A 230,686-nucleotide genomic window follows, 5' to 3' on the forward strand; every position below is an offset into this window, starting at 1 on the left:
GCGGTGACCTGCGGGGCCTGCTGTTTCTCGCCGGTGGCCTGCTGTTTCTCAACCGCGGGCTGGGCGGGAGGAGAGTCGACGGAGAGACCGCCGACGAGTCGTCGCCCGACGACTCCACGTCTCACACTCCGGGCGGTGACCGCCCGTGACCGCGGTCCACGTCCACGTGCACTTCACGATGACCGGCGCGTTCCCGCTCCGAATGGCCGACCTGCTGTTCACCGACGACGCACTCGTTGTCCCCGAGTACGGGCATCTGACCCCGCTGTTCGGCATCGCCCGCGGGCGGACCCACGACGTGGCAGAGCGGGCCGTCGACCGTTACCGGGCCGACGGGGTCGAGGGACTGGTCGCCGAGGCCGACCGCACCCACCGAATCCCGTACGCCGACCTCCGGCGCGTGCGACTCTACGACGGGCGGGCCGTCGCCCGACCGAAGGTCGCCGTCGACACCGCGACCGGACCGCCGTACGCGTACCGCATCCACGCACCGGTCGAGATGGCTGCGCTGACGAACGCCCTCCGGAGCCTCGGCGAGCGTCGTGGATTCGCGGTCGACCGGTCGGCGGGCGTCGGCTTCGACCCGGCGGCGAGCGTCCGGCGGTTCCTCGCCGACCGGTGAGGGTCGACCGGAGGTGGAGTTTTGCTGTTCGCCCCCTCCGGGGCCGGTGATGGCGCGAAACACGGTCTCCGTCGACGACGGCCACGTCTACGAGTTCACCCCCGCCCTCGAACCGGTGTCCACCGCGGCCGACGGTTGAGGGGATCGCCCCCCTCGTCTCGGCTCGACGCGGTGCTCACGGATCGACGGCGGGGGCGGCCTGGCGACTCCCGTGTGCGTTCCGGGCGACGACCTGTGCGTGCTGTGCCTGGCGCCCGTCGCCGCGGCTCTCGGTCGTCTCGCTGTAGTGCAGGACCGTCAGGTCCAGACAGGCGTGGAGCAGTTCGTTCGCGGCGAACCGGTAGCGGTCGGTGCTCGGCCCGACCTCGTAGGCCGCCGCCTCGGGCGACCGCATGTGGTGCTGGACGAACAGCACGCCCCCCGGCCTGAGCGCCGCCTTGATGTCGGGCAGGCGGTCCATCGGTCGGTAGAAACTGATCGTCACCACGTCGTAGGCCGACTCGGGGAACTCGTAGCTCGCCACGTCGCCCTGAATCCACTGCGTCTGCTCCTCGATTCCACGGTCCTCGGCGGTCTCGCGGGCGATCCGCAACCCTTCACGCGACTGGTCCAGGCCGTCGACCTCGTAGCCGTGTTCGGCGAGAAACAGCGCGTTCCGGCCCGTTCCGGTCGCCACGTCCAGCGCGCGGCCCTCTGGAAACGTCTCGACGTACCGCCGGAGGACCGGTGACGGTTCGGGGTCGCTCGGATACGATCCGGACGCGAAGCGTTCGTCCCAGGTGGTCATGTGCGGGTGTTTTCGGAGCAGGCTGAAAACAGGGTGTGGTGTCTCAGGCCCGCCGGATCGCCCGCAGGGAGACCGACCCGAGGTCGCTGACGACGCGGAGTCGACGACCACCGGCGTTCAGTCGGCCGGAGAGTCGGCCGACGCCGGATCGGCGGTCGAACAACTGGAGGTCGGAGTCGACTGCCGAACCGGCGGCGTCGAGATCGAGATCGAGGTCGTCGGCGACCCCGAGGACGATCTCCCCGAGGTTCGTCCCGATGTCGACGTTCCCGCGCACCCCGAGCAGATCGAGTTTCAGCCGACCGAGATCGGTCGACGCCTCGTCGATACCGACCACGTCGTTCACTTCGACGTCACCCGCCTCGGTGCGGAGTGTGAGGAACCCCTGGACTCCGGAGGCGCGGATCGCTCCGAGCTCGCTCGCGAGTCGGGCGTCACCGCGGGTCCCCCGCAGGTCGATGTCACCGAGCATCGTCTCGACGGCCGAGACGGTCGGGGCTTCGCTCCCCGACGGAACGGTGATCGTCACGTCCACGGTCGGCATCGACCGACCGGTCCAGTCACGGTCTGCGAGGGCGGTCGAGACCGCGAGCAGCCCATCCGCCGAGAGATCGACGCTGGCCGAGATGGCGTCCAGCCCGCGCTGGCCGTCACGAGAGCGTTTGACGAGTTTCACGTCGACGGTCTCTGTTTCGACGCCGTGAATCTCGACGCGGCCCACACTGTTGCTGACGCGAACGTCGCGGACTGTGCCGGCCGGGATCGACCTGCCGGTCGATTCGGTGACGGTGTCGGCGTCGAGGCCGAATTGCACAGTCCGACCGAGACAACCCGCGAGGGCAGTCAGTGCGACGGCACCGCCGGCCGCGAGGAAGGCCCTCCGGCCTGTCGTGTGGTTGTCGGCGGTCGTGTGGTTGTCGGCGGTCGTGTGGTTGTCGGCGGTCGTGTGGTTGTCGGCGGTCGTGTGGTTGTCGGCGGTCGTGCGGTTGTCGGCGGTCTGCTGTCGATCGGTGGCGTTGGTCATCAGCAGTCGGGAGGTCGGACGGGGAGATAACTGATCGCAGAACTGAATTTCTGTGTGTCAGACAGTGGCTGGCTGGATTTCGGCGGTCGGAACTCGGGGGCTGTCTCCCGTCCCTCTCCCGCAGCACTCGATTCTCAGAATTCACACGCCATGGCCTTCGAAACGACGGTTCTGTCGGGTTTCGTGCCATACGTGGTTACGCCCGTTCGAGTCGTATCCGGGGGTCGCTGAACCATTCCAGCGGTACGACTCGGGTACCTCACTGGGACCCGAGCGTAACTGCACTACGAGTGACAGCAGTGGAGAGTCTCATGGCGACAGCACGAAGGGAGAAGGGTGGACAGTTCGACGTGATATCCGGTGCGATGGAGGAGCGCCTCCGGGAGCACCCCGACCTGCAACAGCAGTTGATCGAGAACATCGAGGCGAACCTCCGGCGAATCGACCCGGTAGCGACCGCTGAGAGCCTCGACCTCCCGGGTACCGACCTCGACCCCACCGACTTCCAGTACGAAGTGTCCGGGGCCGTCGGCGCGCAACTGTTCGGCGAACCGTCGGCGGCCGGCGAGAACCAACTCATCACCGCGAGAGCCTACTGGTGGGGCTACCAGTTCAGAATCCCCGAAGCGGCGATGCAGGACTTCAACGAGGCCGGCAACGTCGTCGCGGCGTTCATGACCCTCGGCGGGTCGGCCATCGCGGCCTCCGGCGGGACACTCGCCCCGGTCTTGGCAGTCACCGCAGCCTACGTCGCTGCAGAACTCGCGCTGATGAACGTCGTCGACGGGGGGAAGGGTGTCTACCTCACCGCCTCGTGGGCCTCGCCCGCACTGATCGTCCCGACCGCGATCTGACCGCGAATCTCGGCCCCGTCCCGGCTGCCGACACCTCCGGATTCCGTGAGGTCGGCGTACACTTTTGCGGAGACACGTCGAAGGTCACGTATGGCCATCGAGTTCGAGCGAGACACCCAGACGGCGACGTTCCACAGCCCACTCGAAGACTTCGCGGAGACGACCGTCGAGACCGAAGTCCGAGTCGACCCACTGACGGGTCGGACCGCGCGGGTCGTCCCGGAGAACTTCCCGATGCCGGAGGAGGCGCGTGTCGCCGACTCGATACTCGACGACGAGGGGTGTTTCTTCTGTCCGGGCACGGTTGAGGAGGCGACGCCGACCTACCCCGACTGGATGGGCGTCGACCGCGGGCGACGCGGCGAGGCGACCTCCTTCCCGAACCTGAACCCGTACTGTGCACACTCGAACGTGGTCGCACTGACGGAGGACCACCACGTGCCCATCGGCGAGTTCACCGCGTCGCAGTTCGCCGACGGCCTGTGTGCCGCGTTCCAGTACGTCCACGACGTGTTCCAGCACGACGACGAGGCGCGATTCGCGTCGATCAACATGAACTACCTGCGGCCGGCGGGCGCGAGTCTCGTCCACCCACACCTCCAGACGGTCGTGGACGACCGTGGCACGAACGAACAGCGCCGGGTCGCCGAGGCCGCCCGCGACTACTACGAGGCACACGACGAGGTGTACTGGTCGGCACTCGCCGTACAGGAGCGTGGCGGCGACCGATACCTGGCCGAGACCGGCAACGTCCACTGGCTGGCTCCCTTCGCGCCGAAACACCACTACCACCTGACGGGCGTCGCCGCGGGCATCCACGCCGGTCTCCCCGACCCCTCGGGTGACGTCACCGAGGACTTCGCTCGCGGACTGGTGAACGTGCTGTCGTACTACGCCGACCTCGGCCTGAACAGCTTCAACGTCGCGCTGTTCGTCGAACGCGACGACCCGGCACTCCCGCCGCTGCTACACGTCACTGCTCGGTCTGTGTTCGACGAGTACTACCACTCCGACGCGACCTTCTTCACGACGCTCCACGACGAGGGCGTCGTCTCGACGCCACCCGAGGAGTACGGCCACGACGCGCACAAGTACTTCTGAACGCCGCCCGCCGGGCCGCCTGTTTCGTGACATTCATCGATACGTTCGCTCCGAGAGTCACTATTCGTCGATTAAAGACGGTGAACGTGGCACTCGAATCGACGATCTTTTGATTCCTGTCGGATTACCGCCGGCGTGACACAACGAGAGACGTGGGCCACGAGGGCCGGGTTCATCCTCGCGGCGGTCGGGAGTGCAGTGGGACTGGGCAACATCTGGCAGTTCCCGTTCAAGACGTCGACGAACGGTGGGGCCGCGTTCGTCCTCGTCTACCTGCTCGCGGCCGTCCTGATCGGCCTCCCGGCGATCCTCGGGGAGTTCGTGATCGGCCGACGGGCCAACCTGAACGCCGTGGCGGCGTTCCGCAAACTCGACCACCCCGCGTGGACAGCGGTCGGCGCACTGGGTCTGTTGACCGGGATGTGGATCCTGTCGTACTACAGCGTCGTCGGCGGGTGGGTCATCCAGTACACCATCGGGAGCGCGACCGGCGCGTACCTCACCGACACGGCCGCCTACTTCGGGAGCGTCGCGACCGGGCCGAACGCCATCGCCTTCCACGGCCTGTTCATGGCGATCACGGTCGGGATCGTCGCGTTCGGCGTGGAGGACGGGATCGAGGCGGCCACGCGACTGATGGTCCCCTCCATCGTCGTCATCCTCGTCGGACTCGCCGTCTACGCCGTCACGCTCGACGGGAGTGGGCCAGCCTACGGCTACTACCTCTCGCCGGACATCGACTACCTCGCCGCGAACCTCGCGGACATTGTCCCCTTCGCGGTCGGCCAGGCGTTCTTCTCGCTGTCGCTCGGCATGGGCGCGATGATCACCTACGCCTCCTACCTCGGCGACGACGACAACCTGGTGACCGACGGCGGGATCATCGTGGGCCTGAACTCGGCCGTCGGACTGCTCGCCGGACTCGTCGTCGTCCCCCTGCTGTTCGTCCAGTTCGGCACCGTCCCCGACTCGGCGGCAGGCGGCGGTCCCGGCGCGCTGTTCGTCTCCGTCGCGGACGCCTTCGCCTCGCTGGGCCTCGCGGGGCGGGCACTCGGCGTCGTCTTCTTCGGGGTCGTCCTCGTCGCGGCGCTCTCCTCGGCGATCAGTCTGCTGGAGGTCGCCACCTCCTACGTCGTGGACACGTACGGCGGTCGCCGGCCGGTCGTCGCGGCCGCGTTCGGGACTGGGCTGTTCCTGCTGGGGACGCTCTCGGCGTGGCGGACGGCGTGGCTCGGCTGGTTCGACACGCTCGCGTACAAGGTGTTGCTCCCGACATCGGTCCTGCTGGCGGTCGTCTTCGTCGGCTGGATCTACGGGCCGCAGGCCGTCGACGAACTCCAGAAGGGCACCGACGGTGGCGCGCGACTGGCGACCGTGTGGCTCTGGTCGCTCCGGACGGTCGTCCTCGTGGGCGTCCTGGTCACGCTCTACCTCGGCGTCGTCAGCATCTACCCGTCGCCGGGACTGCCGTTCGTCTGACCGAGACTCGCCGTTCCCACGTCGTGAGTCCGGGGCTGGACGGTCTCGTCGCGGACGCGATGTCGGCACTGCCGGACACCGACGTTCTGTCTGCCCCGATCAGCGTCTCGGAGCGCGTCGAAGTCGTCTACGAACTCGATCCCCGAGTCACGCCGTAGGGGGCTTCTGTCCGGTGATCCGAGCCGAGGTGAGGTACTCACTCGGGTCGCGCTCCGGGTCCCACTCGCGGATGAACTGATCGCTTCCTGCGACCGGGTCGACTCCGACAGCCTCGAAGCCGGCGTCGGTCAGCATCGTCTCCAACTCCGAGATGGACGCGGCACCTGCGGTACAGCCAGCGACCGAATCCGGATCGGCCCGGCGGTCCTCGGGAACCGGTGCGGTTCGGACCACGTCGGAGATGGCGAGACGACCACCCGACCGGAGGACGCGAAACGCATCGCGGAACACCTGTGCTTTGTCGGGCGAGAGGTTCACCACGCAGTTCGAGATGACGGCGTCGACGGAGTCGTCGGCGACCGGCAGGTGTTCGATCTCGCCGAGTCGGAACTCGACGACGTCGCCGGCTTGCTGTCGGGCGTTCTTCCTGGCTCGCTCGACCATCTCCGGTGTCATGTCCACGCCGATCACCCGGCCGGCGGGACCGACCGCGTCCGCCGCGAGGAAGCAGTCGAACCCCGCGCCCGATCCGAGGTCGAGCACCGTCTCACCCGGCTGGAGTGCGGCGATGGCCTGCGGGTTGCCACAGCCGAGGCCGAGGTTCGCGCCGTCGCCGACGCTGTCGATCTCGTCGGCGGAGTAGCCGAGTCGCGCTGCCGTCTCGTCCACACCGCTCGGTGATCCGGGTGCGCACTCCGCGTCGGTGTCGTCGGTGGTCGCGTCGGTCGCATCACCGCAACACGTGGGGCCAGTCGAACAACACCCAGCGTCGTCGGTCTCCACCGTGTCGCTCCTGTCGCCGTCTGTCCCGTCGTCTCGACCGCCCGCGATAGCGGCGTATCGCTCTCTGACGGCACGACGCTGGCGCTGTGCCTCGGGACCGGAACCGTCGCTCGACCGTGAGCTCTTGTCACCGTCGTTTTCCGGTGTCGTGTCGGTCATCGCTCCCCCTCCCGCGTCGCGTCGAGGGTATCCAGCAGCGCCTCGGCACGCTCGGTCGGCGCGTAGTACCGCCAGGTGCCGGACTGTCGGCGCATGACCAGTCCGGCGTCGTGGAGGTCCGACAGCGCGTGGCTGACTGCGCTGTCCGACACGTCCACGACCGGCTCGATCTCACAGACACAGAGCTCTCGGTCGGCAGCCGCGAGGAGTCTGACGATGGTGTGGCGTGTCCCGTCCCCGAGCGTCTTCAGCGCACGGAGGTCGGCGGTCGTGTCGGTCGGCCCGCCGTCTCTGTACGACCGGAGCCTGTCGAGTCGCGCGGCCGCCTGCCCGTCACAACACGAGCCCTCCCGTGCAGTGATGAACCGGGTGAGCCGGTCTCTGGACGAGTCGCTGCTCGAGTTCATATCTGAATATCTGAACAGCTATTCAGATAACTGTTCCGCCTCCGGTGATCGGCGAGAGCGTCGTGTCTCGCCTTCTTCGACGATCATGCTCGCGTAGTGAGAGCTCTCCACGCCTCATAGGTTCGTGACCGACAGCGAGTCGCGTCCCGGTCGGCGACAGACGAGACGCCGGGTAGACCGGACACCGGTCGAGCCTCGGGAGTCGCCCGAGTCGGACCGGCCGATTTATCACAGAAGTGTCAGAGGTAGGGGTATGGGTCTGTTCGACTACCTCGCCGGCCTGTTCGGCCGGGAGGGCGGTTCGTCGGATGGCGACCGGTGGACCGGCGGGGCGGCCGACGACTCGGCAGACACCGACACGGACATCGTGGACGTCGCCGAGACGTTCGCGGCCGACACCCCGGAACACGAGTTCGACTTCAGCCTCGCGTCACTCGACCGACTCGACGAGTACGTGACTACGGTCGATTCGACCGGCTCCGACGGCGACGCGGACGCCGCCACGGAGAGCGACAGAGACGGTCTTCCGGAGGGGCCGAGCCTGCACCTCGGGAGCTACTTCGGCGAGGTACTCGTCCGGCAGTTCGACGGCGAGTGGGTCCGACGAGACGACGTTCGGGTGGTGATCCCGGCGGGGTCGACCAGCGTCGCTGTCTCGCCGTTTCACGTCGCGGACGTCGCACTCCGGAGCGACCCACAGTTCGCCCGAACCGCCGAGCAGATACGTGACCGAGTCGACGACACCGAGGACGAGGAACCGGGACTGGAACTCGATCTCGATTCGGCTGGCTCAGTCGACTCGGGCGACACAACGTCCGAGACGACCGATGCAGTCGACAGCGACGCGACCGACGACCACCGAGCAAACGACGGCGAGTCGCCGTTCCCGACTGTCCCATTCGACGCCGGGATGGACCTCGACACGGCACACGAACGCACACTGGCGACGTTCGACGACGCCGGCTACCGTGTGACGGCGGGCGACCTGCTCAACTCGATGCCCGAGAACCCGGTCGCGGGCGTGGGGAAACTGTTCCTCTTCTACACCCCGACCGAGATGTACACCGGCGTCGTCTACGTCGGCCAGTGGGACGAGCCGGACACACAGGCGGTCGTCTCGCTCGCACGCTACCTGATGGCCGACGACGACCTCGACGGACTCCACGTCGTCTCGGCTACAGCACCACCGCCGGCGGTGACGTATCTCACGGACTCCCACCCCCGCGCCGCGTTCGCTCTCGACGCCCGGCGCGAGGTCGAGGACGGACCGGCCTTCTCGGCCGAGTCGGCCCCCCGGTACGCCGACCTGGGCGCGGACCTGCTGACCCGTCACGCGGACCTGCGAGTCGACCGCACCGACACCGGCACGCTGGCACGACTCGACGAGTTCGTCCTCGACGAACTGCGGCCCGTCGCCGACCGCGACGCGACACACGAGGGGTACGTCCCCCGCGAGGCACTGCTCGCGGTCGGCGCACTCGCCGGCGAGGTGATGCGCCACGGCCTCGAACGCGAGTTACCGGTCACGGTCGAGTGGGGCACCGACGACGACATCGCCACTACCGGTGTGGTCCTCCAGATCACGACCGCCGACGCGGACGGGGCACTGACGGTCAACCCGGTCGGGAAGGCGTTCAAACTGTTCGAGTCGGGCACAGAGGAGAGTCTGGCCGATCTGTACGAGACCGTGCTGGCGGTCGTCGACCGGGAGATCGGCGACTCCGACGCCTGACGCGGGAGACCCGGTAGGGCTGCCACTCCTGGTCGTCACGCTGCGAGTCGAGTGACCGAGACTGGCGAGTGACCCACCCCTGCGAGCGACCGAGGCCGACGGGTGACTGCGTCGGCCCTGACCGCTGTTCTCAGCCGTGACGGCGAAAAATATCACCGGCTACCGCACCGTATTGCACACGATTATTTATGATATGTGGTCACGAACCGGTCGGATTGGTAGCATGACTGGCACAGACGACACGGCAGACACGACGACGGACGACGACCGGACCACTGCACAGCTTCGACGGCGGCGGCTCCTCCGGGCCGGGGGGACACTCACGGCGGCCGGTCTCCTCGCGGGCTGTCTCGGCGGAAACGGCGGCGACGGCGGCGACACGACGACCGGGACAGACGAGACCGACGACGGAGGCGGCGACGGAGACACCGAGACGACCGAGGGCGACATGGACGGCGGCGGCGAGACGACGAACGTCGCCATCATCTCCAGTCCGGCCGGGTTCGGCGACCGGGCGTTCAACGACCTCGCACTGGAGGGCCTCCAGAACGCGGCCGAGGAGTACAGCATCGAGATCCAGCAGGTCGAGGAGACGAACCAGTCGAACTACGGGACGGTCCAGTCGCGGTTGGCAGAGAGCAGCAACCCGGACTACGACCTGATCGTCATGGTCGGGTTCAACCACACGCAGGCGCTGCAGTCCAACGCGAGCCAGTACCCGGACCAGCGGTGGATGCTCATCAACGACTCCATCGACCAGCCCAACGTCGCGGGCTACGTCTGGGCCAACCACCAGATGTCCTACCTCGCGGGCGTGCTCGCCGGGACGATGACGACGCGGGAGTTCAGCTACGACGGGAGCGCCACGAAACCGGGGAACCCGCAGGTCGGCTTCGTCGGCGGGACCGACGGCTCGCTCATCAACGCCTTCGAGCGCGCCTACCGACAGGGCGCGAAGTTCGTGAACGAGGACGTGGAGGTCAGCGTCGGGTACATCGGCAACTACTCCGACACCGGGACCGCCAACGACATCGCCACCTCCCAGTACGACTCCGGCGTGGACATCGTCTACCACGCGGCCGCCGCCGCCGGGCAGGGTGTCTTCCAGGCCGCCCAGGAGACCGACCAGTTCGCCGTCGGCGTCGACGCCGACCAGTCGGTGACGCTCCCCGAGTACCAGGACGTCATCATGGGCTCGGCGGTGAAGTACATCAACCGCGGCACCTTCCAGGTGGCCGAGGCGGTCGTCCAGGACAACTGGTCGTCGGTGCAGGGTCGGAACGTCCTCGGGTTGGACGCCGAGGCGGTCGACCTCGTGCTCGGCCAGGCAATCGGTCCGGAACTCCCCGACGCGGTCTCGGAGAACGTCGAAGACGCGAAGGAGGCGATCCTGAACGGCGACGTGACCGTGCCCTGCACCGCCTCCGGGTGTCAGAACTGATGGTGGGCTGTCCGTCTCCACCCCGAATCGTCGGCGGAAGGGCCGCCTGCCGGTCCGCCGAGCATGGCTGACGAGCCACCGCCCGCCGTCAGACTGGAGGGCATCACGAAACGGTTCGGCGACGTGGTCGCCAACGACGGGGTCGGCCTGACCGTCGAGGCGGGGAGTGTCCACGCGCTCGTCGGCGAGAACGGAGCCGGGAAGACGACCCTGATGAGTGTCCTCTACGGTCTGTACTCTCCCGACGAGGGCCGGGTCGTCGTGGACGGCACCCCACGCGAGTTCCACTCGCCACGCGACGCCATCGACGCGGGTGTCGGGATGATCCACCAGCACTTTCAGTTGGTCGACACGATGACCGTCCTGCAGAACGTCGTCCTCGGCCACGAACCGACCGACCGGGGGTTCGTCGACACCGAGAGCGCGAGGACGGACGTCGAAGCGATCTGTGACACCTACGGCTTCGACGTGGACGAGCATCTGGACACCCGCATCGAGGAACTCGGGATCGGCGTCCACCAGCGCGTCGAGATCGTCAAGAGCCTCTACCGGGGAGCCGACACGCTGATCCTCGACGAACCGACGGCGGTGTTGACACCACAGGAGGTCGAGTCGCTGTTCGAGGTGATGGCCGAACTGACCGACCGGGGGCGGTCGCTCGTCTTCATCACGCACAAACTGGAGGAGGCGATGGCGGTCGCCGACGAGATCACGGTCCTCCGTGACGGAAAGGCGGTCGGGACGGTCGACGGGGACGCGACGACCCGGCAGGAACTCGCCCGGATGATGGTCGGTCGAGACGTGTTGTTCGAGTCAGAACCCCGGACGACGACGCCCGGCGAGCCCATTCTCGACGTGTCCGACCTCGTGGTCCACGACGACCGAGGACTCGCGCAGGTTCGCGGCGTGGACCTCACCGTACGACGGGGCGAGATTCTCGGCGTCGCCGGCGTCGAGGGGAACGGGCAACGCGAACTGGTCGAGGCGATCACGGGACTCAGGTCGGCAGACGAGGGCAGAGTCGGCTTCGACGGGAGCGACGTGACGACTGCGAGTCGTCGTGACCGGATCGAGGCAGGCATCGCGTACGTGCCCGAAGACCGACTCGTCGAGGGTCTCGTGCTGGACTACGATCTCGTCCGGAACGCGTTGCTCGGCAACCAGACCGTCGAGCCGTTCGTCTCCGGGGGGTTCGTCGACTGGGGAGCGGTCCGCGATCACGCCGAATCTATCGTGACGGAGTACGACGTCAACCCGGACGACGCCGACGTCCGAGCCGAATCGCTCTCGGGCGGGAACCAGCAGAAGTTCCTCGTCGGACGCGAACTCGAACACGACCCGAGCCTCCTCGTCGCGGCCCACCCGACTCGGGGCGTCGACATCGGGTCGATCGAGTTCATCCACGGCCGACTGCGGGAGATGCGTGACGCCGGCGTCGGTATCCTCCTCGTCTCCTCGAAACTCGACGAGATCCAGCAACTGTCGGACCGTATCGCCGTGCTGTACGAGGGTGAGTTCGTCGCGGTCGTCGACCCGAACGAGGTGACAGAAGAGGACCTCGGCCTGCTGATGGCGGGGCAGTCGATCACGAACGAGGTGACGACGGCCGGCGACGACGAGACCGGCGGGCGTGCCACCGGTTCGCCGGCAGACGTGCCGACAGAACGAGGTGATGGGCGGTGAGCGCCGCAGACCTCGGCTCACTCCGGACGCTACTCGGCCGACTCGCAGACCGGATGGCACGAGCGACCGCAGTGGAACGGATCGCCATCGCGGTCGGCTCGACGGTGCTCGCGCTCGCGCTCGGCTCGGTGATCGTCGCGGCCACCGGCTACGACCCGGCTACCTTCGTCGGGGCGCTCGTCTACGGAGCCGTCGGGAGCGCGTCGAACGTCGCGTTCACGCTCCGGCAGTCGACGATGCTCATCCTCACCGGCGTCGCCGTCGCGGTCGCCTTTCGGGCAGGCGTGTTCAACATCGGTGTCCAGGGGCAGTTCGTCGTCGGCGGCTTCGCCGCGACGCTGGCGATCCTGTGGGCCGCACCGCTTCTGCCGGCCGGCACACTCGGCGGCGTCCTGCTCATGTTCCTCGGTAGCGTGGCGGCGGTGATCGCCGGCGGCGCGTACGCGGCTCTTCCCGGTCTGATGAAGGCGTACGCGGACGCCAACGAGGTCATCACGACGATCATGCTGAACTTCATCGCGTCGGGCGTCGTCTTCTTCCTGATCGACGGCTACCTCCGGCCGCCGGGCACCTCCGCGCCGAACACCGAACCGTTCCCCGACTACGTCGGTCTCCCGTCGCTGGTGTTCGACAGCGCGACCTTCTCGGTGCTGGGTCTGCTGGTCGGTCTCCTGACGGTCGTCGTCGTCGCGGTCGTGTTGACCCGGACGCGGTTCGGCTACGATCTCGTGACGAGCGGCCACCAGCAGCGGGCGGCGGCCTTCTCCGGGGTCGATCCGAAGCGGACGGTCGTGGCGACGATGACGCTCTCCGGGATGGTCGCCGGACTGGCGGGTGCGCTGTTCGCGGTGATGATCCTCGGCTACTACAGCGACCCGAACTCCTTCCCGACGTTCGGCTTCGACGCCATCGCGGTGAGCCTGCTCGCCGCGAACAACCCGATCGGGGTGATCCCGGCGGGCTTGCTGTTCGGCGGACTCGACGCCGGACGACAGTACATCGGCTTCACGCTCGACATCCCGCCGGAACTGGTCGAGGGCGTCGTTGGACTGATCGTCCTGTTCGTGGCGACGCCGGAACTGTTCCGGATGGCCGGTCGGTACACGGGGCTCGGAGGTGACCGCGAGTGAGTCTCGCCGACTACACCGCCCGGAACCGCGTCGGCCTCGGCGTCGCGGGACTCGCACTCCTCGTGGGTCTGCTCGCGGCAGTCGGCTTCGACCTCCCGCTGGCCCGACTGGTGACCGTCGGCTACCTCGAACGCACACTGCAGGCGGCGACACCGATCGCACTCGCCGCAGTCGGTGGACTCTACGCCGAGAAGAGCGGCGTCTTCAACATCGGCTTGGAAGGGTTCATGATCTTCGGCGCGCTGCTCGCGGCGGCGCTCGCGTGGATCGTCGCCGGGGGCGGTGACGTGAGCCAGACTGCACTGTGGCTCGGCTTGCTCGGGACGCTGGTCGTCTGTGCCCTGTTGGGCGTGCTCTTCGCGGTCTTGACGGTTCGGTTGCAGGCGGATCAGATCGTCGCCGGCCTCGCCGTCTGGTTCGTCGGACTCGGCTTCGGCCCCTTCACCGCGATCGTCGTCTGGGGCGGCGTCTCCAGCCCCTCCATCGCGAACATCGACGACGTGGCGGTGCCGGTCGCGGCCGACTGGCCACTCGTCGGTCGGCTGTTCTTCGACGCCTCCCCGCTGCTGTGGATCGCGGTCGCGGTCGTCGTGCTCGCGTGGGTCGTCCTCTACCGCACCCGGTTCGGCTACTGGGTGCAGGCGGCCGGCGAGAACCCCGAGGCGCTGGACACCGCCGGCGTGGACGTGAACCGGGTCCGGTTCGTCACTGTCGTCTTCTCGGCGGTGATGGCCGGCTTCGGCGGGGCCGTCCTCTCGATCGGCTTCGGGAGCGGCTTCACCGGGACCGGCGTGACGATGGTCGACGGACGCGGCTGGATCGCCATCGTCGCGTACCTGTTCGGCAACTACAACCCGGTCGGGGCGGCGCTCGCCTCGCTACTGTTCGGCGCGATGGAGATGTTGCAGATCCAGTTCCAGACGATCGGGGTTCCGGTGCCCGGCAGCCTCACCGGCCTGTTCCCCTACGCGGCGGTGCTGGTCGTCCTGACGCTGGTCGGCTACACCCGGATGCCCGCCGCAGTCGGCGACCCGTACGAGACCGAGGACTGAGGCGCTCCCGAGGGCGTACGCACCGAGGCGGGCCCGCGAAACGGAAGCCGGCGACGCGACCGCCCGCCCCTCGTGTGCTTGCTTCTCACGTCTCCGAGCCGAGACCGACCGCCTCCCGACCGGGGACTCCCCGATTCGCCAGTCGCTTCGGGCCGTAGACCGCGATCAGTAGCACCGCGACCGCGAGCAGTGGGAGCATCCCCGAGATCTCCGCGAGAAGCGTCAGCGCCCCGTCCGGGACGCCGCCCGGAGCCATCGCGTCGAGGTCGGCGGGGTGGAGGACACCCATCCCGTTGACGCCGGCGTGGAACACCGCGACCGCGAGGACGCTCCCGCCGGTCCCGTTGTACATCCACGTCCAGAGCACCGACCCGGCGAGGATCGAGACGATCCACAGCAGTTGCTGGGAGAGCGGCCACCCGCCCTGTGTCGTCGCCGGGTTGAGAAACAGCGGGAGGTGCCAGCCGGCCCACGCGAGACCGACGACCCCGCTGGCGGCCAGTGCGCTGTACCGCTCTTGCAGGAGCGGGAGCATGAACCCCCGCCAGCCGAGTTCCTCCTGACCGCCGCCCCAGACGGTGCCCCACGCCAGCACGAACAGGTAGATGGCCGGCGAGGGGACGCCCCCGAGGTCGATCGGTCCACCGAACGCGACGAACAGCGCGACGCCGCCAGCGAGCAGCAGGAGTGGCAGTCCGAGCGCAGGCGCCCACCACCGGAGGCCGATCCGCCACCGGAGGAACTGGCCGATCCACGTGCGCAGACTGCCGCCACTTGCCCGGACGACCACACCTGCGGCGACCGCGGGGCCGAAGCCGCCGAAGCCGATCAGGATCGACTGGGTCCACGAGGCTTCGAGTCCGCTTGCGAGGACGACACCCTGGACGGTCCACGTGAAGGCGTACGCGACCGCGAGAAACGCGACGAGTCTGTGGCGGTCGATCCACGCGCTGATCCCCGAGTCGGACACCGGTTCCGTGTCGTGTGTTGGTTCGGCCATCGTCTTCGGACACCTCTCTCGCACTGTCGGTCACGCGACCGCAGTGGTCGTGTCTGTCGAATGACGGTCTGCCACATAGTCGTTGTTACCCGGTCTCCGCCAGATACGCCCGCGTTCGGGCCGCGAGTGCTCCACGAAACGCGCCCAGGTCGACCGTACTCTGTGAGTGGGTCAGTCGCTCGTGGTTCGCGCGAAGCACGGTCTCCAGCGTCAGGTCGTACAACGACTGAAAGGTCACCGCTCGGTCTTCGTCGGCGAGTCGCGCAGAGAGGCGGTCGAAGCGAGCCGTGGGGGCGACCTCCGTCGCGACCTCGGCCGGCGATCCGTCGACCGGCGCGACCTTACGGTCCGTCTCGACCGCCGGATTCCGGAGCAGTGCCCGCCCACCGCGCTTGTTTCGGACGACGACACCCGCCACCGGGCCGTCGTACCACGCCGACTGCGGGAACGCGTACGACTCGGGGTCGAAGTCCCGCCCGTTCCGCTCTTTCTCCACCGCGTTCACCGGGTGCAGTCCCACCTGCTCGAAGATCTGTTCGGTCGCGTCGGGCGGCCGGAATCGCTCGCGGTCGGCCGACCACACGTCGTCCCCGAGAAACGACGGCGTGCGCTCCCAGTCGTAGTCGACACCGGCCGCGTGCATCGCCTCGCCGTAGAAGACGACCGAACTCGGGTCGTCGAGTGCCTGCCTGAGTCGGTCCCGGTCCAACCGTTCTCGGACGTGACTCACGGCGTGTTCGTACGCCGTCGGCGGATCGCCGGCGTCGAAGACGCGGGTTCGATCGCCGAACTGGATCTGGCCCGACGGCTGGAGTCGGAACCGGAGGTGGTCGCCGACCACGTGTTCGAGGAGCCAGAGGTGGCCCGTCTCGAACACGTCGTCGGGAGCGTCGGCGAGTCGTGGGATCGGAGGAGCGGCCTTCATCTGAGAGTGGGAGTCTCGGCACGCGCTGTTCGGGCAGACTGCTGTGCTGTCGCTTCGACCGACTCCGCCGACGAGTATCAGTGTTTGGTCGCGGTCGTCGCTCGGTCAGGACCTCGACACCGAGTCGTCGCGGTCGGTCGCACCCTCCTCGAGACGAGAGGGGTCCAGTCGTGCGCGGTCGAGGAGCGCGTACGCGTCCGCCGGGTCGTCGTCCTCGCGGTACGCGAACAGGCGGTCACGACGCTCGAACCGGTCGAAGAACCGCTCCCACTCGACGGGCGACGCGATCGCGCGGTCGGGATCACCGAAGACGAACGTCAGGTCGTCGGCGTCGGGGTCGCGGAGCACGGCCGGGCGGCCGTCCCGCGCCTCGACCCAGTCCCGTATCTCCTCGTGGTCGGTCGTCCAGTCGTCGTAGCTGGCGAGTGTCGGTTTGTCGGACACGGTGGCCCGTGGGAGCGCGACCCGGGTGTCGCTGGTGCTTGCGTGTGCCGGGTCGATCACCCGTCGTCGGTCATCCCGATGAGGAGCGTGTCCTCGACGAGCGCGCCTGTCGCCCGCCGCACCCGCTCGGACATCGCCTGGTGTGACACGTCGAACTCCTCGGCGAGTTCGCCGAGCGTCGTCCGGCGCGGGACCGCGAACAGTCCCCGCTCGGCGGCGGTGGTCAACGCCGCGAACTGCTCCGTCGTCAAGCCGTACCGGCCGGCGGGGACCCCGTCCATCTCGCGGACGCTCTCGACCGAGAAGGAGAGTCCGTGGTCCGTGCAGAATGCCTGCATCGCCGACAGTTCGTCGCGGTCGGGGTAGATCACCCGCAGTTGCCAGCGGTCACCCTTGCCGTAGGCGTCCAACACGGTCGCGTCGTGGGTGGTGATCATTCGGAGGAGGAGTTCGACGTGGTCGACCCACTCCATCCGGTAGAGCCACTCGTCGTCCAGGTCCGCGAGGAGTTCCGTCCGCTCGGTCGACGGATCCGCGTCGAGTGCCGACTCGACGCGCTCTCGGGTCGCACCGCGAACCCACAACAGCGGCATCACCCGCTCCCCGCCGGCGTCGACGACCCGTTCGATCTCCAGTTCCAGGCCGGGGACCGACGTGACGGCCCGACTCAGCGCGAACTCGTCTGCGGGGATCGTCCCTCGTACTATCGTGGCCATGCGCGAGAGGTCTTCAGACGAGGTGATATAGCTGGTCCCCGTCGTATGGAAGTGGTAACGACACTGGGCGCGGGACAGTGCCACTGCCGGCGCTCGTCGAGGAGCGACGGAGAACGCTCGCCGACGGTCGCCGCCTACAGCAGGAACGCGACGACCGCGAGAACCAGAAACAGGAAGACGAACAGTCGGGCGGCGCTCATCGAGAGCCCGGCGAGTCCCCGAAAGCCGGCTAGCCCGGCCGCGAGGGCGATGACGACGAAGACGATGCCCAGCCAGAGGAAGTCGCCGGTAAGTCCGATCTGGAGTGGGAGCGCGGTCACCGCGAGCGGGAGCGCCGGCGTCACGAGCCCTTCCCCCCGACGACGATCCGGTCGTCTTCGACCGACTCGATGCTGGTCAGGCTGATCGGATACGAGTCGTCGCTGCCGTCGAGCATGAACGACCAGCCGAGTTTCGCCGCGACGGTATCCGTGAGTCTGGGGTCGGGGTCGACGGCGACCTCGGTGCCCGCGACGTGCGTGACGATGCCGACTCTCGTCCCGTCGGTGTCGTACACTGGTTTACCTTCGTCTTCGGTGTCGATCGGTGGAATCGAGTCCATGCGTACAGCCGAGCGGACCCGTCGGGTTACGACTTGAGCTTGCAAGAGCGTGCACTGGTGTCACCGGAGACCTGCGGATCGTCCGCGTGGGGCGTCGGTCGGACGCCGAGGCCGTCCCGATCTCAATCGCCGGCAGTCTCGGGCGCGAGGCCGGCCGACCGCATGTACTCGTCCAGCTTCTCCGCGATCGCCTCGGCGAACGCCTCGTCGTTGATCGCCGTCTCCAACTCCAGTAGTTCCACGTCCGCTCTCAGATGCTCGCGGAGTGCGTCGAACAGCGCCGCGTCCGCCTCGGGGTCGTAGAAGTCCTCGCCCTCTACGTCGAGTAGCGAGACACCGCCCAGTGGAAGCGCCAGCGCGGTCGGGCCGGTCGCGGCGTTCAGCTTCTCCGCGATGATTCGCCCGAGTTCGGCGGTCTCCTCGGGTGTCGTCCGCATCAGCGTCACCTGCGGGTTGTGGACGTGGAACTGCCGCCCCTCGAACTCCTCGGGCACCGAGTCGCGTGGGCCGAAGTTCACCATGTCGAGTGCGCCGGTCGAGACGACCTGTGGGATCCCCAGTTCGCCCGCGGCGTCGAGTCGCTTCGGTCCGGCGTTCAGCACCCCGCCGACGAGTTCGTCGGCCCACTCGGTCGTCGTCACGTCGAGGACGCCGTCGATGATCCCTTCCCGGACCAGTTGCTCCATCGCCCGCCCGCCGGTGCCGGTGGCGTGGAAGACGATCGTCTCGTAGCCTCTGTCTTCGAGGTACGCGCGCGCAGTCTTCACGCAGGGTGTCGTGACTCCGAACATCGTCATCCCGATGGTCGGCTTCTCCGCGATTTCCACCTCGGGATCGTTCGCCACCATCCCGACCATCGCCAGCGCCGCGTTGGCGATCACCGTCCGGGATAGTTGATTCAGTCCCTCGATGTCGGCGACCGAGTACAGCATGGCGATGTCCCGCGACCCGACGTACGGTTCGGTGTCGCCAGACGCCATCGTGGAGACCATGAACTTCGGGACGCCGACCGGCAGGGCACGCATGGCTGTCGTGGCGATGGAGGTGTTGCCAGACCCGCCGAGCCCCAGTATGCCGTCCAGGTCGCCCTCCTCGTGGAGACGCTCTGCCACCGCCTGCGCCCCCTCGCCCATCGCCTCCATCGCCGCCCCTCGGTCCCCACTCTCGCGCAACTCGTCGAGTGTCGTCCCCGCCGCCGTAGCGACCGCGCTGGCTGGCGTATCCGGACTGATCGTCGGTTCGCCCACGACGCCGACGTCGACGAGATGTGTGTCGATCCCCTGTGCCTCGATGACGTCCCGGGCGAACCCGATCTCTGCGCCTTTCGTGTCGAGTGTTCCGACGATGACGACGGCCATGACGGTGACGTGTCTGTCGAGATTCGTGATAAACGTTCGTGAGAATCGGCAGTGCCGGCGAGTCGCCGGCGGTGGCGGTTTGTGGTCGCGGGTCTGCTGTCGCGGGCCGACTGTCGCTGTGGCGGCGTGAATCTCACACGAAAGAATATGTACGTAACCGTCGAACGCTCGCTCATGTCCGACGACAAACGGTTCGTCTCGCCGGAAGACGTAGAGAGTCAGGTGTTCGACTGGGGCGTGTTGAAGTGGCAGTCGACACCCGACGTGACCGGGTCCGATCGCATGAGTTGCGGCGTCGTCAAGCTCGAACCCGGAAAGGGCCACGAGCGTCACACCCACCCCGAGAGCGACGAGATGCTGTACGTCATCCGCGGGGAGGGTGAACAGGAGATCGGCGAGGAGACCCGCGAGATCACGGCGGGGGACATGCTCCACGTCCCCGAGGGCGTCCCGCACGGGACGGTCAACACCGGCTGGGAGCCACTGCTCCTGCTGGCGGTGTACGCGCCGCCCGGTCCCGAGGAACAGTTACGGGACCTGCCGGAGTGTGAGATCGTGCCGGCCGGCGAACTGCCCTGAGGACGGGCCGTGCCGGCTCATCCCCGGCACCGGATTTAATACCGGGCCAGTGAGTACCGTCCCTGGAGGATTCACCGAATGGTCCTCGGGAATCACACACGAGTCTGCCACGACCGACGACAGGACGACAGTGGGGTCGCGCGATGACAGTGGAGGAGACGTCGGGCGGTGTCCACGGCGTGCCCAGCGCGCACGTCGCCGCGTTCGTCGTCGTGACGCTCGCCGTGAGCGTGATCGTCGCCGCCGTGACGATCAGCGACACCGTCTCCAACGCGACCACCGTCCCGATCATGGTCACGCCGGCACTGACGGCCATCGTCCTCCGCCGGCTTCAGGGCCGCTCTGTCCGGCAGACGGTGGTCGGTTCGCTCCGAGGGACGACGCTTCGGTCGGCGGTGTTCGCGGTCGCGTTCCCCGTCGTCTTCATCGCTACCGCCGCCGGTGTCGCACTCGCGACGGGACTCGGCAGTTACGATCCCGGCGGTGGCGTGTTCGCGTACAGCGGCCCGGTGTTCCTGTTTCCCGTCTTCCTGCTGATCGTCGGCGTCGTCACCTACGGCGAGGAATTGGGGTGGCGGGGGTACCTCCTCCCGGAACTCAGTGACAGAATCGGCCCGGTCGCGGCCACGGCCTCGGTGGGGGTCGTCTGGGCGCTGTACCACTTCCCGGCGCTGTACTTCGGCGCGCAGGCGACCGGTCTCGGCGATCCACTGACCGTCGCTGCCATCCAGATGGGGGCGGTGTTCACCGTCGCCGCGTTTCCCGCCTCGTACTCGTACTTTCTCTCGAACGGGAGCGTGTTGCCGCCGGTGGCACTCCACCTGACGTGGAACCTGCTCAATCCGCTGGTGCTCGGCAACGTCTACACGAACGTCGAGGGGTTCGTCGCCGGCCAGGTGATCCTGATCAGCGGCGAGGGGCTGCTGGGAATCGCCGTCGGCGTCGTGCCCCTCGTCGTCGTCGCGGTGCTCGTCCACCGCCGAACCTGGTTCGGCACCGACGCGAGCGTCTCGGAGGCGTGAGGCTGGACGCTCCCGATCAGGGTCGGCCCTCGTCCCCGCCTCAGAAGTCGATCTCTTTGAACTCCTGTGCCTGATTCTGGATCGCCTCCTCGGTCGGGAGTCGTTCGATACTCGACGCGCCGAAGAAGCCGACGACGCCCTCGGTGTTGTTCAGGACGTACTCGGCGTCGTCCGGCCACGCGATGGGGCCACCGTGACAGATGACCAGCACGTCTTCGTTCACTGCTTTCGCGGCGTCGTGGTGTGCCTGCACGCGCGCTGCGGCGGTCTCCAGGTCGAGCGAGGTCTCCGCACCGATGTCGCCGGAGGTCGTCAGCCCCATGTGCGAGACGATCACGTCCGCGCCGGCCTCGGCCATCTCCTCGGCTTGCGCCTCGCTGAAGACGTACGGACAGGTCAACATTCCCTGTTCGCTCGCCTCCCGGATCATCTCGACCTCCTTGTCGTAGCCCATCCCGGTCTCTTCGAGGTTCTGGCGGAACCCGCTGTCCTCGTCGATCAGGCCGACCGTCGGGAAGTTCTGGACGCCCGAGAAGCCCCGGCGCTGCAGATCCTCGATAAAGACGTCCATCTGTCGGAAGGGGTCCGTGCCGTTCACGCCCGCGAGGACGGGTGTGTCCTCGACGACCGGAAGGACCTCGTGACCCATCTCGACGACGATCTCGTTGGCGTCGCCGTAGGGCAACAGCCCTGCCAGCGACCCCCGGCCGTTCATCCGGTAGCGCCCGGAGTTGTAGATGATGAGCAGGTCGACGCCGCCGCGTTCGGCGAACTTCGCCGAGATACCGGTGCCCGCGCCCGCCCCGATGATCGGCTCGCCCGATTCCACCGTCGCCCTGAGTCGCGCGAGCGACTCGTCGCGTGTGAACTCCATGGTCCAGTGACCTGTTCGAGAGACTGTGGCTTGTAGCTTCACCCGGGTCGGCGTCGGCTGCGCAGGTCGGCCGTCTTCGGTACGCTCCACAGAGGGAGCGACCGCTCGGTTCACCGGAGTCGCCGGACCACCTGACGCAATAGAACGACAACCGTGACATGAGAATAGACAAACGTAGAAAGATAAGCTGTCTTTAGCGTCAGTCTGTTCACTGTGCTATTTATCAACGTATTTCATCTATTTCCAGTATATCGTCTTACATTCGTAGAACTCGCCGAAAGTTCGTGTGTATATTCGCAAAAAACTGTTCAGACATCAGTATAGTTTATTTCTATTCGAGAATATGAACCTGATTTTCGAACGTCCCAACCGACATAGTCCCACAACGTCAACTGCCCTGTGATCCAAATCGAGAGTCGGACGAGAGTCTGGCGGACGACAGATTGCGTCGTCAGTCCCCCCGTAGGACGGCAAACGGTAAAGGGGTGGGGGACGGACGAAAGCGCAGAGACCGGCATGGGAGAGGACTACTGCTGTAAGGTCGACCGGGTCGTCGACGAGTACGACCTCCGGGCGCCGCGCCAGTTCGACGGCGACCACGACGAGTATCTCGTGGCCAAGTGGACCGGGACGGGGCGGCAGGAACCGACCGGCGTCCGGCCGCTCACGGCCTGGTTGAACAAACAGATCCTGCGGACGGTCTACCGAAGACACGACCGCTCGGACACGGACGTCCGCATCGACGCCGAGTACGAGGCGGTCGTCGGCGACGACGTGGCCGCCCACGAACGGGCAGCCGTCGTCGCCGACCTGGAGGCGGACGGCATCGACCCCGAGGTGCTCGCGAGCGACTGCATCGGCAAGAGTACGCTCGACCGACATCTAAAGACCTGTCTGGAAGCCAGCAAAGCCGCCACGAGCGGCGCCACCGACGGGCGGTGGGAAGACGACGCGGTCGCGTACGCCCGTTCGTCGTTCCAAGACCGCGTCGAGACCGCACTGGCGTCGTTGGACGACGACGACCGACTCCCGGGTGCGGCCGACGCAGAACTGACGACGCCGATTCTGCTCGGGTGTCCACAGTGTGCGACGCGGGTCAAACTCGACACCGCCCTCGACCGGGGGTACGTCTGTGCCGACCACCTCGGGGCGAGTCCCGACCAGTCGGGAGAGTGAGGCTGGTGGGGTACTCGGACGGGTACGTATCGTCGCCACGGTAGACGAGTGAGCGGCGTCACCGAATCGACCTGCCGTGAGCGCAGAGACACAGTCGCTCGCGCACGGCCATCCTCCCCGATCGACGAGGGACATTTATACCGCCGTACTCCGTGGCTGTCGACACGCACATGTGGCACCTCGACATCCGGAACGTCGCCGGGATTCGGGCCGGAACGACCGAACTCCACCCCGGGACGAACGCCGTGCAGGCCGGCAACTGGCAGGGCAAGACCTCGCTGGTGACGGCTCTCAGGACCGTGCTGGGCGGGGAGGTCACGCCGAATGTCCTGACCGACGGCGAGACGCAGGGCCACGTGAGACTCACGACCGACGGGGGCGAGACGTACGAGGTGGACCTGCGTGCGACCGACGACGGCGTCGCCCGGGGCGGCGAGACGTACCTCACCGAGCGGCCGAACCGGATCTGTGCTGAACTGTTCGCCTTCTTCGACGAACACAATGAGATCCGTCGGGCAGTCAGAGCGGGCGAGGACCTCACACCGCTGCTGACGCGGCCCCTCGACGCCGAAGACCTGGACGCACAGGTCGCGGAACTGAGAGCCGAGCGCCGCCGTGCGGAGAGCGAACTGGACCGCGTGACCGAAGCGACCGCGGAACTCCGAAAGGAACGGTCACGCGCCGAGCGACTGGAGCGGGAGTTGTCGGGAAAGCGGGCCGAACTGGCCGATCTGGACGACGAAGGAGGAGAAACTAGCGACCCGGACGCACGCGAGGCACTCGAGGAAGCGCGGACCTCCTCCGAACGCACACAGCAACGGATCGACCGACAGGAACGACAGGTCGAGTCCATCGAATCGGAACTGGCCGAGAAACGCGCCGAGGTGGCGGAGATCGAGGTCGACGAGGAACCGGACCTTCGGGAGCGACTCGCGGCAAAGCGCGACCGCCTCTCGACGCTCGAACGAGAGACCGACACGCTTCAGACCCTGTACAACGCGAACAGACAGGTTCTCGACCGTGACCAACTGGACCTCGTCTCAGAGATCGACCGGCAGGTGACCGGTGACGTGGTGAGTTGCTGGGTCTGTGACACCGAGACCACCCGCGAAGCGGTCGAATCACGGCTCGCCGATCTCGCCGAGGTCGTCGCCGACCGGCGTGAGCGAGCAACCGAACTCCGCGAGGAGACGGAAGCCCTCGAAGCGCGCCGCGATAGAATCGAGGAACGACGTGACCGCCGTGCCGAACTGGAGCGTCAGATCTCGACGCTGCAGTCCCGACTGGACGAACGTCAGGCGGATCTCGCGGCGAGTCGCGAGCGACGCGAAGAACTCGAAGCCGATATCGAGGCCCTCGAAGCGGCCGTCGAGACGACCGACGAGCGTCGCCAGACGCTGGAGGCGGACGTCGTTCGACTCGAGACGAAACTGGAGACCGTCAACGACCGGATCGCAGAGTTAGAGCGACAGGCGGACGAGCGAACGGCCATCGAAGCGCGGATCGACCGACTCGGCACCGAGATCGAATCGCTCCGCTCGCGGCGTGAACGAACCATCGAAGCCGCACGGAGTGCGTTCGACACGGCACTCGAGGACGTCGTAGACGCCTTCGAGCCGAGTTTCGAGACCGCACGGCTGGACCGACACACCGACCCCGACACGGGGCGGACCGAGAAACTGGAACTGGTCGTCGCGCGGGACGGCCGCGAGATCTCCGTGGAACGGCTCTCGGAGGGAGAGGTCGAACTACTCGGGTTCATCGCCGCACTCGCCGGTTACGAGGCGTTCGACGTGGCCGAGCAGGTCCCGTGTCTACTGCTCGACGAACTCGGCGGCCTCGACAGCGACCACGTCCACACGCTCGTCGAGTATCTGACTGACCGGACCGAGTTCCTTGTGACGACTGCTTACCCCGAGGCTGGCGTGTTCGACGGCCACACTGTCTCCCCGGACGAGTGGGCAGTCGTCTCGGATACCGAGGAGACGGTCGCCTGACCGGGGCGATCTCTCGTCCTCGAGGGCCACCCCGAGGCGTACTGCTTTGTAGCTGGTTGCCCGACTGTGGCTATGACACAGCGAGTACCGGGCACTTTCTCGATCGCGGTGCGTGACCGGGCGACGAACACCTACGGGGCGGCCGTCACCACCGGCACGGTCGCCGTCGGCGCGACGTGTCCGTACGTCAGCGACAGCGCCGCAGTCGTCACACAGTCGTACACGAACGCACGCTACGGGCGCGAAGGCGTCTCCCGTGCCGACGACGGCGAATCGCTGGAGACGGTACTCACCGATTTGGTGAGCGAGGACGAGTACGACGCGTATCGACAGGTCCACGGCGTCGGCGCGACCAGCGACTACGCGTTCACCGGCGACGCCTGTGTCCCGTGGTGTGGGAGTCGCATCGGCGACGACTACACGGTCGCAGGGAACATGCTCGCAGGGGCCGAGGTCCTCGAGGCGACGGCGACAGCCTACGAGACTGCGACGGGCGACGTGCCGGACCGACTGGTCTCGGCACTCGAAGCCGGAACCGCCGCCGGCGGCGACGACCGTGGCGAACTCAGCGCGGCACTGCTCGTCGCCGCCCCGGAGTCGCGGTTCTCTCACAACCTCAGAGTCGACTACTCGGAGACGCCCGTCTCCGACCTCCGTGGCCTCCTGACCGCTGCACGCGGTGAGGGTGACCGACTGCAGGCGGGGGCCGACGACGCCTTCGACGGCGACTACCCCCCGGAGATACTGGCGTTCGACGTCAAGTACTGAGGCCCGACGTAGAGCGCTGAGCGTGACGACACGTCGACGCGATTGCGTCCGTAAACCGACGGACGGCGAGAGCGAGCAGGTCAGTCCGACTCGGCCTCGCCTGCCTGCGGGTCCGCCCGGTCGATGAACGAGTCGCGCTCGCTCATCTCCTCGGCGGAGAGGTGACACGAGATGTGGTGGCCGTCGCCCATGTCTTCGAGCGCCGGCACGTCCGTCTCGCACACCCCGCCGATCTTCTTCGGACACCGTGTCTGGAACGGACAGCCACTCGGCGGGTCGATCGGCGACGGGACGCTCCCCTCCAGGAGGATCCGGTCGGGTCGCCGGCGTGGGTTCGCCGCCGGCACTGCCGAGAGCAGGCTCTCGGTGTACGGGTGGAACGGCGGCGAGAACACCTGATCGACCGTCCCGAACTCGGCGATCTGGCCGAGGTACATCACCGCGACCCGGTCACAGCTGTGCCGCACGACGCCGATGTTGTGCGAGATGAACAAGTACGCGAGTCCACGCTCGGCCTGGATGTCGTTGAGCAGGTTCAGGATCTGTGCCTGCACGCTCACGTCGAGTGCCGAGACCGGTTCGTCACAGACGATGAGTTTCGGTTCGACGGCCAGTGCGTGGGCGATGGCGACGCGCTGTTGCTGTCCGCCGGAGAACTCGTGGGGGTACTTCGAGGCGGCCTCCGCCGAGAGGCCGACGCGTTCGAGCAGTTCGCCGACCCGTCGTCGCTTCTCCTCGCCGGTGGCGATGCCGTGTTTCTCCATCGCCCGGCCGACGATGCGACCGACCGTCTTGCGAGGGTTGAGCGAACTCCCCGGGTCCTGGAAGATCATCTGCATCTCGCGGCGGAGACTCCGGACCTCGGTGTCGTCGAGTTCGTGTAACGGTTGGCCTTCGAAGTACACTTCGCCAGCGGTCGGTTCGATGAGTCGAAGCGCAGTCCGAGCGACTGTCGACTTGCCACAGCCTGACTCGCCGACGAGTCCGACCGTCTCGCCGGGGTAGACGTCGAAGTCGATGCCGTCGACCGCTTTGACGTACCGGCGTTCGATGGTCGGCAGCCCCCCGTCGCTCCGCGTGAGGGTGATGTTCCCGAAGGTACCGTCGCCGGCCGCGAAGTGCTTCTTCAGGCCCCGCACCTCGAACAGCGGGTCGCCACTCCGGTCGACGCCGCCGCGCCCGCCGGCGCGGTCGGGTGTCGCGGCCTCCGAGAGGTCGAGGTCCGCGGCGTGGAGACAGGCCGCACGCGACTCGTCGCCGTCGACGCTCTCGAGGGGCGGGTCGCCACCGGTCCGACACGCCTCGGTGGCGTGCGGACACCGAGGGGCGAAGTTACAGCCCGCGGGAAGCGCCGACAGATCCGGCATCGACCCCGCGAGCGTCGGGAGTTCGTCGTAGGTCGTCTCGACCTCGGGGATAGAGTCGATGAGCGCCCGCGTGTAGGGGTGGCGCGGCCGGTCGAACAGGTCACGCAGCGGCGCCGTCTCCACGAGGTTCCCGGCGTACATGACGCCGACGTGGTCACACGTCTGTGCGACGACCCCGAGGTTGTGCGTGATCATCAGGACCGCCGTCCCCTCCCGCTGTTGCATGTCGTTCAGCAGTTCGAGAATCTTCGCCTGCGTCGTCACGTCGAGTGCGGTCGTCGGTTCGTCCGCGATGATGAGATCCGGCTCACAGGAGAAGCCGATGGCGACGAGGACGCGCTGGCGCATCCCGCCCGAGAACTCGTGGGGGTAGTCGTCGACCCGTTCCTCCGCGTCGGGGATGCCGACGTCGTCCATCGCCTCGACCGCCTTCATCCGGGCGGCGCTCTTCGAGACACCCTGGTGGCGACGGATGGTCTCGGCGATCTGCTCGCCGACCGTCATCACCGGGTTCAGCGACGACATCGGATCCTGTGGGATCATCGCGATGCGGTTGCCCCGCACGTCGCGCATCTCCTGGTCCGACAGCGAGAGTAGGTCTTCCCCGTTGAACAGGACTTCGCCGCCGGTGATCTCTCCCGGCGAGTCGATGAGTCGCATGAGCGACCGCGCCGTCACCGACTTGCCTGCGCCGGACTCGCCGACGAGGCCCATCGTCTCGCCGTGATCGAGTTCGAAGGACACCTCGTTCGTCGCGACGACGGGACCCTCCTCGGTGCGGAACACCGTCCGCAGGTCACGCACGTCGAGCAGCGGTCCGTCTTCCGTGGCCTCGGTCCGGTCGCTCATTCGATCGCCTCCACCTTCGGATCGAGAACGTCGCGCAGGCCGTCACCGAGCATGTTGAAGCCGACCACGGCGATACCGATAGCCAGTGCCGGGAACAGCAACATCCACGGGGCGGTCTCCATGAACCCCCGACCGGTGTTGATCATCAAGCCCCACGACGGTCGTGGGGGCTGTGCGCCGAGCCCCAGGAACGAGAGACTCGCCTCCGCGAGAATGGCGAAGGAGATGTTGAGCGATCCCTGGACAAGCATCGGCGCGGTGCAGTTGGGGAACACCTCGCTGAAGACGATTCGAGAACTGCTCTCGCCGCGTGCGACGGCGGCCTCGACGTACGACTCGTTGCGTTCGGCGAGTGCCGCACTCCGTGAGACGCGGGCGATGTACGGCGTGTAGACGAACGCCAGCGCGATGATGACGTTACTCAACTCCGGTCCCAGCACGACGAGCAGGGTCAGCGCCAGTAACACCGGCGGGAACGCCATCGCGGCGTCCATCAATCGCATCACGAGTTCGTCGGTCAACCCGCCGGCGTAGCCGGCGATCACGCCGAGGATGGCACCGACGACGAGCGCTGCCGAGATGGCGCCGAAGCCGACGTACAGAGAGATACGACTCCCCATGACGACCCGGCTGAACACGTCACGGCCCAGGTCGTCGGTCCCGAACGGGTGGTCGAGCGACGGGGGCTGGCTCCGGTCGGGGATGTTGGTCTCTGCGACCGGATACGGCGCGATGAGCGGCGCGAAGATCGCGACGAGGACGAGCAGGACCACGATGGTCAGGCCGAGCATCGCCTTCGTGTTGTTCCGGAACTTCCGGACGAACCGACCGATGCGCTCCCGCTGGGCGTCACTCAGTGTGCCGCCGGTCTCGGGTGCTTCGGGCGTCTCGGCCGCCATCAGTCATCACCTCCGTATCGGATGCGTGGGTCGAAGTAGGCGTACAACAGGTCGGCCGCGAAGTTCGAGAACATGTATATCAGTGCGACGACGATGATGCACCCCTGGATGAGGGGGATGTCGCGGCTCTGGATGGCGGTCAGGGTCAGCCGACCGATGCCCGGCCAGAAGAACACCTCCTCCAGGACGACCACGCCGCCGAAGGCGTAGCTGAACTGGAACGCGATGACCGTGATGACCGGGATGACGGCGTTCTTCAGCGCGTGTCGCAACACGATGATCCGCTGGCTCATTCCCTTGGCCCGGGCGAGGTTGATGTACTCCTCGCCGAGCACCTCGATCATCGACGACCGCGTCATCCGCATGATGTACGCGGTCAAGGCGAACCCCATCGCCCCGGCCGGCAACACGAGGTGGGTGAGCGTCGCCACCGGGTCTTCACTCGGCGGCACGTAGCCGCCGGTGGGGAAGAAGTTGAACCACACGGCGAACAGGAGGATGAACACCAGCCCCCACAGGAAGATTGGCATCGAGATGCCGACGAACGCGAGCATCGACGCCGAGATGTCGGGTGCCTCGTTCTGGTTGACTGCGGCGTACACGCCGAGTGGGATCGAGAGCAACACCGCGACGAGCGTGGCCGAGACGGCCAGCAACAGCGACCGTGGCAGTCGCTCGGCGACGAGTGCGGCCACCGGTTCGCCGAACCGGAGCGACTCGCCCATGTCCCCCTGGAGCAGGCCGAACACCCAGTCGAAGTACTGGACGTACAGCGGGCGGTTGAGGCCCAGTTGTGCCTGGAGTGCCTGAAGCGACTCCTCCGTGGCGTTCGGCCCGAGGATCAACAGCGCCACGTCGCCGGGGAGGATGTTCGTCACGGCGAAGGCGATCAGCGTGACGAAAAACAGCGTCACGGTCATGAACCCGAGACGGCGCAAGACGTAGTTGTACATCGATGTGAGAGGGGTGTTTAGCGGTCCAGCCAGTTGTCGTGGAACTGGAGCGTCGACCCGTCAGGTGCGCCGACCGGCCCCTTGTACGCGGGCTGTGCGGCGTAGATGCTGGGCTGCCACCACAGGAGCAGGTGACCGGACCGGTCCTCGTGGAGGATCTCGGTCGCCTGGTGGTAGAGGTCCGCCCGTTCGTCCTCGTCGTAGATAGTGCGGGCCTCCTCGACGAGACTGTTGTACTCCTCGTTCTCCCAGCCGGTGAAGAAGAACGCCCCGTTGGGGTGGAGGAACTTATAGAACGACACGTCAGGGTACCACAGCGCGAGGTACGAACTGGTCGTCGCCTGGAAGTCGCGGTTCGAGTAGACGTCCGAGAGCCAGGTACTCCACGTGATCTGCTGGATCTGGAGGTCGATGCCCACCTCGGCGGCGTCGGCGGCGATCACCTCCGCACCCTGCACCTGCGTCGGGTACGACTGCGGGATCTTGAACGTCGCCGAGTAGCCGTCCGACATGCCGGCCGCGTCGAGATGTTCCTGTGCCCTGTCGAGGTCGCGTTCACGCGGCGAGACGTCGGGGTTGACGTAGGGGCTGCCGGGTGTCGCCGGGGAGGCAGTCGTCTGGCCGGTGCCGTACAGCGCCGCCTCGGCGACTTTCTCCTTGTCGATGGCGTAATCGAGTGCGAGCCGAGCGTCCCGGTTGTCGAACGGTGCCCGGTCGCAGTTGAGTCCGAGGTAGACCAGCGACTTCGGGAACTGCGTCTCGAACCGGACGCTGGAGTCGTTCTGGACCTGCGAGGCGTCCTTCGGCGCGATGCCGTTGATGAAGTCGTACTCGCCCGCCGAGAAGGACTGGAGCCTGACGCTCGGGTCGGGGATCTCGCTCTTGACGATCTCGTCGATGAAGGGGCCGTCCTCGTCGCTGGCTCCCCAGTAGTCCTCGTACCGGGTCATCGTGAACGAGGTCTCGACCTCCCGGCTCTCGAACTGATACGGACCCGTTCCGATCGGGTCTTCGACCATGTCCTTCGCGGCGTTCTCCGCCGGCATGATGGCGAGTTCCGCAGTCGCCATCTTCGCGATGAACGGCGCGAACGGCTGGGTGAGTTTGATCTCGAAGGTGTAGTCGTCTGGTGCCCGAAGCTCCTCCACCATCTCGAAGAAGCCGGTCGCGAGGAAGTCACCGTTCTGGACACGCTCGTACGTCGCCAGCACGTCTTCCGAGGTCATCTCCGAGCCGTCGTGGAAGGTGACGCCCTCGCGGAGGTCCATCGACAGCAGGGTGTTGTTCTCGGACTGTTCCAGGGAGGTGGCGAGGTGGGGTTCGATCGTGTAGTCGTCCTGCAGGCGGACCAGTTCCTCGTAGATGTTCTCGAGGACCCGCTTCGACGCCGCCGAGGTGTCGATGTGAGGGTCTAACCCCTGGACGGGAACGGCACCGCCCCACTGGAGCGTGCCGCCCATCTTCGCGTTTCCGGGCGCCGCTGTCGCCGTCTCGTCGGAGCCGCCACCGCCGCCGCCTGCGGTCTCCGTCGAGTCGGCCCCGCCGCCGGTACAGCCAGCGAGCGCCGTGACACCGGTCACGCCGATCGCGCCGAGGAACGCACGACGCTTTGAGCTGTAGCTACTCGGGGGGGAAGACCCCTTGCTATTGCGTTGCATACGCTGATATGGTTCCGCTCCCCTGTGATAAGTATTCGGGTTGTGTGGGTTTCCACCCGTTCGATTGTTAGCCGATCTCCCAAAAATAGTTCATGCGCGTTGTTGTCTGGCTGGCTGCGTCCCATAGAATCAAATAGGGGCGATCACGTCTGCCACGGTATCGCATGGACGTAAACCAAGCGCGACTGCGGAGTGACCTCGAAGCCACGGCTGAGTTCGGCGCCGTACCGTCGCCGGCAGGGCGTGGCCGAACGGTGTTGACGGGGACAGATGCGGATCGACGGGCACGGGAGTTCTTCTGTGAACGACTCCGCGACGCCGGCCTCACGGTTCGGACAGACGCGGTCGGCACCATCGTCGGGCGCTGGTGTCCGGACAGTGCTGATCCGGACGCACCGGCTGTCGCGACGGGGAGTCACCTCGACTCAGTCCCCGAGGGCGGTATCTTCGACGGCCCACTCGGCGTCTACGCCGGCCTCGAAGCCGTCCGGACGCTCCAGGAGGCGGGCGTCGAACCGGCCCGGCCGATCGACGTCGTCTCGTTCACCGAGGAGGAGGGTCAGCGGTTCGGCGGTGGGCTGATCGGTTCCGGGGTGGCCGTCGGCGAACTCTCCGTCGAGGAGGCACTCGCCATCGAGGACGCGGACGGCGTGCCGCTGGGAGACGCACTCGCCGACATCGGCTTCCGGGGCGACGGGCGAATCGACGCCGGCGAGTGGGACTCGTGGCTCGAAGTTCACATCGAGCAGTCGGAACGACTCACGGACGCCGGCGCACAGGTCGGTATCGTCTCCAGCATCGTCGGCCTGACGCGGTGTCACGTCGAGATCAGGGGCGAGGCGGACCACGCCGGCACCACGTCGATGACGACCCGCGCCGACGCGCTGGCTGCTGCCGGGGAGTTCCTCCTGGACGTCGAGGCGGCACCGGCGGCCCGGACAGACAGGAACGAGACGGCCGTCGCCACGGTCGGTCGATTGAACGTCTCTCCGAACGCCCCGAACGTCGTCGCCGGTGCAGTCGACCTGACCGTCGACGTCCGGGACGTCGACTATGGGACCATCGAGGCGCTGACGGACGCCGCACGGGAGAGCCTCACACGACTCGAACGTGAGCGCCCGGTCGAGACCAGTCTGGACCACGCTTGGGACCGCCGACCCGTCGAGATGAGCCCCCGTCTCCGTGCTGTCGTCCGGGAAGCCGGCGAGGCGGCGGGGGTCAACTCGCTCGACCTCCACTCCGGTGCTGGGCACGACACGATGCACGTCGGCAGCGTGACGGACGCCGCGCTCCTGTTTGCACCCTCGGAGGACGGCATCTCACACAACCCCCGCGAGTGGACCGACTGGGCCGACTGTGCGGCCGTGACGCAGGTGCTGGCGCGGTCTCTCGCTACGCTCACGAACTCGTAGTCGACGGTTAGTGGCTCGTGTCAACACGACACACTCACCGTCAGTGAAACGAGAACGTCGTATCGTCGCTCTTCGTGGCGCATCGAACACGAACTGCGTCGCTTCTTCGAGAACACTGTGGCTCGTCGCTCGAGTCCTCTTTCGGTCATCGTCACCTACTCGTTGTTTGTGAAATGCGAACATCCTTGTGCGCTCCGTGTGAGTAGTACGTATGACGACAGACGAGACGCCCGGGTCGCCACGGACTCTCCAGACGGTCTCGCGTGCCCTCGACGTCGTGCAGGCACTGAAACGACTCGACGGCGCCGGCGTGACCGAACTCGCAGACCATCTCGACATCTCGAAGAGCGTCGCGTACAACTACCTGAGCACCCTCCGTGCGGAGAAGTTCGTCGTCAAGGAGGGGGACACCTACCGACTCTCCCTGCAGTTTCTGCTACTGGGCGAGTACGTCCGGAACCAGAACACCCTGTACCAAATCGGGAAGCCGGAACTGGACACCCTCGCTGCTGAGACCGGCGAGTTCGCGCACCTCGCCACGGAACAACACGGCCTCGGGGTGAACCTCTACAAGGTCAGCGGGGACAAGGCGGTCGGCGACAGCTATCAGGTGAACAAACTCCAACGGGCAGACTACCTCCACTTTTCGGCGACGGGCAAGGCCATCCTTTCACAACTGCCACGGGAGCGCGTCGAGTGGATCGTCGACCGGTACGGCCTCCCGGCGAAGACGGACGAGACGATCACGGAGCGTGGGGACCTGTTTGCAGCACTCGAAGCGGTCCGGGAACGTGGCTACGCCCTCAACGACGAGGAGGAGGTCACGGGACTCCAGGCCATAGGGGCCCCGATCTGTGACCGCCACGACCGGGTTCTGGGCTCAGTCAGCGTCTCCGGTCCGGTTCGGCGGATGAAAGAACCGGAATATCACGACGACATCGTCGACCAGGTGATCAACACCGCGAACGTCATCGAGGTGAACGTCAACATGGACGACGCGGACGACGACTTTCCGACGTTCGCCTGACCTGCACGTTTTCGAGAGACGAACCTCGCGGCAGGTCGATCTCCTCGATTTTGGGACAGTTTAAGTCTGTCCCAACACTGGACCCTGGGCTATCCTCCTTACTGTGAGACGCTGATCCACCGCGATTTGGGACGAACTCAGTCTGTCCCAGAATCGTCGAGTGGAGGGTCGTCCCATCGTGCTCTCCTGTCGACACGTCCGTTCACACGGTCGGAGGTGTCCCGTCGGTGCCCGCTCATTGATCCAGATACGAGAGACGGTGAGTACCTGCGAGCACAGTCGGTCCATCCCTCGAACCGGGGGATGGCGAGCGGACTCCACCGACCGACACCGGCCGGGCGCTCGGCTTGCCGTAATATTCATCCAGCGTGTTCTCCCATCGTTGGTGGCTATCCTCGTGGGGAGAGTGAATCGGATGAAGAGAGATAGCCATGGCTGAGAGTCTCGGCCTGAAAGAAGGTGTCTCGATGGCACTCGGCGGGATGATCGGGGGCGGCATCTACGCCGTTCTCGGTGTCGTGGCGGGCATCACCAGTTCCGCCATCTGGCTGGCGTTTCTCATCTCCGGTGCCTCGCCACGTGCGCGGGCTACTCGTACAACGTGCTCAACAGTCTCACGATCAGGAGAGCATCGCCGACCCGGTGGAGACGATCAGGAAGGCGGTCTGCGTCTCGATCCCCGTCGCGGTCGCCATCTACGTTCTCGTGGGGGTGGTGACGGTGAACCTCGTTACCCAGACGCTGGAGTCGTACCCCCACGTCGCACTGAAGGACGCCGCCTCGACGATGATGCAACCGTACGGACTGGCGGGGGTCGGTGGCGTCGTACTCGCGCTCTCGGCGCTGTTCTCGACGGGCAGTGTCATCAACGCGACGCTGTTCTCGTCAACCCACTTCGCGAAGGGGATGCTCAGCAACGACCTGCTCCCCGACCAGATCGGTGACGCGGCCGCAGAGGGACTTCCCGAACGAACGGTGCTGGTCCTCGGGGCGATCACCGCAGCCTTCACGTGGTACGGAAGTCTCGGGGCGATCACCTCATTCGCCTCGCTGGCGTTTATCCTAGTGTTCGGCGCGATGAGCTACCTCGCGTGGCGCCAGCGTGTTACCGACGAAGTGAACGCCGCTGTTCCCGCAGTCGGAACGCTCGGCGCACTGGTGTTCTTCTCGCTGATGCTGTACAACCTCTACGTCCGGGAGCGCTACACGTTCTACATGGTGCTCGGCATCGCCACCGTCGTGTTCGCCGTCGAACTCCTCTACTTCGAGCGGGAACGCATCGAACAGGAGGTCACGCAGTTCGACCCCGACGTAGAGAGCTTCACCGAGGACAGCTGACTACCGTCCAGTCGGAGATTCGCCCCGCTTCCGAAGGGCCGGACGAGGCCCGTGGTCGCTGTGAAGACGTCCCAGCACCGGACGCGATGTTTCACCCACGGGGCGACGGGACGCGTTCGAGAAGTGGGTGGCGTACCGAGCGCACCGGGTGTCGGGATCTAGTGAGTCTTCGAATCGGAAACGACTGGCCCTGACCGTATGTCACGAGTCCTCAGGCCCGGAATACGATTCAGAGTTCCCCGTCTGCAGGGCGTGGCTCGCCCTCGAAGGCGGCCACGCTCCCGGTGGACCGAACGACCTAGCGAACTCTACAGGCAGAACCCCGGAATACAGGCACTTCAGGCGTCTCGCAGGCTCAATCGCTTGTGGATACAAGCGGCACGGGTTACGAATCTCTCGTCGGTACATCTGGCCAAACAGTGAATGGTGTTCTCCCGAATCTCCGGTGAGTCCAGTAACGCCACTGCGTACCACCGTACCGTCGCGGATTCGACTGACAGGGACGGGCTATCGAGCGAATTCGTTTCCGTAGCGATCGCGGCCGATCGGTCTCCGATAGAGCGTGACGACGGGACCGGGCCAGCGTCCCCGTCTATTAGATCGACTCGACGCGGTGGTACGAGTCGTCGAGTGCCGCGGCGTCTTCGGGGAGGAGCGCCACGACGAGGTGGGGGGCGAACTCCGAGAAGTAGTCGACGAGCGCGGCGATGCGTCCGGCGTCGATCGCCTCCAGGGAGTCCAGCAGCATGAACGGCACCTCCTCGTGGACCTCGTGGACCCGGTAGCCCGCGAGCGCGAACACCAGTCCAGTTACTTCCCGTTCGCTCTCGCTGAGGTGGTCGATGGTGTCCTCGTACGCCGTGCCGTCCTCGCTCTGGCGAATCACGTGCAGGTCGAAGACGCGCTTGATTGCCTTTCGGCGACCCTCCTTCACTTCGGTCTGTCGCCGCTCGATCCAGATTCGCTGGAGGTTCTCGTACTCGAGGAGACCGAGGATGGCGTCCATGTGCTCGTTGAACTGCTCGACGGCGTGTGCCTCTATCTGTTCGACCTTCGTCCTGCGGTCGGCCAGTTGCTCCGTGATCTCCGCTCTCCGTGCGTCGAGATCCTCACGCTCGGCGAGTTCGGCTTCCACCTCCGTGATGCGCTTTTCGACTTCCGCGAGGTCGTCCGTCAGTTGCTGAATCTCGAATTCGAGTCGGTTCGCCTCCTTGTGGAGGGCGAGGACCTCGCTGTAGTCCTGCTCGGGGATCTCGTCGACCGCCGCTTCGAGTCTCTCGACCGTGTCACTCAGTTCTGCTCGCCGGTCTCTGAGCGACGCCAACTGCGCCTCACGCTCGTCGATCTCCGCGACGAGTTGGTCGTGGCGGCGCTCCAGTTCCCGTCGCCGCTTGCGTTGTTCGGTGAGTCGGTCCCGCTCCATCTGGCGGTCCCGAAGCCGGTCCGTCACGTCCCCCCGTTCGTCGAGCAGTTCACGCCGGAGCGTCCGGAGTCTCTCTACCGTCTCCTCGATGGCAGTCCGCTCGACGGTCGTCCCACACGTCCAGCAGACCAGGGCGTCGGTCCCGACGAGTCGGTCGGTCACGGCACCCTCGGTGTCCGTCTCGCGGTCCAGGGAGTCGTCCAGCAGGTCGGAGTCGCCGTCCAGCATCTCCTCGTTGAAGCTCACGATACTCTGGAGTTCGGTGACCGTCGCGTCGAGTCGTTGTTGCCGGCTCCGCAGGTCGTCGATCTCCGTCTCGACCGCCGTGACGTCTGCCGCGTCGGCGGTCGTCAGGTCCGGGTCGCTCCCCTCGAGTTCGTCGAGTTCGGTCCGTAAGGCTTCGAGGCTCTCCTCCTGTGATCCGATCCGGAACCGGACAGACTCCAGGTCCGACCGGGCCTCCGTGAGGTCGTCGAGTCGGTCGTCGAGCGTCGCCTGCTTCGAGCGACTCTCCTCGACGCCGGTGTTCGCCGCCTCGATCTCTCGCTCCTTCGCGTCGAGCGCCTCGCGTCGGTCCACGATCTCCGATTCGAGCGTGGACCGGCGGTTCTCGAGGGTCGGGAGGTCCCGCTTCAGGTCGTCGAGTTCTTCGAGACGGGCCTCCACGTCACGCTTGTCCGACTGGAGCGTCGCGATCTCGGCACGGATCGCCTCGGTGTCGACCGGTCGCATGAGGACCGCCCTGAGGTCCTCGTCACGGACGACGGCCTGTCGTGCCTCGTTCGTCTCCAGGAGGAACGCGAACAGGTCGGCGAGTTCGGGGTCTGCGAGGTAGCCGTCACCGCTCGTGACGACGCTGCCGTTCTCGCGGCGGAGCCGTCTCGTGTAGGTCTCGCCGGCTACCGACAGCGACACCTCTCCGTCCGCCGCGTCGGCCTTGAGCGAGACCCCGTCGCTGCCGAGCGCACCCATGATCGCCCGAAGGAACGACGTCCGATTCGTCGCGTTTCGACCGGTCAGCACGTTCACCCCCGGCGTCAGTGAGACCGACGTCTCTTCGATACCACCGATGTTCCGCGCCGTGAGTCGAACGTGTCCGTCGCTGAGTTCGGGACCGGTCATTACCTACTGTCCACGAGTCGGGTACATAACGGTTCTGCCGATCGGACGCCGCCCATTACAGACGTATGTCTGTCATGGCTACCCGAGTGTCGGCGTTACGCCAATACGTCTGTAACGGGCGTGGCCGACACTAGCAGTCGCACCCGCCTCTGTCGATCAGTTCTTCGACCTGATACTGGCTCTCACAGTCCCGACAGACGACCTGCACGTCCACGAGTGCGTCGACGGAGCCGACGGAGAGTGCGCCGCGGTCGGCGAGTCGCTCCACGACGTTCGTCGTCACCGCCTCCGTCCGGCCACGGAGTTTCCCGATCGTCTCCCGTGCTTTCTCCGGGTCCGCCTCGGGGGTTCCGCGTTCGACTCCCCGGTACTTCCGGAGGAACGTGTGGACTGCCTGGTGGGTGACGAAGTCGGCCTCCACGGTGTCGAGGTCGACGCCCTCCCACTCCAGCCGGTTCCGCAGTTCGACTCGGGCACCGCTACTCGTCTCGTCGTCCGTCAGCGTCGTGTACGCGCTCTCTACTTCGACCGGAACCGGGTCCATGCCGGCGTCTCGCATCGCCGCCTCGAGGGCGCGTCGGTTGAACTCGTCGGCGAGATCACGGAGACTCCGGCGCTCTCGTCCGTCACCGACCCAGGCCGCTTCGAGCCACTCGGCGGTCCCCGAGAGGTCGTACTCCGCGATGACCCTGCCGACCTTGCTGTCGGTGTCCGGCCGGCCGTGTCCGGGTCCCGTCTCGTCTCCTGACTCGCTCATACCTCGACAGTCGGGGACCGACGGCAAAAGGCTACTCGTCGACTCACGTCAGCGTGTGTTCCAGTTCGAACTCGTTGGCGATGCCGAGGATGGTGCTCGGCAGTTCCTCCTCGAACTCGGTCTCGTCGAGTCGGTTCGCGGGGCTGGCGACGCTGAACGCACCGATGATCCGGTCGTTGCCGTCGGTCACCGGGACCCCGACCGCCTTCACCCCCTCGAGTTGTTCCTCGTGGTTCAGCGAGTAGCCGCGTTCGTCGATCAGGGCCAGTTCCTCGAAGAGCGTCTCCCGGTCCGTGATGGAGTTCTCCGTCTCCGGTTCCAGTCCACGGTTCTCGACGATGGTCTCGACCCGACTGCGGGGGAGTTTCGAGAGAATCGCCTTGCCCGCCGCAGTCACGTGGAGCGGGACCTTCTTGCCGACCGTCGAGTACGTCCACACCGCGTGCCGACCGGAGAACGTGAACAGGTAGACGCCCCAGCAGTGTTCTTCGACCATGAAGACGGCACGGAGTTCCGTCTCGTCTGCGAGTCGTCTGGCGTAGTTCTCGGCCGTCCGGTAGGCCCGTTTCCGGTACCCCACGTAGTTGCCCAACGGCAGGAACTCGAGTCCCAGGTGGTAGCTGTCGCCCTCCTTGGCGACGTACTCGGACGCTTCGAGTGTCGCGAGGTGGGCGTGGACCGTACTCGGTGCCATCTCGAGTTCCGCCGCGAGTTCGGAGACACGAGCGCCGTCGAGCGATTTCAGCGCCTCGATGACCGCGAGCGTCGTCTCGGTCGTCTTCAGCGTCCGTGGCGTGTGATCGTTCCCCATACGTGGCTCTCTCGCCACCGGTATATAAAATTCGCGTGTGCCGAATCGGACTGTCACCGACGACCGTGATACTAAATACTGCTCGGGAGGAGACCCGACTCTCGGGACTCCTCGGTACATATAGTTCGGGAGGGGCGAACCGCGACGCGTGGCTCGGAAGACGGTCGAACGCCGCCGAAAAATCGGGGTATCGGGGAGCGAACGCGGAGCCTCAGAGGCCCAGCATCTCTCGCGCCTCCGCAGTCGACGCGATGGGTCGGTCGAGTTCGTCGGCGATGCGGGCGGTCCGCCGGACGAGTTGGGCGTTGCTCTCTGCCAACTCCCCCTTGCGGTAGTAGACGTTGTCCTCCATGCCGACGCGGACGTGTCCACCCATGAGCATCGCCATCGTCGTCAGAGGAAGTTGGTAGCGACCGACCGCCAGCGCCTGCCACTCGGTCTCCGGCGGGAGGTTGTCGACGAAGTTCACCAGGTTTCGCGGGTGCGGCGGCGTCCCGGTCTGCATCCCCAGGATGACCGTCGCCCAGTAGGGGGCATCGAGGAGGTCCTCCTCGATCAGGTGCTCGAACTCCGGGATGTGGCCCTGGTTGAACACCTCTATCTCGGGTTTGACGCCGGCGTCGCGCATCCGCTCGGCGTACTCCTCGCTCATCTCGCGGGGGTTGATAGCCGTCCGGGTCTGTCCGAAGTTCATCGGGCCGACGTCGATGGTCGCGACCTCCGGCCGTGGCTCGGTCTCCAGGACGGGCGCGATGCGTTCCTCGCGGGGGTAGATCCCACCACCGCCGGTCGTGAAGTTGACGATGATGTCGTCACAGTGCGCCTCGATGGCGTCTCTGAGCGCCTGGAACCGGGCGACGTCTTTGGTGTCCTCGTGGTTCTCGTCGCGGGCGTGCAGGTGGACCATCGACGCCCCCGCCTCCTCGCAGGCGGCGATGTCCTCGGCGACCTCCTCCGGTTGTGTCGGGAGGTTCGGGTTCGCCTCCTTGCCGTGGAGTCCACCGGTGGTGGCGACGCTGAGAATCACCTTCTTCTGGAAGTAGTCCTCGAAGCCTTCGTAGGGCATACGACGCAGTGGTCCGGCGGTATATTTAAAGATAGGTGGTCACCCTGACGACGAACTGAACTCGAAGACTGAGGTATTTTTTTATACTATTAGCGCACAGGTTCGGTCATGCCAACCACTGGCACAGCCATCGTCACCGGGGGGAGCCGTGGCATCGGCCGGGCCATCTGTACGGAACTCGCCGAGCGCGGGGCTGACGTCGTCGTCGCCGACATCGACACCGACCGGATACAGGGGAGCGTCGACGCGGTCGAGGCCGCCGGGCAGGAGGCGCTCCCGATCCGGACCGACATCTCGAACTTCGACAGCGTCCGGGACTGTATCGACCAGACCCTCGCGCGGTTCGGGAGCGTCGAGATGCTGGTCAACAACGCCGGCATCGCCGGCCCGACGGCCGCCTGCGAGGACGTCTCCCCGGACGAGTGGGACCAGACCCTGAACGTCAACCTCCGTGGCGGCTTCTACATGTGCCGCGAGGTGCTCCCCGCGATGAAGGAGGCCGGCTACGGCCGCATCGTCAACATCGCGTCGGTGACCGGGAAGCGACCGCTCGTGAACCGCACACCGTACGCCACCGCCAAGATGGGGATCATCGGCTTCACCCGGACGCTCGCCGCCGAGGTCGGTCGTCACGACATCAACGTCAACGCGGTCTGTCCGGGGTCGGTCGACGGCCCACGCATCCAGCGCGTGTTCGAACAGCAAGCGGAGATGGACGACCGGAGCCCACGGGAGGTGGAACAGGAGGTCAGAGACGAGAGCGCGCGCCGTGAACTCGTGGACAGAGAGACCGTCGCCAACACGGTCGCGTACCTCTGTTCGGAGGACTCCCGACAGATCACCGGACAGGACATCAACGTCTCGGCCGGGAAGGTGATGTACTGACCCTGTCGCCCGGCGAAAGACGAGTGTAACATATCGATCTCGGTGTTCCCAAAAAACACAAACATTTATGATAGTGCTCTCTCCACGGGAATGTACAGGTTAGCATGACAAGAGATAACAGGACGTCTCGACGGACGTTCATCGGACAGACAGCGGGCGCTGGTGCGCTCGCGGGACTCGGCGCTCTCGCGGGTTGTACGGGTAACGGTGGCGGCGGCGGAGATGGTGGCGGCGGTGACGACGGTAGCGGTGGAAGCGACGGGACCGACGGCGGCGGCGGCTCTCTCACGTCGATGGGCTCTATCGCCAACCGGCAGAACTCCTACTGGCTCAGTTGGGAGAAGGGCTACCTCGAGGCGTGCGAGGCCTTCGGCTACGAGCCGAACGTCCAGACGAACAACGGCGAGGTCCAGACCCAGCAACAGCAGTTCGACACGGCGGTGTCGAACAACGCGGACTTCATCGCCGGCCAGACCTACACCAACGCCGCCGCGATCACGTTGGCGGAGACGCTGGTCGAGGGCGAAATTCCGGGTGTCCTCGCGGTCACCATCGCCGACTGGTTCGTCCCGCAGGACGCCGGCGAGGAGTACGTGACGTTCTTCACGCCTCACTTCGTCAACCACGCCTACTCTGGCGCGAAGATGCTGTTCGAGGCGATGGGCGGGAGCGGAACCTTCGTCCACATCGAGGGGAACCGCGGCACGGCCCCCAACATCGGCCGGAACAAGGGTGTCGACTTGGCACTGGAGGAGTACCCCGACATCGAGATGGCGGGGCCGCGCCAGCCGGGCAACTTCATCCGCTCGGACGCCCGCAGCGTCATGAACGACAAGGTCTCGCAGTTCGGCGACGACATCGACGGGTTCTTCGGTCAGAACGACGCCGTCGCGTTGGGCGGGCTCACCATCCTCGAGGAGAACGACATCGACGTCCCCGTCGTCGGCATCGACGCCAGCGAACCCGGACTCGCGGCCATCGCCGAGGACCGGATGACCGGCACCGTCTCGGGGATGGGCCCGTGGCAGGCCGGTTGGTCGGTCGCGAAGTGCCACGACTACATCAACGGGCACACGCTCAGCCCCGCAGAGAAGATGATGTCGTTCAACGCGCCGGTCTGCGTCAAGAACCCCGACGAGTGGACCGACGTGATCGACCGGCTTCCGGTCGTGGACGCCGCCGACTACAACGACGCCATCTTCTCGGGCGAGACGCCATACGACTGGATGAAGATGTCCGTCGTCGAGTCCGGCGAGGACGCCTGGGACCCCCAGATCGACATGCAGCCGATGAACCTCGCGGACATGAAGGAGGTCCTCGACTGGCAGGACGGCGACAAGCCGAACAACTACAGCCTGCCGGGCGTCTACACCGACGACGCCACCCAGGAGGAGACGACCCAGTTGTACAGTGACCGATTCCAGTCGAACCCGCTCAAGTAAGTCTCACCACAACCTCCCATGGCATCAGAACTACACACCGACGCGACGGACGCCCGGCCCGGCCAGACCGACAGTGACGAGCACAGTTTCCGGGTCGAGGGCGTCTCGAAGTCGTTCCGGCACGTCCAGGCGCTCGACGGCGTCTCGCTGGCGGTCGACCACGGCGAGGTCGTCGGCCTGGTCGGGGAGAACGGCGCGGGCAAGAGTACGCTCCTGAACATCCTGACCGGCGTGTTGCAGGCCGACGAGGGGCAACTGTACGTCGACGGGGAGGCCGTCGAGTTCACGAACCCGCGTCAGGCGGCGAACTACGGCGTCTCGCTCGTCCACCAGGAACAGGACGTCATCACGACCATGCGGGGGTACGAGAACCTCTACCTCGGGCGTGAGATGGAGCGGTTCGGAGTCCTCGAGAAAGAACAGATGCGCGAGGAGGCACAGGCGTTCGTCGACGAACTCGGCATCAACATCGACGTCGACGAGCGCGTCCGCAACTACACGTTCAACGAGCGCCAGATGCTCGAGATCGCGAAAGCGTTCCACGTCTCACAGAAGTCCGAGAACCCCGTCATCCTGCTCGACGAGCCGACGGCCGGGTTGGAGGAGAGCGGTCGAGAGATCCTGTTCGATCTCGTGAACGACCTGCGCGACCGGGCGACGTTCGTCTTCGTCTCGCACGAACTCGACGAGGTGTTGCAGATCTCCGACCGCATCTACGTCCTCAAGGACGGGGAACTCGTCGACGCAACCACGGCGGCCGAGGCCACCACGGACACGTTGCAACAGGCGATGGTCGGTCGGGAGACCGCCGACGAGTACTACCGCGTCCCCGACCAGCGACGCGAGGCCGATCTCGGCGCGACGGCGATGCGCATGGACTCGGTCGCCCACGAGGAGACGGTCGGCCCGATCTCCTTTTCGCTCCGTGAAGGCGAGATATTCGGCATCGTCGGCGTCGAGGGGTCGGGCAAACAGCGCTTCGGTCGCCTGCTCGCCGGCGATCTCGACGTGACCGAAGGATCGATCTCGGTCGGCGACACCACCCTGGAGAACCCGACGGTCTCGGACATGGTCGACGCGGGCGTCGGCTACATCCCGAAAGACCGGAAGTCCGAAGGGTTGTTGCTCTACCAGTCGGTGCTGGTCAACACCTCGCTGGCGATGGTCCGGGACATGAACGGTACCCTGCCCATCCTCGACCTGGACGCCGAAGCCGAGGCGACCCTCGACGCCATCGAGGAACTGGCGATCAAGACGCCGGGTCCCAAGGCGCTAGTTCACGGGCTGAGCGGCGGGAACCAGCAGAAGGTCGTCATCGCCCGGTGGCTGGCACAGGAGACCCCGGTGCTCGTGATGGACAACGTGACGCGGGGGATCGACGTCGGTGCCAAAGAGGAGGTGTACCGGCTCTGCCGTGAACTGACCGACCGGGGGGTCTCTATCGTCTTCATCGGCGACGAGTTGCCGGAGGTCATCGGCATGTCGAACCGGATCGCCGTGATGGCCAAAGGCGAGTTCGTCGGCGACCCGTTCGACGCCTCGCCGGGGAACAAACCGACCGAAGAGGACCTGATACAGGAGATGATCTAACGATGAGTACAAGCAGCGTCAGCGAGTGGATCACCGAACAACGAGAGCAACGCACCGTTCAAGACTGGATACAGGATCTCGGCCCGTTCGTCATGCTGTTCGGGCTGATGATCATCTTCACCCTCACCACGGAGCGGTTCTTCACCGAGGCCAACCTGCTCGACAACGTCGCGAAGAACGCCATCACGCTCCTGCTTGTGGCGCTGGCGGGGACCTTCCCCATCCTCCAGCAGAGCATCGACCTGTCGGTCGAGTCGGTCGTGTTGTTGACGGGCGTCGTGACCGTGGTCCTGATCGCACAGTTCGGCCTCGGCCTGCTCGCTATCCCACTCGCCATCGGCGTCGGGATGCTCGCCGGCCTGTTCAACGGCGTCGTCTTCACGAAACTCAAGGTACCCTCGTTCCTCGTCACGCTCGGGACGCTCTCGGTGATGGCCGGCGTCGGGAAGATCATCACCGGCGGGTCGACGATCACCTTCCGGGACCCCGGTATCCGTCTCATCTCGAACGGGGACGTCTTCGGCATCCCCAACCTCGTGCTGTGGGGCCTACTCGTCTACGTGGGCACCATCGTCCTCGCGTTCCGGACGAAGTTCGGCCGGTACTGCTTCGCGCTCGGCGAGAACGAGCGTGTCGTCGAGTTGGCCGGCGCGAAGGTCGACCGCTACAAGATCTACCCCTTCGTGCTGTCGGGACTCCTCTGTGGCATCGCCGGCGTCCTGTTGACACTCCGCATCTCGTCGGCCTCGCCGAACATCGGGAGCGGTCTCCTGCTCCCCAGCATCGCCGCCATCGTCATGGGCGGGACTGCGTTGACCGGCGGCGTCGGCGGCCCCCACCGGACCATCCTCGGTGTGCTCGTCATCGCGGTACTGAACAACGGGATGAACCTGCTCGGCATCGACTCGTTCGTCCAGGAGATCATCCTCGGTCTCGTCGTCGTCGCAGCAGTGGCACTGTCCATCGACCGCGACAAGATCGACGTGGTGAAGTGACGAGACGGGGACTCACCCCCGGCCGTCTCTCGGGGCGAACCCACCGCTCGTCTGTCCTGTGAGACGATCTCGACGGCGCGATAGCCGACGGTGAGAACGACTCGTGGCTCTTCGACTCGACTCCGGCGACGAGATACTATCCCGTCCACTCGATACCCGACGAGGAGACACTCTCTTTTCGATTCGATAGCTGACGCGAGAACGAACCTCTCAGTCCAGTCAGTCCGCCGACACCGGGTCGTCGCCGACGGCGGCGTCGGGGACGGTCCCGTCGGCGTTCCAGTCGCGCTGTGCGTAGTACGCGTCCAGTGCCGCGTCGAACCCGGGCAACTCGTACGGGAGCGTGTCGTCGGCCCGGTCGAAGCCCCGCTTGTTGTTGAAGTGGCGTTCGAGTTCGACGACCCGCGACCCGACTGCGAGCAGGTCCTCGTAGTCGGCTCCGAACAGTCCCTCGAACCGTTCGGGCGTCATGAAGCTCCGCGAGAACCGACAGACGACACCGCAGTCCTCCAGCGCCCGGGCGTTCTCCTGTTTGACGACGTGGGGTGCCTTCCCCTCCAGGCCGGTCGGGTCCAGCGCCTCGCTGCTGTCGACGAGGGGGTACTCCCACGCGTACAGCGTGGTGAACATGTGGTCTGCCCCCCGGTTGGCGATGGCGTAGCTCAGCCCCTGTCCGTTGAGCGTCCGGCCGTCGTGCGCCGCGAAGTCCAGCCCCTTCACGGTCCAGTTCTCGACGCCGAGTTCCTCGTGGAACCGGTCGATCCCCTCGGCGAGCGTGTCGCCGACCCCCTCGCGGTGGGCGATCTGCTCGACGATCTCGTGGATCAACTCGGCGTCGCCGAACGCGTCTTCGTGCGCGAGGTACGCGGCGACGGTGTTCCCACACGAGATGGTGTCCAGTCCGTACCGGTCACAGAGTTCGTTCGACTGCATCACGTCGACGATGTCGTCCACCCCGCAGTTCGACCCGAAGCTCATCACCGTCTCGTACTCCGGGCCTTCCGTCTCGACGCCGCGCTCCTCGTCTTTGGTGGGGAGTTTACACGCGAACGCACACTGCGAGCAGGTCCCCTTCTTGTACTTCTTCTCGCCGACCCGGTCGCCGTTGATCCCGTCGACACCCTCGAACTGCAACTCGGAGAAGTACCGCGTCGGGAGCGCGGACACCTCGTTCGCCAGCGACGTGACGCTCGTCGTCCCCTGTTGTTTCATGATGTGATCGGAGGTGGCGGCCTCGCGGTGGATGTCCATCTGCATCGCCGGAACCTCGACCTCCCGGCGGGAGTCCCCCGCGAAGGTGATGGCCTTCACGTTCTTCGAGCCGAGGACCGCGCCGAGGCCGCCACGGCCGAACGCCCGCGACTCGCTGGTCATGAGCGAGGCGAAGCGCACCCGGTTCTCGCCGGCGGGACCGATACAGGCGACGTGGTCGGATTCGAGGCCGTGTTCGGACTCGACGTAGTCGGTCGTCTCGGGGACGGTCGCGCCCGCGAGATCCGGGACCGGTTCGAACTCGACGCCCTCGTCGGAGACGTGGACGACGAGCAGTTCGTCGCTCGTCCCCGTCACCTCGACGGCCGCGTAGCCGGTGTCGGCGAAGTTCCGCGACATGAAGCCGCCGGCGTTCGACGAGAGCAGGCCGCCGGTCTGTGGCGAGAGGCCGGTACAGTTCATCCGGCCGGTGAAACTCATCGTCGACGTCTGCATCGGGCCGGTCGTGAAGTACAGCGCGTTCGCCGGGCCGAAGGGGTCGGCGTCGAACGGGAGTCGGTCGTGTGCGAGTTTCGTCGCGACACCCCGACCGCCGATAAACGAGTCCAGTACCGGGTCGATTCGCTCCGTCGTCGTCTCCCGAGCGCCCACGTCGACGCTGAGGAGGGGTCCCTCTACGGACAGCATGTGTGCCACACAGTCGCACCGAACAATAAGCGTTCCTACCGTCAGGCCGTGAAACCCCCGTCGAGAACGAGGTTGTGGCCCGTGACGAACGAGGACTCGTCGCTCGCGAGGAACACCGCGGCGTCGGCGACCTCCTCAGGTTGGCCCGCCCGCCCCAGCGGCGTCTGGTCGAGGATGCCGTCTGCGGTCTCGCCGTCCTCCATCGTCATCGCCGTCTCGATGAAGCCGGGGTTGAGCGCGTTCACCCGGATGCCGTGTTCGCCCTGTTCGACCGCGAGTTGGCGTGTGAGGTTCGTCACCCCGCCCTTCGAGGTACAGTACAGCGAGGAGTTCGCCAGTCCCCGGAGGCCGGCGATCGAGGACATGTTGACGACGACGCCACCGTCGTCCTGCGACTGCATCTCCTCGATGGCGACCTGACAGCCGAAGTAGACTCCCTTCAGGTTGATCTCCATCAGCCACGCGTAGTCGTCCTCGGTCGCCTCGCCGACGGGCAACTGTCTCTCGACGCCCGCGTTGTTCACCATCACGTCGAGCGACCCGAACGCCGAGACCGTCTCGTCGACGACGTGCCGGAGGTCGGCGACGCTACTCACGTCCGTCTCGACGAACAGTGCGTCGCCGCCCGCCTCGGTGACGAGTTCGTGCGTCGGCGTGCCCCCGAGACGTGGTTCCTCGCGCACGTCGGCGACGGTCACTTTCGCGCCCTCCTCCGCGAAGCGGCGGGCGATCGCCCGCCCGTTGCCAGAGGACGCGCCGGTCACGACCGCGACCCGACCTGCCAGTCTGTCGCTCATGGCTCCAGGACCGAGGTCGACTGTGGTCTCGCCACGGTTCGGCACGCCTGCCTGCGACATCGTGTACGCGGTGACCGTACTGGTGAGTCTGGTGCCCGCACTGGTGGCTGATCGAACGTCATGATCAAGCCGACGATTGACGTAGTGTGGTAAGAATGTTAGGGTCGTTCACGACCCGAGACAGACGATTCGGCATATACGATCCGGGTCTCACGACCCGAGACAGACGATCCGGGACTCACGATTCGAGACAGACGATCCGGGACTCTCGATTCGAGACAGACGATTCGAGACCCGTAATTCGACGTCTCCGATCGGAGCCCGGCGGTCGGCCCGTGTCGTCGTCACTCTCGATACAGTATATGTATCCATCTGCGTCGACACTCACCCAAATATTTATTAAGGTCTCTGGATATGGTCCACGTGATATGCTGGACAGTGGCGCGTTGGTGGTTGACTCGGTCTCACACTGTTTCAACCACACACCCGAGAACCACAAGCATCCGCACGCACAGCGCTGGGACGACGAGACGTTTCAACTCGGGGAGAAACTCCTGCCCGAGGGCTACGTCCCCTCCGAGGAGGTCTTCTACCGAGACCACCAGCCAGAGGAACTCGCTCGACTCCTCTTCTTGGAGAGCCAGATCGACTACTCCGTCTATCACTCGCTCCCCTTGGACGACTACTTCCACGACGGCTACGTCTCCCGGGAGAAGGGGTTCGAGTTCATGGAACAGAACCCCGAGCGCGTCTCGATGTACGTCGACATCAACCCGCTGGAGGACGACGCGGGCGACCAGATCGAAGAGTACGCCGCGCGCGACGGCGTCGAGGGGATCAAGTTCTACCCGGCCCGCTACCAGAACGGCAACGACCTCTCGCTCCAGTTGACGGAGAACGCGGTCTGGCCGCTGCTCGAACGCATCGCCGACAGCGAGGTGGACACCCTCGCCATCCACAAGTTCATCCCCTTTGCCACGGCCCCGGTGCGGTACTTCCAGCCGGGCGACGTGGAAGACGCCGCGAACTCGTTCCCGGACCTCAACTTCGAGATCATCCACGCCGGCTTCTCGTTCGTCGAGGAGACGGTGCTGGCGATGGCGAGCCACGACAACGTCTACGCCAACCTCGAGAACACGGCCTGTCTCGTGAACACCCGACCGAAGAAGTTCGCGCGCGCACTCGGCGAGATGCTCTACTGGGCCGGTCCGGACCGCATCGTCTACGCCGGCGGGGCGACGGCGCTTCACCCACAGCCACCCATCGAGGGGATCTGGAACTTCGAGATGCCCGAGGAACTCATCGAGGGTGAGGACTACCCCGAGGTCACCGAGGAGGACAAAGAGAAGATCCTGGGCGGCAACGCGCTCCGACTCCTCGACAAGGACCCCGAGCAGGTGAAGAAGGACATCGAGGGCGACCGGTGGGACCAACTCCGCCAGGAGCGCGAGGAGACCGGCGACTTCCCGGCAGCGCCGTGGTCGACCTACGGAACCGACACCGCCGCCCCCGCAGACGACTGACCATGTCGAGTTCAATCACACCGGACCACTCGTTCGACGACGATCTGAAGACGGCCATCCGTGACGAGCTCCTCGAGGTGCTCGACCCCTGCAGTTGTATGAGCGAACACCCGGTCAACATCGTCGACCTCGGACTGCTCGAGGACATCGCCATCGACGACGGCGACGTGGAGATCACGCTCCTGTTGACCTCCCAGCGGTGCACCTACTTCCTCGACATCAACGACGAGATACGCGAGCGAGTCGGGGCACTCGCCGACGTGGACAGCGTCGAGGTCCACCAGGACACCAGCGGCGAGATCTGGACGCGAGAGCGGATGTCCGAGCAGGAGCGGACGGCCCGACGCGAGCGATTCAGGGCACAGATGGACGCCGCCGGCATCACGCCGTACGCCGAACGGAGCCAGTGACCGATGGCCCGAACGCTCCTCGTCGCGCTGAAAGACGAGAACCACGCCGAGGTGATCGCCTCCTACGTCGCGGAGGCACACGAAGGGGTCGACGTGCGACTGCTGCACGTCGTCGAGTACACCGAGAAGAAGACCAGTCTCTCGCGAGGCGGCCGTGACAAACCGGACGGGTGGTACGCGAAGGCGCTGGACAATGCGGAGGACCTGTTCGAGACGGCGAGAGCGACGCTGGAACCGGCCGTCGGAGAGATAACGACCGCCGTCGAGTCGGGCGACGCCTCGGCGGAGATTCTGGAGCAGGCCGCGGAGATCGACGCCGACGGCATCGTGCTCGGCTTCCGCAAACGGAGCCCGACGGGGAAGCTGATCTTCGGGTCGACCGCACAGGACGTGCTGCTGTCGGCGTCCTGTCCGGTGGTCGCGGTGCCGCCGAGCGACCCCTGAGAGCCGCCCGCTTTGCTTCGAACGGTAAGACGACGCTAGCCGATTCAGCGTGCGTCTGCGAGGCGGTCCAGCGCCTCGGGGTTCTCGATACTGCTCAGATCGCCGAGTTCCTCGCCCGTGTAGGTGGCCTGCACGGCACGCCGGACGACCTTCCCGGACTGCGTCTTCGGGAACTCGTCAACGAACAGCACCTCGCGGGGCCGGAACGGTTTGCCGAGTTGGTCGCCGATCATCGCGCGGATCGCCGCCCGCAGGTCGTCCGACTCGGTGACACCCGCTTCGGTGACGACGTAGGTGACGACGGCGGTGCCGGTCGTGTCGTCCGGGACGCCGACGGCGGCGACCTGGTTGACCTCTGTGTGTTCCATCGCGGCACCTTCGACTTCGGCGGGGCCGACCTTCCGACCGGCGACGTTCAGCGCGTCGTCGGCCCGCCCGTGGAGGAACCACAGGCCGTCTTCGTCTTTCTGGGCCCAGTCGCCGTGGTCCCACAACGGCGGGTCCGCGAAGGTCGACCAATACTCCTCGAGGTAACGCTCGTCGCCGTCCCACAGCGATTTCGTCATCGAGGGACAGGAGTCGCGGGCGACGAGGAAGCCGCGTTCGTGACTGTCGGCGACCGACTCGCCCGCCGAGTTCACGATGTCGACGTCCATCCCGAGACCGGGACCGCCGAGCGAACAGGGCTTGAGTGACTGGTTCGGCATCGGCATCAGGAAACAGCCGCAGATCTCCGTGCCGCCCGAGATGTTGATGATCGGCGTGTCCCCGCCGCCGACGTGCTCGTAGAACCACAGCCACGACTCCGCGTCCCAGGGTTCGCCGGTCGACCCGAGCAGGCGGAGCGAGGAGAGGTCGTGGCCGTCCAGCCACTCGTCGCCCTGCTTTCGCAGGGCGCGGATCGCCGTCGGCGAGATGCCGAACTGTGTCAGCGAGTGGCGATCGATCATCGCCCAGAAGCGGTCGGGGTCGGGGTAGTCCGGCGCGCCCTCGTAGACGAACACGGTCCCGCCGAAAGCGTGGTTCCCGATCAGCGTCCACGGCCCCATCATCCAGCCGATGTCGCTCATCCAGAAGAACCGGTCGCCGGGCTGTTGATCGAAGCCGAAGTGGATCTCTTTGGCCGGTTGCAACAGCCCGCCCGCGTGGGTGTGGACGATCCCCTTCGGTTTGCCGGTGGTGCCCGACGAGTAGAGCAACATCGACTCCTGATCCGAGGGGAGCGACTTGGTCTCGAACGTGGCCGACTGAGGCTCGACGGCCGCGTCCCAGAACTGATCCCTGCCTTCGGTCATCGGCACGTCGACCACGGTGTCGGTGTCCGCGAACCGTTCGTAGACGATGGTGTGGGCCACGTGGTGGTCGGCCTGTTCGATCGCCTCGTCTGCGGCACCTTTCAGCGTCACCTCGCTCCCGCGCCGGTAGAAGCCGTCTGCGGTGAACAGCACGTCACAGGCGGGGTCCTCCAGCCGGGTCGCGGTCGCGTCCACGCCGAAGCCGGAGAAGATGGGGACCGCGACGGCACCGATCTTGAAACAGCCGTAGAGGATGCTCACGACCTCGGGCACCATCGGCATGTAGAGCCCGACGCGGTCGCCCGTCTCGACGTCTCGCTCCGCGAGGGCGTTGGCGACCTTGTTCGCCTGCCGGTGGAGTTCGTGGTACGTGACCTCCCGCACCTCCCCGTCCTCGCCCTCCCAGATGGTGGCGACCGTGTTCCGCGTCTCGCTGTCGACGGCCGCGTGCCGGTCGACCGTGTTGTACGCGATGTTCAACTCGCCGCCGGGATACCAGTCGGTGAACTGCGGCCCGTCGGTGTCGTCGCGGACCGAGTCGTAGTCCTCGAAGAAGTCGACACCGAGGTAGTCGACGAGTTCGTCCCAGAACCAGTCGACGCCGGACTCCGGCTCTCCGTCGAGGTCCGTGGTCGTCCGCTCGATGACGGCCTCGCGGTCCTCGATACCGTACGTCTGCATGAACTGCCAGACGTTGGTAGATTCGACGAACTCCTGACTGGGCTCGTGGACGATCCGCTCACTATCCGGTGTGGGATCGGCTGACATGGTCGTCCTCGTCTGTGACTCACAGACGCGGGTAAAATAGCTTGCGTGAGTGCGGAGTGTCGACGCGCGATCGGGACGGTATCACGAAGTGCGAACGCCGCCGGCTTCCGGGCCGCGCGTACTACAGCGGCCCCGCGCGCGAGGAAGCCGCGCGTACTACAGCGGCCCCGCGCGCGAGGAAGCGCGCGTGCTCGCGCTCACTCCAGTCCCGCCTCCTTGTACGTCGCTGCGTGGTCGACGTAGAGGTCGTGGATGCGGCCGATCTCGTCGAGGTGTGCGCTCTCCAGTGGTCGGGTCTCCGCCGGGGCACCGTACGCGAGGTGTCCGGACGGGATGGTCTGTCCCTCGGTGACGAGGCTGTTCGCGGCCACCAGACACTCGGATTCGACCACCGCGCCGCGCTGGATCGTGCTCGACATCCCGACGAGCGAGTCGCTCTCGACGGTGGCGTAGTCCACGACGACCCCGTGTCCGACGGTCACTCTGTCGCCGACCGTGGCTCCGTGGAGCATGGTGAACTCCTGGACGTTGCTCTCCTCGCCGACGACCGTCGGTCCGTCGTCACCGCGCAGGCAGACGAACGGCCAGAGACTCGATCGCTCGCCGACCGTCACGTCACCCACGGTGTAGGACATCTCCGAGACGAACGCCGACTCCGCGATCTCCGGAGTCGACCCGTGTACTGAACGCTGCATGCGACGACGACGCAGAGAGACGTAATAGTAGCATCGGCGACGCCGGCGTGAGCCGAGCAGTTCGGCGGTCGGACACGCTCGTGTCCTCACTCGTCGGTCGCGCCCTGTGCCTCCAGAATCTCGAGCAGTCGGCCCCGGCCGAGTTCCTCGATGAGGACCGCCAGTTCGAGGACCCGGTCTGCACCCAGTTCGTCGACGAGTGACTCGATCTCGTCGGGGGTGAACGTTCGGGCGATACTCGCCATCGTCCCGACGACCTCGGCGGTTCGCTCTGCCACCTCCGCACTCGGCGCGACCGTCAGCGGGCGGTTGACGAACTCCCCGTTCTTGTAGTAGCAGAACCGCAGTTCGGTCTCGTCGGTCGACTCCGGGTTGACGATCTGGACGACGCCGTAACCGTCCTCCCACTCGTCCACGCGCCGTTCTAAGAGTGTTCGGTAACGCATTGTCTCGTCGTAGCGTGCCAAACACAAGTGTTTTTCTATACGTTCCGGTTGTAACTCGCTTGTGTATTTACGTGTCGACACGGACCGCTCCGACGGTGACCGTTCGGACGACTCTACGCACCGAGACACGATCTCTCATGAACGTTGTCACCACTCACGTGGTAACAGTGAATATGCCGACAGACGCCTTTATTTAGCACGTCGTTTCGTGTATCTGCCGGTACACGAGCGGAGCAGTCACTATGCACGAGCACACACCAGACGACGGTAGACAGCGCGAGCGAACGGGAGAGACACCCCCGGAGACGGACGGGGACGGTGGTGACGGGACACTGCCGCTGACCAAGCGTGGCCTCCTGCGGGCGGCGGCCGCGACCAGCCTCGTCCCGAGTCTCTCGGGGCTCGCCAGCGCACAGGAGGTGAGTGTCGGCAACGGGAGTTACGTGACGACCGTGCCCAGCGGCGAGGGGTCGCCACAGGATACGCAGTACACCACCGCGAACGTGTCGGCCCCGATCCCGACGAACGACTGGTGGAGTACGCTTCTCTGGTTCCAGTACTCCAACCCGATGTTCGCCCACCCGATCGCGGCGACCGCCTCCGGTGCCGGCCTGGACGTGAGCAACCCGACCGACTGGAACATCACGTCGTCGGGTGTCACGGACGGGGTCGCCATGATGGACGACTCGCGCGACCTGACCATCGGCCACTCGGCCACGTCGTCGTTCTCGGACACCCGTTGTGACGGGTACGGCGACTGGCACACGGTGGCGAAGTGGGGCGACGGCACCTCGACGACGCTCACCACGACTATCTCACAGGGGTCGCCGTACGTCTTCGCCGAGTACGAGGGCGGCGGTGCGGTCGTCTCCTTCCCCTCGACACCGACGGTGTTCGCCGACGACGGGAACGTCCTCGGCGTCGAGATCGACGGCCACGCCTACGGACTGTACGCACCGTCCGGGGCGACGTGGTCCGGACAGGGGACGACCGAACTCACCAGCACGCTGAACGGTGCCGGCTATCTCACCGTGGCCGCACTCCCCGAAGCGACCAGCACCGCGCTCTCCGAACTGGAGACCTACGCCTACAACTTCATCCGCGACTCCACGGTGTCGTGGTCGTACGACCAGTCGGCCGGCGAGGTGACGACGACGTTCGACGTGACGACCGAGAACAAAGCCGAGAGTGGGGCGACCGGGTCGTTCCTCGGGCTGTTCCCCCACCAGCACAAGTACGCCTCGGCGTCGTTCACGCCGTACACCTACACCTCCGCACGCGGGCCGATGAAAACCATCAGCGGGACCTCGTCGTTCCAGGTCACCTACACCTTCCCCGGCGTGCTCCCGTTCCTGCCCGACGAGGGGAGCTACGACTCGGCGGAACTGGCGAGTTACGTCGACGAGGAGGAGTCCAACAGGACGCTCGTCGAGACAGGCCCGGACAGCCCCGGCGACGGCACCTACTGGACCGGGAAGAACTACGGTCGACTGGCCGAACTGATCCCCATCGCCGAACAGGTCGGCGACACCACGGCGGCCGACTACTTCCTGAACGGCGACCAGAACACGCTGGGCCTGCGGGACGACCTCGAACTCTGGCTCGACGCCAGCCAGGAGGGAAGCACTCGCTCGGAGGACGTGTTCTACTACGACCAGAACTGGGGCACCCTCGTCGGGTACAACGACTCGTTCGGCTCCGGTGCGAACATCAACGACCACCACTTCCACTACGGCTACTACGTCCGTGGCGCGGCGGAGATCGCCCGCAACGACCGAACGTGGGCGCAGGACGCCAACTGGGGGTCGATGGTCCGACTCCTCGTCCGTGACTTCGCCAACTGGGAGCGACCGGATCGCTCAAACACCCAGTCGCCGGCCAGCAACCCGAAGGACTCGTTCCCGTTCCTGCGGAACTTCAGCCCCTACGAGGGGCATTCGTGGGCCGACGGCGGCGGCGCGGACTTCGCCGACGGGAACAACCAGGAGTCCTCTTCCGAGGCGATCAACGCCTACGCCTCGATGATCCTCTGGGGCGAGTACACCGGCGACACCGCCCTCCGCGACGCGGGCGTGTTCCTCTACACCACCGAAGTCCACGCAGTCCAGGAGTACTGGTTCGACGTGGACGACACGAACCAGCCGTCGAACTGGGCGTACGACACGGCGGCGATGGTGTGGGGAGACGGCTACAAGTACGACACGTTCTTCACCACCGACGTGGAGGCGATCCACGGGATCAACTTCCTGCCGCTCGCCGCCTCGTCGTCGTATCTCGGCTGGGACGTCCCCGCCGCCGAGGCGAACTACACCGAACTGGTGAACAACGACCCCGACGGCGACAGTTTCCAGTACTGGCCCGATATCCACTGGATGTTCCGCGCGCTCTCGGACGTGGCCGACGCGAAGAACCTCTGGACGGCCAGAAAGGACAGCTACCCGGTCGAGTTCGGCGAGAGTCGCGCACACACCTACCACTGGATCTACAACACCGACGCGATGGGGACGGCGGTCAAGTCCATCACGGCCGACCACCCGCTGACGACGGTCTACGACGACGGCAGTTCGAAGACGTACGTCGCGTACAACCCGTCCAGCAGTTCGACGACGGTCACCTTCTCCGACGGCACCTCGCTGTCGGTCCCGGCCAACTCGATGGCCACGTCGTCGGACGGGGACGGTGGTGGCTCGGGCTCTGCGTCGACCGTGGAGAGTCTCTCTGCCAGCGAAGTCGAGACCAGTACGTCGGACGCTGCGTTCGACGTCTCGTGGAGCGTTTCGGACGGGGACGGCGACCTCTCGTCGGTCGATCTCACCCTCACCGACGAGACGGCGGGCACCACCGACGACACGGCCACGAGCAGTGTCAGTGGGTCCAGTGCCAGCGGGACGACTCGACTCGTCGCACCCGGCGACGACGGCTCCGGCAACGACTACACGGTCGGGCTGACCGTCACCGACGCGGCCGGCAACACCACGTCGGACTCGACGACGGTCACCGAGAGCGAGTCCACCAGTTCCGGCGGACCGACGGTCGACACTCTCTCGGTCGCCGAGAGCGCGGGGAACGACCCACACGCCGACTTCACCGTGGACTGGGCGGTCTCCGACAGCGACACTGACCTCTCGACGGTCGATCTGACGTTGACTGACACGACGGACGGGGCCATCGAGGACACCGTCTCCATCGGCGTCGGTGGCGGCTCTGCGGCCGACCAGCAGAACCTGCGTGCGAACAAAGCGGAGAACGACGGGCACACCTACGAGGTCGAACTGGTCGTCGCCGACGCGGCGGGGAACACAACGTCCGCGACGGCGACCGAGGTCGAAGACGGCGCCTGACCGTCGCAGGCCATCCGAGGGCGTCGCACGTCGTTCGGTCGCCACAGAAGTCAGCTCGACATCGCCGGAGTTCGGCGGCGAGACCGTCGTCACACGCGGTCGATTCTGAGCTCCGCGGGTGGCGACCGCGCGACAGCTCTGCAGACGCGAGCCGAACCGTCCTTCCTGCGGGAGTATTTCTGTGCTGTCTGCGGATACGTCGAATCAGAGATCGAAAGTGAAATACCATCATGAACGTTCGTAGGTGATAGACTTCCGTCCCATGCGCAAAGAAGACGCCGTCGAGGAACTGGAACGGATCGGGTTCAGTGCGTACGAGGCACAGACGTACGCCACGCTCGTCGAGTACGACTCGGTGCCGTTGACCGTGCTGGCCTCCGAGAGTTCCGTCCCGCGGTCTCGCGTCTACGACGTCGTCTCCAGTCTCGACGCACAGGGACACGTCGAGACGTTCACGCGCGACGGGAAGCGCCACGCCAGAGCGGACGATCCGACGGAGATCCTCGATCAACTCCGGCGGACCGGCCAGACGCTGGCAGAGACCGCCGACCACATCGAAGACGAGTGGCAACAGTCCGACTTCCAGGAACACAGCCTCACCCTGCTGGACAACGGTATCGGCGGGGCGATCGCCCAGATCCGGGCCGACGTCCGCGCGGCCGAGAACCTGGTCGAGGTCGTCACCACGGAGGCCAACTACTTCCAGCTTCGATCCGCGCTCCGCGACGCCTGCGAGTCCGACGTCGTCGTCCGCGTCACGCTCGAACAGGCGTCGAACCTCGGGACCGTGCAGTGTCAACCGGTGTCGGAGCTTCGTGCACACCGCATCCCGTCGCCGTTTCTCGTCATCGTCGACAGAACCTCGGTCTGGATGGCACCCCATCCGACTGCCAGCGACGACTACGTGGTGACACTCAACAGCGAGTCCATCGCGTACATCTTCCACTGGTTCTTTCTCGCCGGGCGGTGGGCCGGCAGTGAACCGTTGTTCGTCCGCGACTACGCCGACTTCACCACCTACGTCGACATCATCGAGTTCATCCGCGACGTCGAGCCACTGCTGGGGTCGGGGCTCCCGATTCCGGTCGTCGTCGACGGCACCGACACGACGTCGGGCACCCACCGCCGCGTCTCGGGTACCGTCGTCGACATCGAGTATCCGGACGGCCCGTCGGGATCGAACGGCCGGCCGACCTACGCCGACCTCGCCGGGATGAAGACGGTCACCGTGGACGCCGGGGCGGAGGCGGTCCGCGTCGGCGGCCGCGGCGCGGTCGCCGAGGACGTCGAACTCCGACGACTCGCCGTCGCGCTCCCGCTCGAACAGTTCGTCGACCTGTGCTACGAGGGGGCCACCTGACCGCCGACGAGGAGACCACTAGTGGTGACGGCGAAGGCGGGTCGAGGCTCCGGTCGACCGGTACGTATTTTTCCCGTCGGCCGAGAGCACCTGGCATGGCTGGGACTAGCGATACCCCGCTGGCAGACGTGGTGCTGGACGACGTCCTCCCCGAGGCGCTGGACGCCGACGAGATTCGGGCGGCGCTCACGTCGTCACGAGCACACGTCCGTCAGCGCGGGGCCCGTGCCTGTGAACGACTCGTCGAGGCGGACGTCGACGCGGTTCGACCGCTTGTCGGTGAACTCGGGCACGCGCTGACGGCAGACAATCCCGGTGTCGTCCAGTCGGCCGCCTCTGCACTCTACGAGGTAGCGGTGGCCGACGTGACGGCCGTCGAGGACGTCGTCGAGCGAGCCGCGTCGCTCGCCGAGTCGGACCTCGCAGGCGTCCAGGTGGCCGGGGCGCAGGTACTGGCGGTCGTCGGCCGCGAACGCCCGGCGTACTGCACGTCGGTCGTGGGGGTACTGGTCGACGCTCTCGACGAGCAACTCACCGTCGCGGGCGACGACTCCATCGCCGAGTCCGTCGACGACCGGGAGACTCGCCAGACGATCCGACAGCACGAACAGGAGGAACAGCAGCACGCGAGCCTCGCTCGCCAGTTGTTCGCCAACGTCGTCGTCGCGGTCGCCGAAGCGACACCGACGGCGGTCGTCGACCACGTGGCGGGCGTCGCCGACCTGCTGGACCACGAGGACCCGGTCGTTCGCGGTGCGGCGCTCGACACCCTCGGCGCGGTCGGCCGCGAGCGACCGGCGGCGGTCGCTCCGTTCACCGACGCCATCGTCGCGTGTCTCGACGCGGACGAGACCGTGCTCCGGTCGCGCGCGATTCGAACGCTCGGCTACGTCGGGGCGACCGACGCCGTCGCCGCACTCGAAGCCACCGCGGAGACGGATCCGCACGACGAGGTGGCGGCGTTCGCCGCGGAGACGGCAGCGTTCCTCCGGCAGTAGTCGGCCCGTCGGGCCACCCTCGCACGCGTCGCGGAGCGACGGGGAGAGAGATTCACGCCACCGGACGCCGAGACGGCCGAGAGAGACGATCAGCTCCCCATCGCCTGCTTCGTACAGTACCAGTAGACGCCGACGAACGTGACGAGACAGCCCCCGACGAGGATGGCGTCGACGAGTGCGATGACGTAGCCGGCGGTCCCCGGTTCGAGAAACAGAAACGAGAACGCGAGGAGTACCCCCATCACGAGGACGACGGCGAGCAGCAGCGGAATCTGGTTCCGCTGTTCACAGACGCCGTCTACGGCAACTTCTCTCAGTCCCATACCCTCACCTGCGAACGAACGGTCATTAATATCCCGGTCACGGGCGGCTCCGACCGGGCGTCTGTGATCTACTCGCCACGCCGTCCGACGGGCGGTCGCTGTCGGCGGCGGACGGCCCGCCTGCCGACCGAACACGGAGGTGCCTCCGATACACTTATTCGCCGACCCGTGGAGCACTAGTCGATGGAACGCGCGCTCGTGAGCCTCAGAGCGACGGAGACGCATCGCGAACTGCTGACCGAAGCGGTCGACTGTGCTGGCGACGACGACGAACTCGTCGTCCTCTGGCACCTCGACGCGGCGGAGTACGATGCCGACGTGACGACGCTGGAGTCGGTCGGCCGAGTGGAGAACACCGACTACACCCACCGAAGCGTCGTCGAGGGGGCCGCCGGTGATGCACGGGAGTTCGTCGAGTCCACGGTGTCGACCGCAGGCCTCGACGTCCGGATCGTGGTGTCGGTCGACTCGGCGGACTCCCGCGCCCAGCGAGTCCTCGACGCGGCCACGGACCACGACTGTGACCACGTGTTCATCGTCGGGACGGACCGTTCGCCGACGGGAAAGGCCGTCTTCGGAGACTTCGCCCAGGCGGTCATCCTCAACTTCGACGGCTTCACCACGGTCGTCACCGACTGAGTCCAGGGCCTCCCAGCCGTGTCCTCAGTACGCGTCCGGGTTCAGGTGGTCGGGGACGACCCAGCGCCGGACGACGACGCCGAGCGCTCCGCCGACGACACCCGAGAACCCGTACACGGGAACGAGTGCGACGACACTCACGGCCCCGTAGAAGGGTGCCCAGTAGAGGAACAGTTGACGCGACGCCGAGTACCAGAGGACGAACAGCGCGACCACGGCCAAGAGCGCCAGCACCACCACCCCGTAGGCCCCGGCCCGGAGGCCGGCGACCATGCCGTCGTAGCTGTTCGTCCCGAGGCCGAAGCCGGCGACGAGTCCGCCGACGAACCCGCCGAGGAGGACGATGTTGTTCCCCCACGCCAGCGCCGGTCCGAAGAAGTACACCACGAGCACGTACGCGACCACACTCGCCGTGCCCACCGCCGTGATCCACCACGGCCGCCCGACGAACTGAGAGACGAACCGATGACGCGTGTAGTGTCCACCCATACGACTTTCTCACCGAGTGACAGTAAATAGATTGGGGTGAGCCACCCAGTCGGGCGGCCGCGACACCGATCCGAACGCCTCGCTCGCTCGTCTCGGCTCCGCAGGGCGTAACGGTTTTCACCCGCTTCGACGACGGTGGGGACGAGCAATGAACACGTACGACGTCGCTATCATCGGTGCTGGACCGGACCCGTCGAACCCGTCGGTCGACGGGTTCGCGATGGGGTATCGACACGCCGAAGGGTTCGAGAACGACGACCGGTGTGAGGTGGTCGGGGTCGCGGACATCGTCCCCGAGAACGCTGCCGCGTTCGCAGACGCGTTCGACCTCCCGGAGAGGGCCGTCTACGAGGACTACGAGCAGATGCTGGCCGAACTGGACCCGGACATCGCCAGCGTCGCGGTCCCGCCCGCAGTCCACCACGACGTCGTGGTCGGGTGTGCGCGAAGCGGTACGGTCGACGCCGTCCACTGTGAGAAGCCGATGGCGACGAACTGGGCGGACGCGCGGTCGATGGTCCAAGAGTGTTGGCGACGCGACGTGCAGGTGACGTTCAATCGGCAGCGACGGTTCGGCAAGCCGTTCGTCGAGGCGAAGCGACTCCTCGACGCGGGTGAGATCGGCGACCTCCAGCGGGTCGAGATCACCTGGGGTGACTTCTACGACACCGGTGCCCACACCATCGACCTCGCGGGGATGTTCACCGACGAACACGGCGCGGAGTGGGTGCTGGCCGCACTCGACTACCGCGATGAGGACGTCCGGTTCGGGACCCACCAGGAGAACCAGATGTGGGCGCAGTGGCGCTACGAGAACGGCGTCTACGGGACGCTCTCGGGCGGTGAGGGCAGTGACTTCGCCGACGCCGCCTTCGTCCTTCGCGGCACTGACGGCGAGATCCGGATCGACGTGACGGACGGTCCGATGCTGGAGGTCGCACACGGGAGCGACCGCAGGGCAGTCGACGTGGACGGCGAGACGATGCACGCCACCGGCGCAGAGACGGACCGGTACGGGTCGGCCTTCCAGGACCGGGCGGTGACGGCGGTCGTCGACGGGCTCGACACCGGGACCGAACCGACACTGAGCGGACGCATCGGCCTCAACACGGCCGAGATCATCTTCGCGGGCTACGAGTCGGTACGGCGAACCGGTCGCGTCGACCTGCCCGCAGACGGGGACGACCACCCGCTCGAAGCGATGGTCGCGTCGGGGCGACTGACGCCGGAACCGGCCGACGAGTAGGAGTCGGCGAGACAGGATCGTTCGGTGACGAGACGGCCGTCTACTCGTGGCCGATGATCGGTTGCGGTTCGTACGGGGCTTCGAGGTAGTCGATATCGGAGTCGGCGAGGTCGATCTCCACCGCTTCGACGGCCTCTTCGAGATGTTCGACGCTGGTGGTGCCGACGACGGGTGCGGTCACCCACTCTTTGTGCAGGAGCCACGCGAGCGACAGTTGCGCCATCGAGACGCCGTAGTCGGCCGCCAGTTCCTGGACCCGTTCGTTGATCTCCTCCCCGCCGCCCGCGTCGTACTCCGGCGTGGGGTTGTGGTGGTTCGCCGGGTCGCCGCGCGTCGTCGCCTCCAACTCATCGTGCGGGCGCGTGAGATACCCCTGCCCGAGTGGTCCCCACGGGATGACGCCGACGTCCTCCCTCTCACACAGCGGCAGCATCTCGCGTTCCTCCTCGCGGTAGGCGAGGTGGTAGTGGTTCTGCATCGAGACGAACCGTTCGAGGCCGCGCGCGCGAGAGGTCTCCAGCGCATCGGCGAGTTGGTAGGCCCACATCGAGGAGGCGCCGAGGTGTCGCACCTCACCCCGGCGGACCGCGTCGTCCAGCGCCCCGAGCGTGTTCTCGATAGGGGTGTCGTCGTCCCAGCGGTGGATCTGCAGGAGGTCGACCGTGTCCATCCCCAGTCGGTCGAGCGAGTCCGAGAGTTCCTGCTCGATCGCCTTCCGGGAGAGTCCACTCTGGTTGGGACCGTCCTCGCCGACGGGGAAGAACGTCTTCGTGGCGACGACCTGTTCGGCGCGGTCGCGCTCGTCGAGTGCGCGCCCGAGAATCTCCTCGCTCTCGCCGGCGGAGTAGGCGTTCGCGGTGTCGAAGAAGTTGATCCCGAGTTCGACGGCGCGGTCGATGATCTCGCGGGACGCCTCCTCGTCGAGCATCCAGGGTTCCTCACTGCCGAAGCTCATACAGCCCAGACAGATGCGACTCACTTCCGTTCCGGTCGCTCCGAGTGTCGTGTACTCCACGTACGGTCTTCCGGTGTCGATGTGAAAAGTTCACCGGAGGCGGAACACGTCGGGTGACCGGCCGCCGTCGTGTCACGCTACGGTGCGCCGAAGTCGGGCCCGTCGACCGCCGACTCGGTTCGCCACCCGTGTGCTGGCTCCCAGTCGAGGAGGCGTCGTGCCTTCGCCGTCGAGAACGCCGACTCGTCGCCGGAGAGGTCACACGGTTCGGGAACCTCACCCAGCAACACCTCGAACAGATCGGCGGTGTCGACGCCGAGGTAGTTGTCGGTGGCGTGACAGTGGACGGCCTCGTGGCCGTCGATATCGACGTGGAGGGAGCGCGCGATCTGGTCGGCGAGGTCCCGGACGTCGACGTACGACCAGAAGTTGCCGGGCCCACCGCCGACGGCGTCCGTGGGGTTCGCCGCCAGTGCGTCCAACTCGAAGGCGTCGCGGATGTCGGTGACGAAGTACTCGCCGGGGTACTGGACCCACGAGGGCCGGATCGAGACGGCGGAGATGCCGTCCCGGCGGACGACTGCCTTCGCGGTCTCCTCGCCGGTCACCTTCGAGAGACCGTAGGGGTCCTCGGGCCGGAGCGGGTGGCTCTCGTCTATCGGGAGTGAGTCTGGCGAACGCAGGTCGTCGGCGAACGGGAAGCCGTAGGCCGACTCGCTGGAGGTCCACGTCAGATCGGCACCGACACGGCCGGCCGCGTTCATCACGTTGTACGTACTCTGGACGTTGTTCCGGTAGACGCGCTCGCCGGCGTGGTTCAGTGGATCGGGAATCGCCGCGAGGTGGACGACTGCGTCGGGGTCGACGTCCAGCAGGAGGTCCATCGTCTCCCCGGCGTCGACGAGGTCCAGCGCGCGGAAGTCGACACGCTCCGGGGGGTCTCCCGTCGGAAGTTCGCGGTCGACTGCGACGATCTCGATCCCGTCTTCGAGGAGTCGATCCACGACCCACCGGCCCGCACCGCCGAGTGCGCCCGTCACGACGACACTGTCAGGACTCGTAGCCATACCGGATCCACTCGACACGTCGCAAAAAGGATGCCGTCTCCAGCGAGAGCCGCATGGCGTCGCACCCTCGTCGGGCGACTGACCGTCAGTCGTCGAGCGGGGCGCTGTCCCAGTACTCGTGGTCCGGTTGGTTGCGGAAACACGCCGCCTGGTGGTCGCCGGACCCCTCCAGCGACGGACACTGCTCACGGCACGCCTCTCTGGCTTCCGGACAGCGCGTGTGGAACCGACAGCCACTCGGTGGGTTCACCGGGTCGGGGATGTCGATCTTCCGCATCGGCGGGTCGCTCGCCCCGGACGCGTGCAGCGCGAGGTCCGGGGTCGCCCACCGCAGGACGTTCGTGTACGGGTGCTTCGGGTCCTCGATGAGTTGCTCGGCCGGCCCGACCTCGACGAGTTCGCCCAGGTACATCACACCGATGCGGCCGTTGCCGTGTTCAGCGAAGTAGCGAGCGTTCGAGAGGTCGTGCGAGATGAACACGAACGAGGTGTCGAAGTCGTCCTGCAGGTCGAGCATCAGGTCCATCATCTCCACGCGCAGGGAGACGTCGAGTGCGCTGATCGCCTCGTCGGCGAGGATGAGGTCCGGGTTCATCAGGAGCGCACGCGACAGCGCGACGCGCTGTTGCTCGCCGCCACTCAGCTGGTGGGGGTACCGGTCGGCGAAGTCCGCCGCCGGGTTCATGCCGACCCGTTCGAGCAGCGAGTAGATGCGTTCGCGGCGTTCGCTCCGGCCGACGTTGGGGTGGGTCTGGCGAATCGGCTGTGAGAGGATCTCGACGATCCGCTGGTTCGGGTTCAACGAACTACCGGGGTCCTGGTGGATGATCTGGAGCGAGGAGCGGATCTCCTCGAACGGGATGTCGACGTCGCCCCGGCCGTCGTTGGCCGCCCAGATGTCCTGTCCCCGGTAGCGGACGGTGCCACCGGTCGGCCGCTGGAGACCGATGGACGTCTTGCCGAGCGTCGACTTCCCACAGCCACTCTCGCCGACCAGGGCGAGGACGTCGTTCTCCTCGATGTCCAGCGAGATGCCGTCGACGGCTCTGACGACGTCCGGGTCGTCGAAGAAGTTGAACATCCCCTGGCTCTCCTCGAAGTGGACTTCGACGTTCTCCAGGGAGACGAGCGGTGCGTCGTCACCTCGTCTCGCGTCGGCGTGGTCGATCTGACTCATCGTCGTTCCTCCGTCTCCGCGCCGACCGCGTCCTGCTCGATCGCCTCGAAGTTCAGCTCGATCGTCTCTCTGGCGTCTTCCCAGTGGTGACAGGCCGCCTCGTGGTCCGAACCCGCGTCGTAGAACGGCGGGTCCGACGACCGGCACTCCTCCGTCGCGAGCGGACAGCGCGGTGCGTACGAACAGCCCGGCGGCACGTTGATCGGTGCCGGACTCTGTCCCTCGATCGGTCGCATCTCCTCGAGTGGCGCGTCGAGGTTCGGCGTCGAGTTCAGCAGTGCCCGCGTGTACGGGTGGCCGGAGTTGCCGATGAGTTGGTCGCGTGGTGCGACCTCGATGAGGTCGAAGGCGTACATCACGGCCATCCGGTCGGCCAGTGCGGCCACCAGCGGCAGGTCGTGCGTGATGAACACCATCGTCAGGTCGTACTTCTCCTGTAACTCCTGGAGGAGCATCAGGATCGACCGCTGCATCAGCAGGTCCAGTGCGGCCGTCGGTTCGTCCATCACGAGGACGTTCGGCTCCAAGATGAGCGACAGGGCGATGAGCGCGCGCTGTTGCATCCCGCCGGAGAGTTCGTGCGGGTACGAGTCGAGCACGCGCTCCGGGTCGAGATACAGATCCGAGAGGAGTTCGCGTGCGAACTCCATCCCTTCGGTCACACGGGCGTCGTGGGCCTTCAGCGTCTCGCGGAAGTGCCCGCCGATCTTCATCGTGGGGTTGAACGAACTCATCGCACCCTGGAACACCATCGCGACCTCTTCCCAGCGGAACTGCCGGAGTTCCTCCTGACTGAGTTCGAGGATGTCGATCTCGGTGCCGTCGGCTCTGTTGTAGATGATCTCGCCGGAGAGTTGGCCGGGGTCGGGAATCGCGTCCAGCATCGCCGACGCGAGCATCGACTTCCCGCTCCCACTCTCGCCGACGACGCCGACCACCTCGTTGCGCTCGACGGAGAGGCTCACGTCGTCGAGGACGAACGTCTCGCCCCCGTCGTACGTGACCTTCGCGTTGCGCATCTCGATGATCGGATCGCTCGTCGTCGCCTCTGCCCGTCGTCGTGTCGTCTGATCTGATGCCATCTAGAGCACCTCCGTCAGGCCCGTGTCTTCGTCGTCGGACGCCGTCGACTTCGATTCGCCGGCCATCCGAGTCCGGACGCGGGGGTTGAACACGCGGTCCATCCCCTGTCCGAGCAGGATGAGTCCCAGCGAGAGCCCCATGATCGCCAGCATCGGTGCGAGCAACCAGTGGGCCGCACTCCAGGAGAACAGCGCCCCGCCGCTGTACGCGAAGTTGAGGGTGACGCCCCAGTTCTGCTTCGAGTACGGCAGGACGCCGAGGAAGAACAACCCGACCGAGGCGAACATGACGTAGCGTGCGGCGAACACGAAGTTGACCGTCACGTACGGCATGAGGTTCGGGATGATGTCCTTCCAGATGATGCGCGGCGTACTGACGCCCATCGTCCGGGAGGCCTCGACGTAGTCGTTCTGCCGGATGGTGAGCACCTGCGAACGCAGGGACCGACCGAGGCCGGCCCAGTAGCTGATGTTGATGATGACGCCCAGGAGAATCGGGTTCTCCGGGTTCAGCGTCACCGCCAGGATGATCACCAGCGGGAGCCCCGGAATCGCCATCACGAGGTCCGAGAAGGACATCAGCGCCTGATCGACCTGCCCGCCCTTGTAGCCGGCGATGGTGCCGATGGCGACGGCGACGCCGGTCGCCCAGACGGCACCGGCGGTGATCATCAGCAGGATGTCCGGCGTCGAGTAGATGATGAGCGCCGCCAGATCCGTCCCCGAGGCGGTCGTGCCGAGGGGGTAGTTCATGTTCTCGAACAGCATCAGGTAGCGCGGTGCCTGACTCGTCGAGGGTTCTCGCCAGAGACCGAACACCGCGACGAGTGCCATCGCGAGGTACCCCCCGACGATGAGGAGTCCGAACCGGGTCCGCCAGTCGGCCCAGGCGACGAGCAACGGCGTCCGGACCCCGTCTTCGTACACCTCGCGGAGTCGCTCCCGTCTCGTCACGTCGGGTGCCGACGTGCTCTCGCTTCGCCAGTCGACGCCCGTGTTCTCGCTTTCAGTATGCTTCATCGGAGTCTCCTGCGCTGATCCGCGGATCGATCTTGCTGTAAGTCAGGTCGGCGACGTAGACGCCGAGGACCAGTGCCACGGTGATGACGAGGAAGGTCCCCATCATCAGCGGGTAGTCGTTGGACGTGAGCGACGAGAACAGGTAGTAGCCCAGTCCCGTGTACGAGAAGATCTGCTCTAAGATGACGGTCCCGCCCAGGCGGAACCCGAGCAGGAGCAGAAAGCCCGTGTACATCGGGAGGATGGCGTTCCGGGCGACGTACCGGGTCGCGATCCGCCGGTCCGAGAGACCACGCAACCGAGCGACCTGGACGTAGTCGTTGCCGAGTACCTGGATGCTGTTCCCGCGCATCGCCAGCGCCTGCCCGCCGATGGCCCCGAGCGTGTACGAGACGATGGGCAGGATGCTGTGTTCCAGCGCACTCAACAGGAACGGGACGCTCAGTTCACGTTCCACGCTGGTCCCGACCGTTCCAGCCGTCGGGAGCCAGCCGAACTGGTACGCGAAGACGTACAGCAGGATGACGGCGACCACGTAGAAGGGCACCGACATCAGAGAGATGGAGATGCCCGACAGCACCTGGTCGAACTTGGAGCCTTCCCAGTACGCCTGGAGTGACCCGAGGAAGATACCCACCACGAAGACGAGTACCGTCGAGACCAGGACCACGAATATCGTCCACGGTGCCGCCTTGGCGATGATCGCCACGACGGGTTCGTTGAGCGCGATAGACTCCCCGAGGTTCCCCTGTGCGAGCGAGAGCATGTAGTTCGCGTACTGCTCGTACAGCGGGGCGTCCGGCCGGATGTTCTGCAGGTTGGCGATTCTCGCGTCTACCTCCTCGGCAGGGACGCCCTGCCGGAGGAGTGTCGCGCGCAACTGGGTGAACGGACCGCCGGGGAGTAGCCGGATCAGCCCGAAGGTGAGCGACGCCACGAGGAAGATCGTGGCGAACACCCGGGCGGTCCGGCGGACGTAGTAGTTGACCATTGCGTACTGTGTTTACTCGTTCTTCGGGGTCAGCTTGCCCTGCTTCGGGAGCCAGTGGGACGGCCACTTGACGCCACGGGCGGGGTCGTCTTCCGACGGGACGTTCCAGTTGCCATCCGTGAGCCACGACTGGTCGAGTTTGCCGACCAGCCCGAGCACCGGGATGTTCTGGTTGTGGTGCCACGCGACGCGTTTGACGGTCTCGGAGACCTCGCCCTCGTCCTGCGTGGTCGCGACGGTCTGGATCTCTTCGAGCGGGTTCAGGGTCATCTCGCCCGACCCGTCCATCGCGGGGACGGTGTGTTCGCCGCTCGGGAAGTTGTGGCCGCCGTCGACGTCCGGGATGCGCATCTGCCAGCGGAGCGGGAAGTACGGGAACGACGAGCGAGCGCCGCCGGGGAGCCAGTAGAACGCACCCATCGTGAAGTTGGACTCGATGTACGACCCGAAGTAGTCTCCGCCGGGCAGTGACTTGATCTCGAAGTCGAAGCCGAAGGAGTTCAACTGGTCGACGACGGTGTTGGTCGCCGTCGTCCAGTCGGTCCACCCGGCCGGCGTCACGTAGCTTCCGCCGATGGTGTCGCCGTTCTCGTCTTTCCACGTGCCGCCGGACTTCGAGTAGCCTGCCTCACGAAGCAGCGAGGCGGCTTTCTCGGACTGGGTCGCGTCCATGCCGTACCCCTCGAAGTCGCCGTAGGCGTCGCCGAGCCAGCTCTCCTGGTCGCTCGGTGCGATACCGGTGATCTTCGGTGCCGGGTCTTTCGTGCGCGGCCCGGCGTTCTCGGCGACCTGTTGGCGGTTGATGACGTGTGCGACTGCCTGGCGGACCTTCCGCTTGCCGAAGACGGGGTCGTCGTGGTTGAACATGATCCCGTAGCCCCACTTCGCCGGAAGCGGGATCTCCTCGACGGAGTCCGGGAAGTTCGCGACGATCTTCGGCGGGGCGAACAGACTCGTGACGACGTCGAGTTCACGACCCATCAGCCCCTGCTGGAGTGCGGTGTTGTCCTGTCGGTTCAGCAGTTGGTACTCGGTGAACGTGACGTTGTCCGCGCTGTGGAACTCCTCGTTGCGCGAGAGCGTCCACGCCTGATCGCTCTTCGACTCGTAGCTGAAGGGACCGTTGCCGTGGATGTCCTCCTCCCACTGGAACTGCTGGATCGCAGAGGCCTCCTTGTCGAGGAACTCGTTGAAGACCGGCTGGTAGCCGTGGATCCGCAGGTCGCCGTTCGCGAGCGTGTGCTTGATGATCTCCGGGTTCGACGGTCGCTCGAGCGAGATGACGACCGTCTTGTCGTCCTCGCCCTGTTCGACGCTCTCGGCGAAGTCCCAGAGCGTGGCGTTGGTCTTCTTCATCAGTCGGAACTGGGTGATGACGTCGCCGGCGGTGACGTCGTCGCCGGTGTCCCACGTCAGGTCGTCGCGGATCGTGAGTGTCACCGTCTCGCCCTCGAAGGACCATGACTCGAGGCCGGCCAGTTCGAACTCCTGCGTCTCGAAGTTGTAGGCGGCGAACCGCTCGAAGAGGTGGTTCCCGGCGATCCAGTCGTAGTTCTGGGTCCCCATCGGGTTCACGTGCATGTTCGTCGGGACGCCGTTGTTGGTCGCCCCGACCAGGGTGGCGTCGGAGACACTCGACCCTCCCTCGGTGCTGGTAGATCCGTCGTCCTCGCTCTCGCTCTCGTCCCCGCTGCTGGTGCCGGCGCCACCACCACCGCTACAGCCGGCGAGGGCTGCTGCACCGGAGACACCAGTTAGTTCGACGAAACGCCGTCGGCTAATCATATCGCTATAGTCGCCAGTAGGTCCTGACATGCGTACGAACAGACTGTCTGCTACCGTGTATTAAACATTTTGGTCAATCATCCACGTTAGCGGCCACGGCCCGACCGGCCTCGGTTCGGAGTCCTATCGCCGTCTGCTCACAGATCAGCGAAAGAATTATCCATCGTTATTCGTTACCACAGGCAATGCGCCCAGACGAGTCGCAGGGCCTCCCTCGCCGAAGCTTCGTTCGTGCGGCGGTGGCCATCGGTGGGACCAGCGCCCTCACGGCGTGTCTCGAACAAGAACAGAACAAACTCGCCAGCGACGGTCAGCAGGTGGCGAGCACCGAGGCGGAACCGGAGTTCCCACGTGGCGACCCCGAGTCCGTGCCCGACGGCCAACATCGGTGGGGCGAGTATCTCGTCCGGGACGCACACGGGAACACGGTGCCGCCACAGCAACTCGTCGTCGTCGGTCTCGACTACGAGGGGTCGGCTCCCCCCACGGACGCGGAACGGACACAGGTCGAACAGTCGCTCGCCCTCCTCGACCGCGCGTTCCAGTGGGGGACCGGCGGTAACGCGGGCGCGGCGTTCAACCGTGGACTCCTGTTCATGATCGGCTACGCACCGAAGTACTTCGAGCAGGTCGGCGCGAGCGTCCCGGAGGGGTTGACGCCTCCAGAGACTGTCCTCGAGTCTGTCGGCGAGGACCCTGCCCACGCAGACAGCTACGACGCGGTCCTGATGATGACCAGCGACATCGGCTCCGTCCTGCTGGCGGCGGAGTCGGCGTTGTTCGGCGAGGTGGAGACGGTGAACGGGCTGCCCGTCGAGTCGACGCTCGAGGGCGTCTTCTCGAAGGCCGGCAGACACGTCGGCTACATCGGGAAGGGCCTGCCGGCCGACAAACTCGACAACGAGGACATCCCGGAGGACGCACCGCTCTCGATGGGGTTCAAGTCCGGCTTCCGGGACAACCTCCCGCCGGAGGACCGGGTCACCATCGACGACGGCCCCTTCGCGGGCGGGACGACCATCGCCTCCTCGACGCTCCGTATCGACCTCGACCGCTGGTACGACCAGACCCACCAGGAACGGACAGAGGAGATGTTCTGCCCGGCACACACCTCCGACGAGGTCGGTCCGGTCGGGGAGAAACTCGGCGGCGACAGCGGGATCACCGAGGAGGACGTCGATCGGATCGAAGACGACGCCGAGGAGTACGGAAAGATCGGGCACACACAGAAAGTCGCTCGGGCGCGCGACGACGACTTCCACGCGAAGATCCTCCGCCGGACCGAAGGGGTGGCCGACACCGTGACCGACGGCGCGGGCTTCCAGTTCAACTCGATCCAGGAGACGATGGCCGACTTCGTCGAGACGCGCGTGGCGATGAACCCCGACGAGTACGACGACGACCTCCCGGCGGAGGACCACGGGATCACGGACTATCTGGAGACGCTCCGTCGCGGCAGCTATCTCGCCCCGACGCGTGACGACTGGGCGCTCCCGGTGGTCTGACGATGGGCAGAACGCTACTGACCGTTGCGGTGGTACTGCTCCTGGTTCTCGCTGGCTGTTCGGCGGCCCCCGACTTCGGTAGCGACTCCTCGGAGTCGGAAGCACCACGCATCCAGTTCGAGGACGTCACGGCCGACTCGGGACTCCAGTACGAGGCGACCGGCAGCGGGGTGGGGAGCGGGAACTCCGGGGTGTACACCGCCGACGTGGACGACGACTCGTGGACGGACGTCCTCGCCATCGGCGGAGACGGCCCCACGCTGTTCGAGAACCGCGGGGGACAGTTCACCCGGAGCGACGCCCTGCCGTCGGTCGAAGCCGACATCAAGAGCGCTGTCTTCGTCGACGTCGACCGCGACGGCTACCCCGACCTGTTCCTGTTCGGCCGCGAGGGGACCGTCCACGCCTTCCACAACGACGGCGGGACCTTCGAACCGACCGACTACGGCCTCGGGAACCTGACGTACCCGCTCGGGGCGACCGCCGCAGACTACGACGGCGACGGCGACACGGACCTGTTCGTCTACCAGTCCGGGTCGTGGCGCGACCGCAAGCCGGCGGGCTACTTCAACCTCCGGACGACGATCGAGTCCGACAACGGCAACCCGAACTACCTCTACGAGAACGTCGGCGGGGAGTTCCGGCGCGTCGACAGCGAGGCCATCGACGGCGACCACTGGAGTCTGGCGGCGAGTTTCGCCGACTTCACCGGCGACGGCCGCCCGGACATCCACGTCGCCAACGACTACAACAACGACACGGTGTACGTCAACCGGGGCGACGGCACCTTCGACCGGCGATCGCTGGGCGGGTCGACTGCCCGCAACGGGATGTCGTCGGACGTCGCAGACGTGACCGGCGACGGGCGACCGGACGTGTTCGTCTCCAACATCTGGTTCCCCAGCCTGAAGGCGAACATGGACGACGAGCGATACGACCGCCTGAAGCGACTGCTCGAGTTCGTGATCCACTCGAGTCGGACGAAGGGGAACACGCTCCTCGTCAACGGCGGTGACGGGACGTTCCGCGACGCCGCAGACGACTTCGGTGTCCGCCACGGCGGGTGGGGCTGGGCGGCCAGCATGACCGACTTCGACAACGACGGCGATCGCGATCTGGTCCACACGACCCAACACGTCGTCAGGATCAACCGCACGGACCCGGTCTACACCTACCCGATGGTGTTCCAGTCGCGGAGCGCGTCGGGAGGGGAGGCGAGCAACTTCACGCGCGTGAACAAGAGCGTCAACGGCATGCGCGAGACCGACGGGCGCGGCCTCGCGACGCTCGATTACGATCACGACGGCGCACAGGAACTCGTCGTCGCCACGTACGACGCGTCGTTCGTGGTGTACGACAACGCGGGGACCGCCGACCGCAACAGCGTCCAGTTCCGCGTCACGACGGAGCGCGGGGCGACGGCACTCGGCGCGGTCGTCACCGTCACGGCCGGCGAGACCGAGCAGGTGGTCGCCCAGACGGCCAACGTCGACTACCTCTCGCAGGACTCCCGGGTCGAACACGTCGGCGTCGCCGACCACGAGACGGTGACGCTCCGCGTCCGCTGGCCCGACGGGACCGAACGCGAGTACGAGAACGTCTCTGTGAACCAGCGACTCAGCCTGACGAAGTCGGGCATCGTCGTCACCGCGACCACGGACTCGGCCGACTAGTCGCGGTGTCCGACCATCCAAAATTATAAATCCGAGTGGTAGACTCTACGAAGTATGCAGACTAGTGGCAAGCAACCCTTGTATAGAGACGAGACTGCCGCCACGGCGAAACGCGTCGAAGACCTCCTCGACCGGATGACACTGGAGGAGAAAGTGGGCCAACTCGTCGGAACCTGGGCCGGCCACCTCGACGGGTTCAAGTCTATCGACGACGTCGCCGACGAGATCAGAGACCACGGCGTCGGTGCCGTCGCGTCGTTCGGCTGGGGCGGTGCGGTGGATATGCGTCTCGAGGAGATCGTCGAGGACGTGAACCGCCTGCAGGAAGTCGCCCTCTCCGAGACTCGGCTGGGTATCCCGCTGTTGTTCAACGTCGACGCGGTCCACGGGCACGCGTACGTCGCCGAGGGGACCGCGTTCCCGAACGGCCTCGGCGTCGGCGCGATGTGGGACGAACAGGCGACAGAGGAAGCCGCGCGCATCACGGCGACCGAGGTCAGACGCAGCGGTGCCCACCAGAACTACTCGCCGACGTGTGACGTCGCCCGCGACCCACGCTGGGGCCGAACGTTCGAGACCTTCGGCGAGAGCCCCTACCTCTGCGGGAAACTCGCTGCCGCGAAGGTCCGCGGCTACCAGGGCGACGGGATCGAGGACCGGTCGTCGGTGGTCGCCACGGCGAAACACTTCCCGGCGTACAGCGAACCCGCACGCGGCGAGGACGCCGCGCCCGTCGAAGTCTCCGAGTACCTCCTCCGGAACGTCTTCCTCCCCTCCTTCCTCGACACGCTGGACGAGGACGTCGAGTCGGTGATGCCCTCCTACAACGCCATCGACGGCGAACCGTCACACGGGTCGCGCCGGTACCTCACGGACCTGCTGCGTGGCACGCTCGGCTTCGACGGTAGTATCGTCTCGGACTGGGGCGGTGTGAAGATGCTCCACAACGACCACAGGATCACGACAGACCACCGCGAGTCGGTCAGACAGACCCGCGAGGCCGGCCTCGACATCGCCTCCGTGGACGCGATCGACCACGCCGAGAACCTCGTCTCGCTGGTCGAAGACGGTGAAGTCGCCGAGAGCGTGGTCGACGAGAGCGTCAGACGCGTCCTCTCACAGAAGTTCCGGCTCGGACTGTTCGAGGACGCGTTCGTCGACGAGAGCGAGGCGAAGGACGTCGTCGGCTCCGAGACCCACCGCGAGGCGTCGCTCGATGCGGCACGGGAGTCGATGACGCTCCTGAAGAACGACGATCTGCTGCCACTCGACGACGACGCGGACGTCCTCGTCACCGGTCCGAACGCGGACGACGTGGTCCACCAACTCGGTGGCTGGAGCGTCCCGGAGGACGACGGCACCGACGTCGTCACGATCCGAGACGGCATCGAGGGAGTCACGGAGGGCACCGTCAGCTACGAGCAGGGCGCGACGATCAACGACGAACTCGACGTCGACGCCGCCGTCGACGCCGCCGAAGACGCGGACGTCGCCGTCGTCGCGGTCGGGGAACCGTGGTACCTCCACGAGTTCGGCCCGAGCGTGGACACCGGGACCGACCCCGACGAGTTCCCGAACCGCCACTCGCTGAGCCTGCCGCCGGCCCAGCGCGAACTCGTCGAGGCGATCCACGAAACCGGGACGCCGACGGTCGGCGTGCTCGTCACCGGGCGGCCGCTCATCGTCGACTGGATGGCCGAGCACGTCCCCGCGATTCTGCTGGCGTACTATCCGGGCACGATGGGCGGCCGTGCCGTCGCCGAGACGCTGTTCGGGGAAAACGAGCCGAGTGGTCGCCTGCCCATCTCGATTCCGAAGTCGACCGGGCACCTCCAGACCCGGTTCAACCACTTCCCGCACCCCACGCCGATCGGCCAGGAGGAACACCCGTCGTCGTACGACCCACTGTTCGAGTTCGGTCACGGCCTCAGCTACGCCGAGTTCGAGTACGGCGACGTGACGCTGAGCGAGTCCACGATCGGCCCACACGAGACGACGACGGTGCAGGTTCCCGTCGAGAACGTCAGCGATCGCGCAGGCAGCGACGTGGTACAGGTGTACGTCACGAATCACGCGAGCGCACGCGTGACGCCGGTCCGGGAGCTTCGTGGCTTCGACCGCGTCTCACTCGACGGCGGAGCGACGGCGACCGTGGCGGTCGAACTCGCCGCGACAGAGTTCGGGCAGGTCGGCGCGGACGGCTCCCGACAACCGGACGCCGGCGAGTACTCGGTCCACGTCGGCGAGCAGACGGTCCCGCTGACGGTCGAGACGACCTACGACTGAGCGACGCCGTCGAACGAGACCGCCTCGAGTGTCAGTTTTTGCGCCTCGATGTCCTCGTAGACCGCCCCCCAGCCACCGACGGACAGAACGTCGTCGCCCGTGTCGATCCACACGATTGCGTACGTCGAGAGTCGTTCGAGCGACGGCGTCTCGTCGACGAACACGTCGGGGTAGTAGATGTCGGTGAGTGTCCCGGTGACGGTGCGATACTCGCGTGTCGTCGTGTCGATCCCCGAGATGGTCACGGCGATGTCCGCTCCGTCGTGGTGCAGTGGGGTGATGTCGCGGATGAACTCCTTGAGACTGATGTAGGTCTTCGGCGTCTGCTGGGTCGACGACACCGGGTCCCAGGCGTACCAGAGACAGGTCTGGAAGTACCAGTGGTTGATAAAGGAGAGGATGTCGTCGTTGATGAGGATGCCGTAGTCCTCTTTGGCCCGTGAGTTGGGAGCGAAGAACGTCCGATGCCGGTCGAGAACGGCGAGAAACGGGCCGGGAATGTTGACGACGCGCATCTCCAGGCCCGTCTTCGGGAGGTCCCAGGACGCCGCGCGGCGCTCGAGATCCGGTTCGTAGTAGATGGCGACGTGGACGACGACGCCACGGTTGGCCGCTTTGTACAGATCAGTCTGGAGCGAGTCGAACTGGTCGGCGGTCAGCGCGACTTCGACCCCGACCTCCGCGTCGCGAATCTCCGACCGGGCGTGCTCGAGGACCGTCTCGGCGTGTTTGACGACCCCGACCCGGTGGTCCGTGAGGTCCGGTTCCTCCCAGCGGTTCTCGAGTTCCTCGGCGGCGTCGCTGAACAACTCCCCCCGTTCGCGCAGGTGCGTGAGGATATCGACGGGGTCGGACGGTTCCGCGTGCAGTCGGTCCTGGTCGATCGTCTCGACGAACCCCTTCGTCTCCAGCGAGCGAAGCGTATCGTACACCTGTGAGGTCGGCACCCCCGACTTCTTCGCGACATCGACGGCAGCGAGGCGACCGTGGTCGACGAGCGTCAGATACGCGTCGGCCTCGTACCCAGTGAGGTCGGCGTTTTCGAGCGCCTGCTTGAGCGTGTCGCGGTCCATACACAGTGGCTCACCGTCCACCCTATAATGTCTGTCGCACGTCTTCGCGGAACGTATCCGAAATCGTATCTTTCGAAGATGTGCAGGCGGCTCAGAAATACTCCGAATTATTACTATTTCGACGAAATTAGCAAGTGTCTTCTGTACGGTCCAGCAGCGTTCTAGCGCGCAACAGTGTTTTCAGTAGCCACCTAAATAATCATTTTCTGTATGTAACGGCGATCGGTGTGTAGTGACTAGATTAATACTTTGATCGACAACAGCGACTCCGCGACACCGGTCGGACTCCCGTGACTCGACGAGGGCGAGACGCAGTGACGGACGGTCTCCGAGCCAGATACTCCCCGTTCGCCGTCACCGACTCCGACCGAGTGAGACGTGGTGGTCTCGGCTCTGTCTACGCGACGTGAAGAACGGTTCTCGCGTCGAACGATGTGCAGTGCAGACGCTGCTTGGAACGGCAGGGTCGAGTCGACCACGTCTTACAGCGCTACAGTTGTAACACTCCCTCTCGGGGCGACGACGCCTCCGCCCGGACCTCGCGTTACAGTAGTACGAGTGTAACGCAGACCTGCGCCTGTCGGGACGACCCGATCGCTCCGGCTTCGTCTGTGCCTCGGGGTGCCACACGACGACAGCCGACAGATGGTGTCTGCGGACGTCGATCCGCCCGTGAGTGGGAAGGCCGGTCGTCTCGACTCGCGGGGCTGTCGTCCGTAATCGTCGGATCGAACGCTATCCACACGTCTCGGGCGTAGAGTCCAGGGTAGTGTCCAAAATCGACCGATATCGTGTGTTTCGTCCAGAAATCCGACTGTTCGTGTGTGTCCACCGTGTCGAGTCGTCTCCCGGCCATTACAGTCGTACGCGTGTAATCTACCGGCGATGGGTCGCTCGCGGAGCGTGACCGGAGCCGAGTCCGTTGCCGTTCAACAATCTTGGACGCGCACTTCGCTCACGAGTAGGAGACGGTAATCTCGACGATGTTCGCCGCGTTCTTGACCATCTCGGGGATCTCCTCCTCGAAGCGTTCGTCGTGGATACGACCGACCGGACCCGAGACGCTGAGGGCTCCGACGACCTCACCGTCTCTCGTGACCGGGGCCCCGATGCACCGGAGCCCCTTCCGCACCTCGCCGTCGTTCACGGCGTAGCCCTGACGCGAGACCGTCTCCAGTTCGCGCACGAGTTCGTCGCGGTCGGTGATCGTTCTCTCGGTGTGGGCGACGAGGCCGGTCTCGTCGATGATCTCATCGACGCGGTCGGTCGGGAGTTTCGAGAGGATCGCCTTCCCGGAAGCCCGACAGTGCAGATCGACGTGCTTCCCGATGTGCGACTTCATCGGCATGGCCTGCGCACCACGCTTCCGGTAGAGGTAGACACCGCGTCCGTGCTCCGGGATCATCATACTCGCGAGCTCCCCGGTCTCCTCGGCGAGTCTGTCGACCTCCTCACGGCCGACCTGGTAGATGAGCTGCTCCGACCGCGCGTTCTCTCCGATGTCCAGGAACCGCATCCCGATGTGGTACGTCCCGTCCCGGTTCACGGCGTATCCGATCTCCTCCAGTGAGGTGAGGTACACGTGTGCCGTACTCTTCGGCAGGGACAGCTCGTTCGCGACCTCCGTGACGCCCGCCCCACCCGACCGTTTCAGGTACTCGATGACCTCCGACGCCGAACGGAGCGATTTGAGTGGCTTCGTCTTGGTGCTGGACATACACGCACTGTGCACACGTACCACATATATCTATCCCCCTTCGCGGGACGACCGTGAGTCGTCGCTCCCCCGCAGTGGGCGAACCTGCGGGAGGCTGCTCGATCCCCGCCGTCCACGAGTGTTGGACGAACACGCGAGTCACTCGCAGGCAGTGTCTCAGACGGGCGGCTGTTGGACGCCTCTCTCGATCGGTCTACCGATCACCGCTCTCGATCTCTCTGTCCGGAAGTCAGGAAGTGGACCGCTCGGCGTCCCGCTTTCTCGAACCTCGACTCGCGGTGTCGCCGTCGCTACGGCGACTGGCGTACGAAAAGAACGCTGTTCCGGCTCTCCTACTCGTCGTCGGACGAGCGCTGCAGGGTCTGCACCCCGTCGGTCGATTGTTCGAGGTCCTCCTCGAGGGCGTCGAGGATGCGCTCGGTCGTGTCCGCCACGACCTGTTCCATGAACTCCGCGTCGGAGTCGCGCGGGTCACCCCGGCCACCCTGCACGGTCAAGTCGGTGTACCACGTGTACTGCCGGGCGTTGAACGACGCTTTCCGTTCCTGGTTCACCTTCTCGTCGGCTTTCACGAGGTCCGGGTGGTAGAGTTCGGTGACGCTCGTCTCGTGGGGGCCGGCGTGACTCCAGTTCTCACCGAACCGCTCGTTCAACTGCTCGCGAGCGTAGGACGTCCAGTCGACGAGGTACACCTCGATGTCGTGTTCGCGCTGGAGTCGGTCACCCGCGAGCTTCAGGGGCGCACTGTTCCCGCCGTGGCAGTTCACGATCAGCAGTCGCTCGGCCCCGTGTTCGGAGATGGACGACCCCAGTTCCCGGACGACCTTCTGGTACGTGTCCGGGAGCAGCGTCAGCGTCCCCGCACGGGGCATGTGGTGTTCGGAGTATCCGAAGGGGAGTGTGGGAAGCCGGAGCATCGACAGCCCACGGTCCGGTGCCGCCGTGACCAACTCCCGGGTCAGGTTCTCCGCGCGGAGCGTGTCGACAGAGACCGGAAGGTGCAACGAGTGTTGCTCGATGGCACCCGTCGGCAGGACGACGAAGTCCGCGTCGTCGATGGCCGTCTCGGCGTCCTCCCACGTCATGCTCCCGAGGTCGTAGTCTTCGTAGTCCAGCGAGACGGTCATCGAGACGCCTCCGGAGTCACGTCGACGTGTGTACCTACGGCGTTACAGCCCCTTGGGTGGGTCCCTACGGTGGTACTGGCTGGCATCATCTTCTCGACCTACCCCGATGGAGAACAGATATTTATATTTTTTTACTGTCTAACAACGGTTTGTCTGTCTATCCAGTGGATTCCTCACAGACGGTGGAGGCGAGTCGACCCCACGCTCTCCCGTGATCACCTGTCTCGTGTGGCCGAACCACGCGTGATCGTGGCCGCGAGACGCTCGAAGGTGAGCCGGAGTCGGTCGGCGTCGTCTCGAAGCGGGGTGAACTCGGCTCGACCACGGAACAGGTGCGTGAACCTTGGTAACGAGCAACACCCCAAGATTTATATAATGGTATTTCATTGGTGGGGATGCCACACGTTGGCAATGGAGATACGCCCAGACATGGCCAGAAACATCACCGAAATCGACATCAGCAAGCGTCAATTCCTCGCGATGACTGGCACCCTCACGGGTGCCTCCCTGGCAGGGTGTGCCGGGGGCGACCCCAGTTCGTCGGGCGGCGGCGACACGGGAGGAAGCGACAGCACGAGCGACGACACTGCCAGTTCCGGCGGGGACCCGGTCCGACTCAACGTCGCGATCGCCTCCGAACCGTGGAACTTCGATCCCGCACTGTGGGCAGACACGGGATCGAGTGCGATCGGGAGTCTGATCTACGACGAGATCATCGAACTGACGCCCGAGACCGAACTCGCACCGGGACTGGTCGAAGAGGTCCCGACGCCGACGGACGACGGCAACTTCGAGTACACGCTCCGCGAAGGGATCGAGTTCCACAACGGCGACCCCGTGACCGTCGAGGACTTCAAGTACTCCGTCGACTGGATTCTGAACCCCGACAACAACTCTCCAATCCGCCGACGGATCCCGAACGTCGCGAGCACCGAGATCGTCGGTGACCGGACGCTCCGGTTCAACATGGAGACCACCTTCACCACGCTGAACTGGTGGCTCACACGTGGGATCGAGGGGATCGTCCCCGAGGGCTCTCGCGGCTCGGCGAAAGAACGTGAGGGCCCGACCGGGATCGAGACGGCGCTGACGACGGACCCGAGCGGCTACGGCACCGGGCCGTTCCAGTTCGTCGAGTGGAACAGCGGGCAGAACCTCCTCTTAGAGAAGAACGAGAACTACTGGAAAGAGGGCATCCCGAACGTCGACGAGATCAACTTCCAGTTCATTCCGGAGGATTCCACCCGACTGGCGAACCTGCGGTCGTCGTCGACGGATCTGACCAGTGCGATCCCCGCGAAGGACTTCCAGTCGCTCAAAGATGCACCGGGCATCGAGGCGACGAGCAAACCGGGGAACAGCACTCAGGTGATCTACATGAACCTCATGGAGGCCGAGGGGAACCCCATGTCGAACGTGAACAACCGCCGGGCAGTCCAGTGGGCGGTCGACGCCGAGGAGATCCTCGACGAGATCTTCTACGGACTCGGCGAAGTGCAGGCAGGGCCGTGGTACAAGGACAGCGAGTGGACCTCGCCCAAACTGAAAGAGATGGAGATGTACGACCCAGACAAGGCCCGGCGAGAACTCGAGAAGGCGGGCAACCCGGACGGGTTCGAGTTCAGACTCCTCACGACGCAGGGCGGGCACTTCAAAGACGAGGCGGTCGTCATCCAGAACCAGCTCTCGAAGGTCGGCATCGACATGGAGATCGTCGTCCTCGAGAAGTCGGCACTCTTCGATCAGGTCTACGGCACCACGGACTGGCACGCCGCACTCGAGAGTTGGACGAACGCCGTCCCGGTCGTCACCTACTGGCTCAGTGCCGGGTTCGTCCCCAACAACAGGAACCACAACAACTGGCACCACCAGACCGACGACCTCGAAGACCCCTTCGAGCCGAGCGGACCGCCGGCCCCGTCGGACGCGGAGGGTGACTTCTCCAACGGGCACGACTGGTACGTGCAGACGCTCCAGAAAGCACAGCAGACTGCCGACGAACAGGAGCAGAAGGAACTGGTCTACCGGCTCGAAGAGTACCTCGTCGAGAACGCCATCCAGGTCGACCTGGCCTACACCAGCAAACTCGCGGCGTGGGACGAGTCGGTCTCCGGCTACGGACTCGGATCGTTCGCCTCGGAGATGCGCTCCGTCTCGAAGGACGCCTGACCGACTCGGCTGACCGATAGAGCTAAGATACCTTGTTTATCTGCCCTACATAACACAAACAATGGTCACAGATACCGTCAGCAGACCGAGGAGTGGTCGCCGATGAGTCTCTGGAGGTACGTCCTGAAGCGCCTGCTTCTGATCGTGCCCGTGCTGTTCGGCGTGAGCGTCCTCATCTTCGGGATGATGCATCTCGCACCGGGTGGACCGGCGGCGGTGCTCCTCGGTCCGCTCCAGAACGAGCAGATCATCCAGGAGATTCGCCGGAATCTCGGCTTGAACCAGCCCTTCTACGTACAGTACTGGCGCTGGGCGAGCAGTGCCGTCCAGGGAGACCTCGGTAACTCGTGGACCGTCCAGCAGGGGACGCCGGTCACGACACTGATCAGCGAGCGACTCCTCCTCACCTTCGAACTGGCGTTGCTGAGTGAGATCCTCGCGGTGTCGATCGGCATCCCGGCCGGCATCATCGGTGCCGTCTACCAGAACCGGTCGGCGGACCACCTCTCGCGGATCGGCGCGCTGGCCGGCATCTCGATCCCGAACTTCTGGCTCGGCATCGTCCTCATCATGGTGTTCGGCGTGACGCTCGGCTTCGAGTGGGGTATCGGCGGGTGGGTCTCACCTTTCGACGACCCCGTGAGCAACCTGCAGAACCTGCTGCTCCCGGTCATCGCGTTGGGGACGGCCCACGCCGCGATCATCCAGCGGATGACGCGCTCGGAGATGCTGGAGACGCTGAATCAAGACTACGTTCGGACGGCCCGCGCCATGGGGATCAGCGAGCGCGAGGTCATCCTGAAGGACGCGACGAAGAACGCACTCATCCCGGTCGTCACCGTCATCGGGATCAGCATCGGTGGCCTGCTGAACGGGGCCGTGCTCACCGAGACGGTGTTCAACCTGCCCGGCCTCGGGAAGTTGCTCATCCTGGCGATCAGCCGACGCGACTACAGGGTGATCCAGGCGCTGATCCTGTTCATCGCGTGTGTGTTCGTCTTCGCGAACCTCGCAGTGGACATCATGTACGCGTATCTCAACCCACGAATCCGTGAGGGAGGCGAATAGATGGCGACACAGAACCAGACCGACGCGACCCAGAGCGAGCCGGTACAGGAACACCGATCACAGTTCCAGCAGTTCTGGCGGGAGTTCAAGCGGAACAAACTCTCGCTCGTCGGCGCGCTCATCATCGGTCTCGCCCTCTTCGCGGCGATATTCGCTCCGGTCGTCGCACCACACGATCCGGCGACCCAGTACGAGGCACCCGACGGCGAGCGGAACCCGTTGCCGCCGGGGTCTACCGTCTTCACCGAGACGGAGACGGCAGAACTCGGCGCACCGGTGACGGCGTACCTCGGCACGGACAATCACGGACGCGATCTGCTGTCGCGGATGATCTTCGGGCTCAGGACACTCATGGTGATCGCCCTCGGGGTGATCGCCTTCGGCCTGTCCATCGGTGCGACGATCGGTGCCGTCGCGGGGTATCTGAGCGACACGTGGATCGACGAGACGCTGATGCGCGTGATGGACATCCTGCTCTCGTTCCCGAGTCTCATCCTGGCGATAGCTATCGTCGGGACACTCGGTGTCGGCGAGACGGACTACGGCTGGATCGCGGTGCCGAACCTGGCGAAGATCATCTTCGTCATCGGCATCTCGCGGGTGCCGAGTTTCGCTCGCGTGATGCGCGGTGCCGTCATCAAGGAGATGGAGGAGGACTACGTCGACGCCGCCGAGGCACTCGGCGCGGGCGACACGCACATCCTCGTCCGGGACGTGCTTCCGAACACGATCCCCATCGTCGTCGTGCAGGCGACGCTGTACATGGCGACGGCGGTTCTCGCCGCCGCAGGACTCTCGTTTCTCGGCCTCGGTCTCCAGCCACCGACGGCGAGTCTCGGACTCATCCTGTCGAACGCACGGAGTTACATCTACAGTGGCCACTGGTGGTTCCCACTGTTCCCCGGACTGGTGCTCATGATCGTCATCCTCGGGTTCAACCTATTGGGTGACGGTCTTCGTGACGCGCTCGACCCCCGGTACTCGGAGGAGGGTGCCAATGAGCACTGACGCCGTCCTCGAGGTCAAGAACCTCGAGACCCGGTTCTACACCGAGGAGGGCGTCGTCGAAGCGGTCGACGGCAACTCCTTCACCCTGGAGGAGGGTGAGATGCTGGGCATCGTCGGCGAGTCCGGATCCGGCAAGAGTGTCACCGCGATGTCGATCATGGGACTCATCGACGACCCCGGTCGCATCGAAGCCGGCGAGATTCTGTACCGCGGCGACGACCTCCTGCAGAAGAGCAACAGGGAGATGCGACGCATCCGCGGGAACGACATCTCGATGGTGTTCCAGGACCCGATGACGTCGCTGAACCCCGTCTTCACCGTCGGGAGCCAGATCTCCCGCATCGTCCAGAAACACATGGGGTTGTCGAAGGCCGCCGCCCGCGAGCGCACGATCCAACTGCTCGAAGACGTGGGCATCCCCGAAGCAGAGGGACGAGTCGACGACTACCCACACCAGTTCTCCGGCGGGATGCGACAGCGCGTCCTCATCGCGATGGCCATCTCCTGTGACCCCGACGTCCTCATCGCCGACGAACCCACGACGGCACTGGACGTGACCATCGAGGCGCAGATATTCGAACTCCTCGAAGACTTGCAGGCGAAGTACGGGATGAGCGTCATCCTCATCACCCACGACCTCGGGGTCGTGGCCGGGACCTGTGACAGGGTCGCGGTCGTCTACGCCGGCAACATCGTCGAGCGTGCGACCGTGACCGAACTGTTCGAGTCGCCGAGACACCCGTACACGCGCGGGTTGATGCGGTCGATTCCGAAGCTTCGCCGCGACGAGGAGCAACTCACGCCCATCGAGGGGAAGATTCCCGACCTGGCAGCCCTCCCATCGGGGTGTTCGTTCCACCCACGGTGTGAACACGCGACCGAGGACTGTCGGCAGGTCGACCCCGAACTCCGGGAGATCGCCCCCGGCCGCCAGGCGGCGTGTCTCAACGCCTACGGCTACGACCGGGAGGGACCCGACGGGCACGCATCGAGCAGAGCGACCACAGACGGAGGTGTGACCGATGAGTGAACAAGATCCGATCCTCGAAGTCGAGAACCTGACGAAACACTTTGTCCAGAACGACGGTGTGCTGGACCGCCTCCTCGGTGCGGACAAGACGGTCAAGGCGGTCCAGGACATCTCGTTCGACATCGATCCCGGCGAGACGGTCGGACTCGTCGGCGAGTCCGGGTCGGGGAAGTCGACGACCGCCCGGAGTATTCTCCACCTCGACCGACCGACCAGCGGGACCGTCACCTACGACGGGACCGACCTCACGGAACTCTCCAGTAAAGAACTCAAACGCTTCCGAAAGCGGATCCAGATCGTGTTCCAGGACCCGGCGTCGAGTCTCAATCGACGCAAGAGCGTGGGCCAGATCATCCGCCAACCGATGAAGGTCCACGGCCTCTACAAGGGAGAACGCACCGAACGGGTCGAAGAACTCATGGAACAGGTCGGGCTGTCTCCGGAGTACTCGAACCGCTACCCACACGAGTTCTCCGGGGGCCAGCGTCAGCGTGTCGGCATCGCGCGGGCACTCGCGGTGGAACCGGAGTTCCTCGTCTGTGACGAGCCGGTCTCCGCCCTCGACGTGTCCATCCAGGCACAGATTCTCAACCTGCTCGAAGAACTGCAGGTGGAGTACGACCTCACGATCCTGTTCATCGCACACGACCTCTCCGTCATCAGGCACGTGTGCGACCGGGTCGCAGTCATGTACCTCGGGGAGATCGTCGAGGTCGCAGAGACCGAACAGTTGTTCTCGAGCCCTCAGCACCCCTACACGAGAGCGTTGCTCGAAGCGATCCCGGAACCGGATCCGGAACTCGCTCGCCAGCGGAAACCACTCTCGGGAGAGGTCCCCTCGCCGATCGACCCACCGTCCGGGTGTTCGTTCCACCCACGGTGCCCCAACGCAACCGAGGAGTGTCGCTCTGTCGACCCGGACCTCACCCAGGTGGAGGGGGCGACCGACGGGCACGCGGCCGCCTGTATCCACGCGGAGACCTTCGAACCCGACAGCGGGATCACCCTCGAATCGTCGATGGGCGACCGGTACGCACCGGAGAACTTCCTCCACGCAGACGGGCCCGGTCCTCGGTCGGTCGAACCCGCCGAGGAACTGGAGAACACGGAGGCGAGCGAATGATCCGCCTGCGGGACACCGTCCGACCGCTGCTCCCCCTGGCACTGACGTTCCTCGTCGTCCTGACGTACGACATGTTCGTCTCGATGGTGCTGTCGGGCATCCCCCGCGTCGCCGTGACGATCACACTCTCCATCGTGACGTGGTACGTCATCGCACGTCTCCTCTGGGGCGACTCCGAGGGGTTCGTGCCCGCGATCCGAGGACGGAAGGGCGCTCAGTAACCACCGGGTCGACTTCTGCGTGGCTCCCGCGCCCCGGCTTACCTGCGTGCGTCCATCATCCGGGTCGCCCCCTCGGCCCAGTCTCCCCAGAGGAACCCGACACACGCGACGAGTGCCCACCACGCGTACGTGAGAACGATACCCGCGTAGATACCCGGGAGGCCGTAGCCGAGTCGGATCCCCACGAGGTAACTCGCCCCCAGCATGAACACCATCGTCCCGGTGAACCGGGCGTAGAAGGGGGTTCGTGTGTCACCCGCGCCCTGCAGTGCACCCGCCAGCGGGAAGAAGAGCCCGAAGAACAGCATCGAGACGCCCGAGATCCGAGTGAAGGCGACGGCGTACCGGAGCGTCTCGGGGTCGTCGGTGAACACGGCCGACAGCGGTCCCGCGGCGGCGACCAACGACACCCCGACCAATCCGACCGTGAGGACACTCAGTGCGGACACCGCACCGCCGACGAATCGGGCTTCCACCGGCTCTCCCGACCCCAGCGACTTCCCGACGAGGATACTCGCCGCCACACTGTACGATCGGTAGAGTGGTCCTGCGAGTTGCTGGTAGATCCGTCGCCCGACGTGGTACGCCGCGTTGACTTCGGTCCCGAAGACGAGCAGGATCGCGTTGAACGGGAAACTCGCGAGCGAGGTGCTCATCCCTTCCGCGAAGTTCGGGAGGCCGACCGTGAACAGTTGTCTCGTGACGACCGGGTTCGTCGGTCGGACGAGAGAGAGGTCGATCCGGTCGCTCACGAACAGGCCGACGATCGACAGCGCCTCGAAGCCACGACTGATCGCAGTCGCAGCCCCCACGCCGACGATGCCGAGTCTCGGCAGGCCCCAGAGGCCGAGTCCCAGTCCGACGGTGGCGACGATGTTGAGCGCGTTGGCGAGTCCGTTCACGATCATCGGTGTCCGCGTGTCCCCCGTTCCCTGCAACGCTCGGGCACCGACGATCGCGACGATCCGGAGCGGGGCGACAACGAAGAGGATCGAGAGGTACTGCGCCGCCATCCGGACGACGTCGCGGTCCGCCCCGAGGACCTCGATCAGGACGTCCGTGACCGTCACTCCGACGAGGACAATCGGCAGGCCGACGAGGACCCCGATGAGCATGGCCTGCGTGACCGCTTGATCCCGGCTCTCGATCGCACCACTCGCGGTGTCCTGGCTCGAGATCGCGATAGCACCCGTCCCGAGAGCGCGACCGATCCGAAACGGGATCTGCGCGTAGAGGTCCGCCAACCCGATCGCGGCGACGGCGGCGGGTGAGAAGACTCCGGTGACGACGACGTCGACGGACCGCATGAGCGTGTTGAGCAGTTGCTGAACGGCGATCGGCCACGACAGCGAGGCGATCTCCCGCCACGTGTCGGTGAGGCGACGTAGCAACTCTGCCATCAGTACCGTACCGACACACAGTGCCGGTTTGAGTCTGTGGGAATCGGCGAATCGAGAGTCGCTCGCGGCCCGGCGAGTGGGTTGAGCCAACCGAAGCGACTATCCTCCCCACGAGGCGTGTGTACGCATGACGCTCGAAGACGAGTCGCGTGAGTATCACCGACGGTCACCCTCGGGAAAAGTAGAGATATCGACGACGAAGCCGACCAGCACCCAGCGAGACCTCTCGTTGGCGTACTCACCGGGAGTCGCTACCCCGTGTCGCGACATCGCCGAGGACCAGTCGCTCGCGTACGAGTACACCACGAAGGGGAATCTCGTCGGTGTCGTCTCGAACGGCTCGGCCGTGTTGGGGCTCGGTGATATCGGCCCGGCGGCCTCGAAACCTGTCATGGAGGGGAAAGGGGTTCTGTTCAAGCGGTTCGCCGACATCGACGTGTTCGACATCGAACTCGACCTCGCAGACCCGGGCGCGTTCACCGAGGCGGTCGCGGCGATGGAACCGACGTTCGGCGGGATCAACCTCGAAGACATCCGAACGCCCGACTGCTTCAGTATCGAAGCCGCCCTTCGCGACCGACTGGACATCCCGGTCTTTCACGACGACCAGCACGGGACGGCGATCATCTCCGGGGCGGCCCTCCTTAATGCCGTCGACCTCGTGGACAAATCGCTCGGTGAGGTCCATGTCGCGTTCGCGGGCGCGGGTGCTGCTGCGACCGCGACGGCGAGATTCTACACCTCACTCGGCGTCCCTCGCGAACAGATCACGATGTGTGACGTCGACGGGATCCTCTCGGCCTCACGCGCCGATGCGGGCGAACTGAACGAGTTCACCGAGCCGTTCGCCCTCGGCGTCGAGGACGGCGACCTCGCGGACGCGATAGACGGGGCGGACGTGTTCGTCGGCCTCTCGGTGGGTGGTATCGTGAGCCAAGAGATGGTCCAATCGATGGCCGCCGACCCGATCATCTTCGCGATGGCGAACCCCGATCCGGAGATCAGCTACGACGACGCGAGAGCCGCCCGCGACGATACGGTCATCGTAGCTACGGGACGGTCGGACTATCCGAACCAGGTGAACAACGTGCTCGGCTTCCCGTTCATCTTCCGTGGGGCGCTCGACGTCCGCGCGACCGACATCAACGAGGAGATGAAACGTGCCGCCGCCGAGGCACTCGCCGACCTCGCTCGGACGGACGTGCCCGATTCGGTCGTGAAGGCCTACGGCGACGGACCACTACGGTTCGGGACCGAGTACCTGATCCCGAAACCCCTCGACTCGCGCATCCTCTACGAGGTGACGCCGGCAGTCGCGGAGGCTGCGATGGACAGCGGCGTCGCTCGGAGATCGGTCGATCTCGACAGCTACCGTGAGGAACTCGAAGCACGCCTCGGCACGTCGCGTGAACTGATACGCGTGGTACTGAACAAGGCGACGTCCGACCCGAAACGGGTCGTCTTCGCCGAGGGTGAAGACGAGAAGATACTCCGGGCGGCGAGCCGACTCGTCGAAGAGGGGATCGCAGATCCCGTCCTCGTCGGGCGATCCGAGCAGATCCTCGGGACGATCGACGAACTCGGTCTCGACTTCGACCCGGTCGTCGCCGACCCGGCAGACGGCGAGTGGAGTCACTACGTCGAGTACCTCTACGAGCGTCGCCAGCGGAACGGTCTGACTCGGTCGGCGGCCGCCGAACTCGTCGAGCAGGATCGGAACTACTTCGCGAGCGTGATGGTCGCGACCGGTGACGCGGACGCGATGTTGACGGGGCTCACGAACCACTACCCTACGGCGCTCCGCCCGCCGTTACAGGTCGTCGGCACGGCACCGGAGACGGACTACGCGGCGGGGGTCTACCTGCTGACCGTCGGGAACCGCGTCGTCTTCTGTGCCGACGCGACGGTCAACCTCGATCCGGACGCGGAGGTGCTCGCCGAGGTGACGAAACACACCGCCGACCTCGCCCGACGGTTCGACGTCGAACCCCGTGCGGCACTCCTCTCGTACTCGGACTTCGGGAGTGTCGACACCGAGGGCGTCGAGAAGCCTCGACACGCGGTCCGAACACTCCGCGAGGACCCGGCGGTCGACTTCCCGGTCGACGGCGAGATGCAGGCCGACACTGCACTCGTCGCGGAGATGCTCACCGACACCTACGACTTCACGGACCTCGACGCCCCGGCGAACGTCCTCGTCTTTCCGAACCTCGAAGCCGGGAACATCGGCTACAAACTGCTCCAGCGACTCGGTGGAGCAGAGACCATCGGACCGATGCTCGTCGGGATGGACAAACCGGTCCACGTCCTTCAGCGAGGCGACGAAGTCCAGGATATCGTCAGTCTCGCTGGTGTCGCCGTCGTCGACGCGCAGAACCGGTGAGTACGGATCGGCGTCGGCGGGCACCCACCGATCTGTCGTCGTAGAAACGATGTGTCGTTTTATGACGAGCGTCGGAGAACGTCGGGACGGTCGATAGTTCACAGACGGTTTCTGACAGGCCCAAACCACGAGATAGATAGTAAAATCGGGACCCACAGTTTCTGCATTTCCTCTACCATTGTTCCCTTTCTCACTCGTATATGCGTCTTCGCCGTGGCGATAATTTTGCTACGAAAGTAAACTCATGAGTAGTTCTCAAATATCTCACAGTTCGAGTCGGCACCCGGATCACGTGTCGGCAGGGGAGCAGAGAGAGACAGGAGAGAAGCAGCGGCGACGAGAGACCCCGAGAGGAAGTGGGAAAGAGCGTGGCGTGCGTCGTGACGAGTCGAGACCGGAGAGGCTCTGGACGAGACGGTGGTCAGATCGACTCGACGCGGTTGTACGCCGCGTCCAGTGCCTGTGCGTCTTCGTCGAGGAGGGCCACGACGAGGTAGTCGGGGAAGACCTCGAAGTACTCGACGAGTTCGGCGATCCGGTCGGCGTCGATGGCCTCCAGCGAGTCCAGGAGCATGAACGGGACTTTCTCGTGGACGTCGTGGACGAGATAGCCGGCCAGCGCGAAGACGAGACCGGTCACTTCGCGCTCCGACTCGCTGAGGTGGTCCACGGTGTCCTCGTAGGTCGTCCCGGAAGCCGTCGAGCGGACGACGTGCAACTCGAAGAACGTCTCTATCGACTTCTGCCGCCCGTCACGGACTTCGCGCTGTACTCGCTCGATCCACACCCGGTCGAGGTTCCCGTAGTCGAGCGCACTGAGCACGTCGTCCATGTGCTCGTTGAAGGCTTCGATCGCCTTCTTCTCGAGGCTCTCGACCCGCGTCCGCAGTTCCGCCACCTGTTCGGCCACCCGGTCACGCTCTGCCTGGAGTTCCGAGAGCGCTTCGACCTGTTCTTCGATCGTCTCGATTTCGGCCTCGACGCCCTCCCGGTCGTTCTCTAGGCGACCGAGTTCGTACTCCAACCTGTTGGCCTCCTTGTGGAGGTCGAGTATCTCGTCGAACTGTTCCGACTCCAGGTCCTCGACCTCCGCTTCGAGCGTCTGAATGCGCTCTTCGAGCGTCTCGCGTTCGTCTCGGAGGCTCTCCAGCCGCGCCTGTCGCTGCTCGATCTCGGCTTCGACGTCGGACAGTTGCTCCTGGTACTGCCGACGCTTGCGCTGCTGTTCTTCGAGGGAGTCCTTGTCGGCTTTGAGGTCGTCGAGTTCCGTCGAGAGGTCCCGTTTCGTGCTCAGTTTCCCCTCGCGCAGTTCGCGGAGTTGCTCGAGTGTCGTTTCGATCTCCGAGCGTTCTACTTCCGATCCGCAGGTCCAGCAGACGACGTCGTCGTCCGGGAGCAGTTCGTCCGTCACCGACCCGCCGTCGTCTCCCTCGATGGCCTGTTGCAGGTCGGATCGCTCGCCGTCCAACATCTCCTCGTTGAACTGGACCGTGCTCTGGAGCGAACTGATCTCGGTGTCCAGGCGCCGCCGCCGGTCTCGGAGCGTGTGGATGCGGTCTTCGAGTGTCGCCAGTTCGTCTTCGGACGCCTCGGGGAGCGCCTCCAGTTCGGTCTGGAGTGTCGATCGGTCCTGTTTGAGCGACGTGATGCTCTCGCGCTCGGTGTCGATGTCGTACCGCACGTCCTCGAGTTCGTTGCGTGCGTCGCGCAGTTCGTCGAGTTTCCCCTCGAGTCGCTCCTGTTCTGTCTGCTTCGCCTCGACGTCGGTGTCGAGGCCCTCGATCTCCGACTCCGTCTCCCGAAGTTCGGTGCGCGTCTCCTCGATCTCGTCTTCGAGACCGCGCAGTTCGGTCTCCAGGTCCGGGAGGTCCCGCTTCCGCTGTTCGATCGCCTCGATTTGCTGGTCGATGTCTGCTCGTTCGGATTCGAGTCGCGAGATCTCCGTCTTGATCTCTTCGGTGTCGACCGGCCGCATGATCAGATCGCGGAGGTTCTGCCCGGTCGTGACGGCCCGCCGTGCCTCGTTCGACTCCAAGAGGAACGCGAACAGTTCCGCCAGTTCGGGATCGTCGAGATACGGATCGCCGGTCGTGGAGACGGTCCCGTTCTGCCGGACCAACCGCCGCCGGTACGCCTGCTCTCCCATCGATAGCTCGACGGAGCCCTCCTCGGCGTCACCTTTGAGCGAGGCGTTCTCGCCGCCCATCGCGGCCATGAGTGCCTGGAGGAACGACGTTCGGTTGGTCGCGTTGCGCCCGGACAGGACGTTGACACCGGGGTCCAGCGACACGGAGGTCTCGTCGATGCCACCGATGTTCTGCACCTCGAGGGTAGCACCCCTGTCTACTACTTCCTGTTCAGCCATTGTACGATACGTGACGGCTGTCGCTCAAAAAGATTGCGTCCGGAGTGCGCGACCAGACCGGCCGGAGAGCGACCAAGACAGGCGGGGGCAGTCACTCCTCACGGAGCAGGTCGTACACGTCGTACTGGTCGGCGGAGTCCTGATAGACCACCTGGATGTCGACGATGACGTCTATCTCGCCGGCCGGAACGAGCTCCTCGCGCTGGAGACTCTCTATCGCGTCCCCGGTGACTGCCGCAGTCCGATCCTGGAGTTTCTGGACGCGTTCGAGCGCGTTCTCGCGGCGTTCCTCGGCCGTCTTCGTGGGTTGTTCGACCTCCCGGTGTCTCCGAAGGTACGTGTGGATCGACTGGTGAGAGACGAAGTCGTCGCGCACTCGGTCGACGTCGACGCCGTTCTGGGCCAGTCGCCGCTCTGTCCGGGTCCGCAGGCCAGCGCTCACGTCGTCACTGGTCAACTGCTCGTAGAGTCTGTCGACCTCTGTGTCGAGGAGGCTCAGATCGCTGTCGCCGACGGCGCGTTCTAGCACGTGTTTGTTGAAGTAGTCGGCCAGTTGACGAGTGCTCAGTCCCTCCTCGCCCGTGTCGAGCCACCGGGTTTCCAGGTCCTCGCCGAGACCCGTCAGTCCGTACGCTTCGATGACCCGTACCACCTTGCTCGGCGGTCGGTCTCCGTCTGAATCGTCGCTACTCATGGTCCGACGTTGCCGACCGACGGTATAAATGGTTGTGGCGTGGTCTCAGTGTACTCACGTCGAAGACGAGAGAGTGATAGACTGTTCGTGTGCGTCTCCGAACGTCGATGTTGGTGGTGGATGCCGACCGCGGGTAGCGATTACACACGTATAGTTGTAAAGTGCGGTCGGTCGATCGTCGCCGACCAGTTCCGGGCCGTCGATCGGGGAGACTCGTCCCCCTGCCTCCCCGGTGACGACCTCCCGGAAGAGGGACCGGTGGTGACGGGAGCACACGGCGACTGTCTTCGGTGATAGCTCTCGACTATAACGCTTGACTGTAGCACATCGCTATAGTCGAAATATGTAAACACTGTCACAGCTAGTTTGTCTACAAGAACGGTAGACACGACACCGATTGTTAAGTAAACGTGACTCGATATCATACACAACTGACTTTACTCAAATCATATCGTGTAGAACATAGACAGTTCTACACGAACAAGCGAACAGGTGAACGTATCTCTTCGAGCGTGGCTATCGAAGTGCGACCACACCGCCGGACGCGTCACCGAAGAGGACGAGGTCGTCCACCACCGCCGGACTACTCCCCACGCCGACGCCCGGCACCTCGTGTCGCCAGAGTTCTTCGCCGGTCGACGGGGAGACGGCGTAGAGGAAGCCGGACATCTCCTCGCGAAGCGAGTGCGACCCGACGTAGAGTGCGTCACTGGTCACCGCCGGACTGCTCCCGATCTCGGTGGCGTCCGTCCGGAAGGTCCACTCGCGTTCTCCGGTCTCTGCGGACAGGCCGACCAACTCGGCCAGTATCTCGTACGGCCGGTCTGCCCCCTCGGGGCTCTCCTTCGGAACCGCCGCCAGTCCGACGTAGACGGTTCCATCGTGGACGGCCGGCGATCCGGAGATGTACTGTGCGTTCGACGAGAAGACCCACTGCTCCTCACCGGTTTCCGCGTCGAGTGCGTACACCTGTCCACCCCAGTCGCCGATGTAGACCGTTCCGTCGACGACGGCGGGGGTGCTGACGACGAGTCTGAGCGCCTCGTAACTCCACCGTGGCTCTCCCGTCGTAGTGTCGAGGGCGTGGACGACGCCGTCACTGCTGGCGACGTACATCGTCTCCCCGTCGATGGCGGGGCTACTGATGACACCCTTCTCGGGTTTGTAGTGCCACTTGACGTCTCCCGTCGCCGGGTCGAGTGCGAAGACGTCGCCGTGACGCTGTTCGGGGAGGTCACGGGAGCCACCACACTCGAGAATCCGACAGTTCCCACCGATGTAGAGTGTCCCGTCGACGAGCGTCGGGCTACTCCGAACGTAGCCACCGGTCTCGTGCATCCACTCTCGGGTACCCGTCTCGATGTCGACGGCGTGGATGTTCCGGTCGAACCCGCCGAAGTAGACGCGACCGTCCGCGATGGCGGGTGTCCCGTCGATGACGTCGTCGGTGGCGTAGCGCCAGATTCGGTCGCCTGTCGCCGCGTCGAGCGCGTGTAACTCGCCGTCGTAACTCGGGACACAGAGGAGGCCGTCGGAGACGACCGGACTCCCCCAGACCGCACCCATGTCGGTTCGCCACAGTTCGCTCGGGGTCTCGGTCGGCCCGGTGACCGCGGTGTTGGTCCCGGTACGAACCTGATCGTACTGGAACATCGGCCAGTCGTGGTCGAACGATCCAGTAACCTCGTTCTGCGTACACCCGGCCAGGCCGACCGCACCGACTGCCACCGACCCGAGCACTGCTCGGCGGCTCACGTTTCCGTCCATACCACGTTACGTGGGCAGTCGAGCAAAGCTCTTTCCCCGACGAACTCCCTGTGAGCGACGGTGAGACGGCGGAATCGGAGAGACGAGACGCTCACACTGGTGGACGGACCCACGCCGTGGTGAGCAGAGTCCGTCGGCACCCGAACAGCTATGGGCTGTTTGTGTCACTATCTGATCGATGCTCGTCGAAGCTAGTGATTACCACGACATCGTTACCGCGAGTTCACCGTCACTCTCGCCGGACGGCGAGGCCGTCGCGTTCGTCCGCCGGACGCCCGAAAGTGACGACACCTACGCCGAGACCGTCTACGTCGCCTCGACAGACGGTGAGTCCGTGCGGCGATACACACTGCCGACTCACGTGGACGGTGAGCCACGCTGGAGTCCGTCCGGCGAGTCGCTCGCGTTCGTGAGTGACCGCTCGGAGGGGAGAGAGCTCTGGGTCATGCCCACCGACGGCGGCGAGGCCAGACAGGTGACGGACGTGGTCGGTGCGGTCTCGAACGTCCGCTGGAGTCCGGACGGCACGCGCCTCGCGTTCGTCCAGGCGACCACCGAGGCAGAACGGGCCGAGGGGCACGACTGCGCGCAGGACCCGGAGTACGAGCGAGAGATGCAGGACCCCCTCGTGACGAGGCGATTCGTCTACCGCGAGCAGGGCGAGTACCGGCAGGGCCAGCGTCGGCACGTGTACGTCGTCGACGTCGACGACGACTCGGTGACACGGGTCACGGACGGGGACTACGACTTCGAGCACCCGTCGTGGGGTGACGAGACGACACTCTACTACACCGTCAAGCGGACGGGCGACCCCGACGACACCTTGACACACGACATCGTCCGAAACGACCGCTCCGACGGAACCGACGAGACCGTCTGTCGAACGACCGGTTGGCTCCCCACGTACGACGTCGACGACCGCGGCCGCATCGCGTATCGCCACAGCCGCGACGAAGCACCCGGTCCGTCGATGTACGCGACGAATCTGAAGGTGTACGATCCGGCCACCGGTGAGACGACGACCCCGACCCGGACGTTCGATCGACGGCTCTACCGTGACTGTCCCCCACAGTGGGGCCCCGACGGGTCTGTCTACTTCCTGTATCCGGACCGTGGGGAGGTGAGACTCGCTCGCGTCGACCCGGACGAGACGAGCCCCGAGACGGTGCTCGCGACCGGGGGACACGTTCAGGAAGTCGACGTCACACCGCAGGGTATCGCGTTCACGCAGAGCGACTGGGACTACCCGAGCGACGTGTTCGTCGCCGACTTCGACGGGTCGGCCCGTCGGGTGACAGCGCTGAACGAGGCGTACCTGACGGAGCGGTCGATCGCCGAACCGGAAGAACACTGGTTCGAGTCGGACGACGGCACCCGGATCCAGGGGTGGCTCCTCTCGCCACCGCCGGAGGCGCAGACCGACCCGGAGGAGTCACCGCCACTGATCGTCGAGATCCACGGTGGCCCGTCGATCATGTGGTCGACCAGCGGGACCATGTGGCACGAGTTCCAGTTACTCGCCGCGGCGGGGTACACCGTCTTCTGGTGTAATCCCCGCGGGTCGACCGGTTACGGCGAGGAACACAGTCTGGCCATCGCCGAGGACTGGGGTGAGGTCGACTTCGCGGACATCCTGTCGGGCGTCGAGTCCGTCTCCGCGCGGGACGACGTCGGTGATCGACAGTTCGTCACCGGTGGGTCCTACGGCGGGTTCATGACCGCGTGGGCGATCACCCACACCGACCGGTTCGACGCCGCCGTCGCACAGCGCGGCGTCTACGACCAGATGGCACAGTTCGGCGGCACCGACACGTACCACTCGCCGGAACGACAACTCGGATTGCCGTGGGAGGACCCCGAGACGTACTGGGACGCCTCCCCGACGGCCCATGTCGACGGGGCGACGACACCGACCCTCCTCATCCACAGCGAGCGAGACTTCCGGGTCCCGATACACAACGCAGAGGCGTTCTACCGTCACCTGAAGAAGGTCGGTGTCGACGTCGAGTTCGTCCGCTACCCGCGTGAGGGGCACGAACTCTCCCGATCGGGCGAACCGCGACACGTCGTCGACAGACTCGACCGGATCCGCGAGTGGTTCGACTCGCACGCCGAGTAACGTCGCCGCGAGTCCGATCTAGTTGTCGACGCCGACCGTCCCGTACGGTGCGACCAGTCGCGGGTTCCACTGGCCGTACGGGTGGACACTGTAGTTCTCGACGTAGTCGGAGACGGCCCACGTCTCGCGGAGTCCGTAGACCGGCAGGTGGACGCGATTGGAGAGAATCTCCTCGATCGCCGTGATGTACAGTTCCCGGCGGCGCTCGCGGTCGGTGATCTGCCGGGCGGTCATCAGCGCGTCGTCCATCGTCTCGTTCCGGTAGAACGTCCCGTTCGAGACGCCGATCATCTCGTGGGTGAACAGGTAGTAGAGGATGTCGTCGGGGTCGGCACCGCCTCCCGATCCGAGGACGAACACGTTGTAGGCGTCCGGGTCGCCGGAGATGTAGTTGTCGAGGTACGCCCCCCAGTCGAGTCGCTGGACGCTCGCGTTGTAGCCGGTCTCGTTGACGCCGTTTGCGATGGAGATCCCGATGCTCTCGCGTTTGTCGTCCGGCGGGACGATGATCGTGAGTTCGTCGTCCTCGGTGAAGGCGTCGCTCTCGTCGAACAGCCGTTTCGCCTCGTCGATGTCCTTCCCCGTCGCCATCGACTGCCACTCGTCGAGCGGGAACTCCCACTGCTCTGCGAGCGTCTGTGGAACGGGACTGTACATGCGCTCGCCGGCCGGTTCGATGAAGTTCTCGACGGCACGATCGAGATCGACCGTGTAGTCGACGCCCTCGCGAACGAGTGCATCGGCGGCCGCGCCCGCCTTGCAGTTGAAGCCGACGTAGTAGTAGTTCACACCCAGTTGGGACTGGATCTCGGTGTTCTCGATGTTCTCGACGGTCGTCCACGTCTTGGGCGGCACGCCCTGGAACATGTCCACGTCGCCGGTCCGGAGGACGGTCACCCGGGTCGTCGGTTCGGTGATCGGGGTGAACCGGACGGTCTCGACGTCGGCTGTCGTCCCCCAGTAGTCGTCCCACCGCGTGAGTTCGACGTAGTCGCCCTGCGTCCAACTCTCGAACCGGAAGGGTCCGGAGCCGATCGGTTCGTCGGTGTTGAACGCCTGTTTGTCAGCCTCGCGGGCGGCCTTCGGGACGATTTCCCAGACCAGGGCCGTCTGGAACGCTGCGTACGGGTACTTCAGGTCGAACTGGACCGTCTGGTCGTCGACGATCGACACGGCGTCGATCATGTTGACCTGTCCCGCGTTCGGTGTCTCCTCGGTGACGGGGACCTCGAAGCTGTACTTCACGTCCGCTGCCGTCACCGGGTCGCCGTTGTGGAACGTCGGTCCGGACTTCAACGGGACGACGTAACGGCTCCCCTCTCGACTCACCTCGGGAGCGTCGGCGGCGATGTGCGGTACCGGATCGAACCCCTCGCCGAACGTGTACAGGGGACTGAAGACCCGGCGGAGCACCTGGATCGACGGGATGTCGTTCACGACCATCGGGTCGAACTCGATCGGCCCCTTCGTCTGGCCGATCACGAGTTCGCCGCCGGACTGGGCTGCGGTCGTCTCGTCGGTGTCGTCGCTCTCCGTCGAGTCTCCGGCCTGATTCGCTCCATCGGTCTGTTCGCCGTCGGGTGAGTCCCCGCCGGTACATCCCGCGAGGAGTCCTGCCGTTCCGAGGGCACCTGTCCCGTACAGGAGACGTCTTCGACTCACTCGGGGACTGTCGTTATCTCTGCTTGCCATTAGTTACCACGCAATCGTGACAATCGGGAATATCGTCTATAAATCTATGGGTAAACCCGGAATCCGCCGCTTAGAGGCGATAGAGGTCGGCGTACTTCTCGCGGGCGTACTCAACGAAGTAGTCCGCCGTCAGCGGTTCGCCGGTCGCCCGCTCGATCAACTCGTCCGTCTCGTAGCGCTGGCCGTGGCGGTGGACGCGGTCGGTGAGCCACTCGTGGATCCGGTCGTACGCGCCCTCGCGAACGAGTCGGTCGATCGGTCCGAGGTCCCGTTCCATCGCCGCAGCCAACTGTGCGGCGAGGACGCTCCCGAGCGTGTAGTTCGGGAACATGCCGAACGACGTCGTCCAGTGGACGTCCTGGAGACAGCCGTCGGCGTCGGTGGCCGGGCGGACCCCGAGCAACGACTCGAAGGTGTCGTTCCAGAACGCCGGCACCTCGGAGACACGGAGGTCGCCCGCGAGGAGTCGTCGTTCCGTCCGGTGTCGGACCACGATGTGGAGGTGATAGCTGAGTTCGTCGGCGCTGACCCGTATCGGGTTCGCCGTCTCGACCCGGTTGACGGCTTCGGACGCCTCCCGGGAGGAGACGTCCTCGAGTGCCGGGACGTGTTCCCGGAGTAGCGGTAGCATCTGTTCCCAGAACGCGTCCGTGCGTGCGACGTGGTTCTCCCAGAACCGGGACTGCGACTCGTGGACCGCGTGTCCGCGTGCTCGGCCGAGCGGACTGCCGTACTGGTCGTCTGGCAGTCCGAGGTTGTACGTGGCGTGGCCGAACTCGTGGATCGCAGACAACAACCCGGCCGTCGGGTCGTCGGTGTCGAACCGCGTCGTGATCCGGGCGTCGTACTGTGTCAGGCCGTCGAAAGGGTGTGGGGCCGTGTCCAGTCGGCCGCGCTCCCAGTCGTACCCCAGGTGGTCGAGCACCGCCTCACACAGTTCCATCTGCGTGGACTCGTCGACGTCGAGGGCGAAGGTGTCGGCCGGCAGGTCCCGGTCCGCGTTCCGGATCGACTCGATGAGTGGGACGAGTTCGTCGAGCAGTCGGTCGAAGATGGCGTCGATACGCTCGGCGTCGATGTACGGCGCACCGTCGGCGAGCAGTACCGTGTACGGATCGGCCGTGGGATCGATGCACTCCGCGCGGTCACGCTGGAGACGGACGTGGTCTCTCAACGCGGGCGCGAACGTCTCGAACGAGTCGGCCTCCTTCGCCTCGATCCAGGCGCTGTACGCGTCGGACTTGGTCTCCGAGAGTTCTCTGACGAGGGCGTCGGGGACCTGCGCGTCACGCTCGTACTCGCGTCGGATCTCACGGAGAACCGCCCGTTGGGCGTCGTCGAGCGAGTCGGTGTCGACGGCCCCCAGCAACTCCGCCGTCGTCGAGCCAGCTTTGAGCGACTGTTTGGCCGACTCGATCGCCGCGAACTGCTGGGCCCGTGCGGGGCCACCCCCCGGTGGCATCGTCACCTGCTGATCCCAGTTCAACAGGAGTCGGGCGTCTTCCAGAGCGGCGATACGCTCCCAACGGTCGAGGAGTCGCTCGAACGGTGTCGTCTCCGGGCCGGTCATAGCTACCCTGTCCGGGGAAGCGACATAAAACCAACTGGCGGGTGCGCCTCGGCCGGTCGGCAGGGTTCACGCCACTCGGCGGGACTCGTCCGAGACGTGTGAACCGCCTCGCCGCTCGGTTCCGAGACACTCGCCCCGTTCGGCGGGAGACGCCGCTGCAGAACTTAGATTGATATAGTAGTGGCCGAAGTGCTCTACTCGAAGCACATGTTCGCACACCGGATGGAGCACATCCCGTTTTCGGGTATCAGAGACGTCTTCGAGGAGTGTAACCGACTGGAGAGTGAGGGGCGTGACATCGCCCACCTGGAGATCGGCCGCCCGGACTTCGACACCCCGGAACCGATCAAGCAGGCCGCGATCGAGGCGCTCTCGGCGGGTGAAGTCCACTACACGTCGAACTGGGGGATCGACCCGCTCCGCGAGGAGATCCAGCAGAAGTTCGAGCGCGAGAACGGACTCGAGTACAGTGCCGACGACGAGATCGTGGTGACGACGGGCGCGACGGAGGCGGTCCTGATCACCATCCTGGCGCTGGTGGACGTCGGGGACGAGGTGTTGATCCCCGACATCTGCTGGACCTACGAGCCCGCGATCCGGATGGCTGGTGCCACCCCGGTCAGATACCGTCTCGACCCCGAACGGGGGTTCCAACCGGACGGCGACTCGCTCTCGGAGGCCGTCTCCGACGACACCGCACTCCTCGTGGTGAACTCGCCGCACAACCCGACCGGCAGCGTGCTCACGCCGGAGAGTATCGCGACCATCGCCGACGTCGCCGTCGAGGAGGACCTCTACGTGCTCTCCGACGAGATCTACGAGAAGATCACCTACGACGAGCCCCACCACAGCCTCGCGGCCGTCGACGGCCTGTACGATCGGACTGTGACGGTGAACGGCTTCTCGAAGGCCTACTCGATGACCGGCTGGCGGCTCGGCTATCTGGCCGCACCGAGAGAACTGGTGGACCCGATCATCCGGGTGCGACAGTACACCACCACCTGTGCGCCCTCGTTCGTCCAGCACGGCGGCGTCAGAGCACTGAACGACGCGTCGCTCTGGCGACCGCTCGTCGACGCGTTCGCCGCGAGGCGCGACCGGGTCGTCGACCGGATCGCCGCGATCCCGGAGTTGTCGGTGCCGGAACCGGCGGGGGCCTTCTACGCGATGCCGACCATCCCGGACGAGTTCGAAGACGCCGAGACGTTCACCACGAGACTCCTCCGCGAGGCGGGGGTCGCGACCGTGCCGGGAACGGTGTTCGGTCCCGGGTCCGAGCGTCGGTTCCGGATCGCCTACTCGAACTCGACCGACCGGATCGACACGGCGTTCGATCGGATCGAGGCGTGGCTCCACGACTGACCGACGCCAGACGGTCGATGTGGTCGTAGAGAGTCACCGACGAGAGTGGCTCACCCGAGCGCCGGGAGCACCTCGTCTGCGAACAGTTCCATGCCGCGCGTGTCGGGGAAGTCGACGAACTCGAGGTCGACCTCGTCGACGCCGATCGCCGCGAACCGCTCGATGTCGGCCGCGATCTGTGCGGGCGTCCCGATCAGGTTGTGGTAGTCGCTCATCGGATCGTCGTCTGGCGGGTCCCGGAACCGGGGGGCGTCGTCGAGGAGCGCTTCGACCTCCGCGTCTGACTCCCGGACGAGACAGCGGGCGAACCACGAGACGTCGATCTCCTCGAAGGAGGTCCCGTACGTCTCACAGTGGGACGCCAACACGTCGAGTTTCCGTTCCATCACCGACGTCGGCCCCCAGTAGTTCCACTCGTCGGCGTGTTTCGCGGCGATCCGGAGCGTGAACTCCTCGCCGCCTCCGCCGATCATGATCGGCGGCCCCTGTTCTTGAACCGGCCGGGGTCGGCAGACTGCCCCGTCGAGCGTGTAGTAGTCGCCGTCGTAGTCGACCGCCTCGCCGGTCCACAGTCGTCTCGTGAGTTCGATCGTCTCCTCCATCGCCCGGAGGCGGTCGGGCGCGTCCGGCCAGTCGTAGCCGAACGCGACGGCCTCGTCCGCCTTCCACCCCGCGCCCACGCCGAGTTTGAGTCGGCCGTCACTGATCCCGTCGATCGTGGCGGCCTGCTTCGCGAGCAACGGGCCGTGCCGGAGGACGTCGTTGACGGTCTTCGGGAACAGCGTCACCTCGTCGGTCTCGGCTGCCAGCGCCGTGACCGTCGCGAGACACTCCGTCGTCGCGCCGTCCCCCGTCATCAGGTGATCCGGGACGCCGAGTCCGTCGAACCCGAGCGACTCGGCGGCGAGGCCGTACGCCCGCTGTGTCGGCCAGTCGATCCCCGAACAGAACGGCAACGTCGAGTACTCCGACGTCCCACCGCTCGTGGGGACGTTCACTGCGAACCGCATAGACACTCGCCTGGGTCCACCGTTCGGTGGCGTGTCGGTCGTTCGTCGTCCATCGGCCCGAGATTCTGGTCGCCCCGACATAGTTCTACTCCCGCAGTGGCCCCGGGTGGGGTGAAAGCTAAGAGCCCACTCCGCGCAGTGTCGGGTATGAGCTACGACGGTCTCAGTGTCGACGACGTCTCGTGGGCCGGGAAGACGTACCCGGAGATCCGGTCGGTCGGCGAGACCGACGGGTCCGTACTGGTCGTTCCCGTCGGCAGTATCGAACAACACGGGCCCCACATGCCGGTCGCGACCGACATCGTCCTCGCGGACGCGGTGGCGCGCGGCGGAGCGTCTGTCGCGGCCGCGGAGGACGTGCCGGTCCTCGTGACGCCGCCGGTGTGGACTGGGTCGTCGGACCACCACCTCCACTGGGGCGGGACGATCACGATCGAGGTCGCGACGATGCTCTCGGTGTTGAACCAGATCGCTCGCTCGGCGCTCCAGAACGGCTTCGACGCCATCTTTTTCCTGAACGGACACGGCGGCAACTCGGCGATCGTCAACGCCGCGACGAAGACCGTCGGCACCGCACACCCGGCGGTCGAGGTGCTCGCGACGACGTACTACTTCCTCGCCGAACCGATCGCCGAGGAGATCCGGGAGAGTCGGTACGGCGGCATGAGCCACGCCGGCGAGTTCGAGACCTCGCTGATCCTCCACCTTGCACCCGACCTCGTGCGTGAAGACGAGTACGCCGTCGACTACCGCGAGGAACCGAAGGGTGGGTACGAAGGGGCGTTCCACGACTTCTTCAGCCACGGGCCGCTGTCCGTCTACCGGGCCGCAGACGCACAGACCGGCCCCGGAACGACCGGCGACCCCACCCTCGCGAGCGCCGAGAAAGGGGCGGCCATCTACGAGTTCCTCGTCGAGGAGGTCGGAGCGCTGCTCGGAGAGATCGCGGCGAACAACGCCGCGAAGGCAGCGTCGGCGGACGGGAATGCCGACGACGACCCGACACACCGTGACGACGAGTGACGACGGGCGTGGGTCGCCGGGGGCGGAAGGTTTAGCACACCGCCTCGCGTCGGTGCTGTCGTTCACATGACCGACCAGTGGCACGACCTCTTGGACCGGGGCAAGACCGTCTCCGTCGACGGCATCGAGACGCACTACTACGACGAGGGCGAGGGCGAGGCGCTCGTCCTCCTCCACGGGGGCGGACTCACCTCCTGTGCAGAACTCAACTGGGGCGCGGTGATCGACCCACTCGCCGAACACTGCCGGGTGATCGCACTCGATCAGCCGGGGTTCGGCTTCACCGATCCGCGCGGGGAGCGGGACCACCTCCCTCGTGAACGGGCCGACTTCGTCGCGGCCTTCTGCCGTGAGATCGGCGTCGACTCGATCACCGTCGCGGGGAACAGTCGGGCCGGCTACCAGGCGGTGTATCTGGCGCTCGAGTATCCCGACCTCGTCAAGAAACTGGTCGTCGTCAACGCGGGCTCTGCGTCGCGGAAACTCACACCCGAGGAGGTTCCGGGCAGTCTCCGCTCGGAGCAACCGACGAGGGACGGAGCCCGCGAGTTTCTCGAAGGGTTCCGCGACCACCACCTGATCCGCCCGGAGAACCATCCGCTGTTCAGAGACGGTATCCCCGAGACCGCCGTCGACCGGGTGTTCGAGATACAACGGCGGAACTGGGAGTGGACGAACGCGCGGAGTGACCGACTCCAGACCTCTGCGGAGTCGCTCAACGAGGCACTCTCGTACGGCGGCGAGCACATCACGGCGGCGGCGTCCGACGTCGCGCAACCGGCGTTGATCACCTGGAGCACCCGCCCGTACGAGGGGTGGCCCCGGCGGCGCGAGGAACCGGCCGACGACCCGGCGAAGAAACTCGTGACCGTGCACCCGGAGACGATAGACGCCTACGAGCGAGACGAAGGGTTCGACATGGGTGTTCACCTGTTCGAGACGATGCCGACGGCGGAACTCCACGTCTGGCACGACGCCGACCACCACGTGATGACAGATCAGGCAGTCGCGTGGGTCGAGGTCGTCTCGGGCTTCGTCACGCGGTGACGCCGGTCGCTGCCAGCGGGTCGTGACTCGCCGCGTGACCGGCACCGATCTGCGGCCCGGAACAGCTTAGACACCCGGCCGTGACGAGGCGTATGCGGTCGATTCACACACACACACTCATGAGCGACGAATGGCACGAACTGCTGGCACACGAACAGTACACCGAGGTAGACGGCGTCCGAACCCACTTCTACGACGTGGGCGAGGGAACACCGATCGTCCCGATCCACGGGGGCGGACTCACCTCCTCGGCCGAACTCAACTGGGGCGCGGTCATCCGACCGCTCGCCGAACACTGTCGGGTGATCGCGATCGACCAACCCGGCTTCGGCTTCACCGACCTCCCGAACGAGGACTTCTTCGAACCGCGAACGCGCGCCGACTTCCTGATCGACTTTCTGGAGGCACACGACGTCGGCCCGGTCACGCTGGCGGGCAACAGCGAGGGGATGTTCGGCACCATCTACATCGCACTCACCCGCCCGGATCTCGTCGAGAAGGTCGTCGTCGTGAACTCCCGGACCCCGCGTCCCGAGGAGCCCTCTGGCGATCTCCACACGACCGAACCGACGATGGAGAGCACCCGGGAGGGGTTGGAGGCGTTCCGCGATCACCACCTCGTCGAACCGGAGAACCACCCGCTGTTCGCCGGGCCCATCACCGACGAGAAGGTCGAGCGCTTCCACGAGATCGAGTCGCGGTGCTGGGAGTACAACAACGCGCGCCACGAGATGTACACGACCGACCGGTCGGTCAGTTTCTACGAGGACCGACTGATCGACTACTGGGCACCGGAACTCGACCAACCCGGCCTGCTGACGTACAGTACGACGCCGGAGATCTTCCCCCGCGTACACTACGAGGACAACGAGGCGAAACAGCGCGAGATCGAGGCGTACTTCGCCGACATGGAGCAACTCGACGATCCGATGGCGATGTTTCACGACATGAAGGACGCCGAGATCCACATCTGGCAGGACGCACTCCACCACGTGATGACAGACCAGCGCGACCGCTGGGTGGACGTCGTCACGGGCTTTCTCGCCGAGTGAGTGTCGTCGGGCGGGCCGTTCAGTCCCACGCCCTCCCCGGCCGGGTCAGGCAGACCGAACGATAGCCACGAGGAGGGCAGTCGTCACGAGGAGACAGCCGACGAAGCCGACGAAGGCGGTCACGTAGCCCGAGACGTCGACGACGACACCGACGTACGCGGGGCCGAGGCTCCCCAGTCCCATGAACACGGTGCGGGTCGCCCCGAAGTCACCACCCATGTCCTGATCCGGTAACGCGTCCATCAGGTGCGCGTACAGGAGCGGCCAGAACGAGCCGATCCCCGACGCGAGAACCGCGATCCCGGCGAGGACGCCGACGCGGTCGCCGGCGAGGATGATCACCCCGAGTCCGACCGACCCGACGAGTGGCGTGAGTACCCCGACGCGGGCGTGCCCGAGGCGGTCCCCGAGGCTCCCGACGACGGGAGTCACGATCGCGGCGACGACGAACAGGACGGCGAAGGCGTTGCTGGCGAACGTCTGTGAGAACTCCTTGTGGACGTGCAGGAAGTCGGGGAGGAAGCCGGTCACACCCTGCCAGACGAAGGAGAACAACGAGAACGTCACGAGGAGCAGCAGGAGGTCGCGGTTGCCGACCAGTCGACGGGCTGTGCCTCGGACGTCGAGTCGCGTGCGCGCCAGCGTGACCCGCTCGTCCGACCAGACGGCGAAGGCGAGGATGCCCAGCAGGAGGATGCCCGCGACCGGGACGAAGGTGACTCGCCACGCACCGAGCGCGAGAACGGCCACGGCGGCGACGGACGCGAGTACGCCCCCGATCTCGGCGGCGGCCGAGTTGACGCCGAAGGCTCTCCCCCGGCGTTCGACGAACAGTTCGGTCAGGACCAGGTACTTCGCCGGGATGAACAGACCGGTGCCGACACCGACGATAGCCAGCGAGACGACCAGTTGTGCGTAACCGTCGGAGAGGGCCAGCATCGTGAAGCCGACCACGTTGGCACCGAGCCCCGCGAGCAGCATCGTCTTTCGAGAGAGCGCGTCCGAGAGCCGTCCCCCGGGGAACTGCGCGAGGGCGGTGAACGCCCAGAGGACGGTGAGTCCCACGCCCGCCGCGGCTCTGGAGATCTCCAGATCGGCGATGATCGTCGGGAGTAACGGTGAGAGGACGAGTCGGCCGAGCGAACCGAACAACGTGACCATCGTGAAGGTCGCGAACATCCGCCCGGAGTACCCGCGGATCAGTGACTCTCGGCTCCCTGCAGTCTCTAGTGCCACCAGTCCGAGAGTCGGTCGGCCGGGACTTTACTCTATGCGTGGCGGCGTGGTGCGCCGGCGGTCTGACGGCACTCGCGGTGAGGACCGCCGATCACGACAGCGAACCACCGCCGCGAGGATCGGCGATCACGACAGCGAACCACCGCCGTCGACGTTCACGACGCTGCCGGTCATGTACGACGCTCCGGGGCCACAGCAGAACTCGATCACGCGGGCCACCTCGTCCGGATCGCCGACTCGTTCGAGGGGGAGGGTCTCCTCGAACTCGGCGATCCCCGCTGCGTCCCAGAGGCCGGACTCCGACATCAGCGGCGTGTCGATGAGACCGGGGACGACACAGTTGACCGTGACGTGCGGGCCGAGTTGCTTGGCCAGTCCCTTCGTGAGTCCGAAGACCCCCGCTTTGGCCGCAGAGTAGTGGACGCCGCCACTCGCGGAGCCACGCTGACCCGCCCCGCTCGAAACGTTGACGACGGAGCCCGCTTCCCGCTCGAACATCGGCGGTGTCGCGTGTCGGGCGACGTTGTACTGGCCGGTGAGGTTCACGTCGAGGATCCGGTCCCACTCGTCCGGTTCGAGGTCGCCGATCCAGAAGTACCGACTCGTGCCCGCGTTGTTCACGACCGACAGGATGTCGGCGTCGGCTTCGACCTGCTGGACGACGTCGCCGACCGCGTCGTGGTCGGCCACGTCACACTCGTAGGGGTGCACGCTCGGCCCGATGTCGTCGCGCAGGTCGTGGACCGCCGGGTCGAGGTCGAGACAGGCGACGACTTCGTGTCTGTCGTCGGCCGCGAACCGTCTTGCGACGCACTCGCCGATCCCACTCGCCGCGCCGGTCACGAGTGCGGCTGTCTTGGCTGTCATAGCCCGATGGTCGTCGCCCGGTGTCAAAGGTGTTGTTCCGCCAGCAGTGTGGAGCGCGGCTCGATCTCTCCGATACGCGACGAGTCCCGAGAGGGCCACCGACACCGACGCCGAGTGTCGCCGCAACAGGCGTCGATCGAGACCACAGCAGACGGACGTTTATACCGTCTCCTCACGCAGAGTGTGTCATGTTCGAGGCCATCGACAGGGAGACGGGGTCGGAACTGATCGACCGTATCGACAGGGAGCGGCTGGTCGCACACGTCGACGAACTCGCCGACCTGACCCGCCACTCCGGCAGCGAGGCGGAACGGACGGCGGCGGACTACGTCGCCGCTCGACTCCGGGAGTACGGAGTCGACGTGGAGGACGGGGAGTACGAGGCGTACATCAGCGATCCCGACGACGCGGCGATGACCGTCTCGGGGGCGAACGAGTGGCAGGTCCCCGATGACGAGATCATCACCGTCTCGTTCGGTGGGGAGACGCCACCGGCCGGCGTCCACGGAGAGGTCGTCTTCGTGCCCGACGTGACCGACGCGGCGCTCGCCACGGCAGAACTGGAGGGGCGGATCGCGTTCACGACTGGACTCCCGACACCCGGCCCCGTCGAACGACTGGCCGAGGCGGGTGCCCGGGCGGCCGTCTTCGAGTCACCGACCGAGGGCCACTGCCACGAGATGATCGTCACGCCGATCTGGGGGACGCCCGGCGTCGACGACGCAGAGCACATCCCAGCGCTTCCGGTCGTCGAGATCTCACAGTCGGCCGGTAGCCGACTCCGCACGCACCTCGACCGCGACCGGGTCACCGCGACCGTCGAGACGGAGGTCACGACCCGGCGAGCGACCCTCCCGTGTCCCGTCGGCCGGATCGAGGGGCGTGCGAGTGACCGCTACTACGTGATCGGGAACCACGTCGACTCGTGGCACGAGGGCGTGACGGACAACGCGACCGCGGTGGCCGCGACGCTGGAACTCGCCCGCGTGTTCGCCGACCGCGAGGAACCACCGCGTCGCGGCCTGCTGTTCGGGTTCTGGACGGCCCACTCGTTCGGACGGTACGCCGGGAGCACGCGGTTCGTCGACGACCACTTCGGTGATCTCCGCGCGAACGGCCTCGCGTACATCCACCTCGATCTGAACGGACTCAGGGGCGCGACGCGGCTCTGGTATCAACACATGGCCGCGATCGAAGACGAACACCGAGACGCGCTCGCGACGGTCCCGGACCTGTCGCTCCCGGACGAGACGGGCGAGTCGTCGGTGCTCGGCGACGACCGACCGGGCCGAAACTCCGATCAGTCTTTCTGGGGAGCGGGGCTCGTCTCCTTGCTCTCGGGTGCCAGACTCACACCGGAGACGCCCGAGGGTGGGCCGGTCGGGGGTGGCTGGTGGTGGCACACGCCCGCGGACACACGCGACAAGGTCGACCCTGCGGTCCTGCACGAGGAGACGAAGCTGTACGCGGCACTCGCCGCACGGATCTGTGAGTCGCCCGTGGCTCCGTTCGATCACGCGAAGTCCGCCGCCGCGGTCGGCGACGCACTCGACGAGTTACGCTTCGAGCACCCCGCCTTCGACGACCTCCGGCGGCAAGCGGGCGAACTGGAACGACTCGTCACCGAAGCCAATTCGATCGTCGACGACGCCGGCGATCCCACGGTCGTCGACGCGTTCGAGGACCTCCAGGTCGAACTGGGGAACCGGCTCGTCCCGGCGCTGTACAAGGCCCGCCCGGACCACCGACACGACAGCGCACTCCCCCAGGGCAGGCTGCCAGGGATCGCCAGCGTCGGCGACCCGGACGACTACGCTGGACGGGACCGCCTGTTCGCCGAGACGTCGCTCCGGCGCGAGACGAACAGAGTCGGGGAGTTGCTCAGAGAGAGCGCCTCGGCAACCGAAGCCTTCCTCGACGCCTTCGGTGCGTGAGCGTCGGCCTCGTGTCGGCCGGGAGTCGATTGCGGAGGGATCGATTTAAGCGGCCCGCAGTCGCGTACCGAGTATGGCGCGAGAAGCCTACAGCCCAGCGGAGCTATCGGACACGTCGTACAGCCACGCGGTCGTCGAGAACGGGCAGTTCTACATGGCCGGACAGGTCGCCCGCGACGCAGACGGCGAGATCGTCGGCGACGACCTCGAGACGCAGAGTCGGAAGGTGTTCGAGAACATCGGCGTCCTCCTCGACAAGGTCGACAAGGACTTTGACGACGTCGCGAAAGTGACCGTCTACGTGATCGGCGATCACGACTCGCTGGCGGGGTACAAGACCGTCTACGACGAGACGTTCTCTGCGCCGTACCCCTGTCAGACCGTGATCGGGACGCGACCGCTCGGCGACTCTCCCGTGCTGATCGAGATCGAAGCGGAAGTACCGATGGGAGACGCATAACTGTCCGCAGAGAGCGTCACTCACGTCGGATAATGTCCCGAGTGAAGTGAGAGAACCACCCGAGAGGGTGGAACAGCGGTCGCGGTCAGTCGGTCCGTTCGACCGTGATCGTCTCGGTCACGCCGTCTCCGGCAGGCCCGTTCACCAAGAGGCGGTACACCTCCCGGAGTTCGGTCACTTCGAGGTCCACGATCCCGAGGCCCACGTAGTAGCTGTGAATCGCCGGGAACGCCGGTACCTCACCGGTGAGGCGCAACCGGAGGACCGGGCCGGCCCCGAGTCGGTGGATCGGCGTACACTCGTCGGTCCCCTCGAGTTCGACCCACGAGTCGATCTCACCGTCGTCGTTCCGGCGAGCCAGTGCCGGCGTCAGACTCGTACCGTCAGGCGTGTCGACCGTGTAGCGCAGCGCCGCCATCGCCGCGTACTTGCCGTCGCGAAACTGCTGGGGGCGAGCGAACGCCGGGTCGGGGTCGGCGCTGAACCCGGCGAGCGTCGGGAGCCAGGCGTCGGTGTGGAGGTGGAGTGCCTCCTCGACGAAGTCGATGGCAGCGTGGTCGTCTCCGGCCCAGTGGTGTGCCCACGCCGTCAGCGTGCGTGCCGTCACAGAGCCGTCCCCGGTCTTTGCCTCGTCCGTGGCCCGGGTGAACGCCTCGGCGGCCGCCTCGAACTCGCCGGCTTCGCTGAGACGCGCTCCGTCCTCGACGTGGTCGCCGACCGCCTCCGGGAGATCGAGCCCGGTCAGTCGGGTCGCGTCCCTCGTCATCGTGAAGTCGTACACGGCCGTCTCCACCGGGTCGGCCGGGATCGGGACCTCGTGATCGACGGTGACGCGAGTTCCCGCCGCCGTCAGGTGGTCGCGGACGGCGTCGACGACGGTATCGACCGCCTCACGGGAGTCGGCGTTCATCTCGCCGGTCGTCCGGAGCCGCCCGATCACGTCCCGGAAGCGCTCACGTTCTGCAGCGGACGTCGCGTCGGTCAGGGCCTGTCCGACGATCGCATCGGACGCCTCGTCTGCGAGTACCCGCCGCTCGTCGCTGGCGACGTCCGCCAGCGCGTTGAGGAGGACAGGGTCGATAGCCCGCTCCGGGCGCTCGGATCTGTGCTGCGGTCGTGAGTCGGAGTTTCGAGTCATACTCACTCAGTCGTCCTCCGACCCCGTCGCTGTTTCGTTCGCGATCACGCGCTCGCTCGCACCCTGCGGCGCGCCGGGGAGGTCGTCGTCGTAGCGGTGACAGACCGTGACGTGGCCCGCCGTCGTCTCGATACGCTTTGGTTCGGTCGTCGCGCAGACCGACGTGTACCGATCGTCGAGCGCCTGTACGGCGGCGGCCTGCCGACCGTCGACGAGCGTCGCGAGGGCGTCACGGACGAGCGTCTCCACCTCGTCGGGGAGCAGTTCCGTGGCCTCTGTGTCGTCGGGCGTCCCGTCGTCGTCCGACGTCAGATCGGTCGCCGACCAACCGCCCACGTGTTCGTCGTACAGTGCGTCGATCACCGCGTCGTCGGTCGCACTCTCGCGGATCGACTCCAACTCCTTGCGCATCGCAGCAGGCTGGATCGTCCCGTTCGCCAGCCGCGTCTTGAACCGGAGGAAGCGCCGCCAGGCGTCGTGTTCCCACTCCCAGTTCTCCGGCGGGATCACCTTCGGACAGCGCGGGTGGAACGAACATCCGGACGGCGGATCGATCGGCGTCGGGACGTCTCCCTCGAGGGGGATCCGTTCGCGAACCGCGTCCGGGTTCGGGATCGGGATGGACGACATCAGCGCCTGGGTGTAGGGGTGTTCCGGCGCGTCGAACAGCGGTTTCGTCGGCGCGATCTCAGCGATCTCGCCGAGGTACATCACCGCGACACGGTCGCAGATCCGCCGGACGACAGAGAGGTCGTGCGTGATGAACAACACGGTGAGGTTCATCTCCCGCTGGAGCTCGAAGATCAGGTTGAGAATCTGTGCCTGCACGGAGACGTCGAGTGCCGAGGTCGGCTCGTCGGCGACCAGGAGGTTCGGCTCGACGGCCAGTGCGCGGGCGATCGCGACCCGCTGTCGCTGGCCGCCGGAGAACTCGTGTGGATGCCGATCCAGGTGTTCCTCGCCGAGGCCGACGCGTTCGAGCAACTCGACGGCTCGCCGAACCCGATCACGTTTCGACTCGCCAATGTCGTGAACCGCCATGGGTTCCGTCAGCGTGCGCCGGACCGTGTACCTCGGGTTCAGCGACGCGAACGGGTCCTGGTAGATCATCTGTGCTTCGCTGCGGAACGCCCGAAGCTGAGAGCTGGAGTACTCCGTGATGTCTTCGCCTCTGTAGTAGACGCTCCCGCTCGTCGGATCGAGGAGGTGCAACAGTGTCCGCGCGAGTGTCGACTTGCCACAGCCCGACTCCCCGACGAGACCGACGATCTCTCCCTGTGCCAGGTCGAGGTCGACCCCGTCGACTGCCCGGACGGTCTTGACCGTCTTGTCCGGTCTGAGGCGGTTGATCCAGGTGTCACCTTCGGCGAAGTGCTTCGTCAGCCCCTCGAGACGGAGTAACGTCTCGTCGTCCGTTCGGTGAGTGTCCGCGACGGGGCTCCCGTTCGTCGTTGCGTCGGAGCTCATAGTGGGTCCTCCCAGATGCAGGCACTGTAGTGGTCGTCGTCGACCTCCCGGAGTCGGGGATCGTCGGTCTGGCACTGCTCCGTCGCGTACGGACACCGTGGAGCGAAGTTACACCCCTCGGGGGTGTCGGCCAGACTGGGGACGTTCCCGGTGATCGGGTGGAGGTCCTGTTCGTCTCTCGTCGGGTCGGGAACCGCGTTGATCAGTCCCTTCGTGTAGGGGTGACGCGGATCGTTGAATATCTCCTCGACGGTGCCGTACTCGACGATCCGGCCGGCGTACATCACCGCCACCCGGTCACACGTCCCGGCGACGACGCCGAGGTTGTGCGTGATCAACAGGACGGACATCCCGAGTCGGTCGTTGAGTTCGCGGATCAGATCGAGGATCTGCGCCTGGATCGTCACGTCGAGTGCGGTCGTCGGTTCGTCGGCCACGAGCAGATCCGGCTCACAGGCCAGCGCCATCGCGATCATCGCGCGCTGGCGCATCCCGCCGGAGAACTGGTGGGGGTAGTCGTCGATGCGGTCTTCGGGGCTGGGGATCCCGACCCGGCGCATCAGTTCGATCGCCTCCGTGCGGGAGGCGGACCGACTCATCTCCTGGTGGATGCGCAGTGGTTCACCGACCTGCCAGCCGATGTCGAAGACGGGGTTCATCGCCGTCATCGGCTCCTGGAAGATCATCGCCATCCGGTTGCCGCGGATGCGGCGCATCTCCTCTTTCGTCTTCGTCGCGAGGTCCTCCCCTCTGAACATGATCCGGCCGTCCGCGATGTAGCCGGGACGCTGGAGTAGTCGCATGATCGAGAGGCTCGTGACACTCTTGCCACACCCCGACTCGCCGACGAGTCCGAGGATCTCTCCCTCTTCGATCTCGAAGGAGACCCCGTCGTCGGCCTTGACGGTCCCCTCCTCGGTGTCGAAGTGGGTGCGGAGGTCCTGCACCGAGAGGATCGGCTCGCCGTCTCGGCGGATCAACTCGAACTCTTCCTCGTCGCTGGCTTCGGTGTACGCGCCGTGTTCGCCCGTCCGCTCGGACGCGACTCGTTCGCTCATGCGCCCGGCCCTCCCTCGGTCGCCGACCGTGGGTCGAGTTCGTCGCGCAGGCCGTCACCCAGCAGGTTGAACGTCATGACCGTGATCATGATCGCGATCCCCGGGAAGGTGGAGATCCACCACTGATCGGGGAGGTACCCCCGCCCGTCGGCGATCATCACGCCCCACGTCGCCGTCGGGGGCTGGACGCCCAGTCCCAGGAAGGAGAGGGACGCCTCGAAGATGATCGCGGTCGCGACGTGGAAGGTCCCCTGGACCAGCACCGGCGTGAACGCGTTGGGGATCACGTGTTTGAACAGGATCTTCGCGTCTCCGAGCCCGGTGTTCTCGGCGGCTTCGACGAACTCCTCTTCTTTCACGGAGAGGACGCTTCCGCGTATGAGTCGGGCGTACTGTGGTGTGTACACGATCCCGATCACCAGGATCACGTTCCGGAGGTTGGGTCCCAAGGCCCCGACCAACGCCAGTGCGAGCACCAGCGAGGGGAACGACATCATGATGTCCATCAGCCGCATCAGCGTCTCGTCGACCCAGCCGCCGATGTACCCGCCGACTGCGCCGATGGGGACGCCGATCGCGACCGCCATCCCGACGGCGAAGACTCCCACCAACAGCGACACACGGGCACCGAACAGGATCCGTGAGAACACGTCACGGCCGGTCAGGTCGGTCCCGAGCGGGTGGTCGGAAGACGGCCCGGCCAACGACGCGTCGTAGTCCGGTTCTGCGGGGCCGTAGGGCGCAATCAGTGGAGCAGAGATCGCCAGGACGATGATCGCCACGACGATCCAGAGCGATACTTTCGCACTCGTGTCGAGGCGGCCGTAGATGTCGATTGCACGCTCCAGGGAGTCCTGTGAGCGTTCGACGATCGACCGTTCCTCGTAGGTAGATGTTTCAGTAGCCATTGTTCAGTCGTATTTGATCCGCGGGTCGAGAAGCGCGTACGTCAGGTCGACGAGGAGGTTCATCATCACGAACACACCCGCGATGAACAGGACCAGCCCCTGTATCAGTGGCATGTCGTTCGTCTGTACTGCCTGGTAGAGCAGTCGGCCGATCCCCGGCCACTGGAACACCTGCTCGACGACGACTGCGCCGTTGAGCAGAAAGCCCACCTGGAGGCCGACGATGGTGACGACCGGGATCAGCGCGTTCCGAAGCGCGTGGACCAGGATCAGCGCCGACTCTTTGACACCCTTCGCGCGGGCGGTCCGGACGTAGTCCTCGTTGAGCACTTCGACCATCGCCGACCGCGTCAACCGTGTCACGATGGCGGAGAAGCCGACACCGAGCGTGATGCCGGGGGGCAACGCGGCGTTCAACCAGTCGCCCAGTCCCTCGCTCGGTGCCACGTAGCCGCCGGCCGGGATCAGGCTCTCCCCGAACCAGTTCTGCCAGAACAGCGCGAACACGAGGATGACCATGATCCCGAGCCAGAACGACGGGACGCTGATGCCGGTGAAGGCGATGACGCGGCTGAGGTGGTCGACCCAGCCGTCCTTGTACACCGCACTCAGAATCCCCAGCGGGACGGCAATGAACAACGCCACGACGAAGGCGATGATGGAGATCTGGATCGTGGGCCAGAGCCGCGAGAGGATCATGTCGGTCACCGGCTGGCGCGTGGCGAACGACCGTCCGAGGTCACCCTGCAGGGCGTTTCCGAGCCACTTCAGATACTGGATGTAGATCGGTTGATCCAGGCCGAGTCGCGCCTCCAGTTCCGCGACGGTCTGTGGGTCCCTGGCTCTCGGTGGGAGGAGTGCCGAGACTGCGTCGCCGGGTGCGAGCTTCAACAGCAGGAACACGGCTGCGGTGACCCCGATGAACACCGGGATGAGCAGCAGGATCCGCTTGAGGGTGTAGTTACCGAGTCCCATCGGTATGCTCCCCTGACGCTGTCGGGCTAGTCAGTGATTGCATCTGTCGGTAGGTTGCTGTACGTCTTGGCATGGTGTGTTGGATTCTCTCATGGGTTAAAACATTTCTGCACCCCCACTTCTTCCACCGGGTACGTCGAAAGCAGATCGACAGTCGCTGCGTGTCGACTATCGACGTGACGGGGACGTTCGGGTGGGCCACACTGAAATGGTGTGTCGGTGGGAGGGCGGTGTCACTCCATCCAGACGGCATCGAGGTCGAAGCGGAACGAACTCCGCTTGACCTGATAGTTCTGGACGGACTCGCTGACGCCCTGGTTCACGTACGGCCAGCAGATGCCGTTCATCGGGACCATGTCGGTGACGATCTCCAGTGCGTCGCCGTACAGTTCCTTGCGCTCCTCTTGATCGGTCGTCTCCTGTGCCCGCTGGATCAGGTCGTCCGACTCCGGGTGTCCGAAGAAGCAGTAGTTGATGCCGTTCCCGCCGAGGACCTGCGCGAAGTAGTCCGCCGGGTCGAGACCGCTGCCGATGTCCTCGAAGTGGCTCTCGTAGCCCGTGTCGTCGTGGCTGACACCGTTCGTGTCCCAGTTGCCGATGACCGGCCCCCAGACGGCGGACTTCTCCTTCGGTAGCACTTCCATGCTCATCCCGGCCTGACTGACCGTCTGCTGGACGATGGTCGCGGTGTCGACGAACCGGGGCTGGTTGGTCGCCCACGCGGTGAATTCGAAGCCCTCGTTGCCGGTCTCCGAGAGGTACTGCTGGGCCTGCTCGGGGTCGTACGGGTACTTCGTGATCCGGTCTTCCTGGTAGGACCAGTCGAACGGCGGGACCGGTGCCCACTTGGCACTCGCCTTCCCGTCGAACTTGGTCTGGATGACCTGCTCGTGGTTGGTCGCCAGTCGGAGCGCCTTCCGCATCTTCTTGCCGTCCTCGTCGATCGTCCCGTAGGCCGGCGACTCCGCGTCGGGTTGGTAGTCCTCCTCGTAGAGGCGGAACGGCTCGAAGCCGCGAATGTTCATGTAGTGCTCCAGGTGGGAGGCACCCGGCTTCGAGATGGCTCTGAGTCCGTCGGTGTTGTCGATGTCCTCGACGTTCTGCGACGGGATCGTCTCCGCGAGGTCGATGTCGCCGGTCTGGAGGTTCGTCACCCGCACCGACGACTCGGGGATGATACGGAACGTCACCGAGTCCATGTACGGCAGTTGGCCGTTCTCGCCCTCCTTGAAGTAGTTCGGGTTCCGCGTGAGGGTGTAGGAGTCACCCGCCTGCCCCGAGTCGTACATGAACGCGCCGGTGCCGTACGTCCCGAAGTCGACCGCACCGATCTGGTCGGGGTTCTCCTCGTAGGCCTCCATCGGCACGATGGAACACTGGCCGATACTGACCAGCGCCGGGAACGCGGCGTTCGGCTTCGCCAGTTCGAAGGTGACCTCGTAGTCGCCCGACGCGTAGACACGCTCCTCGCTGTCGATGCCCTCGCCCCAGAGCAGTCCGGGGAACGGCCAGCGGCCGGCCGTCGGGTAGTCCTCGTAGAGACTCCCTTCGGTTTTCTCTGCCAGGATCGACGGGTCGAGGATCGCGTGCCAGTTCTTGACGACGTCCTCGGCCGTCACCTCACGGTCGTACGGTTCGTGGAACTGGACACCCTCGCGGATCTTGAACGTGTACGTCTGGGCGTCGTCCGACTCGGGTGGTCCCTCCGCGAGGTCCCCCTCGAGTTCCCCGTCGGCGTTGACGTACGTCAGGGTGTTCATCATCTGCCGCATGAACGCCGCGCCGGTGGCGTCGGACGACCAGTGGGGCCACAGTGGGTCCGTCCGGTCGGCCTGCATCCCGATGACCATCTCGCCGCCTGCGCTGGCGTTGCTCTCGTCGGCCGTGGTGGTGTCGGTGTCGTCGTCGCCGCTCCCCTCGGTTTCGGTCGTCGTCGTGTCGCCGTCTCCGCCGGTACACCCCGCCAGCATCGACGTCGCGCCGACGACACCGGTGCCTCCGAGGAACTTCAGATAATCTCTACGCTCTAGCTTGTTGGGCTGGCTACTAGCCATGTCGTCTATCCAACTCAGGCCGTACGGTAAATAGCTATCTCATGATCTCTCGACAAAATGTGTGAAATGTACTCATACACCACACGCCCGTTCGCTCGGGAACGGCCGTCAGACCGACCGATGCGCCACCGCTGGCGACGGCCGGGCAGAGACACGTCGACGATACCGAGAATAGAGACACGTCGACCCCGCCGAAAGTCGGGACAGGTCGACCTCGCAGACTCGTCGTGCGAGGTCGAAACCACGGGAGGGCGGGCTACAGTCCGTAGAGCGAGCCGAACTTCTCGGTCACGTACTCGACGAACGGGTCGGCCGTGATCTCCCGGCCCGTCGCTCGCCGGACGAGTTCCTGCGGTCGGTACCGCTGGCCGTGGCGGTGGATCGACTCGGTCATCCACTCGTGGATGGGGTCGAACTCGCCCTCTCGGACGAGGGTGTCGACGTCGCCGACGTCGTCGGCCATCGCCGCCCAGACCTGCGCCGCGAGGACGCCGTGACCGAGTGTGTAGTTGATGAAGCCGGGGACGTTGACCGCCCAGTGTGGATCCTGCAGCGGCCCGTCGCGGTGCGACGTGGGCCGGACACCGAGATACTCTTCGTACTTGTCGGCCCACACCTGCGGGACGTCCGCGACGGCCAACTCGCCCGCGATCAACGCCTGTTCGATCTCGGTCCGGACGATGATGTGCATGTGGTACGTCAGTTCGTCGGCCGCGGTCCGGATCCGACTCTCGTCCTGGACGGTGTTGACCGCCTCGTAGGCGTCGGCGGCCGAGACGTCCTCCAACTGGGGGAACTCGGCGCGCAGTTCCGGCATGATCAGTTCCCAGAAGGCGCGGGACTTGGCGACGTGGTTCTCCCAGACCCCGGACTGCGAGCCGTGGATCGTCAGTCCGCGTGCCCGCGCGAGCGGGGTCCCGTACTCCTCGCGGGGCAACCCGTGGTGGTAGGTCGTGTGACCGAACTCGTGCATCGTCGCCGTGATCGCGTCGACTGGGTCGGACTCGTCGAACCGGGTCGTCAGTCGGACGTCGTACGGATTACCGTACGAGAAGGGGTGCGGTGCTTCGTCGAAGCGCGCGTGCGAGCGATCCAACCCGACGACGTCGAGGACGCGTCGATTCACGCGCATCTGGCCGGCCGAGTCGTACGGCGCCCGGTCCGAGAAGGCGTCCGACGCGAGATCGACGTCGCTGTCGTGGATCGACGCGATGAGTGGCACGAGTTCGTCGCGCACCCGGTCGAACACGCGGTTCACCGTCGAGAGGTCGATGAAGGGCTGTGACTCGTAGCCGAGTTTGTTCTTCCAGAGCACTTCGTAGGGGTCACCGTCGGGATCGACGTGTGCCGCCCACTCCCGCCGTAACTCGATGTGACGCTCGAAGGCGGGCGCGAACTCCGCCCAGTCGTCGTGCTCTTTCGCCCGTTTCCACGCCTCGTGTGCGTCGGCCGTCACCTCGGCGAGACGGCGGTTCAGGTCCCGCGGGACGCTGCTGGCGACCTCGTGCTCCCGACGGATCTCACGGACGATCGCCTCGTCGCCGCCGGCCAACTCGCTCCCGGCGAGGTCGTCGAGTGCACGACCGAGTGCGTCGCTCGACCGCAGATCGTAGATGGTCTTCGAGAGCGTGGACCGCTGTCTGCTCCGGGCAGTCGTCCCGCCCGTGGGCATCATCACGTCCGAGTCCCACCGCAGGAGGTGGTCGGTCTGTTCGAGGTCGTGGATCCGGCCGGCGTACTCCAGGACTGTCTCTCTGGACTGCTCGCTGGGAGCCATACAGGATGCGCCCGGTGTGAGCGCATAAATCTATGCACGACCCCGAGTTCCCGGTCGGCGGCGGCAGACTCGGCGGCGGGGGGCCGGGGCCACCCGGTCCGAAGGCTTATTCCCCGACCTTTCGACTGGTTCCACATGTCGAACGCGAGTGCAGACCTGACGCTTCCGGCCAGCGACGACGACTTCCAGCGCGAGTGGAACAACGACCTCGACCCGATCGCCACGGTAGCGTCCGGCGCGGTCGTCCACTTCGAGTGTCCCGACGCCCGCGAGGGGCAGTTCGACCTCGACACCACGCTCGAAGACGTCCAGCAGATGGATCACGACCGGGGCATGCCACTCGTCGGGCCACTGGCGATCGAGGGCCTCGAAGCCGGTGACGTCCTGGAGATCGAGATCCTCGACGTCGCCCACGGTGACGTCGGGTGGACACTGTTCTACCCGGGCGAGCGCGGCTTCGGCCTCCTCCCCGAGGAGTTCCCCGACTGGGGGTTACACGTCTGGGACCTCTCTGCGGGCGTCGGCGAGTTCGTCGACGGGATCGAGGTTCCCTTGGCCCCGTTTCCCGGAACGATCGGTCTCGCACCCGCCGAGTCCGGATCGCTCAGTACGACGCCGCCGCGGGCGGTCGGTGGGAACATGGACACGAAGTACCTCACGGAAGGGGCGACGCTGTACCTCCCCGTCGAAGTCGACGGCGGACTCTTCGCCGTCGGCGACGGACACGGCACGCAGGGAGACGGTGAGGTCTGTGGCGGGGCGATCGAGACGGCGATCGACGTCACCTGTCGGTTCGAGCGTCGGACCGACCTCTCGATCGACCAGCCACAGTTTCGGCCGGGGAAGCGACCGGAGGACTCGCGTCGTCCGACGTCGACCTACGCGACGACGGGTGTCGCGGACGATCTCATGGTCGCGGCGAAGCGCGCCGTCTCCGGGATGGTCGAGCATCTCCACGACCACCACGGGCTGACACGGGAGCAGGCCTACATCCTCTGTTCGGTCGCCGGCGACCTGACGATCAACGAGATCGTCGACGAACCGAACTACGTGGTCTCGGTCCACGTCGACGAGGCGCTCCTCTCCGAAGCGTGATCGGACGAAGCTGTGCCCCGACAACCTATTAGCCCCCCGTTCGTCTGAGAGCGTGGTATGCTGAACCACCCGTCACCCCGGCCGGGATCAGAGGGCGACGTTCTGGGCCGCCGGATCGCCGCGACGATCATCGACACCGTCGTCGTCTTCGTCGTCTACTACGCCGGACTGCTCGCACTCGCGGGCGTCCTCTCGCGGGGACTCGGGCCGCCGCTTCAGGTGATCAACTACCTGTTCTGGTTCGTCCTCAACGTGTTCGGCTTCGCACCGATCCTGACGCTGCACGGCGAGTCGTGGCTGTGGTTCCTCACGGCGGCGGCCGTCTGGGGTGGCTACGCCGCAGTCTTCGAGACACTGCGCGGGCAGACGATCGGCAAGGCGATCACGGGGATCGTGGTGATCCGAACCGACGGCACGCCCGTCGGTCCCCTCCAGGCAACACTCAGGAACCTCACCCGAGTCGTCGACGGCCTCCTGTACTACTTCGTCGGCCTGATGCTCCTCTCGCTCTCTTCCGACCGACAGCGCCTCGGGGACCGCCTCGGCGGAACCCTCGTCGTCGGTGTCCGCGACCGCCTCTGACCTCGCACTCGCGCGGTCAGTCTCTCCCGGTCCGACTCGCGTCGACGTGATCGATCACCGCCTGCTCACGTGCGCGGTCGATCTCGTGCTTGCCGCCGCCGACCTCGGTCGCGAAGTGAGCCTCGACCGTGTCGGCGATCGCCGCGTCGAGCGGTGTCGACTCCCAGCCGAGCGCCGCGAGTTTCGCCGTCGAGAGGACGTGTGTGTAGTCGCGGTAGCAGACGAAGTCGTCGACCGAGAGGTCGCCCGCCGCGAGATCACGCGGGAGTGCGTGGACGAACTCCACGTCGCGGTCGAGAGCCGTCGCGATCGTCTCGAGGAGCGTCTCGAGGTCGTCGAGGTGCCGGTCGGCGGCGTTGTACGCCTCCCCCGGCGTGCCGCGTTCCGCGACGAGTCTGAAGGCTCGCGCCAGGTCCCGGACGTAGACCCGGTGAAAGAGGTGCTGGCCGTCGCCGGGGACGACGACCCGGTCGAATCGCTCGATTCGGTCGATCCAATAGTCGAGTCGCTCGGTGTAGTCGTGCGGCCCGTAGACGAGACACGGTCGGACGCTCGTCGCCGCGACACCCCGCTCTGCGGCGCGGGCGACCGCACGGTCACCCTCCGCCTTCCGGTTCCCGTACGTCGATTGGTCCTCGTCGACGGCCTGTTCCTCGGTACACGCACGGATCGGCGTCTCGGCTTCGCGTTTCGGATTCGACGCGTCGGGATAGACGCCGCTCGAGGAGACGTAGACGTACGCGTCGACGTCGGCGAAGGCGCGGGTCGCCGTCTCGACCTCGCCGGGGTGGTAGGCGATACAGTCGACGACGACGTCGGGGTCGACACGCTCTGCCAGCGCGAAGATCGCATCGTCGTCCGTCCGGTCGCCGGTCACGTGAGAGACGCGGTCGTCGTCGGCGAACGGGTCCGGCCGGTTCCCCCGGGTGAACGTCGTCACGGTGTACCCCTCGGCGCGGAACTCTTCGACGGTCGCCCGCCCGATAAAGCGGGTGCCGCCGAGGACTAACAGGTGAGCCATGCCATCGCTTGGCACTCGGGCTCGAAGTATCCACGGGAGGCGGCAGTGCGGGCTGACGCCGCCCGTCCGGCCGAAGTGGTCGGTGAGTGTTACGAATCGATATATCTAAGCGGGCACCACGTGAGCCGTCGCACGGTGCAACAGACGGACGACCGACCGACGTCGAGGGGGAGAGGTGAGTAGCGTGAGCCGTGGTCCCGACGCCGGTGGTCGATCCGACTCCGACGTGAACATCCGGTACGTCGTCGCGAGCCTCGTCGCGGGCGTCTTCTTCGGGGGGCTGGGCGGGGGCGTCGCGTACCCCACGCTCCCCAACCTCGGCCCCATCCTCGGGATCACGCCCTTTCTCGTCGGGATCATCCTCTCGACGAACGGCTTCGTCCGCCTCGTGGCGAACACGCCCGCCGGACAGATCATCGACGCGATGGGGTCGCGGCGACCCATGATCGCGGGGTTCCTCGTCCAGGGGCTGGCCCCGTTCGGGTACGTGCTCGCGCTCCACCCCGACCTGGTGCCGCTGCTCGACAGTGCCGGCATCTTCCTCGTCGCGCGGGCGATGTGGGGGCTCGGCTCCGCGTTCGTCTTCGTCGGCGCGTTCTCGACGATCACACACGTCACCACGCGGGAGAACCGGGGGAAGTGGGTCGGCTACATGCGCGGCGGGCAGTCGCTCGGCTTTCCGACCGGGACGGTCGTCGGGGGGCTGGTCACGGACACCTTCGGCTACGAGGCCGCCTTCCTCGTCGCCGGCACCTTCGGACTGCTCGCGGCCATCGTCGCCGTCGCGGTGCTACCGAACATCGTCGCCGACGTGAGCACTGCGGCACGCCTCCGGGACTTACCCGCAGTCGTCGCGAGTGACCCGCGGATCCTCTCGATCGGCGGGGTGAACTTCGTCGTCCGGTTCGTCTACGTCGCGATCCTCTCGACGATCGTCGTCTTCGCAGGCAACTACGGGATCAGGATCGGGTCGTTCTCGGCGGTCGGAGTGAGCGGCGCGATGATGGCGGTCAGCGTCCTCGCGATGAGCGTGACGACGCTCGTCACGGGGCGCTACTCCGACACACTCTCCAGACGCGGGCTGGTGACGCTCCCGGCACTCGGTGCGCTCGCACTCGGACTCGCGATCGTCGGCCTGTTTCCGACGCTGTACACGACGCTCCTCGGGATGGCGTTGATCGGTGCGGGTGTCGGCGGGACCAGCCCACCGCTGCTCGCACTGCTCGGCGACATCAGCCCGGACGATCAGGTCGGCAAACTCGGCGGCGTCTACAACGTCTTCGGCGACCTCGGCGCGACGCTCGGCCCGGTCGTCGCCTTCCCGGTCGGTGCCGCGATCGGCTACGACCTGAGCTACCTCCTCTCGACGGTGTTCGTGTTCGTGGCCGTCGCCAGCGTCGTGGTCACCCTCCTCGGCACGGAGACGGGAGCAGAGGACACGACGACCAGCGCGGACTGAGACCGAGGCAGACGGACCGCTCGCTTACAGATCGTACAGTGCGCCGTACTTCTCGCGAGCGTACTCGACGAAGTAGTCGGCCGTGAGCGACTCGCCGGTCGCCTGCCGGACGAGTTCGTCGGCGCGGTAGTACTGGCCGTGTCGCTGGACGTTCTCGGTCATCCACTCGCGGATCGGGCCGACGCGCCCCTCGCGGATCAGATCGTCCACGTCGGCGTCCAGGTCTGCACGCATGGCGGCGTCGAGTTGTGCGGCGAGGACACTCCCGATCGTGTACCCGATGAATCCGGGGAGGCTCTGCGACCAGTGGGGGTCCTGCAAGCAGCCCTCGTTGTCCGTCTCGGGGCGGATCCCGAGGTACTCCGCCATCTTGTCGTTCCAGAGGGCCGGAATCTCCTCGGCGTCGATCCGGTCGTGGAACAGGTCGCGTTCGATCTCGGTCCGGAGGATGATGTGCATGTGGTAGGTGAGTTCGTCGGCGTCAACCCGGATGTAGTTGTCGTCGAACACCTGATTGACACACTCGTACGCATCGCGAGGACTGACGTCCGCGAGCGCCGGGAAGTGCTCTCTCACCGTGGGCGTGAAGAACTCCCAGAACGCCTCCGTCCGGCCGACGTGGTTCTCGAAGAACCGCGACTGCGACTCGTGGATGCCGACCCCTCGTGGCTCGCCGAGCGGCGTCCCGTAGTGCTCCTGTTCGAGTCCGTGCGCGTAGGCGGTGTGCCCGAACTCGTGGATCGTCCCCGTCAGTGCCTCGGTGAGGTCGGACTCGTCGTACCGGGTCGTCATCCGGACGTCGTAGGGGTGCCCGAACGAGAACGGGTGCGGCGCGACGTCGAACCGGGTGCGGTCCCAGTCCAGTCCGAGGGCGTCGAGGGCGGCCCGGTTCAGTTCTTTCTGCGTCTCGACGTCGAAGTCACCGTCCGCACTGTGGAGGGCGTCGGTGGCGAGGTCGACGTCGCTGTCCTGGATCGACGCGATCAGCGGGACGAGTTCCTCGCGGAGTTGCTCGAAGATGTCGTCGACCAGTTCCAGCGGGAGGTGTGGCTGTGCGAGATAGCCCGTCCGCTGGCTCCAGACGACCTCGTAGGGGTCTGCGTCCGGGTCGACGTGTGCCGCCCACTCCTTTTTCGCCGCGAAGTGTTCCGCGACGACTGGACCGAACTGCGACCAGTCGTCGTCCTCGCGGGCGGCCTTCCACCCCTCGTGGGCGCGGGAGTTGATGTCGCTGATCCGGTCGTTGAGCGCGTCGGGGACGCTGGCGGCCGTAGTGTACTCCCGGCGGACCTCTCTGACGACGGCCGCTCGTTCGTCGTCGAGGTCGGCGTCGGCCAGCACGTCGAGCGCCGCACCGAGGTCGTCGTCGGTGAGATACCGGTGACGGGCCGCCGACAGTGTCGTCCGCTGACTGGCCCGCGCGGGCGCGCCGCCCGGCGGCATCATCACGTCCGAGTCCCACCGCATCAGTTGGTTCGTCTTCTCGAGATCCAGCACGCGATTGGAGTGTTCGACGACCGTTCGGTACGCCTGCTCGACTGACTCACTCGCCATACGCACACCGACCCTGTGGCCGCTGATAAAACTACTGACGGGGGCGGTCGGCACACGGTCCCACCGCCGGTCTGCTCAGTCGTCGTCGACGCGGTCGGTCCAGAAGTCGAAGCCGCGGCCCGGCGCGAAGACGTCGAGTCCGACGGCGAGGTCATCACCCTCGTTTGCGACGCGGTGCGACTCCCAGGAGTCGAGCCAGACGGAGTCGTACTGTTCCAGCGTCACCTCGTCGTCTTCGGTGTACAGGGTGAGTTCGCCGCTGAGACAGATACAGACCTGTTCGTTCTCGTGGTCGTGCATCGGCGAGGAGTGGCCGGACGGTTTCTCGAACCACTCGAAGGTGAACTGATCGCTCCCGGCCATCGACACGCGTCGCCAGCCGTCTTCCGGTTCGTACGTCTCCGCCTCGTCGAAGTTGACGGGCTCCATACTACGCTGCTCCGCAGGCCAGTTAATCAATCTTCGGGATGGCCACTCCCACAGGGAGGGAGTAGTGCTCGTCCGCAGCGGCGAAACCCACCGACTCGGAGCCGTGATCGCCGCAAGCTATTCGTCACTCGCCGGTGGGGTCGAACCATGGACCTCTCAGACAGGACCGCACTCGTCACGGGTGGAGCCGCCGGCATCGGTCGGGGAATCGCGATCGAACTGGCCAGAGGCGGCGCGAACGTCGTCGTCGCGGACGTCCGCGCGGAGCCGAAACTCGCGGACGAGCAGGCGGCCGGGACGACCGTCGAGGTGATCGAGGGACTCGACGGTGATGCGGGTGCCGAGTTCGTCGACTGCGACGTCGCCGACGAGAGAGACGTCGAGACGGCCGTCGCCGCGACTGCCGACCGCTTCGGCGGCCTCGACATCCTCGTGAACAACGCCGGCGTCTCGGTGCGTGGGTCGGTCCACGAACTCGACCGCGACGAGTGGGAGCGGAGCCTCGACGTGAACCTCACCGGCGTCTACCTGGCGACGAAACACGCCGCGTCGCACCTCCGGGAGAGCGAGGCCGGTCGGATCGTCAACCTCGCCTCGACGGCGGCGTTCGAGGGCGGCCCGCGAGCGGCCGGCTACTGTGCGACGAAAGCGGCTGTCGTCAACCTCACTCGCCAGATGGCAGTCGATTACGGGCCGGACGGCGTCACGGTCAACGCGCTCTGTCCGGGGCCGATCTACACCAGTATGTCGCAGGGAACCTTCGACGACCCCGAGCGCCGGGAGATCTACGAGGAACACGTCCTCCTGCCGTACTTCGGTGAGCCGTCTGACGTCGGCGAACTGACGCGGTTCCTCGCGTCCGACGCCGCCAGATACGTCACGGGGACCGCGATCCCGATCGACGGCGGGTGGCTGGCCAGCCGATAGGGCGGGTCGTCTCGGACGACGCCACGACGGTCTCAGACCGCCTCGACGGACGACCGTCTTCTATTCTTCACACCGTCTCGACGGACGACCAGCCTCTGTTCTCACACCGTCTCGTACAGGTGTGCCCACGGCCGCGCCCGTTCCAGCGCGGCCCCGGCCGCGAGCACGAGTTCGTCGTCGAACCGCTGTCCGGCGATCTGTAGCCCGACCGGAAGCCCGCCGTCGGTCGTCCCTGCGGGAACCGACAGGGCCGGCGGCCCGCCGAAGTTGAACGGGAACGTCAGGAACCAGTCGGTCGCGGGGTCGACCGCCTCCCCGTCGATCTCGGTCGGTCCGATCGTTCCGTTCTCGACGCCGGCGACAGAGAGCGTCGGCGTCACGAGGAGATCGTACTCGTCGAACACCGACTGGAGCGCGTCGTAGATCCGGGTGTGCGGGAGGTTGACGAGTTTGTACGAGACGGCGTCGGTCTCGTGGCCGTCGGCGACGGACTGCGCGAACTCCTCGCCGACCACCTCCGGGTGGTCGGTCAGATCGATCCCGTGTTCTCGCTCGACGTGTTCGGCGAGGACGGCGGTGTGAACCGGGCCCCAGCGGTGGTACTTGGGTTCGACGAGTTCCGCGAGCGTCATGCCGAAGTCCACCTCGACGTGGGCGAGCGTCGCGGCCGTGGCGTCGGCGAGATCGGCGGCCGCATCCGCGACGATCCCCTCGACGCGGTCGGCGACCGGGAAGACACCGAGATCGGCACTGTAGGCGATCGAGAGGCCGTCCGGGTCAGTGTGGGTCGCGTCGAGGTAGTGTCCACCGGGTCTGGACCCGTCGGCCGGCAGACTGAACGGGTCTGCGTGATCGGGACCCGCCACCACGTCCAGCGCGAGTGCGGCGTCGGGGACGGTCCGGGTCAGCGGCCCGGCGTGGTTCCCCCGTGCGTGCGCGAACGCGTCTGGGCGTGCGGTCCAGGGGATGCGGCCGAACGTCGGTTTGAAGCCGACGACACCGCAGAGCGACGCCGGGATCCGTATCGACCCGCCGCCGTCGGTGCCGTACCCGATCGTGGCGAGTCCGGCGGCGACGGCCGCCGCCGACCCACCCGACGAGCCACCGGCGTTGTAGCCGGCGCCGAACGGGGTCGAGGCGTATCCCGCCAGATCACTCTCCGTGACCGCGCTCCGGGCGAACGGTGGGGTGTTCGTCTTCCCGAGGACGATTGCCCCGGCGTCACGCAGTCTGGCGACCGCCGGATCGTCACTCTCAGCGACCTCGTCGGCGAGCAACGACGTGCCCTGGGAGGTCGGGACGCCCGCGACGTCGACGAGGTCCTTGATGCCGACGGGGACACCCGCGAGCGGGCCGGGATCACCGCCCTCGGCGACGGTCTTCGTGTGAGCTTCGGCGGCCGCGAGCGCACGCTCTCGGGTGACGGTGACGTACGCGCCGAGGTCGTCGTCTCGTCGGTCGATACGGTCGAGGTGTGCACGGGTGACGTCGACCGGCGAGACGTCGCCGGCACGAACGCGCTCGGCGATCGTCACCGCTGGCAGGAGACACAGGTCGTCGGCCATGCCACCGACTCCGACGGCCGACCGTATAAATCGCGCCCCCGGTGGGGCGGCGGGTGCCACGAACGCTTATGGACCCCTCACTCGTCGGGCCGTGCATGTACGAGTGCCTCGGCAGTCAGCCGACCGCGTGGGCGGGGAAGACGTACGGCGAGATAGAGGCGATCGCAGACCGGGACGGCTCGATTCTCGTCCAACCGGTCGGCAGTATCGAACAGCACGGTCTCCACCTCCCGGTGTCGACAGACACCATCTGTGCGGACGCGCTGGCACACGAGGGGGCGGCGACGGTCGCCGACGAGGTACCGATCGTCGTCGCCCCGGCGCTCTGGGCCGGCAACTCACCGTACCACGTCTCCTTCCCCGGTCGGATCGACGTGGAGTTCACGACGCTCGTCGACGTCTACGCGCAACTGGCCGCCTCGGCACTCGAGACGGGGTTCGACGCGCTACTGTTGCTCAACGGCCACGGCGGTAACCACAACGCGATCGGCGGCGCGAGCAAGGCGATCGGCCTCGAACACCCGGACGTGGAGGTGCTGGCGATGACCTACTTCGGACTCGCCGCCCCGATCGTCGACGAGATCCGCGAGTCGGAGCCGGGCGGCATGAACCACGCCGGCGAACTGGAGACCTCGCTGATGCTCCACCTGCGACCCGACCTCGTCCGGGAGGACCTGATCGAGGGGACTCACCTCGACGAACCGTACACCCACGCGTACGACGACATGTTCGTCTCGGGGCCGCTCTCGGTCCACCGCCTCGAAGAGGAGTACTCCGAGACCGGCGCGGTTGGCGATCCACAGTTCGCCAGCGCGGAGGCGGGCGAGACCATCTTCGAGTATCTCTGTGGGGAGATGGAGCTACTCCTGACCGAGATTCACGAACAGACCACTGGCTGACCTGCGGCGGACGACGCCGCGTCCGCCGGCCGTCACTCCGGCGCGCTCACGGTGAGCAGTCGCTGCGGGTTGTCCGTGAGGATGCGATCGATCGCGTCGTCCGGCACGCCCGCGCCCGCGAACATCGGGAGGACGTTCGTGAGGACGTGGGCGTACCCGTGCCCGCCGTACCGTCGCAGGAGGTGTTTGAGGAAGATGTCGTGTGAGACCAGCAACTGGTCGGTGTAGCCGTCCGCGACGAGGTCGGCGACGTAGCCCGCCCGGTCGACGTCGGAGGGCTGGGCGTCCTCGGCGTCGGGGAAGTACAGTTCGTGGCCGAACAGGTCGAACTCGACGAAGGCACCCCGATCCAAGATCTGTCGCTGGTACTCCATCGACCCGCCGAGCCACTTCGACTGATCCATGTGACAGATGGCGACGCGGTCGAGCGGGAGTCCCTCCGCTGCCAGAATGTCGAGGATCTGGAGCGCGCGGCGGGACGGTGGCCACTCCGGATCGCGATCCGACGGCGGGTGGACGCTGACGGGGACGCCGGTTCGCAACGACGCCCGCGCGCCGGCCCGCAACACCTTCGCCTCCTGTTCGTGGATCTCGCCGCTCGTCCCGATCTCGCCGAGGATCCCGGCTCGCACGTCCGTCTCGCCGATGCCGTCTCGCACGTCGGAGACGAACTCGTCTGCGATCTCGTCGGCGGTCATGTCGTCGATCCGATCGGGGTGTGCGTCCCGAGTGTAGAAGGCCGTACCGTGGATCGCAGTGACACCCGTCTCACGTGCGACGCCACGGACCCGCGCGGGGTCGTTCGCGGTTCCCTTCGGCGTGACGTCGACGATCGTGTCGCCGCCGGCCCGGTAGTAGTCTCCGACCTCCGCGACGGCGTCCGCGAACGACTCCATCCGGAGGTTCGCCCGGTGCCGGGTCGGGTTCCGGCGGACGTACCAGAGGTTCTCCAGCGAGATCGGTTCGCGCGCGAGTTTCCGCTCGTACGCCGAGTCCGGGGGCTCGAACTTCCCCGACCACGAGGAGAACAGGTGCTCGTGTGGGAGCGTGACGCCGAGCGTCTCGGGGGCGACCGGCCCCTCGACGGTGATGGCACTGCCAACGTCTGACATGGCAGATCCGTGTCGCCGCGACCGCTTAACTGTGAGTGTCTCGTGGACCGGCACGGCCGTCGGAGGGGCTCGCCACGGCGACGGGGACGAGTCTGCTGGAGTGGAAACGCACTTGTAGTCCGCCCAGGATGTAGTGGCTATGGACCTCGAACTAGCGGGCGACGCGGCACTGGTGACTGCATCGAGTAGTGGGTTGGGAAAGGCCTCGGCGACGGCACTCGCACGGGAAGGTGCGAACGTCGTCATCAACGGTCGTGACGAGGAGCGATTGGCCGAGGCGCGAGCCGAGATCGAGGCGGTCGCGACCGGCGAAGTCGTCGCCCAGCAGGGCGACCTCACCGCCGCCGAGGACGTCGAGGCGATGGTCCAGCGAACCGTCGACGAGTTCGGCGGGCTGGACCACCTGGTAACCTCGGCTGGCGGCCCCCCGAGCGGCGCGTTCCTCGAGACGACAGACGAGGACTGGTACCAGGCGTTCGACCTGCTGGTGATGAGTGTCGTCCGACTGGTCCGAGCGGCCGAGCCACATCTGACCGAGGACGGTGGGACGATCGTCAACATCACGTCCCGCAGTGTCAAGGAGGCGATCGACTCGCTCGTCCTCTCGAACTCGGTCCGGATGAGCGTGATCGGACTGGAGAAGACGCTGTCGAAGGAACTCGCGCCGGACGTGCGGGTCAACGCCGTGCTCCCCGGGTCACACGAGACCAGTCGGATCGAGAACCTCGTCGAGGCGGCCGTCGAGCGCGGTGAGTTCGACTCCTACGAGGAGGGGATGCAGGCGCGCGGGGAGAGCGTCCCGATCGGTCGGATCGGCGATCCGATGGAACTCGGCGACACCGTCGCGTACCTCTGTTCGCCACGCGCCGGCAACATCAACGGCCAGGCCGTCGTGATCGACGGCGGGTCCGGCAGCGCGAACCTGTAGGCCCGCGTCGATTCGCTGTCCCCCGGCGACCAATCCTTTTTACCACCACCACGAGAGAGAGCGGCATGGCACTCGACACGGTACCTCTCGGAGCGACCGGCCTGCAGGTGAGCGAACTGGCACTCGGGACCGCCCGGTTCGGCAGTGAACGTGACGACGGGACCGAGGAGATCGACCGCGACGCGGCACACGCGCTGCTCGACAGCTACGCCGACGCCGGCGGCAACTACGTCGACCTCGCCGACGTCTACGGCGGCGGGACGGCGGAGACGTACGTCGGCGAGTGGCTCACAGACCGTGACCGCGAGGCGTTCGTCCTCGCCTCGAAGATCTACTGGCCGACGCGGGAGGGCGATCCGAACGGCGGGGGACTCAACCGGAAACACCTCCGGCGACAGATCGACGCGATCCTCGACAGACTGGGCACCGACTACCTCGATCTACTCTACGTCCACCGGTGGGACGACGCGACACCGGCCGAGGAGTTCATGCGAACGCTGGACGGCTTCGTCGCCGACGGCCGCGTCCACTATCTGGGCGCGTCGAACCGCGATCCGAACGCGTGGCAGGTAGCGATGGCGAACGAGATCGCCCGACGAGAAGGGTACGAACCGTTCACCCAGACGCAGATCGTCTACAATCTCGTCGACCGGCAGGTCGAACCGGAGTACCTGCCGATGGTCGAGGAGTACGAGTTGGGGCTGATGCCGTTCTCGCCGCTCGCGGGCGGCTTCCTGACGGGCAAGTACCGTCGCGACGAGTCGCCGCCCGCCGGGTCGCGTGGCGGCCACGAGGAACGGTTCCGCGAGACGTACCTCACCGACGAGAACTTCGACGTCCTCGAAGTCGTTCGGGAGGTCGGCGACGCACTCGACGTCTCGCCGGTACAGGTCGCGCTCGCGTGGCTGCGAGCACATCCGAGGGTGACCGCGCCGGTGATCGGCCCACGCACCGAGGCGCAACTGACGGAGAATCTCGCGGCGGCCGACCTCGATCTCAGCGACGAGCAGTTCGCGCGTCTCGACGACGCCGCGCCGTCGCCGTACTGAATCGGTTGCGTCGAGGGGGAGAGACACGCCGACTGTCCGCTCCGCCTCCGTCTCGCCGATGTGTGCCCGCTCCGCCTCCGTCTCGCCGCTGTGTGTCCACTCCGCCTGTGTCTTGCCGATGCGTTGATCAGAGGTCGTATATCTCGCCGTACTTCTCGCGGGCGTACTCGACGAAGTAGTCCGCCGTCAGCGGTTCGCCGGTCGCCCGCTCGATCAACTCGTCCGTCTCGTAGCGCTGGCCGTGGCGGTGGACACGCTCGGTGAGCCACTCGTGGATCGGCTCGAAGGTCCCCTCCCGAACCAGACCGTCGACGTCGAGGTCCTCGCGCATCGTCGCGTCGAGTTGTGCGGCGAGGACGCTACCGATCGTGTACGTGATGAACGCGGGGATCTGGCCGGCCCAGTGTGGGTCCTGCAGCGGTCCCTCGGCGTCGGACTCCGGGCGCAGATCGAGGTACGCATCCAGCTTGTCTGCCCAGACCTCGGGCACCTCGTCGATCCCGATCTCCCCGGCGACGAGCGCCTGTTCGATCTCGGTCCGGAGGATGATGTGCATGTGGTAGGTGAGTTCGTCCGCAGCGACCCGGATGAGATTGTCCTCGTAGACCTGGTTGACACACTCGTAGGCCGCTCGCGGCGTGATCCCCGCCAGTTGCGGGAAGTGTTCCTGGACCGTCGGGAGGAAGTACTCCCAGAACGGCTCCGAGCGACCGATGTGGTTCTCGAAGAACCGCGACTGTGACTCGTGGACACCGAGCCCGCGCGGTTCTCCGATCGGGTCGCCGTAGTGGTCCTGCGGGAGTCCGTGTGTGTAGGCGGTGTGGCCGAACTCGTGGAGCACGCCCTGCAGTCCGTCCATCAACGTCTCCTCGCTGAACCGGGTGGTCACCCGGACGTCGTACTGCGTCCCGTACGAGAACGGATGCGGGGCGAGGTCGAGTCTGGCCCGGTCCCAGTCGAGCCCCAACAGCGAGAGCGTGTCTTCACAGAGTGCCCGTTGTGCCTCCGGATCGTAGGGGCCGTGTGCGGTGAAGGCGTCGGTCGCCACCGCCGCGTCGCTGTCGCGGATGTCCGCGATCAACGGGATCAGCGCCTCGCGGAGGTCGTCGAAGATCTCGTTCACCGTCTCCAGGTCGATGTACCGCTGGGCGTGATACCCCGACCGTTTCTGCCAGAGGGTCTCGAACGGGTCGGCTGCGGGAGCCACGTTGTCTGCCCACTCCATCCACGCGTCGACCACGCGCTCCATCGTCGGCGCGAACTGCGACCAGTCTTCCGCCGCTTTCGCCCGTTTCCAGTCCTCGTGTGCACCGGACGTGACGTCCGCGATGCGGTCGTTGAGCGCACTCGGAACGCTGGTCTCGACGTCGTACTCCCGGCGGACCTCTCTGACGACGACCGCTCGGTCCCGGTCCAGGTCGGCGTCGGCCAAGACGTCGAGTGCCGCCCCGAGGTCGTCGTCGGTGCGATACCGGTGCTGTGCCGCAGCGATCGACGACCGCTGGCTCGCGCGGGCGGGCGCGCCGCCCTCGGGCATCATCACGTCCGAGTCCCACCGCATCGTGAAGTCGGTCTTCTCCAAGTCGAGGATCCGCCGACTCTTCTGCAGTACCGTCTCGTAGGCCTCGTCGGGGGACATCCCCTGGCCGTGGCTGTCTGTCGCCATAGGGCACCTACCGCAGCAGGTCGTATAAATCCCGAAGGTGGCACCGGTTGGGCGGAATCTTCATTGGGGGGGTCTGAGAAGCGGGTAGTAATGCGATCTGGAGTGCTAGCCGCATGAATCGAGAAGCGATGTTCGAGGCGGTCGACCGGGCGTTCGATCCGGAGCGGGCCCGCGAGACGGCCGTCGAGATGACACAGTACTACCGTGCGCCGGGGACCAGCGGGTTCCACGCCGCGATGGAGTACGTCGAGAGGGCGCTCACCGACGCCGGCCTCGACGTCTCCGTGGACCGACCGACGATGACGGACGCGTGGGAGCCGAACGACGCCCGCCTCTCCGTCGTCGCCCCCGAAGCGACGACCCTGATCGACTACGAGACCGCGCCGGCGTGCATCGCCTGGGCGTCGTCTGCCACCGACGGGCCGGAGCAGTTCGAGGTCGTGGACGTCGGGACCGGCGAACACGCCACCGACTTCGAGGGGAAGGACCTCGACGGGAAGGTCGCGTTCGTCCACGGGACGGAGCGGCGGCCGGGGTGGTGGGAGGCGGCCAGGAACGCCGTCGACGCCGGTGCGCGTGGGATCATCACCGACTACATGCTCTATCAGACGCCCGGCGTCCGGGAACCGGAGTTGGTCCCGGAGGCGGCACAACTCCTGCGACTCCGGCCACCGGAGGCGTTCGTGAACGAGGACGTGTGGGCGTTCTCGATCCCGCACGCGGCCGCAGAGACACTCGACGGCTACCTCGCAGACGGACCGGTGACCGTCGAGGCGGACGTCGACGTCGACGTCTTCGACAGCGACCTGCCGTACGTCGAGGCGACGATTCCGGGGAGCGAGAAGCCGGACGAGACGATCCTGTTCTGCGGCCACGCCTCGGGGATCAAGCCCGGCGCGAACTGTGCGGAGGGGACCGGACTCGTGGTCGAACTGGCACGGGCACTCGAGTCGCTGGTCGAGGACGGCGAGTTCGAACCGAAGCGGTCGCTCACGTTCATCCTCGGCGGGGAAGGGCCGGTCTCCGAGCACTACCTCGACACGCACCCCGACGCGGCGGCGGACGTGGTGACCACGCTGACCTACTGTTCCACGGGCCACAAGCAACACGAGACCGAGTCGACGCTCCTGCTGTCGTCCTCGCCGGACTCGGTGCGCCACTACACGAACGACTACCTCGCCGAGTTGGCGGAGTTGAGTCCGAAAGACGCAGACTGGATCGGCAAGGAGGGCGGCAAGGAACTGCCGCTCGTCAGCCTCACCCAGCACTACTACACGCCGTGGAGTGACAACACGCGTTTCGCGGCCCTGGGCATCCCCGCACCGCTGTTCATGTCGTGGCCGGACCGCTGTTTCCACAGCCAACTGCTGACGAAAGACGTGATCGACCCCCGGGCGCTCCGCCGGTCGGCACTGATCTCGGGTGTCGCCGGTCTCGAACTCGCGACGGCCGACGATCGGACGGCCGAGTCGATCGCCCGTATCGTCGCAGGACGGGCGACCGACCGTCTCCGTCGCCTCGGCTCCCGCTACGCGACCGGCGAGAGCGACGACCGCGCCCGTCGGCACATCGAGTACGTCGGCGAACGGGACGTCGAGGCGCTACAGACGGCCGCAGAACTCGCCGACGGTGACGTGAGTGAGCGTCTCGACCGACTCGCAGAGAGTGTCGAAGAGACGGCCAGCCAGGAGGTCGACTCGCTGGAGGCTCCGGACCAACCGGACCGCGACCCTGCGGCCCAACGCGTCCCGGTCCGGACGGTCGAGGGGGGCGACGCACTCGTCGACCGCTGGACCGGCTTGGCGTACGACGACCTGCTCGCCGTCGCGGACGAACTCCACGAGGACGACCCCGAGGCTGGCTGGCGGTCGCTACGCGTCGTCTCGGACGAGGCGTGGAACTTCGTCGACGGGGAGCGAACCGTCGGAGAGATCGCGGACGCGGTCGGCTTCGAGTTCGGCCTGCGAGTCGACCCCGGACCGATCGAGACGATCCTCGAGGGCCACGCCGAGGGTGGCAACCTCCGGTTCGAGTAACGGCCACACGGCGGCCTTCCCCGACGCCAATCTTTATTGTGCGTACCCGCACACCCGAAGACCATGGGAATCGATCTCACCGACAGGACAGCCGTCGTGACCGGCGGTGCCAGCGGTATCGGTCGCGGGATCGCCGTCGAACTGGCACGCGAGGGTGCAGACGTGGTGGTCGCCGACGTCGACGACCAGCCGAACATGGACGAAGAACGGGAGCGCGGGACGACCGTCGACCTGGTCCGGGACCTCGGACGGGACGCCGAGTACGTCGAGACCGACGTCACGAGTGAGAGCGACGTGCAGGGGTTGATGGACGCCACCGCCGAGCGGTTCGGCGGCATCGACATCCTCGTGAACAACGCCGGGATCGCCGGGGGCGGATCGGCCCGCGAGACGAGCCTGGAGTTCTGGAACCGGGTCCTGGCGATCAACCTCACCGGGGCGTTCCTCTGTGCGAAGTACGCGATTCCCCACCTCGTGGACTCCGAGCAGGCGCGGATCATCAACATCTCCTCGCAGGGGTCGAAACGGGCGAGCGGGACGAACACCGCCTACTGCGTCTCGAAGGCGGGGATCTCACACCTGACGAAGTCGCTGGCGGCCGAGTTGGGGCCGGAGGGCGTCAACGTCAACGCGATCATGCCGGGGCCGATCCGGACGGCGATGATGGCGGAGGTGCTGGACGACCCCGAGCGTCGGCAGGAGTACGTCGACCAGATGTGTGTCCCGTATCACGGCTACCCGGAAGACATCGGGCGAGCCGCCGTCTTCCTCGCCAGCGAGGACGCCCGGTTCGTCGCCGGCCACGACCTCGCCGTCGAGGGTGGGTGGCTGGTCAACTGAGGCCGGCCAGCGACTCTGTTCAGACGGTCACTCCGTCTTGTTCGACCAGTTCGGTACCTCGCGGGCGACGAACTCGCCGTAGCCGGCCGGCACGTGGATCTCGCCGTCGTCGTAGACGGTCTCCCCGCGAACGAGCGTCGTCTCGACGCGGCCCGTGACCTCGCGACCCTCGTAGATGCTGAAGTCGGCCTTCGAGAAGTTGTCCTCGGGGTCGATCGTGTAGGTCGCGTCGGGATCGAAGACGACGATGTCGGCGTGCGTCCCGGGGTCGAGCGTGCCCTTGTTCGGCATCCCGTAGGTGTCTGCGATGTTGGTGCTCATCTTCTCGACGACGTACGAGGGGGAGTAGCCCCGGCGGTTGACCGCCTCGTCGAAGAAGACGGGCACCGAGGTCTGGAGTTGGTTGGCTCCGGACGTGGAGTCCCACCAGTTGTCCACCTCCTTCTTGTCGCGCGTGTACGAGCAGTGATCCGTCGAGATCAGGTCGAGCGTGCCCGAGTCGAGATACTCGTACATCGCCTCCACGTCGTCCGCCTCGCGGAGCGGCGGCGCGATCTTCACGAGGTTCCCGCGGCGATCGAACTCCGACTTGTCGTAGACCGTGTAGTGCGTGCAGGTCTCCGCACGGACCAGCGATCCGTCCTCGCGGAAGCCGTCGATGACTTCGGCGGCCGCCCGGGAGGTGGTGTGGATCCCGAAGTACTTCGCGCCGTGGGCCTGCGCAGAGCGCAGGACGGTGTCGGCGGCCATCGCCTCGGCGTAGTCGGGACGCGACTCGGCGAAGTACTTCGGTTCGCTCTTCCCCTCGCGTTTCAGCCGTTCGACCAGGCGGTCACAGACGTCGGCTTCCTCGGTGTGGAAGACGCCGACGCCGCCGAGTTCGCCCAGACGCTCCATCACGAGGTTGATCAGCCCGTACCCGACCGGGAACGTCCCGCCGGTGAACATCTTGAAGGAGGTCACGCCGGCCTCGTGCGCGTCGGCCAACTCGTCGAGGACGCCCTCCTGGTCGTCCGTGATCCCACCGTGGAGCGCGTAGTCGACCACCGCCTTGCCCTCGGCTTTCTGTTGTTTGGCGCGGATTCCTTCCATGAGCGACTGTGGCTCCTTGTGTGGCTGGTGGTCGACGTACATCCACGAGAAGTCCATGTACGTCGTGATCCCGCCCGCGGCGGCCGCCATCCCGGCGGTCTCGTGCGTGTCGATCGAGGAGCGGTCGTGGACGTGGGTCTGCGCGTCCATCAACCCGGGCATCACGTACTTCCCGGTGGCGTCGATCTCCTCGCGTGCGTCGGGTAACTTGTCGCGGTCGCCGACGGCGACGATCTGCTCGCCGTCGATGGCGACGCTGGCTTCGAACGTCTCGTCGGCGGTGACGACTGTCCCGCCGGCGATGAGTGTATCTACGACCATCGATTCGAGAGGCGCGGTCAAACTACAAAAGTGTAGGTGTCGCGACGGCCGTGTCGGCGGACGGTCCCGCCGAGACTGGTCGTCAGTCGGACCGCGCCGTCACTCGGACCGCGTCGTCAGTCGGACCGCCCTGTCACTTGGACGCGTCGTCAGTCGGATCGCGCCGTCACTCGACGGCCGCGATCACGTCGATCTCGACGAGGATGTCGGGGTTCGCCATCTCCGCTCTGACGGCGGTCCGGGCGGGATACGGCTCGCTCATGAACTCCTCGTACACCTCGTTCATCGCGCCGAACGCGTCCATGTCGGTCATGAAGACGCCGGCGCGGATCACGTTGTCCATCGACGTGCCTGCCGCGTCGAGAATCGCCTCGACGTTCTCCAGGACCTGCCGCGTCTGCGGCCCGACGCCACCCTCGACCAAGTTCCCGGTCTCGGGATCGACCGGGACGTTTCCGGACACGTAGACCGTGTCGCCGTGTCGGATCGCCTGTGAGAGAGGTGCGCTACTCTCGTACGCCTCGCTGGTGCTGATCTCTTCGATTGGCATCTGCGTCCGCGACGACGCGGGGGGAGGATATGAAACTACGCCAGTCGGTACTGCGACCCGGCCGACTACTCCAGCGGGTACCGCTTGCGGTCCAGGTTCTCGTGTTCGCCGAAGACCTCGGTGAACTTCGCCGCGACCGTCTCGGGGGTCCACCCACCCTCGCGGTAGGCGACGCGGGTCGCCTGCGGGTCGGAGACGAGCGCGATCATCTCGCCCGAGGCACGGATCGTGAGGCCGTTGACACCCTCGGCGGCGTCGCTCATCAGAAAGCCCACCGTCGGACCGACGTGTTTCGGGTCGGGGATGTCGCGTCCCTCGCTCTCGCTGGCCGGGAAGTAGGAGTTCTGGCGACTCTCCGCGCCGGGGACGAGCGCGTTCACCCGAATGCCCTGGTCCCGCAACTCGTCGGAGGCCGACCGGACGAAGCCGAGGACGCCGGCCTTCGCCGTCGCGTAGGGGAGTTGCCCGAAGCCGCCGACCGCCGCACCGCTGGAGACGCCGACGAAGGAGCGTTCCGCGTCGAGCGGGTGGTCCTCGGCGTGTCGGACGAGTGCCCGGAGTTGGGCCACGTGACTCCCGAGGTGGACGCCGAGCACCGCATCCCAGTCCTCGCGGTCGATCTCCGCGATCGGATCGTTGCGGACGATGCCCGCGAAGTTGGCGACCCCGTCGACCCGCCCGAAGGTGTCGGAGGCGTCGGCGAGCAGTTCCTCGGCGTACGCCATCGACGAAGCGTCCCCGTAGTGGGCCAGTGCCTCGCCGCCGGCCTCTCGGACCGCCTCGGCGGTCGTCTCTGCCGGTTCGGGGTCCGAGCCGTCACCCTCCGGGGAGGTTCCCAGATCGTTCACGACGACGTTCGCGCCGTACCGGCCGAGTTCGATCGCCACTGCCTCGCCGACGCCGTGGCCGCCGCCAGTGACGACGACCGTTCTGCCTGAGAGCATACTCGCCGGGTCACGCGGTCGGGGCTTAAGCCTGCGGGTCGGACACACCACGACGCCAGTGTCGGAGCGATCAGCCGACGAATGTCCCGTTCTCGGCGACGAGTCGGCCGGCCTTCCAGACCTTCCGGCGCGACGCCCGGCGGACGATCGCCCACTCGGGGGATGGCTCGTCGAGGAGCACCAGATCGGCGGGCGTCCCGACCTCGATCCCGTAGCCGTCGATCCCCATCGTCTCGGCCGAGCCGTGGGTGATCGTCCGCCAGAGGAGATCGAGTGCCGGGTTCGTCTCGCTCCACCGGTAGTCCCGGTCGAAGTGCCAGTCGCCGATCAGCACGTACGACGCGATCTGCGCCGCCTCGATCGGGTCAGCGTTGCCGTGCGGGTAGACGAAGTCCTGGTCGTTGTCGGTCCCGTGTGCGAGTCGGAGCGATCGGTCGATTCGGTCGATCGGCATGGACTGGCGGAGACTGTTGTAGCAGACGGTGACGCCGATCCCGGCACCTGCGAGTCGGTCCAGCAACCCGTCGAGCCACCAGTCGGGGAGGTGAGCGAGCGCCCAGGCGTGGACGACGGTGACCCGCCCCTCGTAGCCGTGGTCCCGCGTCGCCTCGGCCAGTCGATCGAGCACGTAGTACCCCGCCGCCCCGCGACTCGTGACGTGGACGTCGAGGTCGACACCGTGGCTCGTCGCGGTGTCGAACCAGCGACCGATCGTCGCGTCGACGTTCCGTGGGGGACGGCCGCCGAGGAGGCCGATCGACCCGCCGAGGAGGACCTGTCCGTCGAGTCGGTCTCTCGCGCGGTCGATCGCCTCGGAGACGAGGGCGGCGGTGTCGGCGTCCTCGTCACCTGCGGCGTACGGGACGACCTGCAGATCGAGCGCACAATCGAGACGGTCGGCCGCACGGAGGACCGCCGTCATCGTGTCGATCCCGACGGCCGTGTCGACGGTGACGTGACTCCGGACGTGGGTCGTCCCGGCGACGACGGCCATCCGGAGGTTCTCGGCGATCCGATCCGTCAGATCGGCCACGCTCAGATCGCGGTAGTCGGCGTCGAACAGATCTCCGAGATACTCCGGCGACTCGTTGGGTCGTTCGTTGGCGATCGGCCGACGCTCGCCGGTCGCCGCGAGCGCACGGTCGACGTGTTTGTGGGCGTCGGCGAAGCCGGGTGCGAGGAGGTTCCCGCCCGCGTCGACGACTTCGGCGGACTCCCCCGCCAGCGATCGGCCGACTGCGGTGATCTGCCCGCCCTCGACCCCGACGTCGACGACCGCGTCCCGGCCGCGAAGGTACGCGTTCCTGATCAGGAGATCGTACGTGGGCATACTGCACCGATGGCTGTGAGCGAGCAAATAGCCTCGGGAGAACGGGACCAGTGCAGGTTCGGCGCGGCGGCGTCGCCGAGCACCGACGACGGGTCGGTCTCAGTCACTCGTCTCGTGGTCGGTCGCGCGTCCGTGCCGAGTTCCGGGAGTCGCGTCCTGTGAGTCCGGAACGGTCGGCCCGAACGACGACAGGCCGAGGTCGGCCCGCATCGCAGTGACGACCCGACGGCTCCGGTCGAGCAGCGTCCCGACGGGACGACGGTCAGGATCGGCGTCGTACCGGGCGAGGAAGTCGAGGTAGTCGTCGACCGCTTCGCGGACCGCCGGGTCGACGACGTGGTAGTGCCGTTGGAACGTCTCCGTCAGGTCGGCCGCCGGAGTCTCGATCGCCGACTCCTTGCTCATCGCGTACTTGTGTTTCTCCACCGTGAACCGGTCGTCCTCGTCGAGTTCGACCGCGAGGCGGTTCAGCGCGATCATCCGGGACATCACGGCCGAGTACGCGGCGAGTCGTTCCCGGCGGACGTACTCGGGGACACCGGCGAGGTGACGCCGGTACTGGACGGCGGCGAGGACGGCCGTGGACCCGGCGATCACGAGCAGTGCGACACTCGCAACGACGAGTGCCGTGGTGGCCGGATCGACAGCCACCTGAAGAACGGCCGGCACTGTCACCCCTCCTGGTCCGGGCGCGGTCGCTCGGTCGCCGGATCGTAGAGGTGACAGGCGACCTGCTGGTCGGTGGGATTCCCGTCGTCTTCGTCTGGCGAGAGCAGGGTGACGTTCTCGTCACAGCGGTCGAACCGGTAGGTACACCGATCCTTGAACGGACAACCCTCGCTCGCGCCGAACTTCTCCTGGACGTCCGGCGGGATGGTCACCCGTTCCCGGTCGGTCGTCGGGTCGACGCGGGGAACCGCAGCGAGCAACGACTGGGTGTAGGGGTGTTTCGGCGACCTGAGGACCGCCTCGGCGTCGCCGATCTCCATGAGTTCGCCCCGGTACATGATGCCGATCCGGTCGCAGATGTACCGCAGCAGCGAGAGGTCGTGGGAGATGTAGAGGATGGTGACCGACTGCTCCTCGACGAGCCGTTTGAACACGCCGAGCACGCCGGCGCGGACCGACACGTCCAGCATCGACGTGGGTTCGTCGGCGACGAGGAACGCCGGATCGAGCACCATCGCTCGCGCGAGCGCGACGCGCTGGCGTTGCCCACCAGAGAGTTCGTGCGGGAACTGTTCGACGAACTGTTCCGGGGGCCTGAGTCCACACTGGGCCAGCGTGTCGAGTACCTTCGCGTCCCGCGACTCCTCGTCGCCGATGTCGTGGATCACCAGCGGTTCGCGGATCCACCGTCCCACCCGGAACCGGTCGTTGATCGACGAGTAGGGGTCCTGAAACACCATCTGGACGTCACGGCGGTAGGCGGTCAGGTCGTCACCGCGCAGGGTCGCCACGTTCTGCGTCCCGTCGCCGAAGTGGATCGTCCCGTCGGAGGGGTCCTCGAGTCGGGCGAGACAGCGACCGGTCGTGGTCTTCCCACAACCGCTCTCGCCCGCGAGGCCGAATATCTCGCCCTCCTCGATCGAGAAGCTCACGCCGTCGACCGCGTGGACGTGTCGCTGGGTCCCGAGCAGTTCGGGGAGCAGTCCGGTCTCGACCGGGAAGCGTTTCTCTAAGTTCTCGACGTCTATCACAGTCGGTGCCATCGGTCTGTCTCCTCCATGATCCGCTCGTAGTTCTCGTCCAGATCGAGTCCGTCCTCGGTGACGTAACACCGGGCAGACTGCCCGGACTCGCGCGGCGTGAGCGCTGGCCGCGCCTCCCGACACCGCTCCTCGCGGTAGGGACACCGGTCGTAGAACCGACAGCCGGTCGGTGGGCTGTGCAGGTCGGGTGGCTCACCGGCCACCGTGATCAACTCGCTCTCGGCGTCCGCGAGCGACGGGAAAGCGTTCAACAACCCCTGCGTGTAGGGGTGTTCCGGTTCGGTGAAGACGGTCTCGAGGGGGCCGACCTCCACGAGTTCGCCCGCGTACATCACCCCGACGCGATCGCAGGTCTCCGCGACGACGCTGATGTCGTGCGTGATCATCAACAGGGAGTTGCCCGTCTCGTCCGTCAGCCGGTCGATCTGAGCGAGGATGTGGTCCTGGGTGATCACGTCCAGTGCGGTGGTGGGCTCGTCGGCGAGGATGAACGCCGGTTCGAGCGCGAGCGCCATCGCGATCATCACGCGCTGGCGCATCCCGCCCGAGAGTTGGTGCGGATACGACTCGGTGCGCTCGCTGTCGAGGCCCACCCGGTCGAGCAACCGTTCGGCCCGCCCCAGAGCCGACTGCTTCGAGACGTTCTCGTGTAAGCGGATGGCCTCCGCGATCTGGTCACCGACCGTGTAGACGGGGTCGAGCGCGTTCATCGCGCTCTGGGAGACGATAGCGAGGTCGCGCCACCGGATCGAGCGCAGCGTCTTCGGGTCGGCCTCGGTCACCTCGACGGTTCGGTCGCCGTCCTCGAGTCGGATCGACCCCTCGACGACCGAGCCGTTCTCGGGCAACAGGCCGATCAGCGACTTCGCGACCGTCGTCTTCCCACAGCCTGACTCGCCGACGAGCCCGAGTCGTTGGCCGGCCGGGAGTTCGAAGGAGACGTCGTCGACCGCCCGCACCGGTCCCTCGTCGGTGGCGTACTCGATCGAGAGGTTCTCGACGACGAGTCTCATTGGCCACGACTCCTGAGTTTCGGGTTGACTACTTCTTCGATCCCCTGCCCGAGGAAGTACGTCGCGAGGACGAACCCGATGATCAACAGGCCCGGCGCGGCGATCCAGAGCCAGAGTTCCTGCTGGATCGCGTTCGCGGTGTGGGCGTTGTTCAACACGCGGCCCCAACTGATCGCGTCGGGGTCGCCGAAGCCGATGAACGACAGGCCGGCCTCGGCGATGATCGCCCACCCGACCGCGAACACGGAGTAGAGCATCGTGATCGGCAGGACCTTCGGGAAGATGTGGTGGAGCACGATCCGGGCGTCGGACGCGCCACTCGCGACGGCGGCATCGATCATCGGCTGTTCTTTGATCGACACGACCTCCGAGCGTATCACCCGTGCGGTGTCACGCCAGAGGAGCGCCGAGATGGCGACGACGATGCTCAGGTGGCCCCGCCCGAGGACGAGGATCAGCACGATGACGAAGGGGAGAAACGGGAGGCCGTAGGCGACGTCGACGGCGCGCATGAACAGGTTCTCGACGCGCCCGCCACGGTAGCCCGCCACGATGCCGATCAGCGTCCCGACGCCCGCGACGACGACGGCGGTCGAGAGTCCGACGAGGAACGCGATCCGCGTCCCGTACACGAGTCGTGAGAACAGGGGGTACGCCGAGTCCGTGGTGCCGAGCGGGGTCGAGACGGACGGGCCACCGCCCTTCACCCAGCCCTCCTCGTCGGTGATCCGTTCGTTCGGGTCGTTCGGTGCGATGACCGGTGCCGCGACGGCCAACACGACGAACAGCAGGAGGATCACGGCTCCGATCTTCGCCATGTCGTTCGCCAGGACGACGCCCAGCGTGCGTTCGATCTGTTCGATTCGGCGGGTCGAGACGTACGGTACACGCCTGGCGGTTTGGGCGAGTATCGTGAGAGTGCGGTCTTTGGCGCTCATTGGTATCAGTCGTAGGTCACGCGGGGGTCGAGGTAGCCGTAGGTGAGGTCGACGAGCAGGTTCATCAGCAGGATGACGCCGGCCATCATCAGGAAGGAGAACTGTGCGACGGGGAAGTCACCCCGGAAGACGGAGTTGACCATCAGTCGGCCGATGCCGGGGTACGAGAACACCGTCTCGACGAGGAGGTTCCCGCCGAAGGAGTAGCCGATGGCGACCCCGAAAGCGGTGGTCACGGGCAGGAGCGCGTTCCGCGCGGCGTGTCGGTACATGATCCGACTCTCGCTGGCCCCCTTCGCTCTGACCATCTCGATGAACTCCTCGTTCATCACCTCGAACAGGCTGGTCCGCATCAACAGCAGTGGGAGTCCCATCAGGTACAGCGTCATCGAGGCGATGGGCAACACGATGTGGCTGTAGAACGCGGGCATGGTCACCAGTTCGAGGTGGCTGTCGAACTCCGTCCCCGGCGGGAGCATCCCGGACATCGGGAACAGGCCGAGCACACTCCCGAACACGAACAGCAGGACGAGACCGAGCCAGAATCGCGGGGTGGAGCGGAACACGAGCGCCAGCGTCAGTCCGACCCGTTCGCGGGAGTTGCCCCGGTTCCAGCCGAGGTAGACCCCGCCGATGACGCCGAAGAAGTAGCCGATCACGATCGACGGGATCGTCAAGAAGAGGCTGTTGTACAGGCGTTCGACGACGATGTCACCCACCGGCGAGGAGTAGTAGAAGCTCCGCCCGAACTCGAGCGTGACGATGTTGACGAGGTAGTTGTAGTACTGCACGTAGAGCGGTTCGTCGAGTCCGAACGACGCCCGGACCGCCTCGATCTGCTCCGGGGACATGTTGTCCGAGATGTGGAGTCCGATCGGCGATCCCACCTGCCGGAAGAGGAAAAAGAGGATCGTCGCGATGACGAAGAACGTGAGTACTGTGCCGACGGTTCGTCTGGCCGCGTACCTGCGAAGTGACATGGGTGGCTGTGTCCGGTCTACGTGGTATCGTGCTTCGCCGGGAATTAAATCTTGTGGCGCGTCAACAGTTGACACATCGCTGAAACCGGAGAGACCGAACCGCACCAATCGACGGAGACGGACGAATTCTACCGGTAGACAGGTCAGAACCGGAATATGAGATAAATATAAGACACGGTGTTGCAAAGCTGATCATGGTATGCCAAGACATAGCTATATCGGTCACGACGAGTCGACCGAAACCACAGCACAGAATCGGAGTCGTCGATGGCTGATGAAGGCGGCCGGAGCGCTCGGACTCGGGGCGGTAACGTCGCTCGCTGGCTGCAGCGGTGACGGTGGTGCCAACGTCTCGGATCTGACGGAGGTCCCGGAGATGGTCATGTGGGGACCGACTCCGGAGATGGGCACGGAGAACCAGACGGCCGAACTCGCCTTCGAGGCGATGGCCGAGGAACTCCCGCTCCCGATCACGTTCGAGGCGCGGCGACACAGCAGGAGTGTCGAGGACGCCTTCTTCAACCACGACTTCCACGCCTGGTACAGTATGTTCACGCTCAGGCCGGAACGGGTAGACCCACACGCGCTCCTCGTGAGCAACCTGATGTCGAACGAGACGGCCTGTGGCTCGTTCAACATCAGCGAGTACGAGAACGAGACCGCACAGGAACTGTTCGAGGAGTCTGCCCGGACCCTCGACCGCGACGCGCGACGCGAGGTCATCCACCGCATCCAGGACGAACTCGCGACCGTGGAGGGCGACATCCCGTTCAGTTCGGAGCGAGGCCTCGTCTTCCCCGTCTTCCCGCAACTGTACAACAGCGCGCTGTTCGGGAACATCACCGAGACCAGCGGGCTCGGCATCCGTAACATCTGGACGTTCAACGAGTGTACCGTCGAGGGCGATCAGGGGACGATGATCGTCGTCCTCACCTCGGAGTCGGCGAATCTGAACCCGCTGATCTCCGAGGCCGGCAACCGGAGTGCCGTCAGGAACGTCTACGACAGCCTGACGAAGATGGGTCCGGACGGCCAGCCGGAACCGTGGCTGGCGACCGACTGGGAGGCGTCGGAGGACAACCTCCAGTTCACGTTCAACATTCGGTCGGGCCACTCGTTCCACGACGGCGAACCGCTCACCGCCGAGGACGTCCGGTTCTCCTACGAGTACCACGCCGAACACAGCCCCTTCTTCGGCGGTGCCGTCTCGAACATCACCAGCGTCGAGGCCCCGGACGACACGACGGTCGTGTTCGGGCTCGAAGAGCCGTTCGCGCCGATCTTCACGCAGACGTTCAACCGGATTCCGATCCTCCCACAGCACATCTGGGAGAACGTCCCGGAGGACGTGGACGCACAGGAGGCCTTCGAGTGGTCGCCCACCGAGGAGGGCGCGTTCGTCGGGAGCGGACACATGGAGTTCGAGAACTGGCGACGCGGCTCGGAGATCGTCCTCAGCCGAAACGACGACCACTGGCGACCCGCCAACCTCGACGGGATCATCTTCAACGTCATCACCAACACCCAGGCGATCATCAGCGGGCTGGAACAGGGCGACTACCACCTCCTCTGGCAACTCAGCGGTGCCGATCCGACGACGCTCGTCGAGTTGGCCGAGAACAACGACAACCTCGAACTGGTCGAGGTGCTGAGCACGGGGAGCCGAGCGATGATCATGAACACGAAGTTCGGACCGTTCAGCTTCCCCGAGGTCCGGGCGGCCGTCGAGTCGGTCGTCCCGAAGGGTGTCATCAGAAACGAGGTCTGGGACGGACTCGCCGAGGAGGGGCACGGCCAGTACTCGCCGGCGGTCTCGTTCTGGCACAACCCCGACCAGAAGAAGTGGGGTGCAGAGTACACCGGCCGCGAGGAAGCGATCACCATGCTCGAGGAGCGTGGCTTCGTCTTCGAGAACGGGACGGCCTACTACCCCGACGGGGAGGCACCACCGGAGCAACTCGACGGGTACGGGTGCGAGTAGCGGCGACCCTCTACGTGTCGAACGCCTGCCGATCCGACGTCGCCCCGGCTCGGACAGGTTCGACCGTCGGTCCGGCTCAGTTCTCTCCGACCCGCTCGGCGTACGCCAGTAGCATCTCCGCGTGAGACAGTTCACACTCGACCAGTCCACCGACCGTGTCGGTCCCGTCGACGACGAAGAACTCGTCTGCGCCCTCGCTGTTCTCGCCGTATCCCAGCCCGACGCCGTACAGCAGTGGAATCTCGAACTTCGTCCCGAAGACGGCCCACGGCACACCGCCGGCCGAGAACGGCCAGAGGGTCAGTTTCCTGTCGTGCCGCTCCACGACCGCCCGTACCGCGTCCACGAGATCCGAGTCGGGGTCGGTCTTACACCACGTGTGCTGACCGGACACGTCGAGGTCGACGTCCTCGAACCCGTGGTCGTCCAGGTGGTCGCGGAGTTGTCCTCTGACGACTGCGGGGTCGTACCCACGGGGCATGCGGAGGTCGAAGGTGGCGCGGCCGTCGCCGGGCATCGTGAACGGCTTCGTGTTCGTCCCCGGGCCGAGGTAGCCGGACGCGATCCCCTGGATGTTGAACGATTCGGGGCTGTAGAAGTGCTGGACGAACGCTTCGACGACGTCCTCCTGGAGGTCGTCTTTGAGACGGGAGACCTCGCCGTCACCACGACTCAGGCCGGGCAGGTGTCGCCAGAGTTCCGCGCGGGGCGTGTCGGTGTTCGCGTCGAGTTCGTCTACGAACGCCTCGATCTCGTCGCGTTCGGCTTCGGTCGGCGGGTCGTACTGATCGTAGTAGCCGTCGATCTCGATCTCGCGGCCGTTGTCGGCGGTGAGCGACGCGAGTGCGTCGACCAGCCGCCACGCGGGGCTGTCGACGGTGGCGTTGCTCATCGCGTGGATCGAGCCGCCCTCTGGTCCGTGTCCCCACGCCTCGCCCGAGACCTCCATATCGAAGTACAGCGCGGATTTGTACCCCAGCGAGCCCGTGACGTTGCCGTCACTGCCCTCGCCCGCGAGCGGACAGAGACAGGCGTCGGCCGCGTCGATCCGGTCTTCGTACTCGGCGAGCATGTCGTAGTAGTAGGGACTCCCGTTGATCTCCTCGGCTTCGAGCAGGAACATCACGTTCACCGGGAGGTCGCCCAGCGCCGCCTTCGTCGCCGTCAGGGCGTTGAGCCAGGCGACGTAGGCTCCCTTGACCTTGACCGAGCCACGCCCGTAGATCACCCGCCCGTACTCGTCGTGGTCGACGAGTTCGCCGCCGAAGGGGTCGTAGGTCCAGTCGTCCTCGTCGCCGACCGGGCGCGTGTCCAACATCCCGTAGTTGACGACCGTCGTGTCCGCGCCGGCGTCGTAGTAGCCCCAGACACCGGGTGCGCCGTCGGTCTCGACGAGTTCCGCCTCCTCACACCCGAGGTCGTCGAGGTACTCGACCATCAGCTCTGCAATCTCTCGCAGACCCTGGTGTTCCACGCTGACGCTCGGCTGCTGTACCGCACGCTGGATACGGGAGATGTGATCGTCGAGATCGGCTTCGATCTGCTCGCGAATCGCTTGGCTGGCTTCTGTCTGCATCGGCTCACCGTTGTCGACCCACCTACTAATCGTTACGCCTTGCGGGGGGTCACCAGTCGGAAGAGCAGCGCCGCTCTGGAGCGATCGAATCGGGAGTAGTCGACGCGCAGTCTCAGTCTTCTTCGGGACGCGACGCGAGCCTCGCCTGGTGGACGGACGGGTCGTTCACTTGATTCTGGAACCCGTCCGTGTGGCCCTCCGCGAGTCGCTCGACGTTCGCGGCGACGATGTCGGCGAGTCGGTCCCAGTGTCTGGGCGTGTGCCCGCCCATGTGCGGCGTGATGAGGACGTTTCCCATCTTCCAGAGCGGGTGGTCCGGCGGGAGCGGTTCGGGATCCGTGACGTCCATCGCCGCCCCGCTGATGTCCTCCTTCTGAATCGCCGCGAGCAGCGCGTCCGTATCGATCACCGGGCCGCGACACACGTTGACGATGTGTGCTCTCGGTGGCAACGTGTTCAACTCGGACTCGCCGATCAGGTGTCGTGTCGTCTCCGAGAGCGGGGTCGAGAGGACGAGATAGTCGGTTCGGGACAGCGCGTCGTGGAACGCCTCCTCGTCGAAGCCGATCACCTCGTCAGTCGGACCGCCCTTCTCCGGCGTGTACCGGACGCCGATGGAGTGGACGCCCATCCCCTCGAGTCGCTGGACGAACTCGGTCCCGATCGCGCCCAGTCCGACCACCGTCACCGTACTCCCGGTCAGTTCGCCCGCCTTGTAGTGTCGCCATTCGTCGTTCAGCTTCCGTCTCCAGCCCTCGTGGAGGTTTCTAGCGAACATGAGACAGTAGCCGAGCGCCTGTTCGGCGATCCCGGGGGCGTGGATCCCCGCGGCGTTCGCGAGGACGATGCCACGGTCGTCCATCTCGTCCACCGGGAGGTGGTTGTACCCCGACGAAGCGGCCACGAACAGTCGAAGCTCCTCTGCGTGATCCAGCAGATCCTCGGTCAAGGTGACGCCGGTCGCCACGGAGGCTGATTCGATCAGTGATCGTTCTTGGGCGGGTGTTCGCGCGTGTGCGATGTCGTGATCGGGAAGTTTCTCGGCCAACGTGTCCGCATAAGCCTTCGTCGAGAGTCCTTCAGTGTTCTTCCGAAGTACGACGATGTCGGGGGTAAATCGAGTCATGGTTGGGCTTCGTGGTTGAATCTCCGACGACCCGCAGCTACAACGAGTCGCGTCTTCGTACCACTGACCACTGTTTGGGCTGATATATATGCTTTGGAAAGATATCTGATATATCGTCGAGAGGTCCTCTGCCCGCAGTGCAGGTGGCTCCCTGCTGCAGTACCCGGCACAGTTAACTCACTGCTCTCAGAAAATCGGGCGTATGCGACTCGAAGGAATGCGTGCGCTCGTCACAGGCGGGGCCTCGGGTATCGGTCGTGGGATCGCAATCGAACTGGCCGAGGCGGGGGCGGATGTCGCCGTCGGTGACGTCCGAGAGGAACCGCTGATGGACTTCAAAGAGACTCCGACTCACGAAAGAGTCGAGGAACTCGGTCGACGGGGGCTGTTCTACCAGACCGACGTCTCGGACGAAGCCGAAGTGGAAGCACTCGTCGAGGCGACCGTCGACGAGTTCGGCGGCCTGGACATCCTGGTCAACAACGCCGGGACGAACATCGAAGGGAGCGTCGAACACCAGTCGTACGAAGACTGGCGGAAGGTACTCTCGGTCAATCTCGACGCTGTCTTCCTCTGTTCGAAGTACGCCATCCCGCATCTCCGAGCGAGCGACCGGGGCCGGATCGTCAACATCTCCTCGCAGGTCGCGTTCGTCGCGTGGCCACGGAACGCGGCGTACGACACCTCGAAAGCCGCCGTCTCGCACCTGACTCGTCAGATGGCGGTCGATCTGTCACCCGACGACGTCACGGTCAACGCGATCTGTCCCGGCCCGATCAAGACGAAGAAGATGAAAGAGAGCCTGGCCGACTTCGAGATCAAACACCGGTACGACGAGAAGGTCCTCACCTCGTTCGTCGGCGAACCGGAGGACATCGGCCAAGCCGCCGTCTTCCTCTGTAGCGACGCCGGTCGGTACGTCAACGGTCACAACCTCGTCGTCGACGGCGGGTGGCTGGCGGGTGATTTTTTCGGGTAGACGACGGCGACGACCGAACACCGGTCGGATCCGCACCCGTCGCGGACGACGAGGTACGGAGGCTCCTGACGCGGATGCTGCGGTGATGGCTACGCGGGCGCGGTGAACGTGAGGACGCGCCGAGGGTTCTCGACGACCAGTCGCCGCAGTGTCGCCTCGTCCATCCCGCGGGTGCGGAGTATCGGGAGGATGTTCTCCAAGATGTGTGCGTAGCCGTGCCCACCGTACTTCCGGAGGACCGTCTTGACGAACACGTCGTGTGAGAGGAGCAGTCGGTCGTCGTAGCCCGACGAGACCATCTCCTCGACGTACCGAACCCGATCGAGATCGCTCGGTTGGGCGTCGTCGACGATGGCGTGATACGCCTCGGGGTGGCCGAACAGATCGAACTCGACGTACGCGCCACGGTCGGCGATCTCCTTCTGGTAGGTCAGGTCCGACTCCAGCCACTTCGACTGGTCGCGGTGGCAGATGATCACTCGGTCCGGCGGGAGCCCCTCCTCCTCGGCGATGTCGAGACACCACAGCGCCCGCTTCGAGGTCGGGTCCGCGTCGTCGCGGTGGAACGGCGTGTGGATCGACAGCGGGGCACCGGTTCGCCGTGCCGCACGGGCACCACCACGGATGCACTTCTCCTCTGCGGGGAGGATTCGCTCGGACGCGCCGATCTCGCCGACGATCCCGGCTCGGACACCGGTGTCGTCGATCCCGGTGAGAACGTCGGCGACGAACTCGTCGGCGATCTCGTCGGCGTCCATCTCCGCGACGCGGTCCGGGTGGGAGTAGTGGACGTAGAACGCGGTCCCGTGGACGATCTGGACACCGGTCTCGCGGGCCACGCCGCGAACTCGCCGCGGGTCGCCGCCGACGTGCTTCGGCGTCACGTCGACGACCAGATCACCGCCGGCACGGGAGAAGTGCCCGAGTTCGTCGATCGCGTCCGCCAGCGAGTCGAGGCGGAGTGTCTCCTCGTGGCTGGTGAGGTTGTCACGCACCCAGGAGAGGTTCTCCAGGGTGATCGGCTCGCTGGCGGTGTGACGGTCGACGGCCGTGGACGGTCGGTCGAACTTGTCGGTGAAGTCGCCGAAGAGGTGCTCGTGCGGTAAGACCGGTCCGACCGACTCCGGATCGATCGGTCCCTCGACGGTGACGATCGACCCCTCGTCGTCGCCGGGGTCGGCTCGCGGGAACAGCGTCATCGCGACCTCACTCGCCGCCGTCCAGGATCGCGACGGGACGGACAGGTGACCCCGTCCCGTCGCGGATCTTCAGCGGAAACGCGGAGAACGTGAAGCGGTCGCCGGTCACCTTCCAGAGGTTGGCCATGTTCTCGTAGATCACGATCTCCTCGCGGGAGCACAGTGCGTGGATCGGGAAGTTGTAGTTGGGGTAGATGTTCGCCGGGTGGTCGACGCTGATCGAGTCGATGCCGATCGCCTTCGCCCCCTGGTCGACGAGGAACTCGCCTGCCGCCTCCTCGAGTCCGACGAACTTGCTCTCGTACCGGTGTTTCGCCTCCTTGTCCTCGAGCGAGTAGTTGTTTCGACGATTGCCCGTCTCCAACAGGACGGTGTCGTCGTCCTCGATGGACAGTCCCTCGGCGTCCAGTTGCGCCTCGAGATCCGAGACCGTGATCGGGTCCGGATACTCGACGTCCGACAGATCGAGACAGATCGCCGACCCGTAGAACCAGTCGAGCGGCATCTCGTCGATCGACAGCTCCGAAGTCGGTTCGAGGTGATCGATCGAGTCGACGTGCGTCGGACCGTGTTCGCTGATCAGCAGGGTGCGGTTCATCGGCTGTTCCTCGTCGTACCCTTCACGCTGAGCGCGCAGGTGCCGGGTGACGTACTCGGTCTCGCTGTCCATCCCCTTCTCTTCGAGTTCGGTCTTCACCTGGAACCCCCGGTCTTCGTGCGTGAGCGTGGTGAAAATTCGCGTGTCGTCGGCGGAGCCTGCGAGCGGCTGTCCTTCCTCTATGTGTCCGGAGAGGTCGATCAACTCTGGCATACGGATCGAACGTCACGAGGTGAGTACTTAACTCTGTACCCACCCCCCGGTCGGCCCAGCGAGTACGCCCTGCCAGTGGTCAGGCCTGACGAGTACGCCCTGCCAGTGGTCTCGCCTGACGATTACGCCCAGACGGACTCGAACACGCGCAGGAGGTTCCCACCCATGATCAGTCGGATCTCGTCGTCGGTGTAGCCGCGAGCGACGAGACCGTGGGTGAGGTTGTGGAGTTCCGTGTATCGAGACAAGCCGTCGGGATACGGGTCCATGCGGTCGGTCGGACCGGCACCGTAGACCTCCGGGTGGGTCTTTCGCCAGACGTTGAGATTCGACCCCTGGCTGATCGATCCCTGATCGAGCGTCCGGTCGCTCATATCGCCCCCGAAGGCGACGCTCTCGACACCGCCGACGTCGACGGCGTGGTCGACGTGGTCTAACACGTCGTGGACGGTCGCCGGCAGTACCTCGTGGGTGTCGGCGTCCCGCTTGATCACCGGCGGGAAGGGGGTGATACAGTTGACGCCTCCCTCGTCGGCGATCGCTGCGAGTTGCTCGTCGGTCTTCGCGCGCCCCTGGGAGTGAGCGAGCGCACGGCACCCGATGTGTGAGGCGATCACTGGGTCGGTCGAGCGCTCGACGATCTCCGAGGTCGTCCGGTCGTTGGCGTGGGAGACGTCGATCACGATCCCGAGGTCGTTCAGTTCGGCGACCGCCTCTCGCCCGAGCATCGTCAGTCCGGCGTCGCGGTACTCACAGCAGCCGTCGCCGAGGGTGTTCCCCCGGTTGTAGGTGAGGTCGACGACCCGGACCCCGAGTTCGGCGATCGTCCGCAGTCGGGACAGGTCGTTCCCGACCCAGTTCCCCCCCTGAAACCCGAGGATAATGCCGGTTCGGTCGGTCTCGGCCGCGTGGTCGATATCCTCGACAGACTCCACGAGTCGATAGATGTCGTCGTTCGCAGCGAGGCGTCGACGAGCGTCGGCGACGCCTGCGGCCGTCGCCTCGAAGTCGAAGTCGGGACCACCGACCGTGAGATTGCCCGCGACGATCCCGGCCTCGCGCAGGTGGTCTCGATACCCGGGGTCGTCCAAGTAGTACGTGCCGGCGACCAGGCCGTCGACGATACGCATCTCCTCGTGCAGGTCGCGCGCGCGATTCGCTTCGGTCTCTGTCAGATCGAACCAGTCGCTTGCCCCGTGGTACTCGGTGTCCATACTCGAGTCTCGAAGAGGAGGGTCCTAAAAGTGCGCATTCGGGGGACCCTCGCCGAGTGTCGGTCTCCGGGAGCTACGGCTCGCGGGGGTCGTGTCGCGTCCGCGCTCGGATCGCGCGCCGGTGCTGGCCGACACGTGACGCCGGACTGGTGTGGCGGGGGTGCGTTAGACGGTCGCGATGTCGCGGCTCAGTGTCTTCCGTAGATCGTCGATCACCTCGACCAGTTCGGCGAGTGCGGCGAGGATCGGGTGGGTCACCGGGCAGTCGCTGTAGAGGTACTCGGCCCACTCGAACCGCGTGTACTGTCCGACGAACTTCGAGTGAAACTCCGACTGGCGGCGGTCGGCGATCGTGGTACACTCGTCTCTGAGTTCGCCGAGTCGACGGTGAGAGGTAGTCAACTCGTGAAACGACAGCGCCGGATACGCGGACTCGATGGAGTCGACCTCCTCACCGATACGCGCCACCTGTTCTCCCATTGTCTCGACGATGGAGCACTCGTCGTCGAGTTTGCGGACGACCTTCTCACGAGCCGCGATCAGGTTCGCCGTCGCGCGGTCGATCATCGTGAGGAGATTCGGCGGCGGATCGGACGAGACGTAGACTGCCGTGGAGATATCCGGGCCGAGTTCCGCAGCCATGTGTTCTGCAGGAACGTCTTCGAGTTCGGTGGCGGCGTCGGTCGCCATCACCGTCTCCGCGTACGCCGTACGGATCCGGCGCTGGACCCGGCCGACGCGTTGCGTCGTCGTTCCCGCTCTCGCCGTCGTCGTTCCGGCCGGTCGTCCCGTCCCGTGCGTGGTCGCGTGGACACTCAGATCGGGGGTCGTGTCGTCCGCGAAGTCTCGGAGACGGCTCCGAAACTGTCGGAGCGCAGTCTTCTCGGCCTGGCATTTGCGTCGCTCGCTCGCGATTGCCTCGGCGGCAGTCGAGAGGTGCCGCTGTGGGTCCCTGTCGTGATCGGCCATCTGTGTACACCTACGGTACCCCAGCCATTGGGAAGCACCTATCTAAACGTTTGGTTCACGTTACCACGTATGTTCCCCGCGAGGTGAAGGTTTATCTCGGTCCGTAGAGTCGGGAGCATCGATGCCTGACCAGACGATAGTCGCCTGTGGCACACTGATCGACGGGGTCGCCGACGAACCGATGTCCGACGCGGCAGTCGTCGTCGAGGATGACAGGATACGCGCGGTGACGACCCTCGAAGACGCCCCCGACGACGCAGAGGTGATCGACCACTCCGACGAGGTGGTCGTCCCCGGCCTGATCGACGCGCACCTCCACCTCAAGGGGTGGCCGTCGATGGACCAGTCCGACTACCTCTCGTACGACGTCGCCGCCGGTGCTGCCAGGGCGACCGTCCACCTACGCCGACTGCTGGAGGCCGGGTTCACGACCGTTCGGGACGTCGACTCCCGGACCGCACTCGGGCTTCGGACCGCTGTCGAGGAGGGGTCGATTCCGGGCCCGCGTATCCACACGAGCCACCGGGCCATCTACCAGACCGGCGGCCACGGTGACGCGCACTACCTCCCGTACGAGTGGGTCGACCAGTACAACCCGTACGATCCGGCCCTCTGCGACGGGGCCGACGAGTGCCGAAAAGAAGCGCGAAAGCGGATCCGCGAGGGGGTCGATCTGATCAAGATCGGGACCACCGGCGGCGTCCTCTCGGAGAAAGATCACCCCGAACAGGCGCAGATGACCGACGACGAGATCGCCGCCGTCACGCAGGAGGCACACCGCGTGGGGATCCCCGTCGCCGCGCACGCACAGGGTGCGACCGGGATCAAGAACGCCCTGCGAAACGGTGTCGATACGATCGAACACGGCATCTACATCGACCGGGAAGGGATCGAGATGCTGGTCGACACCGACGGGGTGCTCGTCCCCACCCTCGCCATCGTCGATCGGATCTGTGAGGTGGGCGCGGACCACGGGATTCCGGAGTTCGGGCTGGTGAAGGCACGCGAGGCGCGGGAGGCGCACTTCGACGCGGTCCGGAGAGCGTACGACGCGGGGGCGACAATCGCACTGGGGACCGACTTCGTCGGCCCGGACCTCGTGCCGCACGGCGAGAACGCGATGGAGGCCGTGCTCTACGTCGAGGAGTGCGGGATGACGCCGATAGACGCGCTCAAGACGGCGACCAGCGAGGCGGCGAAGACACTGAAACAGCAGGACGTCGGTGCAGTCGAACCCGGTCGGTACGCCGACCTCGTCGCACTCGACCGCGATCCGACCGAGGATATCACCGCCCTCCGGAACTCGATCACCGCCGTCTACAAGGGCGGCGACCGTGTGGACACGGGAGCGACCTAGACAGTTCGAGCGAGTCGATCACCCGTCGCGCGCGTGACGTCCAGTCGGCGCTCACTCCGGTGGAACCAGTCGGGTCAGATGCTGACGATGTTCGCATCGAGGCTCCGGTCCCAGTAGTTCAACAGTTCGGTCCCGTTCTCGGTGACGACGACCGGGTCGGAGTGGCGGAAACCACCCACGTCGGGGACGTAGATGCCGGGTTCGACCGTGAACACGTGGCCGACCTCCATCGTCTCCTCGGTGCCACGGTCGACGTACGGTGGCTCGTGCGACCCCATGCCGAGGCTGTGACCGACGTGGTGGAACGCCCGATCCTCGACCCCTTGCTCGACGAGGTAGTCCCAGACGGCCTGTGCGACCGTGCCGTACTCGACGCCGGCACCGGCCGTCTCGATCGCGATCGACTGTGACTCGAGCATGATGTCGAAGTAGTGGCGCTGTTCGTCGTCCGGGTCGCCGATGAACATCGTCCGCTCGATCTCCGAGAGGTAGCCGTCGACGTTCGCCTCGGCGGCAGTGACGATGGTATCGCCCTCCGCCAACTTCCGGTTGGTCGGATACGGGTGCGGTTCGGCGGTCTGTTCGGCACTGTGTAAGCCGGTGTGCGTCGGGCCCTCGAAGTAGATGCCCGTGCGCGGGACGTACCGCGTTCCGAGCGCGTCGAACATCGCCCGCGATGCCTCCATCGAGGCCTCCTGACTGATCGTCCCCTGTGCGGCACCCGGTTGCATCCGGTCGACGAGATACTGGTGAGCGAGGTGCGACCACGTCGACGCCTCCCGCATCACCGCGACTTCGGCGTCGGACTTCGCCCACCGCATCCGGTCGACCCACGACTGGGACGAGACCTCGACGAACGACGAGAGCGACGGGCCCTCGTACCCCATCACGCCGGGCGCACCGTCCATGTCTGCGGCCACCGACTCGATCCCGAGGTCGTCGAGCATCGCGACGGCCGTCGCCATCGGGTCTCCGCCGGGGTAGTCGAAGTAGTGGTAGACGTCGTCGATGTGCGGATTCTCGTCCACGCGGATCACTTCGAGTTTCGGGACGGTGATCGCGACGCGGTCGTCGGTGACCGCGAGAACCACCGGCCGTTCGGTCTGTGCGTGATAGAAGTGTGTGAGGTACTCGATCGATCTGGCTCCGAACCACACGCCCGCGTCGACGTTCGCGTCGGCGATGCGGTCGCGAACGGCGTCGATCCGGCTGTGGAACTCTGACGCTGGGAGTGCAGTGATGGCTTCCATTGTCATCGCCCGACACTCACGGGCGTAGGTCAAAAACGTTCGCACGGCTGAGGCGTATCCGTCAGGCCCACGTCGAGGGACGTGTCGTCTGTTCGCCCGAACGGAGCGGGAGTAGCTGTCCTCGGGAGGCAACTCCGTTTCGCGGTGGGAAACCCACCGGCCCGAGAGACGATTTCGCCCAGTGAAACGATACGGCCGTGCAACTCTCCGGCCGCAGCGACCGGATCGACACGTTCGGGCCGTCTGCGGAACACCGTCGGTAGCACTTCTGGACGTTGGAACCCCGTGCAGTCTATGGGTTCTGCGGTCGTTCCAGGCAGCGGTCGCCAGAGAGCTCACCCCAGACGCGCCAACGAGTGGCGTGACAACGAACCGCATGAACGGGTAGTCTGTCGGGAGACGTTTGAACTGACGAAATGTGGTAGTCAATGACAAACAAGGACTGAACGCGGTGGTCGACGGTAGCTCGAACGAGTATCACCGCCTCCCGATCCGTCTCGGATCTCGGATTCGTGGGCAATCTTCTCGTATATCCGGAACAATGTTTAATAGCAGGGGCAAATATGGTCCACCTAGTCCAATGGCACAGTCCAAAAATACCGTTCGGTCGAGCGCGAAAACGCTCCGAATTCTGGAGGCGATCCACGAGTTGGGTGGCGTCGGAGTGACGGAACTGGCACGGTACCTCGACATGAGTAAAGCAACGGTCCACCACCACCTCAGTACCCTCGAGCAAAACGAGTACGTCGTCAACGACGGATCGACCTATCGGACCGGTCTGAAGCTGCTAGAGATGGGTGAACGGGCGCGACAACAGTCGGGGCTGTTCGAGATCGCGAAACACGACGTGGATGAACTGGCAGCACAGACGGGCGAACTGGCGAACTTGATGATGGAAGAGCACGGCAAAGGCGTGTACGTGCACATCGCATCGGGAGAGCAGGCGATTCGCCTCGACACGCGCGTCGGGACACGACAGTACCTCCACACGTCGGCGCTCGGGAAAGCGATCCTCGCTCACATGCCCGAACAGCGCTTCGAGGAGGTGATCGACCGCCACGGGTTGCCAGCACAGACGCCGAACACGGTTACCGAGAAGGCGATGCTGGAGAAAGAACTCGACGAGATTCGGAAGCGAGGGGTCGCGTTCGACGGTGAAGAGCGCGCGGAGGGGATCCGGTGTGTCGCCGCTCCGATCACCGACAACGAGAACCAGTTAGTCGGTGCTGTGAGCGTGTCTGCCCCATCTGCTCGGATGAAACACGACCGGTTCCGGAACACGATCCCCGAGATGGTCCGAGACACCGCGACGGTGATCGGGATCAACGTCTCGTACTCCTGAGACGGGGGTGTCCGCCCACCGTCTGTTTGGCCAGGCGAAACAGTGGGTGGAAACGCGGGTCACCGACCTGTTCGGCCCAGAAGTTCTCGTGGCGTCTCCAACCCGGGGGGAGTCGTGGTCGAACCACCCGCCATTACGGTCATAAGATTGTAACGGGGGTCCGACGGTCACCGACGGCGGGTCACGGTTCGCCGAATCCAGGCGCGATCAGTCGAGGGGTGGAGGAACGTCGACCTGAGTTCGCCGGGGAGTCTCGTAGATGAGCAGAGCCGAGCACCCGACCGGGTATTACGCGTATAAGATTGTAATGGCTTCCGCCGATCTCCCCTCCGAGATTACTCTCACAAAGTACAACCGAGTCACAACTCGACTGTTCTGCATAAACCGTAGTGACGCACAGAACAAATCTGTTTTGGAAGTGGCCAGATTCGGCGAGCACGGCGGTCGTTCCATCACAAAACACTTATTCTACTACCAAGCTATCCCTATCCTAATGAGTACCCTACGACAGGAGGGGCAGTCGATTCGCCTCAGTGCTCGTAACATCGGCGGTATCGACGAGACGACCGTGGAGTTCGAACCGGGGCTCACTATCTTGGAGGGTCGGAACGCGACGAACCGAACGTCGCTGTTGCAGGCGATCAAAGCCGCCTGCGGGAGCCGTGACGTCTCGATCAAAAGTGACACCGACAGTGGGGAGGTCGAACTGACCGTCGGCGGGGAGACCTTTCGCCGAACGCTCTCCCGTGAGGGCGGGACGATCGTCGCGAGCGGCGACGAGTACCTCGACGACCCGGCGTTGGCAGAACTGTTCGCGTTCCTGCTCGAGACGAACGAGGCTCGACAAGCGGTCGCCCGCGGCGAAGACCTCAGGGAGGTAATCGTCCGTCCGATCGACACGACCGCTATCGAAGCAGAGATCAGACAGCTCGAGTCACGAAAGGAGCAGATCGACGATCGACTCGACCATCTCGACGAGATCGAACGACAACTCCCGTCACTCGAGGAGGATCGAACCCGCGTTCGGGAGAAGATCGAGGACAAGAGAGACGAACTCGAGGACGTCCGGGCCTCGATCGACGCGGCCGAGACCGACGTCGAATCGGAGCGGGAGGAGCAGCGAGCCGTCGAGGAGAAGCTCTCAGAGCTACAACAGCTCCGGAGCGAGTTAGAGGACGTCCGGTACGACATCGAGACCGAGCGTGAGAGCGAGGAAGCACTCCGCGAGGAACGGACGTCGCTGGAAGAAGACCTGGAAGAACTCCCGGCGAGTGGGACGAAGGACCCACAGGAGATCAACCGGGAGATCGACTCACTCCGGTCCGAGCGTGAGCAACTGGAGCGGAAACTGACGGAACTGAACACGGTCATTCAGTTCAACGAGGAGATGCTCGAGGAGTCCAACCCACATCTGCGAAGTGCCCTCGATGGCTCGGGGGAGACCGACCGAGGCGGCAGTCCGACCGACCGGTTGCTCGACGACACCGAGTCGGTCACCTGCTGGACGTGCGGATCTGTCGTCGACGCCGAGAAGATCGAGGACACTCTCGGTCTGCTGCAGGACGTCCGGAGCCAGACGGCGGGGGAGATGGACGAGATCGGAGCGCAGATCGACGAACTCGAATCCGAACGCCGGGAGATCGAACAGCGCCGGCAGCGGCGGTCTGACCTGCGCACTCGGATCGATCGGATCGACGGCGAGATCGAGGACCACGAGGCCGCGATCACCGCCCTGCAGGAGCGACGAGACGACCTCGAATCGACGGTCGCAGAGACCAAAGAGGAACTGGAGGCGCTTCGGACGGAGAGCCAGAACGAGGTCTTGGACCTCCACGAGGAGGCGAACGAGTTGGAGTTCGAGTTGGGGAGACTCCAGAACAAACTGGAGTCGACCACCGACCAGATCGACGAGATCGAGTCGGAACTGGCGGAGCGAGAGGGACTCGAATCCGAGCGTCAGGAGGTGGCCGCCGAACTCAAAGACCTCCGGACGCGGATCGAGTCGATCCAGAACGAGGCAGTCGAACAGTTCAACACGCACATGGAAACCGTGCTGGACCTCCTCGAGTACGACAACATCGACCGGGTCTGGATCGAACGAGCCGAACAGGAGGTCAGACAGGGCCGCTCGAAGCGTCGCCAGCCGACGTTCGATCTCCACATCGTCAGAAATCCGGCCGACGGCGGGGCGTACGAAGACGTCGCCGAGAACCTCAGTGAGAGCGAACGGGAAGTGATCGGGTTGGTGTTCGCGCTCGCAGGCTATCTCGTCCACGACGTCGACGAAGTCTGTCCGTTCATCCTCCTCGACTCACTGGAGGCGTTCGACTCCGAACGCATCGCGAAGTTGGTCTCGTACCTGACCGACCACAGTGAGTATCTCGTCGTGGCACTGCTCCCGGAAGACGCACAGGCGCTAGACGAGGGACAGCGGATCCTGGAGATCTGACACAGGCCCGGGAGACAGTTCGTTCAGAGGGAGAGTCGTGAACAGAGGCGGTCGTGAGCAAAGACAGTTGAGAGCAGAGACGAGCAATCGGAGCCATCGCGCGCGTGATCGGCGGTGACTGGTCGAACGTGTCACACCCGACGGCCCGGTAATCGAGATTCGGGCCGATACACAGAGGGCTCGGGACGGATCGGATCGACAGTCGTAGGAAGCGGGCACTTCGAGGAGCTATCAAATTTCGATATATATTCAGAACTTTAGTATTCTGAGGATCGATCACCGACTGTCGGGTCGAGTCGACTCGTGGGTGACCGACCAGCGTCGGCCATCACGCGGCTGTTTTATTCTTGTGTCCCGAACGAGTGGGTATGAGCGACGACACCGACGACGGTGTATCGACGGGACAGCAGGGAGGGAAGGTGCGACGGGTGATCGACAGGTACGGGCTCGAGGCGGCTGGAGAGGAACTCGAACGCTACTGGCTCGGCGAGGATGTCGACCGTCGAAGCCTGCGTGATCTCGCCGACTATCTCAACCGCCGGATCGTCCGAGCAGCGATGACAGACGCCGGGTTGAATCCACTCGACGGCGAGGCGGCGAACACCTATCGACTGCTCACGGACGACGACGTCACCAGTGGGGAGCGAACGAAGGTCGAGCGCCACCTCAACAGAGCCGGCATCGACGTCGAACAGTTACGGAAGGACTTCGTCTCTCACCAGGCGGTTCACACGTACTTGCGGAAGCATCGGGGGGTGAGTCTCAGTTCTGACCCGGAGGAACCGCCGAGAGAGAAGGCGGTCAACACCATCCGGCGACTGAACTCACGAAGCAAAGCCGTCTCGGAGAAGACTGTCGACTCCCTGCGTAACCAGGACGAAGTGACCATCGGAACGTACAGGATCACGGTCGACACCCGGATCGTCTGCCGTGAGTGTAACTCCCAGTACGACCTCACGGAGTTCTTGCAGACGGGCCACTGCAACTGCGTCGAAGACTGACCCACCTATCATATCAGAATTTTGGTTGGAGTAGGAAACGAATATAATATTGATGTGTCTGTGGCCGTGTATCTGTGGGGGCGAGTGCCATCCAACACCAACCCGTCGGTGGTCGCAGATCTCACCGAAGCGAGACTCGCGGTCGAGAGCATCCTGTCTGTTCGTGGAGGGCCAAGGTGGTCACCGATATCGATCAGGTATAGCGTACACCGATAGCGTGTAGTCACAGTCTCTGACGTAGATTTATACTCGGTGCCTGCGGGCATCGGGTGTATGCACACAGACAGCCCAGAGTCGCGAGCGCGCGGCAGCGAGAGGACCGCGACTGCGGCGGCCGTCGCCGTGAGCAACGCTCGGACGGGCGACGACGTGCCGGCGACCGACACGGGCACACGAAACTGGAGTCGGACGCCCCTGATCTACCCCGACTCAGATCGTGTGAGTTCGGCGGTCGAAAGTCCAGTCAGACGTCTCGTCGGCCGGCCGAGAACCGAGTTCGACGACCTCACACGACCCCTCGAACGGGAAGCCGGACTGAAGACGCCGGAGGTGACGGCCTGATGGGACGCGAATCTGGACCCGGTGACGCCGACTCGGACGGGACTGCAGACGACGAGTCCACCACGGAACCGGCGGACGTCGACGGAGCAGAGTCGGTAGATCAGTCGGGAGAGCGAGACCAGGAAAGTGACGCGGACGACGAGCGAGAGGGTAGTCGTCCGACGTTGGACTCGATCCCGTACAAGCTTCGCCGGAGTCGGGTCAACGAGGGGCGTGCGCAGGTTCCGTTCTTCCTCCGCGAGGAGGTCGTCGAGGGAGAAGACGCGCTCAGGGCTGAACTTGAGGAGACTCTCGGTGAGGACGTCTACAAGTCGGACTATCGGGAGGCGGCGATGGTGGTCGCACAGCGGAATCCGGGCCTGGTCGCAGCGGTCTTGCGCGAGTGGGGATACGACCTGGACTAGACGACAGAGAGTGCGAGACGGGACGGCTCCACCGTCGGGAGTCGAGACACCGACTTAGCGAAGCACCCACGGAGGCAGGATCGCCGCTGGTGAGACGTCGAGACAGTCCCGTCGAGAAGGGCGTGAAGATGTCGGCGTGACCGAATACGTTCGCCGTCGCTGTCGACTCCGCTGTTCTCGTCGGCTGTCGGTCGGCGTGTACGTGCGAGAAGTGAGAACGGAATCACGCCACGACAGCGGAACGAATCGATCCCGACCGGGCATCCGTCGCCGTAATCGCTATTATGACAGGGCCGGTATCTGACGTGTATGGACGATGAGAACTCGCCGGAGGCGGACGACCGCCCGGCTGTCACGACCAGGGAGGCCTTCCAGAAGACGCTACGGAAACTCGTCGTCGAGGCGGACGCGAACGGCGTCGACGTTCGTGGGAGCTGGCCAGTCGTCCGGGGTGACGAGACGAAGCAGTGGGACGTCGAGATCACCCGCCTCGCTCGGTCGTCGTCGGCTCACGTCGACACGACGGGCTCTCCGGTCGCGTCGATCGTCGAGGCGGTGGCGGCACGCGACGGCGTCGCGCCGACCGACCTCCCCCCGCTTCAGGACGCCATCGACCACGAGGTTCTCGACACGTTACTCGAGACGGACGACGGCGCTCGACGGCACGTCCGCTTCCAGTACTGTGGCTACGAGATTACGGTCCGTGCCGACGGATCGATCCGTCTCGACGGGTGAAGCCGACGCGGACCCCCGAGCCACTCACGGCCATCCGTCGGGCAGTTCGTCTCGGTGTTCAGTCATCAGCCGAAGCACGGGTTCGATCTCCTCGAAGTTCGATCCTCGGTGAACGGTCTCTCCGTCACTCTCCCACTCGATGTAGCCTGCGTCAGCGAGCATCGGCAAGTGCGCGTGGTACAGTTCGGTCGTGAGGAGTTCGAGGTCGTCGTCCTCGGTCGCGAGGGCACCGATAGAGAACCCGCCCTCCTCGCGGGACTCACGCTCGCTGACGAGCGTCAGGATGCGACGTCGGTACGGATGAGAGAGTGCGTCGAACAGCCGATCGAGCGGACGACCGGTGCCGCCGTCTGCGACGACAGCCGGGTCGTCGAGGACGTTCGTCGCTCGCAGGACGGTGGCCATGCCTCGCCGGAGTTGCTGTGAGCTCTCGACGTTCGATCGACCGAGTTCGTCGGCGACCTCGTCGAGCGTCGCCGTCCGGGGGACCCCGAAATACCCCGTCTCGAGGGCGACTCTGAGCGTCTCTCGTTCGTCCACGGTCAGTACCCCAGTTGGATTTCTCGTCTCAACGTCGTCAAATCGATCCATGTCTCGAACACCTCGCGAAATTCGTCTGGAAAGAGGGCCGGACCCCCGGACTGCGAGTTCTCCCCTCCCCGGCCAGGGATCACTCCCCAGTGTACAGTAATTCCTCGTAGCGGCCTATGCGTTGGCCCAAACAGGACAAACGTTCTCGACGCCGAGGTTTCACATGTGAGGCCCGGGCGTCGTCACGGCACGCCAGACGGGAGACTACTCGCGTGGGTCGGTCTCGAAGAGGACCGCACAGAGACGCCGTTCGGCCGCACGGAGGTCCTCGGAGAAGGTCGGCTGGGAGACGCCGAGCAGTTCGGTGACCTCCTGTCCGTTACTGACCCGTGGCATCTCGAAGAACCCACTCAGATACGCCGTCTGCAGGACCTCCCGCTGGCGGTCTGTCAGGTGGTCTTCGAGCACGGCCACGAAGGACTGCCGGGTCTTCAGTGGCCGCTCTCGTGACGTGCGGGCGCGCAGGTCGAAGTCTGGGGCCCACTGGCGAAGTCGGTCCAGGTACTCGCGAACTGCGGCCGTGTGCGGGACGTCGAGAACGGCGGTTGCCACCCCGTCGTCGACGACCAACGAGCGCACGACGGCCCCCTCGTCTGTGAGCCGCGCCGCCAGCGTCGGGTCGCTCACCCGCGCTCTGAACAACGACCCGTCGGCACAGCCGGTGAGACAGTCGAACTCCTCGACCGCGAGCGAGCGCGCTGCGACGGTTCGAAGCTCCGCCGGCGAGACCCCACGTGCGACGAAGAAGACGTCGGCCTGGCCGCCGGATCGGGGGACGATCCCCTGGTGTTCGATGGAACACTCCGCCTCGCCGGCGAGTCGACACAGGGGGGTGTCGGCGTCCTCGAACCGGAGCGTGAGTTCGACGACGCTGTCCGTCTGTAACGTCGCCCGCGTCTCCCGGGCGTTGAGCGCGTGTGCGATCGTGGCACCGAGTTCCGACAGCACGTCCAGGTTGCGCTCGTCCTCGTCGGACTGCGGACGGTCGGCGTAGACGGTCAACACGCCGTACGTTGCATCCTCGTACACGAGCGGGATGCAGACCAGCGACCGGGCACCGCGTTCGAGTGTCGCTTCCCGCCACGGAGCGAAGCCACTGCTCGTGGCGATGTCGGCGACAGTCTGTAGGTCGCCAGTCTGGGCGGCACGGGCGATCGGGTCACGGGTGGTCGGGTCGTCGGCCACCGTGATCGAGAGGTCCTCGAGGTAGCCGCCGTCCACGCCGGCCCACGCCCGTGGTTCGATCGAGTCAGATCCCGGATCGTGCTCGCCGATCCAGGCGAACTCGTAGCGGTCGGAGTTCGCCAGTCGTTCGCAGACGGCGTCGTCGATCTCCTCGCGCGTGTCGGCGGCCACGAGCGCCTGGTTGATTTCGCGGATGAGCGTGTTGAGACTGTCGAGACGGACCAACTCTTCGTTCCGGTCCGCTAACTCCGCTTCGCCGGCGGCGCGGTCCCACGCGGTCTCGACGGTCGCGGCCACCATCTCGACGAGGTCGACCGTCCCCTCGTCGAAGGTGCCCGACCGGGGAGAACCGAGACACACGACGCCGTGGCGGCCCAGAGGCACGAGCACGCGGCTTCCGAGCGAACCCCACGTGTCATCCTGACCGTCGAGATCGGTCGCCACCTCGATATCGCTCCCGACGAACGTCTGCCAGACCAACTCGGAGAGCTCGGTCGAGACGCTGATCGAGCCGGGGTCCACGTCCGGGGCCGTGTCGACAGCGTGTTGTTCGAGGTCACCGCGCTGGTCGTCGTATCGCCAGAGGGCGGCGTATTCGACGTCGAGAATGTCCCGCACGAGCCCGGCGATCCGGTCTTCGATCGTCGCCGACTCGGTATCGAGCAGGTCCCGGGTCACGGCGTTGAGCCGTTCGAGCGTCGCCCGCATCTCACGTTGGTCGTGAATGTCGGTCGCCGCGCCGAACCAGCGGCTGATCTCTCCATCGTTCCTCACCGGTCGCGCTTGGACGAGGAACCAGTGATACTCTCCATCGTGGCGCTGGATACGGTACTCCTGCCGGAGCGGCTCGCCCGCGTCGACCGCACGCTGGAAGTTTTCGAGGGACTGCTCGCGGTCTTCGGGGTGGATAGCGTTCAGCCACCCGTAGTCGGCGGCTTCCTCCATGGTCTGGCCGGTGTAGTCGAGCCATTGCTGATTGTACCAGAACGTCGACCCCTCCGGATCGTTGCTCCACAGGAGGCTCGGCACGAGGTTCGCCACGGCGCGGAATCGCTCCTCGCTCTCACGGCGAGCCTGTTCGGCGTGCGCCCGCTCGACGGCCGCCCAGGTGCGCTCGGCGGTCTCATCGACCATTTCGATCTCGGTGTCGGTCCACTCGCGGGGTTTCGCGTTGTCGACGGCGAAAAACGCCACGAGACGGTCGTTCTTGACCAGCGGCACGGCGACGTTGGCGTAGCTGTCGAGTGTCGTGAACGTCGCTTCCCCCTCGTCGCTCAGTTGCTCGGTCGAGTCACAGTCGGTCAGGACGAGGCGATCGCCGGCACGAAGCGTCTCCGCGGTGTACTCGCCGAAGTCCGACAGACGGTGCTCGCCCACGGTCGAACTGACGTCGCTGCGGTAGTGATCGGCGTGAATCCGGAACGTCTCCTCGTCCTCGTCGACTTCGGCGTAGTGGGCGCGCGCGACGTCGAGCCACTCCCCGAGGACGCGTGCGGCCTCCCGCTGGATCGCTTCGGGATCCGAGAGTGGACGGATCGCGTCGGTGAGTTCGACGCGGAACGCGTCCAGTTCGGCCCGCGCTTCGAGTCTCTCCTCGGCCGCCTTTCGCTCGGTCAGATCGAGCGCAGAACACAGCAAGCCGGTGATCTCTCCGGAGTCGTCTCGGATCGGGGCCGCCGTGAGGTCGTAGGTCACCTGACCGGAGGGTAACTCGTAGGTCACCTCCTCGCGGACGCGCTCGCCGGTTTCCAGCGCCCGCAGTTTGGGTGCCCTGAGCGTCTCGGCCGCGTCGGGCGATAACAGTTCGTCATCACGCTTCCCTAGCACGTCCACCTCCTCGAAATCCTGATCCGGGTTCCGTATCCAGGTGTATCGAAGCTCCGTATCCAGTCGGAAGAGAACGAGCGGCGAGTGCTCCACCGCGACGTCGAGTCGTTCTTTTTCGGTCCGGAGATCGTCTTCGAGTTGCTTCCGCTCGGTGATGTCGTCGACGAGACACGCGACGGCTCCGCCGTCCGACCTCCCGTACGGGAAGACGCGAACGTCGTACCAGCCAGCGTCGAGAGGGCCGTCAGTGACTTCGATCTCGAATCGTCTCGATTCGCCTGTCCGTTCCACCTCGTCCCAGACGTCGGAGCCGGGCACGTCGCCGTCGAGACCGAGGTCGGTCACTCGTTTTCCGACGACGTCGGTCAATCCAGTGAACTCCTCGAACGCAGGGTTCGTCTCGACGAAGCGGTACGCCGCCAACTCGCCGCGATCCGGCGGACCCTCGTTTTCGCCGGATACCTGCTCGACGACGAAGAAGGCCGCTTCGATGGACTCGTTGAGAGAGTCGAACAGCCTGCGATAGCGCTGTTCGGACTCCCGAAGGGCATCTTCGGCACGAGCGCGTTCGAGCCGCGGGAACAGTCGCTTCGCCAGTTCCTGAACGAGTTCGACCTCGTCCTCACGCCACTCCCGGGGTGCTGTATCGGTGAGGCTGAGCAGGTACTCCCAGTCGCCCTCTCGGTGAAACGGGACGGTGATGAACGAGCGGACGTCGATAGTCTCGGTGGCGCGAGCGTCGGTGTACCCATCCTCGTGTGTGTCGGAGCTGACGATCGGGTGGCCGGCCCGGACCGCCTCGCGGAACGCGTCCGTCGAGAACTCCGAGAGACGTACCGTGTCGGGCACGGACCGCACGGTGTCGTCTTCCCACACGTAGAGGTGATCGACCGTATCGGCGTCTTCGTCGATCGAGCTCATGTTGTAGACGGCGACGTTCAGATAGTCGTTGATCCGCTCTCCGGCCGTCGCAACGATCTCTTCCGGCGAGGTGAGTTCGGTCAGTTCCGCATCGAGGGCTTCCAAGAAGGCAGTGTTTCGTTCCCGGCGCTTCCGGTCGGTGACGTCGACCGCGATATTGAACACCCCACCGACGGAGCCGTCTTCGAGCGGGATCGGACTGTAGACCGTGTCCCACCAGGTGTCTTCCATCTCGTCGGTTCGTTCGAGTGGGAGCAGAAACTCGTCGAGTCGGGCCGCCCCCTCGCCCGACAGGACCCGTTCGAGGGGCTGACCGAGCTTGTGCCACGCTTCCGCAAACACCGTCCGAGCCGGTTGGCCGAGCGCGTCGGGATGCTTCTCCCCGATAACGTCACGCGCTAGATCGTTGTACAACAGCGTCAGATCCTCACCCCAGTAGATGCCGATGGCTCGTTCCGCTCCGAGCATGATGTCGACGGCGACCCGCAACTCTGCCGGCCAGTCGTCCATCGGACCGAGTGGAGTGTCGCCCCACTCGAACTCGCGGATGCGCTCGGCCATCTCGCTATCGGCGTCGAGTGGGGAAGCCCCGCCGTCTCGGAGTGTGACGGGACGGCGCTGGCCGGATGCGCCACCGTTTCGGTGGCGAGCAGCGTCGACGGGCCGCCACCAGACGCGGCTGTTCGCGCCCACCTTCTTCGTTCGGAGTGGTCCCTCCGCGACGAGTGTGTCGAGTCGGTTGTAGATCGTCCGCTGGGTGCAGTCGAAGCCCTCTGCGACTTCCGGGGTCGTCACCGGTGTTCCGGGCGGGCCGAGGGCGTCGACCGTCTCCAGGACGTCGACGGCTGACGGTGCGGCCGAGGTCATGAGCACTCATCACAGGTAACATGGAAAAGTGTTCTGTCGATAGAACAACTGGCCGTGTGGACACGACGGGACTGGAGAGCGACCCGGGGTCCCGACGTCGGATCGCGACCGAGGGCGTCAGCCACGGACACGCCGCACGGTCGGTCCGATCCGGAGACCGTCGACGGAGCCTCGGACGCCGATCGACTCGGGCATCTCGCGCGTGGCGTGGGTCTCGGTGCTCGTTCGGCGTGCGTTCGTCAGGTCTCACCTGCGGGCTTCCCGCGCGGGACAGGAGTCACGCCACCGTCGAGTGGGGTGGCGATGGGAAACATCACGTTCACATCCCGTGCCAGAGTGGGGCAAACAGTTTTGTTCGCTTCGCGCGACCATCGCGTCGAACGACAGGAGGAGGTCAGGATGCACCCAACGACGGACCGACACCCAGCGGGACTCCCGGACGGCCACCACGGTCGCCTCTCCGAGGTGCGTCGATGATCGTCGGTGTCCCCGGTGAGACAGCCACCGACGAGTCTCGCGTCGCACTCATCCCGCCGGTCGCACAGAAACTGGTCGACCGGGGCCACACCGTGACGATCACCACGCGGGCGGGTCGCGGGGCCGACTGGACTGACGAGCAGTACGCGGCCGCAGGGTGTGACGTGGTCGAGCGTCGAGCCGACGTGTTCGACCGGGCGGACGTCGTCCTGCAGGTGCGGGCACTCGGTGCAGTTCCCGACGCGCCGATGGATCCGTACCGCGAGGGGCAGACGGTCGTCGGCCTCCTCGGGCCGTACACCATCGACGACGAGACACTCGGCGTGCTGGCGACCCGCCGCGTCAGCGCCTTCGCGCTCGAACTCCTCCCGCGAATCGGGCGGGCACAGAGTATGGACGTGCTGACCTCGATGGCGAGCGTCGGCGGGTACAAGGCCGCCGTCATGGCAGCGGACGCCCTGCCGAGTCTGTTCCCGATGCAGACGACCGCCGCCGGGACGGTCAGACCGGCTGACGTCTTCGTGGTCGGCGCGGGCGTGGCCGGCCTTCAGGCGATCGCGACCGCCAGACGGCTCGGTGCACGCGTCCGTGCGTACGACATCAGACCGCCGGTCAGAGAGGAGGTCGAGAGCCTCGGTGCGGAGTTTCTCGAACTCGACGTCGAACCGACAGAGACCCCCGAGACTGACGGGTACGCCCGAGAGCAGGGTGCTGAGTTCTACCGAAAACAGCGCGAGGCCATGACCGCTGCGGTGGCGCGTGCAGACGTCGTGATCACCGCTGCGGCGGTCCCCGGCCGTCCGGCTCCGACACTCGTCACCGCCGAGATGGTCGAGGGGATGGACGCAGGCTCCGTCGTCGTCGACCTGGCGGCCGACAGCGGGGGCAACTGTGAACCGACACGGCCGGGAGAGACGGTCGACTACGACGGTGTCGAGATTCTCGGCCCGAAGAACCTCCCGGCGAGGGTCTCACACACGGCGAGTCAACTGTTCGCGACCAACCTCCGCAACTTCCTCGACGGTCTGCTCGTCGACGAGGAGTTGCACGTCGACCTCACGGACGAGGTCGTCGACGCGACGCTCCTCACGCACGAGGGCACGGTTCGGCCACCGGCACGGGGAGGTGGGCCAGATGGGGGCTGACCGACGGAGGAGTGGCTGATGGCGTTCGTCGAGCACCTCACGCTGTTCGTCCTCGCCGCGTTCCTCGGCTACGAACTCATCACGAAGATCCCGGCGACCCTGCACACGCCGCTCATCTCCGGGACGAACGCCATCTCGGGGATCACGCTCATCGGGTCGGTGCTCGTCGCCGGATCGGGCAACACCACGCTCGCGACCGTCCTCGGCTTTTTCGCCGTCGTGCTGGCGACGATCAACGTCGTCGGGGGCTACCTGATCAGCCAGAAGATGCTGAAGAGTTTCGGCCGACGGCGGGGTGACTGACCGTGGCTGGCCTCGCCGACGGACTCCCGCCGGAGACACTCCAGATCGCGTACCTCCTCGCGGGGGTCCTGTTCATCCTCGGACTCCAGCGGCTGACCCACCCACGGACCGCAGCGCGGGGGAACCTCATCTCGGCGTCGGGCATGGTGCTCGCCGTGGGAGCGACCGTGCTCTGGTTCGAGATTCTCTCGCCGCTGGTGCTGGCGGCCGCACTCCTCGTCGGTGCGGCCATCGGCACCTGGCTGGCGACGACCGTCGAGACGACCGACATGCCGCAACTCGTCGGCCTGTTCAACGGGTTCGGTGGGGGTGCATCCGCGCTCGTCGCGGGTGCCGAACTCGTCGATCAGGTCGGGACAGCCGGCACCGCGAGCGACCTCTCGGTCACGGTGACCGCCGCTGCGGGCGTCACCGGCCTCGTCGGCGCAGTCACGTTCTGTGGGAGTCTCGTGGCCGCCGGAAAGCTCCACGGCGTCCTCGAAGATCCGATCCGGTACTCCGGGGAGAACGTGGTCAAGGCCGTGACGCTCCTCGCTGCGGTCGTCGTCGGGGTGGCGCTCGTCACGCAGTCGCCGCGCTTCGGTCCGCTCCAGTTGGGCGCGTTCGCGACGCCGTACTGGGTGTTGCTCGCTCTCGCCTCGATCCTCGGGGTGTTACTGGTCGTCCCGATCGGGGGTGCGGACATGCCCGTCGTGATCGCCCTGTTGAACGCGTGTTCGGGGCTGGCCGCCGCCTCGACGGGGTTCGTGCTGGACAACAGCGTGCTCATCATCGCCGGGACGCTCGTCGGTGCCTCGGGGATCATCCTGACCGTGATCATGTGCCGGTCGATGAATCGCTCGCTCCGGAACGTCCTCTTCAGCGAGTACGGGGGAGCGAGCGCGGCCGCCGGTCGGGACGGAACGGACGTCTACGAGGGGCGGGTCAAGTCGACGTCCCCCGAGGAGGTGGTGCTGTTACTCGAGACGGCCCGACGTGTCGTGATCGTCCCGGGCTACGGGATGGCCGTGGGGCAAGCCCAGCACGCCGTCGCGGAACTGGCGAACTTGCTGGAGGCCGACGGCATCGAGGTCGTCTTCGCCATCCACCCCGTCGCGGGCCGGATGCCGGGACACATGAACGTCCTGCTCGCCGAGGCGAACATCCCGTACGAACAGATGCAGGAACTCTCGGCGGTCAACCCGACGTTCTCACAGACCGATCTCGTTCTGGTGACGGGGGCCAACGACGTGGTGAACCCGACCGCCTACAGCGGGGAGGAGAGTCCGATCGCCGGGATGCCGGTGTTGAACGTGTGGGAGGCCGAGACCGTCGTCGTCAACAAACGGAGTCTCAGTCCCGGCTACGCGGGCATCCCCAACCCGCTGTTCGCGGGAGACAACACGCTCATGCTGTTCGGCGACGCCCGTGAGTGCATGCAGGCGCTGGTCAACGAGTACAAACAGACCCGCTCGTAGCGACCTCTCCTCTCGAGTCGGCGAGAGCACCCGAACGCCTCAGAGCATCGCCGGGAGCACGAGCAACACGAGTCCGTTGATGACACCGTGAGTGAGCATGGTTACGACGACGTTCCGCCGCCAGACGTACACACCGACGAGGAACGTGGTGAACACCGACTGCGGGATGGCACCGACGAGTCCCCAGGCGGGAAGGTGGACCGCGAGGAAGACCAGACCGCTGACGACGCCGCCGATCCAGACGTTGCCAGTCAGTTCGGTCAGCCGTTCGATGGGGTAGCCACGCCAGAGTATCTCCTCGGTGACGACGGCCGTCCCGACGATTCCGACCTGCACCGGCAGGGAGAGCTCTGCGATCGCCGACAGCGTCGGCGGTGCCTGGAGATCGAACACGGCAACCGCACCGCCGGTCACGAGGAGACCGATGACGGTGGCGAGCAGGCCGGCACCGATGCCGACCGCGACGTCCCGTCGGCCCGGGAGTTCGAGGCCGATCGAGGCGACATCTCGTCGCTCCCAGTAGACGACGAGTGTCACGATCGCCCCGGCGAGCACCCAACTGGACAGTGAGTTCGTCAGGAACGACCGCGTCGCCGACGCCGCGATCCAGCGCGGGAGTTCGATCTGTCCGAGCACCACGACGCCGAACAGCGAGACGGCGAGACCGACGACGACGGCAGGCGAGAGGTCCCCCGAGTCGGTCTGATAGCTCTCGGCTCGTTTGGACGGCATACGACAGACGTTCACGTGAGACAACATAGAGGTGGGGTCCCGTTCGGTCGTGAGGCCCGCGTTCGGGCGCTGACCAGCCCTCCGGTGACCCCCGGCCGCGACCGAGTGTCTGTCGCGCGTCAGATTCTCGGTCTCCGGGAGTCCACGTCGCGCTTCAATAGCGCCGGGCGCGTCTGTGCAGGTATGAGACCCGAACACGAGTGGTTCACGCCCGAACAGTTACGCCGGTACTACTTCGCGTACGAAGCGGTCGCGGTCGTCGTCGTCCTTTCCGTCGTCGGTCTCCTCGCCGTCACGGGTGCCCTCGCGGCGATGCATCCGTGGGTACTCGCGGTCGGCGGTGGGGTCCTGCTGCTCGGCTTCGGCTACCTGACCTGGTGGGTTCCGGCATTCGCTCGAACCGCCGAGTACCGCTTCACCGACGACGAAGTCGAGTACCGACGCGGGGTCTTCTTCCGACAGCAGACCACCGTCCCGTACAACCGGATCACGAACGTCGGCACCGCACAGGGGCCGATCCAGCGACTGGTCAAATCGGGGGCCGTCAAGGTCCACACCGCCGGCTTCGGTGGCCAGACGGGTGCCGAACTGACCGTCGACGGTGTCACCGACTTCCAGGAGATCCAAGAACAGATCCTCGGGAGGGTCAGAGCACGACCCGGAACCGCGACCGAGGGCGACGACGTCGTCGAACCGACCGCGACAGCGGACAGCCCCGACGAGTCGACCGAACTCCTCGGAGAGATCCGCCGGATCCGCGAACTGCTGGAGCACGGCCGGCAGGCCTGAAACGAGCACACGGCCGGTCCATCTCGCCGAGACTCGCGCCGACCGGGTACCGACGGGAAGGCCACGACTTCGAACGACTGATCCACGAGCAGTGTCCCGACGGCGGGCCTGAACCGGACGGGACCGACCATGAGAACTGATCGGCAATACCCTACTCGTCGGTGACCCCGTTCTAAAGACGGAGAAATCATGGTCGGGGTTTGACCACCGAGACGGTGATCACTACCCGGTGACCTGCCATGCCAGAAATCGAGACACAGGCAGTGCAGAGCCGTACAGCGGTCGCCGGGTACCTCCGCGCCCTCGCCGAGCAACTCGAAGGGGACGACGAAGTCCACCTCGAACTCGGGGGGCAGTCGGTCACGGTAGACCCGACCGAGCCACTCGTTCTCAAACTGGAGGGTGAGTGGGACCCGAGCGGCGAGGCCGGGACAGAGAGCATCGAGATCGAACTCGTCTGGGGCCCCGACGCCGACACCGACGAGACCGGCTCCGGTACTCGGTGAGTCACCCGGCGTCTGCTGGTTCTCGCCGCGTGGCAATCTGCTTCAATTGTTTTTAGCCTCGTTGACGTCTCTCCGGGTATGACGAACAGGTCTCCGGTGGACGGTGCGGCTGGACTGCGTGACGACCAGACTCCACTGGCCATCGAGACCCGTGGGTTGACGAAGCGGTTCGGCGACCACGTGGCCGTCGACGGCCTCGACCTCTCGATCCCACGGGGGAGCGTCTACGGCTTCCTCGGGCCGAACGGGGCCGGGAAGACGACGACGATGCGGATGCTGACGACGCTGTTGCCGCCTTCCGCCGGGACGGCGACGATCGCGGGGACGCCGCTGTCCGAGCGTGCGACGGTGACGCGCTCGCTCGGTTACCTCCCCGAGACGCCGCCGCTGTACGACGAACTCACCGGTCGCGAACAACTGTCCTACGTCGCGTTCTTGCACGACCTACCCGACGCGGTCGCCACGGAGCGCATCGAGTCGCTCCTGACACGACTCGACCTGCGTGAGGACGCGGACCGGCCGCTCTCGACGTACTCCAAGGGGATGCGCCAGAAGGTCGGACTCATCCAGGCGGTCCTCCACGAACCTGCCGTGCTGTTTCTCGACGAACCGACCAGCGGACTCGACCCGCGTGCTGCCCGGACGGTGCTCGACGTGATCGAGGACCTCGTCGACGAGGAGACGACCGTCTTCCTCTCGACACACATCCTGTCGGTCGTCGACGAACTCGCCGACACCATCGGGGTCCTCCACGAGGGACGACTGGTCGCCGAAGGGTCGCCGGGCGACCTCACACGCCGTGCCGAGACGGGCGAAGAACGGACCCTCGAACAGGCGTTCCTCGAGGTGACCGCCGACCACGCCACGGCAGCGACGACCGGGGACAGCCCATGAGTTCGCTCGGCGACGACCTCCGCCACGGGGCCGGCATCGCGCGGGTCGAACTCAGGCGGTCGCTCCGGAAGTCCTTCGGCACCCGGAAGCGACAACTGGCGGTGCTCGCGTTCGTGGCGCTCTTCGCCCCGCTGCTGGTCTTCTGGGGAGACGTCGCCTACTCGGCGGGACAGGCCGCCGCCGGGCGCGGGATCTCCCTCGAGATACTCGGCATCCAACTGACACTGCTCGTCGTCGTCTTCGTCGTGATGGGTGCTTTGCGCGTCGTCCAGCAGGGACGTCCGGACGGCGACAGCCTCCTGTTGACGACGACGACGACACGCGCCATCCTCCTCGGGACGACGGCCCACGCGACCGTCCAACTCGTCGGGTTCGTCTTGGTGCCGACCGTCCTGTTCGCCGGGGGGTTCGCGCTCGGTGCCGGCCAACCACTGCTACTCCTGACGGCCGTGCTAGCGGTGCTCCCACTGTTCACGTGCGTCTCGCTACTAGGCACCGTTCTCGGTCAAGCGGTCGTCCTCGGGCTGTTGCGGAGTCGGTCGCTCCGCGCCGTGAGTCGGGGCTTCGGCGTCGTCCTCCTCGTGGCGTTGATGGGACTGAGCTACGCCGCGATGGCCCCGGTGATGGGCGCGACCGAACCACTCGCGCCGTTCGCGGTCGTCGCGACCCCCGCCACGCTTTACCTCGCGTTCGTCTTCGTCGGGACGCCCTTCGCGCCGTCACCGGGAGTCGGGAGCGGTCTGGTCGGACTCACGGTGCTGGTGAGCATCCCCGTGTTCTTCGCGGTCGCCACCCGTCTCGCGCCGCGACTCTGGTTCGCCGACGCGACGCCGTCAGGCCTGTTCCAGCGTGACGCCACCTCGAAGCGTGCCGACGTGTCGACGCCCACGGGCGACGTCTCCGGGCGAGTCGGGGCGACGTTCCCGCCTCGGGTCGGTCCCCGGCCGCTGTCGCTCGCGCTGGGGCTGTGGGTGCGCTGGCTCCGGATTCCGGTCCGGTTTACCAGCCTGTTCCCGCTGGTCATCGTCGCCGCCGTCGCGCTGTTCGGGACGATCACCGATCCCGAGACGCTGCCGCTGGTTGTCGGCGGCCTCCTCGTCTTCGTCGGGGCGTACGTCTCAGGCGGGGTCTTCGGGCTGAACCCGCTGGGCGAGGCGGGCGAGATGCGGGTCGTCGAGACGCTGTCTGCGACCGGGCCGGCGACCCTCGTCGCGAGCCACGTGGTGGCCGGACTCCTCGTCGGGACGCCACTCGCAGTCGTGGGGTCGATCCTCCTCGCGCTGTCACTGGGGCTTCCTGCGCTACCGGCGGCCGCTGGGGTAGCACTCGCCGTCGTCCTGACTGTCGCCAGTGCGAGCGTCGCCGTCGCGATCGGGTCGGTCGTGCCGTCGACGGACGCCGAACGGACCTACCGAGGCTACGCGGTGGCGACGCCGAGTCAGTGGGCGCTGATCGGATACATACTCGCCGTCGTGGTCCTCCTCGGCGTCACAACCGTGGGTGCGGTACTGGTCATGCTCGCCACCGATCCGGGGACTACCGGGCCGAGCTTCGTGGTCGGTGCCGCCGTCGCCGCCGGCACACTTCTTGCGGTCGGCTACGCCGGCGTCCGTGTGGCGACCCGTCGGTTCGGTGCCGGCCCGTACCGGGACTCCGACGACGCCGATGACTCGCTGTCGCCCCGCACGGACGACGACGCGACCGAACGGATTGCGCTCCGAACGACTGCGCTCACCCCACGCCAGCAGCGCAGAGGACTCGTTCTCCTCGGAACGTTCGTCGTCCTCCGTGCGGCCCTCGCCCGCGTCTGGGACCGGTACTTCCCCGGCGGGTACAGCAGTGATCCGCTCTTTCTCGCCTTCCTGGGCGGGCTCTTCCTGCTGCTCTCGGTCGGTCTCGTCTACCTCGGCTTCACGCGCTGGGTGGGCGTCGACCTCCGGGCGTGGTGGGTCGATCGGGGACGACTCCGGGGAGACCTTGGCTGGGGTGTCCTCGGGGTCGTCGCCGTCCTCGTCGCCACCGTCGGCGGGACGCTCGCACTCACGCTCGCTTTCCCGGACCTGGCGTCGGCCGGGGGCACCGGCGCGGCACCAGCACCGACCGTCGCCGCCGAGGCCGCGAGCGGACTCGCGGTGAACCTGCTCCTCGGGTGGTTCTTCGGGTTCGCGATCGCCGCCTTCCAGGAGGAGACCCTGTTCAGAGGGTTCCTCCAGGGACTCCTCCAGGAGCGATACGGGCGGCTCGTCGCGATCGTGGGACAGGCGGCCGTCTTCGCACTCGCGCACCTCGGGTACTACCCGGTCTCCGCGTGGCCGCTCGTCGCCGTCGTCTTCTTGGTCGGCATCGTGCTCGGATGGCTCGTCGACCGACGGGGCACGCTCCTCGCGGCCGGTATCGCGCACGGGGTCGTCGGCTGAGAGAGTCACACCACGACTCCCGGTCCACATCGACTGCGGACTGGACGACCCACGTCTCTGAACGCGCTCCGCTGATTCCCGGCGAGTGAGCCTCAACGTCGCCAACTATGGTCTCTCTCGACGACTCTCGTGTATGTCTCAGGCATCTCTCACACGATCCGTCTGGACGCTCGACGCGGGTGACTACCCGGCGGACGGACCGATCGACGACGGGGCCCGGTTCCTGCTCAGGTACGCCATCCTCGCGCCGTCGAGTCACAACTCCCAGCCCTGGCGGTTCGACGTGCGTGGCGAGGAGATACACGTCGGCGCAGACGAGTCCCGCTGGCTCGAGGCCACCGATCCCGACAAGCGTGAACTGTACCTCAGCGTGGGCTGTGCCGTCGAGAACTGCTGTATCGCGGCGGAACACTTCGGATTCGACCCGGTCGTCGAGTACCACGACCCCGACTCGGCGGACTACGTCGTGACCGTGCGACTCGAGGCGGGTGCGCCCGCGACGCCCCGCCCCGAAGGGTTGTTCGACGCACTCACGGCCCGGACGACGAGTCACGCGGTCTTCGACGGGCGGGCGCTCGACGCCGACAGCCGCGAGCGACTGGATGGCGTCGGCGGCGACGCGGGCGTCACGCTCCACCTCGTCGACGACGCGGAGACGAGAGACGCGATCGCCAGACTGCAGGCGACCGCGGACCGCCGTCAGATGGACGATCCCGCGTATCGGCAGGAACTGGGCTACTGGATCGGTCTCGGCGCACTGGGCAGTTCTTGGATCGCCGCCCGGATCGGACAGGCGGTCGTCACCCACCTCGACATCGGGGATCGTGAGGCGGCGAAGAACTCGAAGTTGATCCAGAGCGCCCCGGTCGTCGCGGTGCTGAGTACGCCCGCGGACGGCCCGGTCGAACAGATCAAGACCGGACAGATCTTCGAGCGGATCGCCCTGCTGGCCAGTGCCGCGGGCGTCGCCGTCCATCCGATGAGTCAGACGCTCGAACGACCCGAGCTACGGTCGCGACTCCGCGACCGTCTGGCGACGGCCGAGAGCCCACAGCACCTCTTCCGACTCGGATACACCGAGGAGACGCCAGAGCACACACCTCGCTGGCCACTCGACGTGTTTCTGGACGACACACGAGTCGCTCCCGAGGAGTGACTCGACGCGTCTCCTCCGCTCGGCGGTCGTCGCCGCCGTACTCGACTGCATCGACCCAGCCACTGCCGATCACTGTCGAACTCGTGGCCGGATCGACCCAGCCGAGGGAGCGACGTCGTCCCGACTCGCTGTCGACCCACCTCACGACGGGGTGTCGCGCGGTCGGTCGGCCCGTTCACGATCGGTCGACGACGCAGAGAGATCTAACCCCCCGTCGGGGAGCGGGTTCACCGAGAGTCGCTCGGTCCCGTACCGCCAGACCAGCAGTGCCACCACCGCCCAGACGACGCCGAGCAGGGCGACCTGTGAGGCCACCTCGCTCCCGACGACACCCCCGGCGGTCGTCACGGACACCGCGTTCGAGAGCGTGTGGAAGACGACGGCGACCAGCACGCGGCCACCGGCGGCGTTGTAGAGCCACGTCGTGATCACGCTGATCCCGACCACGGCGGCCGCGTACAGAGCGAACGGCGTCCCCGCCTGTGAGCTTCCGGGCATCAGGAACAGCGGGACGTGCCAGACCGCCCAGATCACGCCGATGGCGATACTCGCCCAGAACGCCCCGACTCGACGCTGTAAGACCGGGAGCGCGAGACCGCGCCAGCCGGGTTCCTCCAGGCCGCCCCTGACGAGCGTCGCGAACACGACGGCCGGGAGCGCCGCCGCCGGCAGGAGACCGGCGCGGTCGAACTGTGCGCCACCCGCGACGACGACCGCGATGGCACCCACGTAGAGGACGACCGGCACCAGCACGGCGGCGAGCCAGACTCCCGGCGGTGCCCGGACGTCGACGAGCGCCCGGAGCCACGACCGGCCGTCGCCACCGAGTGTGGCGACGACGACGGCCGCGAGGAAGGGGCCGAGGCCGCCGAGCAGGAGCAACGGCGTCACGAACGCGGACCGGCCGGTCTGGAGGTCGACGGCGACGACTCCCCACGGGATCCATGTCAGGAGGAACGTGAGGAGGACGAACGCGGCGAAGCGATGCCGGCGGACGAGAGAGCGTACTGATTCCATGGGTAGATCACGGTCTCCCGTTCGTCGTCCACGGTGATAACCGCAGACGGCACCTCTCGATACCTGAGAACGACGAACGCGGCAGTCGACCCCCACGACAACGGCTCACTGGTCTCGCTGGGTCGGTGTGGCCGGGAGCGCGTGACGCGACCGACCCTACAGCGGGAGGACACCGAGCAGTGACAGTTGCCAGGCGACCACGACCGCCGCGGCAGTCACGACCGTGTAGTGGACCCGGACGGGACGTGTCCAGTACTCGTCGCGCCACGCGAGGCCGGTTGCCACGACGGCACCGACCGTGCCCGCGAGCGCGACCCACCGGACGAGTTTCCCGGTCTGGAGTGCCAGCGACGGGGAGGCGGCCTCCGCGTTGAAGTCGAGCCACGCGAGCAGGAAGATCACCAGCACGGCGAGCCACAGCAGGCTGACGGTGCCGAGGAGCCAGTGTGCGGCGCGTTCGCGGTCGTCCGGGGCGTCGTGACCGCGCCAGCGTCGCCACAGCGGCCCCGCGAGCCAGAGCAGGAGGACGGAGGCGAAGCCGAGGACGCCAGCGCCGAGTCCGGTCTGTAGCACCGTCAGTCGCTCGTAGCACGGGACGCGCTCGTAGGTCGACGGCCCGAAGCTATCGAAGAACAGGTGTGTCGCCCGGCCCTCGTCGTCGTACTCGAAGACCAGCAGATCGCTGCCGCCGACTGCCTCGTAGACCCCTGGTCGGCGCTCGACCCACGTCTGCGTGGGTGCGCCGAGTCGGGTGGTCCTCAGAGAGCCGTCGTCGGTCGCCTCGACGGTGTAGGTGCGCGTCGTGACACCGAGGAGCCGTTCCCACGAGGACGTCGAGACGGTCAGCGACCGGTAGTCGCCGGTGAGGGCGCGCGCTCGGTCCGTGGCACCGGTCGGCGGGTCGACGGCAGGTGTGTCCGATCGCGGGTAGTAGCGATCGGTGAAGGCGTCGAGCAGTTCGAACCGGGCAGTCCCGCCGCCGGGCGCGTTGTAGACGACGAACAGGCCGAGGTCTCGCTCCGGGTAGAGCGCGAGCAGACTCGTGAACCGGGGCGTGTCCCCCCAGTGGCCGACGATCCGCTCGTCGTTCCGGTCCATCTCGATGAAACCGAAGGCCATCCCGTTCAGTTCGGGGACGCGTTCGGACTTCGTGACCTGCCGACTGTGCATCTCGCGGACCGACTCCGCAGACAGGATGCGCTCCCCGCCGACAGCACCCTCGTTCAGGTGCGCGAGCATGAACTGCCCCATGTCCGCCCCGGTCGTCCGGAGCGAACCGCCCTCCGGCGGCAACGTCCACACCAGCGGCGGGTGGGCCTGATACCCGCCGTTCTGGTACGTGTAGCCGGTCGCGCGGTGCGGGTCCAGTCGCGCCGGGAGCGGTTGGGCGTAGGTCGTGTTCGCCATCCCCAGCGGCATGAAGATGCGCTCGTCGACCTGTTCGACGAAGGGCGTGTCGGCGGTCTCGGCGACGACGTGGCCGGCGAGTGCCGTCCCGTAGTTCGAGTACGCGACGAACGCGCCCGGCGGGGAGACGCGGGCGGGCCGCTGGTCGGCAAGGATCTGGTCCATCGGCCTGATCTCGCCGGGGTCGTCTGCGACCATCCCGGCGAAGACGTCCTCGAACCCCGCAGTGTGCGTCCCGAGGTGTCGCAGGGTGACGGGCTCCGGGTAGGTGGGCGGGACGGACACCGCAGAGTCGGCGAGGTAGTCGTTCACGTCGCGGTCGAGGTCGAGTCGGCCGTCCTCGACGCCCTGCATCACGGCCGTCCACGTGACGAGTTTGCCGGTCGAGCCGACGCTGAAGACGGTCTCGTCGGCGACGACCGGACGGCGTGTGTCGAGATCGGCGTAGCCGTACCCCTTCGCGAGTGCGATCTCGTCCTCGTGGACGAGGACGACCGTCGCCCCCGGGACGTGGTGGCGTTCGAGCTGTGCCGCCATCGTCTCGTCGAGCCACGCCTCGACGGCCTCGGGGTCGTCGAGACTCGGCTGCGCCTCGGACGCGACAGACGCGGCGGGTCGCTCGAACGAGGCGAGCGCCGGGCTACTCACGAGGGCGACGATCAGGAGCAGGACGGCGAGTGTGTGTCTCGATGTGTGTGTCATTGGAGGGACGTCTGTGGGTGCGGTCGTCGGCGTCCACCGTCCGAAGCAGGCAGACGCGATACCGGCGGGGAGACGGAAGCGATCCGAGCGGGACGTCGCTTCGCGATCACCACCCGGGTCGGTGGTACTCGTCCCGTGCTCCCGGCGTCACTGACCGTCGAGACGACGACTGCTACTATAAAATCGCCTACTGGTTGCCAGACGCTGAGAGTCGATGAGCGGAGTTGGCCTCGACGCTCGGCAGTCGATTCGGTGCTCGGAGTCCGATCCCGTCACCGAACGACGGTCACCGTCACCGGCGCGTCGCTGACGACCGTCGTCGCGACCGTCCCGAGCAGGCGCGAGACCAGACCGTTCGACTCGCCCCCGTGACCGCCCATGACGACGTGGTCCACGTCGCTCCCTTCGACGAACGCGAGGATGACCTCGGCTGGGTCGCCGGTCTCGATGACCGTCTCGACCTCCCGGTCGTACTCGGCTGCCCGCTCGGTGGCCTCCGCGATCATCTTCTCGGCTCGCTCACGGGCGTCGTCGAGACGCTCGTCCCCGCGCTCGCGAACCCCGCCTTCGCTCATCCCACTCCCGATGGGTGTGAGCACGTTGAGGACCGTGACCTCGCAGTCGAACGTCTCCAGGGCGTGTGAGAGCGCCTCGTCCGCGAGCGGCGAGCCATCCAGCGGGACGAGGACGTGTGCGGGTGCCATACGCGACCGTAGGCAGACGACGGGTAAAAACACCGCACTCCCGGGGCCAGGACCGTCGCAGGCGAGCCACGCGGCGTGACTCCGGACGGTGGACCGACGACTGGTGGTGAACGCGTCGCCAGCAGTCGGGACGGAGTGGACGTCACCTGTCGGTCGAGTGGACTCACCGACCGGTCGCGATCCGTAGCGAGTACGCGATACAGGCGAGACCGACCACCTGCGTCAGCCGAACCGCCAGGCGGACGACGTTCTGCAGGTGGATCGGGACGATCCGGAACGCGATCAGGCCCTGCCCGGCGACGGCCAGCAGGTACGTCAACCCGAACAGCAGGATCATCCCGACCGAGAGCCACCGCATCGAGCGTTCCTCGTTCCGCCGGAGGCCACGATACGCCTGATAGCCGATGTAGAGGCCGATGATCGCCGACAGCGTCGCCGCGAGTCCGGCGAGCAGGCCGACGGGCGACCCGAAGCCGATCACCGCCATCAGAACTTCCCCCACAGGCGAGTCAGTTGGTCGGCGACGTCGTCGCTCCGGCGGTCGACCTCCCACGAGATGTCGCCGTCCCTGATGGTGAGTTCGAACCGGTCGAGCCGTGAGACGTACACCGTCTCGTGGTGCCCGTCGGATCGTGGGCGCGTGCGCTCGGTCACGAGGTCGGCGTCGGTCAGCCGCTCGAGTCGCCGGTAGATCGACGACGTGGAGAGCCCACAGCGGTCGCTGAGTTCGTTCGCCGACCGTGGCTTCTCGCTCGTCGCGATCAGGATCGACCGGACGTGCTCGTCGTCGAGCAGCGAGACGACGGTTGCGAGGTCGACGCCGGCCATCTCTCCGTCAGGTGTCATCTGCGTCGTACATAGTATGTTGGGGTCTGTTCGGGGGATGCGCGGCGTGGGCTCCGACGTTCCGGCACACGCCGCTGGGGAGACGGCGACGCTACGCATCGGTCTCCCCCCGCAGGTCGACACCGAGGAGGACGTGGAAGCCGACCTCCTCGGTCGAGTAGACGAGACTCACACCGGTCGCGTCGGGGTCGTCGCGCAGGTCGACCACGGCCTCCGTCCCCGCCTCGACGGTCTCCGTGCCGGTCCAGAGGTCTCGCTTGTCGATTCTCCCGGGTGCGGCGGGGCGGTGGACGTCGTAGAAGAGCCGATTCGCAGAGACGGCCTCACCGGCCTCGTGTCTGAAGGTGACGCGATCGTTCGAGGCGTCGGCGTCGACGCCCCACGTCACCTGTGGGAGTTGGTACTCGGGCGGGACCGACTGGTCGCCCGACAGCGGGACCTGCGTCTCGACGGTGGCCAGTCTGCCGGCGAGTGCGACGTCGAACGCGTCGGCACCGTCGACGAACCGGTAGTCGTCTTCCCGCAGGGCTCGTTCGAGTGCGTCCGCGCTCGGCACCCGGTCGGGGTCGCGGTAGTGGTACTGGACGACCTGATAGGCGGTCTCCTCGTCGAATCTGATGGCGTCGGCCATCATCACCGGTCGACCCGTCGGGTCGTGGGTCGCCGTGTTGACGCCGAGGTACGGGTTCCCACCCGCGGCGGTCGAGAGGGCCTCGAACCCGTCGTTTGTGTCGTGGTACCGGGGCCGAGTGCCCCGGCCGGCGTCGACGAGTGCTTCCAGATCGGGCGAGTCGTGGTGGTACGCGCTCGTGAAGACGACGGTGCCGTCACCGACGGCGACGCGACGGGGGACGTCCGAGCGGGCGAACACGGTGTAGCCGCGATACGCGCCCGTCTGCTCGTAGCCGGTGGAGTCGATCGTCTGGACGACGCGCTCCCGGTCGAAGGACGCCTCCGCGACGGTGCCGAAGGTCCCGCTGACGACCCGGTCGTAGGTCTCGAAGCCGACCCCGACGTAGTCGAGACTCGCCTTGAGGCGTGCCCGCCCCCCGACGAACTTCGCCGGTGCGTCGGGGCGCGAGGCCGTCGACTGCATCGCGACGAAGTGGTAGTCGTCGACGTCGGTGTCGACGGCGGAGGGTGCCGGGAGCCAGCGCCGGTAGGCTGGGTCACCCGCTGGCGGGACGTCGAGACGACCGTATCGCTGGTCGTCGCCGAGTGGGGGGAGCCCCGAGAGACAGCCAGCGGTCGACAGGGACAGCGACGCCGCGAGTGCAGCACTACCCGTGAGGAATCGACGGCGGGAGCGATCAGTGGAGGGCCGATCTGTGTTGGGGGACATGCCGCAGTTCGAGACTCACTCGCCGATACCGTATAAGCTCCACATCGACTGCGGGCCTGCGCACCCCGTCGATGGATTTTTGTAATGGTTCGAGGTGAGAGGCTGCATCCGGCCCGAGTCGCAGTGCTCGGCGGCAGGAGTCTCCACTGGTCTCACTACCCGCGCGTGGTACCCGACTCGCTGGCCGCCGGACACGCCGAAGGCGGCTGGCTGCAAGTGCGAGAGTGCGAACCCCAGAGTGAGCAGCAGGAGTATCGGGACGACTGCGATCACACCGGAGAGCCCACCGGTCTTCGCTCCACGCTTCGGGGGCACCTTCTGGAGATACCCCGCGACCGCCCCGCCGAACAGGGGCGAGAGCCGTCCACGCAAGCAATGTACGATGAGTCTGACCGTTCGGAGGGGCGCTCCCGCTCCCCCGATTCGACGGCCTTCGGTCTCGTCGCCCCGTGGTGCCTCGCTCGGTGCTCCGTCCGCGAGACAGACGTGACGACACTCGGCATCCTCGCTGGACATCGCTCACGTCGCCCTCCGAGTGGCCTCTCGGCAGTTCGGACAGCAGCTTCATCCGCGTGAGAAGCGTATCTATCCCGAGATGCCGACAGTGCAGACCGGCGATATCGAGACCTACTACGAGACACGCGGTGAGGGCCCGCCCCTGCTCTTCGTCCACGGCGCACTCTCCGACCACTCGGCAGCGGCCGCACAACTCGATGCCTTCAGCGAGGAATGTACGACGATCGCATACGACCTCCGCGGTCACGGGCAGACGGCGAACCCACGCGACGCGCCGTACTCCATCGACCTGTTGGCAGCCGACCTCGACGCGTTCATCACCGCTCTCGACCTCGACCACCCGGTACTCTGTGGTGTCTCGATGGGTGGCATGGTCGCACAGACGTACGCCAGCCGACACCCGGACGGACTCGGTGGCCTCGTTCTCGCCGACACGTTCACGCCGTCGTTCGTCGACCGGCGGGACCGCTTCGAGCGGACCGTCCTGACGCGGGCGTCCCTGGAACTGCTTCGGCTGGTCGGCTACGAGCGTGCCATGGGGGCTCTCACCTGGCTCGGTCGGCGGATCGAGCGGAACCGGACCACGAGTCTCCGCCCGGAGCGGTTCCCTCCGATGGAGACGGCTGCTGCGGTCAACGCACTCCGAGCGGTGCTGTCCTTCCAGCACACCGACATCGACCTCCGGTCGATCACCGTCCCGACGTTGATCCTCTACGGTGAACACGAGACGTCCGTGATCCGTCGACACGTCCCCACGCTCGCCGCCGAGATACCCCGGGCGACCGTTCGGGAGGTCCCCGACGCCGGACACGCTTCCCCGTGGGACAACCCGGCGTTCTTCAACGACGCGATCCGGACGTTCCTGACCGAGATCGTCTCGTCGCCAGCGGCGGGGAGTGAGCCACCCGAGTGAGCGATCCTGTGTCCGTCTCACGTCGAGGATCGGAACGACTTCGGCCTCGAACCGACGCTTGAGTGCCTCGCCGGTCTCTGGCACCCGGAACGCGACGTGGCCCCAGTTGTCTCCCGTCGGTGGGACGAACGACGGGACAGTTGGTTCTCCGGACAGAGTCGACCACGGAGCAGTCCCTCTTTCAGTGCCGTGGCGGGTCTACGTGGTCGATCGCCGTGACGTTCGTCCCGAAGCAGTCTCCGACCAGACGTGTACGCTCCCTGTCGAACGCGGTTCGGGTGGATACACGAGACGCATCTGCGCCCGACTCTCTGTGAGCACGAATAGTTATGCCGAAATCGTGCGTAGGGTTACCATGCGGTCGAGCAGCTACTCACCGATCGACGACATCGCGTATCTCGCACGGTCCGATCACCGTGTCAGCACGCTCGTCGCGTTGACCGTCCGGCCCCGTACTCGTTCCGAACTCCGGGGGACGGTCGGTGTCTCACCGTCGACGATGCGGCGGACCCTGCGTGAGTTCGAGGAGCGCGACTGGATTCGCCGACCCGACCACGAATACGAGGCGACACAGCTCGGCGCGTACATCGCATCGGGGATGACAGCACTGAAAGAGCGCGTCGAACTCGAACAGCGTCTCCGAGACGTCTGGCAGTGGCTCCCGGGCGAGGAGAGCGGGTTCACCGTCGAGATGTGTCCCGATGCGGTCGTGACGGTCGCCGAGGCCGACAACCCCTACGCCCCGATCAATCGGTTTCTCACGCTGCTCGACGAGAGCGATACACTCCGGTTCATCGGGTCCTCGCTCGTGCTGTTGGAACCGTGTCGTGACGAGTTCTGCGAGCACGTTATCGACGGACTGCAAGCGGAGATCATCGATCCGCCACGCGTCGCCGAGTACATCCGGTCGACGTATCCGGCGTTGTCGTCCGAGACCCTCGCCAGCGGGAATCTCACCGTCCGACTACTCGAGGACCTCCCGCCGTACGGCGTCGGTCTCTTCGACGACCGGATCGCCGTCTGTGGCCACGACCCCGACAGTGTAACAGTTCGGGTGTTGCTCGATACAGCCGACGAAGAAGCCCGAGAGTGGGCAGAATCGGAGTACGACTTCTACCGCCGCCAGACGCAAACTGCTCACTTCGGCCCCGTCCCTGACTGAGCGAGTGCCGTTCTCACTGTCGACCGAGACCACTCGTCTCCCGAACCTCTCGACGTCGTTCGGTTCGTCTCACTCGCTCTGAGTCGTGTGTTCGGTCGGTCGGCCTGTCCACCTGGTGCGTTTTCACCAGCAGTTGCACGGCCACCAGGTGCTGCCTGCTCACCACGAATTGGGCACCGTGGCACCGGCCACTCGCCTGTCACGGGGTAGCTACCTAACGCTCGGAGCCGGATCGAGACTGCGGATCGGCAACTGAAGATCATGACTCGAGCGAACCGGTGCGATCGTGTGGTGTCGACCCGGAGTGGCGATTCCTTCTTCGCCCCGACTACGAAGCCAGAACGCTCGTGGGAGTGGAGATCAGAGCGTGTGGTTCGTCGGCAGACGCACACGGACGTGCCCCCGCAGCGAGCACTCTGCTCGAGCAGGTGGTGAGAGGCTATGCCAACTAAACCAGTACCTAACACAGACGACATCGACGAACAGCAATTAGCGGAGGTCGTAGAAACGTCACTCGTCGACCTCGGTGCGACAGTTCACGCCGCACTGGCCATCATCGGCGACGAACTCGGGCTCTACGCGACACTCGACGAGAAAGGACCGCTCTCCGCAGAGGAACTGGCCGCGGAGACGGAGACGGCAGAACGGTACGTGAGAGAGTGGTTACGAGCAGAGGCAGCAGGCGGCTACGTGACGCACGACGCCGCAAGCGGCCGATACGAACTCTCACCCGAACAGGCGTACGTCCTGGCCAACGAGGACAGCCCGGTGTTCATGCCGGGTGCGTTTCAGTTGGTCTCGGCAGTCGCCAAGATCGAACCCGAACTCCGCGAAGCGTTCCGAACCGGCGACGGTATCGGCTGGCACGAACACGACGAAGACGTGTTCCACGGCACAGAACGCTTCTTCGGCCCCTCCTACGGTGCGAACCTGCTGTCCTGGATCGAGGCACTCGACGGTGTGGACTCGGCGCTGGACGCGGGTGGCCGGATCGCCGACGTAGGGTGTGGTCACGGTGCGCCGACAGTCCGCATGGCAGAAGCGTATCCCGACTCGACAGCCATCGGCTTCGACTACCACGAGTCGTCGATCGAGGTGGCGCGCGACCGGGCGAAGACGGCCGGCGTCGCCGATCGCGTCGACTTTGCGGTCGCTACTGCGCGGGAGTACGAGGGAACTGACTACGACCTCGTCACGATGTTCAACTGCTTCCACGACATGGGTGACCCAGTCGGTGTCGCAGCGCACGTCCGTGAGACGCTCGCCGACGACGGGTCCTGGATGATCGTCGAACCCTACGCCAGCGACCACCTCGAAGAGAACTTCACGCCGTACGGTCGCCTCGCGTATTCGATCTCGACGCTTGCGTGTACGCCCAACTCCCTCAGTCAGGACGTCGGGTACGCACTCGGCGCGCAGGCCGGAGAGGCAGAGACCCGATCGGTCGTCACCGAGGGTGGGTTCTCGACCTTCCGTCGTGTCGCGGAGACACCGACGAGTCTGGTCTACGAGGCCATCCCGTAACTCACGGTGCGACCGGTCGCTTCGTTCCCTGAGGGAGAAGACCAGGCCGGCACCTCCTCGCTGACACCGCACCGATGCAGTGACCGATAGCCCGCTACACCGGCGTGTCCGACGTGATCACGACCTTCCCCGTCGCGTGGCCGGCTTCGAGATACCGGATGGCCTCGGGTACCTCGCGGAGCGGGTACTGGCGGTCGACGACGGGCGTGACGTCGTCCGACTCGAGTAACTGAGCCACGAACGCCAGGTCCGCAGGGTCGGGCTGGAGCGTGAATCCCCCGAACCGCTGCGTCCCGATGGCCGAGAGGAGCGGCCCGCCGAGCATCGCGCTCACGAACCGCCGCGTCGGGCCGCCGACCATGACGTACCGGCCGGTCGGCGTGAGCACACGCCGGTAGGCACGCATCGGGTGCGAACCTGCCGTATCGACGATGAGGTCGTACTGCGTCCCGGCGGTGGTGACGTCGGTCGTCGTGTAGTCGACGACGTGGTCCGCACCGATCGAGCGGACCAGGTCCGCCTTCGCGGTGCTGCACACTCCGGTCACCTCTGCACCGAGGTACTTCGCGATCTGTACCGCGAACGTCCCGACGCCACCCGAGGCACCGTTGATCAAGACGTGTTCGCCGGCCTGTAACTGGCCGGCGTCGCGGAGTGCCTGGAGGGCAGCGACGGCAGACGTCGGTATCGTAGCAGCCATCTCGAAGGGGACGGACGCCGGTTTCCTGACCAGTGCGGTCGCCGGGACGCAGACGTACTCGGCGAAGCCACCGAAGCCGTGTTCCGAGAGGTCGGCGAGCACCGCATCACCCACCACGAAGCCGGTGACGTTCCGGCCGACTGCCTCGACGCTCCCCGCGACGTCGACACCGACCGTCGGGAACTTCGGTCGTCGGTAGCCGCCGTAGACGAGTCGGACGAGGAGCGGCGACCCGCGCATGAGGTGCCAGTCACCGACACCGACCGACGCGGCGACGACGCGGACAAGCACCTCGTCGTCGTCCGGCACGGGCTTCTCGACAGTCGTGAACGACAGGACCTCGGGTCCGCCGTACGTCAACTGGACGATCGCGTGCATCCGGGTCTCTTCGATGTCGGGGGCTTCCGATATCGCGGTGTCGGGGGTCGGCTGGAATTCGTCCGCCGCCATCACGCCACCTCCGGCGTCGCCGGGTTCTGTGCGCTGATTCCTCGGACCAGCGGGGACAAGATCAGGACCATCTCGCCGCCGACGGCAGTCACACTGTTCGATACGCTCCGGACGCGACGCGACTGGTGCGTCCCGCACACTTCGGCTGTCGTGGTTGCCATTGATACACCTCTGGAGTCCGTCTGAACGATTCCGAGGGGCTGAAGCGCCGAGAAACAGCGATTCGGTCACTGGGGACCGTCGGAACGGAATGAGATTCACTGACGCGCCCAGAGAGCATAATCGTTTCCGCGAAGTCGTCGGTGACCCGACCGACCGTCGCTCTCGGGCAGTGAGTCCAGGCCGCGGTCGACGGGACGCCCCGACGTCGAGATCGTCTGCTGGGTCCTCCCGGCGGAACGGTCACGTTCTCGGGACGCCTCTCCACTCGGATGAGTCGTACACCACACGATACCGATCTTCCGGAGCAGTCGTCCGACACCGACTCCTCGACGACCGAGTACCCGCGCACTGTCGTCGATTCGTCGACCGGGGCCAGTATCACGTTCCGCGAACGGGGCACCGACGACCGAGGGTCCTATCTGGTGATGGACGGCGTCCTCCCGCCGGGAGTCGGCAGTGGCCCGGCCCGCATCCACCCGCGCGCCGAGGCAGTGTCCGAGGTGATCGAGGGCCGTGCCGTCGTCACGATACGTGACGAGGAGACGGTACTGTTACCCGGCGAGTCGGTCGCCATCGCCGCAGGCGACCCACACACGATCCGCAACTGGGACGATGCGTCTCTCGTCGTGCGGACGACACTGCGGCCACCCGGCGAGTTCGAATCCGCGATCCGGGGGCTGTACGGACTCGGCGCTGGCGGTCGACCGGACCTGCTCGGCGTCGCCGCAGTGCTGTATCACCACCGGGAAGACGTTCAGATCGCGGCACTGCCCTGGAGGGTGCAACGCCCGGTGTTACGTCTCCTCACAGCAGTCGCCGGCGTCCTCGGCCGTGACCCGTCGGCGGACCGCTGAGTCGCTCACGAGCGTCCGGGCCTGGGCTCTCGGGGACCGATACGGCGCAGGTTAAGCTCTCTGGCGTCGATACAGTCTCTCGTGGTGACCTAATGGCCTCTGCGAGTGGTGTGGCAGTGGGGGGTACCGAACCGTCTGTCCGGACGAACAGGTGGAATCTACGACGGATCGGCGGTATCGCCGCCCTGACCGAAGCAGCGATCTACGTCGCGGGGATCCTCTACTTCCTGGTCGTGCTGGACTACGCGAACGTGTCCGGGCCGCTCCAGCAGGTAGAACTGTTCGTCGCCAACCAGACGAGTCTGTACGCGATGAATCTCCTCATCTACGTCGTCTTCGGTGCCGTCCTCGTCGCACTGGTTCTGGCACTGCACGACCGACTGAAGACCGGTGCACCTACGTTGATGCAGGCGGCGACCGCGTTCGGGTTGATCTGGGCCGGTCTCGTGATCGCCAGCGGGATGATCGCCAACGTCGGCACGGGCGTCGTCGTCGACCTCTACGCGACCGATCCGACACAGGCGGCGGCCACCTGGACGGCGATCGGTCCGGTCGTCGACGGACTGGGCGGCGGGAACGAGGTGGTCGGCGGGATCTGGACCCTGCTCGTGAGCGTCGCAGCCCTGCGCGGGAAACTGCTCCCCAGCCTGCTGAACTACGTCGGGATCGTGGTAGGTGCGGCGGGCATCGTCTCTGCTGTCCCGGCGTTCGGTGAGATCGGCGGGGCCGTCTTCGGTCTGACGCAGATCGTCTGGTTCGTGGGGCTCGGTATCGTCCTGTTGCGGACGAAGTGAAGAGGAGAGCCTGAATCCCGTCGATCAGTGCTTCGGTCCCTGTGCTGTCAAACGTGAGTCAGCACGCTCAGTCGCACAGCTCCGCATCGTAGGCGGAGTCTGCACAGTTCTGTTCATGTGGTCGCGGTACGCGGGGTCGGCGGACCAGTCCTGATTCAGGATCTCGGTTGCCGCCGAGAAGTTCGTGCCGTCCGTGTACGAGAGGGGGTTCTCCGGCCGCGCGGACTACTCCTCGCGTGTCAGTCCCAGTGTGCGTGCGGTCGGGAGTGACCATCCGTAGACGAGGGCTGCGACGCGCGTTCCGACGACCACCGCCGCACAGATCGCCGCAGCGGTACCACCCGACCAACCGGCGGTCGTGACGAGCCAGTACGCGCTCCCGCCGAGCACTGCGCAACTGGCGTAGAAGTCGCCCAGCAAGATGAACGGGGACCGGTCGAGGAGGATGTCGGCGACCGCACCACCGCCGACTGCGTTGATCGTCGCGATGGCGACGACACCGAACGCGGGGATACCGGCCTGCGTGGCGACGATGGCACCCGTGGTGGTAAACGCCGCGAGGCCGATCGCGTCCGACACTTGTGTCAGTGGATGCTCGTCGGCCGACTCGAGTGCGGCACTGACCACGACTGCGAGGCTCACGCCGACGACGCCGAGTGCGATCTCGACAGGCGAACTGAGCGCGAGCGGAATTCGCGTGACCAGCAGATCGCGGGTCATCCCGCCGGCGAACGCCGTGGCGAGGCCGACTACCGTGACGCCGAAGACGTCGAAGTTCTCACGGATCGCTTTCGTCGCGCCGACCAGCGCGAAGGCGACGAGTCCGACGGTGTTCATCACGGCGAACGGGGTTCCGAGGAACGCCTGGGTCACAGCACGAAAGGTGAACGAGGCGTCTGATGAGCGCTTCGTCTTCGATCTGTCCGTCCGCGTTTCGACACGCTCGCGCCCGGCGAGGTCGTCGACGCCAGTCGTGGTACTGGACGGGATTTTTGCTCGAGCCACGCCAAAGTATAGCATGAGCCCCACGTCCACACGCCGCGACGCTGGCCGCCGCGTCTCGTCGAGTCTTCTGGCCCGCGCTCTGCTCCTCGTCACACTGCTGGCAGGGTATCTCGCGGTCCGGCCCTGGCTGAACAACTGGGGAGCGTCGGCGGCTGAGACCCGTCGGTCGCTCCCCGGCGACGACCTCGTTCCCGACCCGAACTACCAGACGACGCGGGCGATCACGATCGATGCTCCACCTGAGCGGGTCTGGCCGTGGCTCGTCCAACTGGGGAAGGGGAGAGGCGGCTTGTACAGTTACGACTGGCTCGACGTCGTGTTCGGTATCCTCGACGGCCCGAGTGCAGACGAGATCGAGCCTGCGTATCAGCGACTCGGCGTCGAGGAGACGATTCCGCTCGGCGGGGACGGTGAGGGACTCCTCGTGAAGGCTGTCCAGACAGAGCGTGCACTCGTCACCGTCCCGGAGCGTCTGCCCGAGGGGACGCTGACGTGGGTGTTCGTCCTCGAACCGCTGAGCGGTGGCCGGACCCGACTGCTCACGCGGAACCGTGGTTCGATCCCTCGGTCACCGAGATGGGTGGCGCTGGTGGCCGTGATCGAACCGGCGGCCTTCCTCATGACGCGGAAGATGTTGCTCGGGATCAAGCGTCGCGCAGAGCGTCACCGGGTGGACGCAGACGGGTCGGAGGAGCCGCACCCGTAGCTCTCGACCGAGACCTGTGTGGTCTCCGCGAGGGCGGCCCGAACGTCGTCGCGTCCCCACCCGAGCGGTGCGAGTATCGAACTCGTCGCCCGAACCGCCAGCTCGGTGTAGAACGCCGCGTCGTAGCGGTCGGCCGCCCCGGGGAGAGCGACCCGCGCCTGCCCGCGTGCCTCGTCGTTCACCACGACGTACTCGACGTACTGGCCGGGCTGGAGGTTCCACGCCGCCGCCGCCCGTTCGAGCGCGGCGACCGTCCGCGTCCGGTGGGTGTACGCCTCGGGCGGCTTCGAGACGCGCTGGTCGATCACCAAGTCGTCGGTCGGCACGTCGCCGCGTTCGAGTTCTCCGAGTCGCCGCCGAAGCCGGTCACACACCGCCGCTGGCGAGCGTGTCCGATCGAACACTCGGAGCAGGTCGGTCTGGACGTCGACGACCCAGTCGGGCGTCGAGCGCTGGCGTGCCTCGATCCCTCGTAGCTTGTAGGCGTCCAGTCCCGCCGCCTCGGGGTCGGCGTCCGCCCGCCGGCCGAAGTACTTCGTCAGCGCCCCCGCCTCGCTCTCACGCTGGGGGACGAACGCACACCAGTCGAACCGTCCCTCGTAGTCGAGGCGGACGTCGGCACGGTCGCTGATTTCGGCGGCGACCGTCTCCAGGTCGGTCTGCTCGCGATCGGGCATCGCCGTGATCCAGAGGCTGTCGACGATACCGTGGAGGACACGCCAGCCGTGTGCCTCGAAGCGGTCTTTCGCGGTGAGGATCAGTTCTCTCGCGTAGGCGTTGATCGCCTCGTGACACTCGATCCGGCCGTACTTCGCGTTCGCGAAGCCCTGATAGCCGAAACACGAGACGAGGATCCACTTCAGCGCCGCCGAGCGGCCCTCGAGTCGCTCGCGCGTCTCGGGGTCGTCGGTCTCGCGGAGGTCGGCCTTGATGGCTTCGCGGTCGTCGATGATCGGGGCGAGCACGTCCGGGAGCACCCCGGGGTCGTCACAGATCGCGTAGCCGAGACCGGGGACGTCGTCGCGGTCGTGACACCCACACCGGATCGTCTCGGGTGAGATGTTGCGCGTCCGGATGATGTTCGGGTACAGCGACGCGAAGTCGAGTTCGTGGACGTCCTCGTGGACCCCGACTGCGGGGGCGAACGTGAACCCGCCGCGATCCGCGTCGTGGAGCGTCCGCGCCGACTTGAACAGTTCCGGTCGCCACGACCGCCACGGCGTGAGGACGCCCCTGTCGTGTGCCTCGCGGATCTGGATCGCCGTCAGGACGGTGCCGATGGAGGCCCACGCGAGTTCTTGCAGTGGGCGGCCCGAGCGTGCGACGAGGTCGAGACAACCCGCGAGGTTCGTCTCGTGGAGCAGGAACGTGTTGCGTCGGTCGACGATCGCTCGCCCGGGGAGCGTGTAGCGCGCCGGCGAGTGCCCCACCTGCCCGTAGCTCTCGTACGTCGAGGCACTCGCCACCTGTTCGTAGCCCGGTCGCCGGCCCAGTTCGTACGCGCTCAGCGGCCTGTCGCTCGCGGCGAACAGCGTGGGGAGCAGTTCGGCCGACGAGCAGACCAGCACGTCCGGGTCGGCCTCGTGGACACGACTCGCCACCCGTCGGGCGACGTCGGCGGGCGTGCCGGTGAGCGTCTCGTCGGCGACCGTCGTCTCGTCGAGGGGGTCGTCCCCGGTCGTCACCCGCCGTGGCGCGGACAGTTCGAGCGTCGTCGGCGCTCGATCCGGCGTCGGATCGGTGCCCGTCTCCAGACAGTAGCGGAACTGCGGGTCGAAGTCCACGTCGAAACACCGATACTGGCCGGGCCGACCCTGCTGGGCGACCTGTCGAGCCAGTCGGTCGACCGCGTCGGGTGTCCGCGTGTCGATCCGGAGGACCTCCCGTTCGCTCTCGCGGTAGCCCGTCCGCCAGCGTTCCGTCGAGGTGTCGACGACCGCGGGATGGCCGGTGAGCCACCCCCGAAGGTCGGCGAAGGAACCGTCGAGATCCGAGGCCGGCGTGACGTACCACCGTGGATGATACGCCCGCGTCCGGGACTCCACACCCGTCTCGGTCAGGTGCCACTCGCGGGCGAGGCCATCGTCGGGGAAGTCGACGGTGTACATCCGACTGGACCGGGCTACTCGGCTCCGTGCTCGTCGTTCAGGTGCGTCTCCAGTGCGTCGAGTCGCTCGTCGAGTTCCTGCCGTTCCCGTTCCTGTGCGAGCAGCATCGACAGGAGGACGGCCTCCATCGCGTCGGGTGGGTTCTGGAACCCGCCGGCGTCGGCGTAGCCGTGGGCGTGTTCCCACAGCGCCTCGTAGGCGTCGCGGTCGCGTCGCCGGAGCGCCCGCTCGAAGTCCGCCCACTCGTCGCGCGTCGCCCGCAGGCGGTCGCGGTAGGTCGGCGTCGTTCGGCCCATCAGGCGGACACCTCCACGGTCGGGCCGCTCTGTGCGTACAGTGGCTCGCGCTCGGCGAGGACCGTCTCCCAGTACGCGAGTGTCGTCTGCACCCAGCCGTCACCACGGTCGTACACCAGCGTCTCCTGCTCGCCGCGTTCGACGTCGCGGAACTGCGGCCCGAACTGCGTCTGTGTGAGTTCGAGGTGGTGGTCGGCGAGGCGTTCGAGCGGCGCGGAGAACTCGTCACGCCGGGAGCGCGTCACGAGGACCGTGAGGTCGTGCTCACGGACGAGACCCCGGAGTTCGGCGAGCGCCCGGCAGAACACCTCGTGGTCGTCACGGGCGAGTTCGCCGTCGCGGTAGTGGGTGTCGAGTCCGGGGAGCGTGCAGACGACCGGCTCTCTGTCGCCTGTGAGCCGGTCGCCGAGCGTCCGCAGCAACTGGAGGTGCTGGTTGGTCGTGAACGCCCGGGCGACCTGCAGGCGGTCGAGGACGCGCGGTGCGGGCGCGATCTCGTGCAGACCGTCCGTCCGGGCGTGTCTCCCGTTGCCGATCCAGTAGCCCTCGCTCTCGCCGTCCGCGCCGGCGAGGAGGATACGGTCGAGCGTGAGCGTCTGGACTGCCCCGGTCGTGTTCGTGTCGGCGTCGAGGAGTGTGATCCCCGGATCGAGATCCGGGAGCGTCGGCGTCGCCGCCGGGCCGGCGGTCGTCTGTGTGAGGTGCATCGTACCACCGACTAACAGACGGGTGTCAAAAGACGTGAGCCACGGATGCGGTGTGAAACTGAAACTACCCGAGTCAGGCCCAATCACGCGTGGTGCGTGACCCTCCGGACGGCGCGTGCTCGCAACGACGATTCACGGGCGAGACGCTCGTTCGGGGACGTTCTCGGCGCTCTCGCGGTCGGCCGGTCGAGGTGTCGGCGGCGCGGGTCGTCGGGCGGGCGAGCGACCGGAAGCGGCGGTGAAGGTGAACGTCGCTCGTCGATGATCGTGAGCCCAGTCGAAGAAGTCGGAGGTGTTCGTCGGCCAGAAACGCGAGGCGTGTCTGGCGGAGACGGGCACGCAGTGCCCGGTAGCAGGTGGGCTACCTCTGGACTGGAGAGACCGTCGGTATCGTCTCGCTCACCCGGAATCCGGCGTACATATTTAACTGACCCTCCGGCAAAGGTAGGGTAGTTCGAGGGGTGTCAACGATCCTCCGAATCAAGTTCCAAACCGTGCCGTCCGGGATCATCGCCGGTCTCGAGTCCACCATCCCGGAAGTGAGAGAGATCAGCTACGAGAACATCTTCTACGCGAGTGACGGAGACTGGATCGAGTCGCTCACGGTCACTTCGCGAACGTCGTTCGATCCGGCGTCGGTGGTCGAGTCACTCTCGCGCGTAGAACTGTTCCATCACCAGAGAACGGGAGTCGACTCCACCGACGGGACGACCCACCGTCTCACGATCGTCGCACACGAACCGTACCCGTTCCTGCTGGGGGTGATCCTGCGGGGGAGAGCGCTCCCGAACCGACTCGAACTCCGTGACGGGGTGCTGACTGGGGTGGTCACGGTCAAGGAGTGGGCCGACTTCCGGGCCCTCGCAGACACCATCGAAGAACAGTTCGGTCGGTTCGAACTGCTGAGCGTGAATCAGGCCGACACGATCGGTGCGCCGCTGGGGTCCGGGCAACTCAACCGGGTGCTCCGTGACGAACTCACCGAAGAACAACTGACGGTCCTCCGGACTGCACACCGACTCGGGTACTTCGACGTCCCACGAGGTGCCTCTGCGGACGACATCGCATCTGAACTCGACATCGCACAGTCCACGCTGAGCGAGCGACTCCGACTCGCCGAAGGCCGACTGTTCGACCTGATGTTCTCTGCGGGGAGCGGCAGTTCTGCCGACGACGGCGAGGAGTGACTCCCGTTCGAGGACGCTCTCTCGTGCCCGAGCGAGAGACACCGAAGGTCGACCACGTCACGCTCGGTGACGGACCGACTCGTCTCCCGGCTGAACCGGGTCCATCCGGGGTAGTATATAAAAGATGATGACTATTTGGCGGCATCGGGGATGGGTACAGGGCAGTTACCTCGAATGACGTAAGTGCCATGTCGGATGACAACACGGTCGAGATCGAGACAGGGAAGAGTTCACGGAGGAACTTCCTCCGCATCGCGGGCGTCGCGGGGGCCGCCGGGCTTGCAGGCTGTGGTGGCAACAACGGCGGCGGTGGCGGCACCGGTGGCGGCGGTGGTGGCGGTGACGACGGTGGGGGTGGCGGCGGCGGTGGTGGTGGCGGCGGCGGCGGCCGGTCGATCGAGACGCGGTTCTGGGAAGAGTGGCCGGTCGAGACGAAAGGCGTCGACGTCAACGACGAGGCGATCCAGTTCGAGTACACCGCCGTCGAGGGCCAAGCAGTGCCCGAGGTCGACACCCACTTCGCGCAGGCAGAGACCCCGTGGATGCGGGAGTTCGCCCTACTCGTTCAGCAGTCACTGAACGACCTCGGCGTCCCGGTCAACCTCATCAACGTCCAGCCGAGCACGAGATACGGTGAGTTCTGGCGGGCCGACATCGGCCACCCGGTGCCGATCACGATGAACCTGCACGGGCCGGACCCCCAGCGCGGACTCGACCCCAACCCGTTCCTCATGCGTGCACACCCGGAGACTGGTGGGAACTACTACAACTACAAGAACGACGAGATCACCGAACTGCTGGACGAACAGGCGAGCACCATCGGTGACGTGGAGGCTCGCGCAGAGATCTGCCAAGAGGTCCAGCGCAAACTCAGTGAGGACGCCTACCTCATCGCAGCCAACTTCCCCGAAGTCATCACGGTGGCAAACACCGCAGACTGGGAGGGATACGTCCCGACTCCCGGGAACGGGACGACGCGAGACTCGTTCATCTGGACGCAGGTGAACCTCCAACCCCGTGGCGACTCGACGACGTGGGTCAAAGGTGTCACGGCGGGGATGCAGGGGACGAACCTCCCGTTCTCCAGCGGTGGCCAGGAAGAGAAGCGACTCCTGAACGTCTACGACGGGCTGTTCGACGCCTCGCCGGAACTCGAGATCGTCCCGGCGCTGGCGACGAACGCAGACGTCGTCGACGACACGACGGTCGAGATGGACCTCCGCGAGGGCGTCGAGTGGCACGACGGCGAGTCGTTCGGTCCCGACGACGTGAAGTTCAGCGTCGAACTGTACAAGCAGAACAACGCGCCACAGCAGGGGGCGTTCGTCCGGACCATCGACGGCGTCGAGATTCTCTCGGAGTCCGGCGGCGGGCGCGTTAGGTTCACGTTAACAGAGCCTGACGCGGCGTTCCTCACCCAGCGGGTGGCCCGCAGTGCCATCATCCCGAAGCATCGCTGGGAGGACGTGGACAGCCCCGCAGAGTACAACCCCGACAACCCGGTCGGGACCGGCCCGTTCTCGTTCGTCAACTGGGAGCAGGGCTCGGAGCTCAGACTCGAGAAACACGAGAACAACTGGATGTGGGACGACGAGATCCGCGAGGAACTCCTCGGGGAGTACTTCGTCCCCGGCGACGGCATCGACGAGATGGTCCACGCCAACGTCGGCAACGTCTCGACGCTCATCGGCGCGATGCAGTCGGGCGACATCGACGCCATCGGGACGACCGTCTCGAACCAGCAGGCGGACCGTGCGGCCAACGCGAGCGGCGTCGAGAAACAGACCGCACGCAACTACGTCCCCACGGACGTCCACCTGAGCCATCTCGTCCCGCTGTTCCGCGACAAGACGTTCCGCGTCGCGTTGAGCCACGCCTTCGACAAGGAGGGCTTCGTCGAGAACACCCTCGGCGGTCGGGGTGAGGCGATCCAGGGACAGAACCTGCTCACGCCACTGCTGACGCCGTTCTACGGCGAGACGGAGCCGTACGCGTACGACGTCGACCAAGCACGCCAGATGCTCCAGCAGGCGGGCTACACGTACAACGGCGACGACATGCTGGTGTGGCCGGAGGGCGACGCCTGGAGCGCCTTCGAGGCACGTGTGGAGGACGGACACGCGACTCGCTCGGAACTCGACCAATCAGACTTCTCGTAAGGACCTCTCACCACTCATGAGCTTTCGACGCTTCCTGATAAAACGGACCCTGATCGCGGCGGTACTGACGCTGATCGCCGTCAGCGTCATCTTCGTCACGCTCCGGATGTTACCCGCCGATCCGTTCAGCGGCCTCGTCGCGTCCGGGGCGCTCACACCCGAACAGGTCGAGCGCGTCCGGGCGATGTACGGGCTGGACGAACCGATCTACGTCCAGTACTTCAAGTACATCCAGAACCTGTTCACCTTCCAGTTCGGCATCTCGCTCACCCAGCAACGGCCGGTCGGCGAGATCATCATCCCGGCGCTGATCAACACGCTCGTCCTGCTGTTGCCCGCACTCGTCGTGACTGCGATCCTCAGTTCGCTGGCCGGGATGTACGCCGGGTGGAACCGCGGGTCGTGGTTCGAGCAGTCGAGCATCGTCGTGACCACGGTCTTCCGTGCGGTCCCCATCTTCGTGACGGGCATCTTCCTGCTCATCATCTTCTCGTACGGGTTGGGCTGGCTCCCGGCGTTCGGGATGCGCAGTCCGCTCGCGAACCCGGACGGCTACCTGGAGACGTACCTCTCGGTGGACTTCCTGAAACACTACATCCTCCCGTTCAGCGCGACGGTGTTGTTCTACAGCGGCGACTTCCTGATGCTCGCCCGCAACTCCGTCGTCGAACGGAAGGGGTCGGAGTTCCTCATGCTCCACCGTGCGAAGGGGCTGTCGGACATGGAGCAACTCGGTCGGGCCGGGCGGAACTCGTTGCTGCCGCTCGTGACCTACTTCGCGCTCCGGACCGGCATGCTGTTTCAGGGCGTCATCACGCTGGAGGTCGTCTTCGCGTGGCCGGGTATCGGTCGCGCACTCGTCCAGTCGATCCTGAACCAGGACTACCCGACGGTCCAGGCGGCCGTGTTCATCATGGCGCTGGCGGTCATCGTGATGAACCTCACCGCCGACGTGGCCTACGCGAAACTGGACCCGACCGTGGAGGCAGGTGACGTCTGATGTCGGGGTACTCACTCGACGCCGACACCGCGAAAGAGCGGCTCCGCTCTGAGTTCGGTCGGGCCAGACGGGTCCTCGGTCACGTCCTGGAGGACAACGCGGCGAAGGTCGGTGTCGCGATCATCGTCACGTTCGGCTTCCTCGGGCTCTTCGGACCGTACATCGCCCCGTACCACCCCATCGAGGACACGCTCCGACAGGGCGGCTCGATGATGCGCCTGCAGGACCCCGGCGGGAAGGCCCTGCTCGGGACGACCTCGTTCGGGAAGGACGTGCTCAGCCAGTTCCTCGCCGGCGCACGGCCGACGCTCATCGTCGGTCTGTTCGGCGGCGTCGGGACGGGCGTCCTGGGCTTCCTCGTCGGACTCACGAGCGGCTACTTCGGCGGGACCGTCGACGAGTTCCTGATGCGACTGACCGACCTGACGTTCGCGCTCCCGTTCTTACCGATGGCGCTGGTGATCCTCTCGTTCGTGACGCCGAGCGTCTGGCTGATCACCACCGTACTGGTCGTCTTCCTCTGGAAGATGCCGGCGCGGGTCATCCGCTCTGAGGTGATGACGGTCAAGGAACGGACGTTCGTGAAGTCCGCCCGAGCACGGGGTGCAGGCCACCTCCGGACGATGTTCCTGCACGTCGCGCCGAACGTGCTCGGGATCGGCTTCCTCTACACCGCCTACGCCGTCGGGTGGTCTATCGTCGCCGGGGCCTCACTCGCCTTCCTCGGCTTCGGCGACCCGACGACCACCTCCTGGGGTCGGATGCTCCAGCAGGTGTTCCGCTCGGGCGCGATCCGCGTCGCGTGGTGGTGGGTCCTGCCGCCCGCACTCGGTATCGGTGCCGTCACGACGGCCGTCTTCCTGGTCGGACGGGCGTTCGAGGAGATAGTCAACCCAGACCTACAGACGGAGCAAGAATGAGTCTACTCGAAGTCGACGACGTGAAGATCACGTATCGGTTGCCACACAGTCAAGTCCACGCCGTCAACAACGTCTCCTTCTCGATCGACGAGGGAGACAACTACGGACTCGTCGGCGAGTCAGGCTGTGGCAAGTCGACGCTCGCCAAGTCGGTTCTCGGGCTCCTCGACAGCAACGGCGAGATCCAGTCGGGGAGCATCCGGTTCAACGGCCGTGAACTCACCGACCTCTCCGAGCGTGACTGGCAGTCTGTCCGCTGGGAGGAGATATCGTACATCCCACAGAGTGCGATGGACTCGCTCGACCCGGTGATGTCCGTCGGTGCGCAGATCCGACAGGCGATCCGCAAACACCGGGACGTCTCGAAACGAACGGCGAACGAGCGCGTCGACGAGGTGTTCGAGATGGTCGGGCTCGATCCGGCACGAACCGGCGACTACCCGCACCAGTTCTCTGGCGGCATGCGCCAGCGCGTCACGATCGCGATGGCGCTCGCGTTAGACCCCGATCTCATCATCGCCGACGAACCGACGACGGGGCTGGACGTGATCGTCCAGGACAAGATCATCGACAAGCTGATGGAGATTCAAGCGGAGACGGGGAGTTCGCTCCTGTTGATCACCCACGACGTGGGCGTCGTCGCGGAGAGCTGTGAGGAGGTGTCGGTCCTGTACGGCGGGAAGGTGATGGAGCAGGGCGAGACGAATCAGGTGTTCAGAGCGCCGACGAACCCCTACTCGATGGGGCTGAAGAACGCGTTCCCGGAGGTCGACGAGTTCGACGAGCAGGCCATCTCGATTCCGGGATCGCTCCCGAGCCTCATGCACGAACCGGACGGCTGTGTGTTCCGTAACCGCTGTCCGTTCGCGACAGAGGAGTGCGAGCAGGGACACCCACCACTCGTCGAGACAGACGGCCAATCATCGGCCTGTTACTACACCGACCGGGCCGACGAGATGCGAGACGCCGCGGCCGACCCCGAGACCTGGGGGATCGAAGCCCGCGACGAACGTGACCGGTCGGGTGAGACTGGCGACGTCATCCTCGAGACGCAAGGCCTGGAGAAGTGGTTCAAGCAGTCACAGGGGATTCTGGACGACCTTCGCGGCCGCGAGCCGAACTACGTCAAGGCCGTCAACGACGTCGATCTCACCGTCCACGAGGGCGAGATCGTCGGCGTCGCCGGCGAGTCGGGGTGTGGGAAGTCGACACTCGCGGAGGTGATCGCCGCCCTGCAAGAACGGACGGGCGGGGAGATCTTCGTCGACGACACACCGGTCGACGAGTTGCTCGACCGCAGTACCAAAGAGTTCCGCTCGCGGGTGCAGTTCATCTTCCAGGACCCGTTCGACTCGCTCAACCCCCGTCAGCGGGTTCGAGCGGCCGTCTCCGAGCCACTGAAGATTCAGGGACTCGACAGCGAGACGATCGACCGCCGCGTCCGGCAGACCGTCGCGGACGTCGGTCTCGAACCGGTCGAGAAGTACCTCGACAAGCTTCCGGCTCAGCTCTCGGGGGGAGAACGACAGCGTGTCGCCATCGCGCAGGCGCTCGTCCTCGAACCACAGCTACTCATCTGTGACGAACCGGCGTCGATGCTCGACGTCTCGCTGAAGGCCAACATCCTCAACATCCTGCGGGAGATGGCCGACGAGCGCGAGATCGGCATCGTCTACATCTCCCACGACCTCGCGAGCCTCACCCAGATCGCCGACCGTCTCGCGGTGATGTACCTCGGGCGGATCGCCGAACTCGGTGACACCGAGGACGTGGTCAGCACCCCGAAGCATCCCTACACCGCGTCGTTACTGGCGGCCTCACCGAAGACCGACCCGGACGTGGACCGCCAGCGAGTCCTGCTCCCCGGCGAGCCACCGGACCCGGTCGACCTGCCGAACGGGTGTAACTTCGCCCCCCGGTGTCCGAAGGCGGGGCCGGAGTGTCGCGAGGAGGAGCCCGAGCGTGGTGCCTTCGCGGACGACGACCACGAGGCTGCCTGCTACTTCCCCGTCGAAGACATCGAGACCGAACTGCTGGAACGGTACGCAGAGGAACACGAAGAAGACGTCTCGGAGGCCATCGGCGACGAGGTGACCCTGTAGTCACCGGCGCGGCTCCCACTCACAACTTTTCGCGGGTTCGGCGATGGTGAGCCGAGTCGGTAGACAGTCGTCTCACGAGCGAACAGTGAGAACGAGACCGGGAGACTGAACCGGCCTACCACCGGCAAGCAGACGAGTTCAGCAACGGGTTCAGCGACGTGTTCGGACGAGCGCGTCGACGGCCACCGGTCCGTCCTCGGTGACGACGACCGGATTCAGATCGAGTTCGGCGACGGCGTCGACCGACGCCGCCAGATCGCCGACACTCACGAGGAGGTCGACGACCGCCGACACGGACAGCGGTTCGCCAGCGCGCCGGTCGGTCAACAGGGCTGCGAGTGCCGTCTGCTCGACTGCGCGGCGGGCGTCCGCCCGCGAGAACGGCGGGACGAGCGTCGTGGTCTCGTCTACCGCCTCGACGAGCACCCCGCCCGGACCGACGGTGACGAGCGAGTCGAACACGTCGCCGGGTGCCACTCCGAGGATGGCCTCGACACCGTCTGTGACCATCGGTTGGACGAGGACACCGGCCACGTCAGACTCGGCGGTGTGGTCCAACGCCGCATTTAGCACCTCGTGGTACGCGTCCCGGACCGCAGTGGGCGAGTCGAGCCCCAGTTTCACCCCGCCGACGTCGGTCCGGTGTGGGAGCGCCGGCGAGTCGATCTTGAGCACGACGGGGTAGCCGACAGCGTCGGCGGCCGCGACGGCTTCCTCGGCGTCGGTCGCGAGTCGCGTCTGCACGACGGGGATATCGAAGGCGTCGAGGAGCGGTTCCGTCTCGGCCCACGTCAACACTCGTCCTGCCGGGAGGTCGACCGAGGGTGTTTCGAGCGACGCGTTCGACTCGACTCTGGAGGGCTGACCGACGAGGCGGTCACGATCCTCGACGGCCATCGCCGTCGATGCGACAGCGTCCAGGCACCGCCCCGGGTCCTCGTACACCGGAACCGACTTCCTGAGGTCGGCGTACGGTGGCGTCGTCGTCGGCTCGTCCGGTTCCTTTCGGCCGGTCCAGAGGACGTAGACCGGGTCGTCGGCCGCCGCGACGATTGACTCGAGATCGGCGGCGATGGTCTCGGCGCGTTCGTCGGTTCCGGGGAGGCCGATGGCGAAGACGTAGGCGTCGAACGCGTCGTCGGACAGGACGGCGTCGGCGATCTCGGGGAGCACCTCGGCACCGTACCCGCGAATGTCCGCAGGGTTCGTGAACCCGCCGTAGGTCAGGAGTTCCTCGACGTCGAGCAGTCTCCGTTCGGTTTCGCCGTCGATGTCGGGGAGCACGAGATCTCGCTCGGCGGCCATGTCCGCGAGGAGACTCGCGAGACCGCCGCTTGTCGAGGCGATACAGACCCGGTTCCCGTCGGGTGGGTCGTACGCGGTGTGGGCGCTCGCCCGCGAGAGTAAATCTGGGATGTCCGGCACCCGCTGGACACCGGTCTGGTCGAACGCCGCCCGCCAGGCGTCGTCGCTCCCGGTGAGCGACCCGGTGTGTGACAGCGTGGCCGCCTCGGCGAGGTCCGACCGCCCGACCTTGACCGTCAGAACCGGCGTCCCCTCGCGGGTCGCCCGTTCTGCGACGCGCATGAACCGGTCCGGGTCGTCGATGCCCTCGATGTACGTACAGATCACGTCGACCGTGTCGCGCTCTGCGAGATACGCGACGTAGTCGGTCAGTGTCAGGTCGGCCTCGTTGCCGGTCGAGACGATGTGGCTGAAGTGGAGGTCCCTGTCCGCCGCCCGCTCGAAGAAGGTCGTGAACGCCAGCGCCCCGGACTGGCTCACGAGACCGATCCGTCCGGGCGCCGGTTCGCGCGAACACGTCGAGGTGAGCGTCGCCCCCCGGGCGGCCATCACCCCGATGCAGTTCGGCCCGACGACGCGGATCCCGGTCTCGGCGGCCGCGTCGGCGAGCCGCGACTCCAGTTCGACGCCGTCGTCGTCTGCCTCGGAGAAGCCCGCTGTGAGAACGAGCGCAGTCGGGACGCCCCGGTCGCCCGCCGCCGAAACCACGTCGACGACGTACTCCCGGGGCACACTCACGACGGCCACGTCGACGGTCTCGGGGACGTCGTCGATGTCGTCGTAACACGCTCGACCCCAGACCTCGTCTCGACCGGGGTTGACGGGGTAGAGCGAACCGTCGAAGCCGTAGCCGAGGAGGTTCTCCACGAGGTTCCCGGAGTAAAACGAGTCGGGACTGGCACCGACGACGGCCACCGAGTCCGGGTCGAACAGCGGGTCGAGTGCCGGCACTGCCGGTGCGGCGTCCGGAGTCACCGGGTCGCTATCTGACATGACGTGTGATTCCCGACGACGGCGCCTGAACCTACTCCCGAAGGGCGACTATCTGTATCGTCATTTAAGTACTCGACTCCGAGAACGGTGAACGATCTGCCGGCTTTAGTAGGGGCTGTTCCCTGTGAGAGTGCATGACACGAGAGATCACAGCCGGGATCCACTGGATCTACGAAGCCGGGCCGGATCGAACAGCCTCGTGGGACGTAGCCGACCGCGATCCGGGGTGGTACGAGGCGGGACGGGAGGCGTACGTCCCCCAGTGTGCGTACCTCGTCGACGGCGGGGAAGAGACGCTCCTGTTCGATACACTCTCGCCGGCGAGCACCGACGAGATACTCGCCGCGATCGACGACCTCGTCGGCGACCGGGGTCTCGACTACCTCGTCGTCTCACACCCGGACGTCCCCCACGCCGGGAACACAGTCGCCATCCTCGAGGAGCATCCCGAGACGACGCTCGTCGCTCCCGGCTACGGCAACGACCACGAACTGTATCGCCTCGACGACGGGATTCACGTCACCGAGGGCGACCGGATCGACCTCGGTGATCGGACGGTCGAGTTCCACGAGGCGACCTTCCTCGACGCGCCAGTCTCGCTGTGGATGACGGAACGGGAGACAGAGACGCTATTTCCGGTCGACTGGATGGGGTTCATCCACCTGGACGAGGAGCGACTGGCCTTCGTCGACGAACTCGACGGGGAGTTCGACCCGAGCAGACTCGTCGAGTTCCACGGTCGCGTCCTGTTCTGGTACCAGTACGTCGACGTCGAGACGACGAACGCCGAGATCGACGCACTCGTCGAGAAGTTCGACCCGGAGATCATCGCGCCGGCACACGGACTCGTCATCCGCGAGGACGCGACCGACTACATGGAACTGATGAAAGACGTGACGCGCACGATCGACGACCAGGGACGCATCGGGACGCTCGGGTGATCAGATGACGGGACACACCACCACAGAGGGAGGCGAATCGACGGCACACACCACCACGGAGGGACGCGTATGACGGTCCAGATCGCGCCGGGCGTCGAGTGGCTCAACCAGTGTTACGAACACGAGGGGAGTCACGAGCACGTCTCGCTGTACCTCCTGCACGCGCCGGAGGGGACCGTCCTCGTCGACTCGGGGTCGTTCTACCACCGCGAGGAGATCACCGCCGCCGTCGACGAGGCGACCGGCGGCGAGGGCCCGGACGCCATCGTCCTCTCACACTCGGATTACCCCCACGCGGCGAACGTCTCGTCGCTGGGCGGTGACACGGAGGGCGTCGAACTCGTCGCGTCGTCGGCCTCGCCGGCCCAGCAGGGACTCCCGAACGCGCGCAAGTGCGACATCGGCGGCACACTGACGATACAGGGACGGGAGTTCAGCTTCATCGACCCACCGCTCGCCGACCGCTCGCACACGACCTGGATCTACGACCACGGCGACGGGGTGCTGTTCACTGCCGACGGCTTCGGCAACTACCACGACCCCGGCCAGTGTGACTACCGCTCTGGCGACTTCCCGGAGTCCACACCTGCCGAGCAGATCTACGAGTACCACCGCGACAACCTCGTGTGGCTCCGCTACGTCGCCCCGGAGAAGGTCGAGCGTACCCTCGAAGACATCTTCACGTCGTACGACGTCCGGGCCGTCGCACCGATCCACGGCAACCCGATCGAGGGCGAGGACCTCGACACCTACCGCGGCAGACTCAGCGAGGCGATGGAACGGATCGCGTCCGAGTACTCTGTCGGGTGAGCCCCCCGGAGCGTGCGAGGCGTCGACGGGGCTACCGGACTCCGGCGACTTCGGCCCGGCGCACGACGACCCGTGCGCGCTCGACCAACGGCGGGTCGATCATCTGCCCGTCGACGGTGAACACCCCATCGTCCGCCTCGCTGGCTCGCGACTGGCCGGCGAGCACTCGCTCGGCCCACTCGATCTCCTCGTCGGTGGGCGTGAACGCCTCGTTGATGATCGGGACCTGTGCGGGGTGAATGGCGAGTTTCCCGTCGAAGCCGAACTCGAGGACCGTGCGAGTCTGCTCGCGGAGGCCCTCGCTGTCCTCGATGTCGGTGTGAACGGTGTCGAAGGCGTCGACGCGGGCCGCGCCGGCGGCCGCGACGACGCGCTGGCGGGCGTACAGCGACTCGGTCTTCGCCGCTGTGACGGTCGCGCCGACGTCTGCGGTGTAGTCCTGATCGCCGTAGGCGACCCCGACGACGCCGGACGCCTCGGCGATCTCTTCGACGGCGAGCAGGCCCGCCGCAGTCTCGATCAGCGGAATCACGTCGACGGAACTCGCGCCGGCGGCTTTGAGGTCGGCTGTCAACCGCTCTACCTGATCTGGACGGTCTACCTTCGGGAGGACCACGCTGTCGGGCAGTCGCTCGGCGTCGCGGACGACCGCCTCGACGTCGCTGGGTCCCTCGCGGTCGTAGGAGGTGATCCGGACGCTGATCGAGGGGTCGGGATCGTCGAGTCCGTCGAGGGTCTCCCGGACGGTCCGGCGGGCAGTCGCTCGTGCGGCCGGTGCGACCGCGTCTTCGAGGTCGAATATCACCGCGTCGGCTCCCGAGTCGACCGCTTTCTGGTGCATCTCGCGCTGGTCGCCGGGACAGTAGAGCAGCGAACGAGCGATCATATCCCAGTATCGACCGTGGGGGACAAAAACGCTGAGGCGGCCGAACGCTCATGACGGTTCGGTCGAACGCGGGGCTATGGACGAGCAGACTGACCGCAAACGGTCCGCCGCGGCACGCTTCGGGGAGCACGCCGGGGCGTATCTGGACAGCAGTGTCCACCGGGCGGGCGACGATCTCGATCAACTCACCGACTGGGTCGGCCCGGCCGACCGTGCGCTGGACGTCGCAACCGGTGCCGGCCACACCGCCGGTGCCCTGCTCGATGCGGGTGTAGACAGCGTGGTCGCCGCCGACGCCGCACCCGAGATGGTCGCGACGACGAGGGAGGCGTACCCCGGCGTCGAGGGGGTCGTCGGTGACGCCGAACGGCTCCCGTTCGCGTCGGACTCGTTCGACGCCGTGACCTGTCGGATCGCCGCGCACCACTTTCCCGACCCCGCCGCGTTCGTCGCGGAGGTCGCTCGGGTGCTCGAACCCGGCGGTGTCTTCGCCTTCGAGGACAACGTCGCGCCGGACGACGACACACTCGACGAGTTTCTCAACACCGTCGAGCGCACTCGGGACCCGACCCACGTCCGCTCACACCGCGTCGGTGACTGGCACGCGTGGCTCCGAGCCGAGGGCTTGACCGTCGAACGGTCGCGGGTCGTCACGAAGACGCTCGACTACGACGAGTGGGTCGGGAACGTCGACGCACCAGCCGAGCGTCGCCGGCGACTTCGCGCCGTGTTCACAGACCGACCGCCCGGTGCGACCGAGTTGTTCGAGATCGTCGAGTCGGACGGCGAGGTGGACTCGTTCGCCAACCTGAAACTACTGCTTCGCGCGACACTGTGAGCACAATCTCGGCGGCCTGAACGCGGTCCTGTCGGTCGCCCGCCTCACTGCGTGGCCGTCTCTTCGGAGCCGGGTCAGTCGGTGTCGGGTCAGTCGGTGTCGGGTCAGTCGGTGTCGATCCGCTCTTCGATACGCGCCGACTCGTCGTCGGGCGTGACTCCGGCCGGGTGGAAACACGCCGCGCTGTGCTCTTCGGCCGTCCAGCTATCGAGTTCGGGTTCCGTCTCGAGACAGCGATCGGTCGCCTTCGGACACCGCGAGGCGAACCGACAGCCAGCAGAGATATCCACGGGGTCTGCGGGTTCTCCGTCCAGCATCACGCGGTCTCGACTGCCCCGTGGGTCAGTCTCGGGAACTGCGTCGAGGAGTGCCTCGGTGTAGGGGTGTTTCGGATCACCGACGATCTGGGCGGTCCTGCCGCGCTCGACGAAGCGACCGAGGTACATGATCGCCAGCCTGTCGGCGATTCGAGTGAGGCTGGCGAGGTCGTGTGAGATGTACAGGACGCCGATTCCTTCGGTGTTCGCGAGCGAGCGGAGGAGGTTGAGCACCACGGCCTTGAGTGAGACATCGAGCATCGACGCCGGTTCGTCACAGATGAGAAAGTCGGGGTCGATGACGAGTGCCCGCGCGATGGCGACACGTTGACGCTGACCGCCCGAGAGCTCGTTCGGATACTTGTCCAGATAGCGCTCGACGGGCGCCATCCCGACCTGTTCGAGCGTCTCGTAGACGGCCGTGTCACGCTCGTCGAGCCGGTAGTTGTGGATCGTCAGTGGCTCTCTGACCAACTGTTCGACGGTCATTCGCGGGTTCAACGAGTCGTAGGCGTTCTGAAAGACGATCTGGAGTTTCTGCCGAAGCGACTGGAGGTTCCCGTCCTGGTAGTACTCGTGTGAGCGCCCGTCGAACGTGAACCCGCCGCGAGTCGGCTCCTCCAACAGCGCGAGGGTCTGCCCGAGCGTCGTCTTGCCACAACCGGACTCGCCGACGACGCCGAGAATCTCACCGCGCGAGACCGACAGCGAGACGCCGTCGACAGCACGGACGTGTGACTCACCTTCGTTCAGTACCTCGGTGAGGATCTCGCCGCGCTGTTCGTACCACCGGCGGAGGCTGTTCGAGATGCCGGTCACGTTCGGGGAGATACCACCGACTGGAAGCCGGCCCAGTAGCGACTCCGACCGCTCGTACCACGTACACAACTCGTCGACCTCAAGCAGCACCTCGCCCGAGTCGGAACGCGACCCCTCCGTGGACCAGCCCCACGTCGACGCGTCTTCTGCGTCCCGGCGCATCCACGCACCGTGTTCGGCGTTGTGACAGGCGACGCTGTGATTCCGGTACGGAAGTGCTTCGACCTCCGGCTCTCTCGTCGCACACGCTTCGCTCGCGAACGGACAGCGCGGTTCGAAGACACAGCCAGTCGGCTCCGCTTCGAGGTTCGGCGGTTCACCCGGGACCGAGACGAGATCCTCGTCCTCGTCTTCCAGCGCCGGGAACGCGTTCTTCAGCCCCATCGTGTACGGGTTCGCCGGGTTGAGCAGGACGTTCTCGACTCGCCCCTGTTCCATCACCGTCCCGCCGTACATCACCGACATCTCGTCGCACGTCTCGGCGATGACACTCATGTCGTGGGTGATCAGCAGCAGCGAACTGTCCGTCTCCTCTTGAATCTGGAGGATGTTGTCGATGATCTTGTCCTGGACGATCACGTCCAGCCCCGTCGTCGGTTCGTCGGCGACGATCAGTTTCGGTTCGAGCGCGAGTGCCATCGCGATGACGACACGCTGGCGCATCCCGGCAGAGAACTGGTGGGGGTACTCGTCCGTCCGTTCGGCGTCGAGGCCGACCGCCTCGAACAGTTCACGGGCGCGTCGTCTGGCGTTGGCGTCGGAGAGTTCACGGTGGGTCTGGATCGCCTGGACGATCTGTCCACCGACGGTCATCACCGGGTCGAGGGCGTCGATGGCCGTCTGTGGGATGAACGCGATCTCCTCCCAGAGCATGTCCTGTCGCTGTGAGGGGGTCAAAGCGAGCAGGTCCCGTCCCTCGAACTCGACGCTCCCGGACTCGATCACCGCGTGGTCGGGCAGGAGTCCGAGGATCGCCTTCGCGGTCGTCGACTTGCCCGAGGCGGACTCACCCGAGAGGCCGTAGTTGACGCCGTCGTCGATACTGAACGAGACGCCGTTCACGCTGTAGAGCGGGCCGTCCCGGGTCTCGTATCGCACCGCGAGATCTTCGACGTCGAGGAGCGTCATCCGCCGATCCCGCCGAGGAGTGCCCGGGGAGAGGTCACACCCCGGTAACGACCATCCAGACTCACAGAGGGACCGCCCCTGCGCGTCGTTCGAGCCATCTCGACACTGCATAACACGCAACATGTTAAGAACCCTCGCATCACACCACCCCATGACATGACCGAGTCACTCGTCCGTCGACTCGGTCGGTTCGACGCCGTGCTGCTCACTGCCGGGTTGTGGTTTCTCGGCAAGTTCGTCCGGTTCGCCTTTCCGCCACTGTTCGAGCAGTTGGCGGTGGTCTACGACGTCTCGACTGCGATACTGGGTGGCGCGTTCAGTGCCCTGTTGCTGGTCTACGCCGCCCTGCAGTTCCCCTCGGGGCTCCTCTCGGATCGCCTGAGTCCCGTGGTCGTCATCGCTGTGGGTTCGGCGCTGTCGATCGGTGCGGCACTCGCCCTGAGCCTCGACGGGCCGTTCGTCGTTCTTGTCGGTGCGATGGTGGTGATCGGAGCGGGGACCGGGCCGCTCAAGACGGTCGGCATGCAGATCCTCTCTCGAACCTACCCGAAGCAGACCGGTCGGGTGTTCGGTGTGTTCGACACCTTCGGCACGCTGGGCGGCGCCGTGGCACCGGCCGCAGTCGTGCTGTTCGCCGGGTCGCCTGCGGTGTTCGGCGCGGGATGGCGGACGACGTTCCTCCTCGCGGGGCTGACCGGCATCGGCGTGACAACGGCCTTCGTCCTCCGGGTTCCCGGTCGGATGCCAGACGAGAGCGAGGAGTCCCCGGGCGAGGACGGTACTGTCCCGATTCGTGAGTACGGAACGTTGTTCCGGGAGTGGCGGTTCTCCGTGTTCGTCCTCGTCACGAGTCTGTTCTCGTTCGCGTTCAACGCCGCGCTCGCGTTTCTCCCGCTGTACTTCACGCGAGAAGCCGGACTCGGACCGACCACCGCGAACCTGCTGTACAGTTCACTGTTCGTGGTGAGCTTCGTGCAGTTGCTCACGGGCGAACTGAGTGACCGAACCGGGACACTCCTGGTCATCGCACTCACGGTCGGTCTCGCGGCGGCCGGACTGGGGTCGGTCGTCCTGTTGACCGGCGTCGCTGGACCGCTCGCGCTCGGGGTGGCGGTCGTCTGTTTCGGCCTCGGTGCCCACGGCTATCGACCGGTCCGGGGGGCGTACCTGATGTCGGTCATCCCCGCGTCGGTCTCCGGGGGGAGCCTCGGTGCGGTCCGGACGATTCAGATGCTCGCCGGCGCCTCCGCGCCCGCACTCGTGGGCGTCCTCTCCGAGACGACCGGCCTCCAGCCGGCGTTCACCCTTCTCACTGCGGCGTTGGTGCTCGCGACGGTCCTCTCGGCGCTCCTCTGGCTCGCCGACGGTGACTGACGCGTCGGCGTGTGGTGACAGCCGGTCGATGTTTTTTGTACTAGGTCGTGTACGGCCAGTATGGACACTCGTCAACAGTTGGCAAGGATGGTCGAAGACGACGGAATAACCGTCGTTCCGGGGGTCTACGACGGAATCAGTGCGCGCCTCGTCGAACAACAGGGCTTCTCCTCGGGATTTCTCTCCGGTGCCGGCGTCTCGAACAGCCGGCTGGCACAACCGGACGTCGGCTTCCTCACGCTGCCCGACGTCGCAGACCAGTCGAGAGAGATCACAGACGCGGTCGACATCCCGGTCTGGGTCGACGCCGACACCGGCTACGGGAACGCTGTCAGTGTGCACCGGACCGTCCGGCGTCTGGCGGACGCGGGTGCCGCAGCGGTCATGATCGAAGACCAGGAGTGGCCGAAGCGCTGCGGCCACATGGCGGGGAAGTCCGTCGTTTCGTTCGAGGAGGCAGTCTCGAAGATCGAGGCCGCAGCAGACGCTCGTGACGAGCACGCACCCGAGATGCTCCTGAAGGCGCGGACCGACGCCACCGAACCGCAGGGACTCGACGAGGCGATCGAGCGGTTGAACGCGTTCGCCGACGCCGGTGCTGACGTCGTCTTCGCGGACGCGCTCCGGTCCGAGGAGGCGATCGCTCGGGTCGCCGCAGGGGTGGACGCGCCCCTCTCGGTGAACATGGGGTTCGGCGTCCGGAGTCGGCCGACGACACCGCTGATCCCCGCTCCGCGACTCGAGGAGATGGGCGTCGACGTCGTCATCTACCCACGACTCATCACCGCCGCGGCGACCGCCGGCATGAAACACGCTCTGACAGAACTGGAGACGGCCGTCGAGACGCGCGAGGCGTACGAGGCACCCGACGCCGTCGTCGACTGGGCGTACTACACCGACCTGATCGGCAAGCCGGCGGTCGACGACCTCGAAGGGCGGTTCGCACCCGACGATGGGTGAACCTCTCGGGAGGTGCTCATCTTGGACGGGAGAGCGATCGAACTGACGACCTCGGACGAGACAGCGGTCGAACAGGCTGACGAGCCAACGAGGTGTGTGGAGGCACAACGCCTACCACGACCGGGCGTGAGCCTCCCGGTATGACGGAGACACCACACCAGAGCTCTCTCGACGGGCGCCTGATTCGCGGCGGGACGAGCAGGGGCCTTTACCTGACTCCCGGCGAGTTGCCGGACGACGCCGACCGGCGTGACGAGGCTCTCGTCGACCTGTTCGGGACCCCCGACCCACTCCAGATCGACGGCATCGGTGGGGGAAACTCCCACACGAGCAAGGTGATGGTCGTCGCGGCGAGCGACCGCGACGACGCCGACGTCGACTACACCTTCGGGCAGGTCGGGATCGAGAACGCGGTCGTCGACTGGTCGGGCAACTGCGGGAACCTGACCAGTGGCGTCGGCGTCTTCGCGCTCCTGTCTGGACTCGTCGATCCCACGCCGCCCGAGACCGAACTCACACTCTACAACACGAACACGGAGACGTTCATCGACCAGGTCGTCCCCGTCGCGGACGGCCGACCAGCGGTCCACGGCGACTACCGCGTCGACGGGATTCCGGGGACTGGCGCCCGGATCGACTCGTACTTCCGCGACCCCGCCGGGGCCGTCACAGACGAACTCCTGCCGACCGGTGACCGCGTCGAGACGCTCACGGTCGGCGGCGACACCTACGACGTCTCGATCGTCGACGTGGCGAACCCGAACGTCTTGCTCCGGGCCCGTGACCTCGGACTGGACGGGACGGAACTCCCGGCCGACCTCCAGGACCCGGACCTCCTCGACCGACTCGAACTGATACGCGGGGCGGCCTGCGAGCGTCTCGGTCTCGTCGACGATCGACGCGACGCGGCCGACGAACGGGCGGCAGTCCCGCAGATCGCTCTCGTCTCGGAGCCCCAGTCGTTCACGACCGCCGGCGGCGAACGTGTCGAGGCCACCGATCTCGACGTCACCGCTCGCATCGTCACCACACAGACGCCCCACCACTCGTATGCGACGACCGGCGCGATGTGTCTCGCGGCGGCGACTCACCTGGACGGGACGATACCCGCCGAGTTCGCTCGACCGGCTACCGGGACGGACGTGAGTATCGGCCATCCGAAAGGGACGATCACGATCGGCGTCGAGTCGAGCGCGGGTGCGGGTGAGCCGACGATAGATCGCGTTCGCGTCGGTCGGACCGCCCGACTGCTCGTCGACGGCGAGTTCTACTACCACCGTGCGTCCGAGTGAAGTCGGGTCCTCGAATCCGGGTTAGTGCTGGTGTCGGCCGCCGCTCCTCCGAGTAGTTGCGGTCTCGTCAGGACTCGTCACGACTCGCCGCGATTCTGTCTCACGAGACGAAGGTTCAAACGGGGCCCCTTCGAACCGGTCGGCCATGGCTTCACACAACATCGCAGTCGTTCCGGGCGACGGGATCGGTCCGGAAGTCGTCGACGCGGCACTCCCGCTCGTCGAGGGCGCAGCAGCAGATTCGGGGGTCACCGTCGAGACCACGCGCTTCGACTGGGGGACGGAGTACTACCTCGATCACGGTGAGATGATGCCCGACGACGCGCTCGACCGACTCGCCGAGTTCGACGCGATCTTTCTCGGTGCCGTCGGCCACCCCGACGTCCCCGACCACGTGACGCTGCACGGACTCCTGTTGCCGATCCGGAAGGGGTTCGACCAGTACGTCTGCAAGCGGCCGAACGTCTTGTTCGAGGGGATCGAGAGCCCGCTCCGTGGCTACGAACCGGGCGACATCGACTTCGTGGTCTACCGGGAGAACACGGAGGGCGAGTACGCAGACGTCGGCGGGCGAGAACACCGGGGACTCGCCCACGAGACGGCGGTGCAGTCGGCGGTGTTCACCCGGCGTGGGACCGAGCGGATCGTCCGGGCCGCGTTCGAGGCCGCGACCCGGCGCGAGGGGCACCTGACCAGCATCACGAAGTCGAACGCGCAGGCACACAGCATGGTCTTCTGGGACGAGGTGGTCGCCGACGTGAGCGAGGAGTTCCCCTCGGTCGACGTCGAGCGTCTGCTCGTCGACGCGGCTGCGATGGACCTGATCCGCCGCCCCCACGAGTTCGACGTGGTCGTCGCCTCGAACCTCTTCGGCGACGTCCTGACCGACATCGGTGCTCAGATTACGGGGAGTATGGGGCTGGCACCGTCCGGTAACGTCCACCCCGGCGGAGAGTACCCCTCGATGTTCGAACCGGTCCACGGAAGCGCACCCGATATCGTCGGCGAGGGTGTCGCGAACCCGCTCGCGACGGTGCTCTCGTGGTCACTGCTGTTCGAGGACCTCGAAGAACAGCGGGTCGCAGCCGACCTCTGGCAGGCTGTCGTGGACCAACTCGGCGACGACTCGGCACCACGGACGCCGGATCTAGGGGGCGACGCCGGGACCGAACAGGTCGTCGCAGACCTGCAGTCCCGCCTGTGAGCGGGGAACCACGGTGAGCCAGCCTGTCCGAGCGAGAGACGGACCACGACCGACTGGCCGGCACGGCGTTCGGGAACCGGGGCCGGTAGGTGCTCGGAGCCCCGAGTCACCTATCGCTCGCCGACCGACGAGAGCCGAGACGGCCACCCACGGGCAGCGAGTTGATCGGCGAAGTCCGCCAGTGAGTCGGCGGTGAGAGCCGGAGTAACAGGTAAACTGTCGGCGTCGTTGTGCGACCGCTCGACGAAGACCGCGTCGAGTCCGGCACGCGTCGCTGCGAGCACGTCCGTCGCACGGTCGCCGACGTACAGACCGTCGGTTCCACCCAACGCCTCCATCGCGTCGAGGAGGTAGTGCGGGTCCGGTTTCCGGCGGTAGAAGCCTCTGACGCCGGGATCTCGCCCCTGCTGGTGCTCGAAGGCGTCGAAGCCGTGGTGCTCGGCGACGAACTGGACCACGGCGTCGTAGTTGTTACTCACCAGACCGAGGGTGTAGCGGTCGGCGAGAGTCGTGAGAACGCCCACATCGTCGTAGGGTGTCCGACTGCCCGCAGCGAGTCGCTCGATCGACCGCTGGGCGCTGTACCGTTCTCTGCGGTCGTAGAACGTGACCGGGTCGACCCCGAGTCGAGTACAGCCCAGCGCGAAGTCGGTATCGTACTCGTACCCAGAGAGCAGTCGGTGGGTCTCCGGATCGGGGTCGAGGTCACGGTCGCTCAGTGCGTCCGCGAGTGCCTGTTCGTGGACCTCGCCGTCGGTTCCACGACCCTCGAGGAGCACGCCGTCCATGTCGAACAGGACGACACGTCGGTCGGGCCCCGTATCGACGCCGGTGTGCTCGTCTGCCGACCGGTCGGCCGACGTCACCGGACCAGCCCCCGGGTGTACGCCGACAGGCTCTCGGTGACGACGACGACACCGAGGATGACGATGAGGACCATCGCCACCGACTGCCAGGCGAAGGCGTTGACCGCGCGGAACAACTGGACGCCGATGCCGCCGGCACCCACGAAGCCGAGGACGGTCGAGTCGCGGATGTTGATGTCCCACCGGTAGATCGACAGGCCCACGAGCGCGGGCTTGATCTGCGGCAGAACGCCGTACAGCAGGATCTGTATCGAGGAGGCACCGGAGGCCCGCACGGCCTCGACCTGCCCGAAGTCGATCTCCTCGATCTCCTCGCCGAGGAGTTTGCCGAGGAACCCGACAGACCGGAAGGCGATGGCGACCGCCCCGGCCAGCGGGCCAGAGCCGAAGGCGACGACGAAGAACAGCGCCCAGATGATCGTGTTGACCGACCGACTGACCGTCACGATCAGCTTCCCGAGCCAGAACGTCGCGGCGTTGGGCGTCGTGTTCTCGGCGGCCAGCAGCGCCACTGGCACCGACAGCACCAGCGCACCGATCGTCCCCAGCGCGGCGATGTGGATCGTCTCGATCAGCGGGCCGACGATCTGGGTCGTGTACGCGACGTCCGGCGGGTACATCCGCGTCAGCAGGTCGGCGATCTCACGCGGGATGGTGTCCGGGTTGGCGACGCCGATGTCCATGAACTGCCACGACCCGACGACGGTGACCGCGGCGACGAGGAAGACGACGAACCGCGTGAGCCGACGCCGGCGGTCGAACCGTTCCCAGGTGTACTCGTCGGCCGCCATCACTGGTACCTCCGTCTGACGACAGCACTCACGCCCTCGGCGACGAGCACCACGGCGATGATCGCCAGCAGGATGGCGGTGACGTACTGGTAGTCGTAGCGGTTGAACGCGGTCAAGAGGACCGACCCGATGCCACCCGCACCGACGATACCGATGATCGTCGAGGTGCGGATGTTGATGTCCCACCGGTACACCGACAGGCCGGCGAATCGGGGGATGATCTGCGGGACGACCCCGTACAACAACGTCTGGATCGGCGACGCACCCGAGGCGCGGACCGCGTCGACCGACCCCATGTCGATGTCCTCCAAGTCCTCCGCGAGCAGCTTCGAGAAGAAGCCGACCGTCTTGAACGTGATCGTGATGATGCCCGCCAGCGGACCGAAGCCGACGGCCTTCACCGCGATGATGGCGATGATGATCGCGTTGAACGCCCGCGAGACCGAGATGAACCCGCGATTCAGCGCGTACAGCGGCTTCGGCGAGAGGTTCTCGGCGGCCATGAACGCGATGGGGATGCTCAACAGGATGCCCGTGACCGTCGAGACCATCGCCATGGCGACGCTCTCGAGCATCTTCTCTAAGATGCGCTCCCCCTGTCGCGGGGTCGCCGACGGCGGCAGGAAGTCGCCGATCAGCGAGACGAGACTCCCGAGTCCCTGCACGATCCGGGCGGGGTCGGCACCGACACCCCACGCGGACCACAGGAAGAAGCCGACGACCCCGGCGTAGACGGCCCACTTGATCTCTCGGCGCGGGAAGACGGTCGGCCGCTCCCACCTGCGTTCGCCCGTCGCCACCTCAGGTCTCCCCCTGAAGCGGTCTGTCGCCCGGCGAGAGGACGTCCCGGTCGTCGTCGCGGCCGTCGGTGCTCGCCGAGTCGGTGTTGTCGGGGATCTCTGCGCCACGGTACACCCGGTCGAGGCCCGCCTCGTCGAGGTCCGCGGGACTGCCCTCGAAGACGAGTTCGCCGTCGTGCAGGCCGACGATGCGGTCGGCGTGTTCGAGCGCGAGGTCGACCTCGTGGATGTTGATCAACACCGGCACCTCCCGCTCGGCGGCGATGTCGGTCAACAACCGCATCACCGTCTCGGAGGTCTCGGGGTCGAGACTCGAGGTGGGCTCGTCGACCAGCAGGATCTTCGGCTGCTGGATCACGGCGCGTGCGATGCCGACGCGCTGGCGCTGACCGCCGGAGAGTTCGTCGACGCGTTTGTTCTCCATGTCGCCGAGACCGACCCGTTCGAGGATGTTGTAGGCGCGCTCGATGTCCTCGGCGGGGAAGGAACGCCGGAAGGCGTCCCAGGCGGAGACGTACCCCAGTCGGCCGGTGAGCACGTTCTCCATGACGGTCAGCCGCTCGACGAGGTTGTACTCCTGGAAGATCATCCCGATGTCCTTCCGCGCCGACCGGAGCGCGTCGCCGTCCAGCCCGGTCAACTCGCGCTCGTCGAGGCGTATCTCGCCGGCGCTCGGTTCCGTCAGCCGGTTGATACACCGGATGAACGTACTCTTCCCGGCACCGCTCGGGCCGATCATGGCGACCGTCTCGCTACCCTCGACAGACAGCCCGACGCCTTTCAGCGCCTCGTCGCCCGTCGGGTAGGTCTTCTCCAGGCCAGTGACTTCGAGCATCTATGATCCGAGTGCGCTTTCGGTGTACTCGACGCCGTTGTACCGCTGGATGATCATGATGTCCTTGAAGACGGTCCGGTAGTCGATCGGCACGAACTGGTCGTAGCCGGTCCGCTTCTGGTAGTCGGTGTCGGCGAAGTCGGACTCGAGGTAGGCCCGCTCGATGCCCTCCTGGATGTCGGGGTGGAGGTTGTAGCGGTAGGCGACCGGCCCGTTCGGGAACGGTGCCGACGCCCAGACGATCTTGAAGTCGTCGAAGCTCAGATCGCTCTGTGCCTCGACGGTGTCGACGAAACAGGTCGAACAGATCGGGCCGGCGTCGTAGTCGCCCGCGGCGATACCGCGCGTCGTGTTGCCGTGCCCGCCCGAGAAGTTGACCTCGTAGTCCTCCTCTGCGGTCACGTCGAAGTACTGGTCGAACAGCGCCGAGGGAGCCTGGTGGCCGGAGTTCGACGCCGGCTCGGAGTGGCCGACCGTCACGTCGTCACGGGCGAAGTCGTCGACACTCTGGATGCCGTCGGCGTCCGCACGCGTCGTCGCGAACAGCCGGTAGCCGAACAGTTCGTCGGGGGTGAGCCCGGCCGCGAAGGGCACCGCACCGGCCAGGTTGACGGCGAAGGCCGTCGTCCCGGTCGAGAAGTTCGCGATGTGTGCGCGCTCGGAGCGCATCGCCTCGACAGACGCGGCGTAGCTGTTGACCTTGCTGAACTCGACCGGCTTGCCGGTCTCCTCTTCGATGCGGTCGAAGACGACCGCGAAGTCCTCCTCGAACCGGCCCTGCACGTCCTCGCTCGGACTCTCGGTGAACACTAACGTGTCCGGGTCGAGCCACTCGCTCTCGTCTTCGGGGGTCTGCTGGACGGGCTCGCCGTGGGGAACCTCGTCGACCTCCCGGCCTCGCATGTTCTCCAGGTCGACCGTCGAGCCACGCTGGTAGTCGTTGTCGACCAGCGCGTTCGACAGGTAGTTGTTGTCCTCCCACGCGGGGGTGGCTGGGTCGAAGCTACTCGCATCGGCCAGCAGCGAGTCGCTCGACGAACCGGACGACCCGCCCGAGCCACTCGATCCGGATCCACCCGAGCCACCACTACCGGTACAGCCGGCCAGCCCCGCGGTGAGAGCTGCTGCCGACCCTTTCAGAAACACACGCCGTCGCGAGGTATCACGATCTGACATCGTGTGTGTCGCAGGAGCATCTCTAAATAAATCTGGCGTAATATCTATATATCTTCGAACTGTGACCTCTGTTCGGCTCAGGGTGGCAAATACCAGTATGTATCACTGATTAGAGAATACATTCTCTGTTCGCCTGTGGAGAGATATATAGTTTCACTCCGTCAGTGGTATGTGGTCGTACCCAGGGCCGGTCACATGGACACTCCTAACCCGGTCGACCGGTTCCGGGACCCAGTCTACACCGGATCGAACCGGTGCTGGCCGTGTACTGCTGTCAACCTCTGCATCGTCGCAGTCGGCGCGGCCGCCGTGTCGGCGCTCTCACTCGTCGCCGGTCTCGGTGTCGCAGGGCTCGGTATCGCACTCGTCTGGCTTCGCGGCTACGTGCTTCCGGGGACGCCGACGCTCACCCGCCGGTATCTCCCGACCTGGGTGCTCGCCAGATTCGGGAAGGTCCCCGGTGGGACGTCGCCACCGGGAGGAAATCCGACCGAACAACTGTCGGCACTCGGCGTCCTCTCTGACGAGGACGCGCACCTGCACCCCGCGTTCCGCGAGGCGTGGGGCGAGACGGCAGCCGCGCTTTCGGAGAGCAAACGGGTGCTCCGGCGGGCGGTCGGTGAGGTCCTGGCCGTTCCCCCGGCCGACGTGCGCATCGAGACGAGCGAGCGCGACGTCGAACTGACCGTCGCTGGCGACTGGGTCGGCCAGTGGCCCTCACAGACTGCACTCGTGGCGGATGTGGCCACCGAACTGACGCTCGCCGAGACAGCGTGGACCGGCTTCGACCACCCGACACGCGCGGACCTGGCGGCGAGAATCCGGGGACTCACAGAGCAGTGTCCCGTCTGTGAGAGTGAGACCCGCGTCTCCGAGGATACTGTTCGGTCCTGCTGTGGCGCGGCAGACGTCGTCGCGGTCACGTGCCCGGAGTGTGGGGCCCGACTCGCCGAGTTCGACCCCGCCCCCGCCGCGTTCGCTCCGGGTCAGTGATACTGTGAGGGAGCGAAGGGTCTTCTCTCTGGGTTTCACCGCGATCCAGACACCGGCAGCGAGGTCGGAGTACCACTCCGCAGTCGTGTTCTTCTGGCTACACAATTTCAGTTCAGCGAGCACTTATGGACGTTTGTCGCCTGGAGAATACCGGGATACAATCGATGACCGAGTACGAACTCGATCCGCTGCCGTACGACTACGACGCACTCGAACCGCACATCTCCGAGCAGGTGCTCACGTGGCACCACGACACCCACCACCAGGGCTACGTCAACGGCTGGAACGCCGCCGAGGAGACCCTCGCCGAGAACCGCGAGAACCACGAGTTCGGGTCGTCGGCGGGCGCGATCCGGAACGTGACGCACAACTCCTCGGGGCACATCCTGCACGACTTGTTCTGGCAGAACATGTCTCCGGAGGGCGGCGACGAGCCAGCCGGCGCGCTCGCAGACCGCATCGCGGAGGACTTCGGCTCTTACGAGGCGTGGAAGGGCGAGTTCGAGGCTGCGGCCGGTAACGCGTCCGGCTGGGCGCTCCTCGTCTACGACACCTTCTCGAACCAGCTTCGCAACGTGGTCGTCGACAAGCACGACCAGGGTGCGATCTGGGGCGGTCACCCGATTCTCGCGCTCGACGTGTGGGAACACTCTTACTACTACGACTACGGTCCGGCCCGCGGCGACTTCGTCGAGAACTTCTTCGAGGTCGTCGACTGGGACGAACCGAGCGCCCGCTACGAGCAGGCCGTCGAACTGTTCGAGTGACGACTGCACACGTGACCCCGGGTCACAGTCAGGGCGGATCAGACCGCCTGTCCGGGTAGAGCGGTCCTCGGCCGCACTCACGAACGCTCCGTGGGCGGTCCGCACGACCGCTCGCCGGGCCATCACCGAATCCATCGGGCTACAGGGTTGAGCGTCGAGCAGTGGAATTAGCTGGGAGGAGTGTCCTCCCAAGGGGTGTTGGTTGCGTGTTGGCGGAGCCGACAGAAACGTCAGAGTCGACGAGAACTGACAGTTCTCTCCGCTCTCGGGTCACACGGGTCGAGGCTCAGAGACGTGCTGTGACCTCACACGAACGATTTTGTGTGAGTGTGGCGTCTTTCATGTATGCCAGAACGCGTCCTCGTTCCGTTCGATGGTTCTCCACTCTCCGAGAAAGCGCTCGACTACGCGTGTGAGACCTTCGGCTCGACCCGGATCACGGTCCTGTACGTCGTCGACAGCCACAGAGACGACACTGCGGCCACCGGCTGGGGTGACCACCCGAGTGAGTGGGACGACTGGCTCGACGACCGTAGAGAGCACGCAGAAGAGCTCTTCGTGACTGCCCGAGCGGTCGCCAGTGAGCACGACGTCGACGTCGAGACGGGCGTTGCAGTCGGCCGAGTCGTCGAAGCGATCATCGATGCGATCGACTTCTACGACGCCGATCTGCTCGTCATGGGCACCCACGGCCGATCACATCTCGAAGAGTTCGTCCTCGGTAGTGTCGCTGAGTCACTCGTCCGGCGGTCTCCGGTTCCCGTCACGACGGTTCGCTGAGCACGACCACTGGCTCTGCTCGGACCGCCGTCCGCCCATCGTCGACAGCGGTGGCAGGATCGGTGACGTGAGCAACACTGGAACCCGACGGGCTGAGGGACCACACTCTCGAGCGGTTGCTCCGAGTCGCGCCGCTGATGTGCCTGTTGTCCCTGCTGCTACTGTTGGGCGAGCTGTTGGAGTTCCGACTGGCTCTCGTCGGCCTTCTGCTAGAGTTCGGTCGTGTCGATATCGAACTCCACGAGGGGTTCGAGAGCCACCTCGGTAAGCCGGTGGGCGGCCCTGGGAACCGGACGGAACGGGTGAGCACGGACGATGGGTACGATCGTCGGGATGTCGGCGTGATAGCACTCTCTCGGACGATTGCACCGGTGATCCCCCGACGATGCCGGAGTCCGTCGCTCGTTCGATGCCGAGCCGGTCGTGCCTGAAGAGGTCTGCATCAAGGTGCGGTAACTGGCTGGGAGGGTATCGAGTTTGGTTCGCGCCGGGGCGATGTGGCGACACTTCCTAGTCACTACGTGTCACGAGAGCGAGTAGTAGACAAACTGTTTTCGTGCTGCCGCCATAGATACAGTTACGCCGCGATATCACACGACTCGACCTACTTGACATCAGTGCCCGACTTTGTAGGTTGCTGAGATGTTTCATCGAGCGTTTTGTTTATTCTATTAATTCAATAGATCTATTACTTATTTAGATAAACTCTTTGTGGAAGTATTCTATGGTTCGGGTGGACCATGTCCGACAACACGATCGCGGCGTACCTGCGAGAGAATCCCCGACTGATGGGTGTCCTGTTCACGATGTGCCTGCTGCTGGCGCAGGCTGGGCCAGTCGCAGCGAATAATAGTGTTGGCCTCGGGGGACCGTGATTATTTATAAAACATCGTCGATTTTACAGGGGCTCCAGTAGATCTCGTCACCCGAGAGTACAGGGACCGATCCACGTTTAAGAAACTCCTCTGCTTTAGGTTTGTTAATGATATACTCGTCACCGAATCCGCCTAGCAAGTGCCACTTTGATAGATTATCCATGATCGGTTGTTTGACTTTGCCCAATTCGTGTCGGTCGCTTGGGAAGGCATAAAGCTCTATTTTTATAGTATCCTTGCTATCTTTGTCAATCCTTATGAGGTCTGGAAGTGGATTCGAAGTTTGACAAATGGTTGTTCGATAGTCACCCAATGCAGCATACCGATGACTCGACAGTGGACCGTGATCTAGAATAGACATCGTCGCGTCCAGCGGGAAGCCGTGATTGAGCAACCGAGCGGTCAGCCGACCCATCTTCGTCGCCTGGTTGTTGAACACGCGCGAGAGCGTGACGATCCCCCCGTCTGCGCCAGCCTGCACGAGGGCTTCGCCCTGTGCGTAGGAGTGACAGGCGTTGAGGAGGAAGGCTCGCACGCCCGTCGTGTCCAGTGTGCGGAGGTCGAGTGAGCCGTCCGCACAGACGATACCCCCGTCGTCGACGTGACCGATGTAATGGAGGAAGTCGATCTCCTCGTGGCACAACTCGCGGAACTCGGCCGTCGTCAGGTCGTGTGACACCGCGATCTCGAAGTCGAGCAGGTCACGGAGACCGTACAGATCACCAGCCGTCTCGTCGACCATGTTCTCGTCGTTACAGACGAGTTGGACCGTGATCGCATCCGGATCGACAGTCGTCCGTTCGAGTCGCCGTGTGATCGCATCCACGTCTGTCTTCGCCGTCCCGAGAGGGTAGCCGTCTCCGACCCACGCGTGGGTGGTCGCGTCGGCCTCTGGTGGCTCGAAGAACTCGATCTCGTCCCACGCAGGCGTGGCAGCGTCGCCCGCGTCGCGCGCGATCCCCCGCGTCTCACCCCGGAAGAACGTCCCCAAGTGGGCCGGCTCCACCTCGGCAGCGTTCGCCCGCACGCCGTCTGCGATCCGGACGTGTGACAGTCGGTTCGCCGCGAAGGGAAGGTACTCGATCGTCTCCGGGGACGACCGAACGTCGGAGCAGATCGGCCACTCGGGGATCTCCGGTTCGAGCAAGATGTACGGCACCTCGTCGTAGATCTGGAGCCGCGTCGCGAGCGACTGCTCGTAGACGACGCTCGGTTCGAACGGGAGGCTGTCTTCCAGTGCCGACCGTTCCCGCAGGTCGAGTTCGTACAGTCCCTCGGTCCGAACGAGACAGTCGAGGAAGAACGTCTGTTCGAGCGTCCGCTGTACCCCTTCTTCGATATCTCCGTCGGCCGTCGCCAGCGGGAGTGTCCTCCCGTCTGCGACGACGTGCGGGACTCGTCCGGCCTCGATCGGTGCGCCGAGGTAGTATGCCAGCGGCGTGACTCGGTAGATGTGGTCCAGCGTCGGCGGCACCTCGATGTGAACGTTCTCCGCGGGTGGTTCCAACCCATCGGGGATGGAGAGTTCCGCTCCCCGTTCGAGCAGCGGCGGATGCCCGCGGAGCGTCGGCCACGACCGTTCGGGCGAAGTGGTCTTCAGCGCAGATCCGAGCGTCGAGACGGCCTGCATCAGATCGAACGGGTCGGACGTCGTCGTCACCGTCGCCGCCGGTTGCTCATGAAACGAGCGGAAACCGAGTGTGATCGTCGTCGGCTCCGCGAAGCTGAACTGCGTGTGGCCGTCCTGTGGCTGGATCGTGAACGTGCCAGTGACGTGTGCGTACAGTTTGAAGGGGAGGCTCGTCAGTTCGAGTTCGTACCGCCCTGCGTCGAGTGTGGTCTCCTCGTTCGGAGCCGTCTCGGCTAGCGTTACGCCCTCGTGTGTCCGGATGTAACAGACGATCTGCTTGGGAATCGTGAGCCGTTCGGCCGTGATCTCGGCAGCCGTCGAGACGGGAACGCGGAACACGTCCGGATCGGCAGAACGAGGGTTCACCTGCCGGTCTGTGAGCAGTTCGAACCGGACGTCTTCGATCCGGTCGTGGACTGTGAGCCCGGACCGTGCATCGAGCGGAGCGACGGTGAGCATGTCTCAGTGGCTGGGGGAGATCTGCACCCAGGTCGTGTAACCGTACTGGGGGATGTACCATCTTTGTTCCGGCTGGTACGTATCGGGGAACCGTACCTCGACGAGTGCGTCGACGAGGGGTTCGAATTCACCGACCATCGGGTGTTCTGCCGGTTGATTGAGGTGTACGTGACCCATCCCCCGTCGACTCCGGACTCGCTCGATGACGTCCTCGAGAAACGACAGCGCCTGCTCACGACCGTACGCCTCGGCGAGGGCATCGGCCGTATGCACGCCGATCCGGAGCACACCCGGATCGAAGGGATACTGAGTGTCGGCGATCGCCGTATCGAGTTCCTCGAGTGCGGTATCAAGATCGGCCGCTCGTGGCTCCGGAGAGTCGGGTCGTGTCGCCGTCGCACTCCGCTCGGATTCACGGACCGAGACCGTCCGTACGCGCGACGGAGAGACCCCTCGCGGGAGCCACGGTTCGACCGGGTAGTCACCGTTCGGTGTGAGCAGTACCCGGTGGCGATCTTTGTCTGGTGCGCCGAACAGCCGCTGTGACATCGCCTCGCGCGCCATCCGGGACTCCCCCACGATCATGACCGCACACCCCTCCCGTTTCAGTTCCCCCAATACCGTCCCGAGGGGAGGTGTGTCGTCCCCGCGAAACGTTAACTCCCGAATCGTCATTGATAAACCATCAATACAGAATCTATTAGTAGTTTTCATTGACGGGGTTGGTATCTTCATGAGTAGGCACCGAGTAGAGAGATGACGACGTTGAAGGGCGTGTCGTCCCAGAGACGGATCGTGCAGATTCGCGGCTCGGTGTACCGCTTCGAGCGCCAGTGCACGCATACGAGCGACGAGCGATCAGCGGGCGAGAGCCGTCCCCGAGACTGCGAGAAACCGTGACGGAAGCACCTGTATGGAGGATCAACAACAGGCTACCGCCGGGACTGTGAAGGGCGGGGAGCGACCCCCTCAGAAGCTATCTCTCTCGCGGTCGTATCGACCGGTATGCACCGAAACGTGAGACGGTCCATCGGAGTCGGTGCGGGACTGCTCCTCTGTGCAGCGGGCGGTGCACTCTGGCGCTGGAAACGGCGGCGACTCACGGAGCTCTCGGCCGGAAGTACACTCGTCGAGACTGACCGGGGTGTCGTCGAAGTCGCGCGACGGGGCTCGGGGTATCCCGTGCTGGTCCTGCACGGCGCACCGGGCGGCTACGATCAGGGACTCCTCCTGGACGGGGTCCTGGGAGACGATGTCGAGATCATCGCCCCGTCACGACCGGGCTTCCTCCGGACGCCGCTCGACGACAACCGCTCTTTCGAGGATCAGGCCGCCCTCCTCGTGGCGCTTCTCGACGCCCTCGACGTGGAGCGCCCGATCGTCGTGGGGATCTCTTGTGGCGGTCCGGTCGCCCTCCAACTCGCCGCCGAGTATCCCGAACGGGTCGCAGGGCTCGTCCTGGCGTCGGCGATCACGACCGAGATCGACGAGCGGACGTACGACACGGGAAACCCGATCGTCGACCCGGTGCTCACCTCGACGCCGGTACTCGACGTCCGCTCCGGACTGTTCGCCTTCTTCCATCGGTTCAGGTCCGATCGCTTCATCGAAGGCATGCACGCCGGACTCTCAACGCTGGAGGGTGAGGCCCTCGAAACCTACGTCGAGTACATCCGGACACACCCCGCACAGTACAGGAGGGACCTCGAGTTCGCCACGACCATTCTCCCCGCCAGCCCCCGCATCGACGGGACGCTCAACGACGAACGCTGGTGCCGCGAACTCCCGGTCGTCGACTACGAGACGATCGAGTGTCCGGTCTTCGTCTTTCACGGGGAGTTCGACGCGGCCGTCCCGATTGCCCACGCCGAGTACGTGGTCGAGGCACTGCCAGACGTCGAGTTCCTCCGCGTCGATGCCGATCACCTCGCGGGCGTCGGCCCGGATGCCGACCGCCTCCGAGGGGCGCTCCACTCGTTCACCGAGTCGGTACTCGAGCAGGTGGCGTAGAGGAGTACTCGTCGACACGACGGCCCTCGTTGCTGCGACGGACGGCCGAGATACCCCCACGATGCCGCGGCTCACGTGCAGCGGTGGTGTGTGACCGTCGCCAGTCCCGCTCGTTTCAGGTCCTCTCGGGTGATCACCCTACGTCGTGGCTCGTGCAGTCTCACTCCCGGTTCCACGGCCCGATGTCGGGGTCGATGACCCGCTGTCGCTCCTCGATGCTGTCGATCGCAGCGAGGTCTGCGGTGTCAAGTGAGAGCGACGTCGCCGCGAGGTTCTCGGTGATGTGAGTGCCCGTCGCCTTCGGAATCGGGACGATGTCGTGTGCTACGGCCCACGCGAGACAGACCTGCGCCGTCGAGACGTCGTGTTTCGCGGCGACCTCGGCGAGGACCGGGTGATCGAGGATCTGACCGCGACCGAGCGGCGAGTAGGCGACGAGTCGGTGGCCGTGTTGCTCGGCGTACGCTCGGAGTTCTCGCTGTGGCAACAGCGGGTGACACTCGACCTGATGAGCGGCGACGGGCGCGTCGAGGATCGACCGCGCCTCGTCCAGCAGGGCCGGCGTGAAGTTGCTCAGACAGACGTGATCGACCAGCCCCTCGTCGTGGAGGGCGTCGAACGCCGGCAGTGTCGTCTCGGGGTCGTAGGCTCTGGCCGGCCAGTGGACGTACAGCATGTCGACGCTGTCGACGCCGAGACGGTCCAGACTCTCGCGT

199 protein-coding genes (2 of these 199 only partly in view) are annotated in these 230,686 nt (G+C 66.0%); 97 read left to right on the forward strand and 102 right to left on the reverse strand.

Translation table 11 applies throughout. The features are described from left to right. Both LI337_RS16245 and LI337_RS16250 read left to right on the forward strand, forming a co-directional pair. A protein-coding gene (locus LI337_RS16245; protein ID WP_227230960.1) for a hypothetical protein crosses the window boundary here: on the forward strand, window positions 1–149 show its 3' portion. The gene continues 253 nt to the left of window position 1, outside the view; only the last 149 of its 402 coding nucleotides appear in the window; its start codon lies off the left edge, out of view; the stop codon is at window positions 147–149. After that, a complete protein-coding gene (locus LI337_RS16250; RefSeq protein ID WP_227230961.1) occupies window positions 146–622 on the forward strand; it encodes a hypothetical protein in 477 nt (158 codons plus the stop codon). Before LI337_RS16245 ends, LI337_RS16250 begins: the two co-directional genes overlap by 4 nt. Window positions 623–797: 175 nt before the next feature. Here LI337_RS16250 and LI337_RS16255 read toward each other — a convergent pair whose 3' ends face one another. Further along, a complete protein-coding gene (locus tag LI337_RS16255; protein ID WP_227230962.1) occupies window positions 798–1,409 on the reverse strand; it encodes a class I SAM-dependent methyltransferase in 612 nt (203 codons plus the stop codon). Window positions 1,410–1,452: 43 nt separating this feature from the next. Beyond that, entirely contained in the window at window positions 1,453–2,433 is a 981-nt protein-coding gene (locus LI337_RS16260; protein WP_227230963.1) for a DUF4097 family beta strand repeat-containing protein, read from the reverse strand. Window positions 2,434–2,744: 311 nt separating this feature from the next. Between LI337_RS16260 and LI337_RS16265 the strand changes: the two genes are divergently transcribed. The 4 genes from LI337_RS16265 to LI337_RS20000 all read left to right on the forward strand — a co-directional run bounded on the left by LI337_RS16265 (window position 2,745) and on the right by LI337_RS20000 (window position 6,025). Continuing rightward, window positions 2,745–3,287: a hypothetical protein gene (locus LI337_RS16265; protein ID WP_227230964.1), complete on the forward strand. Its 543-nt coding sequence runs from the start codon at window positions 2,745–2,747 to the stop codon at window positions 3,285–3,287. A 90-nt stretch (window positions 3,288–3,377) separates the two neighbouring features. Next, window positions 3,378–4,388 (forward strand): hypothetical protein, encoded by a 1,011-nt coding sequence (locus tag LI337_RS16270; protein ID WP_227230965.1) that lies wholly within the window; start codon window positions 3,378–3,380, stop codon window positions 4,386–4,388. A gap of 135 nt (window positions 4,389–4,523) precedes the next feature. Continuing rightward, window positions 4,524–5,867 (forward strand): sodium-dependent transporter, encoded by a 1,344-nt coding sequence (locus tag LI337_RS16275; protein WP_227230966.1) that lies wholly within the window; start codon window positions 4,524–4,526, stop codon window positions 5,865–5,867. Window positions 5,868–5,890: 23 nt separating this feature from the next. Then, window positions 5,891–6,025 carry a hypothetical protein gene (locus LI337_RS20000; RefSeq protein ID WP_264475112.1) on the forward strand — a complete coding sequence of 45 codons (135 nt, stop codon included), beginning with the start codon at window positions 5,891–5,893 and terminating at the stop codon, window positions 6,023–6,025. On the opposite strand, the gene arsM is transcribed toward LI337_RS20000, so the two are convergent. Both arsM and LI337_RS16285 read right to left on the reverse strand, forming a co-directional pair. Beyond that, window positions 6,015–6,968: an arsenite methyltransferase gene (gene arsM, locus LI337_RS16280; RefSeq protein WP_227230967.1), complete on the reverse strand. Its 954-nt coding sequence runs from the start codon at window positions 6,966–6,968 to the stop codon at window positions 6,015–6,017. The two genes, LI337_RS20000 and arsM, sit on opposite strands and share 11 nt — an antisense overlap. After that, entirely contained in the window at window positions 6,965–7,375 is a 411-nt protein-coding gene (locus LI337_RS16285; protein ID WP_227230968.1) for an ArsR/SmtB family transcription factor, read from the reverse strand. The genes arsM and LI337_RS16285 overlap by 4 nt, the downstream gene beginning before the upstream one ends. Window positions 7,376–7,628: 253 nt before the next feature. Here LI337_RS16285 and LI337_RS16290 point away from each other — a divergent pair, with 253 nt between their 5' ends. From LI337_RS16290 to LI337_RS16310, 5 genes are all read left to right on the forward strand, one after another. Beyond that, a complete protein-coding gene (locus LI337_RS16290) occupies window positions 7,629–9,107 on the forward strand; it encodes a hypothetical protein (protein ID WP_227230969.1) in 1,479 nt (492 codons plus the stop codon). A 223-nt stretch (window positions 9,108–9,330) separates the two neighbouring features. After that, entirely contained in the window at window positions 9,331–10,548 is a 1,218-nt protein-coding gene (locus LI337_RS16295; RefSeq protein WP_227230970.1) for a BMP family lipoprotein, read from the forward strand. 63 nt (window positions 10,549–10,611) lie between these two features. Further along, window positions 10,612–12,231 carry an ABC transporter ATP-binding protein gene (locus tag LI337_RS16300; RefSeq protein WP_227230971.1) on the forward strand — a complete coding sequence of 540 codons (1,620 nt, stop codon included), beginning with the start codon at window positions 10,612–10,614 and terminating at the stop codon, window positions 12,229–12,231. Then, window positions 12,228–13,361 (forward strand): ABC transporter permease, encoded by a 1,134-nt coding sequence (locus LI337_RS16305; protein WP_227230972.1) that lies wholly within the window; start codon window positions 12,228–12,230, stop codon window positions 13,359–13,361. The genes LI337_RS16300 and LI337_RS16305 overlap by 4 nt, the downstream gene beginning before the upstream one ends. Next, window positions 13,358–14,413 (forward strand): ABC transporter permease, encoded by a 1,056-nt coding sequence (locus tag LI337_RS16310; RefSeq protein WP_227230973.1) that lies wholly within the window; start codon window positions 13,358–13,360, stop codon window positions 14,411–14,413. The genes LI337_RS16305 and LI337_RS16310 overlap by 4 nt, the downstream gene beginning before the upstream one ends. An 85-nt stretch (window positions 14,414–14,498) precedes the next feature. Here LI337_RS16310 and LI337_RS16315 read toward each other — a convergent pair whose 3' ends face one another. The 7 genes from LI337_RS16315 to LI337_RS16345 form a co-directional block, all read right to left on the reverse strand. Further along, window positions 14,499–15,413, reverse strand: a complete 915-nt coding sequence (locus LI337_RS16315; protein ID WP_227230974.1) for a CPBP family intramembrane glutamic endopeptidase — start codon at window positions 15,411–15,413, stop codon at window positions 14,499–14,501. Window positions 15,414–15,498: 85 nt separating this feature from the next. Next, the gene (locus LI337_RS16320; protein WP_227230975.1) at window positions 15,499–16,338 is read right to left on the reverse strand and encodes an RNA ligase family protein; all 840 of its coding nucleotides are present in this window, start codon (window positions 16,336–16,338) and stop codon (window positions 15,499–15,501) included. A 105-nt stretch (window positions 16,339–16,443) separates the two neighbouring features. Then, the gene (locus tag LI337_RS16325) at window positions 16,444–16,782 is read right to left on the reverse strand and encodes a hypothetical protein (protein ID WP_227230976.1); all 339 of its coding nucleotides are present in this window, start codon (window positions 16,780–16,782) and stop codon (window positions 16,444–16,446) included. A gap of 56 nt (window positions 16,783–16,838) precedes the next feature. Continuing rightward, window positions 16,839–17,498 (reverse strand): helix-turn-helix domain-containing protein, encoded by a 660-nt coding sequence (locus tag LI337_RS16330; protein ID WP_227230977.1) that lies wholly within the window; start codon window positions 17,496–17,498, stop codon window positions 16,839–16,841. A 134-nt stretch (window positions 17,499–17,632) separates the two neighbouring features. Next, window positions 17,633–17,842, reverse strand: a complete 210-nt coding sequence (locus LI337_RS16335; protein ID WP_227230978.1) for a DUF1328 domain-containing protein — start codon at window positions 17,840–17,842, stop codon at window positions 17,633–17,635. Continuing rightward, window positions 17,839–18,099: a PRC-barrel domain-containing protein gene (locus LI337_RS16340; protein WP_227230979.1), complete on the reverse strand. Its 261-nt coding sequence runs from the start codon at window positions 18,097–18,099 to the stop codon at window positions 17,839–17,841. The genes LI337_RS16335 and LI337_RS16340 overlap by 4 nt, the downstream gene beginning before the upstream one ends. 122 nt (window positions 18,100–18,221) lie before the next feature. Next, window positions 18,222–19,457, reverse strand: a complete 1,236-nt coding sequence (locus LI337_RS16345; RefSeq protein WP_227230980.1) for a Tm-1-like ATP-binding domain-containing protein — start codon at window positions 19,455–19,457, stop codon at window positions 18,222–18,224. Between the two features lie 174 nt (window positions 19,458–19,631). Between LI337_RS16345 and LI337_RS16350 the strand changes: the two genes are divergently transcribed. Then, complete coding sequence (locus LI337_RS16350) at window positions 19,632–20,036, forward strand: cupin domain-containing protein (protein ID WP_227230981.1); 405 nt, start codon at window positions 19,632–19,634, stop codon at window positions 20,034–20,036. 143 nt (window positions 20,037–20,179) lie between these two features. Beyond that, complete coding sequence (locus LI337_RS16355) at window positions 20,180–21,058, forward strand: CPBP family intramembrane glutamic endopeptidase (RefSeq protein ID WP_227230982.1); 879 nt, start codon at window positions 20,180–20,182, stop codon at window positions 21,056–21,058. 40 nt (window positions 21,059–21,098) lie between these two features. Here LI337_RS16355 and LI337_RS16360 read toward each other — a convergent pair whose 3' ends face one another. After that, window positions 21,099–21,932, reverse strand: a complete 834-nt coding sequence (locus LI337_RS16360; protein WP_227230983.1) for a phosphoenolpyruvate hydrolase family protein — start codon at window positions 21,930–21,932, stop codon at window positions 21,099–21,101. 516 nt (window positions 21,933–22,448) lie between these two features. On the opposite strand from LI337_RS16360, the gene rdfA (LI337_RS16365) reads away from it, so the two are divergent. The 3 genes from rdfA (LI337_RS16365) (at window position 22,449) to LI337_RS16375 (ending at window position 25,873) form a co-directional block, all read left to right on the forward strand. Next, window positions 22,449–23,108 (forward strand): rod-determining factor RdfA, encoded by a 660-nt coding sequence (gene rdfA / locus LI337_RS16365; protein WP_227230984.1) that lies wholly within the window; start codon window positions 22,449–22,451, stop codon window positions 23,106–23,108. Between the two features lie 170 nt (window positions 23,109–23,278). Beyond that, a complete protein-coding gene (locus LI337_RS16370; RefSeq protein ID WP_227230985.1) occupies window positions 23,279–25,105 on the forward strand; it encodes an archaea-specific SMC-related protein in 1,827 nt (608 codons plus the stop codon). A 72-nt stretch (window positions 25,106–25,177) separates the two neighbouring features. Next, on the forward strand, window positions 25,178–25,873 hold the full coding sequence (locus tag LI337_RS16375; RefSeq protein ID WP_227230986.1) for a DUF1028 domain-containing protein: 696 nt from the start codon (window positions 25,178–25,180) through the stop codon (window positions 25,871–25,873). 80 nt (window positions 25,874–25,953) lie between these two features. Here the strand turns inward: LI337_RS16375 and LI337_RS16380 are convergent, their stop codons facing one another. The 4 genes from LI337_RS16380 to LI337_RS16395 are packed head-to-tail and all read right to left on the reverse strand — an operon-like array spanning window position 25,954 to window position 31,599. Next, window positions 25,954–28,089 (reverse strand): dipeptide ABC transporter ATP-binding protein, encoded by a 2,136-nt coding sequence (locus tag LI337_RS16380; protein WP_227230987.1) that lies wholly within the window; start codon window positions 28,087–28,089, stop codon window positions 25,954–25,956. Further along, a complete protein-coding gene (locus tag LI337_RS16385) occupies window positions 28,086–28,988 on the reverse strand; it encodes an ABC transporter permease (RefSeq protein WP_227230988.1) in 903 nt (300 codons plus the stop codon). Before LI337_RS16385 ends, LI337_RS16380 begins: the two co-directional genes overlap by 4 nt. Beyond that, window positions 28,988–29,941 (reverse strand): ABC transporter permease, encoded by a 954-nt coding sequence (locus LI337_RS16390; protein WP_227230989.1) that lies wholly within the window; start codon window positions 29,939–29,941, stop codon window positions 28,988–28,990. Before LI337_RS16390 ends, LI337_RS16385 begins: the two co-directional genes overlap by 1 nt. 17 nt (window positions 29,942–29,958) lie before the next feature. Continuing rightward, a complete protein-coding gene (locus LI337_RS16395) occupies window positions 29,959–31,599 on the reverse strand; it encodes an ABC transporter substrate-binding protein (protein ID WP_227230990.1) in 1,641 nt (546 codons plus the stop codon). Window positions 31,600–31,763: 164 nt separating this feature from the next. On the opposite strand from LI337_RS16395, the gene LI337_RS16400 reads away from it, so the two are divergent. The 3 genes from LI337_RS16400 to LI337_RS16410 all read left to right on the forward strand — a co-directional run bounded on the left by LI337_RS16400 (window position 31,764) and on the right by LI337_RS16410 (window position 35,376). Beyond that, the gene (locus tag LI337_RS16400; RefSeq protein WP_227230991.1) at window positions 31,764–33,011 is read left to right on the forward strand and encodes a M20 family metallo-hydrolase; all 1,248 of its coding nucleotides are present in this window, start codon (window positions 31,764–31,766) and stop codon (window positions 33,009–33,011) included. 211 nt (window positions 33,012–33,222) lie between these two features. After that, window positions 33,223–34,038 (forward strand): IclR family transcriptional regulator, encoded by an 816-nt coding sequence (locus tag LI337_RS16405; protein ID WP_227230992.1) that lies wholly within the window; start codon window positions 33,223–33,225, stop codon window positions 34,036–34,038. Between the two features lie 642 nt (window positions 34,039–34,680). Beyond that, a complete protein-coding gene (locus LI337_RS16410) occupies window positions 34,681–35,376 on the forward strand; it encodes an APC family permease (RefSeq protein WP_227230993.1) in 696 nt (231 codons plus the stop codon). A 595-nt stretch (window positions 35,377–35,971) separates the two neighbouring features. Here the strand turns inward: LI337_RS16410 and LI337_RS16415 are convergent. The 4 genes from LI337_RS16415 to LI337_RS16430 form a co-directional block, all read right to left on the reverse strand. Further along, the gene (locus tag LI337_RS16415) at window positions 35,972–37,921 is read right to left on the reverse strand and encodes an archaea-specific SMC-related protein (protein WP_227230994.1); all 1,950 of its coding nucleotides are present in this window, start codon (window positions 37,919–37,921) and stop codon (window positions 35,972–35,974) included. Window positions 37,922–38,051: 130 nt separating this feature from the next. Next, window positions 38,052–38,678 (reverse strand): rod-determining factor RdfA, encoded by a 627-nt coding sequence (gene rdfA, locus LI337_RS16420; RefSeq protein ID WP_227230995.1) that lies wholly within the window; start codon window positions 38,676–38,678, stop codon window positions 38,052–38,054. A 43-nt stretch (window positions 38,679–38,721) separates the two neighbouring features. Next, a complete protein-coding gene (locus tag LI337_RS16425) occupies window positions 38,722–39,489 on the reverse strand; it encodes an IclR family transcriptional regulator (protein ID WP_227230996.1) in 768 nt (255 codons plus the stop codon). Between the two features lie 211 nt (window positions 39,490–39,700). Continuing rightward, a complete protein-coding gene (locus tag LI337_RS16430) occupies window positions 39,701–40,555 on the reverse strand; it encodes a beta-keto acid cleavage family enzyme (RefSeq protein ID WP_227230997.1) in 855 nt (284 codons plus the stop codon). A 108-nt stretch (window positions 40,556–40,663) separates the two neighbouring features. Between LI337_RS16430 and LI337_RS16435 the strand changes: the two genes are divergently transcribed. From LI337_RS16435 to LI337_RS16450, 4 genes are all read left to right on the forward strand, one after another. Beyond that, window positions 40,664–41,440 carry an SDR family NAD(P)-dependent oxidoreductase gene (locus LI337_RS16435; RefSeq protein WP_227230998.1) on the forward strand — a complete coding sequence of 259 codons (777 nt, stop codon included), beginning with the start codon at window positions 40,664–40,666 and terminating at the stop codon, window positions 41,438–41,440. 104 nt (window positions 41,441–41,544) lie between these two features. Next, a complete protein-coding gene (locus tag LI337_RS16440) occupies window positions 41,545–42,882 on the forward strand; it encodes a sugar ABC transporter substrate-binding protein (protein WP_227230999.1) in 1,338 nt (445 codons plus the stop codon). Between the two features lie 18 nt (window positions 42,883–42,900). After that, window positions 42,901–44,472, forward strand: coding sequence for a sugar ABC transporter ATP-binding protein (locus LI337_RS16445; protein ID WP_227231000.1), 1,572 nt, complete (start codon window positions 42,901–42,903; stop codon window positions 44,470–44,472). A 92-nt stretch (window positions 44,473–44,564) separates the two neighbouring features. Next, on the forward strand, window positions 44,565–45,467 hold the full coding sequence (locus LI337_RS16450; RefSeq protein WP_345777774.1) for an ABC transporter permease: 903 nt from the start codon (window positions 44,565–44,567) through the stop codon (window positions 45,465–45,467). A gap of 219 nt (window positions 45,468–45,686) precedes the next feature. Here LI337_RS16450 and LI337_RS16455 read toward each other — a convergent pair whose 3' ends face one another. Then, window positions 45,687–47,366: an aldehyde ferredoxin oxidoreductase family protein gene (locus LI337_RS16455; RefSeq protein ID WP_227231002.1), complete on the reverse strand. Its 1,680-nt coding sequence runs from the start codon at window positions 47,364–47,366 to the stop codon at window positions 45,687–45,689. A 41-nt stretch (window positions 47,367–47,407) separates the two neighbouring features. Next, window positions 47,408–48,163: an SDR family NAD(P)-dependent oxidoreductase gene (locus LI337_RS16460; protein WP_227231003.1), complete on the reverse strand. Its 756-nt coding sequence runs from the start codon at window positions 48,161–48,163 to the stop codon at window positions 47,408–47,410. A 428-nt stretch (window positions 48,164–48,591) separates the two neighbouring features. On the opposite strand from LI337_RS16460, the gene LI337_RS16465 reads away from it, so the two are divergent. From LI337_RS16465 to LI337_RS16475, 3 genes are read left to right on the forward strand one after another with little or no spacing between them, the layout of a single operon-like run. Next, window positions 48,592–49,686 carry an amidohydrolase family protein gene (locus LI337_RS16465; protein ID WP_227231004.1) on the forward strand — a complete coding sequence of 365 codons (1,095 nt, stop codon included), beginning with the start codon at window positions 48,592–48,594 and terminating at the stop codon, window positions 49,684–49,686. 2 nt (window positions 49,687–49,688) lie between these two features. Further along, on the forward strand, window positions 49,689–50,096 hold the full coding sequence (locus tag LI337_RS16470; protein WP_227231005.1) for a metal-sulfur cluster assembly factor: 408 nt from the start codon (window positions 49,689–49,691) through the stop codon (window positions 50,094–50,096). Window positions 50,097–50,099: 3 nt separating this feature from the next. Further along, window positions 50,100–50,540 (forward strand): universal stress protein, encoded by a 441-nt coding sequence (locus tag LI337_RS16475; protein ID WP_227231006.1) that lies wholly within the window; start codon window positions 50,100–50,102, stop codon window positions 50,538–50,540. Between the two features lie 44 nt (window positions 50,541–50,584). Here the strand turns inward: LI337_RS16475 and LI337_RS16480 are convergent, their stop codons facing one another. The 3 genes from LI337_RS16480 to LI337_RS16490 all read right to left on the reverse strand — a co-directional run bounded on the left by LI337_RS16480 (window position 50,585) and on the right by LI337_RS16490 (window position 53,744). Next, window positions 50,585–52,603 carry an AMP-binding protein gene (locus LI337_RS16480; RefSeq protein ID WP_227231007.1) on the reverse strand — a complete coding sequence of 673 codons (2,019 nt, stop codon included), beginning with the start codon at window positions 52,601–52,603 and terminating at the stop codon, window positions 50,585–50,587. A gap of 197 nt (window positions 52,604–52,800) precedes the next feature. Continuing rightward, entirely contained in the window at window positions 52,801–53,298 is a 498-nt protein-coding gene (locus LI337_RS16485; RefSeq protein ID WP_227231008.1) for a gamma carbonic anhydrase family protein, read from the reverse strand. An 86-nt stretch (window positions 53,299–53,384) separates the two neighbouring features. Further along, window positions 53,385–53,744 carry a DUF8109 family protein gene (locus LI337_RS16490; RefSeq protein ID WP_227231009.1) on the reverse strand — a complete coding sequence of 120 codons (360 nt, stop codon included), beginning with the start codon at window positions 53,742–53,744 and terminating at the stop codon, window positions 53,385–53,387. Between the two features lie 242 nt (window positions 53,745–53,986). On the opposite strand from LI337_RS16490, the gene LI337_RS16495 reads away from it, so the two are divergent. From LI337_RS16495 to LI337_RS16505, 3 genes are all read left to right on the forward strand, one after another. Further along, window positions 53,987–57,085, forward strand: a complete 3,099-nt coding sequence (locus LI337_RS16495) for a glycosyl hydrolase (protein ID WP_227231010.1) — start codon at window positions 53,987–53,989, stop codon at window positions 57,083–57,085. Window positions 57,086–57,347: 262 nt separating this feature from the next. Beyond that, window positions 57,348–58,445 carry a TrmB family transcriptional regulator gene (locus LI337_RS16500; RefSeq protein WP_227231011.1) on the forward strand — a complete coding sequence of 366 codons (1,098 nt, stop codon included), beginning with the start codon at window positions 57,348–57,350 and terminating at the stop codon, window positions 58,443–58,445. A gap of 95 nt (window positions 58,446–58,540) precedes the next feature. Next, window positions 58,541–59,443, forward strand: a complete 903-nt coding sequence (locus tag LI337_RS16505) for a HEAT repeat domain-containing protein (RefSeq protein ID WP_227231012.1) — start codon at window positions 58,541–58,543, stop codon at window positions 59,441–59,443. Window positions 59,444–59,532: 89 nt separating this feature from the next. Here LI337_RS16505 and LI337_RS16510 read toward each other — a convergent pair whose 3' ends face one another. After that, window positions 59,533–59,766 (reverse strand): hypothetical protein, encoded by a 234-nt coding sequence (locus tag LI337_RS16510; RefSeq protein WP_227231013.1) that lies wholly within the window; start codon window positions 59,764–59,766, stop codon window positions 59,533–59,535. Window positions 59,767–59,949: 183 nt separating this feature from the next. Here LI337_RS16510 and LI337_RS16515 point away from each other — a divergent pair, with 183 nt between their 5' ends. Continuing rightward, complete coding sequence (locus tag LI337_RS16515) at window positions 59,950–60,405, forward strand: universal stress protein (protein WP_227231014.1); 456 nt, start codon at window positions 59,950–59,952, stop codon at window positions 60,403–60,405. A gap of 24 nt (window positions 60,406–60,429) precedes the next feature. Here LI337_RS16515 and LI337_RS16520 read toward each other — a convergent pair whose 3' ends face one another. Further along, window positions 60,430–60,894 carry a DUF5518 domain-containing protein gene (locus LI337_RS16520; RefSeq protein ID WP_227231015.1) on the reverse strand — a complete coding sequence of 155 codons (465 nt, stop codon included), beginning with the start codon at window positions 60,892–60,894 and terminating at the stop codon, window positions 60,430–60,432. A gap of 148 nt (window positions 60,895–61,042) precedes the next feature. On the opposite strand from LI337_RS16520, the gene LI337_RS16525 reads away from it, so the two are divergent. Further along, window positions 61,043–62,140, forward strand: coding sequence for a Gfo/Idh/MocA family protein (locus LI337_RS16525; RefSeq protein WP_227231016.1), 1,098 nt, complete (start codon window positions 61,043–61,045; stop codon window positions 62,138–62,140). Between the two features lie 40 nt (window positions 62,141–62,180). Here LI337_RS16525 and LI337_RS16530 read toward each other — a convergent pair whose 3' ends face one another. The 7 genes from LI337_RS16530 to LI337_RS16560 all read right to left on the reverse strand — a co-directional run bounded on the left by LI337_RS16530 (window position 62,181) and on the right by LI337_RS16560 (window position 70,217). Further along, window positions 62,181–63,155: an aldo/keto reductase gene (locus LI337_RS16530; protein ID WP_227231017.1), complete on the reverse strand. Its 975-nt coding sequence runs from the start codon at window positions 63,153–63,155 to the stop codon at window positions 62,181–62,183. A gap of 77 nt (window positions 63,156–63,232) precedes the next feature. Next, window positions 63,233–64,162 (reverse strand): NAD-dependent epimerase/dehydratase family protein, encoded by a 930-nt coding sequence (locus tag LI337_RS16535; protein WP_227231018.1) that lies wholly within the window; start codon window positions 64,160–64,162, stop codon window positions 63,233–63,235. 85 nt (window positions 64,163–64,247) lie between these two features. Beyond that, on the reverse strand, window positions 64,248–65,339 hold the full coding sequence (locus tag LI337_RS16540; protein ID WP_227231019.1) for an oligopeptide/dipeptide ABC transporter ATP-binding protein: 1,092 nt from the start codon (window positions 65,337–65,339) through the stop codon (window positions 64,248–64,250). Then, on the reverse strand, window positions 65,336–66,421 hold the full coding sequence (locus LI337_RS16545) for an ABC transporter ATP-binding protein (protein WP_227231020.1): 1,086 nt from the start codon (window positions 66,419–66,421) through the stop codon (window positions 65,336–65,338). Before LI337_RS16545 ends, LI337_RS16540 begins: the two co-directional genes overlap by 4 nt. Continuing rightward, a complete protein-coding gene (locus LI337_RS16550) occupies window positions 66,422–67,441 on the reverse strand; it encodes an ABC transporter permease (protein ID WP_227231021.1) in 1,020 nt (339 codons plus the stop codon). Further along, window positions 67,428–68,432 carry an ABC transporter permease gene (locus LI337_RS16555; protein WP_227231022.1) on the reverse strand — a complete coding sequence of 335 codons (1,005 nt, stop codon included), beginning with the start codon at window positions 68,430–68,432 and terminating at the stop codon, window positions 67,428–67,430. Before LI337_RS16555 ends, LI337_RS16550 begins: the two co-directional genes overlap by 14 nt. A 12-nt stretch (window positions 68,433–68,444) precedes the next feature. Then, the gene (locus LI337_RS16560) at window positions 68,445–70,217 is read right to left on the reverse strand and encodes an ABC transporter substrate-binding protein (protein ID WP_227231023.1); all 1,773 of its coding nucleotides are present in this window, start codon (window positions 70,215–70,217) and stop codon (window positions 68,445–68,447) included. A 185-nt stretch (window positions 70,218–70,402) separates the two neighbouring features. Here LI337_RS16560 and LI337_RS16565 point away from each other — a divergent pair, with 185 nt between their 5' ends. Genes LI337_RS16565 through LI337_RS16575 form a run of 3 tightly spaced genes read left to right on the forward strand, consistent with a single transcriptional unit; the run spans window position 70,403 to window position 75,681 of the window. Continuing rightward, window positions 70,403–71,722, forward strand: coding sequence for a DUF7405 family protein (locus tag LI337_RS16565; protein ID WP_227231024.1), 1,320 nt, complete (start codon window positions 70,403–70,405; stop codon window positions 71,720–71,722). Between the two features lie 2 nt (window positions 71,723–71,724). Then, window positions 71,725–73,395 carry a CRTAC1 family protein gene (locus tag LI337_RS16570; protein ID WP_227231025.1) on the forward strand — a complete coding sequence of 557 codons (1,671 nt, stop codon included), beginning with the start codon at window positions 71,725–71,727 and terminating at the stop codon, window positions 73,393–73,395. A gap of 54 nt (window positions 73,396–73,449) precedes the next feature. Next, the gene (locus tag LI337_RS16575; protein WP_227231026.1) at window positions 73,450–75,681 is read left to right on the forward strand and encodes a glycoside hydrolase family 3 N-terminal domain-containing protein; all 2,232 of its coding nucleotides are present in this window, start codon (window positions 73,450–73,452) and stop codon (window positions 75,679–75,681) included. Here the strand turns inward: LI337_RS16575 and LI337_RS16580 are convergent. The 3 genes from LI337_RS16580 to LI337_RS16590 all read right to left on the reverse strand — a co-directional run bounded on the left by LI337_RS16580 (window position 75,672) and on the right by LI337_RS16590 (window position 79,598). Beyond that, a complete protein-coding gene (locus LI337_RS16580) occupies window positions 75,672–76,754 on the reverse strand; it encodes a TrmB family transcriptional regulator (protein ID WP_227231027.1) in 1,083 nt (360 codons plus the stop codon). The two genes, LI337_RS16575 and LI337_RS16580, sit on opposite strands and share 10 nt — an antisense overlap. Window positions 76,755–77,709: 955 nt before the next feature. Further along, window positions 77,710–78,471 carry an IclR family transcriptional regulator gene (locus LI337_RS16585; RefSeq protein WP_227231028.1) on the reverse strand — a complete coding sequence of 254 codons (762 nt, stop codon included), beginning with the start codon at window positions 78,469–78,471 and terminating at the stop codon, window positions 77,710–77,712. Window positions 78,472–78,803: 332 nt separating this feature from the next. Further along, the gene (locus LI337_RS16590) at window positions 78,804–79,598 is read right to left on the reverse strand and encodes a creatininase family protein (RefSeq protein WP_227231029.1); all 795 of its coding nucleotides are present in this window, start codon (window positions 79,596–79,598) and stop codon (window positions 78,804–78,806) included. Window positions 79,599–80,009: 411 nt separating this feature from the next. Here LI337_RS16590 and LI337_RS16595 point away from each other — a divergent pair, with 411 nt between their 5' ends. The 6 genes from LI337_RS16595 to LI337_RS16620 all read left to right on the forward strand — a co-directional run bounded on the left by LI337_RS16595 (window position 80,010) and on the right by LI337_RS16620 (window position 86,217). Then, window positions 80,010–81,767, forward strand: a complete 1,758-nt coding sequence (locus LI337_RS16595; RefSeq protein WP_227231030.1) for an ABC transporter substrate-binding protein — start codon at window positions 80,010–80,012, stop codon at window positions 81,765–81,767. A 102-nt stretch (window positions 81,768–81,869) separates the two neighbouring features. Next, on the forward strand, window positions 81,870–82,835 hold the full coding sequence (locus LI337_RS16600) for an ABC transporter permease (RefSeq protein WP_227231031.1): 966 nt from the start codon (window positions 81,870–81,872) through the stop codon (window positions 82,833–82,835). Beyond that, window positions 82,836–83,843: an ABC transporter permease gene (locus tag LI337_RS16605; RefSeq protein WP_227231032.1), complete on the forward strand. Its 1,008-nt coding sequence runs from the start codon at window positions 82,836–82,838 to the stop codon at window positions 83,841–83,843. Next, a complete protein-coding gene (locus LI337_RS16610) occupies window positions 83,833–84,873 on the forward strand; it encodes an ABC transporter ATP-binding protein (RefSeq protein ID WP_227231033.1) in 1,041 nt (346 codons plus the stop codon). Before LI337_RS16605 ends, LI337_RS16610 begins: the two co-directional genes overlap by 11 nt. Continuing rightward, a complete protein-coding gene (locus tag LI337_RS16615; RefSeq protein ID WP_227231034.1) occupies window positions 84,866–85,996 on the forward strand; it encodes an ABC transporter ATP-binding protein in 1,131 nt (376 codons plus the stop codon). Before LI337_RS16610 ends, LI337_RS16615 begins: the two co-directional genes overlap by 8 nt. Continuing rightward, a complete protein-coding gene (locus tag LI337_RS16620) occupies window positions 85,993–86,217 on the forward strand; it encodes a hypothetical protein (protein WP_227231035.1) in 225 nt (74 codons plus the stop codon). The genes LI337_RS16615 and LI337_RS16620 overlap by 4 nt, the downstream gene beginning before the upstream one ends. Window positions 86,218–86,255: 38 nt before the next feature. Here LI337_RS16620 and LI337_RS16625 read toward each other — a convergent pair whose 3' ends face one another. Further along, window positions 86,256–87,617 carry an MATE family efflux transporter gene (locus tag LI337_RS16625; RefSeq protein WP_227231036.1) on the reverse strand — a complete coding sequence of 454 codons (1,362 nt, stop codon included), beginning with the start codon at window positions 87,615–87,617 and terminating at the stop codon, window positions 86,256–86,258. A 127-nt stretch (window positions 87,618–87,744) separates the two neighbouring features. Between LI337_RS16625 and LI337_RS16630 the strand changes: the two genes are divergently transcribed. Further along, window positions 87,745–90,000, forward strand: a complete 2,256-nt coding sequence (locus tag LI337_RS16630; protein ID WP_227231037.1) for an NADP-dependent malic enzyme — start codon at window positions 87,745–87,747, stop codon at window positions 89,998–90,000. A 421-nt stretch (window positions 90,001–90,421) separates the two neighbouring features. On the opposite strand, the gene LI337_RS16635 is transcribed toward LI337_RS16630, so the two are convergent. The 3 genes from LI337_RS16635 to LI337_RS16645 all read right to left on the reverse strand — a co-directional run bounded on the left by LI337_RS16635 (window position 90,422) and on the right by LI337_RS16645 (window position 94,826). Beyond that, a complete protein-coding gene (locus LI337_RS16635; protein ID WP_227231038.1) occupies window positions 90,422–92,365 on the reverse strand; it encodes an archaea-specific SMC-related protein in 1,944 nt (647 codons plus the stop codon). 91 nt (window positions 92,366–92,456) lie between these two features. Further along, window positions 92,457–93,059 (reverse strand): rod-determining factor RdfA, encoded by a 603-nt coding sequence (gene rdfA / locus LI337_RS16640; RefSeq protein ID WP_227231039.1) that lies wholly within the window; start codon window positions 93,057–93,059, stop codon window positions 92,457–92,459. 516 nt (window positions 93,060–93,575) lie between these two features. Continuing rightward, complete coding sequence (locus tag LI337_RS16645; RefSeq protein WP_227231040.1) at window positions 93,576–94,826, reverse strand: outer membrane protein assembly factor BamB family protein; 1,251 nt, start codon at window positions 94,824–94,826, stop codon at window positions 93,576–93,578. Window positions 94,827–95,004: 178 nt separating this feature from the next. Between LI337_RS16645 and LI337_RS16650 the strand changes: the two genes are divergently transcribed. Continuing rightward, a complete protein-coding gene (locus LI337_RS16650) occupies window positions 95,005–96,945 on the forward strand; it encodes a S9 family peptidase (protein WP_227231041.1) in 1,941 nt (646 codons plus the stop codon). 18 nt (window positions 96,946–96,963) lie between these two features. On the opposite strand, the gene LI337_RS16655 is transcribed toward LI337_RS16650, so the two are convergent. Both LI337_RS16655 and LI337_RS16660 read right to left on the reverse strand, forming a co-directional pair. Continuing rightward, the gene (locus LI337_RS16655) at window positions 96,964–98,607 is read right to left on the reverse strand and encodes an ABC transporter substrate-binding protein (protein WP_227231042.1); all 1,644 of its coding nucleotides are present in this window, start codon (window positions 98,605–98,607) and stop codon (window positions 96,964–96,966) included. Between the two features lie 100 nt (window positions 98,608–98,707). Continuing rightward, window positions 98,708–100,207, reverse strand: coding sequence for a carboxypeptidase M32 (locus tag LI337_RS16660; RefSeq protein ID WP_227231043.1), 1,500 nt, complete (start codon window positions 100,205–100,207; stop codon window positions 98,708–98,710). A gap of 180 nt (window positions 100,208–100,387) precedes the next feature. Here LI337_RS16660 and LI337_RS16665 point away from each other — a divergent pair, with 180 nt between their 5' ends. Then, complete coding sequence (locus tag LI337_RS16665) at window positions 100,388–101,569, forward strand: pyridoxal phosphate-dependent aminotransferase (protein ID WP_227231044.1); 1,182 nt, start codon at window positions 100,388–100,390, stop codon at window positions 101,567–101,569. A 50-nt stretch (window positions 101,570–101,619) separates the two neighbouring features. Here the strand turns inward: LI337_RS16665 and LI337_RS16670 are convergent, their stop codons facing one another. Then, a complete protein-coding gene (locus LI337_RS16670; protein ID WP_227231045.1) occupies window positions 101,620–102,579 on the reverse strand; it encodes an LLM class flavin-dependent oxidoreductase in 960 nt (319 codons plus the stop codon). Window positions 102,580–102,726: 147 nt separating this feature from the next. Here LI337_RS16670 and LI337_RS16675 point away from each other — a divergent pair, with 147 nt between their 5' ends. The 3 genes from LI337_RS16675 (at window position 102,727) to LI337_RS16685 (ending at window position 105,701) form a co-directional block, all read left to right on the forward strand. Continuing rightward, on the forward strand, window positions 102,727–103,602 hold the full coding sequence (locus LI337_RS16675; RefSeq protein ID WP_227231046.1) for a creatininase family protein: 876 nt from the start codon (window positions 102,727–102,729) through the stop codon (window positions 103,600–103,602). Between the two features lie 66 nt (window positions 103,603–103,668). Then, window positions 103,669–104,649 (forward strand): alpha/beta fold hydrolase, encoded by a 981-nt coding sequence (locus LI337_RS16680; RefSeq protein WP_227231047.1) that lies wholly within the window; start codon window positions 103,669–103,671, stop codon window positions 104,647–104,649. A 119-nt stretch (window positions 104,650–104,768) separates the two neighbouring features. Next, a complete protein-coding gene (locus LI337_RS16685; RefSeq protein ID WP_227231048.1) occupies window positions 104,769–105,701 on the forward strand; it encodes an alpha/beta hydrolase in 933 nt (310 codons plus the stop codon). A gap of 45 nt (window positions 105,702–105,746) precedes the next feature. Here LI337_RS16685 and LI337_RS16690 read toward each other — a convergent pair whose 3' ends face one another. Both LI337_RS16690 and LI337_RS16695 read right to left on the reverse strand, forming a co-directional pair. Then, window positions 105,747–106,937: an MFS transporter gene (locus LI337_RS16690; RefSeq protein ID WP_227231049.1), complete on the reverse strand. Its 1,191-nt coding sequence runs from the start codon at window positions 106,935–106,937 to the stop codon at window positions 105,747–105,749. Window positions 106,938–107,063: 126 nt separating this feature from the next. Beyond that, on the reverse strand, window positions 107,064–107,804 hold the full coding sequence (locus LI337_RS16695) for an SDR family NAD(P)-dependent oxidoreductase (protein ID WP_227231050.1): 741 nt from the start codon (window positions 107,802–107,804) through the stop codon (window positions 107,064–107,066). Window positions 107,805–107,992: 188 nt separating this feature from the next. Between LI337_RS16695 and LI337_RS16700 the strand changes: the two genes are divergently transcribed. Further along, window positions 107,993–109,738 carry a M28 family peptidase gene (locus LI337_RS16700; RefSeq protein WP_227231051.1) on the forward strand — a complete coding sequence of 582 codons (1,746 nt, stop codon included), beginning with the start codon at window positions 107,993–107,995 and terminating at the stop codon, window positions 109,736–109,738. Window positions 109,739–109,811: 73 nt separating this feature from the next. Further along, the gene (locus LI337_RS16705) at window positions 109,812–110,198 is read left to right on the forward strand and encodes a RidA family protein (RefSeq protein WP_227231052.1); all 387 of its coding nucleotides are present in this window, start codon (window positions 109,812–109,814) and stop codon (window positions 110,196–110,198) included. An 85-nt stretch (window positions 110,199–110,283) separates the two neighbouring features. On the opposite strand, the gene LI337_RS16710 is transcribed toward LI337_RS16705, so the two are convergent. The 7 genes from LI337_RS16710 to LI337_RS16740 form a co-directional block, all read right to left on the reverse strand. After that, window positions 110,284–111,336 carry a hypothetical protein gene (locus LI337_RS16710; protein ID WP_227231053.1) on the reverse strand — a complete coding sequence of 351 codons (1,053 nt, stop codon included), beginning with the start codon at window positions 111,334–111,336 and terminating at the stop codon, window positions 110,284–110,286. Between the two features lie 6 nt (window positions 111,337–111,342). Next, window positions 111,343–112,803 (reverse strand): ABC transporter ATP-binding protein, encoded by a 1,461-nt coding sequence (locus tag LI337_RS16715; protein WP_227231054.1) that lies wholly within the window; start codon window positions 112,801–112,803, stop codon window positions 111,343–111,345. Then, window positions 112,800–113,861 carry an ABC transporter ATP-binding protein gene (locus LI337_RS16720; protein ID WP_227231055.1) on the reverse strand — a complete coding sequence of 354 codons (1,062 nt, stop codon included), beginning with the start codon at window positions 113,859–113,861 and terminating at the stop codon, window positions 112,800–112,802. Before LI337_RS16720 ends, LI337_RS16715 begins: the two co-directional genes overlap by 4 nt. Next, window positions 113,858–114,769 (reverse strand): ABC transporter permease, encoded by a 912-nt coding sequence (locus LI337_RS16725; RefSeq protein WP_227231056.1) that lies wholly within the window; start codon window positions 114,767–114,769, stop codon window positions 113,858–113,860. The genes LI337_RS16720 and LI337_RS16725 overlap by 4 nt, the downstream gene beginning before the upstream one ends. A gap of 3 nt (window positions 114,770–114,772) precedes the next feature. Then, the gene (locus tag LI337_RS16730; RefSeq protein WP_227231057.1) at window positions 114,773–115,744 is read right to left on the reverse strand and encodes an ABC transporter permease; all 972 of its coding nucleotides are present in this window, start codon (window positions 115,742–115,744) and stop codon (window positions 114,773–114,775) included. Between the two features lie 233 nt (window positions 115,745–115,977). Further along, window positions 115,978–117,798 carry an ABC transporter substrate-binding protein gene (locus LI337_RS16735; protein WP_227231058.1) on the reverse strand — a complete coding sequence of 607 codons (1,821 nt, stop codon included), beginning with the start codon at window positions 117,796–117,798 and terminating at the stop codon, window positions 115,978–115,980. A 256-nt stretch (window positions 117,799–118,054) separates the two neighbouring features. Next, window positions 118,055–119,575: a carboxypeptidase M32 gene (locus LI337_RS16740; protein ID WP_227231059.1), complete on the reverse strand. Its 1,521-nt coding sequence runs from the start codon at window positions 119,573–119,575 to the stop codon at window positions 118,055–118,057. A 135-nt stretch (window positions 119,576–119,710) separates the two neighbouring features. Here LI337_RS16740 and LI337_RS16745 point away from each other — a divergent pair, with 135 nt between their 5' ends. Both LI337_RS16745 and LI337_RS16750 read left to right on the forward strand, forming a co-directional pair. Beyond that, the gene (locus LI337_RS16745) at window positions 119,711–120,670 is read left to right on the forward strand and encodes an acetamidase/formamidase family protein (protein ID WP_227231060.1); all 960 of its coding nucleotides are present in this window, start codon (window positions 119,711–119,713) and stop codon (window positions 120,668–120,670) included. Window positions 120,671–120,727: 57 nt separating this feature from the next. Then, window positions 120,728–121,252 (forward strand): RDD family protein, encoded by a 525-nt coding sequence (locus LI337_RS16750; protein WP_227231061.1) that lies wholly within the window; start codon window positions 120,728–120,730, stop codon window positions 121,250–121,252. Window positions 121,253–121,268: 16 nt separating this feature from the next. Here the strand turns inward: LI337_RS16750 and LI337_RS16755 are convergent, their stop codons facing one another. Beyond that, window positions 121,269–122,273 (reverse strand): NAD-dependent epimerase/dehydratase family protein, encoded by a 1,005-nt coding sequence (locus LI337_RS16755; protein WP_227231062.1) that lies wholly within the window; start codon window positions 122,271–122,273, stop codon window positions 121,269–121,271. Between the two features lie 184 nt (window positions 122,274–122,457). On the opposite strand from LI337_RS16755, the gene LI337_RS16760 reads away from it, so the two are divergent. Next, on the forward strand, window positions 122,458–123,732 hold the full coding sequence (locus LI337_RS16760) for an MFS transporter (protein ID WP_380700469.1): 1,275 nt from the start codon (window positions 122,458–122,460) through the stop codon (window positions 123,730–123,732). Between the two features lie 24 nt (window positions 123,733–123,756). Here the strand turns inward: LI337_RS16760 and LI337_RS16765 are convergent, their stop codons facing one another. Together LI337_RS16765 and LI337_RS16770 are read right to left on the reverse strand one after the other, a co-directional pair. Continuing rightward, entirely contained in the window at window positions 123,757–125,286 is a 1,530-nt protein-coding gene (locus LI337_RS16765) for a carboxypeptidase M32 (RefSeq protein WP_227231064.1), read from the reverse strand. 75 nt (window positions 125,287–125,361) lie between these two features. Continuing rightward, complete coding sequence (locus tag LI337_RS16770) at window positions 125,362–125,715, reverse strand: cupin domain-containing protein (RefSeq protein ID WP_227231065.1); 354 nt, start codon at window positions 125,713–125,715, stop codon at window positions 125,362–125,364. A gap of 147 nt (window positions 125,716–125,862) precedes the next feature. Between LI337_RS16770 and LI337_RS16775 the strand changes: the two genes are divergently transcribed. Next, window positions 125,863–126,642 carry an SDR family NAD(P)-dependent oxidoreductase gene (locus LI337_RS16775; RefSeq protein ID WP_227231066.1) on the forward strand — a complete coding sequence of 260 codons (780 nt, stop codon included), beginning with the start codon at window positions 125,863–125,865 and terminating at the stop codon, window positions 126,640–126,642. A 101-nt stretch (window positions 126,643–126,743) separates the two neighbouring features. On the opposite strand, the gene LI337_RS16780 is transcribed toward LI337_RS16775, so the two are convergent. Continuing rightward, a complete protein-coding gene (locus LI337_RS16780) occupies window positions 126,744–128,207 on the reverse strand; it encodes an amidase (protein WP_227231067.1) in 1,464 nt (487 codons plus the stop codon). A gap of 95 nt (window positions 128,208–128,302) precedes the next feature. Here LI337_RS16780 and LI337_RS16785 point away from each other — a divergent pair, with 95 nt between their 5' ends. After that, a complete protein-coding gene (locus LI337_RS16785; protein WP_227231068.1) occupies window positions 128,303–129,106 on the forward strand; it encodes a creatininase family protein in 804 nt (267 codons plus the stop codon). A 32-nt stretch (window positions 129,107–129,138) separates the two neighbouring features. Here the strand turns inward: LI337_RS16785 and LI337_RS16790 are convergent, their stop codons facing one another. After that, the gene (locus LI337_RS16790; RefSeq protein ID WP_227231069.1) at window positions 129,139–130,218 is read right to left on the reverse strand and encodes a phosphotriesterase family protein; all 1,080 of its coding nucleotides are present in this window, start codon (window positions 130,216–130,218) and stop codon (window positions 129,139–129,141) included. Between the two features lie 139 nt (window positions 130,219–130,357). On the opposite strand from LI337_RS16790, the gene LI337_RS16795 reads away from it, so the two are divergent. Then, window positions 130,358–131,146 carry an SDR family oxidoreductase gene (locus tag LI337_RS16795; protein ID WP_227231070.1) on the forward strand — a complete coding sequence of 263 codons (789 nt, stop codon included), beginning with the start codon at window positions 130,358–130,360 and terminating at the stop codon, window positions 131,144–131,146. Window positions 131,147–131,211: 65 nt separating this feature from the next. Then, entirely contained in the window at window positions 131,212–132,195 is a 984-nt protein-coding gene (locus LI337_RS16800; RefSeq protein WP_227231071.1) for an aldo/keto reductase, read from the forward strand. A 127-nt stretch (window positions 132,196–132,322) separates the two neighbouring features. Here the strand turns inward: LI337_RS16800 and LI337_RS16805 are convergent, their stop codons facing one another. Then, window positions 132,323–133,861: a carboxypeptidase M32 gene (locus LI337_RS16805; protein WP_227231072.1), complete on the reverse strand. Its 1,539-nt coding sequence runs from the start codon at window positions 133,859–133,861 to the stop codon at window positions 132,323–132,325. Between the two features lie 113 nt (window positions 133,862–133,974). Here LI337_RS16805 and LI337_RS16810 point away from each other — a divergent pair, with 113 nt between their 5' ends. After that, window positions 133,975–135,897 carry a M28 family metallopeptidase gene (locus LI337_RS16810; protein ID WP_227231073.1) on the forward strand — a complete coding sequence of 641 codons (1,923 nt, stop codon included), beginning with the start codon at window positions 133,975–133,977 and terminating at the stop codon, window positions 135,895–135,897. A gap of 63 nt (window positions 135,898–135,960) precedes the next feature. After that, window positions 135,961–136,737, forward strand: coding sequence for an SDR family NAD(P)-dependent oxidoreductase (locus tag LI337_RS16815; protein WP_227231074.1), 777 nt, complete (start codon window positions 135,961–135,963; stop codon window positions 136,735–136,737). 27 nt (window positions 136,738–136,764) lie between these two features. On the opposite strand, the gene LI337_RS16820 is transcribed toward LI337_RS16815, so the two are convergent. The 9 genes from LI337_RS16820 to LI337_RS16860 form a co-directional block, all read right to left on the reverse strand. Continuing rightward, window positions 136,765–138,150 carry a dihydroorotase gene (locus LI337_RS16820; protein WP_227231075.1) on the reverse strand — a complete coding sequence of 462 codons (1,386 nt, stop codon included), beginning with the start codon at window positions 138,148–138,150 and terminating at the stop codon, window positions 136,765–136,767. A 166-nt stretch (window positions 138,151–138,316) separates the two neighbouring features. Next, entirely contained in the window at window positions 138,317–138,694 is a 378-nt protein-coding gene (locus LI337_RS16825; protein WP_345777775.1) for a Rid family detoxifying hydrolase, read from the reverse strand. Between the two features lie 71 nt (window positions 138,695–138,765). Then, entirely contained in the window at window positions 138,766–139,644 is an 879-nt protein-coding gene (locus tag LI337_RS16830; protein WP_227231077.1) for an SDR family NAD(P)-dependent oxidoreductase, read from the reverse strand. Window positions 139,645–139,714: 70 nt separating this feature from the next. Next, window positions 139,715–140,974 carry an amidohydrolase family protein gene (locus LI337_RS16835; RefSeq protein ID WP_227231078.1) on the reverse strand — a complete coding sequence of 420 codons (1,260 nt, stop codon included), beginning with the start codon at window positions 140,972–140,974 and terminating at the stop codon, window positions 139,715–139,717. Between the two features lie 99 nt (window positions 140,975–141,073). Further along, entirely contained in the window at window positions 141,074–141,643 is a 570-nt protein-coding gene (locus LI337_RS16840) for a hypothetical protein (RefSeq protein ID WP_227231079.1), read from the reverse strand. Between the two features lie 2 nt (window positions 141,644–141,645). After that, window positions 141,646–142,686 carry an oligopeptide/dipeptide ABC transporter ATP-binding protein gene (locus LI337_RS16845; protein WP_227231080.1) on the reverse strand — a complete coding sequence of 347 codons (1,041 nt, stop codon included), beginning with the start codon at window positions 142,684–142,686 and terminating at the stop codon, window positions 141,646–141,648. After that, window positions 142,671–143,699, reverse strand: a complete 1,029-nt coding sequence (locus LI337_RS16850) for an ABC transporter ATP-binding protein (protein ID WP_227231081.1) — start codon at window positions 143,697–143,699, stop codon at window positions 142,671–142,673. The genes LI337_RS16845 and LI337_RS16850 overlap by 16 nt, the downstream gene beginning before the upstream one ends. Then, window positions 143,696–144,637 carry an ABC transporter permease gene (locus tag LI337_RS16855; RefSeq protein ID WP_227231082.1) on the reverse strand — a complete coding sequence of 314 codons (942 nt, stop codon included), beginning with the start codon at window positions 144,635–144,637 and terminating at the stop codon, window positions 143,696–143,698. The genes LI337_RS16850 and LI337_RS16855 overlap by 4 nt, the downstream gene beginning before the upstream one ends. Window positions 144,638–144,642: 5 nt before the next feature. Continuing rightward, window positions 144,643–145,617 carry an ABC transporter permease gene (locus LI337_RS16860; RefSeq protein ID WP_227231083.1) on the reverse strand — a complete coding sequence of 325 codons (975 nt, stop codon included), beginning with the start codon at window positions 145,615–145,617 and terminating at the stop codon, window positions 144,643–144,645. 274 nt (window positions 145,618–145,891) lie between these two features. On the opposite strand from LI337_RS16860, the gene LI337_RS16865 reads away from it, so the two are divergent. Then, window positions 145,892–147,598, forward strand: a complete 1,707-nt coding sequence (locus tag LI337_RS16865; protein WP_227231084.1) for an ABC transporter substrate-binding protein — start codon at window positions 145,892–145,894, stop codon at window positions 147,596–147,598. A gap of 76 nt (window positions 147,599–147,674) precedes the next feature. Here LI337_RS16865 and LI337_RS16870 read toward each other — a convergent pair whose 3' ends face one another. Then, the gene (locus LI337_RS16870; protein WP_227231085.1) at window positions 147,675–149,174 is read right to left on the reverse strand and encodes a M20/M25/M40 family metallo-hydrolase; all 1,500 of its coding nucleotides are present in this window, start codon (window positions 149,172–149,174) and stop codon (window positions 147,675–147,677) included. Between the two features lie 112 nt (window positions 149,175–149,286). Further along, the gene (locus LI337_RS16875; RefSeq protein WP_227231086.1) at window positions 149,287–150,300 is read right to left on the reverse strand and encodes a D-2-hydroxyacid dehydrogenase; all 1,014 of its coding nucleotides are present in this window, start codon (window positions 150,298–150,300) and stop codon (window positions 149,287–149,289) included. 202 nt (window positions 150,301–150,502) lie between these two features. On the opposite strand from LI337_RS16875, the gene LI337_RS16880 reads away from it, so the two are divergent. Continuing rightward, window positions 150,503–151,279, forward strand: a complete 777-nt coding sequence (locus LI337_RS16880) for an SDR family NAD(P)-dependent oxidoreductase (protein WP_227231087.1) — start codon at window positions 150,503–150,505, stop codon at window positions 151,277–151,279. 89 nt (window positions 151,280–151,368) lie between these two features. On the opposite strand, the gene LI337_RS16885 is transcribed toward LI337_RS16880, so the two are convergent. The 4 genes from LI337_RS16885 to LI337_RS16900 all read right to left on the reverse strand — a co-directional run bounded on the left by LI337_RS16885 (window position 151,369) and on the right by LI337_RS16900 (window position 155,472). Further along, entirely contained in the window at window positions 151,369–152,478 is a 1,110-nt protein-coding gene (locus tag LI337_RS16885) for a phosphotriesterase family protein (protein WP_227231088.1), read from the reverse strand. 7 nt (window positions 152,479–152,485) lie between these two features. Next, the gene (locus tag LI337_RS16890) at window positions 152,486–153,289 is read right to left on the reverse strand and encodes a cyclase family protein (RefSeq protein ID WP_227231089.1); all 804 of its coding nucleotides are present in this window, start codon (window positions 153,287–153,289) and stop codon (window positions 152,486–152,488) included. A gap of 122 nt (window positions 153,290–153,411) precedes the next feature. After that, complete coding sequence (locus tag LI337_RS16895; RefSeq protein WP_227231090.1) at window positions 153,412–154,503, reverse strand: dipeptidase; 1,092 nt, start codon at window positions 154,501–154,503, stop codon at window positions 153,412–153,414. A 165-nt stretch (window positions 154,504–154,668) separates the two neighbouring features. After that, on the reverse strand, window positions 154,669–155,472 hold the full coding sequence (locus tag LI337_RS16900; RefSeq protein ID WP_227231091.1) for a DUF7260 family protein: 804 nt from the start codon (window positions 155,470–155,472) through the stop codon (window positions 154,669–154,671). A 121-nt stretch (window positions 155,473–155,593) separates the two neighbouring features. On the opposite strand from LI337_RS16900, the gene LI337_RS16905 reads away from it, so the two are divergent. Further along, on the forward strand, window positions 155,594–156,829 hold the full coding sequence (locus LI337_RS16905) for a metal-dependent hydrolase family protein (protein WP_227231092.1): 1,236 nt from the start codon (window positions 155,594–155,596) through the stop codon (window positions 156,827–156,829). Window positions 156,830–156,903: 74 nt separating this feature from the next. Here LI337_RS16905 and LI337_RS16910 read toward each other — a convergent pair whose 3' ends face one another. Next, entirely contained in the window at window positions 156,904–158,085 is a 1,182-nt protein-coding gene (locus tag LI337_RS16910; RefSeq protein WP_227231093.1) for a M24 family metallopeptidase, read from the reverse strand. 574 nt (window positions 158,086–158,659) lie between these two features. Between LI337_RS16910 and LI337_RS16915 the strand changes: the two genes are divergently transcribed. The 6 genes from LI337_RS16915 (at window position 158,660) to LI337_RS16940 (ending at window position 164,571) form a co-directional block, all read left to right on the forward strand. After that, window positions 158,660–159,421, forward strand: a complete 762-nt coding sequence (locus tag LI337_RS16915; RefSeq protein WP_227231094.1) for an IclR family transcriptional regulator — start codon at window positions 158,660–158,662, stop codon at window positions 159,419–159,421. Window positions 159,422–159,914: 493 nt separating this feature from the next. Beyond that, window positions 159,915–161,870: an archaea-specific SMC-related protein gene (locus tag LI337_RS16920; protein ID WP_227231095.1), complete on the forward strand. Its 1,956-nt coding sequence runs from the start codon at window positions 159,915–159,917 to the stop codon at window positions 161,868–161,870. A gap of 368 nt (window positions 161,871–162,238) precedes the next feature. Continuing rightward, on the forward strand, window positions 162,239–162,871 hold the full coding sequence (gene rdfA, locus LI337_RS16925) for a rod-determining factor RdfA (protein ID WP_227231096.1): 633 nt from the start codon (window positions 162,239–162,241) through the stop codon (window positions 162,869–162,871). A 273-nt stretch (window positions 162,872–163,144) separates the two neighbouring features. Then, window positions 163,145–163,432: a hypothetical protein gene (locus tag LI337_RS16930; RefSeq protein ID WP_227231097.1), complete on the forward strand. Its 288-nt coding sequence runs from the start codon at window positions 163,145–163,147 to the stop codon at window positions 163,430–163,432. Then, window positions 163,432–163,836: a DUF7970 domain-containing protein gene (locus tag LI337_RS16935; protein WP_227231098.1), complete on the forward strand. Its 405-nt coding sequence runs from the start codon at window positions 163,432–163,434 to the stop codon at window positions 163,834–163,836. The genes LI337_RS16930 and LI337_RS16935 overlap by 1 nt, the downstream gene beginning before the upstream one ends. Window positions 163,837–164,145: 309 nt before the next feature. After that, a complete protein-coding gene (locus tag LI337_RS16940) occupies window positions 164,146–164,571 on the forward strand; it encodes a HalOD1 output domain-containing protein (RefSeq protein WP_227231099.1) in 426 nt (141 codons plus the stop codon). Window positions 164,572–164,595: 24 nt separating this feature from the next. Here the strand turns inward: LI337_RS16940 and LI337_RS16945 are convergent, their stop codons facing one another. Next, entirely contained in the window at window positions 164,596–165,162 is a 567-nt protein-coding gene (locus LI337_RS16945; protein ID WP_227231100.1) for a helix-turn-helix domain-containing protein, read from the reverse strand. Between the two features lie 204 nt (window positions 165,163–165,366). After that, entirely contained in the window at window positions 165,367–169,962 is a 4,596-nt protein-coding gene (locus LI337_RS16950) for a GAF domain-containing protein (RefSeq protein ID WP_227231101.1), read from the reverse strand. A 473-nt stretch (window positions 169,963–170,435) separates the two neighbouring features. Here LI337_RS16950 and LI337_RS16955 point away from each other — a divergent pair, with 473 nt between their 5' ends. The 3 genes from LI337_RS16955 to LI337_RS16965 are packed head-to-tail and all read left to right on the forward strand — an operon-like array spanning window position 170,436 to window position 173,344. After that, complete coding sequence (locus LI337_RS16955) at window positions 170,436–171,584, forward strand: NAD(P) transhydrogenase subunit alpha (protein ID WP_227231102.1); 1,149 nt, start codon at window positions 170,436–170,438, stop codon at window positions 171,582–171,584. Window positions 171,585–171,602: 18 nt separating this feature from the next. After that, a complete protein-coding gene (locus LI337_RS16960; RefSeq protein ID WP_227231103.1) occupies window positions 171,603–171,887 on the forward strand; it encodes an NAD(P) transhydrogenase subunit alpha part 2 in 285 nt (94 codons plus the stop codon). Window positions 171,888–171,889: 2 nt separating this feature from the next. Next, window positions 171,890–173,344 carry an NAD(P)(+) transhydrogenase (Re/Si-specific) subunit beta gene (locus tag LI337_RS16965; RefSeq protein WP_227231104.1) on the forward strand — a complete coding sequence of 485 codons (1,455 nt, stop codon included), beginning with the start codon at window positions 171,890–171,892 and terminating at the stop codon, window positions 173,342–173,344. 39 nt (window positions 173,345–173,383) lie between these two features. On the opposite strand, the gene LI337_RS16970 is transcribed toward LI337_RS16965, so the two are convergent. Next, window positions 173,384–174,076: a CPBP family intramembrane glutamic endopeptidase gene (locus tag LI337_RS16970; RefSeq protein ID WP_227231105.1), complete on the reverse strand. Its 693-nt coding sequence runs from the start codon at window positions 174,074–174,076 to the stop codon at window positions 173,384–173,386. Between the two features lie 183 nt (window positions 174,077–174,259). On the opposite strand from LI337_RS16970, the gene LI337_RS16975 reads away from it, so the two are divergent. The 5 genes from LI337_RS16975 (at window position 174,260) to LI337_RS16995 (ending at window position 179,838) form a co-directional block, all read left to right on the forward strand. Then, window positions 174,260–174,865 carry a PH domain-containing protein gene (locus LI337_RS16975; protein ID WP_227231106.1) on the forward strand — a complete coding sequence of 202 codons (606 nt, stop codon included), beginning with the start codon at window positions 174,260–174,262 and terminating at the stop codon, window positions 174,863–174,865. A gap of 239 nt (window positions 174,866–175,104) precedes the next feature. Continuing rightward, complete coding sequence (locus LI337_RS16980) at window positions 175,105–175,371, forward strand: amphi-Trp domain-containing protein (protein WP_227231107.1); 267 nt, start codon at window positions 175,105–175,107, stop codon at window positions 175,369–175,371. 78 nt (window positions 175,372–175,449) lie between these two features. After that, window positions 175,450–176,265, forward strand: coding sequence for an ABC transporter ATP-binding protein (locus LI337_RS16985; RefSeq protein WP_227231108.1), 816 nt, complete (start codon window positions 175,450–175,452; stop codon window positions 176,263–176,265). Next, window positions 176,262–178,682 (forward strand): CPBP family intramembrane glutamic endopeptidase, encoded by a 2,421-nt coding sequence (locus LI337_RS16990; RefSeq protein WP_227231109.1) that lies wholly within the window; start codon window positions 176,262–176,264, stop codon window positions 178,680–178,682. The genes LI337_RS16985 and LI337_RS16990 overlap by 4 nt, the downstream gene beginning before the upstream one ends. A gap of 133 nt (window positions 178,683–178,815) precedes the next feature. Next, the gene (locus LI337_RS16995; RefSeq protein ID WP_227231110.1) at window positions 178,816–179,838 is read left to right on the forward strand and encodes an Acg family FMN-binding oxidoreductase; all 1,023 of its coding nucleotides are present in this window, start codon (window positions 178,816–178,818) and stop codon (window positions 179,836–179,838) included. A gap of 141 nt (window positions 179,839–179,979) precedes the next feature. Here LI337_RS16995 and LI337_RS17000 read toward each other — a convergent pair whose 3' ends face one another. The 7 genes from LI337_RS17000 to LI337_RS20125 form a co-directional block, all read right to left on the reverse strand. Then, the gene (locus tag LI337_RS17000) at window positions 179,980–180,855 is read right to left on the reverse strand and encodes a CPBP family intramembrane glutamic endopeptidase (RefSeq protein WP_227231111.1); all 876 of its coding nucleotides are present in this window, start codon (window positions 180,853–180,855) and stop codon (window positions 179,980–179,982) included. Between the two features lie 156 nt (window positions 180,856–181,011). Next, window positions 181,012–182,964 (reverse strand): serine hydrolase domain-containing protein, encoded by a 1,953-nt coding sequence (locus LI337_RS17005; RefSeq protein ID WP_227231112.1) that lies wholly within the window; start codon window positions 182,962–182,964, stop codon window positions 181,012–181,014. 272 nt (window positions 182,965–183,236) lie between these two features. Further along, on the reverse strand, window positions 183,237–183,668 hold the full coding sequence (locus LI337_RS17010) for a universal stress protein (RefSeq protein WP_227231113.1): 432 nt from the start codon (window positions 183,666–183,668) through the stop codon (window positions 183,237–183,239). 163 nt (window positions 183,669–183,831) lie between these two features. Next, entirely contained in the window at window positions 183,832–184,155 is a 324-nt protein-coding gene (locus LI337_RS17015; protein WP_227231114.1) for a DUF7521 family protein, read from the reverse strand. Then, the gene (locus LI337_RS17020; protein ID WP_227231115.1) at window positions 184,155–184,514 is read right to left on the reverse strand and encodes a helix-turn-helix domain-containing protein; all 360 of its coding nucleotides are present in this window, start codon (window positions 184,512–184,514) and stop codon (window positions 184,155–184,157) included. The genes LI337_RS17015 and LI337_RS17020 overlap by 1 nt, the downstream gene beginning before the upstream one ends. 91 nt (window positions 184,515–184,605) lie before the next feature. Further along, on the reverse strand, window positions 184,606–185,856 hold the full coding sequence (locus LI337_RS17025) for a hypothetical protein (RefSeq protein WP_227231116.1): 1,251 nt from the start codon (window positions 185,854–185,856) through the stop codon (window positions 184,606–184,608). Window positions 185,857–185,871: 15 nt separating this feature from the next. Next, window positions 185,872–186,372 carry a DUF5518 domain-containing protein gene (locus LI337_RS20125; RefSeq protein ID WP_227231117.1) on the reverse strand — a complete coding sequence of 167 codons (501 nt, stop codon included), beginning with the start codon at window positions 186,370–186,372 and terminating at the stop codon, window positions 185,872–185,874. A gap of 79 nt (window positions 186,373–186,451) precedes the next feature. Between LI337_RS20125 and LI337_RS17035 the strand changes: the two genes are divergently transcribed. From LI337_RS17035 to LI337_RS17045, 3 genes are all read left to right on the forward strand, one after another. Beyond that, complete coding sequence (locus LI337_RS17035) at window positions 186,452–187,285, forward strand: alpha/beta fold hydrolase (RefSeq protein WP_227231118.1); 834 nt, start codon at window positions 186,452–186,454, stop codon at window positions 187,283–187,285. Window positions 187,286–187,640: 355 nt separating this feature from the next. Further along, window positions 187,641–188,447 (forward strand): helix-turn-helix transcriptional regulator, encoded by an 807-nt coding sequence (locus LI337_RS17040; RefSeq protein WP_227231119.1) that lies wholly within the window; start codon window positions 187,641–187,643, stop codon window positions 188,445–188,447. A 441-nt stretch (window positions 188,448–188,888) separates the two neighbouring features. Continuing rightward, the gene (locus tag LI337_RS17045) at window positions 188,889–189,971 is read left to right on the forward strand and encodes a class I SAM-dependent methyltransferase (protein WP_227231120.1); all 1,083 of its coding nucleotides are present in this window, start codon (window positions 188,889–188,891) and stop codon (window positions 189,969–189,971) included. 94 nt (window positions 189,972–190,065) lie between these two features. Here LI337_RS17045 and LI337_RS17050 read toward each other — a convergent pair whose 3' ends face one another. Next, on the reverse strand, window positions 190,066–191,121 hold the full coding sequence (locus tag LI337_RS17050; RefSeq protein WP_227231121.1) for an NAD(P)-dependent alcohol dehydrogenase: 1,056 nt from the start codon (window positions 191,119–191,121) through the stop codon (window positions 190,066–190,068). Beyond that, entirely contained in the window at window positions 191,121–191,282 is a 162-nt protein-coding gene (locus LI337_RS17055; protein ID WP_227231122.1) for a hypothetical protein, read from the reverse strand. Before LI337_RS17055 ends, LI337_RS17050 begins: the two co-directional genes overlap by 1 nt. Window positions 191,283–191,552: 270 nt before the next feature. Here LI337_RS17055 and LI337_RS17060 point away from each other — a divergent pair, with 270 nt between their 5' ends. Together LI337_RS17060 and LI337_RS17065 are read left to right on the forward strand one after the other, a co-directional pair. Then, entirely contained in the window at window positions 191,553–192,137 is a 585-nt protein-coding gene (locus LI337_RS17060) for a cupin domain-containing protein (RefSeq protein WP_227231123.1), read from the forward strand. 92 nt (window positions 192,138–192,229) lie between these two features. Beyond that, window positions 192,230–192,931 (forward strand): DUF4386 family protein, encoded by a 702-nt coding sequence (locus LI337_RS17065; RefSeq protein WP_227231124.1) that lies wholly within the window; start codon window positions 192,230–192,232, stop codon window positions 192,929–192,931. Between the two features lie 225 nt (window positions 192,932–193,156). Here the strand turns inward: LI337_RS17065 and LI337_RS17070 are convergent, their stop codons facing one another. Then, window positions 193,157–193,768 (reverse strand): trimeric intracellular cation channel family protein, encoded by a 612-nt coding sequence (locus LI337_RS17070; RefSeq protein WP_227231421.1) that lies wholly within the window; start codon window positions 193,766–193,768, stop codon window positions 193,157–193,159. A gap of 181 nt (window positions 193,769–193,949) precedes the next feature. Between LI337_RS17070 and LI337_RS17075 the strand changes: the two genes are divergently transcribed. Next, the gene (locus tag LI337_RS17075; protein WP_227231125.1) at window positions 193,950–194,642 is read left to right on the forward strand and encodes a hypothetical protein; all 693 of its coding nucleotides are present in this window, start codon (window positions 193,950–193,952) and stop codon (window positions 194,640–194,642) included. On the opposite strand, the gene LI337_RS17080 is transcribed toward LI337_RS17075, so the two are convergent. The 3 genes from LI337_RS17080 to LI337_RS17090 are packed head-to-tail and all read right to left on the reverse strand — an operon-like array spanning window position 194,600 to window position 197,753. Beyond that, window positions 194,600–196,750, reverse strand: coding sequence for a type B DNA-directed DNA polymerase (locus LI337_RS17080; protein WP_227231126.1), 2,151 nt, complete (start codon window positions 196,748–196,750; stop codon window positions 194,600–194,602). The two genes, LI337_RS17075 and LI337_RS17080, sit on opposite strands and share 43 nt — an antisense overlap. Before the next feature lie 14 nt (window positions 196,751–196,764). Next, window positions 196,765–197,046, reverse strand: a complete 282-nt coding sequence (locus tag LI337_RS17085; protein ID WP_227231127.1) for a DUF8156 family protein — start codon at window positions 197,044–197,046, stop codon at window positions 196,765–196,767. Next, on the reverse strand, window positions 197,046–197,753 hold the full coding sequence (locus tag LI337_RS17090; protein ID WP_227231128.1) for a P-loop NTPase family protein: 708 nt from the start codon (window positions 197,751–197,753) through the stop codon (window positions 197,046–197,048). Before LI337_RS17090 ends, LI337_RS17085 begins: the two co-directional genes overlap by 1 nt. A gap of 461 nt (window positions 197,754–198,214) precedes the next feature. Here LI337_RS17090 and LI337_RS20230 point away from each other — a divergent pair, with 461 nt between their 5' ends. From LI337_RS20230 to LI337_RS17115, 5 genes are all read left to right on the forward strand, one after another. Further along, the gene (locus LI337_RS20230) at window positions 198,215–198,940 is read left to right on the forward strand and encodes a helix-turn-helix domain-containing protein (protein ID WP_227231129.1); all 726 of its coding nucleotides are present in this window, start codon (window positions 198,215–198,217) and stop codon (window positions 198,938–198,940) included. A gap of 188 nt (window positions 198,941–199,128) precedes the next feature. Continuing rightward, entirely contained in the window at window positions 199,129–201,099 is a 1,971-nt protein-coding gene (locus tag LI337_RS17100) for an ABC transporter substrate-binding protein (RefSeq protein ID WP_227231130.1), read from the forward strand. 16 nt (window positions 201,100–201,115) lie between these two features. Continuing rightward, on the forward strand, window positions 201,116–202,099 hold the full coding sequence (locus LI337_RS17105) for an ABC transporter permease (protein ID WP_227231131.1): 984 nt from the start codon (window positions 201,116–201,118) through the stop codon (window positions 202,097–202,099). Beyond that, window positions 202,099–203,019, forward strand: coding sequence for an ABC transporter permease (locus tag LI337_RS17110; RefSeq protein WP_227231132.1), 921 nt, complete (start codon window positions 202,099–202,101; stop codon window positions 203,017–203,019). The genes LI337_RS17105 and LI337_RS17110 overlap by 1 nt, the downstream gene beginning before the upstream one ends. Beyond that, window positions 203,016–205,121 carry a dipeptide ABC transporter ATP-binding protein gene (locus LI337_RS17115; protein WP_227231133.1) on the forward strand — a complete coding sequence of 702 codons (2,106 nt, stop codon included), beginning with the start codon at window positions 203,016–203,018 and terminating at the stop codon, window positions 205,119–205,121. The genes LI337_RS17110 and LI337_RS17115 overlap by 4 nt, the downstream gene beginning before the upstream one ends. A 150-nt stretch (window positions 205,122–205,271) precedes the next feature. Here LI337_RS17115 and LI337_RS17120 read toward each other — a convergent pair whose 3' ends face one another. After that, on the reverse strand, window positions 205,272–207,419 hold the full coding sequence (locus tag LI337_RS17120; protein WP_227231134.1) for an acetate--CoA ligase family protein: 2,148 nt from the start codon (window positions 207,417–207,419) through the stop codon (window positions 205,272–205,274). A 134-nt stretch (window positions 207,420–207,553) separates the two neighbouring features. Between LI337_RS17120 and LI337_RS17125 the strand changes: the two genes are divergently transcribed. After that, window positions 207,554–208,360, forward strand: coding sequence for an oxygen-binding di-iron domain-containing protein (locus LI337_RS17125; RefSeq protein ID WP_227231135.1), 807 nt, complete (start codon window positions 207,554–207,556; stop codon window positions 208,358–208,360). 69 nt (window positions 208,361–208,429) lie between these two features. After that, on the forward strand, window positions 208,430–209,170 hold the full coding sequence (locus LI337_RS17130; protein WP_227231136.1) for an MBL fold metallo-hydrolase: 741 nt from the start codon (window positions 208,430–208,432) through the stop codon (window positions 209,168–209,170). A 31-nt stretch (window positions 209,171–209,201) separates the two neighbouring features. On the opposite strand, the gene LI337_RS17135 is transcribed toward LI337_RS17130, so the two are convergent. After that, a complete protein-coding gene (locus LI337_RS17135; protein WP_227231137.1) occupies window positions 209,202–210,056 on the reverse strand; it encodes an HpcH/HpaI aldolase/citrate lyase family protein in 855 nt (284 codons plus the stop codon). A gap of 76 nt (window positions 210,057–210,132) precedes the next feature. Between LI337_RS17135 and LI337_RS17140 the strand changes: the two genes are divergently transcribed. Beyond that, window positions 210,133–210,894 (forward strand): class I SAM-dependent methyltransferase, encoded by a 762-nt coding sequence (locus tag LI337_RS17140; RefSeq protein WP_227231138.1) that lies wholly within the window; start codon window positions 210,133–210,135, stop codon window positions 210,892–210,894. Between the two features lie 104 nt (window positions 210,895–210,998). Here the strand turns inward: LI337_RS17140 and LI337_RS17145 are convergent, their stop codons facing one another. Further along, window positions 210,999–213,158 carry a dipeptide ABC transporter ATP-binding protein gene (locus LI337_RS17145; protein WP_227231139.1) on the reverse strand — a complete coding sequence of 720 codons (2,160 nt, stop codon included), beginning with the start codon at window positions 213,156–213,158 and terminating at the stop codon, window positions 210,999–211,001. Window positions 213,159–213,314: 156 nt separating this feature from the next. On the opposite strand from LI337_RS17145, the gene LI337_RS17150 reads away from it, so the two are divergent. From LI337_RS17150 to LI337_RS17165, 4 genes are all read left to right on the forward strand, one after another. Continuing rightward, the gene (locus LI337_RS17150; RefSeq protein ID WP_227231140.1) at window positions 213,315–214,532 is read left to right on the forward strand and encodes an MFS transporter; all 1,218 of its coding nucleotides are present in this window, start codon (window positions 213,315–213,317) and stop codon (window positions 214,530–214,532) included. 60 nt (window positions 214,533–214,592) lie between these two features. After that, entirely contained in the window at window positions 214,593–215,492 is a 900-nt protein-coding gene (locus tag LI337_RS17155; RefSeq protein WP_227231141.1) for an isocitrate lyase/PEP mutase family protein, read from the forward strand. A 140-nt stretch (window positions 215,493–215,632) separates the two neighbouring features. Further along, window positions 215,633–216,784: a 2-methylaconitate cis-trans isomerase PrpF family protein gene (locus tag LI337_RS17160; RefSeq protein WP_227231142.1), complete on the forward strand. Its 1,152-nt coding sequence runs from the start codon at window positions 215,633–215,635 to the stop codon at window positions 216,782–216,784. 145 nt (window positions 216,785–216,929) lie between these two features. Continuing rightward, on the forward strand, window positions 216,930–217,988 hold the full coding sequence (locus LI337_RS17165) for an isocitrate/isopropylmalate dehydrogenase family protein (RefSeq protein WP_227231143.1): 1,059 nt from the start codon (window positions 216,930–216,932) through the stop codon (window positions 217,986–217,988). A 110-nt stretch (window positions 217,989–218,098) separates the two neighbouring features. Here the strand turns inward: LI337_RS17165 and LI337_RS17170 are convergent, their stop codons facing one another. From LI337_RS17170 to phnD, 5 genes are read right to left on the reverse strand one after another with little or no spacing between them, the layout of a single operon-like run. Further along, complete coding sequence (locus LI337_RS17170) at window positions 218,099–218,854, reverse strand: HAD family hydrolase (RefSeq protein WP_227231144.1); 756 nt, start codon at window positions 218,852–218,854, stop codon at window positions 218,099–218,101. After that, window positions 218,851–219,645 (reverse strand): phosphonate ABC transporter, permease protein PhnE, encoded by a 795-nt coding sequence (phnE, locus tag LI337_RS17175; RefSeq protein WP_227231145.1) that lies wholly within the window; start codon window positions 219,643–219,645, stop codon window positions 218,851–218,853. Before phnE (LI337_RS17175) ends, LI337_RS17170 begins: the two co-directional genes overlap by 4 nt. Then, window positions 219,645–220,445 carry a phosphonate ABC transporter, permease protein PhnE gene (phnE, locus tag LI337_RS17180; RefSeq protein WP_227231146.1) on the reverse strand — a complete coding sequence of 267 codons (801 nt, stop codon included), beginning with the start codon at window positions 220,443–220,445 and terminating at the stop codon, window positions 219,645–219,647. The genes phnE (LI337_RS17175) and phnE (LI337_RS17180) overlap by 1 nt, the downstream gene beginning before the upstream one ends. A 1-nt stretch (window position 220,446) precedes the next feature. Continuing rightward, entirely contained in the window at window positions 220,447–221,280 is an 834-nt protein-coding gene (gene phnC, locus LI337_RS17185) for a phosphonate ABC transporter ATP-binding protein (RefSeq protein WP_227231147.1), read from the reverse strand. After that, the gene (gene phnD / locus LI337_RS17190) at window positions 221,281–222,303 is read right to left on the reverse strand and encodes a phosphate/phosphite/phosphonate ABC transporter substrate-binding protein (protein WP_303645303.1); all 1,023 of its coding nucleotides are present in this window, start codon (window positions 222,301–222,303) and stop codon (window positions 221,281–221,283) included. It lies immediately after the preceding gene. A gap of 348 nt (window positions 222,304–222,651) precedes the next feature. On the opposite strand from phnD, the gene LI337_RS17195 reads away from it, so the two are divergent. The 4 genes from LI337_RS17195 (at window position 222,652) to LI337_RS20015 (ending at window position 225,871) form a co-directional block, all read left to right on the forward strand. Then, window positions 222,652–223,449 (forward strand): DUF8054 domain-containing protein, encoded by a 798-nt coding sequence (locus LI337_RS17195; protein WP_227231149.1) that lies wholly within the window; start codon window positions 222,652–222,654, stop codon window positions 223,447–223,449. A gap of 164 nt (window positions 223,450–223,613) precedes the next feature. After that, the gene (sod, locus tag LI337_RS17200; RefSeq protein WP_227231150.1) at window positions 223,614–224,216 is read left to right on the forward strand and encodes a superoxide dismutase; all 603 of its coding nucleotides are present in this window, start codon (window positions 223,614–223,616) and stop codon (window positions 224,214–224,216) included. A gap of 345 nt (window positions 224,217–224,561) precedes the next feature. Next, on the forward strand, window positions 224,562–224,996 hold the full coding sequence (locus LI337_RS17205; protein ID WP_227231151.1) for a universal stress protein: 435 nt from the start codon (window positions 224,562–224,564) through the stop codon (window positions 224,994–224,996). Window positions 224,997–225,736: 740 nt separating this feature from the next. Continuing rightward, window positions 225,737–225,871: a DUF7503 family protein gene (locus tag LI337_RS20015; protein ID WP_264475113.1), complete on the forward strand. Its 135-nt coding sequence runs from the start codon at window positions 225,737–225,739 to the stop codon at window positions 225,869–225,871. Window positions 225,872–225,875: 4 nt separating this feature from the next. Here LI337_RS20015 and LI337_RS17210 read toward each other — a convergent pair whose 3' ends face one another. Together LI337_RS17210 and LI337_RS17215 are read right to left on the reverse strand one after the other, a co-directional pair. Next, on the reverse strand, window positions 225,876–227,960 hold the full coding sequence (locus LI337_RS17210) for a CHAT domain-containing protein (RefSeq protein WP_227231152.1): 2,085 nt from the start codon (window positions 227,958–227,960) through the stop codon (window positions 225,876–225,878). A gap of 3 nt (window positions 227,961–227,963) precedes the next feature. Then, window positions 227,964–228,695, reverse strand: a complete 732-nt coding sequence (locus LI337_RS17215) for a DUF7504 family protein (protein ID WP_227231153.1) — start codon at window positions 228,693–228,695, stop codon at window positions 227,964–227,966. A 270-nt stretch (window positions 228,696–228,965) separates the two neighbouring features. On the opposite strand from LI337_RS17215, the gene LI337_RS17220 reads away from it, so the two are divergent. Next, on the forward strand, window positions 228,966–229,970 hold the full coding sequence (locus LI337_RS17220; RefSeq protein WP_227231154.1) for an alpha/beta fold hydrolase: 1,005 nt from the start codon (window positions 228,966–228,968) through the stop codon (window positions 229,968–229,970). Between the two features lie 160 nt (window positions 229,971–230,130). Here LI337_RS17220 and LI337_RS17225 read toward each other — a convergent pair whose 3' ends face one another. Next, on the reverse strand, window positions 230,131–230,686 hold the 3' portion of the coding sequence (locus LI337_RS17225; RefSeq protein ID WP_227231155.1) for an aldo/keto reductase. 248 nt of this gene lie beyond the right edge of the window; 556 of the gene's 804 nt are visible here — the last part of the coding sequence; the start codon falls outside the window, past its right edge; the stop codon is at window positions 230,131–230,133.

This window comes from Salinirubrum litoreum (genome assembly GCF_020567425.1).
Classification (GTDB): domain Archaea; phylum Halobacteriota; class Halobacteria; order Halobacteriales; family Haloferacaceae; genus Salinirubrum; species Salinirubrum litoreum.

Bases quoted from the DNA above. Each gene is read 5' to 3' on its own strand.
- LI337_RS16550 (WP_227231021.1), bottom strand. From the start codon at position 67,441: ATGAAGCATACTGAAAGCGAGAACACGGGCGTCGACTGGCGAAGCGAG.
- LI337_RS16330 (WP_227230977.1), bottom strand. From the start codon at position 17,498: ATGGCCACGATAGTACGAGGGACGATCCCCGCAGACGAGTTCGCGCTG.
- LI337_RS16720 (WP_227231055.1), bottom strand. From the start codon at position 113,861: ATGAGCGAACGAGTCGCGTCCGAGCGGACGGGCGAACACGGCGCGTAC.
- LI337_RS16945 (WP_227231100.1), bottom strand. From the start codon at position 165,162: ATGGATCGATTTGACGACGTTGAGACGAGAAATCCAACTGGGGTACTG.
- LI337_RS16255 (WP_227230962.1), bottom strand. From the start codon at position 1,409: ATGACCACCTGGGACGAACGCTTCGCGTCCGGATCGTATCCGAGCGAC.
- LI337_RS16450 (WP_345777774.1), top strand. From the start codon at position 44,565: ATGCTGTTCGGGCTGATGATCATCTTCACCCTCACCACGGAGCGGTTC.
- LI337_RS16725 (WP_227231056.1), bottom strand. From the start codon at position 114,769: ATGGCTACTGAAACATCTACCTACGAGGAACGGTCGATCGTCGAACGC.
- LI337_RS16790 (WP_227231069.1), bottom strand. From the start codon at position 130,218: ATGTCAGACGTTGGCAGTGCCATCACCGTCGAGGGGCCGGTCGCCCCC.
- LI337_RS17105 (WP_227231131.1), top strand. From the start codon at position 201,116: ATGAGCTTTCGACGCTTCCTGATAAAACGGACCCTGATCGCGGCGGTA.
- LI337_RS16495 (WP_227231010.1), top strand. From the start codon at position 53,987: ATGCACGAGCACACACCAGACGACGGTAGACAGCGCGAGCGAACGGGA.
- LI337_RS16380 (WP_227230987.1), bottom strand. From the start codon at position 28,089: ATGAGCGACCGGACCGAGGCCACGGAAGACGGACCGCTGCTCGACGTG.
- LI337_RS16260 (WP_227230963.1), bottom strand. From the start codon at position 2,433: ATGACCAACGCCACCGATCGACAGCAGACCGCCGACAACCGCACGACC.
- LI337_RS16355 (WP_227230982.1), top strand. From the start codon at position 20,180: ATGACAGTGGAGGAGACGTCGGGCGGTGTCCACGGCGTGCCCAGCGCG.
- LI337_RS17015 (WP_227231114.1), bottom strand. From the start codon at position 184,155: ATGGCGGTGATCGGCTTCGGGTCGCCCGTCGGCCTGCTCGCCGGACTC.
- LI337_RS16395 (WP_227230990.1), bottom strand. From the start codon at position 31,599: ATGCAACGCAATAGCAAGGGGTCTTCCCCCCCGAGTAGCTACAGCTCA.
- LI337_RS16610 (WP_227231033.1), top strand. From the start codon at position 83,833: ATGAGCACTGACGCCGTCCTCGAGGTCAAGAACCTCGAGACCCGGTTC.
- LI337_RS16960 (WP_227231103.1), top strand. From the start codon at position 171,603: ATGGCGTTCGTCGAGCACCTCACGCTGTTCGTCCTCGCCGCGTTCCTC.
- LI337_RS17205 (WP_227231151.1), top strand. From the start codon at position 224,562: ATGCCAGAACGCGTCCTCGTTCCGTTCGATGGTTCTCCACTCTCCGAG.
- LI337_RS16270 (WP_227230965.1), top strand. From the start codon at position 3,378: ATGGCCATCGAGTTCGAGCGAGACACCCAGACGGCGACGTTCCACAGC.
- LI337_RS16700 (WP_227231051.1), top strand. From the start codon at position 107,993: ATGTTCGAGGCCATCGACAGGGAGACGGGGTCGGAACTGATCGACCGT.
- LI337_RS16745 (WP_227231060.1), top strand. From the start codon at position 119,711: ATGTCGAACGCGAGTGCAGACCTGACGCTTCCGGCCAGCGACGACGAC.
- LI337_RS16290 (WP_227230969.1), top strand. From the start codon at position 7,629: ATGGGTCTGTTCGACTACCTCGCCGGCCTGTTCGGCCGGGAGGGCGGT.
- LI337_RS16860 (WP_227231083.1), bottom strand. From the start codon at position 145,617: ATGTCACTTCGCAGGTACGCGGCCAGACGAACCGTCGGCACAGTACTC.
- LI337_RS16770 (WP_227231065.1), bottom strand. From the start codon at position 125,715: ATGGAGCCCGTCAACTTCGACGAGGCGGAGACGTACGAACCGGAAGAC.
- LI337_RS16605 (WP_227231032.1), top strand. From the start codon at position 82,836: ATGGCGACACAGAACCAGACCGACGCGACCCAGAGCGAGCCGGTACAG.
- LI337_RS16295 (WP_227230970.1), top strand. From the start codon at position 9,331: ATGACTGGCACAGACGACACGGCAGACACGACGACGGACGACGACCGG.
- LI337_RS16915 (WP_227231094.1), top strand. From the start codon at position 158,660: ATGGCACAGTCCAAAAATACCGTTCGGTCGAGCGCGAAAACGCTCCGA.
- LI337_RS16855 (WP_227231082.1), bottom strand. From the start codon at position 144,637: ATGAGCGCCAAAGACCGCACTCTCACGATACTCGCCCAAACCGCCAGG.
- LI337_RS16425 (WP_227230996.1), bottom strand. From the start codon at position 39,489: ATGGGGAACGATCACACGCCACGGACGCTGAAGACGACCGAGACGACG.
- LI337_RS16820 (WP_227231075.1), bottom strand. From the start codon at position 138,150: ATGGTCGTAGATACACTCATCGCCGGCGGGACAGTCGTCACCGCCGAC.
- LI337_RS16865 (WP_227231084.1), top strand. From the start codon at position 145,892: ATGAAGGCGGCCGGAGCGCTCGGACTCGGGGCGGTAACGTCGCTCGCT.
- LI337_RS16500 (WP_227231011.1), top strand. From the start codon at position 57,348: ATGCGCAAAGAAGACGCCGTCGAGGAACTGGAACGGATCGGGTTCAGT.
- LI337_RS16985 (WP_227231108.1), top strand. From the start codon at position 175,450: ATGACGAACAGGTCTCCGGTGGACGGTGCGGCTGGACTGCGTGACGAC.
- LI337_RS16815 (WP_227231074.1), top strand. From the start codon at position 135,961: ATGGGAATCGATCTCACCGACAGGACAGCCGTCGTGACCGGCGGTGCC.
- LI337_RS20015 (WP_264475113.1), top strand. From the start codon at position 225,737: ATGTCCGACAACACGATCGCGGCGTACCTGCGAGAGAATCCCCGACTG.
- LI337_RS16540 (WP_227231019.1), bottom strand. From the start codon at position 65,339: ATGAGTCAGATCGACCACGCCGACGCGAGACGAGGTGACGACGCACCG.
- LI337_RS16370 (WP_227230985.1), top strand. From the start codon at position 23,279: ATGTGGCACCTCGACATCCGGAACGTCGCCGGGATTCGGGCCGGAACG.
- LI337_RS16705 (WP_227231052.1), top strand. From the start codon at position 109,812: ATGGCGCGAGAAGCCTACAGCCCAGCGGAGCTATCGGACACGTCGTAC.
- LI337_RS16575 (WP_227231026.1), top strand. From the start codon at position 73,450: ATGCAGACTAGTGGCAAGCAACCCTTGTATAGAGACGAGACTGCCGCC.
- LI337_RS17130 (WP_227231136.1), top strand. From the start codon at position 208,430: ATGACGGTCCAGATCGCGCCGGGCGTCGAGTGGCTCAACCAGTGTTAC.
- LI337_RS16460 (WP_227231003.1), bottom strand. From the start codon at position 48,163: ATGAGCGACAGACTGGCAGGTCGGGTCGCGGTCGTGACCGGCGCGTCC.
- LI337_RS17120 (WP_227231134.1), bottom strand. From the start codon at position 207,419: ATGTCAGATAGCGACCCGGTGACTCCGGACGCCGCACCGGCAGTGCCG.
- LI337_RS16590 (WP_227231029.1), bottom strand. From the start codon at position 79,598: ATGACCGTCTCGCTGGACTACGAAGACTACGACCTCGGGAGCATGACG.
- LI337_RS16900 (WP_227231091.1), bottom strand. From the start codon at position 155,472: ATGGCCGATCACGACAGGGACCCACAGCGGCACCTCTCGACTGCCGCC.
- LI337_RS17085 (WP_227231127.1), bottom strand. From the start codon at position 197,046: ATGGGCCGAACGACGCCGACCTACCGCGACCGCCTGCGGGCGACGCGC.
- LI337_RS16625 (WP_227231036.1), bottom strand. From the start codon at position 87,617: ATGGCAGAGTTGCTACGTCGCCTCACCGACACGTGGCGGGAGATCGCC.
- LI337_RS17195 (WP_227231149.1), top strand. From the start codon at position 222,652: ATGGACACTCCTAACCCGGTCGACCGGTTCCGGGACCCAGTCTACACC.
- LI337_RS16880 (WP_227231087.1), top strand. From the start codon at position 150,503: ATGCGACTCGAAGGAATGCGTGCGCTCGTCACAGGCGGGGCCTCGGGT.
- LI337_RS16375 (WP_227230986.1), top strand. From the start codon at position 25,178: ATGACACAGCGAGTACCGGGCACTTTCTCGATCGCGGTGCGTGACCGG.
- LI337_RS16635 (WP_227231038.1), bottom strand. From the start codon at position 92,365: ATGGCTGAACAGGAAGTAGTAGACAGGGGTGCTACCCTCGAGGTGCAG.
- LI337_RS16585 (WP_227231028.1), bottom strand. From the start codon at position 78,471: ATGTCCAGCACCAAGACGAAGCCACTCAAATCGCTCCGTTCGGCGTCG.
- LI337_RS16785 (WP_227231068.1), top strand. From the start codon at position 128,303: ATGTACGAGTGCCTCGGCAGTCAGCCGACCGCGTGGGCGGGGAAGACG.
- LI337_RS16935 (WP_227231098.1), top strand. From the start codon at position 163,432: ATGGGACGCGAATCTGGACCCGGTGACGCCGACTCGGACGGGACTGCA.
- LI337_RS17150 (WP_227231140.1), top strand. From the start codon at position 213,315: ATGACCGAGTCACTCGTCCGTCGACTCGGTCGGTTCGACGCCGTGCTG.
- LI337_RS16875 (WP_227231086.1), bottom strand. From the start codon at position 150,300: ATGACTCGATTTACCCCCGACATCGTCGTACTTCGGAAGAACACTGAA.
- LI337_RS16955 (WP_227231102.1), top strand. From the start codon at position 170,436: ATGATCGTCGGTGTCCCCGGTGAGACAGCCACCGACGAGTCTCGCGTC.
- LI337_RS17165 (WP_227231143.1), top strand. From the start codon at position 216,930: ATGGCTTCACACAACATCGCAGTCGTTCCGGGCGACGGGATCGGTCCG.
- LI337_RS16805 (WP_227231072.1), bottom strand. From the start codon at position 133,861: ATGGCGACAGACAGCCACGGCCAGGGGATGTCCCCCGACGAGGCCTAC.
- LI337_RS17045 (WP_227231120.1), top strand. From the start codon at position 188,889: ATGCCAACTAAACCAGTACCTAACACAGACGACATCGACGAACAGCAA.
- LI337_RS17080 (WP_227231126.1), bottom strand. From the start codon at position 196,750: ATGTACACCGTCGACTTCCCCGACGATGGCCTCGCCCGCGAGTGGCAC.
- LI337_RS16340 (WP_227230979.1), bottom strand. From the start codon at position 18,099: ATGGACTCGATTCCACCGATCGACACCGAAGACGAAGGTAAACCAGTG.
- rdfA (WP_227230984.1), top strand. From the start codon at position 22,449: ATGGGAGAGGACTACTGCTGTAAGGTCGACCGGGTCGTCGACGAGTAC.
- LI337_RS16400 (WP_227230991.1), top strand. From the start codon at position 31,764: ATGGACGTAAACCAAGCGCGACTGCGGAGTGACCTCGAAGCCACGGCT.
- LI337_RS16660 (WP_227231043.1), bottom strand. From the start codon at position 100,207: ATGACCGGCCCGGAGACGACACCGTTCGAGCGACTCCTCGACCGTTGG.
- LI337_RS16600 (WP_227231031.1), top strand. From the start codon at position 81,870: ATGAGTCTCTGGAGGTACGTCCTGAAGCGCCTGCTTCTGATCGTGCCC.
- LI337_RS16570 (WP_227231025.1), top strand. From the start codon at position 71,725: ATGGGCAGAACGCTACTGACCGTTGCGGTGGTACTGCTCCTGGTTCTC.
- LI337_RS17155 (WP_227231141.1), top strand. From the start codon at position 214,593: ATGGACACTCGTCAACAGTTGGCAAGGATGGTCGAAGACGACGGAATA.
- LI337_RS20125 (WP_227231117.1), bottom strand. From the start codon at position 186,372: ATGTCCAGCGAGGATGCCGAGTGTCGTCACGTCTGTCTCGCGGACGGA.
- LI337_RS16300 (WP_227230971.1), top strand. From the start codon at position 10,612: ATGGCTGACGAGCCACCGCCCGCCGTCAGACTGGAGGGCATCACGAAA.
- LI337_RS16320 (WP_227230975.1), bottom strand. From the start codon at position 16,338: ATGAAGGCCGCTCCTCCGATCCCACGACTCGCCGACGCTCCCGACGAC.
- LI337_RS16645 (WP_227231040.1), bottom strand. From the start codon at position 94,826: ATGGACGGAAACGTGAGCCGCCGAGCAGTGCTCGGGTCGGTGGCAGTC.
- LI337_RS17100 (WP_227231130.1), top strand. From the start codon at position 199,129: ATGTCGGATGACAACACGGTCGAGATCGAGACAGGGAAGAGTTCACGG.
- LI337_RS16490 (WP_227231009.1), bottom strand. From the start codon at position 53,744: ATGCGTTACCGAACACTCTTAGAACGGCGCGTGGACGAGTGGGAGGAC.
- LI337_RS16630 (WP_227231037.1), top strand. From the start codon at position 87,745: ATGACGCTCGAAGACGAGTCGCGTGAGTATCACCGACGGTCACCCTCG.
- LI337_RS17160 (WP_227231142.1), top strand. From the start codon at position 215,633: ATGACGGAGACACCACACCAGAGCTCTCTCGACGGGCGCCTGATTCGC.
- arsM (WP_227230967.1), bottom strand. From the start codon at position 6,968: ATGACCGACACGACACCGGAAAACGACGGTGACAAGAGCTCACGGTCG.
- LI337_RS16525 (WP_227231016.1), top strand. From the start codon at position 61,043: ATGAACACGTACGACGTCGCTATCATCGGTGCTGGACCGGACCCGTCG.
- rdfA (WP_227231039.1), bottom strand. From the start codon at position 93,059: ATGAGTAGCGACGATTCAGACGGAGACCGACCGCCGAGCAAGGTGGTA.
- sod (WP_227231150.1), top strand. From the start codon at position 223,614: ATGACCGAGTACGAACTCGATCCGCTGCCGTACGACTACGACGCACTC.
- LI337_RS17010 (WP_227231113.1), bottom strand. From the start codon at position 183,668: ATGGCACCCGCACACGTCCTCGTCCCGCTGGATGGCTCGCCGCTCGCG.
- LI337_RS17215 (WP_227231153.1), bottom strand. From the start codon at position 228,695: ATGAAGATACCAACCCCGTCAATGAAAACTACTAATAGATTCTGTATT.
- LI337_RS16715 (WP_227231054.1), bottom strand. From the start codon at position 112,803: ATGAGCTCCGACGCAACGACGAACGGGAGCCCCGTCGCGGACACTCAC.
- LI337_RS16730 (WP_227231057.1), bottom strand. From the start codon at position 115,744: ATGGGACTCGGTAACTACACCCTCAAGCGGATCCTGCTGCTCATCCCG.
- LI337_RS16315 (WP_227230974.1), bottom strand. From the start codon at position 15,413: ATGGCCGAACCAACACACGACACGGAACCGGTGTCCGACTCGGGGATC.
- LI337_RS16920 (WP_227231095.1), top strand. From the start codon at position 159,915: ATGAGTACCCTACGACAGGAGGGGCAGTCGATTCGCCTCAGTGCTCGT.
- LI337_RS16830 (WP_227231077.1), bottom strand. From the start codon at position 139,644: ATGCTCTCAGGCAGAACGGTCGTCGTCACTGGCGGCGGCCACGGCGTC.
- LI337_RS17000 (WP_227231111.1), bottom strand. From the start codon at position 180,855: ATGGAATCAGTACGCTCTCTCGTCCGCCGGCATCGCTTCGCCGCGTTC.
- LI337_RS16345 (WP_227230980.1), bottom strand. From the start codon at position 19,457: ATGGCCGTCGTCATCGTCGGAACACTCGACACGAAAGGCGCAGAGATC.
- LI337_RS16415 (WP_227230994.1), bottom strand. From the start codon at position 37,921: ATGACCGGTCCCGAACTCAGCGACGGACACGTTCGACTCACGGCGCGG.
- LI337_RS16515 (WP_227231014.1), top strand. From the start codon at position 59,950: ATGGAACGCGCGCTCGTGAGCCTCAGAGCGACGGAGACGCATCGCGAA.
- LI337_RS17005 (WP_227231112.1), bottom strand. From the start codon at position 182,964: ATGACACACACATCGAGACACACACTCGCCGTCCTGCTCCTGATCGTC.
- LI337_RS16940 (WP_227231099.1), top strand. From the start codon at position 164,146: ATGGACGATGAGAACTCGCCGGAGGCGGACGACCGCCCGGCTGTCACG.
- LI337_RS16740 (WP_227231059.1), bottom strand. From the start codon at position 119,575: ATGGCTCCCAGCGAGCAGTCCAGAGAGACAGTCCTGGAGTACGCCGGC.
- LI337_RS16970 (WP_227231105.1), bottom strand. From the start codon at position 174,076: ATGCCGTCCAAACGAGCCGAGAGCTATCAGACCGACTCGGGGGACCTC.
- LI337_RS16775 (WP_227231066.1), top strand. From the start codon at position 125,863: ATGGACCTCTCAGACAGGACCGCACTCGTCACGGGTGGAGCCGCCGGC.
- LI337_RS17145 (WP_227231139.1), bottom strand. From the start codon at position 213,158: ATGACGCTCCTCGACGTCGAAGATCTCGCGGTGCGATACGAGACCCGG.
- LI337_RS16405 (WP_227230992.1), top strand. From the start codon at position 33,223: ATGACGACAGACGAGACGCCCGGGTCGCCACGGACTCTCCAGACGGTC.
- LI337_RS16810 (WP_227231073.1), top strand. From the start codon at position 133,975: ATGAATCGAGAAGCGATGTTCGAGGCGGTCGACCGGGCGTTCGATCCG.
- LI337_RS16950 (WP_227231101.1), bottom strand. From the start codon at position 169,962: ATGACCTCGGCCGCACCGTCAGCCGTCGACGTCCTGGAGACGGTCGAC.
- LI337_RS16995 (WP_227231110.1), top strand. From the start codon at position 178,816: ATGTCTCAGGCATCTCTCACACGATCCGTCTGGACGCTCGACGCGGGT.
- rdfA (WP_227230995.1), bottom strand. From the start codon at position 38,678: ATGAGCGAGTCAGGAGACGAGACGGGACCCGGACACGGCCGGCCGGAC.
- LI337_RS16735 (WP_227231058.1), bottom strand. From the start codon at position 117,798: ATGGCTAGTAGCCAGCCCAACAAGCTAGAGCGTAGAGATTATCTGAAG.
- LI337_RS16545 (WP_227231020.1), bottom strand. From the start codon at position 66,421: ATGGCATCAGATCAGACGACACGACGACGGGCAGAGGCGACGACGAGC.
- LI337_RS16535 (WP_227231018.1), bottom strand. From the start codon at position 64,162: ATGGCTACGAGTCCTGACAGTGTCGTCGTGACGGGCGCACTCGGCGGT.
- LI337_RS16895 (WP_227231090.1), bottom strand. From the start codon at position 154,503: ATGGACACCGAGTACCACGGGGCAAGCGACTGGTTCGATCTGACAGAG.
- LI337_RS16430 (WP_227230997.1), bottom strand. From the start codon at position 40,555: ATGCCCTACGAAGGCTTCGAGGACTACTTCCAGAAGAAGGTGATTCTC.
- LI337_RS16905 (WP_227231092.1), top strand. From the start codon at position 155,594: ATGCCTGACCAGACGATAGTCGCCTGTGGCACACTGATCGACGGGGTC.
- LI337_RS17070 (WP_227231421.1), bottom strand. From the start codon at position 193,768: ATGAACACCGTCGGACTCGTCGCCTTCGCGCTGGTCGGCGCGACGAAA.
- LI337_RS16620 (WP_227231035.1), top strand. From the start codon at position 85,993: ATGATCCGCCTGCGGGACACCGTCCGACCGCTGCTCCCCCTGGCACTG.
- LI337_RS17075 (WP_227231125.1), top strand. From the start codon at position 193,950: ATGAGCCCCACGTCCACACGCCGCGACGCTGGCCGCCGCGTCTCGTCG.
- LI337_RS16850 (WP_227231081.1), bottom strand. From the start codon at position 143,699: ATGAGACTCGTCGTCGAGAACCTCTCGATCGAGTACGCCACCGACGAG.
- LI337_RS16480 (WP_227231007.1), bottom strand. From the start codon at position 52,603: ATGTCAGCCGATCCCACACCGGATAGTGAGCGGATCGTCCACGAGCCC.
- LI337_RS16360 (WP_227230983.1), bottom strand. From the start codon at position 21,932: ATGGAGTTCACACGCGACGAGTCGCTCGCGCGACTCAGGGCGACGGTG.
- LI337_RS17090 (WP_227231128.1), bottom strand. From the start codon at position 197,753: ATGCACCTCACACAGACGACCGCCGGCCCGGCGGCGACGCCGACGCTC.
- phnE (WP_227231145.1), bottom strand. From the start codon at position 219,645: ATGGCGGCCGACGAGTACACCTGGGAACGGTTCGACCGCCGGCGTCGG.
- LI337_RS16595 (WP_227231030.1), top strand. From the start codon at position 80,010: ATGGAGATACGCCCAGACATGGCCAGAAACATCACCGAAATCGACATC.
- LI337_RS16455 (WP_227231002.1), bottom strand. From the start codon at position 47,366: ATGCTGTCCGTAGAGGGACCCCTCCTCAGCGTCGACGTGGGCGCTCGG.
- LI337_RS17065 (WP_227231124.1), top strand. From the start codon at position 192,230: ATGGCCTCTGCGAGTGGTGTGGCAGTGGGGGGTACCGAACCGTCTGTC.
- LI337_RS16565 (WP_227231024.1), top strand. From the start codon at position 70,403: ATGCGCCCAGACGAGTCGCAGGGCCTCCCTCGCCGAAGCTTCGTTCGT.
- LI337_RS16470 (WP_227231005.1), top strand. From the start codon at position 49,689: ATGTCGAGTTCAATCACACCGGACCACTCGTTCGACGACGATCTGAAG.
- LI337_RS16710 (WP_227231053.1), bottom strand. From the start codon at position 111,336: ATGACTCGAAACTCCGACTCACGACCGCAGCACAGATCCGAGCGCCCG.
- LI337_RS16580 (WP_227231027.1), bottom strand. From the start codon at position 76,754: ATGGACCGCGACACGCTCAAGCAGGCGCTCGAAAACGCCGACCTCACT.
- LI337_RS16835 (WP_227231078.1), bottom strand. From the start codon at position 140,974: ATGCCCACGTACGATCTCCTGATCAGGAACGCGTACCTTCGCGGCCGG.
- rdfA (WP_227231096.1), top strand. From the start codon at position 162,239: ATGAGCGACGACACCGACGACGGTGTATCGACGGGACAGCAGGGAGGG.
- LI337_RS17035 (WP_227231118.1), top strand. From the start codon at position 186,452: ATGCCGACAGTGCAGACCGGCGATATCGAGACCTACTACGAGACACGC.
- LI337_RS16510 (WP_227231013.1), bottom strand. From the start codon at position 59,766: ATGGGACTGAGAGAAGTTGCCGTAGACGGCGTCTGTGAACAGCGGAAC.
- LI337_RS16285 (WP_227230968.1), bottom strand. From the start codon at position 7,375: ATGAACTCGAGCAGCGACTCGTCCAGAGACCGGCTCACCCGGTTCATC.
- LI337_RS16560 (WP_227231023.1), bottom strand. From the start codon at position 70,217: ATGATTAGCCGACGGCGTTTCGTCGAACTAACTGGTGTCTCCGGTGCA.
- LI337_RS16910 (WP_227231093.1), bottom strand. From the start codon at position 158,085: ATGACAATGGAAGCCATCACTGCACTCCCAGCGTCAGAGTTCCACAGC.
- LI337_RS16980 (WP_227231107.1), top strand. From the start codon at position 175,105: ATGCCAGAAATCGAGACACAGGCAGTGCAGAGCCGTACAGCGGTCGCC.
- LI337_RS16670 (WP_227231045.1), bottom strand. From the start codon at position 102,579: ATGCGGTTCGCAGTGAACGTCCCCACGAGCGGTGGGACGTCGGAGTAC.
- LI337_RS16555 (WP_227231022.1), bottom strand. From the start codon at position 68,432: ATGGTCAACTACTACGTCCGCCGGACCGCCCGGGTGTTCGCCACGATC.
- LI337_RS17220 (WP_227231154.1), top strand. From the start codon at position 228,966: ATGCACCGAAACGTGAGACGGTCCATCGGAGTCGGTGCGGGACTGCTC.
- LI337_RS16800 (WP_227231071.1), top strand. From the start codon at position 131,212: ATGGCACTCGACACGGTACCTCTCGGAGCGACCGGCCTGCAGGTGAGC.
- LI337_RS16265 (WP_227230964.1), top strand. From the start codon at position 2,745: ATGGCGACAGCACGAAGGGAGAAGGGTGGACAGTTCGACGTGATATCC.
- LI337_RS17020 (WP_227231115.1), bottom strand. From the start codon at position 184,514: ATGACACCTGACGGAGAGATGGCCGGCGTCGACCTCGCAACCGTCGTC.
- LI337_RS16695 (WP_227231050.1), bottom strand. From the start codon at position 107,804: ATGACAGCCAAGACAGCCGCACTCGTGACCGGCGCGGCGAGTGGGATC.
- LI337_RS17025 (WP_227231116.1), bottom strand. From the start codon at position 185,856: ATGTCCCCCAACACAGATCGGCCCTCCACTGATCGCTCCCGCCGTCGA.
- LI337_RS17050 (WP_227231121.1), bottom strand. From the start codon at position 191,121: ATGGCGGCGGACGAATTCCAGCCGACCCCCGACACCGCGATATCGGAA.
- LI337_RS16485 (WP_227231008.1), bottom strand. From the start codon at position 53,298: ATGCAGCGTTCAGTACACGGGTCGACTCCGGAGATCGCGGAGTCGGCG.
- LI337_RS16685 (WP_227231048.1), top strand. From the start codon at position 104,769: ATGAGCGACGAATGGCACGAACTGCTGGCACACGAACAGTACACCGAG.
- LI337_RS16475 (WP_227231006.1), top strand. From the start codon at position 50,100: ATGGCCCGAACGCTCCTCGTCGCGCTGAAAGACGAGAACCACGCCGAG.
- LI337_RS16465 (WP_227231004.1), top strand. From the start codon at position 48,592: ATGCTGGACAGTGGCGCGTTGGTGGTTGACTCGGTCTCACACTGTTTC.
- LI337_RS16675 (WP_227231046.1), top strand. From the start codon at position 102,727: ATGAGCTACGACGGTCTCAGTGTCGACGACGTCTCGTGGGCCGGGAAG.
- LI337_RS17055 (WP_227231122.1), bottom strand. From the start codon at position 191,282: ATGGCAACCACGACAGCCGAAGTGTGCGGGACGCACCAGTCGCGTCGC.
- LI337_RS16765 (WP_227231064.1), bottom strand. From the start codon at position 125,286: ATGGCGAGTGAGTCAGTCGAGCAGGCGTACCGAACGGTCGTCGAACAC.
- LI337_RS16780 (WP_227231067.1), bottom strand. From the start codon at position 128,207: ATGGCCGACGACCTGTGTCTCCTGCCAGCGGTGACGATCGCCGAGCGC.
- LI337_RS16520 (WP_227231015.1), bottom strand. From the start codon at position 60,894: ATGGGTGGACACTACACGCGTCATCGGTTCGTCTCTCAGTTCGTCGGG.
- LI337_RS16390 (WP_227230989.1), bottom strand. From the start codon at position 29,941: ATGTACAACTACGTCTTGCGCCGTCTCGGGTTCATGACCGTGACGCTG.
- LI337_RS16385 (WP_227230988.1), bottom strand. From the start codon at position 28,988: ATGGCGGCCGAGACGCCCGAAGCACCCGAGACCGGCGGCACACTGAGT.
- LI337_RS16440 (WP_227230999.1), top strand. From the start codon at position 41,545: ATGACAAGAGATAACAGGACGTCTCGACGGACGTTCATCGGACAGACA.
- LI337_RS16505 (WP_227231012.1), top strand. From the start codon at position 58,541: ATGGCTGGGACTAGCGATACCCCGCTGGCAGACGTGGTGCTGGACGAC.
- LI337_RS17115 (WP_227231133.1), top strand. From the start codon at position 203,016: ATGAGTCTACTCGAAGTCGACGACGTGAAGATCACGTATCGGTTGCCA.
- LI337_RS16750 (WP_227231061.1), top strand. From the start codon at position 120,728: ATGCTGAACCACCCGTCACCCCGGCCGGGATCAGAGGGCGACGTTCTG.
- LI337_RS17135 (WP_227231137.1), bottom strand. From the start codon at position 210,056: ATGATCGCTCGTTCGCTGCTCTACTGTCCCGGCGACCAGCGCGAGATG.
- LI337_RS16930 (WP_227231097.1), top strand. From the start codon at position 163,145: ATGCACACAGACAGCCCAGAGTCGCGAGCGCGCGGCAGCGAGAGGACC.
- LI337_RS16845 (WP_227231080.1), bottom strand. From the start codon at position 142,686: ATGGCACCGACTGTGATAGACGTCGAGAACTTAGAGAAACGCTTCCCG.
- LI337_RS17210 (WP_227231152.1), bottom strand. From the start codon at position 227,960: ATGCTCACCGTCGCTCCGCTCGATGCACGGTCCGGGCTCACAGTCCAC.
- LI337_RS16870 (WP_227231085.1), bottom strand. From the start codon at position 149,174: ATGCAGACAGAAGCCAGCCAAGCGATTCGCGAGCAGATCGAAGCCGAT.
- LI337_RS17125 (WP_227231135.1), top strand. From the start codon at position 207,554: ATGACACGAGAGATCACAGCCGGGATCCACTGGATCTACGAAGCCGGG.
- LI337_RS16615 (WP_227231034.1), top strand. From the start codon at position 84,866: ATGAGTGAACAAGATCCGATCCTCGAAGTCGAGAACCTGACGAAACAC.
- LI337_RS16435 (WP_227230998.1), top strand. From the start codon at position 40,664: ATGCCAACCACTGGCACAGCCATCGTCACCGGGGGGAGCCGTGGCATC.
- LI337_RS16650 (WP_227231041.1), top strand. From the start codon at position 95,005: ATGCTCGTCGAAGCTAGTGATTACCACGACATCGTTACCGCGAGTTCA.
- LI337_RS17110 (WP_227231132.1), top strand. From the start codon at position 202,099: ATGTCGGGGTACTCACTCGACGCCGACACCGCGAAAGAGCGGCTCCGC.
- LI337_RS17140 (WP_227231138.1), top strand. From the start codon at position 210,133: ATGGACGAGCAGACTGACCGCAAACGGTCCGCCGCGGCACGCTTCGGG.
- LI337_RS17040 (WP_227231119.1), top strand. From the start codon at position 187,641: ATGCGGTCGAGCAGCTACTCACCGATCGACGACATCGCGTATCTCGCA.
- LI337_RS16445 (WP_227231000.1), top strand. From the start codon at position 42,901: ATGGCATCAGAACTACACACCGACGCGACGGACGCCCGGCCCGGCCAG.
- LI337_RS16890 (WP_227231089.1), bottom strand. From the start codon at position 153,289: ATGCCAGAGTTGATCGACCTCTCCGGACACATAGAGGAAGGACAGCCG.
- LI337_RS17060 (WP_227231123.1), top strand. From the start codon at position 191,553: ATGAGTCGTACACCACACGATACCGATCTTCCGGAGCAGTCGTCCGAC.
- LI337_RS16885 (WP_227231088.1), bottom strand. From the start codon at position 152,478: ATGACGCTGTTCCCGCGAGCCGACCCCGGCGACGACGAGGGGTCGATC.
- LI337_RS16975 (WP_227231106.1), top strand. From the start codon at position 174,260: ATGAGACCCGAACACGAGTGGTTCACGCCCGAACAGTTACGCCGGTAC.
- LI337_RS16990 (WP_227231109.1), top strand. From the start codon at position 176,262: ATGAGTTCGCTCGGCGACGACCTCCGCCACGGGGCCGGCATCGCGCGG.
- LI337_RS16350 (WP_227230981.1), top strand. From the start codon at position 19,632: ATGTCCGACGACAAACGGTTCGTCTCGCCGGAAGACGTAGAGAGTCAG.
- phnC (WP_227231147.1), bottom strand. From the start codon at position 221,280: ATGCTCGAAGTCACTGGCCTGGAGAAGACCTACCCGACGGGCGACGAG.
- LI337_RS16680 (WP_227231047.1), top strand. From the start codon at position 103,669: ATGACCGACCAGTGGCACGACCTCTTGGACCGGGGCAAGACCGTCTCC.
- LI337_RS16795 (WP_227231070.1), top strand. From the start codon at position 130,358: ATGGACCTCGAACTAGCGGGCGACGCGGCACTGGTGACTGCATCGAGT.
- LI337_RS16755 (WP_227231062.1), bottom strand. From the start codon at position 122,273: ATGGCTCACCTGTTAGTCCTCGGCGGCACCCGCTTTATCGGGCGGGCG.